Raw genomic sequence first — 163,614 nt, 5'->3', positions numbered from 1 at the left:
AGGCGGTGGCCACCGCCCGCATGGCTCCAGTGCGCGGCCCGGAGGCCACGCGGCGTTCGTCGGCAAGCTTCTGCTCCCAGGCCTCGTCGGCCTCGCGCCCCGCGAGCACGGCGCGGCGACCGAGCACGAGGACGGACGCGAGCAGCACGGTGGGCACGGYGCCGACGACCCAGGTGACCAGCGGGCTCAGCCCGACGGCGGCCCAGCCGAGCACCGTCGCGACCACGAGGAGGCCCGCCAGGACGGCGCGCCGGCGCGCGGCGGCGGCGCGACGGGCGACGGAGGCMGCCCGGGCGGCTCGCGCCTGTGCGGCGCGGCGTGCCGCGTCCGCGGTGATCCGGTCCTGGGTGCCGTGCGGTCGGTCCACGGTGGTGCCTCCTGTCGCGCTCCCGGTGGCCACCGGGAGCCCCTTGCCCGGGGTCAGCAGCCCCGCGGTGCTGCTCGCCGTCGGCCCGCACTCCGCGGAGGCGGCCTCCTGGCGGATGCGCCGGTCGCTCACGGCGACCACGCGCAGCGCCTCGGAGAACCGGTCGTCCGCCCGGGACTCGAGCAGCTGCTGCCGGTGCCGCAGCTTGTGCGGCACCAGGTATGCCACCCACAGGACCACCAGCGCGAGCGCGACCGGTCCTGCGAGATCGTTCACGTCACGACGGTAGGCGCCGGGGCCGCACGTGCCGGGGACCGCCCCGGCGTGTCGGCCTGTGCGTCACCCGTTCCGGGCCCGCCAGCGCGCCAGCAGCCCGTCGGGGACGTCCTCGACGGTCAGCGCGAACGTGCGGTGGTCGCACCACCGGTCCTGGATGTGCAGGTACTTCTCGCGCAGCCCCTCGTCGCGGAAGCCCAGCTTCTCGACGACGCGCAGGGACGGCCCGTTCTCCGGGCGGATGTTGACCTCGACCCGGTGCAGCCCGAGCGCCGTGAAGCAGTGGTCGGTGGACAGGGCCACGGCGGTCGGGGTCACGCCCAGGCCCGCGACGTGCTCCGACACCCAGTAGCCGATCGCCGCCGAGCGCAGCGAGCCGTACGTGATCGAGGAGACGGTGAGCTGCCCGACGAGCGTGCCGCGCAGGTCGACCGCGAACGGCAGCGTCACGCCCGCGCGCGCCTGGGCGGACAGCGAGCGCACGAACGTCCCGAACGACGGGCGCGGACCCGTGACCGGGATCGGGCTCGTCGCGTCCCACGGCTCGAGCCACGCGGCGTTCTGCGCGCGCAGCGCCATCCACGTGTCCTGGTCGCGACGCCGCAGGGGCCGCAGCCGCACGTCGCCCTCCACCAGCACGGCGGGCCAGCCGGTCGCCATCAGCCCTCCAGCACGAGGCAGTGGATCACCTGGCGGGGGTGCACCGTCAGGTCCTGCTCACCGACGACCGCCAGCGCGTTGGCCTGCGCGAGCGCGTTGATCGTGGGTGCCGACGGGTCGCCGATCGGGGTCAGGTGGTACCCCTCGTCCGGCGAGCCCAGGACCGTGGCGGGCACGAACTGCCGGAGCCCGGGCGGGGACACCCAGCCCTCGGTCACCTCCGCCGCGACCGACGGGCGGAAGAGCTCCGCGTGCCCGGCCATGGCGCGCAGCGCGGGCCGGACGAAGACCTCGAACGACACCTGCGCGGCGACCGGGTGCCCCTGCAGGGCGAAGATCGGGACGGACTTGTCGCTGGCCAGCTCGTCCGCGACCGTGCCGAAGCCGTGCCGCTGCCCGGGCGTCATCGCGATCTGGTCGAGCCGCACGCTGCCCATGGGCGCCAGCACGTCCTTGACCGTGTCGTGCGTCAGCTCGGACAGGCCGCCGGTGATGACGATGAGGTCGGCGCGGACCAGCTGGTCCTCGATCGCCTCGCGCAGGATCGCGCGGTCGTCGCCCAGGATGCCCACCCGGACCGCGGCCGCGCCGGCGTCGCGGACCGCCGCCTCCAGCGCGTGCCCGTCGGCCTCGAACACCCCGGTGCCGGACCGGTCCGCGTTCGTGCCGGGCTCCACCAGCTCGTCGCCGACGGAGAGCAGCACCACGCGCGGCGTCGGGTGGACCCGCAGCCGGCCGCGGCCCATCGCGGCGGCCAGGGCCAGCTGGCGGGCGCCGAGCCGGGTCCCCGCCGCCAGCACGACGTCCCCCGCGCGCACGTCGGACGCGGCGGCGCGCACGTGCTGCCCGGCGACCGCCGGACGCTGCATGGCGACCCGGGCGGTCCCCCGGTCGGTCTCCTCGAGCGGCACCACGGCGTCGGCCCCCAGGGGCAGCGGCGCACCGGACGCGATCCGGACGGCCGTGCCGGGCACCAGCCGCAGCGGGCCCGGCTGCCCCGGACGGACGTCGTGCGCGACCGGCAACGCCTGCGCGCTCGCGTACCCGGCACCCGCCGTCTCGTGCGCGGCCACGGCGTAACCGTCCCGCGACGCGACGGCCAGCGCCGGCAAGTCGTGCGTCGCCGTGACGTCGGCGGCGAGGATGCAGCCCACGGCGTCTCGCAGCACGACGTCGAGCGGTGCGACCGGTCCGACTGCGGCCAGCACGGCCGCTAGGTGGTCCTGGACCGATCTCATGCGGGCATTGTGCCCCGCCCGGACCGGTCAGTCGGTCAGCGACCCAGCGAAGTCGGCCAACCAGGCACGGAAGTCGGGCCCGAGGTCGGGACGGTCCACCGCGATCTGGACGACGGCCTTCAGGTAGTCGAGCCGGTCGCCGGTGTCGTACCGCCGCCCCCGGAACACCACGCCGTACACGCCGCCCCCGTCCGCCGCCGGCAGGTCGGCGAGCGTCGCGAGGGCGTCGGTCAGCTGGATCTCGCCGCCGCGGCCCGGCTCCGTGCTCTCGAGCACCTCGAACACGGCGGGGTGCAGCACGTACCGGCCGATGATCGCCAGGTTGCTGGGTGCCTCGTCGGCCGGGGGCTTCTCGACGAGACCGGTGATCCGCACCTGGTCCGGGTCGTCGGCACCCTCGAACGCCTCGACCGCCGCGCACCCGTACAGGGAGATCTGCGACTCGGGGACCTCGAGCAGCGCGATGACCGACCCGCCGGTCCGCTCCTGCAGCGCGAGCATGGTGCTGAGCAGCTCGTCGCGCTCGTCGATCAGGTCGTCCCCGAGCAGCACCGCGAACGGCTCCTGCCCGACGTGGTGCTTGGCCTGCAGGACGGCGTGCCCGAGCCCCTTGGGCTGCCCCTGCCGGACGAAGTGCACGTGCCCGAGCTCGGTGGACTCGCGCACCTTGGCCAGCCGCTCGAGGTCGCCCTTCGCCTCCAGCGCCGCCTCGAGCTCCGGGACGGCGTCGAAGTGGTCGGCGAGCGTGCGCTTCGATCGGCCTGTGATGAGCAGGACGTCGTCGAGACCGGCCTTGACGGCCTCCTCCACCACGTACTGGATGGCCGGCTTGTCGACTACCGGGAGCATCTCCTTCGGCGTCGACTTCGTGGCGGGCAGGAACCTGGTCCCCAGGCCCGCAGCGGGAATGACTGCCTTGTGGATCGTCATGACGGGACAGTAGCCGCGCCTGTCCCGGTGCGCAGTGGCGTGCGTCACCACGAGGAAGTGTTCACACTCGGTCCCCCGGGGCGTCGTCGGGGAGTCTTGCGGTGGGCGACACTGGTCCCATGAGCAGCGTCGCCCAGCCGTATCCGCGCGTGTCCGAGGGGGACGAGGTCGAGGACGTCAAGGAACGGCTGAGGATGGCCATACGCGAGGCCCGCAAGGCTCGCTCCGCCCGGCTCCGGGAGGCCGCGGCCCGCGCGCTCGCCGATGTCGTCCTGACCATCCCCGCCGTCGCCGAGGCCGGCTGCGTGTCCGTGTACGCCTCGCGCGTCACCGAACCGGGCACCGGTCCCCTGCTCGAGGCGCTGGCCGCACGCGGCGTCCGGGTCCTCATGCCCGTGCTCGGCAGCGGGCTGCAGCGCGACTGGGCGGAGTACGCGGGTCCCGACGACCTGCGCGAACGCGCGCCGGGCCGACCACCCGAGCCGGGCGGTCCGACGCTGGGCGCCGCGGCGCTGGCCGACGCGGACGTCGTCATCGCCCCGGCCCTGGCCATTGACACCACCGGCGCCCGGCTGGGCCAGGGGGGCGGCTGGTACGACCGCGCGCTCGAGCACATCCGCCCCGGCGTCCCGGTGGTCGCGCTCGTCTTCCCGGAGGAGCTCTACGACGCCGACACCCGCCCGCTGCCCCGCGAGCGCCACGACCGGGTGGTCGACGCCGTGGCCACCCCGCTGGAGTGGCACCGCATCACGGCGTGAGCGTCAGCCGGTCCCGGACGTCCGCCGCCGTCGCGGCCTGCGTGAACGGCCAGGGGAACGTCTCGCCGCGCGACCACGGACCGAACTGGTCCGCGTAGTGGACGCTCGCCGGGTGCCCTGAGGCGCCCGTCAGCGTGACCCACGTCGACGCGTCGAGGTCGCCGAGGTCCACGACCATCCGCATCGACGGTGCGGCCGTCACCCCGAACGAGCCGGAGCTCGCGTCCCACGCGGTCGCGTCCACGATCGACGACCCACCTCCGACGCCGATGGGGTCGGGGTTCACCAGGTTCCGCACGACGGACGGGATCGAGGGTCCTCCCAGGACGGGGTGCTCGGGCGCGGCCGTGTGCACCTGCCCCCACCGCCACTCGGTCGCCTCGCGGCCCTGCTGCGCGGTGAGCTGCCGGCGCGCCGCGACCATCGCGCGGGTGAGCACCTCGTCGCGACCCTCGACGACGCCGGGCGTCGACTTGTCGTCCCACCACGGCGACGCGGGCTCGTCGATCAGCGTGCGGACCACCTCGAGCCAGCGCGAGTCGCCGTCGGGGCCGTACCCGTCCGGCAGGTCGTCGGCGAAGGCGGACTTGAGCACGTCGGCCCAGACGGCCGCGAAGTACGCCGCGGCCGCCGAGTCCGAGGATTGCACCCGGTCCCACGTGCGCAGGAGCTCCTGCCCGTCGTCGTAGAACGTGTCGTGGATGGGCAGCGTGAGCAGCACGGGGACGAGGACGTCGGCGTACGGGCTGTGCTGGTCGAGCTGCACCCGGCTCATGTCGGCCGCGTCGACCTTGCCGCTCGACGTGGCCGAGGTCAGCAGGTCGCGGATCCTCTGCGCGCGGTAGCCGTAGTCCCAGTCGTTGGTGAGGAACGGCCCGGTCCCGGCGGGCGTGACGGCCTGGTTCGCCGTGACGATGATGCCGCCGGCCGGGTCGAGCGTGCGGGGCATGTCAGCCGGGTCGACGAAGCCGGTCCAGTCGTAGCGGCTGTCCCAGCCCGGCCGCGGCCAGGTGCCGTTCGCGGGGACGGGCCCGCCCGGCACCACGGCGCGGGTCGGGATGCGGCCCGGCGCCTGGTAGCCGATGTGGCCGTCCGTCGTCGCGAAGACGATGTTCTGCGACGGCACGTCGAACGACGCCGCCGCGGCCCGGACGTCGTCGGCGTTCGCCGCGACGTTCATCGCGAGGACGGCGTCCATGGTCCGTCCGGGCTGCAGGGCGGTCCATGCCAGCGCCACGTCGAACCGGCGCCCCGGAGAGCCCTCGGGGACCGGCGCGCCGCCGACCCCCACCAGGTCCAGCACGTCCGACACGATCGGGCCGTGCACGGTCTCGCGGACCTTCAGCCGCACGTCGGCGCCGCCGTTGACGTGGATCAGCTCCGTGCGCTCGGTGATGGGAGCCTCGCCACCGTCGCGCCGGGTGGTGCTCCCGTCGACGCGCTCGAGGAAGAAGTCCGTCACGTCCGCGCCCAGGTTGGTCAGCCCCCAGGCCAGCTTCGCGTTGTGCCCGATCACGACACCCGGCATGCCCGCGAACGCGAAGCCCGAGACGTCGAACGGGCAGTCGGCCGAGACGTCGGCGCACCGCAGGCCGACCTGCTCCCAGATGCCGGGCGCCGAGATGCCGAGGTGCGGGTCGTTGGCCAGCAGCGGCTTGCCCGACTCCGTGAGGTCACCCGAGACCGCCCACGAGTTGGAGCCGACGCCGTGCCCGTCACCCAGGAGGTGCGGCACGGCCGCGAGGGCCGCGGTCGCCGACGCCACCGCCGCCTGGAGGTCCGGGTCGCCCAGGTCCATCGGCGCCACGTCCGCGGACGTCTGCGTGATCGCGGTCGGCGGCAGGTCGGCCGCGGTGAGGATGGGCTGGTTGAGGTCCTGCGGGTAGGCGGGGAACAGCTCGTCGACCCGGGCCACGTCGCCCACCGAGGAGAACGACGCCGCGCGAGCGAGCTCGTCGTCGTAGTTGCCGCGCAGGTCCCAGGCCATCGCCTTGAGCCACGCCAGCGAGTCGACCGGGTCCCACTTCTCCGGCTGCCGGACCGTCACCTGCCGGCCGAGCACGCTGTACTCCACCGCGATCGCGCCCGGGTCCTTGCCCTCGAGGTAGGCGTTCACCCCGTCCGCGTACGCCTGCAGGGCCGCCTGCGTGGAGGGTTGCAGCAGGTCCCACTCCTGCTCGGCCACCCGTCGCCACCCGAACGTCCGGATGACCTTGTCCGCCTCGAGCGCGTCGTCGTTCTGGCCCACCAGCTCGGAGAGCCGGCCGGCGGTGACGTGCCGGCGGTAGTCCATCTCGAAGAACCGGTCCTGCGCGGCGACATAGCCCTGCGCGCGGAACAGGTCGTCGCTCGTGGTCGCCGTGATCGTGGGAACGCCCCGCGCGTCGCGCGTGACCGTGACCTCGGCGTCCAGCCCGGAGAGCTGCTGCTCGCCCGAGACCTCGGGGAGCGGGCGGCGCACGACGACGAACGCGACGACCAGCGTCGCCACGAGCGCGAGCACGACGACGGCGGCGACGGTGAGCAGACCGAGACGGACGAGGTGAGGACGAGACACGCTTCGGAGGGTACTTCGCCCCTCGCGCTGCGGCCGTCGCAGCACCCCGAGGCGCCGGGCGGAATGTCCCGCGCGGGCGAGCGGTTAGGATTGGCACTCGGACGACGCGAGTGCCAGACCTTTCGACCCGCTCGATCAGCTGCCAGGAGACCTTAAGTGCCCACCTACGCCTACGCCTGCACGGCGTGCGGTCACGCCTTCGAGATCGTGCAGTCGTTCAGCGACGACTCGCTGAGCGTCTGCCCCGAGTGCGAGGGACGCCTGCGCAAGGTGTTCTCCTCCGTCGGAGTCGTCTTCAAGGGCTCCGGCTTCTACCGCAACGACGCCCGCGCCGGCGCGAAGTCCTCGTCGACGCTCCCCGCGGCCAGCACCGCGACCCCTGCTCCCGCGTCGTCGACGCCCGCGTCCTCGACGCCAGCACCTGCCGCGTCGTCGACGGGCGGCACCGCGGCCAAGCCGGCCGCGTCGGCCTGACCGACCCCGCTCCAGCCTTCGGCGCCTCTCACCCCCGGTGAGGGGCGCCGATGTCGTTGCCGGGCCTGTCGAGCCGTCCACAGCCCCGATCACCGCCGTCGCCGTCCACCGGCCGACGCGCACGCGGCTGCACCGCGTCCGTGCGCGCCTAGCGTCGGCGCCATGCACCCTCGCCCGTCGATCGGCCGGCCGCCGCCCCTGCCCCACCGCCGGCGCCCCCTGGCCCTCACGGTGCGGATCCTCCTGTGGCGCGGGCGGTTCCTCGTGGCCGCGGTCGCGCTGGGCGTCGCGGCGGCCTGCACCGTCCAGGCGGTCCGACCACCGGACCCACCGACCTCGGCGGTGGTCGTCGCCGCACGCCCGATCGATGCCGGGACGACGCTGACCAGCGCGGACGTCCGGACGGCACGAGTGCCGACCGCTCTGGCGCCGGACGGCGCGATCGCCGAGCCGGACGCGGTGCTCGGCGCGTCGGCGGCCGTCCCGATCGCGACCGGAGCGCCGGTGCTGCACGGTTTCCTCGCCGACGACGAGGTCCGCGGCCCGCCGGGGACGGTCGTCGCCACGGTCCGGTTCGCCGATCCCGCGGTCGCGGGCCTGCTCTCCCCCGGGGTGCGCGTCGACGTGCTGGCCGCCACCGCGGAGGGCGGACCCGGGGCCGTCGTGGCCACCCGGGCGCTCGTGCTCCCCGTCGCCCATCAGCCCTCGTCCGCGGGGGGCCTCGGGCTGGGCGGCGGCACGGGTGACGCGTCGGTCCCGGTGCTGCTCGCCGTGGCCCCCGCGGAGGCGCCCACCCTCGCCGGCGCCGCGGCCTCCGCCTTGCTGTCCGCGGTGGTCGTGCCATGATCGACCGGACTCCAGGGGCTCCGCCCGACCACCCATCTCGAGGGGCGACGTGACCGACAAGTTCAACGCCGGCGTACGCGGAGCGAGCCGTGGTCTGCACGGCACCGCCAAGGTGTTCCAGGGCTTCAAGGACTTCATCTCGCGCGGGAACGCGATCGAGCTGGCCGTCGGCGTCGTCATCGGCGCTGCGTTCGGTGCGGTCATCAAGTCGATCCAGGACGCGTTCATCAACCCGCTCATCGGCTGGATCTTCGGTGCGCCGGACCTGACCCAGCTGTGGGACATCGGCCCGTACACGTGGGGCGACAACCCCGACGCGACGCCCATCAGCGTGGGCACCATCCTCAACGCGCTGCTCGCGTTCGTGCTCACCGCCGCCGCGGTCTACTTCCTCATCGTCGTGCCGCTGAACGCCCTCGCCGCGCGGCGCAAGCGCGGCGAGGAGGAGGAGCCCGCCGCCCCGGGCGAGGACATCCTGCTGCTGCAGGAGATCCGCGACCTGCTCTCGTCGCGCCTGACGCCCTCGGTCGTCAACGACGCCGGGACCGGCGCTCCGGACGTCCCGAACCCGCGCCGGGACAACCCGCCGTCCATCCCGCCCAGCCCGGGGGCGCCGCCGCCCGTCTGACCGGACGGGCACCGCCGCCCGTATGACCGGGCGGGCGGCGCCGCCGGCTGCGGATCGCGCTCGGCGACGTGCTACTTGACGGCCGCCAGGAAGGCGAGCGTGCGCTGCGTCAGGAGCTCCGTCGCGTCGGCGTCGTACGACGAGAGGCTGCTGTCCGCGAACAGGTGCTCGTCCCCCGGGTAGAGGAACAGCTCGGCGTCCGGTGCCTCCTTGAGCAGGGCGCGCGCGGCGTCGAGGTCACCCTCCTCGACGAAGAGCTCGTCGTGGTCCATCCCGTGGATCTGCACGGGCACGCCGGCCGGCCAGGGCGTCTCGAACTCGGCGGTCGGCACGCACGAGTGGAAGAACAGCGCGCCCTTGGCGCCGGGACGCGTCTGCGCCAGCATCTGCGCAGGCATGACCCCGAGGGAGAACCCGGCGTAGACGATGCCCTCCGGCAGAGCGTCCACCGTGTGCAGGCCGCGCTCCGTCACGGTGCCGAACCCGACCTCGGAGGCGTAGCCGATCCCCGCCTCGAGGTTGTCGAAGACGTGGCCGTCGTAGAGGTCGGGCACGTGGACGGTGTGACCGGCCGCCCGAAGTCGCTCGGCGAACTCCTGCACGCCGGGCGTGAGGCCCTGTGCGTGGTGGAACAGCAGAACCTCGGCCATGGGTGGGACTCCTTCGGATCGGGTGGCAGATCGGCCCAGCGATCATCTCCTACGGCACTGACACCCGACACCGGGTCGTGCTCGCGGTCGACGCGACGCAGTTCGACGACGTCGTCATGCCGCGAACCTCGCCGCTCCAGCGGCCGCGCGACGGCGTGTCCCGGCCTCGGGCTACGAGCCCGAAGGCGTGTCCTGGCTCGGCGCCACCAGCGCGAAGGGCGTGTCCCGGTGCGGGGCTACCAGTGCGGAGGCTTGTCCTGGCTCAGCCGGTCGTCGTTGGAGCCGCCGTCGCGCTCACCCCAGCCGACGTCCGAGTCGTCGGCGCTCCGCGTGGCCACCACCGGGTCGGAGGCCACGGCGGCCTCCTCCCGCGCGGCGGGCAGCGGGCCGGGCGCCAGGACGGGGTGCGTGGAGACGAGGTTGGCGTCGTCCCCGCCGACCGTGCCCGCCGGCCGGACGACGCGGCGCGGCCGACGCACAGGAGGCGTGCCGTCAGGGCGGTCGGTCGAGGTCACGTTCGATGATCCCATCCGCGCGGCACCGCCGACCACGACGGGCAGGTGGCCTTCGGCACGCGGCCGCCAGTCAGGCCGCCAGACGACGGCCGAACGACTGCGCGGCCGAGGTGACGTCGACGGAGTCGCTCACGCGAAGGCGTCAGCAAGCGCCGCCGTCGACGCGTCAGCGCATGCCGCGCGCGATCGCGCTCCGCACCGCCGTGTCGATCCGGTAGGAGCGGCGCGTGATGCCGAGCTCGTCGCGCAGGGCCGCCGCGAGCTGCTCGCGGGTCCGCTCCTGCTCGTCCGACTGCAGCCACGCCACGAGCTCGTCCAGCTGGTCGTCGCTGTAGGCGCCGATCGGCAGACCCTTGCGGATGTCGGGCCGCTGACGCGTGGGCACCGCCAGCGCCAGCTGGAGCGGGCGGCTCGGCGGGCGCGGGTCGTCAGGCCCGCCCGACGCGGCAGCGGAACCCACGGCATCGGCCGCCTCGGTCGTGTCCGGCGCCGCGGCGGAAGCCACAGCATCGGCCGCCGCGGTCGTGTCCGGCGCGGCGGCGGACGCCACGGCCGCCGACGGATCCGACGCGGTCGCGTCGGCGAACGCAGCAGCGTGGGCCGTGCCGGGCGTACCCCCGGCCGCGGAGCCGACGGCCGGAGCGTCGGCGCCGACCGCCGCGGCTGGCGCGCTGCTCGACGCGACCAGGCCGGCGATCGGCGGGACGGCAACCCGTCGGGTGGAGATGCGGACCGGCGCTGTCGACACCGGAACGTCCGGACGTGCGGGCGGCTCGGAGGGGGCCGTCGAGGCGGATGCGGAGGGCGGCTCGGTCGGCGCTGGCACGGCGACGCCCGCCGAGGAGCCGCCGGCCGACGCGGAGGCGGTGGTCGACACGGGCGCGGCCGGAGCCGGAGCGTCGTCGTCGGACTCGACGACGGCGACGGCCGACCAGGCGCCGGTGGCGGGCGCGGGCTTGGGCTTGGGCGCCGCGGCGGTCGCGTTCGGCAGCTCCTCGGCCTCGTCGCTCTCCTCGATCAGCCCGAGATGCAGGGGCGCGCTCCGGGGGGCGGCGGGCGCAGGCACGCGGGCGTGCACGGCGCGGCGGATGCGGTCGACCTCGGCCTGCGGGTCGATGAACGCGGCCGCGGACCAGACCCGCACGACGCTCCAGCCGACGCGCTCCAGGCGGTCGGCGGTGAGCCGGTCGCGTACGCGGACGCTCGGCTCGGCGGTGTAGGACTCGTCGTCGGTGAGGACGGCGACGAGCATCTCGCCGGGCAGGTCCGGGTGGCCGACGACCAGCGGGATGCGGTCGCCGCCGGGGATGCCGTGGTCGGCCTCGACCAGCAGGCCGTGCTTCCAGAGCCGCTCGGCGAGGTCGAGCAGCAGGCGGTCGGGCTCGGTGGCCGCGGCGAGCGCCTGGTCGGCGKCGGCCGTGGCGGCGGCGAGGGACCGGAGCAGCGGGTCGGCGGGCTCGGGCTGCACGAGGTCGGTGACGTCCTGCCCGGCGCCGCGACGGGCGGCGAACGCGAGCAGGTCCGCCAGCAGCCGGGGGCCGGGGCCGCGGAGCCGCTCGGCGTCGAGGTCGTCGGCACCGAAGCAGGCGACGACGGTGAGCCGGTGGCGGGTGGAGCCGAGGGCGTCGAGCAGGAGCGCGTCGCCGCCCGGCGCGGAGATCGGTCCGAAGGTGTGCAGCACACGGCGGTGCGGGGTCCGGCCGAGGCCGAGGGACAGGATGATCGCCTCGCGGCGCAGCCCGGCGACGTTCGGCAGGTCGGTGACGACGAACGGGTCGACACGGCCGGAGTCGAAGAACGCGGCGAGCGCCGGGTTGCCGCGCACCTCGGTGAGCACGGACTCGCGGACGGCCTCGGCGTGGGTCGCGGTCGCGGTGATCACCGCGAGTGACTCGTCGGGACGCAGGAGCGCGTGGGTGAGCACGAGCTCGACGACGTGCTCGACCTCCTCGCGGGTCGAGTCGACGGAGCCGGACTCGGGGTGCGGCATACCGGTGCCGTCGACGAGGTCCAGGGCCACCAGCGGCCGGTGCTGCGGCAGGGGCGTCGCGCGCAGCACCCCGGCGTAGCCGTGCGCCGCGAGGAACGCGGTCAGGTACGGGTCGCGGCGCGAGGAGTCGGCGCGCAGGGCCACCGACGGCAGGACGTCGGCGAGCTCGCGCACGGCGGTCCCGGACGCGCAGCGGGCGTCGCCGACGACGACGACCTGGCGTCCGCGGGCGACCGCGGCGAGCGCGACCTCGACGGGCAGGTGGGCGGCGGAGTCGATGACGACCAGGTCGACGGTGCGCGTCGGCGGCAGCACCTGCGGCACGAGCATCGGGCTGGCGGCGATGACCGGCCGGAGGCGGCGCGCGACGTCGGGGTGCCGGACGACGGTGTCGCGCAGCGAGGTCAGGCGCTCCTCGATGAGGTCGGCGAACAGCGCCTCGGCCTGCTCGCGGTGCTGGCGCAGCGCGTGGGAGACGTGGCCGACGACGGCGCCGAGCACCGGTCCGGAGAGGCTCTTCACGTGCGCGCGGTCCAGCTTGGCGTACTGCGCCGACAGCGCGCCGAGCGCGGTGCCGTCGTAGCCGGCGAGCGCGGGGTCCTCGCCGAGGATCTGCTCGATGACCGTGCTCCACCAGGCCAGGTCCAGCTCGGCCGGGGCGAGCGCCGGCTCCACGCGCCGGGTGGCCAGGTCGTCGACGAGCGCGCCGAGGCCGGCCGACCGCAGCCGGTGCAGGATCCCGGTCCGGTCAGGCAGGTCCGCCAGCGCGTCGGTGTCCGACCGCAGGCGGGTCAGACGCTCGGTCAGCGCGGCGAACGGCAGGCTCGACAGGCCGGCACCGCCGGGCGTCGTGGCGAGCACCTCGTCGAGGGCGTCGAGGTCGGCGCGCACGGCGGCGAACTCGTCCTCGATGTGCTCGAGGCCGTCGGGTAGCCGCGGCCACCCGCCGGACGGGCAGTGCGCCTGCCAGGTCTCCCGCTGGGCCTGCACGTCGAGCAGGGCCGCGTGCAGGTCCGCCACCGGGCGGCCGGGCCGCACCATGTCCTTCGACTGCTTGCGCAGGCGGCGGCGCAGCCAGTAGCCCATGTCGAGCCCGCGCTCGGCGCGCCACTCCTTGGTCGCCGTCGCGGCGACGAGGTCGGCGGCGGTCCGCTCGAAGACGATGGGCGAGAACACGTCGAGCGCGGCGCGAACGCCGTCGAGCATGGCCAGCTGCTCGGCCCAGCCGACGACGGTGGTCGCCTGCGTCAGCCCGGTCTCGGCGGCCACCTGCGACGTGCGCTCCACCAGGGCGGGCAGCGTCTGGTCGAGCAGGCGCGCCAAGCGGCGCACCACGTTGTCGGCGTCGGCACGCGTGCGCAGGTCGGCGCCGTACCAGGGGGTGTCGACGGGCCGGATGCGGAACGCGCCCAGCTCCCCGACGCGGACGAGGTCGGCCGTGAGGTCGGCCCGGCGCGAGGCGTCGAGCACGCGCGCCACGTCCGGCGAGAGCCGCACGGTCGTCTTCGGGGTCGGCCGCGCGGCGGTCAGGCGGGCGAGCTGCTGCAGCGCGTCGTACGCCGAGACACCCCAGGGCGCACGCTCGGCGTGCAGCGCGTCCACGTACGAGCGCAGGCGCTCCCGGGTGGCGACGAGCTCGCTGCGCAGCGCGACGACGCCGTGCGCGTCCACGGCCGGCGCCTCGAGGGTCATGCCGCCCAGCAGCCGCCGGGAGATCGCCGACCGCCAGCCGGCGTCGGGGGCGACGTCGAGCAGCAGGTCGCTGAGGCCGAGGGCGGCGAGCCGGTCCGCGAGCGCGGTGGCCGCCCGGCGGTGACCGGGGACGTAGAGCACCGTGCGGCCGGACGCGGCGGCGTCGGCGACGAGGGCCGCGAGCGTGCCCGTGACGTCGGCGCCGGCCGGGGCGTCGACGAACAGGTGCGTGCCGGTGGCCACCATGTCGAGCACGTGCTGCTGGGCCGGGTCGAGATCGCCCACGCCGCGCTCGTGCCCGGGGTCGCGGTCGCCGCGCACGGGTGCCGGCAGCGTGCGCCGCAGCCGGGCGCGCGACTCCTCGACCCCCGCCAGCGCAGCGACGACCTCGTGCCGCTCGAGGGTGCCGGAGAGGTTGTCCAGGTCGTCCACCAGGATCTGGCCGGGGTGCACGAAGGTGCCGACGACGACCCGCTCGCTCAGGGAGAAGTCGTCGAGCACGGCCTCGCCCAGCGACGCCAGCCGCTGCAGCGCGCCGTGCGGATCGAAACCGTTGGAGGTGAACGTGCCCCGCGCGACGGCGCCGGGGTCGAGGAGCGCGCCGCGCGAGCGCAGGGCGCGGGCGAGCACGGGGTTGACCTCGAGCGACGGCTCGAGCGCGAGCTCGTAGTCGCTCTCGCCGGACCCGCGGGCGCGCAGCGTGACGGGCCGCAAGAGCACCGGAGCCCGGACGGTGCGCGGTGCCGCGTCGGCCTGCTGCTCCGCCTCCAGCGGCCGCTGCCGCGTGACCGACGCCAGGGCCGCGACGTCGTCGCTCGCGACGTCCGGGGTGGTGCGCTCGGTCCAGGTGGCGACGCCGATGGCCAGCGACGTGGGCGCGATGCCGTACCGCTGCGCGTAGACGGCGGCGCGCGCGCTCACGGCCCGGGCGCGTCGGCGGGCGCTCGAGAGCGCCGACCCCTCGCGGATCAGGTTGGACAGCCGCGTCTCCCGACCGGCGAACAGCTGCGAGATCCCCGACGGGTGCGCGGCGGACAGGTCGAGCGCTGCCTCGCCGAGCAGCTCGACGTCGACCAGCGTCGACCCACCTGCGGCCTCGACGAGAGCCGCGCGCCAGGTGGCGACGGCGCCCTCGAGGACCTCGGCAGGGGTCGGGGGCTCGACGAGCACCGGGCGGTCGGTGGGGTCTGCGCCGGTCTCAGGAGCCTGGTCGGGCCCCGGGCCGGTGGTGCGCACGGGGACGGTCACCCTGGGAACGCTAACCGCGCAGCCGCGTGATCCTGGGCATGGCGCGCCGTGCGCGACAGGTCCGCACCTCAGGTTTGTGCGGCGACAGACGCAGAGAGCGGGACGGGTCCGTGACCCGTCCCGCTCTCCGGACGTGAAGACGGTGCGCACCGCGCAGGGGGCAGGCGATGCGCACCGTCAGGACGAGTGTGCGGCACGAAACCGGTGCTGGTCAAACGTCCAAGCCGCTCGTCCGGGTGAATCCTGCGAACCCGCGAAACGTCTACATGACCGTGACAAAAATCAGGGTTCCCGTGACGATTTCGCGGTTCCGGGAGGGCGTCGACAGGGCCGCGAATCCGGGCCCGGCACGACGGCCGGGACCGCACCGCAGGGCACCACGCCGACCGTCGTGAGGCGGCAGCCCAGGAGCGCCGCGGGCACCGGCGAGCTGTGCGTGCCGGGTGCGAGGCGCCGCCGCACCGCGGGGTCGGATGCGGCGACGCGAGCTCCCGTGTCAGTGCGTCTTGCAGCACGGCTCGGCGAGGACCGCGGAGCCTGCGGACGACGCGGTGGCCCCCGCGAAACCCGTGAGGGCGGCGAGGACCAGGACGACGGCGATGCTGAGCTTCTTCATGAGGGGACCTTTCCCACAGGTGTGCCGGAATTTCCGGTACACCTGGCATGGTCCCTAGCCCGTGTCGTGGGCGCAATGACGCCCGGTACACGGGGGTAGACATCGCGGGATGGGTCAGGGCCGCGGCGGGAGCGGCACCGCCCCTCGGATCCCCGCCGCGGCGAGCGCGCGGCCGTAGGCCTCGACGACGCGCTCGTCGGCATCGCCGGCCACCCGTAGCCGGTCGCCGATCCGCCGCCAGAGCGTCGCCGCCGACCGCCCCGACGCGATCATGTCGAGCAGGTCGGCGGCGGACCGGTACTCCTTGACGGCTTCGGTCCGCGCGCTCTGGGCCAGCAGCGCGTCACCCAGCGCCTCGTGCGCGGCGGCCGCGTCCCGTCGCACGCCGTCGCGCAGCAGGTCGACGGCCCGCACGGCGTGCCGGTGGGCCGCGTCGGCGTCCTCGAGCAGCAGCCAGGCGCGGGACCGGACCGACTCGACGCGGGCCAGCTCGACCTGCGACTCCCMGATCTCGAGGGCCGTCTGCGCGGCGTCGAGCTCCGCGAGCGCCTCCCGCGGCCGGGCCGGGTCGACGGACACGAGCAGGAGCGCCCGGTCGAGGCGGAGCCGCGGCAGGTCCCGGTCGATCTCGTCGGCGCCGGCCAGGGCCATCGCCGCCTCGAGGTGGACCAGGGCCGCGTCGGGGTCGGCGAGGGCGTCGTCGACGAACGCGAGGTTCCAGTGCACCGACGACAACGCCCGCGCCGAGCCGTGCTCCCGGGTGTGCTCGAGCAGCTGCTTGCCGCGGAAGCGCGCGTACGTGGAGTCGCCCCGGGCGACGTAGGCCCAGATGATCGTCGACTCGAGCCGGACGACCTCGTCGGATCCCGCGACCGCCTCGGGGAGCACGGCCCGCAGCTCCTCGCCGCGCGCGACGGCCCGCTGCAGGTCGCCCAGCTCGGTGAGCGCCATGACGATCCGCATGGCGGCGTAGGCGGCCTGCTGGTATCGGCGACTCTCGACCAGCCGGGCGCAGACCCCCTCGAGCACGTCGACCGATCCCTCGAGGTCACCCGCCACGTCGAGCGCCTCGGCGTGCGCGAACCCGACCCGGGTGGCGGCGTCGACGTCCAGCCCGGAGACGTCGACCTCGGCCAGCACCGCGACCGCGGCCTGGGGCGAGCCCATGCGGGACAGCCGGCGGGCCTCGACGATCGCCGACTCGGCCGCGCGGTAGTCGGGCGCGCCTTCCCCCTCGACCAGGTACGCGACCGGGAGGCCCAGCACGTCGGCGACCCGGGCGAGGGCGTCCGCGCCGAGCGACCGCGTCCCGCGCTCGACGTGCGAGATGTACGTGGGGTGCACGCCGGCGGCCTTGGCGAGCTCACCCTGGCTCAGCCCGGCCTTCTCCCGCGCGTCACGGACGCGTCGGCTCAGCGGATGCACGGTCTCACGATAGGTACGGGCGGCGCGCATCGGAAGGTGGGACGAAGAAACCGACCAATATTCTTGTCTAGACAAACAGAACCATCGGCTGCACACTGGAGATCAGCCGGCGGAGCGCGAACCCGCCCCGGGACGGCGACGAGGACAGGGAGCGACCGATGCGCACACTCACGCTGGGGATGAACGTCTCGCTCGACGGTTTCGTGGCGACCCCCGACGACGGACTCGACTGGATGTTCCCGAACTTCAGCCCGGAGCTCATGGCGGACACCGAGAAGCTGCTCGCCGGGTTCGACGCGATCCTCATGGGTCGGGTCAACTACGAGGGGCAGGCCGCCACGTGGCCGGCCGCGGAGGGTCCGCTCGCCGACATCATGAACGGCGTCGAGAAGGTCGTCTTCTCCACCACCCTGGAGTCGGTGGACTGGCAGGGGGCGCGGCTCGCCACCGAGCCGCCCGAGGTCGAGATCGCCCGCCTGAAGGCCCAGGACGGCGGCCCGCTCGGAGCATCCGGCGGCGCGACGTTCGCCCGGTACCTCACGTCGCACGGCCTGATCGACGAGTACCGGCTCACGGTCCACCCCGTGTTCCTCGGCAGCGGCAAGCCGATCTTCGCCGAGCGGACCGCGCTCGAGCCGCTCGCGACGACGGACTACCCGAACGGCGTCGTCGTCAAGACCTTCCGCCCGAAGCGGGGCTGAGATGCTCGACGTCGCGGTCATCGAGGACGCCGCCGCCGCGGAGGCGTCGCTCGACCCCATGCGCACCCGGCTGCTCGCCGAGCTGGCGGAGCCGAGCTCCGCGACCGCCCTCGGCCACCGGCTGGGGCTCCCCCGCCAGAAGGTCAACTACCACCTGCGCACGCTCGAGCAGCACGGGCTCATCGAGCTGGCCGAGGAGCGGCGCAAGGGCAACGTGGTGGAGCGGGTCATGCGGGCGACCGCCCTGTCGTACGTGATCTCTCCCGCCGCGCTCGCTGCGCTGCGGCCCGAGCCGCGGCGGTCTCCCGACCGGCTCTCCGCCGCCTGGCTGCTGTCGCTGGCCGGCCGCCTGGTCGAGGACGTGGGCGCGCTGATCACGGGTGCCGCACGCGAGAACCGCCCGCTGGCCACGTTCGCGCTGGACGGCGAGGTCCGGTTCGCCTCGGCCGCCGACCGCGCCGCGTTCGCCGAGGAGCTGAGCAGCGCCGCGCTCGCCCTCGTCTCCAAGTACCACCAGGACGACACCCACCGCGGCCGGACCTTCCGGCTGGTGGTCGCCGTCCACCCGAGCACCACGTCCCGCATCGACCGAGAGAAGGAATGACCATGTCGCACGCGTTCGAGGTCACCGACGAGCTCGAGTTCGAGCTCACCCCCGAGCAGGTCTGGGAGGCCATCGCGACCGGACCCGGGATCAGCTCCTGGTTCATGGGCGCCACCGACGTGTCCCTCGAGGACGGCGTCGTCAGCACCCGCATGGGGGGCTGGTCGCAGGAGTCCGCGATCGTCGCCCACGAGCCGCTCACCCGGTTCGCCTTCAAAGGTGCCGAGGACCCCGACGGCCGGTTCTTCGGCATCGAGTTCCTGCTCGAGGCCCGCGCAGGCGGCACCACCGTGCTGCGCATGGTGTCGAGCGGGTTCCTTCCGGCCGACGACTGGGAGGACGAGTACGAGGCCATGGTCAGCGGCGGGGCGATGTACCGGCACACGCTGGCCGCGTACCTCACCCACTTCACGGGCCGGCCGGGCATCGCGGTGACGCCGTCGGCGGCCCCCGGTGACCTCGACCGGTCGTGGGCGGCGATGAGGGCGGACCTCGGTCTTGCCGACGACGTCGCGGTCGGCGACGCCGTCTCGCTCACCCCGGCCGGGCTCGACCCGATCGAGGGCGTCGTCGACTGGTCRGCGCCCGACGTCGTCGGCGTGCGCACCCCGGACGCCCTCTACCGCTTCTTCCGCGGCTTCTACGCCCCCACCGTGGGCCACCACCTGTTCGGCACCACCGACGAGACGAGCGCGACGGCAGCCTGGCAGGGCTGGCTGGACGCGGTCGCGGCCTAGGGAGGCGACGCCATGACCATCGACGAGTACATCGCCGGCCTGCCCGCCGACCAGGCGGATATCGCCGAGGCCCTGCGCGCTCGCCTCGACGCCGGCCTGCCGGGCGCCGAGGGCCGCGTGTGGCACGGCCACCCGGTCTGGATGCGGGGCGACGACCCCGTCGCCGGCTTCAAGGCGTTCCCCCGGTGGGTCACCCTGCTGCTGTGGCACGGCGCCGAGGTGACCCGGTCGACCGACGCGCTCACGGCGTCGGCCGACGGGGCGCGGTGGAGCCTGAAGATCGCCGCCCCGAGCGACCTCGACGGCGCCGCGGTGGACGGCTGGCTCGGTCAGCTGGCGGGCTGACCGGCGTCGTCGTCCAGCCACTGCCACGTGGCCAGGATCCCGTCGGCCGCCTCGACGGCGCGGGCGTGCCACGAGTAGGACAGGACGCCGACGACGAACGCCCACCCGCCGCGGTCCACGTGCGTGTCGGTGAGGGTCGCCGCGCCGCCGTACGTGCAGGTGGTGCGCCAGCCGACGCCGAGCGCGGAGTCGACCCGGTCCACAGGTCCGATCGCCGCCTGCGGCGCGACGTAGTGGTCCCGGACGAGCTGGACGCGCTCGGCGGCGGGCCGGACCTCGTGGTCCCCCGCGCCCTGCCCGACGCGGCCGAGGCAGACCACCAGCAGGTGCGTCCGTTCGGCGAGCACGACGCGCGCGTCCTGCCGTGAGCCGTCCGGCCCGAGGTCGCCGCCGCCGACGTCGGGCCCTGGAGCCAGGAACGACTCCCCCGGGCGGCCGTCGCCGAGCGGCGCGACCACCACGCGGTGCGTCCGCGCGTAGGCGTCGGCCGGCGCGGKCGGCGGTCGCATGCGCAGCAGAGGCACGGACCGCGCGGCCCGGCGCAGCTGATCGGCGCTCTCCGGGTGCGCCCTGCCGACCTTGCGGATCATCCGCTCGCGCCACCAGACGAGCCTGAGCCACGCGATCGCGAGGACCGCGGCCGCCCAGATCCCGAGGGTGACCAGCAGGTGGAGCAGGGGCGGCACCGGGTCGGCCAGCACGGTGCCCGGCGGCAGGTCGAGCACGAGGGCGGCGATCACCCTCGGTMTATCGGCGCGGCGACGCCCGCGGTTGACGCGATCGGGCCGGCCCGATCAGGGGCCGGCCCGATCGCCGCAGCGTGGTGCTCAGTGAGCGAGCACCGGCGCCTCGTCGGCGGCGGCTACCGGGGTGGCCGCCGCCAGCCGGGCGGCGCGGTCGCCGCGCGTGCGGAACAGCGTCGCGGTCACCAGGGCGCCGACCAGGAAGATCCCCGCGGCCCACGTGTAGGCGACCGAGAAGCTGTGCAGCGCCGCGTTGGCGAGCACCGCCGGGGTGGCCGGGGCGTGGTCCGCGACGTAGGCCGTCGCGGCCGTCGCGGCCAGCGTGTTGAGCACCGCGGTCCCGATGGCCCCGCCGACCTGCTGGCTGGTGGAGACCATGGCCGATGCGGCGCCGGCCTGCCGCGGCGGGATGCCGAGGGTCGCGATCTGGAACGACGCGGGCATGATCGAGCCCATCGCGATCCCCATCCCGATCAGGCCGATCAGCACCGGGCCGTACCCGCTGTCGAGGTCGAGCGTGGTGAACCAGAGCATCGCGCCCGCGCCGATCGTCATGCCCATCGGCACCAGCAGCTTGGGGCCGTACCGCGGCACCAGGATGTTCGACTGGATCTGCGCGGTGATGATGATGGTCAGGACCATCGGCAGGAACGCGGTACCGGTCTGCATGGGGGTGTACCCGAGCGTGAGCTGCAGGTAGTAGGTGAGGAACAGGAACACCCCGAACATGCCCGAGCCGGCGACGAGGATCGCGAGGAACCCGGCGCCACGGTCGCGGTCCTGGACGATCGAGAGCGGAAGCAGCGGGTGCTGCGCGGTCCGCTGCCGCAGCACGAAGGCGACCAGCAGCACGACGGCCGCGGCGAGCGAGCCCCACACCGCCGGAGCGTCCCAGCCCTGGGGCTGGGCCTGCGAGAAGCCGAACACGAGCGCGAACAGGCCGGTCGAGGCGAGGACGACGCCCGGCACGTCGATGCGGGTGTCGTGCTTGGTGTCCGTGCGCGAGAGCAGGACGGTGCCGGCGACGAACGCGATCACGGCGATGAACACGTTGACGTAGAGGTTCCAGCGCCAGTTGAAGTTCTCGGTGAGGAAGCCGCCGAGCAGCAGGCCGATGGCCCCGCCCATGCCGGCGATGGCACCGAAGACGCCGAACGCGCGGGCGCGCTCCTTCGGGATGGTGAACGTGGTGGTCAGCACGGACAGGGCCGCGGGCGCGAGGACCGCAGCGAAGGCGCCCTGCAGGGCCCGCGCGCCGACGAGGAGCTCGAAGCTCTGCGCGGCGCCGCCGAGGGCGGAGGCGACGGCGAAGCCGACGAGGCCGATGAGGAACATGCGGCGGCGGCCGAACATGTCCGAGAGGCGGCCGCCGAGCAGCAGCAGGCTGCCGAAGGCGAGCGCGTAGGCGGTGACCACCCACTGGCGGTCGTTGTCGCTGAACCCGAGATCCGCCTGGGCGGAGGGCAGCGCGATGTTCACGATGGTCGCGTCGAGCACGACCATGAGCTGGGCGAGGGCGACGGTGGCCAGGACGAGCCAGCGGTGCCGGCTCTCTGGCCTGGTCTGGATGGGTGACGACATGGTGCTGCTCCTGGGACGTCGTGGTCGGTGGAGCGACTGTAATACGGAACTAGCCAGTTCCGGAACCCCTTAGTCTCGATTTCTCCGGCTACAGTAGGGGCGACGACGAGAGAGGCGACGATGAGCGTGGACGACCTGACCGGGACGACGACGACCCGGAAAGCCGGCCGCCGCCGCGACGAGTCCAAGGACGACGCGATCCTCCTGGCCACGCGCGAGCTGCTGGCCGAGCGCGGCTTCGACGGCATGACCATGGACGCCGTCGCGGACCGGGCCGGCGCGGGCAAGGCCACCGTCTACCGCCGCTGGCCGTCCAAGGTGCAGCTCACGGTCGACGCCGTCGTCTGCGCGCGCGGCGTCGCCCAGACCGTCGACGACATCCCCGACACGGGCTCGCTGCGCTCCGACCTGCTCGCCGTCCGCTACGGCAGGCCGCGGACGGACGACGACTCCGAGCTGATGTCCGGCCTGATGTCCGCGGTGAAGGAGAACCCCGAGGTCGCCGCCGTGTTCCACGAGCAGTTCGTCCGGTCGCGCGTGAACATGATGCGCGGGCTGCTCGAGCGGGCGCAGGCCCGAGGCGAGCTGCGCGAGGACATCGACCTCGACATGGTCGCCGCCGTGGCGCCGGCCATGATCGCCTACCGCAAGATGGTGGCCGGGCAGCGCATCGACGACGAGTTCGTCGTGCAGATGATCGACACGGTGATCCTGCCCCTGGCCACGGGCAGGCAGCCGACCTCCTAGGTCAGCCAGACGGCCCGCCACGGCGCGAGCCAGAAGGTGTCGTCGTCGCCCGGGCCGACGTCGGTGCCGGTCAGCGCGTCGCGGCCCACGCCGAGCTCGCGCAGGCGCCAGCCGGGCACCGGCCGCCAGTCGGGCGTCACGTTGTAGGCGGCGAGCAGCGGCCCCAGCGGGTGGCGGCGGACGACCGTCAGCACGCCCGGGTCGTCGGGACCGAGCACCTCGCTCGCCACGGACGCGTGCAGGTGCGGGAGCGTCGCCCGCACGGTCCCGAGGTGCCGCAGGCCCTCGAACACCCGCTGCTCGACGGTGTCGCGGTCGTGCCGCCGGGCGGCCGCCGCGAGGTCGAGGCGGGGCCGGTGCGCCCAGCGGTTGTCGTCGGCGTGCCCGGGCTCGTCGGCCCACGCCGGGTCGTTCGGCAGGGCCAGCTCGTCACCGGACCAGAGGACGGGCACGCCGCCCCAGCCGAGCACGACGGCGTGCGCGAGCAGCAGCCCGGCGACGGCGGCGTCGATCCATGCCGGGTCGTCGGCCGCGCGCGCCGCCTCCAGCCCGACCAGGCTCGCGGCCGTGCCGCTGATGCGCCGGTCGCCGGTCGCGGCGTTCTCCTGGAACACCAGGCCGCGGGCGTCGGAGCCCGGGAAGACCCCCGCGTACCAGTCCGAGAGGAAGTGCCGGTGGAGGTAGCCGTCGAGCCCGACGGCCGCGGCGTCCTGGTCGGCGATCGCCCACCCGATGTCGTCGTGGCACCGCACGTACGTGACCCACGCGGTGGTCGACGGGATGGGCGGGAGGGCGCGCAGGGCGTGGCTGGCCAGCGTCGCGTCCTTGGCGGCGAGCATGGACCACACGTGCACCATGAGCCCGTTGTGGTACGCCAGGTCGCTGACCTTGCCGTGGTGCCGACCGGTGCCGAGGTAGTGCACGAGGTCCGCGGGCCCGACGATCGCCTCGGCCTTGAACACCACGGCGGGGCAGGCGATCCGGGCGACGGCGCGCAGGGCCTGCGTGATCGCGTGCACCTCCGGCTCGTTCTGGCACGAGGTGCCCATCCGCTTCCACAGGAAGGCGATGGCGTCGAGCCGGAACACCTCGACGCCCTGGTTGGCCAGGTGCAGCACGACGTCCGCCAGCTCGGCGAACACCCGCGGGTTCGACCAGTCGAGGTCCCACTGCCACGAGTGGAACGTGGTCCACACCCAGCCGTCGAGGTCGTCGTCCCACGTGAAGCTGCCCGGCGCGAAGTCGGGGAAGACCTCGAAGAGCGTCCGCTCGTACGCGTCGGGCAGCGTGCGTGTGGGGTAGACGTGGAAGTACTCGCGGTAGCGCTGCTCGCCCGCGCGCGCCCGGGCGGCCCACTCGTGCTCGCGCGCGACGTGGTTGAGCACGAGGTCCAGCACCAGGCTGATGCCGGAGCGCCGCAGGTCGGTGGCCAGCGACCGCAGGTCCGCCATCGTGCCGAGGTCGGGCCGGACGGTGCGGTAGTCGGCCACGGCGTACCCGCCGTCGTTGTCGCCCTCCCGCGGTCGGAGCAGCGGCATGAGGTGCAGGTACGTCACGCCCAGCTCGCGCAGGTAGTCGACCGACCCGCGCACGCCCTCGAGGTCGCCCGCGAACCGGTCCGCGTAGGTGGCGTACCCGAGCATGCGCGGGTCCTGGAACCAGTCGGGCGCCAGAGTGCGCTGCTGGTCGAGCCGGTGCAGCTCGGGGTCCCGTTCGGCGTAGGTGCGCGCCGCGGAGGCGACGAGGCCGGCGAGCAGCGTCGGGGCCCCGGGATAGACGGCCTCGATGCCGTCGCGCAGGTCGGGCCACCAGCGCTCGAGCCGCAGCTCGAACAGCTCCCGACGGGCGCCGTCGAGGTCCGCGAGCGCCGCCGCGGCGGCCGCCCGGACGTTCGGCGGGATCTCGGTCACGGGACGAATCTGTCACGGGAGGGCCGTGGGCCGCTGGTTATCGTGTCCCCCATGACGGCGGACACCACTCTCGACCTCAGCCTGGACGCGATCCTCGACGACCTCCGGACCCTGGTCGAGGTCGAGTCGCCGTCGGGGGACGTCGAGGCGCTGACCGCCTCGGCGGCGGCGGTCGCCGAGCTGCTGGAGCGCCGCCTCGGCGGTCGCGCGGTGCTGCTCGACGGCGAGGCCGGACCGCACGTCCACTGGTCGGGGGGCGGCGAGCCCGCGGTCCTCGTGCTCGGCCACCACGACACCGTGTTCCCGCTCGGGACGCTGGCGCGCCGACCGTTCGCCGTCGAGGACGGCCGGATCACGGGCCCCGGCGTGTTCGACATGCTCGGCGGCCTGGTGCAGGCCGTGCACGCCGTCGCGACGCTCGAGGACCGGTCGCGGGTCGAGATCCTGGTGACGGCCGACGAGGAGAACGGCAGCGGCACGTCGCGGGCGATCCTCGAGGAGCGCGCCCTGGCGTGCGGGGCGGTCCTCGTCCTCGAGGGGGCCGGCGACGGGGGCGACCTCAAGACCGGTCGCAAGGGCACCGGCACGTTCGAGGTAAACATCAGGGGCCGGGCGTCGCACGCCGGCCTGGAGCCGGAGAAGGGGATCAACGCGCTGGTCGAGGCCGCGCACCAGGTGCTCCAGATCGTCGCCCTCGGTCGGCCGGAGGTCGGCACCACCGTCACCCCGACCATCGGCCGCTCGGGCACGCAGAGCAACGTGGTGCCCGCCGAGGCCACCGTCGTCGTCGACGTGCGGATCGAGACCGTCGACGAGAAGGCCCGCATCGAGACGGCCTTCGCCACGCTCGCGCCCCGGCTGCCCGGCGCGACGCTCAGCGTCCACGGGTCGATCGGCCGCCCGCCCATGGCGGAGTCGGCCTCCACGGAGCTGTTCGCGCTGGCCTCGAGCCTGCAGCCGGGGATCCGGGGCGTGGCCGTCGGGGGCGGCAGCGACGGCAACTTCACCGCGGCGATCGGCGTGCCCACCCTGGACGGCCTCGGTGCGGTCGGGGGCGGAGCGCACGCCGACACCGAGCACGTCCTGCTGGACACCGTGCTCGACCGCGTCCGCCTCACGGCGGGGCTGCTGCGGGCGCTCACCAGCCGATGACGCCCGACGACTGGATCGCGCACCACCGACCGGGCGACCGCGAGCGCCTGGGCTGGATCCGGCCCGACGGCGACGGCTTCGTGGCCCTCGACGCGTTGGGCCGCTCCGTCACGGGCACGGTCGACTGGCTCGCGGCCGAGGAGGCGCTGGAGGAGCGCGGCCTGCACTGGCTCGCCGACGTGTGGCAGCTCGACCTGCCGGACGGCACCCGCGAGCGCGTGCGCATCGTCGAGGTGACGCCCGACCGCGTCGTCGTCAAGGGCGACGACTTCGGCGCCGTGGACGTGGTGACCCGCAGCTACGTGCTGCCGTTCCCTGCCCCGGACGCGCTGCGCCCGTTCGAGGGCGACGCCGGGACGTTCGACGGGCTCGCCGGCCGCTGACCCCGCCGGCTCTCCGGAGGTTGGCGCCGCGGGCTCTCCGGAGGCTGACGCCGCGGGCTCTCCGGAGGCTGACGCCTCAGCGGGCCAGGGCCAGCTCGTCCGCCGGCTCGATGCTCACGACTGCCTCGAGGACGGCCGACCCCTCGGCCGGGCCCTCGAGCACGAGCGTCTCGGCGCCGGTCGCCGGCTGCAGCGCGAGCCGTCGGCTGGCCGCCAGGTAGGCCGGCACCAGCAGCACGACCGCGCCGACCCACGCGAGCGGGTTGCCCCAGACGACGCCGTCGTAGCCGTACGCCGCGCCCAGCACGCCGGCGGCGCCGACGCGGCAGACCAGCTCGATGACCCCCGTCGCCGTGGGCACGACCGTCTGCCCGAGCCCCTGCAGGGCGCCGCGCAGGACGAAGAGCACGGCCAGCACCGCGTACAGCACTCCGTTGACCAGGAGGTAGTGCGCGGCCATGTCGACCACGTGCTGCTCCCCCTCGCCGACGAACAGCCCGATGATCGCGGACCCGCCCGCGACGAGCACGACGCCGAGCACGACGGAGCCGGCGAGCGACATCCCGATGCCCTTCACGACCCCGCGTCGGATCCGGTCAGGCCGGCCGCCACCCAGGTTCTGGGCGACGAACATCGAGACGGCGAGGCCGAGCGACGCCAGCAGCGCGACCGCGAGACCGTCGACCCGGGCGGCCGTGGTGTACGCGGCGACCGCGTCCGAGCCCAGCTCGTTGAGCCGCACCTGCACGGCCAGCGTGCCGATCGCGATGATCGACGCCTGGAACCCCATCGGCAGACCGAGCTTCAGGTGCCGACGCAGCTCGTGCCCGCTGACGTGCCAGTCCTCCCGGTGCACGTGCAGGATCGGCACCCGGCGGCGCACGAAGACCAGGCAGAGCGCGACCGACACACCCTGCGACAGCACGGTGGACAGCGCCGCGCCCGCCACGCCCATGCCCAGGCCGGCGACCGCGCCGACCACCAGCACGATGTTGAGCAGGCAGCTGAGGGTGAGGAACACCAACGGCGTCCGCGAGTCACCGATCGCCCGGATGACCGCCGACAGGAAGTTGAAGAACATGACCGTGCTGCCGCCCAGGAAGCTCACGACCGCGAACGTCGTGGCCTCCGGCAGCAGCTCCTCGGGCGTGCGCAGCAGCCGCAGCGCCGGCCCGGCCAGCAGCGGGGCCACCACGGTGAGCAGGACGCTCGTCGCGGCGGTGAGCAGTGCGCCGGCGGCGACCGAGCGACGCACCGCCGCGCGGTCGCCCGCGCCGAACGCCTGTGCGGTCGGGATGGCGAAGCCGGACGTCATGCCCCAGGCGAAGCCGAGCAGGAGGAACAGGAGGCTGCCGGTGGCGCCGACGGCGGCGAGCGAGTCGACGCCGAGCACGCGGCCGACGACCACGGCGTCGGCCGCCTGGTAGAGCTGCTGGACGACGTTGCCGACGAGCAGGGGGACGGCGAACAGGAGGATGACCCGCCAGGGGCGACCGGCGGTGAGGACCTTGGGCACAGCGAGACCTTGGGAAGCGAAGGGATGGTGGGGACGTCCGCGGAGGTCGGTGGTGCCGGGTCGCGTCGTACCTCGATCGTATCGATACGATTCCGCTCGACGGAAGCGAATTGATGCAGGTCACACGAGGTTTTCTCCGACGATCCGGAGAAGTCGGACAAAGCCGGGCAGCGGTCGTTACGCCGTCACGGAGACCGTGTACGTGCCGTGCGCGCAGCCCGTGATCTGCCACCCGCCGGGCACCTCGTGCGCCTGGGCGCCGTCCACCCCGGTCGTGCTCAGCTGCGGCGTGGCGTCGCCCGGGACCCACACGTCGAGCTCGCAGTTGACGCCCTCCCCCTCGGACGTCGCCGCGACCGTCAGCTCCCGCCCGTCAGCGCTCGAGCTGAGCGCGACGAGCCGGCCGGGGATCGCCCGCGGGTACGCCCGCATGAGCGGCTCGGCGAAGGCGGCCGGCGGCGGCGTGAGCTCCCCGGTGGCGCAGTCGACCGAGACGAGGTTGCCCGACTCCGTCGCGTCGGAGCCGGTCTCGGGGGACCCGCACCCCTGCCGCCACACCCAGAAGGCGCCGCCGAGGCCGAGCCGGTTCTGCGCGTCGACGAAGCGCTGCACCTTCGCCGCGTCGAGGTTCGGGTCCCCGAACCAGCCCCACTCCCCCAGCCACAGCGCGGCGCCGTAGCTCGCCGCGGCGCGCGCGGACACCGCGAGGTTGCGCTCGATGGAGGCGATCGTCAGGCCGAAGCCCTGGTCCATCGTGATCGACTCGCTGTACGGGTGAGGCGCGAACACCAGCTGCCGGTCGTCGGTGAAGCCGGGCGGCGGCGTCACGTCGAACGCCAGCCCGGACCAGAGCACGCTCGGCTCGAAGAACGCGAGGTGGTGGAAGCCGTCGGCCGCGGTCTCGGCGGCGCGGATCGCGGTGAGGGCCGCGTCGTAGTACCGCCCGAGCAGCAGCCCGGAGGTGAGCGGCGGGGTGGCGCCGATCCCCGGCTCGTTCAGCAGGTCGTACCCGGCCACGGCCGGCTCGTCGGCGAACGCGGCGGCCACCTGGGCCCAGGTCTGCACCAGCTCGGTCTGGATGCCGTCGCGGTCGGTGTAGAAGTTGCCGAACGCCGTCGCCACCGCGGGCGCCAGGTCGCGCGCCAGGAACTGGCAGTGCAGGGTGCCGTCGGTGATCGTGGCCCAGGCGGGCGCCCCGTCCCAGCCGGTCGTGGCGGACGTCCCGCCGCCGCACTCCTGGTCGGGCCGCGCCAGGGCGTTGCCCCACGCGTCCTGGTGCAGGTCGAGCACGGTGTAGATGCCGTGGCGCTTGGCCGAGGCCACCGCCGCACGCACCTGGTCGAGGTAGCCCTGGTCCAGCTCGCCGCGCGTGGGCTCGAGTCGCGACCAGGACAGGCCGAGGCGGACGACGTCGAAGCCCATCGCGGCGATCTGCGCGAAGTCCTCGTCCGTGGGCGGCTGCGTGGCCGGGACCTGCGGGTCCCGCAGGTAGTAGTCGACCAGCTGGTTGACGTTGACGCCCCGCAGGATCACCTGCCGCCCGGTGACGTCCCCGATGACCGGCAGGCCGCCGGGCTCCGGCGCGGCCAGCACGGTCAGCCGCTCCATCTCCGCGGTCGCTGCCACGGGGGCGACGACCTCCGGGCCGGCGACGGCCGGCGCCTCCACCAGCAGCGGCACCGCGAGCAGCAGCACGGCCACCACGCCGGCGACCACCACACGGGACCGGGCGTACGGCGGCTGCGGCAACCGCGCGCGCCACCGCCACGCGACGGCGGTCACCGCGGCGGCGACCAGGCCGACGGCTACGCCGTACCCGAGGCCGGCCGCCACGCTGATCAGCGTCGTGGCGATCCACCAGCTGTCGGGTCCCGCGTCGGGCAGGTCCGACGAGAACGCGGCGACGAGGGCGCCGACCACCCCGAGCGCCAGGCCGGCGACGAGCGCGGCCAGCCAGACGGCGGCGACGACGGCCCGCCCGGTCAGCCGACGGACGACGAGGGCGAAGGTGCCGACGAACACCGCCACCCCGGCCAGCGTGCCGAGGACCCCCGCCGCCGCCGAGGGCGCGACCAGCGGCCCGGTGAACGCGTAGCCCACGGGACCGCCGCGCCACACGGTCGCGGCGAACGACACCGCGGCCAGCGCCACGACGACGAGCACGACGACGACCGCGATCCCGGTCGCACGCGCCGGCGGCCCGACGGGTCCGTCGGCGGCGGTGCGCGGCCCGAACCGGTGGGCAAGGGCGGCCGCAAGACCGACCAGCGGTCCGACCACGAGGCCCTTGAGCCCCGCCCAGCCGCTGGTGGTCACCGCGTACTGCAGGGCCGACCAGAAGGACAGGTGCGGCCCCACCAGCGGGAGCGCGGCGGCGAACCCGGCGGCCGCCGCGGCGACGGCGGTGGCACCGATCGCGGACACCCAGGCGACGACGAACATCCGCCCGGCCCGCCGGTCGCGCGCGAGGGCGTAGACGGGCGCGGCCGTGGCGGCGAGCAGGACGGGGAGCCCGACCAGCAGCGGTGCCCAGCGGTACGCGCCGCCGGAGCCCAGCACCGGGAGGCCGTGGCCACCGACGGGCGCGAGCAGACCACCCGACGGGTCCAGGACGGCCAGCGCCGCGACGAGGAGGAGGGCGGCCATCGCGGCGGCGGCGGCCGCACGGGACCCGGGGTGGCGCAGGGTCAGGCGCATCGTTGCTGCCATGGTGATCGCGAAGCGTAACGGCTTCCCGCACACCCGTCGGACGATCCCCCCGGACGGCCCAACGCCGGGCGCGCCGCGGCCCTAGAGTCGGGACGTGCCCACCGGCCGAGCCTCCGAGACCGCCCTCAACCGCGAGCTGTGGGCGCTCATGAACGAGCGGTTCACCGACGCGGCCGCGGCCGAGATGTGGGTCCGCCCCGAGGTGGTGTGGGGACTGTTCGCGGTCCCGGAGCGCGACCTCGGCGTCCTGGGCGACGTGCGCGGCCTCGACGTCGTCGAGCTGGCCAGCGGCACGGCCTACGTCTCGGCCTGGCTCACCCGGGCCGGCGCGCGCACCGTCGCGGTCGACCTCTCCGGCGAGCAGCTCGCCACGGCTCGTCGGCTGCAGCGCGAGCTGGGGCCGACCTTCCCGCTGGTGCAGGCGGACGCGGAACACGTCCCGCTCGCCGACGGGTGCGCGGACCTGGTGGTCAGCGAGCACGGTGCGGCCGCGTGGTGCGATCCCGAGCTCTGGCTCCCTGAGGCCGCCCGGCTGCTGCGACCCGGCGGTCGGCTGGTCTTCCTCACCAACAGCCACCTGTCGGCGCTGTGCGTGCCGGCCGACGAGGGTGTCGCCGAGGAGCAGCTGCTGCGCGGGCAGCGCGAGGTCTACAAGGTGCGCTGGCCGGGCGGCGGGGTCGAGTTCCACCCGTCGCACGGGGACTGGGTCCGGCTGCTGCGGCGGGCGGGGTTCGTGGTCGAGGCCCTGCACGAGGTCTACGCCCCGCCGGACGGCGACGACCACGCGTTCTACGAGATCGTCTCGGCCGACTGGGCCCGGCAGTGGCCCGCCGAGGAGCTGTGGGTGGCCACCCGCGCGTGACCGGCCCGTCGATCAGCTCGTCGCGACGCCTCGCAGCAACGTGGCCAGGGCCGCGTCGTAGTGCGCGTCGCTGCCGTAGGCGGCGAGCTCGGCGGCGACCGAGGCCGTGTGGGGGTACGCGTCGCCGGGGAGCGCCGCGAGCGTCGCGGCGAGGGCGTCCTGCGGGACGCGCGAGCGTGCGGTCGAGAACGCGCTCCAGCCGTAGTTGAGGGCGAGCACCGCGCTGAACAGCACGACCGCGTCCGTGCCCGTGACTCCGCCCCGCCGGACGATGCCGAGCGCGACCTCGCCCACTCGCGTCGTGTTCGGGCCCGGGTTCGGGTGCGTGAACAACGCCGGGACGGCCCACGGGTGCGCGACGAGCACCGCGCGGTGCGCCCGCGCGAACGCCCCGAGGTCGGCCACCCAGTCGTCGGTGGTCCGCGGCGCGACGAAGCGTCCGAGCATCCGGTCGAGCAGAGCGTCGACCAGGTCGTCCATCGTCGCGAAGTACCGGTAGAGCGACATCGGGGAGGCGTCGAGCTGGGCCGCGATCGTGCGCACCGTCATCGAGTCGATGCCACCCGCGGCGGCGCGTTCAGCGGCCTCGAGGATCGCGTCCGCGGTAAGCGAGCCGCGCGCGCGGCGGGTTCGCGGCGTTGACGGGGTCATGGCGTACAGCGTACGTTATCGCCTGGCGTACTAAGTACACCTTCCCCGGAACGAGAGCGACGACACCCATGACCACGCTCGTCGGCATCCTGCTGATCGCCTTGCCCGTCGCGTTCAACGTCGCGTTCGCTGCACTGGCTCGAGCGTTCGACTACCCCGACATCCTGCGCCGGCCCACGAGCGAGATCCTCGAGCGGTTCCGCGCCGGCGGCTCACGGCTGGTGACGCTCTGGTGGGCGTTCGCGATGACCGCGCTCGCCTTCGCCCCCGTCGCCGCGCTCGTCTCGGCCGTGCTCGACGGCGACGCGACGGTCCTGCGCCTCGCCGCCACCGTCGGGGTGCTCGCCGGCCTGGTCCAGCTGCTCGGCCTGCTGCGGTGGCCGTTCCTCGTGCCGTACCTCGCGCGGGTCGACGCCGACGCCTCCCCCGCGCGGCGCGAGGCCGTCGACGTCGTGTTCCAGGCGTTCCACCGCTACCTCGGGGTCGCGGTGGGCGAGCACCTGGGCTACCTGCTCACGGGCGCGTGGAGCGTGCTGGTCGGTGTCGCCCTGGCTCCCGGCTGGTTGGGGTTGGTCGGGATCGTCGTCGGGGCGCTGCTCATGCTCTGCTCGCTCGAGTTCGTCGGGCGGTTCGAGCCGGCCGGGTGGCGCCTGGCGGGGTCGCTCGTGCCTGTGGTCTACGTCGCGTGGTCGCTCTGGCTCGCCGGCGTCGGCGTCGCGCTGCTGGTGTAGGTCAGCCCTGCGTCGGCGCGTCCGTCGGCGTCGCCGACTCGGTCGGGCTGGGCTCCGGCGTCGACGACGGCGTGGGCGTCGGTGTCGATGTCGGCGTGAGGGTCGGCGTCGGCGTCGGTGTGGGCGTGGGCGTGGGAGTCGGCGTCTCGGAAGGCGTGGGTTCCGGGGTGGGCGGCACGGTCGCGCTCGGCTCGGGCGTCGGCGTCGGCGTCTGCTGCTCGGCGGCCGGCGCGGGCGGGGTCGCCGGGGCCGAGGCGTTGGGCTGGCCGTTCAGCAGGATCGGCGTGGAGGTGCCGAGGGGGCGGTCGTCCGTCGTGCCGAACTCCCAGTGCCACGGCTCGTGGGGTCCGCGGCCGTCCTCGTCCATGTAGATCGGGTGGTGCCAGCCGAACAGCGCAGCGTTGGCCTTGAGCCAGAGGTACTGCGCCGAGCGGTAGCTGCCGACGCCGTCGCCGAGGTCGATCGCCAGGCCCCAGCCGTGGTTGGACGTGCCGGGCACCGCGGCGAGGCCGCCCTTGGCCGCCTTGGTGGTCACCTGCTCCGCGAGGCTGCGGTACGAGTCGCTGATCACCAGGTCGTGGCCGAACGCCTCGCGGTACGCGGCGTTCATCCGCACGAGCGCCTCGGCGGCGTCGCACCGCAGGTGGTGCTGGGGCGCGAAGTCGACCGCGCACAGGACCTCGAGCGGGATGTTGCCGTTGGTGAAGCCGTCGATGGAGTGCGCCTGCTGCTCGGCCTTGGCGATGGCCGCCTTCGTGGGCTCGTCGGCGGAGGTGGCGGCCTGCTGGGCGGCGACGGTGATGCCGGCGGCCGCGTCGCGCGCCTGGGTGGCGGCCATGGCGGTCGCGACGACGTCGCGGTTCTCGGCCGCGGCGTGCGCGGCGCCGACCGCGGCGTCGAGCGCCGCGACGTGCGGGTCCGCCGCGACCAGCAGACGGGCGAGCGCCGCGTTCTGGGCCGACTGGTCGGCGAGGTCGAGGGCGACGACGAGCACGTCCGTCTCGACGTCGTTCACGGCTCGCGCCGCGGCCGAGACGTCGCCCCCGACCACCCACTGCCGCGCGTCCAGCACCCGCGTGGGCAGCCGGTCCGCGGCGAGCTCCGGCACGGTCACCGGCGCGGCGACGACCACGGGCTGGACGGCCTCGGGCGCCGCCGGCACCGCTGCCGGCCCCAGCGCGATGACGGGCGGCGGCTGGTCCGCTTCGAGGGGCTTGCCGACGAGGGTGACGGTCGCGGTCTCGACCGCCGTCACACGCGCGTGCAGGCGGTCCAGGGCCGTGCGGTACGCGACCTTCGTCGGCTCCGGCGGGACCTGCTTGTGGCTCGCCACCGGGGCGGCGGCGGTCACCTGCTGGACGTCGGCCGAGCTCGAGGGAAGGAAGGGGGCGGCGGCCAGCGCGGCCGTGAGCACCGCGACCGAGGACACGACCGCGACCGACTCGCGTCGGCGCGTCGCGGGAAGTGGGCGCGCGCGGTGACGGCCACGTGTCGTCCGTCGCGATGCCACCACTGGCGCCCCTCCGCGGTATTGCCTAGGTCGACCATCTCACTGTCGACGTGCGTCCGTCGACCGGTGCCGGGGGCGAATCGAGATCTCTCCCCGCCGGTCGCCTCGAGACTGCGCGAGGCGAACGAACAGGGGGTGAGCCGCAGGCGACCCGAGGATGTCTAGCCGCGGTCGGGCGGCGGGTCCGTCGGAGCCCGCGTGAACAGGATCTCCCGCGCCTGCTCCGCGGCTCGGGAGATGCTCTCGCCGACGAAGTCCATGAACCGCGCGACGTTCTCGAGGCGCACGGCGGCGGGCGTCCCCGGGCCGAGCACGCTGACGCCCTGCCGGGCGGTCTCGGCCAGCTCTGCGTTCGAGCGCGCGCTGGCGATCATCGACTGGTACCAGACGTCGGCGTCGGCGAGGTAGCGCTCGCGGCGGCGCTCGTCGCGCTCCCGCAGCACGAGCCCCTGGCTCTCGAGGAACGCGATGGCCTTCGAGATGGACGCGGGGCTGACCTCGAGGCGCTCGATCAGCTCGGACGCCGTGAGGCTGCCAGCGTCGGTGGTGTAGATGCAGGTGAGCACCCCGGCGGCGATCCGCGGCAGTCCCGACCGCATGAGCAGCGTCGTGAACGTCTCCTCGTACTCGCGCACGGCCTCGGCATCGCGACCTTCGGCCTGCGACGCGGGCCGGGACCCGCGCGGCGCCGCGGGCTTGCGCCGGTGGGCGCGCTGCTCGGTGGCGCGGTGGGCCAGGTCGGCGCGGTAGGCCGTGGGACCGCCGTTGCGCATCACCTCACGCGTGACGGTGGACGTGGGCCGGTCCAGGCGCCGGGCGATCTCCGCGTAGGCCAGGTCGTCGGCCAGCCCCTGGGAGATCTGCTGGCGTTCCTGCTGGGTGAGCCTGCCTCCCGGCATCGCGACCTCCTCGGATCCTCGGCTGTCGACAGAATAGCGTTCACGCCAGACCATTGCAACGCCCCGGCGAGGTGAAGTTGCATTCGATCCAGTTCGGTTGCAACGATTAACCGGTCTTGACCTGCGGATACGCAAGTCGGTTGCAATTTGTTGTTGCCGCATCGGGAAACGCAACGTAGCGTTTCGAACATCGGAAACAACAACCAGCACAGGAGCAGATCATGATCCAGACCTACGACACCGTCGCCCCGATCGCCGTCGTCCTCGACGTCCCGGCCGGGCGGGTGCAGCTCATCGCCGCCGACCGCGCCGACGCCGTGGTCGAGGTCCGACCCGCGGACCCGTCGAAGCACCGCGACGTCACGCTCGCGGACCTCACGACCATCGACTTCCGCGACGGCGTGCTGCGGATCGACGGGTCGGCCCGCGACGACGTGCTCGGCGACCCCGGGTCGGTCGACGTGACCGTCAAGGTGCCCGCCGGCTCCCGCATCGACGTCACGGCGGCACGCGCCGACATCCGGGGCGTCGGCCGGTTCGGCGACGCCGTCGTCACCGGCTCGCAGGGGTCGATCACGCTGGACGAGGCTGCGAGCGCGCGGCTCACCACCCTCGCCGGGAGCATCACCCTCGGCCGCGTCCACGGCGCCGCGCAGCTCAGCACCGAGCAGGGCGACCTCCAGGTGGCTGAGGCTGCCCGCGACACCGTCCGGCTGCGCACCGAGGCCGGCAACGTCTCGGTCGGCGCGGCCGCCGGGGTGTCCGCCTCGCTGGACGCCGGCACCGGCTACGGGCGGATCCACAACAGCCTCCGGAACGCCGACGGCACCGCCGACCTGCAGATCCACGCGACCACGGGCTACGGCGACATCACCGCCCGCAGCCTCTGACCACCGGGAAGGACACCCGCATGAGCACCACGCAGGACTACCAGGCCGCCGAGCAGCTGCTTCGCCGGCTCGCCCGGCCGGGCGAGCTCGTCGTCGGCGACAAGGTCAGGCCGCAGTGGATCGACGGCGGCTTCTGGTACGCCGTGCGCGACGGCGCCGACACGCGGTTCGTGCTGGTCGACCCCGCGGCGGGCACCCGCACCGAGGCGTCGCCGGAGGACGTGGCCCCGCTCGCGGCCGCGCCGTCCGGCAACCCGCTCGACGTCGTGTCTCCCGACGGGAAGCTCGCGGTGTCCCAGCGGGGCCACGACCTGTGGGCGGTCTCGCTGTCCGACGGCCGCGAGTGGCCGCTGACCACCGACGGCGCGCCCGACCACCGGTACGGCGCCGGCCCGGCCGCCACGGGCAACGGCACGCTGCTGCGCAAGATCGGCCTGCCCTACCTGCCGCCGGCGGTGGCGTGGTCGCCCGACTCGTCGAAGGTGCTCGCGCACCGCACCGACGAGCGCGCCGTCCGGCAGACGCACCTGATCGAGGCACGCCCCGCCGACGGGAGCGCGCCCCAGCTGCACACCCAGCGGTACGCGTACGCGGGCGACGAGCACCTGCCGCTGGCCGAGCTCGTCGTGCTGGACGTCGCCGAGGGCGCCGTGGTGCGGGCGCAGGCGGAGCCGCTGCGCATGCCGCAGGCCTCGCCGATCACGGCCGGCTGGGCGTGGTGGGCGCCGGACGGCTCGGCCGTCTACTACCTCGACCAGCCGCGTGACCTGCGCACCCTCGCGCTGCGCCGCCTCGACCCGACCACGGGCGAGGTCACCACGGTGCTGAGCGAGTCCGGGGACACCCGGGTGGAGCCCAACCAGTTCCTGTTCGAGCCGCCGATCGTGCGCGTGCTGGCCGACCAGGTGCTCTGGTACTCGCAGCGGGACGGCTGGGGCCACCTCTACCGGTACGACCTGCGCACCGGCGCGCTGCTGGGCCAGGTCACCTCGGGCCCATGGGCGGTGCGGCAGATCCTGCGCGTCGACGAGGTCGACCAGGTCGTCTACGTCGTCGCCTCCGGACTCGTCGACGAGGACCCGTACCGGCGCACCGTGTGTCGGGTCGGCCTGGACGGCTCGGGATTCACCCGGATCACCGACGACCACCTGGACCACGTCGTCACGGTCTCCCCCGACCAGCAGTGCTTCCTCGACTCGGCGTCCACCGTCGACAGCCCGCCGGTGACGACGGTTCGCGACTGGTCGGGCCAGGTGCTCGTGGAGCTGGAGCGCGCCGACGTCAGCCGGCTCGAGGCCACCGGCTGGACGGCCCCGGAGCGCTTCCGCGTCACCGCCGCCGACGGCGTCACGGATCTCTACGGCGTGCTCTACCGGCCGCGGAACTTCGACCCCGCCCGCCACTACCCCGTCGTCGACCCCCTCTACCCCGGCCCGCAGGTCACCCGGGTCGCCCCGAGCTTCGACCCCGGTGGGATGGGGCTGGACGCCGAACCGCTCGCGGCCCTGGGCTTGGTCGTCGTCGCGCTGGACGGGCGCGGCACACCCGGGCGGAGCAAGGCGTTCCACGACGCCTCCGTCGGCAACCTCGCGGACGCGGGCTCGCTGGCCGACCACGTCGCGGCCCTCGAGCAGCTGGCCCGCACCCGGCCGTGGATGGACCTGGACCGGGTGGCAGCCTTTGGGCACTCCGGCGGCGGGTTCGCCGCGGCGCGGGCGATGCTCGACCACCCCGACGTCTACTCCGTCGGCGTCGCCCTGTCCGGCTCGCACGACGCCCGGTTCTTCAACCCGGGATTCGTCGAGACGTACGACGGCGCCGACAACCCGACCGCGTGGGCCCGCACGTCGAACGTGGAGCTCGCCGACCGCTTGTCCGGCAAGCTCCTGCTGATCCACGGCGAGCTGGACGACCAGGTGCACCCCGACCACACGCTGCGCCTGGCCGACCGGCTGATCGCCGCCGGCAAGGACTTCGAGCTGCTCCTCGTGCCCGGGGCGGAGCACACGTTCCTCGACTGCCTGGCCTACGTCCGCACGCGCTGCTGGGACTTCCTGGTGCGCGAGCTCCTGGGGAGTCAGCCGCCCGCGTACCGACCGGCCCCCATCGCGATCGGGCCCGAGGTGCTCGCGGAGATGTTCGCTTGAGTCACCGACGACCGGCGGCGGCGCGCGCCGCCGGTCAGGTGGCTCTCGCCTCGATCAGGTCGAGGTCGCGCACGGCGTACCGGTAGTGCTCCCACTCCTCCTCGAGCACCACGTGCAGGCACGACAGCACGGTCTCCGGGTACTCGGGGGCGTGCGGGTTCTTCCGCTGCTCGGCGAGCAGCTCGGGCGTCACCGCGGCCAGGAAGTCGCGGACCATGGCGACCCGACCGGCCCGGACCTCGAGCACCTCGTCGTACGGCGGGGTGTCCGTCCGGAAGACGGACATGTCGATGCCGTCCTCGCCCGCGGACCCTGTGTCCATCAGCCCGAGCGGGTGGAACGGCTGCTCCAGCTCGAGGATGCCGTGGCCGAACCACATGTCCGTGGCCAGGACCAGGTGCCGCAACGTCTGCGCGAACGACCACTCGTCGTCCACCGACACGTCGACGGTCCCGGCCGGCATGGACGCCACGCGCTCGAGCGTGCCCGCCCAGGTGCGCTCGAGCACCGCCCAGGCAGCGCGCAGCCCGTCCGGGTCGCCGGCCCTCTTCTCGGCGCGGCCCGGGAACCGGCGGTTGAGCTCGGCCTCCACATACGGGACGACGTCGACCCCGTTGACGCGGAACGAGCTCTCGCCGTCCAGGAGCCACGGGGCGTCGATGTCCGCGCCCGCGGCGTCGACCCCGCGCATCACCACCCCGGACAGGTCGCTGCCGACGAACCGGGCACCGCGCAGGTTGCGGCCGACGAACACGTCGGGCTGGGGCGTGGCCATGGCGTCTCCTCCTCGAGGTGCGTCGCGCGTCCAGTGTGCTGGCCGGAGGCCCTTGACGCATCACTTGTTTTTTGCAAGTGTCGAGCCATCAGCAGCCCGAGCTCACGAGAGGCACCACGATGACCGCGATCTTCGTCAACCTGCCGGTGACCGACCTGGAGCGCGCGAAGGCGTTCTACGCGGGGGTCGGGTTCGCCCTGAACCCGCAGATGTCGGACCACAACGCGGCGTGCTTCGTGGTCGAGGAGGACCACAGCTACCTCATGATCCTGGTGCGCGAGTACTTCCAGACCTTCACCGACAAGCCGCTGGGCGACCCGGCGGTCAGCCCGTCCGTGTCGATCGCCGTCTTCCTCGACTCCCGGGAGGCCGTCGACGCGAAGGTCGCCGACGGGCTCGCCGCGGGCGGCGTCGAGGAGCGACCGGCGTCGGACTACGGCTTCATGTACCAGCGCCAGCTCACCGACCCCGACGGCAACATCCTCGAGCTMGGCTGGTTCGACCCGTCCGCTGCCGTGCAGCCGGAGACGGTCTCGAGCCAGCAGGCCTGATGGCTGCACGCGACTACGGCCAGTACTGCGGCGTCACGCAGGCGCTCGAGCTCGTCGGCGAGCRGTGGGCCCTGCTGATCGTCCGCGACCTGCTCGTCGGCCCCCGCCGCTACGGGGAGCTCGCCGCCGGCCTGCCCCGCATCCCGAGCAACATCCTGGCCGCGCGGCTCAAGGAGCTGCAGGCCGCCGGCATCCTGCGCCGCGCGCCGCGCTCGCGCATCATCATCTACGAGCTGACGCCGTTCGGTCGCGAGCTCGAGCCCGTCGTGCTCGCGCTCGGTGCGTGGGGCTTCAAGGCGCTGGGCGATCCGCGCGACGAGCAGGTCATCACCCCCGACGCGATGACCATCACGCTGCGGACCGCGTTCCGGCCGCAGGTGGCCTCCGCCCTGCCGACCACCACCTACGGCGCGCGGTTCGGTGCCGCCGAGCTGCTCGTCCGGGTGGACGGCACCACCCTCGACGTGACGCGCGGGGACGGTCCGGCCGACCTGGCCTTCGCCGCAGGCCCGGACATCCGGCGCCTGATCTCCGGCGAGCTCGCCCCGCACCGCGCGATCGCGACGGGCGTCGTCCAGGTTCTGCGCGGGCCCGACGACCTCCTCGAGCGCTTCGCGAGCACGTTCCACCTGGCCGCCTGACCCGTTGACGGGGAGCGTGGTCGTCCGCCACGGTCGGGCGATGCACTTCGCGCCGCTGTTCTCCGACGATGCCGACGACCTCGCGCAGACGCGGATGCGGTACGCCCCTCCCGACAACGAGGCGCCCGGCGCCGTCGGCGTGAGCGGGGTCGTCGGGCGGTCCGCGGACGCCGCGATCCTGCTCGTCGGTCTCGCTCGCTACACCGGCGGGGTCCAGATCGACCTGGCGATCCGCCGGCGCCTCGATCCCGAGCCGAGCGACCAGCTCGACGCGAGGTTCGACTCGGGCCTGCTCGTCGGCGTCGAGCTGGCCGATGGTCGGACGGTCGTCGCCGGCTACGGGGACTGGACGGCGTCACCCAGCCCGGACGAGCCGGCGCTCGTGCACCGGGGCGGTGGCGGCGGAGGTCGCGAGTGGTCCAGCACGCTCTGGCTGACCCCTGCGCCGCCGCCCGGCGACCTGGTGCTCGTCGCCGCCTGCCCCAGCCTCGGGGTCGACGAGTCGAGCGTCACGGTTCCCGCCGAGGCACTCCGGGCCGCGGCGGACAAGGCCGAGGTCCTGTGGCCTCACGAGCCCGACCGCGCGCACCCCGCGGTGCAGCCGCCGCCGGTCGACGTGCCGCCCGGTGGGTGGTTCGAGCGGGCGTTCGCGGCGGTCCGGACGGACTAGCCTCGGCGCCGCGCTTCAGCTCAGCCCACGCCCTCCGCGACGAGCGCGTCCTCGAGCAGCCCGACCAGGGTGTCGAGCTGGACGTCGGTGGACGACGAGCCGTCCTCGTCGTCGGCACCGTCCAGCGCCCGGGCCGCGAGCGCCGACTTGCTGTCGATGAGCTCGGCGATCTTGGCGTCGATGGTCTGCGCCGCGATGATCCGCCACGCGGTGACGGGCTCGGCCTGGCCGATCCGGTGGATCCGGTCGATGGCCTGCGTCTGCTCGGCGTCGGTCCAGGACAGCTCCGCGAGCACCAGGTTGGACGCGACCTGCAGGTTGAGCCCCACGCCGGCGGCCATCAGCGAGCACACGACGATCTGCACCTCGGGGTCGTCGACGAACGCGGCGATGTTCTTGTTGCGCGTCCTCGTCGTCTGGTCCCCGCGGATCGAGGCGTACTTGATACCGCGGTCGGCGAACGTCTGCTCGGCCTGGTCCATCACGTCGACGTGGCGGGCGAAGAACACGACCTTGCCGACGTTGCGCGCCAGCTGCGCGGCGTAGTCGGCGGCCAGCCCGGCCTTCGCCTGGCCGATCCGACGGACCATCGTGAACACGTTCTCGCCGCTGGCCTTCGAGCTGGAGTCCTTGAGCTCTCCCGCCGCGACCCGTCGGACCAGCTCGTGGTCGATCCCGGGCACGACGCCCTCGGCGGCACGCGCCGCCACGGCGGACCGGTAGCGCCCGACCATGCGGGCGGCGAGCGCGGCCTCGGCGGCCCGGATCGAGCGCCCGACCGCACCGTCCAGCTCGACCGGCAGGTCCGCCACCCGGCGGGCCGGGATGTCGGCGACGACGTCGACCTTGCGACGACGCACGATGCCCATGTCGATCACGCTCGCCCGTGCGGCGGCGTAGAACCCCGGGTCGGCCGGCGTCAGCCCGGTCTCCTCGAGCGCGGCCATGAGCGGTCCGCGCGGCTTCTTGTCGTCGATCCAACCGAGGAACTGCCAGATCGCGCGGAAGTCCTCGATGTCGTTGATCAGCGGCGTCCCGGTCAGCGCCATGAGCAGCGGCCGAGCGGTGCGGGCGCGGATCTTCTCGGACAGCGTGAGCACGTGCTGCGAGCGCTGCGACGACTTGTTCTTGATGAAGTGCGCCTCGTCGACGACCATCCCGCGGAACCCGAGGTCGCCCAGCCAGCCGACGTGCCGGTCCAGCAGCTCGTAGTTCACGATGACGACGTCCGCGAACCCGTCCATCCGGTCGCCGTCGCCGTGCACCACGGTCGGCCGTCGGAACGGCGTCCAGAGGCCCACCTCGTGCGCCCAGTTCGTCTTGACCACGTTGGGCACGACGACGAGCAGCGGGTAGGCGTCGGCCGCCTGCGCGGCGAGCAGCGCCTGGGCGGTCTTGCCGAGCCCCGGCTCGTCGGCGAGCAGGAAGGTGCGGTGGCCGCCGGCCGTCGCCGCGACGACCTGCGCCTGGTGCGGCATGAGCTCGCGGCCGGGCGGCGTCGGCACGTGCCGCGGCTCGGGCAGCGCCATGCAGGCGGGTGCGCCGGTCGCGGCCCGCTCGAACGACCGGAACAGCGGCTCGAGCAGCTCCCAGCCCGCCAGCCGCTGGGTCCGTGGGGTGGCCCGGGCGGCCGCAGCCTCGTAGTCCGGGGCGAGGAACGGGTTCGACAGCTGACGCGCGATCACCGACCGCGGCACCACCCGGTTCTCCGGCTGCGGCGCGGCCGCTGCGGCGGGCGCGGGCTCCTCAGGCGGCTCCAGGCCGCCGGCCCGCATGAGGTTCGACTTGTAGGCCCGTGCGGCGTCCGAGACGCGGGCGTCCTCCGCGAGCAGCTCGAGCAGGGTGGTGTCCCGCGCGGCGGTCCGGGCCAGCTGCGTCGCCACCCCGTCGAGCCGCTTCAGCTGTTCGGTGCGCTTCGACGCGCCCAGCGTCGAGTCGGCCATGACCCGGGCCCGCTCCTCCCGCACCAGCAGCGCGACCACCTGGAACTTCGTGCGGGTCCCGGGGCGCGTCGGCGGTCGCTGCACGGACCGGTCGACCTCGCGCGCGACCTCCGCGAGCACCGGGATGATCCCCTGCTCGGCGGGGGGACGGCGGCGCTGCGTGCCCGGATCGGTGCGCGCGCGACCGGACCCGCGTTGGCCTGGTCGTGCCACCTGTCCTCCTTCGCCGCATCCACGCCGCAGCTGCGGCGCAGGCCGTCGCGCCCCTAGGCGCGGCCGAAACCCGCGGGCTCGGTCGCCGGACCTGCCGCAGGCCGCCCGGTCCAGGGCCGCCGTACGGGGTGCCGGGCGCCCACGCAGCGTCCCGCCTGCGCAGCCCATGCTCGTGCCGATGGTGACACGCTGCCGCGTGCCCCCGTGAGATGCCGTGGGCGCGGTCGTAGGCCGCTCGATCCCCGACGAAGAGGGAGCCTACCGCCTGGGCGCATCACCAACCGGTTTCTTGCTCGAACGTCACCACGACCGCCGTGCCGGCCGTCAGCAGCGCTCGTTGCCCAGGCCGTCGCCCAGGAGACGGACGAGGCCGACGCCCTCAGCGGCCCAGTGCTCGGCGAAGAGCACGGCAGCCCGGCCGGCCGCGCGCTCCTGGACCCACTCGATCACCTCGATGACCGACTCAGCCTCGGCGATGCGCCACTCCTCCGCGTGAGTCGCGCTCGCCCAGAACTCGACTCGATAGACCGGACGCTCCTCGAGCATCGTCGCGTCGCGTGGATCGATGATCATCGCCCTCATCGCGCCATCGTCAACAGTCACGCCACCCAGGGCAATGACGATTCTGCGCTCGCACCGGCGGCGTCACCTCGTCGCGGCGCCTCCCGACGACCGGCGCAGCCTCAGATCAGCTGCCGACCACCGGCTCGTCCTGGCCGGAGATCAGCGCCAATACCTTGCGGGCGACCCGTTCCCGAGGCACTCGTACGGCAATCGTGCGCGCACCTGGGTCATTCGCGATCACGGACCACCGGCGCGCGGGACGGACAACCATGGTCGTGGTCTCGTCCGAGGGGTCGAGGGTGGCGGGCCACCGAAGCTCGAGCATCTCGGGCGGGTCGACGTCGGTGAGTACGACCACCGAGTGGCCGAGGCCCCACGCGGCAGAGATGGTGACGCGTCGAGCCTCTCGTTCATCCCAGGGCCCGGCGCGGAGCGAGTGGCGCGTCAGCGTCAGGCGACCGGCGCGGAACACCGCGCACGCAGGCAGCGCGACACCGCCCACCAGCGCCACGGCGGCGCCGAGCACCGCGAGCGCGTTCTCGTTGTCGCTCTCGTCGCTGACCAGGTTCGAGGGATCGGCCGGGTCGACGTACAGCGTGATCTGCTCGCCCTCGGTGAGGTTGCTGGCGCAGCTGTCGACGGCGAGGTTCTCGGTGTGCTCCACCGCGTCGAGCTCGAAGCGGAGCGGAACCTTCACCTGGCCGCAGCGAAGACGTTCGGGTTGGTCGGCCAGAACGGTCGCGGTGACCCGTGCACCGTCGGCCTTGAGCGCGTCGCTGGCATCTGTGAGCGCGACGATGTAGCTGGCGAATCCGGTGAACAGGGCGAGGCCGCCGACCAGCCACACGATCGCCCAGAGTGCAGACCTTCGCCACGCGCGGCGCGTCTGCGACCACGACCACGCAGTCGGCCGTTCCTCTGGGGTGACTGTCACGGCATGAATGGTGCCGGACTTCCGCCTCGCCCGGGCGGCCCTGTCGCCGTCGGTCCGCCAGCGCTAGCGTCAGCAACGTCCGCGTCGATGATGCGGACGGCCCGCCGGGCGCTCACCCGGCACTCTCGCTGGAGTGGCGATGTCATCGACGACACCCGGGACCCGGGTCCAGGAATCCAGCCCGATCAGCGCCCGCGCCGTCCGCACCATCCTCGTCGTCGTCCTTCTCGCGACCCTCCTGCTCCTCGGGTGGGCCGTCCGCGACTCCCGAGCCAGGGCCGGTTACCAGGACGCCTTCGAGTCCGGAGGCGTCGCCGCGGTGGTCGAGCACGCCGCCGCCCGCGGTGACGACGTGACCCAGTTCCCCGGCGCAGTCCACGCGCCGTACGGCTGCTACCTGGCTGACGGCGAGGTCTACACCGACCTCACGCTCGACCAGTGTCGCGACCTGGCCGCGGACCAGCCGGCGGACGGCTGACCTCCGGTCTCTGTTGTCGCCGCGCGCCGGCTCCGGACTATGGCTTCGCCATGAGAGCCCGCACCGCCCGCTCCACCGCAGGTCGCATGTCGAGCTCGGGGTCCACCGTGAGCCGGTGCAGCATCAGCCCGTCGCCGAGCGCCATCAGCACGCGAGCGGCGGGAACCGGGTCGGGGATGCCCGCCGCGGTCACTAGCTGCTCGGTCCAGCGTTCGAACTCGTGTCGCTGCTCCCGCAGCGGCTCCCCGAGCTCGGGGTCCGAGGCGAGCTCGAGGAAGAGCGCGTAGCGCGCCTTGGTGCGTGCCGGGGACGGACCGGTCTGCATCTCGACCATGCCGCACAGACCGTCGATCAGTCCGCGCACGTCGGAAACGACGGGGAAGCCCGAGGAATCGAAGTCAGCACGCTCGCGTTCGGCCATCCAGTCCACGACCCCGGCGAGCAACGCCCGGCGGGTGCGGAACCAGTTCGACGTGGATCCCGCCGGCAGCCCTGCGCGCGCGTCGACTCGCGCGTGGCTTAGCGCCCGCACTCCCTCGGCGCCGAGCAGCTCGACGGCGGCGTCGAGTGCGCGTTCCTTCGTCGTCGGCATGTACACCCTCCGCCAGCCGTCCTACTATGAACATAGTAGGACTACAAACATAGTAGCCGGCTGCGATGGAGGAGTCGCCATGAACACGCCGAACGTCCGCGAGGTCGCTGCCGATTCGTCTACCTGGCACCCGCCGATGCCCGAGACATCTGGCTTCGAGCACCTCGTCGTGGAGACGTCCGGCCTGCGCAGCCATGTTGCGATCATCGGCGAGGGCTATCCGGTCGTGCTGCTGCACGGGTTCCCGGCGCACTGGTGGCAGTGGCGCGAGATCGCCCCCGCCATCGCCCGTGCCGGGCATCGCGCCATCTGCCCCGACCTCCGCGGCGCCGGATGGACGACGGCCGACGACCCTCGCATCGACCGCGAGAGACACCATCACGATCTGCTCGCACTGCTCGACGCGCTCGGCATCGAGCAGGCGCACCTCGTCGCGCACGACCTCGGCGCGATCGGCGCGAACCAGTTCGCGTACGCGCATCCCGAACGCGTGCGATCGCTCGTGCAGCTCTCAGTGCCGCCCATGTTCATGGCGTTCAGCCCGAAGGTCCTCAGCGGATTCCGCCACATGCCGGCCCTGATCTGGCACCGCCGCGGCCGCTCGCTCGCGGGCTTGTTCGACCCCAGCCACATCGCCCACCCTCTGCCGCCCGAGATGATCGACGCCTACCTCGCACCGATGGCCCGCCCCGAGATCGACGACGCCGTACGGCGGCTGTTCCGCGGCCTCGTCATCCCCGTGTCCCTGCAGCTCGCGCGCGGCACCTTCGCGCGCCAGCGGCTCCGGCCGCCGACCCTTGCCGCCTTCGGGCGGCTCGACCACCCATGGGACGAGCCGGTGCTACGACGCCTCTGCGGGGACCTCACGCGCTACGCCGACCGCTACGAGCTCGCGTTCGTCGACGACGCCGCGCACTTCATCACCGACGACGCCCCCAGCGCAGTGGCAGCGCTCGCGCTCGACTGGTTCCAGCGGGCGGGGTAGGCGTACTCGCCCCACACCCGACCCGTTTCGCTCGCGCCTGGAGGCAGCGGACCTCATGCGCAGTGATTCTGGAGAGGACCGCTGAACACTGCTGACGAGCGCCGGCGACGCCACAGCATGCTCAGCAGCGCCGAAACCGCGCTCACCTGGGACAACAGGCTATGCGCCTGGGCAGATTCGAACTGCCGACACCCGCTTTAGGAGTTCGCCCTGGAGCCTCGCGCAACGCGCTGACCTGCGGAAACGCACGCAAGAGACGCACCATCCGCGAACGCTCTACGCCGTCTGCTGACCACACGCTGACCACGGTAGGGAGCCCCCTCCAACCTGAGTTCGGCGCCGCTCGCTCTCGACGGCTCCGCGGGACGGAGCGCGGGAGCAGCAGGTCAAAGTTCAAGGCTCAGGTACTGAGGCCGAGATTGATCAATCGGTAACCCATCGCTTCGGCACTGACGCCGAACTGTTCGGCTAGCGTCTCCACGACTCGCGTCGGATTTGCAATCTGGCTGTCGCGGACCAGGTTGAGCGACTGTTTCACCAGCGCGGTGGGCATCAGCAGAGCAGCTGCGAACGCGTTGGCATCGATCTCCTCGCGGTCGCTGGCCATGCTCGAGAGGCTGTCACGTCGATTGACTCGCACCGTGGAATCGACGATGTAGTCGCCCTTGTGCATCTGGAGATGGCCAAGTTCATGCGCGACGGTGAACCGGCGCCGGCGAGGGTGGTGTTGGCTGTTGACTGCTATGAGCTTGGCGCCGCCCTCGCGTAGGAGCAGTCCGCTGATTGTCGAGTCGAGCGATTCGTGCACGATCTTCGCGCCCAGCCAAGTAGCGATCTCTTCGACCGGTACGGGGGCCGTGGAGATCGCGAACTGGTCGAGGAGATCCTGCGCAGCTTTTTCCGCCGCTCGAACACTCACGCGCTTGCCCCCGCCCAGGCGCGGGCCAGAGTGCGTAGTTCGTCTTTGGCATCTTTGACCGTATCGGCTGCCCCGGGGGCGTGCGGAAGCAACTCCTGAACAGGGACCTTGAGCACGTCCGCGAGCATCGCCACATGCAAGGCGGACGGTCGCTGGCGTCCAGCCTCGAGGTTCGCGATCGAGGCGCGGGTCAAGCCGAGCTGTTCGGCTAGTTCCGCCTGCGAGAGGTTGGCTCGCTTGCGTCCGCGCTGCACCCGGCTGCCCAGAGAAGCGTAAAAGTCGTCGGCCTGAGCGTTGGTTGGCACAGCCCCAGTCTGTCTACACACGCTCAGAATGTCAATCTCGCAAACCTTTTGGCGCGCCGTTGACAACCAGAGTGACAGTGTCGCAAACTTGTCGACAACAGGGTGTCAGCCATACTGACACCCGCGATCAGTGAGGAGCCGGTCATGACGACCGACATCGAGGCCAAGCAGCAGGACAAGACGACCGTGATCGTCATCAACGGCACGGACGTCGAGGTGCACGAGAAGGAGCTGTCGTTCGAGGAGATCGTCGAGCTCGCCGACCTCGGCGCGACGGGCGACGTGGAGTACTCCGTGAAGTACGCCCGGGGGCCGCACGAGTCCCCGATCGGTGTGCTGCGCCCCGGGCAGAGCGTCAAGGTCAAGAAGGGGATGAGGTTCGTTGTCAAGGCGACCGTTCGCTCCTGAGGAGGCCATCGAGCAGCTGCGACGTGACGGGTTCAACGTGGAGGTCGCCGAGGGCCTCTTGCTCGTCCACGACGTCCCTGCCGTCGACTCGTCCGGCACCGTGCACCGAGTGATCCTCGCCGAACCGCTGCTCTACGCAGGGGATCAGCTCGAGCCCCCGGCCGACCACACCCTCATCCTGTGCGGCGAGCACCCGTGCGACGACAAGGGCAACCTGCTGGGCCGGATCGTCGCGAGCCCCGAGAACAGGGTGTTGCGCCCGGGCGTGACCGCACAGTTCCGTCTCTCGTCCAAGCCGGCGAGCGGCCTGTACCAGGACCTGCACGACAAGGTCACCCACTACGTCGAGCTGATCGAGCGGTGGGCTCAGGCGATCGAGCCGGGGATCACGGCGCGCACGTTCGGCCACTCGTTCAGCGACGAGCACCCCTCGCCGTTCCTCTACGCCGACTCGGCCACACCGCGCGCCGGCATCGCCGACCTCGGCGAACGCCTCGCCGGGCAGCGCCTCGCCGTCGTCGGTGCGGGTGGCACCGGTTCCTACCTGATCGACCTGCTCATCAAGACCAGGGTCGCCGAGATCCACATCTACGACGGCGACGTGTTGCTCTCCCACAACTCGTTCCGCGCCCCGGGGGCTGCCAGCATCGAGACCCTGCGTGCCCGCCCGCCCAAGGCGCAGCACTGGGCGACGCAGGCGGCAGCCATGCGCCGCGGCGTCGTCGCCCACGACCGCTACGCGACCGCCGACGACGCGCCCGAGCTCGCAGCCTTCGACTGCGTCTTCCTCGCCGTCGACGACGGACCTGCCCGAGGCGAGCTGGTCGCCGCGCTCGAGGCGGCAGGCGCGACCTTCATCGACGTCGGCATGGGCGTCGACCGCGCTGGCCCGTCTGGGCAGCTGCTCGCCGCGATCAGGGTGTCGGTCAGCACTCCGGCCGCCCGTGCTCACGTGCCGACGGGGACCGCCGACGACGAGTACGGATCCAACATCCAGGTCGTTGAGCTGAACGCCCTCAACGCCGCCCTGGCCGTACTGGCCTGGAAGCGGATGAACGGCTTCTACCTGGACGCCGCACTCGGTACCACAAGCATCTACACGACCGACGACAACACAATCGGAGAGGACCAGGCGTGACAACCGTGTCTCACCGGTTCGTCGACTCGATCCCGAAGGTCCTCGCGCAGCGCACCGTATACGTGTGCCTGAAGTACGACGTGGTGGTGCATCTGTGTCTGTGCGGGTGCACCACCAAGATCGTCACGCCGCTCGGACCCGCCGAGTGGTCGTTGAGCCGCGACGGCGGCACGATCAGCCTGCGCCCCTCGATCGGCAACGGCGCACTGCCGTGCCGCTCCCACTACTGGATCACTCGCAGCCAGGTGCACTGGCTCCCGCAGATCTCCGCGAGCCAGCACGCCGCGGCCGCTGCGCGAGACGACCGGGACGTGGTGGCTCATCTCGAACACGAGAACGCTTGGTGGCGTCGACTGCTCGGACCTGTACGTCGGAGGATTCAACAGTGGCGGAGTCGGTCATGAGCGTGCCTGATCACGCGGCGGCTCGTGCAGGCGTCGCGCTGCGCGGATGGATTTCGGGGGCGCTCGCCACAGACATGGTGACTGACTTCGAGGGGCCATGGGATCTGAAGCTTGCCCGCCGAATGACGGTGCGCTTCCCCGCGCCTGCGGAGCTCGCGACGGCCGCGGACGCCGCGGTCTGGGGACGGCAGGCCCAGGCGGTGGCGGCCGAGTGCACTAGCCGAGGCCAGGCTGCTGCGTGGATCGTGCCGAGCCTGACGGCAACCGTCTTGGGGGCAGCGACGGTGGCCGGGACGAGCTCCTTCCACGAAGGCTCACCGTGGGGCCTTTCCCTCGTCGCATCCGGCGTGAGCGCGTTGATCTTGACGTGGCTCGGCCTGATGATCGCTGCTTCGATCGCTCTTCCGATCGTGCGCGACCTCCACATGCGCGCCCCGACGTGGACGGCGAGAGCACAGGCTTACGAGCGTCGACGCTTGGAGATAGAGCGTGCAGCCGACCATCCAACGCGACGCAGATGGCGAACGCGAGCACTGCAAACCGCTACCGAACCTCCCGATCGCTGACCGTGACGGTCCGGCTCAAGGGGCGCATGTGATAGGCGTGAACGCGCCACGGCCATTCGGAGTTCCGTAGGAGAGAACTTGGACGGACAAGCTCGGCCAGCCCAAGTCCGCCTCAGATCGAGTGCCTGCCGGGACGCGAGCCGGTCTGTGACTGCGGCACCGGCTAGCGAAGTGTGGCCTGACGTGCAGTGTGCGATCCGCGAGGAAGGGCAGCCCGCTCTCGTCTTGCGGTTAAAGAGACGGTCGACCCGTACGSCGTACGGGTCGACCGCTCCAATCCCAGTGGGCCTAGCCCTCGCTTCGAGCAGCCACACTCCGATCAGCGATCTCGTCCGGGCGCGGATCGCGGTCCGCAGAACTGGCGGACGAACCATGCCAGCGATACCAAGACGGTTGGCTGATCCGGGGCAGACTGTCCAAGTCGTCGCGAGAGCGTGCACTGAGCTCGGTCAACCAGCTCGGCTCAGGATTCGTCATGTCTCCTCCTCCATTGGTCGGTCACTACATCAGTAGCCTGCCGCCCACCACCCACATCGCATCCTGATCAGTCAAGTTGACGAACGCGGTCTTCGAGTGCGGGAGGCACCTGAGCCTCAAGGACATCGGCACGGACCAGCGGGTCCACCTCCGCGAGCCTCATCGCAGCGCCCCGCCTCGACCAAGGAACGAACTGGCCCGTAAGTGCGTCACGCTTTCGATTCATCGCTTCAAAGAGATCAGCGTACACGCGCCACGATGTGCCCACAAACGACTCTACCGAGACGCGTCCATCCGAGCAGGACTCCCCGACGTTTATTTCCGTAGCATACATTTCGGACGCTAGCGATTTGGGGTAAGGGTCCACAAACACCACCCGCCGAATACCAGCCGCTATTATCAAGCGCATGCACATATGGCACGGGAATGCGGTCGTGTACAGCGTTGCGCCCACGATTGATTGCGTCGATCGAGCAGCTTCGGATATCGCCGACATTTCCGCATGCACAATTCGCCCGAACTCGATCAGGCTCCGGACGCGTGATGATGCCAGGGAGGCGCTGCCGTTGGTAACGACGGAGTCCACCCTATCCCCCGAACTCAATTCCGTAAGGGCCGAGCTCAGATAGCCCTCACTAGCCAGCGCATCCAGCAGCTCCTGCATTAGCCGCCGGTTCTCGCGTCGGTTAAAGTCGCTTCCTTCGCGAAAGTCACGATGGTCCGGGGAGTCGCCTTGCCAGTACTCGCCTCCGCCCGGACGCGGGACCTCGTTCGCCCCTACTGCGAGAACGTCTCCCCGGCTGCTCGTCACCACAGCGCCGACCTGGCGACCTGGATCCGACGAGCGCAATGATGCACCAAAGGCCAAAAACATTGCGTGCTCGTCGCGCGTCGGCGTGATAAATGGCGAACCAAACAACATTCCGATAATTCTTTCGACTTCCAGCCGGGCTTGATCTATATCTCGATAGAGAACAAAGAAATCTGCCATCGAAAATGCGTCTCGTACGTGCTGGCCGTGCGTCCTCGAGGCGTCCGATTCGTCACGCTCTATCAGAGAGGCAAGTTTCGATTCCATTTCAGCGGCAGCGGGACTGGCGTCTCGCAATGTCCTACGAAGATTCGCTCGCCTGTCGGACTCGGAGGAAGATGCGGATACGAGCACGAAGCGGCGTCCATATGTGGCGCGGAGCAGGCTCACTTCTTCCGGGTGCTTCACTGTCCGAAGAATCCAGGCATGTCGGCGGTTTTGATCGTAGGAACCAGTTTGCTTAAACCGAAGATCCCGGATTCTTGCGATCGCGTACGCCGCCAGCGCATCATCACTACCGAGCAGGCGCCTCAATTCGTCGCCAGCATCCATACGCTGCCTGTAATAGTCCGCGTCGCTCGAGCGACTCGGGAGGTCGCCGCCAACAGCCGTCTCGTCGAGCAGTTGACTAAGTCGCAGCGACTCGGTCTTGTAGTCAACGTCTTCAAGCGCCCGTTGAAGGAGCGAGACGAACGTATCGACGTCGGTTCCGATGGGGGCGACGATGCCAACGACGATCTCGAAGTCTCGAACGTCGGGCACTTCAACCAGCACCTCGGGCCTCCTCCGCCTCGCCCGAAGTCAACCACCGTCGACTCGGACTCGGTGGGTGAAACGCCGAGTGGTCATTGCCCGCGACAACTCGAAGATCGAGCGCCACCTGAGTCGCTCGGCCTTCCCGCTGAGCAAGCGGCCGCGTCGGTCGCGGACCGATCGCTCGTTCGCCGCATGTAGATGCAAGAAGAGTCGGGGCTGCGATCGTGTTCGGTCGACGGAGCCGAGCCTGCCGATGGAACGGTGTCCGCTGCCCGTGGCGGACGGAGACGGTTTGGGTCGGGATAGCCGAGAACCGGTTGGGCTTCGGTTCTAGCCATGTCGCCGCCGTGCACATCACCCGCGACTCGCTCGTGCGGGCGGCCTCCGCTTCATCCGGTGAGCGCAACGCGCGCTGTGATGAGCTGCCGTAGCGCGTCGCTGTCGTTCCGGATCCCCTCATACGCGTCGGACGTGTAGGTGACATTAAGAAGTTCTTGGGCATAGCGCACGATGCCGACCTGGTAGGTGTGCTCGCCTGCGCGAAGGTGTGCGGCGACGTCGGGATGGTCCGCCAATGCCCGATCGATGACGGCATTGAGCCGATCTGGGTCCGGCACATCTGGGAGCCCGGCAATCAGTGCCTCGGCGGCAGGGCCAAACGACCAGTACTGGCTCCACGGGGTAGTGGCGGCGATGGTCCTGGCCGCGCTCATGGGAGCGGGCCAAATCTGCAGCAGATACCGCTCGGCCTCGGTATCGGTCGCGTCTGACCAAGACGAGGCCGGCTCGCCGTCGATCACGATGTAGCGGACGCGGACCTCGACACCCGCAGAGATAGGGATTTCGAGACGTCCGGTGCCGGCCCAACCTTGGACACAGACGTCCTGACCCGTGCGCATCGAGAACTCGACGGCGGTGTCCCACGACGGATCCAGCGGTGCCGGTGCGTCGAAGACATCGACTTCGATCGTGATCGTTCCGTGCTGGCGCGGCGTGGTCAGGACGGCATACTCGCCGAACTCCCCGCTGGCCAAACCGATCTCGCGGAGGTCGGCGACGTATCCGCCGTCGCCGTGGTGGAGCTCGATCTGGGAGTAGTCGGCGTCGACGTCACCGATCACGGCTGGCATAGGCACAGGGTAGGGCGGCACGGCGGTCCGCTGACGTGCAATCGATCGAGCTTTCGCGTGGGCCGGGAAGGCCCCCCACCGAGTTCGATGTCGTCGTCGGCCTGCGCCGGTGGCTTCGGTGACCCCGGCGGTACTGCTCGCGATCCATGTGCACTGTCGCGCCTTGCGCGCAGTTCCGCATACCTGCTTGCACGGGGAGGGCGCGACTCGACCTCGCGCCTTACGCACTTCTTGGCGCACCTATCACCAGGAGCAGCCGCTGCTCGAGCCGCAGGGAGGAGGTAGCGCGTTGGTGATGTCGATGCACAAGCTCACGGTCGGCGACGGCTACGCGTACCTGACCCGGCATGTTGCCGCCGGCGACGCCGACCTGTCGGCCGGCGACTCTCTCACTGTGTACTACGAGCAGACCGGCAACCCCGCCGGTCGCTGGCTCGGCAACGGCCTCGGGGCGCTCGGTGACGGTCATCTTCCCGTCGGAAGCGCCGTCACCGAGCTGGCGATGACGCAGGTCTTTCGCGACGGCGTGCGACCCGATCGGTCACACGCCGCTCGGCAAGCCTTACCGCAGCATCGACCCCGGCGCGGGCCGTCACGCGGTAGCCGGCTACGACCTGACGTTCACCGCACCCAAGTCGGTCTCCGTCATCTGGGGCTGGCGGACGAGTCGACGCGCCCTCACTTCCCCGAATCCGGCACCGAGGAGGATGACACCTCCGGTGAACCAGGATCGGCTACACGAGTGGCCGGGTGAATGGCGGGTACTCGGTCGTCGGGATCAGGCATGATGCGCAGCATGACGCGCGGTTGGCCAAACCGGACCGAGGTCGATCAGGTTTGGCGCGAGGTAATCGCCAGTGCGCGCAGCAGGGAGAGCGCGCACGACTGGGCGTTTCCATGGGTCGAGGGGGACCTTGCTCACGGGCGCGCCCCGGACTCGATGGTTAGCAACGGCCTCCTGTACCTGCACGGCCTCGATCTGGTCATGCGAGATGGCGATGGGCTACGTCAATACCAGTTCGATGATGCCGAGGTAGTCACGCGCTACGAGGCGTGGATCGCTCGTTGCGCGGACTACGACGAAGACCCTGAAGGCTGGTCACAGAGGCAGATGGAACTCGCCCGGCGCGCGATCGCCCGCGAGCGCAGCGCCGAGCGCGACTCCACTGATGACCACATGCTGACCACGAACCGGACATTGCGGTCGCAGCCACCACACCAATCGCACCCAAGATCGCCCTGACCTGCAACAACACTCTGTGCGCCTGGGCAGATTCGAACTGCCGACACCCGCTTTAGGAGAGCGGTGCTCTATCCCCTGAGCTACAGGCGCTCGGGACCCGTAGGAAGGGATCTTCCGGTGGTCACGCGCGGCGCGACGAGCACCCTGACGGGCCTCATGCGCTGGGTCAGCCTACCGGCCGGGCGGGGTCGCACCGAAGCAGGAGCGCAGCCGCGAGACCGGACAGTGGTGACCGCATCGCCGCCGGGTCTAGCGTGACAAACCCCGGCCATCGGAGCCCGGGGCGAGCGCACGACCTCGGCACAGCAGCGCACCGACGCGCGCTGCGCCCCGCGCGCGTCGCACCACCGGCCGCGCGCCACGCGAAGACACCGCGCACGCCGCACCGAAGGACAACCCCCATGACTGCCACGCGCACCCTGCGATGGATCACCATCCCGCTCGTCGCCCTCGGCCTCACGACCCTCGCCGCACCCGCAGAGGCGAAGGCCCCTGTCCCGATGCCGCCCACGCCTCCGACGACCTTCGACGCCGGGCAGGCGTGCGCGTTCCCGCTGACGTACAGCGGGACGGGCGGGTTCACGACGACGCACAAGCACGGCGACGTCACGGTGACCGCGGGGCAGGGCCAGACCCTCACGCTGACGAACGCGACGACCGGGAAGTCGACGACTCTGCCGTCGTCGGGCGTGGTCGACATCACGACGAAGCAGCCGGACGGTTCCACGCACGTGGTCGCGCTGGGCGCGCACGTCCTCATCCTGTTCCCGACGGATGTGCCGGCGGGGCCGACGACCACGCTCTACACGGGCAAGGTGGTCTACACGATCGGCGCGGACGGGGTGTGGACGATCCTGTCGTCGGCCGGGCCGACGAAGGACCTGTGCGCGGCCCTGAGCTGAGCCCTACGACCCGTAAAAACTCTTCAGCAGCTCGAACACGACGATCGCGGGCCACACCAGGGCCTTCGGGATCGCGAGGACGAACTCCCAGAAGGAGGACCCTGCGGAGAAGTAGTAGACGGCGGCGCCGATGACACCGAGGCCGTAGACCGCCCCGCCGCCGGCACCTGAGCTCTTCGACATGCCCGATCCCTCCGCCATGTCGACCCAGCCTAGGACCCCGGCGTCGGGGCGCCGCGGCCCGGCCCCCGTGGCATCATCGCGGGATGACGACCGAGCAGAAGCCAGCGCCCGACATCACCGCGAACGCGGGCGACACCGAGCTGTGGGTCGAGCGCACGGGCACGCGCCGGTACACGGGCCGCAACTCGCGTGGCGCGGAGGTCCTGATCGGCAGCGTGGGCGTCGAGAACGTGTTCAGCCCGGGCGAGCTGCTGAAGATCGCGCTCGCCGGCTGCAGCGGCCTCGCGTCGGACGCCAAGCTGAGCCACCGGCTGGGCGACGACGTCGACGTCACCATCAAGGTCTCGGGCGAGAGCGACGACGCCGAGGACCGCTACCCCGCGATCGCGGAGGAGATGGTGGTCGACCTCAGCGGGCTCGACCCCGAGGCCCGCGAGCGCCTCATCACGATCATCCACCGCGCGGTCGACTCGCACTGCACCGTCGGGCGCACGCTCGAGGCCGGCGCGACCGTGCAGCTGACGGTCACCGGGGAGCGCTGAGCGGATGCCCCGCCTCGTCGAAGCGGCGCTCGAGAAGGCCGTGACCATCCCGTCCAGCACCATCCACGCGCACGTCGAGTCGCTGCGCCGGCGCAATCCGGAGGCGACGCCCGAGCAGCTGGTCCGGCTGCTGGAGAAGGAGTACCTGCTCGTGGTGCAGACCGCCGGCGGCGCTGTGGGCGCCACGGCGGCGGCCCCCGCGGTCGGCACCGGCGTCGCGCTCGTGCTCACGGCCAGCGACATCGCCACCTTCTTCGGCGCGTCGGCGGCGTTCGCGCTGGCGGTCGCCAGCGTGCACGGCATCGAGGTCGAGGACGCCGAGCGGCGTCGCGCGCTGCTGCTGACCGCGATCCTGGGCGACGCCGGCGGCAAGATCATCACCGACGGCGCCGAGCTCACCAGCGTCAGCGTGGCGCGCGCCCTGCTCACACGCATGCCCATGGCGACCGTGCGCAAGGTGAACACGACCATGACCCGACGCCTGGTGCGCACCCAGGTGACCAAGCAGACCGGGCTCGCCGTCGGGCGCATGATCCCGTTCGGCATCGGCCTCGTCATCGGCGTGACCGGCGCGCGGGCGCTGGGCAAGAACGTCATCGACGGTGCCCGCAAGGCGTTCGGGCCGCCGCCGGCGACGTTCCCGCGCGTGATCGAGATCGCGGGTGCCGACGACAAGCCGGTGATCGTGCCCGCCGAGCAGAAGCGGCTCACCGGGCGGTTCAAGGGGATCGGGTCGCGCAAGAGCGACCAGAAGAGCTCCTAGCGACTACCAGCGGGCGTGCACGTGCGGCCGGATCCGGCCGTCGTACACCCCGCGCAGCCCGTCGAGCGTCTCCTCGTCGATGGGCGGCAGCGACGCGGCGGCGGCGTTCGCGGCCGCCTGCTCCGGTGATCGGGCGCCGGGGATGACGACGGACACCCCGGGCTGGTCGATGATCCACCGCAGGGCCAGCTGCGCGGTCGTGTAGCCGGCGGGCGTCAGCGCGGCGACCTCGCGGGCGGCGGCGACGCCCACCTCGAACGGCACCCCGGCGAACGTCTCCCCCACGTCGAACGCCTCGCCGCCGCGGTTGTAGGAGCGGTGGTCGTCGTCGGCGAACTGCGTGTGCTCGTCGTACTTGCCCGACAGCAGGCCCGACGCCAGGGGCACGCGCGCGATGATCCCGACGCCCTCTTGGAGCGCGAGCGGCAGGACCTCCTCGAGCGGCTTGCGGCGGAACACGTTGAGGATGATCTGCACGGTGGCGACGTTCGGCCGGATGATCGCGTCGAGGGCCTCGTTCACGGTCTCGACGGAGACGCCGTAGGACGCGATGCGGCCCTCGTCGACGAGCACGTCCAGCGCGTCGTACGTGGACTCGCGCCGGTACACCTCGGACGGCGGGCAGTGCAGCTGCACCAGGTCGAGCGTGTCGACGCCCAGGTTCTCGCGGGACCGGTCGGTCCAGGCGCGGAACCACGACAGCGTGTACGCCTCGGCCGTGTGGGGGTCGGCGCGGCGGCCCATCTTCGTCGCCACCGTCAGCCCGTGCCCCGGGCGCGACGCCAGGAACGTGCCGATGAGCTTCTCGGACCGCCCGTCGCCGTACACGTCGGCGGTGTCGAGGAAGGTGACGCCGGAGTCGACGGCCGCCTCCAGCACTCCGAGGGCGTCGTCCTCGCTGACCGACCCCCAGTCCGCGCCGAGCTGCCAGCAGCCCAGCCCGACAACCCCGACCGACCGACCCGTGCGCCCCAGCGGGCGGCTCTCCATCGACGTCTCCATGGACAGCGACGTTACCCGCGCGGACGATGGCCAGGTGACGAGCATCCCGATCGACGCCGTGGTCCGGTCCTTCCCGGTGTCGGCGACAGCCGCCTGGGACCTGGTGGCCAACCTGCGCCACCACGAGCGGTGGATCCCGCTGACCCGGGTCGAGGTCGACGGCAGCACGGTGACGGCTGTGTCCGGCCCGCTGGCGAAGCGCGGCTTCCCCGGCCTCAAGGACGTCATGACGATCGACCGGTACGACCCGCCGGACGGGTCCGAGCCCGGCGTCGCGACGTTCACCAAGATCGGCCGGGTGCTCAAGGGCACCGCGAGCATCGTCGTCGTGCCCGCGGGGCCGTCGTCGAGCCGGGTGTTCTGGAGCGAGAACGTCTACCTGGCCGGCCCGCTGCCCCGGCGACTCACCGAGGCGGCGCTCAAGCCGTTCCTCGGCGGCATGGTCCGGTACGCGCTGATGAAAGCGCGGCGCGAAGCGCGCGCAACAGATCGCCTTGCTTGACGACGACTGCGCAACGGATCGCGCCCCAGCGCGCAATCCGAGATGACGGCCTGCGGGGTGGCCGGCTCGTAGCCTTGGGGGAACGACACGCCACGAGGAGCCTCATGACCCCGACCGCCCCCGGACGTACCGACCGCCGCTACCTGATGTGCGAACCCACGCACTACACGGTGTCCTACGAGATCAACCCGTGGATGGACAAGACGCGGTTCACCGACGCCGACCTCGCGGTCCGCCAGTGGCGCACCCTGCGGGACACGTACCTCGACCTCGGCCACACCGTCGAGACGATCGACCCGATCCCCGGCCTCCCGGACATGGTCTACGCGGCCAACGGCGCGACCGTGCTGGACGGCGTCGTGTACTCCGCGAAGTTCCGCTACGCCGAGCGCCAGCCCGAGGGGCCCGCGTACCAGAAGTGGTTCGCCGACCGCGGCTACGTCACGCACACCGCCGAGCAGACGAACGAGGGCGAGGGCGACCTGCTCGTCGTCGGCAACCTCGTGCTGGCCGGCACCGGCTTCCGCACCGACCGCGCGGCGCACGCCGAGCTCCAGGAGCTCTTCGGCCGCCCGGTCATCTCGCTCGACCTGGTCAGCCCGCACTACTACCACCTCGACACCGCGCTGGCCGTGCTGTCGAGCGACCCGGCCGACCCGCAGATCGCGTACTTCCCGCCGGCGTTCTCGGCCGGCTCGCGCGCGGTCCTGCAGCAGCTGTTCCCCGACGCGGTCGAGGCCACCGAGCGCGACGCCGTCGCTCTCGGGCTCAACGCGGTGTCCGACGGCTACAACGTGGTCGTCGCCCCCGGCGCCGTCGACCTCGCCGACGCCATCCGCGAGCGCGGATACAACCCCATCCCCGTGGACACCAGCGAGCTGCTCAAGGGCGGCGGCGGCGCCAAGTGCTGCACGCTGGAGATCCGTCCCGCGTCCGGCTCCGGGCGATGACACTCACCGAGGTAGCGACGACCTCCGTCCTGGCCCCGAACTACCACCCGCTGCCGGTCACACTGGTCGACGGGCTCGGGTCGTGGGTCACCGACGACGAGGGCCGGCGCTACCTGGACCTCCTCTCGGGCTACTCGGCGCTGAACTTCGGGCACCGGCACCCGGTGCTCACGGCGGCGGCCCACGCGCAGATCGACAAGCTGACGCTGACGTCCCGCGCGTTCGACCACGAACTGCTCGAGCCGTTCGCGGCCCGGCTGGCCGCGCTGATCGGTCCGCTCGTCGCCGGCCCGCCCATGGTCCTGCCCATGAACACGGGCGCCGAGGCGGTCGAGACCGCGATCAAGGCAGCCCGCAAGTGGGGCTACGACGTCAAGGGCGTTCCCGACGAGCGCGGGACGATCATCGTCGCCGACGGCAACTTCCACGGGCGCACGACGACGATCGTGTCGTTCTCCACCGACCCCGACGCGCGCCGCGGCTTCGGCCCGTACACGCCGGGCTTCCGCGTGGTCCCGTACGGCGACGCGGCCGCGCTCGCCGCCGCCATCGACGACACCACGGTCGCCGTCCTGCTGGAGCCCATCCAGGGCGAGCAGGGCGTCGTCGTCCCGCCCGACGACTACCTGCCGACCGTCCGCGCGCTGTGCACCGAGCACGACGTCCTCTTCATCGCCGACGAGATCCAGTCCGGCCTCGGCCGCACCGGCACCACGCTCGCCTCCGAGCTCTGGGGCGTCCGGCCCGACCTGGTCACGCTGGGCAAGGCCCTGGGCGGCGGCGTGCTCCCCGTCTCCGCGGTCGTCGGGCGTGCCGACGTCCTCGGCGTGCTGACCGCAGGCACCCACGGCTCGACGTTCGGCGGCAACCCCCTGGCGTGCGCGGTCGGCCTCGCGGTGATCGGCCTGCTGGAGACCGGCGAGCTGCAGGCCCGCGCGACCACGCTCGGCCTCGAGTGGGGCACGCGCCTGGACGCCCTCGTCGACGAGGGCCTGCTGACGGCCTCGCGGCGGGTCGGTCTGTGGGCGGGGCTGGACGTCACCCCGCCGACCACCGGCCGCCAGCTCTGCGAGCGGCTCCTCGCCCGCGGGGTGCTGGCCAAGGACACCCACGGCAGCACCATCCGCCTGGCGCCCCCGCTGACCATCAGCGAGGACGACCTGTCCCTGGCGACGGACCGCCTGACGGACGCCCTCCGCTGACAACGTCCGCGCACCTACGTCCCAGGGGGCGTACTCGCGCGGACGCACCACCCCACCACACCGCAACGTCCGCGTAGATACGGCCCAGGGGGCGTACGTGCGCGGACGTTGCGGCGGACGGGGTCAGCTGAACTTGACCGCGCCGAAGAGGTAGCCGTTCAGGCTCGCGCCGCCGACCGCCATGCTCGACACGTCGGTGCGGCGCATCTGCGCGTCGTGGCCGGGCGAGTTGGACCACGCCGTGACCATCGAGGTGGCCGAGCCGTTGCTCACGCAGGCGACGATGTTGTCGCCGCCGGAGTGCCAGATGCCGCCGGCGTTGGCCATGGTGATCGCGTGGGCGACGAGGCTGCCGCTGCGGGAGACGGACAGCGTCGGGAGGCCGAGCGACGCGCGGTAGGCGTTGATGGCCGAGCCGATGGCCGAGACGCTGGACTCGCCGGCGCCCGACCCGCCCGCTCCGCGGCAGACGAGGCCACCGGCGGGGATGCCGGTGGCGGCGGGGGCGGCCGGCGCCTGGGCGGCGGGCTTCGGGGTGGTGGTCCGGGTCGAGGACCGCGTCGCGGGTGCCTTGACGTGCGACGCGGCGGCCGCAGCAGCCGCGGCGGCGGCGGCCTGCTCGGCGGCGGCCTTCTCGGCGGCGATGCGGGCGTCCTCGGCGACCTGCCAGGCCACCTGGGCGTCGACGGCGGCCTTCTCGGGTGCGGCGACGCCGGCGACGATCGAGCGCAGCGACACCAGGCTGACGCCGGGTGAGGTGAGGGCGGCGCTCACGGCGCCGGTGGAGGCGGTCAGGGCGGCCCGGGGGCCGTCGCCGGCGTTGGGCACCGCGGCGAGCGTGGCGTTCGCGTGGTCGACGGTCGACTGCGCCGCGGCCGCTGCCGCCGCGCGGCTGGCGGCGTAGGCGGCGGGCACGACGACCTGCTCGGCGGCCTGCTCGACGACGGCGTCGCGGTCGGCGGCCAGGGCCGCCCGGTCGACCCGCATCTGCGCGTCGAGGGCCGCGTCGGCCGCGGTGAGGGCCTTCTGGTCGGCGCCGTACACCGCGCCGCCGGCGGCGACCGCCAGCGCCATGGCCGCGGCCATGCCGACCCAGACGGACCGACGGATCGCGACGGACCGCGACGGGGTGGGCTCGGTGGGCGTCTCGACGAGTGGCTCGGTGGCGGTGTGCTGGTGCGGGACGTCGACGACGGTCGGCGTGGGCGCGCTGATCACCGACGGTCGCTGGCTCGGCACGAGGTCGAGCCGCTTCTTGGTGTCCTTGACCACGCCGCCTCCTTCTCAGGGCCCCCCGGCCATGGCGCTGAGTGGGGCTTCCACTCATCTCGGCACGACGGGCGCCCGCCTTGAGGCCTTGTGCCCCTTTGGTGGATCACCCGTTCGGCCCAACGTGTCACCTCTCGCGGTGGAACACCAAATCGAGCGCGGCTCGGCGATGATGTGCACGTGACCGACCACTCGGGGCTCGACGCCCTCGACACCGCGATCCTGCGGGTGCTCGCACTCGACGCCCGGGCGACGTTCGCGCAGGTGGGCGAGCAGGTCTCGCTCTCCGCTCCGGCGGTGAAGCGGCGGGTGGACCGGCTGCGCGAGCGGGGCGTGATCCGGGGGTTCACGGTCCGGCTCGACCCGGCCGCGATGGGCTGGCAGACCGAGGCGTTCGTCGAGCTCTACTGCAACGGCTCCACCAGCCCGGCGACCATGCGGGCGGCGGTCGAGCACTACCCCGAGGTCGTCGCGGCGAGCACCGTCACCGGCGACGTGGACCTTGTCGTGCAGGTGCGCGCGCGGGACATGCGGCACCTGGAGCGCGTCGTCGAGAAGCTGGCCGCCGAGCCGTTCGTGGCCCGCACGCGCTCGACCGTCGTCCTGTCCGCGCTGGTCCGGCGCCCGGACGTGCCGCCCGACCCGGCGAGCTAGATCGCCACCGCCTCGGCCGTGGCGCACCGGTTGGTGACCACCATGACCGGGCAGTCGGAGTGGTGCAGCACGGCCTGGCTGGTGGAGCCGAGCAGCAGCCCGGCGAATCCCCCGCGGCCGCGCGAGCCGACGACGATGAGGTCGGTGGCCACCGAGAACTCCGTGAGCAGCTCCGCGCCGGTCCCGTCGAGCGCGATGCGCCGCACGCTGAGGCCGGGATGGTCGACGAGCGCGCGGTCGACCACGACGTGCAGCCCCTCGGTGACGTCGCGCAGCACCTGCTCGTGGTCCACCGTGGACGGCAGCCAGGCCAGGACGCCCGCCATGGACCCCACGGGGACGCCCGCGACGGCCGTCAGCTCGGCCCCCCAGGCCTCCGCCTCGCCGATCGCGTAGCGCAGCGCGTGCTCGGCCTGCGGCGAGCCGTCGACGCCGACGACGATCCGCTTCACGGGCCGGGTCGGGGGGATCGGGGCATCGTCGGGAAGCGTCTTGCCGTCCTCCCGGAGCGGGACGACGACGGTCGGGCAGTACGCGTGCGCGGGCAGGGCCGACGAGACGGTGCCGAGCAGCCGGTCGGCGAACCCGCCGCGCCCCCGCGTGCCGACGACCGCGAGCCGGACCGCGTGCGACATCTCGACCAGCACGCCCGCGGCGTCGCCGGTGAGCACCTTGGCCGTCACCGGGACGCCCATCGACGAGACCCGCTCGGTCGCCTCGGCCAGCACGGCCTTGGCGCCCTCCTGGATCGCGGTGTCGTCCAGCGCGGCGTACCCGCCATCGAGGGAGGCGGCGGTGAACGACGGGAGCGAGTAGCTGCACACGAGCCGGACGCCCCAGCCGTGCGCGCGGGCCTGCGCGGCCGCCCAGTCGAGCGCGTGCAGGCTCGCGGCCGATCCGTCCACCCCGACGAGGACCACATCGTCACGCGTCATCCGGAGCCTCCGTGCTCGTCACGAGCCCGCCGTGCACTCGTCCCAGTGTGCTCTCCGGATGCACCGTTGCACCCAGGAGGTACCGGAATGTTGCCATACGTTGGCGCAACGTTGACGAAAGGGGGTGCTCAGGCCACCACGTACTGCGACCAGAGGGGCTCGGAACGGACCGACGTGGTGCCGAACGCCACCGACCACCGCGGCGCCCGGGGCGCGAACGACAGCTCCCAGCCGATCTCCTGCAGCAGCCGGTCGGCCTTGCGGTGGTTGCACCGCACGCAGGCGGCCACGACGTTGGTCCACTCGTGCCGGCCGCCGCGCGAGCGCGGGTGCACGTGGTCGACGGTGTCGGCGCCGCCCCCGCAGTACGCGCAGCGGTGGTTGTCCCGCTGCAGCACGGTGCGGCGCGTGGGCGGCACGGGGCGGCGGACCGGGACGTGCACGTACCGCGTGAGGCACAGGACCACGGGCAGCGGGACGGTGACCCGCTCGGAGTGCAGGAGGCGGCCGTCGGACTCCAGGACGGTCGCCTTGCCGGACATCACGAGCACCACGGCACGCCGCAGGCTCACGATGCACAGGGGCTCCATGCTGGCGTTGAGCAGCAGGGTGCGTGCTCCGGACGCGATCAGCCCTGGCGAGCCGACCTCGGGTGCCGCCCCGCCGATGGCCTCGGTGGACAGCTTGGTGGCATTCATGAGCACGGCGTTCTCCCGACCTCGGGGGTCGGACCGGCTGGCTGCCGGCCCGGCGAAGCGAAGCAACAGCGTGATGCACGGCCAGAGTACGCGACGGCCCGTCGGGAGCGGCCGACAGGCCCGTCAACGAGGCGAGGCCCCGACGACATCGATGTCGTCGGGGCCTCGTCCGGTGGAGCTGTCGAACGTCAGCCGATCCGGATGAAGACCGGGGAGCTCTGCCAGATGGCGCGGAACTGGATCGTCTTGCCCGGGCGGGGCGAGTCGATCTGGTCGTTGCCGCCGGCGTAGATGGAGATGTGCCCGGGGCTCCAGATGAGGTCGCCCGGCTGGGCGTCCGCACGGGAGATGACCGTGCCGGCCGCCTTGATGCCACTGGACGTCCGCGGCAGCGAGACGCCGAGCTGGGCGTAGACGTAGGACACGAAGCCCGAGCAGTCGAAGCCGGCCGGGGTGGACCCACCGGAGACGTACGGCGTGCCCACGTAGCGGGCGGCGATCTCGAGGACCGCGTTGCCGGCGACCGACTGCGGGACCGCGGCCGAGGAGACGTCCGCGGAGGCCGTCGTGGCGGTCGCAGCGGCAGCGGCGCGCGTGGTGCTGCGCGAGGCGGCCTTGACCTTGGCCTTGACGGGCGGGGGCGGCGGGGGCGTCTCGGCCGTGACGACCGGGACGTCGACGGTCCAGGCGGCGTCGGCCGGGGCGGTGACGACCGGCGCGGTGTTCAGCACGGCACGCGCCGAGGCTGTCAGCGCAGCGGTGTCGACCGCGGGCAGGGCGCCGGCCTCACCCGAGGGTGCGGCGCTGGCCGGGGAGCCGAACATCGAGACGACGAGTCCCGACGAAGCGGCGACGACAGCAGTACGGCGTCCGACGGTTCCCATCTGGCCCGTTGCGGCAGCTGCCAGCTCGGTCAGTGGCGTCGAAGGACGGCGCGCCGCACGATGGCGGGCGCGAGTGGTGCTCACGGTCACGCGTTGCCTCTCCTGATGCCTACGAGGTCAGCTGTCGGGTTCGGGTGGGAGAACACCCGGCCGTGTCCCCGATCGAGATCGGATCTCCGGCTTCACCCCAAGGACACCGAACTTCCGGTGCCCGCAATTGGGTCCCCCGCCCCTGCCGGCGGATAGTGCGAACCTCGTGACGGCGGCAGGGTTAGGCGTTCCGCTCGAGGGCTTCTCAGGAGGAGGGTTCCCGGGAAGCAGGTCGAACGTACAGGACTCTCGCGGCGATTGTCACGTTCCGATCACGGTCAATCTCGTTCGTGTTGGACAGCCGTCCTGCCGGGCGCGCGACGCGGCCGAGGTGACCTGCAAAGACGCCGATCAGGGGCGTGGGAGCGCGGGCACAGATCACTCGGACGGCCTGTGCCGAAGATCACGACGGATCGGGCGAACCGTTCCCAGGGCGCTCCCAGAGGCCTCTCAGACGGCGCTGACGGACCTCTCGACCGCGCCGACGAAGATGTGCCGGGCCACGTCGTCGGGCAGGTCCAGGACGGTCTCGGACCCGGGTGCGGACACCGTGACGATGCCGCCGGCCCGCTCGATGACGATCTCCCGGTGCGGGAGGACCCCGGCCTCGGCCAGCCGCGACAGCAGCTCGACGTCGACCTGCAGGGGCTCCGCGATGCGCGCGACCACGGCCCGCTCGACGCCGTCCGCGCCGGGCTCGCCGCGGTAGACGACGAGCGACGTCACGCCGTCGAGGAAGGCGACGCGAGTGGTCTCCTCGCCGATCTCGCCGAGCCCCGGGATCGGGTTGCCGTAGGGGTCGAAGTGCGGGTGGTCGAGCAGCGACGCGAGGCGCTTCTCCACCCGCTCGCTCATGACATGCTCCCAGCGGCAGGCCTCCTCGTGGACGTAGGGCCACTCGAGCCCGATCACGTCGGTGAGGAGCCGCTCCGCCAGGCGGTGCTTGCGCATGACGCGCACGGCCTTGTCGTGGCCCAGGGCGGTCAGCTCGAGGTGCCGGTCACCGGTCACGACGACGAGCCCGTCGCGCTCCATGCGGGCGACCGTCTGGGAGACCGTCGGGCCGGAGTGACCCAGCCGCTCCGCGATGCGCGCGCGCAGGGGGGTGATGCCTTCCTCGGTGAGCTCGTAGACCGTCTTGAGGTACATCTCCGTCGTGTCGATCAGGTCGCTCACTGCATGGCCTCCCGCGTCGCGTCATCGTCGCGCAGGCGCCTGCCCGGAAGAAAGTGATCGGGGGGCGACGGCCGCGCTGTGCACAGATTAGTTGGTCGAGCCGACAGCCGGGGGCCGCGACCGCCTATCCTCGGCCAGTGCCCGATGCCCACGAGATCACCATCCCCGCACACCTGCTGCCCGCGGACGGCCGCTTCGGCTCCGGCCCTTCCAAGATCCGGCGCGCGCAGGTGGACGCGCTGGCGGGTCCCGCCGCGGGGCTGCTGGGCACGTCCCACCGCCAGGCGCCCGTGCGCGCGCTCGTCGGTCGCGTGCGTGCCGGCCTGGCCGACCTGCTCGAGCTGCCCGAGGGGTACGAGATCGTGCTGGGCAACGGCGGGTCGACGCTGTTCTGGGACGTGGCGACGCTGTGCCTGATCGAGGACCGGGCCGCGTTCGGCACCTTCGGCGAGTTCGGGGCCAAGTTCGCGGCGGCGGCGACGCGCGCGCCCTTCGTCGGCGAGCCCGTGGTCACCGCGGCCGCGCCCGGCGGCGTGGCCGTGCCCGCCTTCGCCGACGGGGTGGACACGTACGCCTGGCCGCACAACGAGACGTCGACCGGGGTCGTCGCGCCCGTGCGCCGGGTCGCCGGGTCCCGCGAGCAGGGTGCCCTCGTGCTGGTGGACGGGACGTCGGGCGCCGGCGGGCTCGCGGTCGACGTCGCGCAGACCGACGCCTACTACTTCGCACCGCAGAAGTCGTTCGCCTCGGACGGCGGCCTCTGGCTCGCGGCGGTCTCCCCCGCGGCCGTCGAGCGGGCCGCTCGGATCGAGGCGAGCGGGCGCTGGGTGCCCGAGTCGTTGTCGTTCACCACGGCCGTCACCAACGCGCGCCTCGACCAGACCCTGAACACCCCGGCCATCGCGACGCTCGTCCTGCTGGCGGAGCAGCTCGACTGGATCCTCGGCCACGGCGGGCTGGCCTGGGCCGCGAAGCGCACGGCCACGTCGGCCGCAAACCTCTACGGCTGGGCGGAGTCGCGGGACTGGGCGACGCCGTTCGTCTCGGACCCGGCCCTGCGCTCGAACGTCGTCGGCACCATCGACCTGGACCCCGAGATCGAGGCCCCCACCGTCGCCCGCGTGCTGCGGGCCCACGGCGTAGTCGACGTCGAGCCCTACCGCAAGCTCGGCCGCAACCAGCTGCGGGTCGCGATGTACCCCGCCGTGGAGCCCGACGACGTCCTGGCGCTCACGGCGTGCGTCGACCACGTGGTCGACCAGCTCTCCTGACGGACGACGCCCGCCCCGCGGTCAGCGCGGGGCGGGCGGTCATCCGCCTGAGCGGCTCAGGCAGTCGGGCGGCGTCGGCGGGCGATCGAGACGAGTGCCACGGTCAGGGCGCCGATGAGGACCAGGGCGCCGCCGGCCAGGAGCAGGGGCTGCACCTCGGATCCCGTTGCGGACAGGACGGCCGTGTTGGACGCCGGCGGGTCGGCCGCCAGGACCGCGCTGTCCACCGGGTTGTCGACGAGCACCTGGGTGTCCGGCGGGTTGGTCAGGCAGCTGGGGCTCGACGGCGGGTACGCGACGGTGACGGTGGCCTCGGGGTTGACCTGGAAGAGGACCTTGACGCTGGGGCGCACCCAGTCGAACTCGTCGCCCTGGACCCAGGAGCCGTCCGGCAGCTGTCGCCAGCCGGGCCAGTCGGCGCCCTTGCCGTCGGGACCGACCTTCGCGCCGGGCCAGAGGACCTTCCCGGACAGCGGCTGGCCGGCGTAGACGACGTTGGGGCCGCTGGGGTTGAGCCAGGTGATGGTCACCGTGGTGTTCGGCGAGCCGACCGCCTGGATGTTGTAGGCGAGGTACGGGACGTCCTTGTCGCAGACTGGCGACAGCGTGTGGACCGCGAGCTGGCACACCTGGGGGGCGCCGTAGGAGTCCAGCGGGCTGAGGCAGCCGTACGGCGAGATCGTGGCGTCCTGCGAGGGGGCCTCGTCGGCCGCGGACGACGGCAGGGCGCCGGCGAGCGCGACGAGGAGGGCGAGCAACGCGACGACCGCGCCCCGTGCGAGCCTGACCATGATGTCGCCCCTGTCGGCTACTCGGACATTTCGGTTCATTGTGGTCCCTCGCGGGCTGTTCACACAGGGGCAATATGGGTGATTTTGGGGTGATTCACCCGGCGGGGCAGGTGGCGACGACCTGCCCGGGGTTGGTCAGCGTCGGCGTCGTCCACACCGTCACCTGGCCGTCGCGCACCGGGACGTCGAACCGGTACGTCTCGTGGCCGCCCGGCTCCAGCAGGGACGTGACCACCTGGGCCGACCGGCCGGCGACCTGTCCGGTGACGCCGGAGACGTAGCCGTCGTTCCAGCGCAACGCGTCCAGCGAGGCACCGACCGGCGAGTACACGGTGACGTTCGTCGCGACCCACCCCACGGGAACCGTCTCGGCGTTCCACCCGGTCACGTAGTGGGGGAAGGTCGCCACGTCGGCGGGCGGCGCGTAGCTGAGGTCGAGACGCACGGTCGCGGTCGGGTCCGGGCCGCTGCAGTGCAGGTCCTCGACGGTCACCGCCGTGCTCAGGTAGTAGTCGAGCTTGCCGGCGGTCCCGTCGTTGAGAAACACGCCCGCCGCGTCGGGGAACGGGCCCGTGAGGAACGCGGCGCCGACGCTCGTCGCGGCCAGCTTCTTCTGCTCCTCGGGGTGGGCCGACCACATGCGCAGCCGACCCTCGGCGCCGGCCCGCGCGAGCGCGTCGACGACGGCCCGGGAGTCGCCCTGCCCGGAGCCGACCGCGCGGAAGATCGTCGACGCGACGCCGGTGTAGAAGGCGTCGCCGGCCGCGGCGTCCTCGCCGTAGGTGAGGTACGCGTCGTGCAGCAGGACCTGCAGGACGTTCGACGCGTCGATCTGCAGGCCGCCCGGCTCCGTCACCGGACCGGTGGCGCCCAGCAGGTACGAGACCGCGACGGGGTCGGTCGCGATGATCCCGTCGACGTGCTGCCCCATGTCCCGCTCCCACCGGGCGGTGAGCAGCTCGGCGCTGCGCGGGAAGTCCGGAGTCATCACGGCGTCCTGCACCCATCGGCCGAGGCGGTCCGTGTCGAACCGCTGCTCCTCGTCGGTGAGCGGCAGGATCGAGGTCGCGATGCCGGGCAGGTCCGCCGTCGTGCGCTGCTCGGTGAGGTCGATGGTGCCGTCGTCGGCGTGCAGCACGGCGAATGCGCCGACGATGCCGCCCGCGCTGCGCAGCTCGGAGGAGTTGAGGGAGACCAGCAGGTAGGTGCGCGGCCCGTCGGCGCCGAGCATGGCCGGCAGCAGAGTCGCCACCTGCGAGCCCGCATCGAGCGCCCCGCTGACCCGGTCCATGCCGTCCTGCACCTGGGTCACCGGGCCCACCAGCTGCGAGAACAGCGCGCTCGTGTCGATCGCCCCCACCGCGGCCTGCGCCTCGCGCGCACTGACGGCGGCCGCCGCGATGTCGGGCGCGGCGTCCACCAGCGGCGCAAGGTCGATCCGACCGTCGGTCCCGGGCGCCTCCTGCGCGGCGAGCACGTCGTCGATGCGCCCGATGGCGGGCACGGACTCGCGCACTACGTCGTCGAGCGAGGTCGACACGATCCGGACGGCCGCCAGCTGTTCCCCGACCCGGGGGAGGTACTCGGCCAGCCGCCACACGGGGTCGTTCGTCGCCCCGCGCGCCTGGGCCAGGTCGGCCTGCACCTCCGGCAGCTGCGCCTGGATCTGCTGGGTGTCGCCGCCGCCCAGGTCGCCCTCGAGGTCGAGCACCACGTCCTTGGCCGCCAGCAGCGCCGTGCCCGCCTGGTAGACGCGGAACGCGAGCCAGCCCGCTGCGAGGACCAGCAGCGCGATGATCCCGAGCGCGATGCGCAGTCCCGTCCGGCGTCTCCGGACGTCGACGGCCGGACCCTCGTCCGACGGCGGGCTCGCCTCGGGCGCGCGCTGCTCGTCGATCGTGGCACTCACGTACCGATCGTCACATCTCGGACATCCTGGACGATACGGGCGTCGGCCCTCTTCACCCGGGCTTCCACCCGGTTGGCCGGATCAGGCCGCCGTCTGGCGGTCCGCCGCTTCCTGCGCACCCAGTCGCGTGGCTGCCTCGGCGCGCCGCTCGGCCAGCGTCGGGTAGACCACCTCGAGGTGGGGCCGCGTCCGCACGTGGTAGCGGACGGTGACGTCCCACTTCTTCCAGACCCACAACGCGGCGCCCGTGGCGACGAGCAGGGCGGAGATCGAGCCGATGCCGATGGCCCAGCGGGCGCCGTAGGTCTGGCCGATCCAGCCGACGATGGGCGACCCGATGGGCGTCGCCCCCAGGAACACCATCATGTAGAGCGCCATCACGCGGCCGCGGACGGCGGGGTCGGTGCTCATCTGGATGGTCGCGTTGGCCGCGGTCATCATGGTCAGCGACGCCAGCCCGACGGGGATGCAGGCGATCGCGAACGAGAGGTACGTCGGCATGAGGGCCATGACGCCGGTCGCGATGCCGAACCCAAACGCCGCCCCGATGACCAGCCGCACGCGGGGCCGTTCGCGCCGGGCGGCCAGGAGCGCGCCGGTCAGCGACCCGATGGCCAGGACCGACCCGAGGATGCCGTACTCCCCCGCGCCGCGCCCGAACTCGGTGCGCGCCATGAGCGCGCTGGTCAGCTGGAAGTTGAGGCCGAACGTGGAGACCACGCCGACGACCACCATGATCACGAGGATGTCGCTGCGACCCCGCACGTAGGCGATGCCCTCACGCAGCTGTCCCTTGGCGCGCGGCGTCGTCGGCATCCGATGCAGCTCGGAGGTGCGCATGCGGGTCAGCGAGAAGATTGTCGCGGCGAACGTCACCGCGTTGATGACGAACACCCACCCGGTGCCGACCGCCGCGATGAGCAGACCTGCGACGCCCGGGCCGATGAGGCGGGCAGCGTTGAAGCTCGCGCTGTTCAGGCCCACGGCGTTGGAGAGCTTGCTCGAGGGCACGAGCTCGGCGACGAACGTCTGGCGCACCGGCCCGTCGATCGCCGTCACGCAGCCGAGGGTCAGCGCGAACAGGTAGACCTGCCAGAGCTGCGCATGCCCGGACAGGACGAGGATGCCGAGCCCGCCGGCGAGCACGCCCTGGCCCACCTGCGTGGCCATGAGCAGCTTGCGACGGTCGACGCGGTCGGCCAGCAGCCCCGCATACGGGGACAGGACGAGCACCGGGGCGAACTGCAGGGCCGTCGTGATGCCGACGGCGACGCCGGAGTTGTTAGTCAGCTCGGTGAGAACCAGCCAGTCCTGGGCGACGCGCTGCATCCAGGTGCCCACGTTCGCCACCAGCGCTCCGGCGAACCACAGCCGGTAGTTGCGGAACTTCAGCGAGGAGAACGTGGGACTCATGAAGCGGCGATCCTCCGCAGCAGCTCGGCGGCGTCGACGAGCAGCGTGCGCTCGTCCGGGGTGAGGGTGGCCAGGCGCCCGGCCAGCCAGGCGTCCCGGCGGCGCCGCGTCTCACGGACCTCCGCGACACCCGCGTCCGTGAGGCTGACGACGACCTGCCGGCCGTCGGTCGGGTGMTCCGCCTTGGCGACGAGGCCGAGCTCAGCCAGGCCGTTCACCGTGCGGGTCATGCTGGGCGGCTGGATGCGCTCGCGCTCGGCCAGCTGGCCGGGGCTCATCGGCCCGTCCTTGGTGAGCCATGCGAGGACCGTGAACTGGGGGTCCGTCAGCCCGGCGGCGCCGCGCTCCGCCCGGATCCGTCGCGAGGCGCGACCGATCGCGATGCGGAGGTCGCCGGCGAGGGCGGAGGCGGAAGGCATGATCCTTAGCCTAACTCATTACCTTGCGTAATGAAACCTCACCCGGGTCCGACCGGGTCCCCCACGTACCCTGTGCGGCATGAGCATCCGGCAGCGGCAGGTGGTGATCGCGCTGCTCGTCATCGTCGGCGTCGCCGCCGCCGTGCTCGTGCTCAACCCGTGGCACCTGCAGGACGCCTTCGACGGCCCGATCGACCGCGGGCTCGCCCGCCTGCACGCGATCGGGCTGCCGCCGATCCTCAACGTGCACGCCGCCGAGTTCGGCGCCAACATCGCGCTGTTCGTGCCGCTCGGCCTGCTCGGCGCGCTGCTCGCCCCGCGCCGGCTCTGGTGGGCGGTGCTGCTGGGGCTCGTCGCCGTGTCCATCGGCATCGAGCTGGTGCAGGCATGGGGGCTGCCGTACCGGCGGGCGTCCGTCCGCGACGTGCTCGGCAACTCCGCCGGCGCTGCGCTCGGCGTCGGGCTGTCTCTGCTGGTGCCGCGCCGGTCGACGGCGAGTTCCACCACGTGACCCGGGCTCGGCGCCTCACGATCACGCTGCTCGTCGTCTACCTGGCCGGGCTCGTCCGCGTCACGCTGTGGCCGCAGATCGGGGCCGACAAGGGCTTCGACCTGGTCCGCTCCGCACTCTCGTGGCTGCACTCGATCGGGGTGCCGCTCACCTTCAGCGCCACCGAGTTCGTCGCCAACATCGTGCTCTTCGTGCCGTTCGGCGTGCTGGTCGGGCTCCTCGCGCGCTGGCCCTCGTGGCTCGTCGTCCTCGCCGGCGCGGTGACTTCTGGCGTGATCGAGCTCACCCAGCTGCTGTTCCTGCCCGACCGGGTGGCCGACGTGCGCGACCTCGTCGCGAACACCCTCGGTTCCCTTGTCGGCGTGCTGGTCCTGTTGTGGGTGCGCGCCGCCACACAGTCGCGCGAGCCCGCGAACGCCTGACCTACGGCCCGAGGAAGATCTGCGAGCAGAGCATCTCGTCGCCGTCGAGCAGGCAGCCGATGCCCATCTGGTCCAGCGCCGGGTCGAGCAGGTTGGCCCGGTGCCCGGGCGACCCGAGCCAGGCCTCGACCACGTCGTGCGGCGTGGCGGCGGCCCGCGCCAGGTTCTCGGCGGCGGTCGTCGACGGACCGCACGCCTCGATCACCGGCGCCAGCGGCGCGTGCTCGAGCTCCTTGCCGCCCTCCAGCGCGGCCGCGCGCTCGGCGCCGGCGCTCATCGCGCAGTCCGACACCGTGAGCGCAGGAAGGTCCTCGTCGGCGCGCGCCGCGTTCGTCTCCGCGACGAGCTCCGCCGCGTACTCGGCCGGATCGGCACCCTCCGCCGACCACGGCTGGTGCGTCGGCGCCGGCTCGCCGCTCCACGGCCGGGTGGCGACGAGCACCGCGGCAAGCGCCAGGACGACGCCGAGCACGACGAGGACCCAGCCGGCCGACCCCCTGCGGGCCCGTGCGTGGTGCGCCGACTCCTCCACCGCTACGGACGGCCCAGCGCGCGATAGGTCCAGCCCGCGGCGCGCCACACCGACGGCTCGAGCACGTTGCGCCCGTCGAGGATCCGCTTGTGCGCGACGACCTTCGCCAGCTCATCGGGGTCGATGTCGCGATACTCGGCCCACTCGGTGGACAAGAGCACGACGTCGGCGTCCTTCGCCGCCTCGAGCGCTGACTCCTTGAACTGCAGGTCGGGCCACTTGGCGGCTGCGTTGGGGATCGCCTGCGGGTCCGTCACGGTGACGTGCGCGCCCTGCAGCTGCATCTGCGCGGCCACCGACAGCGCCGGTGAGTCACGGACGTCGTCCGAGTCCGGCTTGAACGCCGCCCCGAGCACAGCCACGCGCTTGCCGACGATCGACCCGTCGCACACCTCGCGCGCCAGGTCCACCATGCGCACGCGCCGCCGCATGTTGATCGAGTCGACCTCGCGCAGGAACGACAGCGCGTCGCTGACTCCGAGCTCGCCGGCCCGCGCCATGAACGCCCGGATGTCCTTGGGCAGGCACCCGCCGCCGAACCCGAGCCCGGCGTTGAGGAAGCGCCGGCCGATCCGCGCGTCGTACCCGATCGCGTCCGCCAGCCGCGTCACGTCGGCGCCGGTCGCCTCGCACAGCTCGGMCATCGCGTTGATGAACGAGATCTTGGTSGCCAGGAACGAGTTCGCGGCCACCTTCACCAGCTGCGCGGTCGCGTAGTCCGTCACGACCAGCGGCGTGTGCTCGCTCAGCGGCGTCGCGTAGACCTCGTCGAGGATCGCCTTTGCCTTGGCACCCTCGGGCGTCGGCTCCCCGTCCTCGTCCGTCGGCACGCCGTAGACCAGCCGGTCCGGGTGCAGGGTGTCCTTGACCGCGAAGCCCTCCCGCAGGAACTCGGGGTTCCAGACGAGGATCGCGCCGGTGCCGCTGAGCGACTCCGCGATCGCCTCCGCCGTGCCGACCGGGACCGTCGACTTGCCGGCCACCACGTCGCCCGGACGCAGGTGCTCCTTGAGCGCCGCCGTCGCCGCGTTGACGTACGTGAGGTCCGCGCGAAACTCGCCGTGCACCTGCGGCGTGCCGACGCAGATGAAGTGGACGTCCGCGCCCGCCGCGTCGGCCATCTCGGTGCTGAAGCTCAGCCGGCCGGTCGCGCCCGCCTCCGTGAGCAGCTCCGGCAGGCCGGGCTCGTAGAACGGGGCGCGACCCTCGCGCAGGGCGTCGATCTTCTTCGCGTCGACGTCGATGCCGATGACGTCGTGGCCGAGCTGGGCCATGCTCGCGGCGTGGACGGCACCGAGGTAGCCGCATCCGATAACAGACAGGCGCACGGATCTCTGCTCCTTGAGGGGTTCGGAAGCGCCGACTCTATCGGCCCGCACCACGCTCACCCGGGCCCGACGAGGGTGATCCGCGGCGACCGGTCACTCCCGCAGCGACGCCTGGTGCGCGCGGAACCACTCCACCGTGGAGCGCAGCCCCTCTTCGAGCCCGATCCGCGAGGCCCACCCGGTCGCCGCCAGCTTCGAGACGTCGAGGAGCTTCTGCGGCGTGCCGTCCGGCTTGGTCGTGTCCCACTCGGTCTGACCCTTAAAACCGACCACCGCGGCGATCGTCTCCGCGATCTCGCGGATAGTCACGTCCTGACCGGTGCCGACGTTGACCTGCTCCTGCCCGTCGTAGTGCTCGAGCAGATGCAGGCAGGCGTCCGCCATGTCGTCAACGTGCAGGAACTCCCTGCGGGGCGTGCCAGTGCCCCAGTTGGTCACCGTGGGCGCATCACTGGCGGCCGCCTCGTCGTAGCGGCGGATCAAGGCCGGCAGGACGTGCGAGCCGAGCGGCGAGAAGTTGTCGTTCGGCCCGTACAGGTTGGTCGGCATCGCACTAATCCAGGGAAGGCCATCCTGTCGACGCACCGCCTGGACCTGCATGATCCCCGCGATCTTCGCGATCGCGTAGGCGTCGTTCGTCTCCTCGAGATGTCCCGTCAGTAGCGAGTCCTCGCGGATCGGCTGGGGGGCGAACTTGGGGTAGATGCACGACGACCCGAGGAACAGCACCCGCTCGACCTGGTGCTTGCGCGCGGCGTCGAGGACGTTGACCTGGATTCGCAGGTTGTCGCTGAGGAAGTCCACGGGGAAGGTGCTGTTCGCGAGTATCCCGCCCACCTTGGCCGCCGCAAGGACGACGTAGCGCGGACGGTGCTCGGCGAAGAATGCGAAGACGTCGTCGCGCTCCAGGAGGTCGAGCTCGCCCGACGATCGCCCCACGAGGTTGGTGAACCCCGCGGCCTCCAGCCGACGCCAGATCGCCGACCCGACCAGACCCCGGTGCCCGGCGACATAGAAGGTGGCGTCCCGGTCGAGAGGCCCGGGCTCGAACACGACGCTCACGCTCCCACCCACGACGGCAGGTCCACGGAGTCGATCCAGGGGCGACCGGCGTGCGACAGCGCCTCGACGTCGGCCTCGACCATGAGCCGCGCCAGGTCAGCGCCACCCACCGTCGCCTTCCACCCCAAACGGCTCTCCGCCTTGGACGCGTCACCGATCAACGCGTCGACTTCCGTGGGCCGCAGGTATCGCTCGTCGAATTCGACGTGCCGTTCCCAGTCGAGCCCGACGTGGTCGAACGACGCGGCGAGGAATTCGCGCACGGTGATGCCCCCGCCGGTCGCCAGCACGAAGTCCTCCGGCTCGTCGACCTGCAGCATCCGCCACATGCCCTCGACGTACTCGGCCGCGTAGCCCCAGTCACGCACTGAGTCGAGGTTGCCCATAAACAGCTTGTCCTGTACCCCGGCCTTGATAGCCGCCGCCGCGCGCGTGATCTTCCGCGTCACGAACGTTTCGCCACGCCGCGGGGACTCGTGGTTGAACAGGATCCCATTGACCGCGAACATCCCGTACGCCTCGCGGTAGTTGCGCGTGACCCAGTACGCGTAGACCTTCGCCGCACCGTACGGAGAGCGCGGGTAGAACGGCGTGTCCTCGTCCTGCGGCGGCGGGGAGGCCCCGAACATCTCCGAGCTCGACGCCTGGTAGAACCGCGTCTCGATCCCCGCCATGCGCACTGCTTCAAGCAGGCGGATCGAGCCCATGCCCGTCGTGTCGCCCGTGTGCTCGGGCTCGTCGAAGGACACCCGAACGTGCGACTGAGCGGCGAGGTTGTAGACCTCGTCGGGGCGGATGTCGGCGAGCAGCGTCACGAGTCGAGCACCGTCGCTCAGGTCGCCGTAGTGGAGAAAGAGCCTCGCACTCGGGTTGTGCGGATCGACGTACAGGTGATCGATGCGAGCCGTGTTGAACGTGGAGGCGCGTCGGATCAGTCCGTGAACCTCGTAGCCTTTTTGCAGCAGAAGTTCGGCGAGGTACGAGCCGTCCTGCCCAGTAATACCTGTGATAAATACGCGCTTTAACATCTTTCCAACTCTCATCAGATTTGTTCCTGTTCCACCCCGTGCACCCCGCATGCACGACGAGGATCGGCCCGAATCACGACCGACCGCCCCAACAGCACTTCTCAGACCTCAGTACCCAGGAGTTCCGCGATCGCCGTTGAGGTGCGGCGACGCGCGAAGGCGGATAGTGCCTCGTGAAACACTTCTGCACGAACGTGCTCATCGGAGAGCATCTCGAATATTCGAGCAAGTTCGTCACCGTCTCGAAACAGGAATACAGGACCCTCCCGACTCAGTTCCTCGAATACTGCAAGGCTCCTGGCGACGACGGGCCTGCCCCGGGCCCAAGCCTCCCAGACGACGATGGGGTTCAGCTCGTACACGCTCGGCATGAACAACGCATCCGACCAATCGAGCTCATCGCGGATACCGTCCGTCCGTCCGAGCGTCTCGACCTGGACGTTTGCAGGTACCTCGGATCCAAGGCGGTCGGCGAACGCGCGTAATGGCCCGTCACCAGCGATGTGCACCACCAATGGGGTCCGAGCGTCTCGGAGCAGTCCCGGGATGAGTTCGATCCCTTTCTGCTCCGTCAGGCGCCCCGCGATGAGCAAGCGCAGTGCGCCCGCCTCGCCGGTGCGCAGCGTTGCATGTTCCGAGTCTGAGACGATCACATTGGGTACGTGACGGATCGTCTTCCCCGTGGCGAACTTGCGCTCGACCAACTCGCAGCACGCCAGTTCCGACGGTGCCGTCACCAAGTCACACTTGGACGTGAAGCGACGGACGAACGGCGTCTCCAGTCGGCTGGTGCGGTCCCTTTCGTCAGCCGACGGGAGCTGATGAAAGCTCGCCGCAAGGCGCCGGCCGGCCAACGCACTCGCTGGCAGCATCCCAAGAACCACATGGCTCGCGCGCATCAGCGAGTACACAGCGGGGCGCGAAGTCAACTCGGATCGGAGGCGCCAGGCTGCGCGAACGGCACCCAGGGCACTTCGTCGCTCGTCCAACCGCACAAAAGTTCCGCTCACCCTCGTGACCGCGTCATAGTCGCGGCAGCCGTCAAACAATGCAACGACGTCGACCCCGCCTGAGCCAACCTGGCCAAGAATTGACACGAGGGAGTACTGACCGCCTCCGCCCTCCAACCAAGGCACCACGACCAGCGGACGCCTCGTGGCCGGAGGAACCTCAGCTCTAGTTGCTGCGGGATGGAGTTTGGACAGCACGCGCCACGTGCCGGCCCGCAGAAGGTGCAGAGACGCCTGTACGCGCTGGTCATGAGCCGAGAGAGCCCGACTCCGCCACATTGCAGTGCTCGAACGGATTGCCGCGCGGTTCATCAGCTTTACGGGGATCTGGTCGACCGACGCATAATGCACGCGCACGGCTTCCTTGTCTTCGAGGCTACGGCGCGCAGACCGCGCAGACCTTCCCGCGAATAGGCTGTACTCACAACTGATCGTGTCGTGCTGAACAACACGTCCAACGCGAGAGAGCCTGATGATCAACTCGTAGTCCTCAGCAAACCGCGGACGGAGCTCAGTCGGGCCCCGTCTCTGCGACTTCTCGAGATCAACCCTGCGCACAACCTGCGCGGCAGGTGGCCAGGGCCCGTACCCGACCGTGACCAACCTCGACGGCGTGAGATCCCCCTCGTGCACTGGGCGAACCCCTCGGCGACCGTTCGGCTGGATCGTCACGACGGCGCCGGCTACGACGGCAAGCGACGTATCGTTCTCCAGCATCGAGAGCGAGCGCTCAACACCGTCCGCCACGAGATTGTCGTCGGCGTCCAGAAAGACAACGAAGTCGGCTCGGCACTCTTCGAGACCACGGCGCCTGGCGGAGGCAGGACCGCTGTTTGCCTGTCGAATCACCTTCGCGCCGGCCGCTTCGGCGCGCTCCGCCGTCTGGTCGGTACTCCCATCGTCAACGACCACCACGGACTCGGTGATCTGTAGAGCCGACTTGACGGCAGACTCGATCGTGTCAGCTGCGTTGAAGGCGGCGATCACGACGTCGAGCCGGCTCACTTCGCGGCCCCCCGAGGATCGCGAGCAGCTAGCGACGCAACTCGCACGCCGACCTTACGAGCCTCTGTAACGATCCTGTCTCCGGAGCGATGTACGGCCTCGTTATAGACGCGCCTGGCCGACTCGTCCGTGCGAAGCGCCTCAACCTGGGCGAAAACGTGAGCGGGATCAAACGACCGTACGTTATGCACATAGTGCGGTATGCCGAGGTCGGCGAACGCGGCGAAGCCTTTCCGCTCGTAGGACAAGTGAACGACGTAATGTCCGGCCCTCAGGGCCATCAGTGCCGCGTGCATTCGAACGGCAACTACCACCCGAGCCTCCTCGGGCCTCCTCATCAGCGACTCGAAGTCGAGGATGTTCCGCGGTCCGATTGAATTCATGGCAGCTGTGTCGTCGTTGGCACCGGCCGTCGACTGGATGTATCCGTCGAACACCGGCACACGCCTTGCCAGTTCTCCGAGCGGCCCTGTGATCTGTCCGTCGACGTACCGCACCGAGATGATCGGCACACTCTTTAAAATCCCGCCGACCGGAAGCTTTGCTCGGTCAGCAGAAATCTCCGCGATGGCCATATCGGGCGTGCGCTCGACATTGATGAGGTCGAGTTCCGCCGTCGTTCGGTCGTCCCGCGAGTAGACGGTGTCGATGCGGGACAGCAGGTGCCTCAGGAGGAACCGGAACCCAAAGCGGAGCGGACCAACGGACTGCGGCAGGTAGACCGATGGCGTCGACGACCTCGCGGCAACCACGAGTTGCGGTATGTGGATCAACAGTGCCTTCGCAGCAGCAACAGGGCGGCCGAAGCGCAAGTAGCCGCCGCCCACGCCCACGACGAGGTCATACGTGTGCAATCGGCTCAGCTCGCGGAGGTACTCCCTTTGGTACCCGGTTCGTCGCAGGCCAGAGTCGACAACCCTCAGACCGCGGCCACGGAATGTCTCTGGGTGGTTCGCGAAGAGCGTGATGGCCACGTCGGCACCACATGCGTCGCGGACGATGCGCGTCGCGAGCTCGACGAGCAGCCCGTCGCCTCGATTCTCGGCGCTGTAGCCGTGCAACAGAAGGACTTGCTTGGGCGTCACGCTGTCTTTTGTCCATTCTTGGGGTCGAACCAGGTGTACACAGACGGCAGCGTCGTCGCTTCTGGCATCCGGGTCGATTGCTGAATGAGGCCGCGGGATGCCTGACCGATCTTCAGAAGTCGGCGCTCGTCGTCAAACGCCTCGCCTACCAGCCGCGCCGCCTCGGTGGCCGAAGAGAATTTGTGTATCGACATACCTCCAAGAGCAGGGATGTCCCTAGCAATAATTGGCACGCCAAGCGCGCACGCGTCGAGCAGGCTTAGCGGGAACCCTTCGTAGGCCGCGGTGTGGAGATAGAGCGCCGAAGATCCCAGAGCCTCGATCAAGTCGGCGTCGTCGAGCCAGCCGGTCACCTCCACCCCCGATTCGAGAAGACCACGCTTCATCGTCGAATCGCCATCGCCGATCCACCGGAACGTGACGACCGGGTGCACCGAGCGCACGAGCGCTGCGATCTCGCCGAACATCGCGGGGTCCTTCTGCGGCGCGATCCGTCCGACCATCGAAACCACCGGCGTCCGCACGAAATCTGCCGCGCGCCGAGCGGCGACTGTGGGCGTGTTGGGCACGAGAAAGACATCGCGGTGGCCCAGCTGCTGCGCGCTTGCCCGTTCGTGCGACGACAGCGCCACGACGCCGGCCGTTCGTGGCGCAAGGAGTCGCTCAGCAAACCGGAAGGCGGACCGCAACATGCGGGGGCGCGTGACATCCTCGAACGCGAAGCAATGCGGTTGATACAGGATTGGCGAGCGACTTCCCAATACACGCGTGTAGACGCCTGCCCAAGTCGAGTGAGCGTGAACCAGATCGGGCGAGGCAGCCTTGATCGCCCGAGACACCTGCAATGGACCACCTGCATGGCCGGGCTGAAGAGTGATGAACTCGACGGACATGCCGACCTCATCTATCGCCGCGCTCGGTGCTAGAACGATGTGTTCGTGGCCAGGCGCCGCAAGCACGGCCTGCGCCAGGGCGCGGACGACGCCGCCGCCGTCACATTCGGTAACGTGCAGAATTCTCAACTCTGACCCCCACCGCACTTACCAGGCCGAGCGCGGTCGCCGAGAGCCGCCATCGAAACCGTCGCGCCGCGGCGGGGTTCGACCAGCGAACCGGTCTGTGCAGTCATCATGGTTCGCACGACGCTTCACCGAGATTCCGGACGACACGAGCTGGGTTTCCAGCAATGACCACATTCGGGGGAAAGGCGCCGGATACCACCGAGCCGGCACCTACGACTGCGTTGTCGCCGAGCGACGTACCTTTCAAGATAATCGCGCGAGCACCAATGAACACATTGCGCCCGATCAAAACCCTCTGGGAAGGATTGCCAGCCGGCGGTTCCGCATACCTGCGCGCGGGGTGTCGGAGAGGATGAAAGTCCGTATCGACGATCATGGCATCCCCCCCGATGAGGCACCCTTCGCCGATCTCAATTCCCACGGCAGCGACAATCGTCGCACCACTCATCCCGCAGTCATCGGCAATCGTCACCAGCGCCCCATCGCGGACTCTGATGACGACTTCATGCGATAGTCCCAACACTTGCCTTCGGCTCGTCGACACGGCAACGAACCTCTCGCCGATCTCGAGGCGCCCGCCCTTGGCGACGTCGATGGAAGGCAGTCCTACGAATCTCGGCGAGTGTCCGAGTGCCACACCTGCCCTGCGCAGCCGACGAGAGACCAGGGCAGTAAAGAATTCGTCACTTGCACGCTTAAACACCGCGGCTCACCACCGTGTCCTGGTCAGTGGAAGACGCCGTACGACGTACGCAGACGATGGCGGTTGGCATCACCTGGACGACAAGCATCGTCCCCGCTAGCACTCCGTACGGCGCGCTGGCGCCGAGTTCTGGCACGAGAGCGATCGTTAGGGGAACGGCAATCGCGGCGGTCGCGACAACCAGACCGGCCTGTAACCACAGGCCCCGACTATCGTTGAGCATCATTGCGCCCGGCTGATGCACCGCAACGACCAACAGGTAGAAGCCGAGTGCAAGCATAGTTCCGTACGACACCTGCACCGTTCCAGCGGTTAGCCACATACCGAGAGACGGAACGGTTACGGTTAGTACGACTGCGGCAAGGAGTCCGACACCTCCGATCAGAAGAACGTGACGGGCATACTCGCTCACGCCAACGCCCGCTCGAGCGTTCTTGACCCGATAGTGGCTCCACAGGTTCTGACCGATGACTGTGAGAACGGCGAGCGCAGGTCCGCCAAACTGCGCGGCGACCGAGTACTGCGCTACGACAGAAGGCGTTGAAAAGTGCACCAATATCAGACGGTGGCTCTGAAACCCGACTGCCATACCGACAGAAATCAAAAAGAAGGGCGCCGCAGTCGAGAAGAGGTCACCGTCATGACGGCCCGAGTAACTATATGGCCTCTGAATCTTGTAGGCGACGACGCTTCGGCTCCGCACTACGGCCGCGACCGCCATGGCCAGGAAGGCCAGACTGGGCGCGATCGCATAGGCGGCCGCCGGAGCGCCTGCGAGGAAGAGTGCGCCAACGACGCTGAACACCACGACAGGGCCGACCATACCGATTGCGGTGACTTCCCGCATTCGACCGGCGCCTTGTAGGATCCGATTGCCGATTCCGAAGGGCACAGCGACCGCGATGATCCCGACTGATACCGTTGCGACGACCTCGGCCCCATAGACGGAGCTCAACGACCCAAGCAAGAGGCCCCACCAACCCGTGGCGAGCAGCACAAGGTCGCCCACGATTATTGCGGTCGCCGCAAGCACAAGAATATCGCGCGTTCGCCCCAGCTTGTCGAGATAGGTCGATTGGTTCGACACCCCCGCAAGTCGATCGGCCGTGGCATTCACTACAGCGGCGCCGAGGCCTAGGTCAGCGAATGGGAGCAGATTTACGAACGATCCTAAAAGCGCATAGAGCGCGTACTCCTCGGTGCCATTCTTTCTTGTAATCAACGCGAGCACTGCCACGTTGACGAGGAAACCCAGCGCCATGGCACCGAATTTGCCGGAACCTGTTTGGATCAGGTCGATCTCGCGTGCGTGGCCCTTTAGTTGGCGCAGCCCGTTGGCGACGCGAAGTTTCACTGCGACTCTCCGACCGGGTCTCTGACGTCCCGGCCGGCCGAGTTGGCAGGCTGGGTGCGCCTGGCGAGGAGCCTCCGCTGGATCCGGTCGGCCTTTGCTGAAATTGCCGCCACGGCCGACCACGCCGAGTCGACCATCACTGAGCCGGTTGGCGAAACTCCGAGCATCCGCCGCGCCCGGCCCATGTCGCGATAGTGACTCCACATGGACCGAGTCGAACCAGCACCAGCAGCATCGAAGTCACACAGGAACTCGGGAATTGCCTCCGGCTGCGCGAGGGCAGCAAGCGCCATGAGGTAGTACTGGTCGGCGCCGATGCCAAAGCCCTCGTCATAGCCACCCACCTCGGTGTGAATGCGGCGAGAGACAACCGTCGCCTGATGCGGGATGATGCGGCCTCCAAGCATGAATCGCCCGAAGTTGAAGGGGATTGTCCCGCCCACGCCGATGCATCCGAGGCGGCCCCCGATGCGCGAGAGGCCGTAGCCCCACTGTCTTCCGGTTCGCTCCAGTGCACACATCGCGATCGAGATCGAGTCGACGCCGCCGAACGTGTCGGACGAGTGCATGAACCACAGGTACTCGCCCGACGAGAGCGAGACACCCTTGTTCATGCCGTCGTATCGACCGCTGTCGGGCTCCGAGACCCACACCAGGCTGTCTCCGAGCGATGCCAGGTAGTCGCGTGTGCCATCGGTCGAGTCGGCGTCGACGACGATGTGCTCGACATTGGGCCAGTCCTGCTCCGCAACGCTGGCGACGGTGCGCTGGACGCCGAACAGGTCGTTCCGAGCAATCGTGATGACCGAGACCTTCTGCATGAACCTCTCCCGTGTGGTGCAGCTGCCGGATGAGGACAACCTCTGTAGTCAGTTGAGATGCGAAATCCGTGCGCGTTCGTCGGCGGCCTCGCTTGGTGGTCCCGGGTCCCAATTTGGAGGTGGCCGGCGAGGCGGCGCGTGTGTCTTCTCCGCAAGGCTCAGTACGCGCCGTCGCCGCGGACGATGACCTTCAACGTACGCGCGAGAATCAGGAGGTCGCCGAAGAGGGTCCAGTTCTCGACGTAGTTGATGTCGAGACGGATGCCGTCTTCGGGCGCAAGGGTGGATCGGCCCGAGACCTGCCAGAGGCCGGTGAGGCCCGGCTTCACTCGGAGTCGGCGGTGCGCCGTCCGGTCGTACTGCGCGACCTCGGCGTCGATCTGCGGGCGTGGCCCGACGAGGGCCATGTCGCCGGCGAGGACGTTGAAGAGCTGCGGGATCTCGTCGAGCGAGTACTTGCGCAGCACGCGGCCCAAAGGGGTGACGCGGGGATCGTTCTTGGGCTTGTAGAACATGCCGACGGAGTCAATGCCCTGGTCGGCAAGGACCTCGGCGAGCCGCTTGTCAGCACCGGCGACCATTGTGCGGAACTTGAAGATGCGGAACCGCTGGCCGTCCTTGCCGATGCGCTCCTGGCGGTAGAGCACGGGGCCGCGGCTGGTGACCCTCACGAGAAGCGCGACGGTCGCCAGCACCGGCAGCAGAACGATAGTGATCGCGGCCGCGAGCACCCAGTCGTAAACGTACTTCGCGATGTACTTCCCACCGGTGAATCGCGCCTCGTCGACGTACATGAGCGGCAGGCCGCTCACCGGCTGCATGAGAACCCGCGGACCTGCCACGTCGACCAGGGCCAGGGTCAGGGCGAGGTCAATCCCCTTGCCCTCGAGGTCCCACCCCAGGCGTCGCACTGTGTCGGACGTGATTGCGTCGGCGCCGGTCACCGCGACCGCGGACGCGCCGATCCGCTCCGCGATCTCACCGGCCCGATGCATTGCGCCGAGTACCGGGACGCCATCGACGAGCTCACCCTGGGCCACCTCGCCGGTCGGTACGCACACGCCGAGCACGGTGTAGCCGGCGCGCGGGTTCTTGCTGAGTTCAGCGATGAGGCGCGCGGCGTTGTCGCGGTGGCCGATCACCAGGACGCCCGACTGGAACTGCCCGGAGTCGCGCTGGTGGTGCAGCCAGCGACGCCAGAAGGCGCGGCCGGCGAGGATGAGGCCCAGTCCGACGGGCGCGGCGAAGCCGAGATACCCGCGGCCGATCTCCATGCGGAGCAGGTAGGCGACGATCGCGACGCTCGCGAAGAGCCGCCACGTTACGTTGAAGACACGCGAGAACTCGGTCGGCCCGCTCCCGAGCACGCGTCGGTCGCGCGTCCGCCCTAGGGCCAGAGCGGCGAGCCACGCGGCGGCGAGAACTACGGAGACGGAGAGGTACGACGGCGAGAACTCGCCCGAGACGGTGGCGAGTCCAGTGCGGTCGAACCGCACGAGATAGGCCACGATTACCGAGAACACGACGGCGACGGCGTCGGTGATCCACAGACGGGCGGAAAGGTCGCGGCGCCCGACTGGCGCGACAAAGGGGGGCGGGGCGGCCGATGCACTCCGCTGCTGCGGAATACGGGACAGGGCACGACTCCGCATGTCCGATATCGTCACGTTTCTCCCCCTATGTCCGCTTTCTCCGACGACACGCGTCGTGAAGACGGTCTTGCGAAGACTACCCCGGCAGGCAGTTCGTTCGATCTTGGACAATCGTCAATATCGGTCATAACAGGCACCGTGCTTTCTTTCACCCGGCAGATCCGCACGAACGCGCGCATGAGACACTGTCGGACCGGGTATGGCGAGCAGGGAGAATGAGTTCGTGGAGCTTCAGGACTATTGGGCCATTTTGCGTAAGCGGTGGCTGTCGATCACGGTGTTCGCCGTGCTGGGCGCCGCCCTCGGCGTCGCCGTCTCCCTCGCCACCACGCCGCTCTACGACGCGAGCACCCAGCTGTACGTCTCCGTGAAGTCCGGCGACTCGTCGAGCGACCTGCTGCAAGGCTCGAACTTCACGCGCCAGCAGGTCACGTCGTACACGCAGCTCGTCACCAGCCCGTTGGTCCTGCAGCCCGTCATCGACGACCTGGGGCTCGACACCCGGACAGAGACCCTCGCCTCCCGGGTGAGCGCCAGTTCACCGCTCAACACGTCGCTGATCAATGTGACCGTAACCGACGAGAACCCGGCCATCGCCGCGGCCACCGCCGACGCCATTGCCAAGCAGTTCAAGTCCGTGATCGCCGACCTGGAGACGCCCAGCGGCGGCGGAGCGTCCGCGGTCAAGATCTCGATCGTCCGCGACGCCGTCTCCCCCGAAGGCCCGTCCGCGCCGAACAAGAAGTTGAACGTCGCGCTCGGGCTGCTCGTCGGCCTGGCACTCGGGGTCGGGATCGCCGTTCTTCGCGAGATCCTTGACACCCGCGTCCGCTCCGACGCAGACGTCGCGCGGGTCACCGACACCTCGGTCATCGGCATCATCCCGAACGACGACGACGCGCCCCAGCACCCGCTCATCGTCCAGAGCAGCCCGCACAGCCAGCGCTCCGAAGCGTTCCGTCGCTTGCGCACGAACCTGCAGTTCCTCGACATCGCCGACCGCCCCCAGTCGATCGTCATCACGTCCTCCCTGCCCGGCGAGGGCAAGTCGACGACGTCGATCAACGTAGCCATCACGCTGGCCGACGCCGGCACGCGGGTCGCGCTCATCGACGCCGACCTGCGTCGGCCGTCGGTGGCCAAGTACATGGGGCTCGAGGGCAATGTCGGGCTGACGACGGTGCTCATCGGCCGCGCGAACGTCGAGGACGTCATCCAGCCCTGGGGCAACGGCTTCCTGCACGTGCTCCCCGCCGGCCAGGTGCCTCCGAACCCCAGCGAGCTCCTGGGCTCGCTCGCCATGGCGAACCTGCTGGACCAGCTCACCAAGCAGTACGACGTGGTCATCGTCGACACCGCTCCCCTACTCCCCGTCACGGATGCGGCGATCCTGTCCAAGCTGACCGGCGGCGCGCTGCTGGTGGTGGGCGCGGACAAGCTGCACCGCAACCAGCTGGCGGAGTCCGTGGGGGCGCTCGAGACCGTCGGCGCCCGCATCCTCGGGATCGTCGTCAACCGGCAGAAGCGCAAGCAGAGTGACCAGTACGCGTACTACGACTACACGCCCACACCCGCCACCTCAGCAGACTCCGGCCGTGCACGTGGCAAGAAGCGCAGGGCGACGCCTACCGGCCGGAACCCGCAGGTGGCCGAGCCCACGGGCGCCGTCACCGGTCCGACCACGCTGTGGCCCGGCGACTCGCTCAGCGAGACTCAGCTGCGCGAGTTCCAGCGCCAGCAGGGACAGGCGACCCCGCAGCACCAGCGGCCGTCTGGCCACTGAGTTCTCCTCACGACTTCGAACGGCCTCGGACCCCACGGTCCGGGGCCGTTTTGCATGCGCCGTCCCGCCGGCTCGTGAGAAATGGTGCCGCCAGCGGGTCCGCTACGCCCTAGGCGTGTATGGACGACTCGCGGCCAGCCGTCACCCGCGACGGGCACCGCTGGCGGTCACGACGGCGTCACCTCCGCGAGTGCGCGGAGCGGGTCTCACGCCGCTCGGTCGGATGCGGTCGACGACTCAACCATCCGCGGGCTCCCGGAACGCTCATCGCAGAGGCCTCTGGTCCGGACACACGAGAGCCCCGCACCGATTCGGTGCGGGGCTCTCGGTCAGTGCGAGAAGCTGCGATCAGGCGGCGGTGCCCGCGTGACGGCGACGGGCGACGACGACGCCACCGGCGCCGACGAGGACCAGCGCGCCGGCGCCGAGGGCGATCGGCAGCGCGTTCGTACCGGTCGAGCTCAGGGTGCCGGCGGCACCCGCGGCGCCCGCCGCTGCGGCCACCGAGACCGTCTGCGTGCTCAGGACGGCGCCGGAGACCCCGTCGGTCGCGACCAGCGTGAAGGTGCCGGGCTGGCTCAGCGTGACGGTGAAGACCGCCGTACCCGAGGCGTTGGTCGTCTTGGTGAGCGACTTGGTGCCCGCGATCGTGATCGCCGAGTCCGGGATCGACGACGGGTTGCTCGTAATGGTGAGCGTCACCGGCGTGTTGGCCGGCCCGGTGACCGTGACGGTGAAGCTCTGCCCGACGGCAGGCGTCGTGTCGGAGATCGAGCCCTTGTTCGAGTAGTCCCCGGCCTGGTACGCCATGGCGGCGGACGGAGCGAGCACGAGAGCAGCAGCTGCAGCAGCGACCAGAGCGGTGCGACGAATATTCATGTGGGTGTCCCCCCGGACGGTCGTGTTACAGGAGTGGCGTGATGTGACTAGAGGCAACCGTACCTGCTACTTCACACACGCGGAAGCGACGATTGCGTCACCCTTTTGGCGGGCAGTCGGTGTGGAGCGAATGCGCAGGTCACCGGTCTGTTCCTTTCCGGTGACGATGTCCAGGTCCAGAGTTCCGCTTTCGCCCGGTTTGAGCGTGAATGTCCGGGCTCCTACTCCCAACTCGTCATGGATCTGCGAATGCAGGCCCTGCGGGTCAGGTTTCACCCGCACTGAATCGATTCCCCCGCCCTCGGGTGCATAGATCAGGACATTTGTCCGAATGTCCCCGCTGGGGATTATCTGGTCCGGCCCGACGAGGTACGAGGGGAGGTCGGCGGCGTCCGGCGGAGCGGTGGACGTCAGCGTGACCTGCGCGTGGACGCGCTGCGATCCGTCGGGGCGGCACTCCGTCGCCTGAGCGTCGACCGTCAGGTCGAGGTAGTAGCCCATCTTCGCGCGGGTGCCGTCGTTGAGGTATACGCCCAGGACGGCCGAGTCGCCGTCGGCTCCCTGCAGCTCGCCACTCAGCACGGTGCCGGCCAGCTGCGCCTGCTCGTCGCCGGCGGCGGACCACACCATGAGGCGGCCCTGACGTGCGGCCTCGGCCAGCGCGTCCATCACCGCGGGGGCGTCGCCCTGACCGCTCGCGACCGCGGCGAAGACTGCCGCGGAGGTCGCGGCGAAGAACGCGTCCTGATCCTGCGGGTCCGGGATGTCGAGGTACACGCCGTTGAGCAGGCTCTGCGCGGCGTCGGCGCCCGAGAGGGTGCTTCCGTCCGGGAGCGTCACCGGGCCGGTGGCGTCGAGCACGAGCGCGAGGGCGACCGGGTCGACGGACAGGACCCCGTCGATCGTCCCGCCGACCTCCTGTTGCCAGATCGCCTGCGCCAGCGCAGCGGAGCGCGGGAAGTCCGGCGTGAACGTCACGTCGCGCATGTCGGTGCCCAGCAGGGGGCCGAAGAGGTCGTTCTCGGCGTCGGTCAGCGGGAGCACCGGCTCCGCCAGCCCGCTCAGTGATCCTCCGGCGCGCTGGTCGACCACCGTCACGCGCCCGTCCTCGGCGTGCAGCAGAAGGACGGAGCCGGGGATACCGCCCGTGGCGCGCGGCTCGGCATTGTTCTGCACCAGGACCAGGTAGTTGCGCGGGCCATCCGCGCCCAGCATGGCCGGCAGCAGCTCGGCGGCCCGAGCGGCGGTCGCCGTCGTCACGGCAACGTCGCTCACCTGGCCCTGCAACGTCTCCACGGGCTCGGCGACCACCCCGAGCAGCGACGACGTGTCGATGTCCGCGAGCTGTTGGGCGGTGATCTGCACGGCCTCGTTCGCCGCCGTGATCGTCGGCGCCGCCTGCTGGAGAGGCGCGAGGTCCACGCGTCCGTCGACCGGGGCCAGGGTGGCCGGGTCGACCAGCGTCGTCGCCTGCATCAGCGAGGGCAGGGCGTGCTGCGCCAGGTCGTCCACGGCGCCGGCGACGGTCTGGACGGCGTGGACGTTGGGGCCGAGCCACGGCAGGACACTCGCGACGGTCCAGACGGGGCCGGTGGTGGATCGGGCCGCCGTCGCGGCGTGTGCCTGCAGGGACACCAGCGTCTTGTCGGCGGCGTCGGCGTCCCCGGCGGTCACCTGCGCCTGGAGTTCCTTGACGTCGCCGCGCGCCGCCTCGAGGGCATCCTTCGCTCGTAGGGCGTCCGTCAGAAGCCAGACACCCAGACCGACCGCGACGACGACCGCGATGCCGCACCCGATGAGCACGTTGCGCAGGACCCGGCGGCGGCGCGCGCGCTTGTAGCTGGTGCGTCGGCGCCGGACCGTCTCGGGGTGCACAGGAGCATCCGGGACCGGCTGACCGTTCCAGTCGGATCCCCATCCCGGGTGCGTCACGACGTCTCTCTCCCCCTGGGCACGTCGACGCCCCGGTCGGGCGACGGCGGTCGGAATCGTACCGGCGCGTCCTGGGTGCCCTGCTCAGGAGGGTGAGATGTCTGCGCCGATCGGGTCATCGGATGCGGGATTCGGCGGTCCCGGCCCCCAAGATGGTGCCCGTGAACCCCTCCGACCTGGCCGAGCCCGTGCGCGTCCTCGTCGTCTGCACCGGCAACATCTGTCGGTCGCCGGCGGTCGAGCGGCTGCTCGCTGCCGGTCTGGGTGCGGCGTACCGGGGTCGTGACGCGGGCGGCCTGGCGCCGGCGATCGAGGTCGCCTCCGCAGGCACGGGCGCGATGGTCGGCTGGCCGATGACCGACGAGATGGCCGCGCTGGTCGCTGCGCAAGGCGTCGACCCGCGAAGCTTCGAGGCGCGCCAGCTGGCGCCCGGCATGGTGCAGCAGGCCGACCTGGTGGTCGCGCTGACCAGGCGGCACCGGTCGGCGATCGTCGAGCTGGTGCCTGCGGCCGTGCGACGGACGTTCACGCTGCGCGAGCTCGCGCGGCTCGTCGCCGACGTCGACCCCGCCGCGCTGCCCGGCGCCAACGCGACCACGGCGGATCGCCTGCGCGCGCTGGTGCCGCTGGCCGCGTCCCGACGCGGGCTCACCGCGCACAAGCCCGCCGACGACGACGTCGTCGACCCGTACCGCGGCGGCGCCGAGCTCTACCAGACGTCGTTCGGCCAGCTCCTGCCGGCCGTCGAGGCGCTCGTGAGCATCGTCCGGCGCTGAGTGGGACCGCCGGAGGCAGTCCACCACCCAAGGACCGGCCTCGATGCGTTGCCCGCTGATTGTGTCGAGGCGGGCGGATCGAGTTCGTGAGTACCCGTGATCCACCACGCGGTCGCATCGGTCATCGCGCACCCCATGTCCGAAACAGCTACCCGCTGAAGCAAGCCGAGAGTTTGTTCCTGCGACGGGGGACGCGACGTCGAGCGCACCGCCCACCGCCCACCGCCCACCGCCCACCGCCCACCGCGAAAGGATGTGTGCGCAGTCCCGCCCGCCGGGCCGAATCGGCCGCCAAGGGCCGGACACGGCAACGCACTGGGCGCTCACGCGCACGGCGAGGTCCGCGCCGAACACCCGCGATGCCGACAACCCCGGGGGACGGGCTCGTCAGCGCGGCGCTACCCAGCCGCGAGCAGCGACAGGTCCGACGACGACCCGCACCGGGTCACGGCCGCTTGACCAGGGACGCGCGCGGACCGAGCGCCCGTTCCGGCGGCGATCGCCAGCCGCGAGCTCACATTGGAATCTCGGCCGGCAAGGATCTGAGGCATCCGCTATTGGGTCGAACGCCGGCTTGAAATTGGCTGGCATGGCGACACTCTTCGCGTCCACCGTCTTCTTGGTCGTCACGCCGTGGGGCCGAACTATCATTGGGTGCGTTCGGGGCCTCGGCTGGATCCATGTGCACACTGATGGATACTTGGGGCTTGAGACGCGCGGGCAGGCGCTAGCGCGACAACTGAGCGTCGGTTACTCGCCGCTCTCCCGTGCAGGGATCACCCGCTCCGAGAGGTGCCCGCAGACGATCCGCAGGAGGTCTCGTGGGCGCACTGCCAGCGATCGCCATCGCCGCTGTCGCAGCGCTGATCGGCGCACGCTGGAGATCGGTCGCGCGACCGGGAGTGCCGCGCCTCGAAGCGCTGTGGTTCCATGCGGTCGTGACGTGGCCGGTACTAATGCTTTCCTCCATCGGGCCATGGCTGCTGCTCGCGCTCTTTCAGAGCACCTCATCTAGCTTCTCGATCCTGGTCTACGGTCCTGCTTTTATGTTGAGCGTCGTCATGTTCGTTCGGCGCATCACCGCCCCTGGAGCCCGCGTATTCGGTCCCGGACTACTGATCTTGCTTGTGGTGGTGCTGGTCGCTCCCGGAGTCATAACCGGCGTGGAAAGTCCCATCCCGTGGGCACTGACCGTCGGAATGGTGCTGCCATTCACCTTCCGGGCAGCGCGCGAGGTACCGATCGTGGCATGGGGCGAGCAGGCGCGCTGGGCCCTCGCCGCGATGGCTGGCTCTGTGCTGCTGGTCGCCTTAGTCAGCCCCTCAACTGTCATCGGCGAGTGCCGGATCGACAAGTGCTCGCTCTTCGGGCAGACCCTGACATCCGTGCTGACGAACAACGGCAACTTTATCGGCGTCGTGGCGGCATTGCTGCTTCCCATCGCGCTATTCGGCGTCGTTTTGCGACAGGGAATATTCACCGTAGTGGGCGCTGTGGTACTCATCGAAGTGTCCGGAAGCCGAGCTGGGCTATTGGCTGCTGGGGTCGTCATGCTGGGCCATCTTGTCGCCGGGATCACAAAGCGGCCCAGGCTCGGAGCGGGTATCGCGATCATGATTGGTCTGGCGGGCTCGATCATTACTGCGGTCTATCCCTTCGATCCATCCTTCGCGACATTCCGAGGGGCCCTATGGCAGACGGCACGCGACCTCATCCCCGGTCACGAGATCTTCGGACTCGGTCCGTCCTTCTGGACGAACTATGAGCGCCTCGTCACCGACTTTCCGGCCTACGCTCCGCACAACCTGTGGCTCGAGTTGTACGTCGCCGGAGGTGTCGTCACGCTGGGCCTCGTCGTCGCCGCAGGGTGGTGGGCAGTCCGAAGCGTCCCGCCCACGGACCGCTCGTACATACTGTTCACGATCGCCGGCGTACTCGCGCTCGGAATCCTCGAGTCGCCCCTCGCGCCGTACAAGCTCGGCCTCACGCCTCTCGCCGGTCTTTTACCCCTGGCCCTTGCGAGCGGCTACTTCTTGCGCGACCGAAACGGGCTTGAGCTTGCGGAACCAGCCACAGCAGCGCTGCCGACATCTCGCGCCACCCGCTGAGGATTGATGACCTTAGCGCGCGCAAGGGTGTGCGCGGCCAGGACGGTCCTGCGCATAGATCGCCGGAGGGTCAGTCCAGCTACCAGTCCCGGCCCAGCGACCTGCTGCACATGGCAACTTTGGCGAGCCGATCATCGGCACCAGCCACCGACCCGCCCTCTCGATGACGAAATCACGGTCGCCTGCGCCGAGGATTGGGAGAGCGCGACAAAAACGGGACCGCCGAGGGCGTGCTTCGTCACGCAGTCTCCTGGGTCACCGGGCGTGGCGTCGTCGTCGAGCACGTCCTAGCCGACAACGGGGCTATTTTGAGGTCCTTCCGCTCGCGCATCCTCGCCGAGTTGCGCACCGCAATGGAGCCGGGCCCGACCCGCTCCAGACCAACGACAGGATCGGTTCCGTAGCAGCCCGGTCTAGCGCTGGGCTTTCAATAGGTTCTACAGATCCGGATCCCGATCCGGGGCGGCGCCCTTACCACGACTGCACGACTGCACGACTGCACGACTGCACGACTGCACGACTACACGACTACACGACTACAGCCGTCACTTGTCCCACCCCCAAGGTCGGCATGGCCACATCTTCACCAGGCTGACAAACCGGACTGGACAGCGGGACTAGGTGCCCACACGCTAGAGGCCGGGTCCCTCCTGGGGACCCGGCCTCTGGTTCGTGGACGGCTAGATGCCGAACGCGGTCTTGATGGGGCCGATGAGGAAGTAGAGGACGAACATCGCCGACGCGATCCACATGAACGTGTGGATCTCCCGGATCTTGCCGACCGCCAGCTTGATCACGACGAACGTGATGATGCCCGCGCCGATGCCGGCCGTGATCGAGTACGTGAACGGCATCAGGATGATGGTGAGGAACGCCGGGATGGCGAGCTCCCAGTTCTTCCAGTCGATGCCGGTGATCTGGGTGACCATGAGGAAGCCGACGACGACGAGCGCCGGGGTGGCGGCCTCGAACGGGACCATGGCGACCAGCGGCGACAGGAACGTGGCCAGCAGGAACGCGATGCCCGTCACCACGGACGCCAGGCCCGTGCGCGCGCCGTCGCCGACGCCCGCCGCGGACTCGATGTAGCTGGTGTTGGACGAGACGCTGCCCGCACCACCGGCGGCCGCGGCGATCGAGTCGACGACCAGGATCTGCGTCGTCTTCGGCGGGTTGCCCTCCTTGTCGAGCAGCCCGGCCTCGCTGCCGACGGCGACCATGGTGCCCATCGAGTCGAAGAAGTCGGCGAGCAGCAGCGAGAAGACCAGCAGGATCACGGCGACGAGGCCGATGGCCTCCACCGAGCCGAAGAGGGAGAACTGCCCGACCAGCGAGAAGTCGGGCGTCGCAAAGATCCCGCCGGAGGGCCAGTGCGGGACGTCGAGCGCCCAGCCGGCCGGGTTGACCACTGCGCCGGTCTCGTCCGTCTTGCTGCCGATGTCGCCGACGAGCTCGACGATGAACGCCAGGACAGTGGCGGTGACGATCGCGATGAGGATGGCGCCGCGGACCTTGCGGACCATGAGCACGATGGCGGTCATCAGGCCGACGACGAAGACCAGCAGCGGCCAGCTGCCCAGCGAGCCGGCGATGCCGAGCTCCACCGGGGTGGCCATGCTGGCGGGGATGCGGACGAAGCCCGCGTCGACCAGGCCGATGAAGGCGATGAACAGGCCGATGCCGACGCTGATGGCGGTCTTGAGCTCGCGCGGGACGGCACGGAACACCGCGACGCGGAACCCGGTGAGCACCAGGACCAGAATGATCAGGCCCTCGAGCACGACGAGGCCCATCGCGTTCTGCCAGGACATGTCCGGCAGCGCGGCGATCGAGTAGGCGACGACGGCGTTCAACCCGAGCCCGGCGGCGAGCGCGAGCGGGAAGTTGGCGACGACGCCCATGAGGATGGTCATCACGCCGGCGACCAGCGCGGTCGTCGCGGCCMCGGCCGCGAGGTTCGGGACGTCACCGCCACCGAGGAACGGGCCGTTGCCGGCGTCCGAGCGGACGGTGCCGATGATGAGCGGGTTGAGCACGATGATGTAGCTCATCGTGAAGAAGGTCACCAGACCGCCGCGGATCTCGGTGCCGATGGTCGAGCCGCGCTCCGTGATCTTGAAGTAGCGGTCGACGACGTTCGTCGGGGGCGCAGGACGAGGCTTCTGCGCAGTGGAGGTCGATGCCATGCGCGCAGTGTCGCAGAACTCTGTGACCCCGAGATTGCGGATCCGGGCCTGTCGTCGCGAAGGTCACACGCCCGGGCGGCCGGGTTGCCCGCAACGCCCCGGTTAGGCTCGCGACGTGCCCTCGATCATCGACAAGCTGTTCCACCCGACGCGGACCGCGCCGCCCCCGGTGGACGTCGACCTGGGTCGCGTGATGCTCGTCGGAACCGGCGTCTGGGCCGTCGCGCTCGTGGTCGCCGCGGTCCTCGCCCTGACGGACGACGCGTCGTGGATGCCCGCGTGGGTGTGCGCGACCGGGGTGGTCCTCGGGCTGCTCGGCGTGGGCTGGGCCCGCCGGAACACCGCGCGGCAGGCGGCGCGCGCCCGGGCCGCGGAGGCCTGAGCTCAGCCCAGGAACACCTGCGCGCACAGCAGCCCGCGCGGGCCCGTCGCGCAGCCGACCCCGATCTGCGTGTACGCGTCGCCGAGGATGTTGGCGCGGTGCCCGTCGGACCCCATCCAGCCCGCCACCACCGCCAGGGCGGTCGGGTAGCCGAGGGCGAGGTTCTCCCCCGCCCTGCTCGACCCGCACGCCGCGAGCACYGGCTCCAGCGGGTCGTGCTCGAAGCGGTCCTCCGCCGCGAGCGTCGCCGTCCGGCTGGCCGCCTGCTCCGTCGCGCACGGCGAGACTTCGAGGGCGGGGAGTCCTGCGGCCGCGCGTTCCGCGTTGGTGCGGGTGACGATCTCGTCGACGAGCGTCGGCGGTTCCGGAGTGCTGGTGGTCGACGGGACGGGGGCCGACGACGGCGCCGGGGCTGCGGTCCGGATCGCCGACCGCCCGGCGGGGTCGTCCGCGCGGATCGCCTGCTCCGCACCGAGATCGGGCGCCGGCTGCACCGTGACCGACGGGCTCAGCGCGATCGGGACGGCCACCAGCGCGAGCGTGCACACCGCCACGAGCACGAGCCGACGCGGCCAGCGGCGGGCCGTCTCGCGACGAACCCGCAGGTCCCGGCGGTGCGGGCGCGTGCGCGGGACGGGGTGGAACGGATGCACCCGGGGGACGCTATCGGGTTCGGGACGGAACGGACACCCACGCCTGCCCGGCGACGTCCAGCGCGATCTCGTCGGCCCGGGCGGTGTCGGTGAGCAGGGCCTCGACCGCGTAGCGCAGGTCCCAGCGGCCGGCGGCCTGGGCCAGCCCCGCCGCGAGGCCGACGAGGTGGACCGCGTGCACCACCGGGCCGTCGTCGTCGACCCACCAGTCGACCGGCGTGCCGTCCACCAGCAGGTCGTCGTGCTGGACCCACGTGCTCGGCGCGTCCGGCAGCAGGGAGCGCACGCCCGCGGGGACGTCGTCGAGGTCGCCACCCTCGCCGACGAGCCCGTCGGCGAGATCACCGGCGAACGGCAGGTCGAGCAATCGGGCCGTGACGTCGGTGCCGGGGACGAGGGCGGCCACGTCGGTGCGCTGGTGCCACATGGGCTGCTCGGCCACGGCGGCGTCCTCGGCGTGCACGACCGCCACCCGGCCCGGGCCGACGAGCGCAGGCAGCCGCTCCGGGGGCTCGTCGGGGGCCATCGCCTGCCACACCGCGGTCGCCAGGGCCGGCTCCACGGGCACCCCGACCGGGCCCCACGAGTCGAGCAGGTGCGTCCAGCCGGGACCGTCGAGCTCGTCGAGCGTCCCGATCCCGCCGAGCGCGCGCTGCACAGTGGCGTCGAGGTTCGCGACGAGGTCCGGGGCGGGAGGCAGCAGGGCGCCCAGCTCGTCGCCGACCGCGAACGGGCGCCCGAGGCCGAGGTCCGCGCGCTCGCGCAGCCACCACGACGTGTACGACGGGGCCAGTGCCGACGACTCGCCACGGACGGGATCGACGAGCGCGCGGTGAAGGGCCGGGTCGGCCGCAATCCGTGCGAGCACCTGCGGCCATCGCTCGGGGTCCACCGCGTCGAGGTCCGCGACCGCGACAGCCTCCCCCACGTACGCGCCCGCGCCGAGCCGGTCCGCGAGGTGCGCGAGGTAGTCGTCCCAGCCGTCAAGCGACTGGGCCGCCAGGGTCGCGGAGTCGGTGGCGCCGTCCCGCAGCGAGGCCGGGTCCGCCAGGACGTCGCCGACGTGCACGAGCGCCAGGTCCGCCCGGACGCCGACCGCGACGAGGGTGCCGCGCCCCCAGCGCTCGACCGCGTCCGTCGAGACGGTCGAGAGCACGCGGTCGTCGAGCAGCGTCGCGGCGACCGAGCCGGGCAGGACGAGGCTGTCCGCGGGGGTGCGCTCGCCGTCCGCGGCGGGCAGCGGCAGGAGCCCCAGCCAGGCGACGGCCTCGCGGGGCAGGTCGGCGCCGTCCAGCGCGGCGACCAGCGTGAGCACCGCGTCGACGACGTCGTCGGGCTCGTCGTCGTCGAGCTCGAGCACGGCCTGCCGCACCGGGTCCTGCCCGAGCAGGCCGACCGCGTCCACGGCCTGTGCGCCCAGCCGCTCCAGCACCGGGTGCGCGGCCTCCCAGTCGACCACCCGCAGGCCCCATCGCCCCAGGGTCTGCAGGGTCTGCTCGCCCAGCCGGTCGGCGAGGCCGGCCTCGAGCAGCACCGACCCGCGCGCGCCGCGGACCACCCGGCCGTCGGCCAGGGGCACGGGGACGGCACCCAGCGCCTCGCGCGACTGGGGGTCGTCGGCCAGCAGTGCCAGGGCGTCGTAGAGCTCGGCCCACCCGCCGTCGCTCACGGCCGGCAGGTCCTCGACGACGTCGGCCAGCGGTCGGATCTCGACGCCCAGCGCGCGGGCCTGAGTCTCCCGACCGCTCGGCAGGACGACCAGGGCCGCGATCCGCCGGCCGAGCGCCTCGAGGGCGGCGGGGGCGTGCACCGACGAGCCGGCGAGCGCGACCGCGCGGGCGGGGACGACCAGCGGCGTGGCCTCGTCCGGCGCGGCGGGCACGAGCAGCGGCGTGCGCGTCAGGCGCTCGACGATGCGGTCGCGGAGCCCGGCGTCCAGCGCGCCCGCGGCCAGGCCGGTCGGCACCAGCGCGAGGGCGTCGTGGCCGGCGGCGGCGCGGCCGTGCGCCAGGCGCGCGTAGACGTCGGCAGCGTGGTCCAGCACGGCGTCCGTCAGCGGGCCCGGGGCCACGTGCCGGCGCGAGGGGTCCAGCGGGAAGGTCGCGACGAGCAGGGCGGGGACGCTGCACGGCTCGTCGGTGGGGGTCGGCGCATGCACCACCTGGTCGGAGCGGGTCAGCTGAGCGCCGCCGCGGGGCAGGGCCCACGTGACCCGCCACGCCCGCGCCGCGCGTTCCTCGACCGGGCGGTCCGCCATGAGCGCCAGGGGCAGCTCCCCTTCGCCGGTCGCGACCGTCCACCGGTCCGCGACGTCCGCGATGCGCCGTGCCGGGCCGGTGTCGTCGTCGACCAGGATCTCGACCAGGCCCGGGAGCGCGAGCAGCAGCGGGTCGCCGACGTCGTGCAGGAGCGAGCGGACCTCGTCGGCGGCCACCTCGTCGCGAAGCTCGAGCACCACCGCTGTGTCGTAGCCGGTGGGCGGGCTGCCCTCCGTCGGCAGCGGGAGCCGGAGTGCCGGCAGGGATCCGTCCCGGCGGCGCACCTCGTCGGCGAGGGCCTCGTTGTCGAGCGCCGCCTCGGCCAGGAGCTCGGCCGCGTCGGCCGCGCTGAACCGCACGCCGCCCGTCGTGCTCAGCACCGAGACCTCGTCGGCGACAGCGCGCACCGCCGCGAACCCCACCCCGAACCGGCCCACCGTGCGGCGCGACGCCGGCTCGTCCCGCTTGGCCGACGCCCGCATCGACGCCAGTGACGCGACGCCCTCCGCATCCAGCGGTGCGCCCGTGTTCGCGGCGACCAGGACCGTCCCGTCGTCGTCCGTGCGCGCCAGCCGCAGCAGCAGCCGGCCCGGGACGCCCGCGCGCGTGGCCGCGTCGGCGGCGTTCTGCGCAAGCTCGACGATCACGCGGTCGCGGTAGTAGCCGCGGGCGTGGTCCTCCTCCGTGTTCGCGTCCTCGCGCAGTCGCGTCGGGGACGACCTCCACGCCCCCAGGACGGCCGCGCGCAGGGCGGCCGTGCCGAAGACGTCGGCGGTCACGGCTCCGGGTCGGGAACGGCGGGGGGCGCGTCCTCGTCGTCGGGGCGAGCGTCAGGGGTCGAGGCGTCGTCGGCGAACCCGGACGTGTCGTCGACCGGCAGCGGCTCGTCGGCGGCAGCCGTCGGCTGGTCGGCGATCGCGTCGTCGGCGAGCACGGCCTCCTCGGAGATCGGCGCCTCATCGCCCGGCGACACCTGGTCGGCGGCGCGCGCGTCGTCCGCGTTCGTCGCCTCGTCGGAAGCAGTCACGTCGTCAGCGTTCGTCACGCCCTCGACGGCGCTCACCTCGTCGGCGCTGGTCGCCTCGTCGGTAGCGGTGGCGTCGTCGGCGTTAGCCACCCCGGCAGCGGTCGCCGTCTCGTCGGCGGCCGAGACGTCCTGACGACCGCTGGACGAGGACGACGCGAGGTCGACCAGCTCGAGGCTGAGCTCGTCGATGAGGGGGTCGGCGTCGGGCCAGTCGGTCGGCGGGGCCTCGGCGGCGGTCTCGGAGTGCGCGCCGCAGCCGTGGTCGACGCTGACGACCGTGCCGTCGTCGGGCGACCACTGGTTGGCGCACACTCCGAAGACGGTGCCGAGCGAACCCTGCAGCGGCACGAGGAACCCGCAGCTCCCGCACGCGGCGGCGGAGGCCAGGGAGCCGGCGCTCGTCGGGCCGTGCGAGCCGCGGTACCAGCGCTCGGCGGCCTCGTCGCGACCCTGGGGCGAGAGCACCCGGGCGCGGGCGAGGGCGAGCTCGTCGATCGCGACGTCGTCGAGCTCAGGGTCCCCGGTCGGGGTCCAGCCGGGCTCGAGCCGCGGGTCGTCGGCCTTGAAGGGCAGGACGTCGCCGGGGCCGATGTCGCCCGGGCGGATGCGCTCGGACCACGGGAGCCAGGCTCGGCCGAGGATGGCGTCGGGGCCGGGCAGCAGCTCGGCCTCGCAGACGGTGACGGTGCGGCCCCGCGGCACGCGAGCGACCGTGACGGTCCACTCCCAGCCGCGGTAGCCGCGGGCGGCCGACGCGAACCGGTGGGAGACGAGCCGCTCCCCCTCGACTACCAGGCCGAGGTACTCGCCGACGTCGGCGGGGTCCTCCGCGAGACCGACCGCGACCTCGCGGGCGAGGTCGACGGCCGATCCGAGGACGGCGTCCTTGGTTGCTGCAGGCATGCTCAGGCCTCGATGTCGTCCGCGACGGCTCGGAGCAGGGCGGCGTACTGAACCCCACGAGCCTTCTCGGGGTAGCGGCCACGACGCAGGTCGTTGCCGACGCGGTCGAGGACCTTGATGAGGTCCTCGATGATGACGGCCATGTCGTCGGCGGGCTTGCGCGCCGCCTTGGCGACGGAGGGCACGGGGTCCAGCAGCTTGACCGAGAGGGCCTGGGGGCCGCGACGGCCGTCCGCGACGCCGAAGTCGACCTTCGCGCCCGGCTTCGGCGCCGTGACGCCCTCGGGCAGCGCCGACGCGTGCAGGAAGACCTCGCCGCCGTCGTCGCCGGCGATGAACCCGAAGCCACGCTCGGTGTCGAACCACTTGACCTTGCCGGTAGGCACGGTGAACCCCGTTCATGAGAAGAAGACGTACTGGCCACAAGGTTACCGGCCGCAGCCCGCGAAATTCTCACGGGAGCGCGGAAGCGTGCGCCACCGTCGCACGTTGGACCGAAGGATGAGCTCCCCGTCCGACGTCCCTCAGCCGCCCGTGGATGCCTCGGCGGCCCGCGATCGGCTCGAGGCGCTGCGCGCGACGACCCTCGAGCGCCTCGATGCGCTGCACCGCGAGCACAGCGCCGTCGTCGACGCCTCGCGGGACAGCAACGCCGACGACGAGCACGACCCCGAGGGCGCCACGATCGCCTTCGAGCGGGCGCAGGTGGACGCCCTCGCGCGGGACGCCTCTGATCGGCTCCGGTCCGTCGAGCTCGCGCTGGCGCGGCTGGAGGCCGGCACCTATGGGGTCTGCGCGGTGTGCGGAGTCGCGATCCCTGAGGGTCGCTTGGAGGCGCGCCCGACCGCGACGACGTGCGTGAGATGCGCAACCGGCTCCCACCCGTGATCCCGGCGACGACTTCCCGTCAGCCCTAGGCATGGGCACTCGAGCACGCGCCAACCCTGTCCACGGCCCGGTCGCGCCGAGGGCACCCCGTCCACCGCAGCGGCCACGGCGCCCGTAAGTCTGCGGAGCCCCACGAGTACCGGGCGCCATCGAGCGCGGCGGGCGCCCCGGACGCGCCGCGAGTCCGCCCGCGAGTGCAGCGCGCGCAACCCACCGCCTTCGGCCGGCTCTACGCGCCCTCCGACAGCCGATCCAGCGCAAGGGCGGCGAGCACCGCGGGTCCGACGGCGAGCGACTCCTCGGCGAACGTGGCCTGGGCCGAGTGGTTGTAGGCGGCGGTCGCGGGGTCCTGCCCGACGGGCGTCGCGCCGAGTCCGAGGTAGGTGCCCGGCACCTGCTGCAGGACGTAGGAGAAGTCCTCGGCGCCGGAGATGGGCTGCGGCGCCGTCATGTACGCCTGCTCTCCGAACATCGCGCGGACGAGACCGGCCGCGCGGTCGACCTCGGCAGGCGTGTTCGCCGTGACCGGGTAGCCGCGCTGATAGTCGACGGTGACGGTGAGGCCGTGTGCGGCGGCGATGCCCTCCGCGACGCGGGTCAGCCGGTCGGGCACGGCGGCGTGTGTCGCCTCGGAGAAGGTGCGCACGGTGGCCTCGAGCACGGCGGTCGCGGGGATCACGTTGTCCGTCGTCCCCGCCGCGATCCTGCCGACGGTGACCACCACGGGGTCGAAGACGTCGAACTGCCGCGTCACCATCGCCTGGAGCGCGAGGACGATCTCGGCGGCGACGGGCACCGGGTCGGCCGCGAGGTGCGGCATGGAGCCGTGACCGCCCCGACCGTGGACGGTGATGTGGACGGTGTCGGCCGCGGCGAGCATCGTGCCGGCGCGAGAGATCACCAGGCCGGCGGGCAGCATCGACGACATGACGTGCAGGCCGTAGGCGGCGACCACGCGTTCACCCGCGGCGTCGAGCACGCCCTCCTCGATCATGAGTCGCGCGCCGTGGTCGCCCTCCTCGCCCGGCTGGAACATGAAGACGACGGAGCCGGCGATGTCGTCGCGACGCGAGGCGAGCAGCCGAGCCGCACCCACCAGCCCGGCTACGTGCAGGTCGTGCCCGCAGGCGTGCATGACACCGGGGTTCTCCGAGGTCACCGGCTCGCCCGACTCCTCGGTCACCGGCAGGGCGTCCATGTCGCCGCGCAGCAGCACCGCCGGGCCCGGCCGCGAACCCCGGAGCACCGCGACGACCGAGCTCAGACCGGCACCCGTGCGCACCTCGAGACCCAGCGGCGCGATCGCGTCGAGCACCAGCTTCTGGGTCACCGGCAGGTCCAGGCCGATCTCGGGAGACCGGTGCAGCGCTCGTCGGAGGTTGACGATCTCCGCGAGCTGCGCGGCGGCGTCGGCGCGCAGGCCTGCCAGGACATCGGGAGCTTGGGCCACGTGCGGACCTCCGGTGTGCGGGATGCGGATGACCGACCGCGAACCAGCAGCTCGCGGCGTACGACGGAGACTGCCAGACGGCGGCCGCTTGCCGTGACCGGTCGGTAGTCGGCCCCCCGCACACCACGAGCGCCACGTAAGGTTGTGCGGATGCCCACGTTCACCGGTTACCTGCGCGAACGCAGCGACGACGAGCTCGTCGCTCTGCTGCGCAGCCGGCCGGACCTGGCCTCGCCGTCGCCCGCGACACTGTCGTCGCTCGCGGTCCGCGCCACCAGCCGGTCGAGCCTCGAGCGCGCGTTGGCCGGCGTCGACGCGAGCGTGCTCCAGGTGCTCGAGGCGGTCGTCGCACTCTCGGAGCCGGGCCCCGTCACCGCGGCCGACCTGCCCGCGGCGCTGGGCGCCACCGACGACGCCGGTGTCGCTCTCGTCGAGCGGGCGCTGCGTCTTGCGGTCGTCGGCGCCCTGGTCTATCCGGACACCGACGCCGACGACGCCCCGCTGCTGCCCTCGCCCGGCCTGGCCGAGGTCCTCGGCCCCTACCCCGCCGGTCTCGCCCCGCTCGACGCCGGCCTCCGCCGGGGTCCGACGCCGGAGCCTGTGGACCTCACCGACCTGCCGGCTCTCCTCGACACCGCACCCACCGGCGCTCGTCCGGTGCTGGACGCCCTGCTCTGGGGTCCGCCCGTCGGGCTGGCGCCCTCCAACAGCACCGCCGCGGCCGCGGCCGTCGACTGGCTGCTGCGCCGGCACCTGCTGCTGCCCGGCGACTCCCGGCACGTGGTGCTGCCCCGTGCGGTCGCGCTCGCGCTGCGCGGCGGCCGCACCCACGCGGCGCCGGCGTTCCCGCCCGACGTCCCCGACGACGTCCCGATCCGGCACCACGCGCTGGTCACGGCCGAGTCCGCGGCCGCCGGCGAGCGCATCGTGCTGCTCGTCGCCCGCCTGGTCCGGCTGTGGGAGCACACGCCGCCCGGGGTGCTGCGCGGCGGTGGCCTCGGGGTGCGCGAGCTACGTCGGGTCTCGATGGCGCTGGAGACCGACGAGGCCGAGGCGGCGTTCGTCATCGAGCTGGCCGGCGCAGCCGCCTTCGTGACCGACGACGGCGAGGACAACCCGTCGTTCGCACCGACCGTGGCGGTCGACGAGTGGGCGGTCCGCGACGTGCCGGAGCGGTGGGCGGCGCTGGCCCGCACCTGGCGCTCGATGCTCCGCACACCCTGGCTCGTCGGAACCCGGGACGACCGTGGAGGCGTCCGAGCCGCCCTCGACCCGGAGCTGCAGCGCACGTGGGCACCGCGCCTGCGCCGCTCGGTGCTGGACGTGCTCGCCGAGACGCCCCCCGGGACCGCGCTCGACGCCGCGCACGTGGTCGCGGTCCTGCGCTGGCGGACGCCGCGGTCGGTGCCGCCGGCGGCGGCCGTGAACGCGATCCTGGTGGAGGCCGGCCGCCTCGGCATCCTGGGTGCCGGAGCGTTGTCCGACGCGGGCCGCGCGCTGCTGATGGAGACCGCTCCGATGGTCGGGGCCGAGCCGGCGGACCCTGCCGACGCCCTGGCGGCTGCGCTGCCGCCCGCGGTCGACGAGATCCTGCTGCAGGGTGATCTCACCGGCGTGGTCCCCGGTCGACCGAGCCCCGAGCTCGAGGACCTGCTGGACCGGACCGCGCACGTCGAGTCCCGCGGCGGCGCCCTCACGGTGCGGTTCACGCCGGAGTCGGTGCGGCGGGCGCTGGACGCGGGCTCCACGGCCGACGGCCTGCTGGCCGAGCTGTCCTCCCACGCCCGGTCGGGCGTCCCGCAGCCCCTGGAGTATCTGGTCCGGGACGCCGCCCGGCGCCACGGCCGCCTGCGGGTGGGCGCCGCCTCGAGCTACGTGCGTGCCGACGACCCGTCGCTCCTCGCGGGCCTCGCGGAGGACCCGCGCCTGGCGTCCCTCGGCCTGGTCCGGCTCGCGCCGACCGTGCTGGCGGCRCAGGCGCCCGTCCGCGAGCTGGTCGACGCCCTCCGGACGCACGGTCTCGCGCCGGTGGCGGAGGGTCCCGACGGACAGGTGGTGCACGTCGTGTCGACCGTGCGCCGCGTCGGTCGTCGGGCCGCGGCGGGTGCGCGTCGCCGCGCGACCGACATCGCCCCCGCCGCGGTCCGGGAGACGGTGAGCGACGAGCGGCTGCTCGCGCTCGTGCCGCAGCTGCGCAGGGCAGAGCGCGATCGGACCGTCGACGAGGTCGAGCGCCTGCCGGGGGCGCTCCCGCCGCTCCCGGTGCGCCGCGCGGTCCAGCCCACGCTGCCGCCACCGCCGGCGGGAACAGCGGACCCTGTCGACGCGTTGGTGCTGCTGCGCGAGGCGGCGGCCGAGAAGGCCGAGGTGTGGGTCGAGCTGGTCGGCTCGCACGGCGTCCCGCAACGGCGACTGCTCCGACCCCTGCGGGTGGAGGGCGGGCGGCTGCGGGCCATCGACACCGCCCGCGAGTCCGAGCTGACGGTCGCCGTGCACCGCATCGCCACCGTCACGCGCGCGACGCCAGCGCCGACGGACCAAGCAGCCGACGATCGTCAGGAGACTTCGTGACCAACGGCCCCCTCATCGTGCAGAGCGACAAGACGCTCCTGCTCGAGGTCGACCACGACCAGGCCGAGGCCTGCCGCCGCGCCATCGCCCCGTTCGCGGAGCTGGAGCGCGCCCCGGAGCACGTGCACACGTACCGCCTGACCCCGCTCGGCCTCTGGAACGCGCGCGCCGCGGGCCACGACGCCGAGCAGGTGGTCGACGTCCTGCTCGAGTACTCGCGCTACCCGGTCCCGCACGCCCTGCTGGTCGACGTCGCCGACACGATGTCCCGCTACGGCCGCCTGCAGCTGGTGCAGGACCCCGTGCACGGCCTCGTCCTGCACGCGCTCGACCCGGCCGTGCTCGCCGAGGTCGTGCGGTCGAAGCGGACCGCGGGCCTGCTGGGCGCCCGGCTCGACGCGACCGACGTCATCGTCCACCCCTCCGAGCGCGGCCACCTCAAGCAGGTGCTGCTCAAGCTCGGTTGGCCGGCGGAGGACCTCGCGGGCTACGTCAACGGGGAGGCTCACCAGATCGACCTGCACGAGGACGGCTGGCAGCTGCGGCCGTACCAGAAGCAGGCCGTCGACGGCTTCTTCCACGGCGGCTCGGGCGTCGTCGTGCTGCCCTGCGGCGCCGGCAAGACCCTCGTCGGCGCGGGTGCCATGGCGCGCTCGTCGACGACGACCCTGATCCTGGTCACCAACACCGTGAGCGCCCGGCAGTGGCGCGACGAGCTGGTGAAGCGCACGTCGCTGACCGAGGACGAGATCGGCGAGTACTCGGGCGCCCGCAAGGAGATCCGCCCGGTCACCATCGCGACCTACCAGGTGCTGACGACGAAGCGGAAGGGCGTGTACACGCACCTCGAGCTGCTCGACGCCCGCGACTGGGGGCTCGTGGTCTACGACGAGGTCCACCTGCTCCCGGCGCCGATCTTCCGCATGACGGCCGACCTGCAGGCCCGCCGACGCCTCGGCCTGACCGCCACGCTCGTGCGCGAGGACGGCCGCGAGGACGAGGTGTTCAGCCTCATCGGGCCCAAGCGCTTCGACGCCCCGTGGAAGGACATCGAGGCCCAGGGCTACATCGCGCCCGCCGACTGCGTCGAGGTCCGCCTCACGCTCCCCGACGCCGACCGCATGGCCTACGCGATCGCCGAGCCGGAGGAGAAGTACCGGCTCGCCGCGACCGCCCGTGGCAAGAACCGCGTGGTCGAGCAGCTGGTGGCCAAGCACGAGGGTGACCCGACGCTGGTGATCGGCCAGTACCTCGACCAGCTGCACACGCTCGCGGAGCACCTGGACGCCGACCTCATCACCGGCGAGACCACGGTCCACGAGCGCCAGCGGCTGTTCGACGCGTTCCGCTCCGGCGAGATCACCAAGCTCGTCGTGAGCAAGGTCGCCAACTTCTCGATCGACCTGCCCGAGGCGTCGGTCGCGATCCAGGTGTCCGGCTCGTTCGGCTCCCGCCAGGAGGAGGCCCAGCGCCTCGGCCGGATCATGCGGCCCAAGGGCGACGGGCGGACCGCGCACTTCTACACGGTCGTCGCGCGCGACACGGTCGACCAGGACTTCGCCGCGCACCGGCAGCGGTTCCTGGCCGAGCAGGGGTACGCGTACTCGATCGTGGACGCCGAGGACCTGGACCCCGCGAAGGATTGAGGACTGAGCCGGAGCGCAGCGGAGGTGAGGGGCGCGGAGCGTCACTCGCCCGCAGCGGAGCGCAGGCTCAGGCCGACCACGAGCACTGAGCCGGAGCGCAGCGGAGGGTGAGGGGCGGAGCGTCACTCGCCCGCAGCGGAGCGCAGGCTCAGGCCGACCACGAGCGCTGAGACGACGAGAGCGCCCGACCCCGTGGCGGGGTCGGGCGCTCTGTCGTTGCGTGAGGTCGTTGCGTCAGGCGGAGACGGGCTCCTGCGCGCTCGCGCGCACGTGGGCCGCGAACGACTCGGCGAGCACGCGGCCGGCGGCCGTCACCTCGGCCTCGCGCGCGGCGTAGGCGGCGAGCACGGCCTCGGTGTCGACGTCGTCGTACCCGTCGGCCCAGGCGCGCAGCGTCTCGGCGCCGGCCTCGGGGTGGAACTGCACACCCCACGCCGACCCGATGCGGAAGGCCTGGTACGGGTACATCGCCGACGACGCGAGCCACACGGCACCGCGGGGCAGGTCGACGACCGCGTCCGCGTGCATGCTGGGCTGCGGCGTGCGGTAGCGGTCGTCCGCCAGGGCGGCGACCGGGCCGACGACGACGTCGCCCGCGGCCTCGGGGCGCCAGCGCACGTCGACGATGCCGGACTCGCGCCCGGGAGGCGCCGCCACCTGGACGCGTCCGCCACGGGCCGCGGCGAGCAGCTGGGCGCCGAGGCAGATGCCGAGCGTCGGCACGCCCTGCGTGCTGGCGTCGGCGAGCAGCGCGCGCAGCTCGGGCAGCCACGTGGCCGTGGCGTCGTCGTAGGCCGACATGTGGCCGCCCAGGACCACGAGGCCGTCGCCGACCTCGTCCGCGACGGGAACGCTCTCACCGGCGAACGCCGCGACGATGCGCAGCTCGACGTCGCCGAGCCAGTCGGCGAAGCGGTCGAGCTGGACGTCCGGAGAGCTCTGGATGACGGTGACGACCGGGCGAGGGCCGCCGTGCAGGGGGGTAGTCACGCGGAGACGGTACCCCCGCGGAACCCCGGATCTGCAAGGAACGGACGACCGATGTGTCCGTTTGCAGGTCGGTCGTCCATGTTTGCCGGGCGGATGAATCTGTTACGCGTGCGCGTCATCACAGCGTGCGCGTGCTCCGCCGTCCGGCGTTCACCCAGCAGACTCCCAGGCTTCCGGGCCAGACTTGCGTCATGTCGACACCCCACACGACCGCGTCGTCGGGCACCCCCGAGGCGCGTCTGCTCGTCGTCGACGACGAGCCGAACATCCGCGAGCTGCTTGCGACGTCGCTGCGCTTCGCGGGCTTCGAGGTCTACGCGGCCGCCGACGGGGGTTCCGCGCTGCGCCTCGCCCGCGAGGTCGAGCCGGACCTCGTGGTGCTCGACGTGATGCTGCCCGACATGGACGGCTTCACCGTGACGCGGCGCCTGCGCGAGAAGGGTCAGCACGTGCCCGTGCTCTTCCTCACCGCGCGCGACGACACCGCCGACAAGGTGCAGGGCCTCACCGTGGGCGGCGACGACTACGTGACCAAGCCGTTCAGCCTGGAGGAGGTCGTCGCGCGCATCCGCGCCGTGCTGCGCCGCACGCGTCCGGGTCTCGACGACGACAGCAGCGTCCTGCGCTACGCCGACCTCGAGCTCGACGAGGACTCCCACGAGGTGGTCCGCGCCGGCCACCCCGTCGACCTGTCCCCCACCGAGTTCAAGCTGCTGCGCTACCTCATGCTCAACCCCGGCCGCGTGCTGTCGAAGTCGCAGATCCTCGACCACGTCTGGCAGTACGACTGGGGCGGCGACGCCAACATCGTCGAGTCCTACATCTCCTACCTGCGCCGCAAGGTCGACCAGATCGACGGCGCCGACGGGCAGCGCCTGCCCCCGCTGATCCACACCAAGCGCGGGGTGGGCTACCTGCTGCGCGAGTCGTCGTGACGGCTGAGGTCCTCGACCCCGAGACCGAGGCTCCGCCCGCCGCACCTCGGCGCCGGTTCGGCGCCCTGCGCGGCTGGTGGGCCGGCACGACGCTGGTCTCGCGCCTCGTCGGCATCGTCACCGTGCTGCTCGCCGTCGGCCTGGTGCTGGCGGGCGCCACCAGCGCGGCGCTGCTCGAGGGCACGCTCGTGGCGCAGGTCGACAAGAAGCTCCAGACGGAGGGCACGCAGGTCGCGCAGCAAAGGCTCAGCCAGCTCGACCTCACCGGCAGCCCGTTCTACACACCGAGCGACTACTACCTGCGGTACGCGGTGGGCGACGACGAGCTGCCGATCCAGTCGGAGACGACGCAGGACCAGTACGGCACGCCGAACGTGCCGTCGATCAGCATCGCCCAGGCGCGCGCCCAGAACGGCGACCCGTTCACCGTCTCCTCGACCGAGCCGGGATCGCAGTGGCGAGCCGTCGCCTACAACTTCACCATGCGGGACGGCACGATCGGCACGGCGGTCATCGCGCTGCCGCTCGGCGACATCCAGCGCACCGTCCAGCACATGAGCGTCGTGCTGCTGCTCAGCGGCCTCGGGATCCTCCTGCTCGGCGCCGCCGCGGGGACGTGGGCCGTCCGGCGCTCCCTCAAGCCCCTGCGCGAGATCGAGGCCACCGCCGCGGCCATCGCCGACGGAGACCTGTCCCAGCGCGTGCCGGCCGCGTCCGAGCACACCGAGGTCGGCCGCCTCAGCGCCGCGCTCAACGGGATGCTGACGCAGATCGAGCAGGCGTTCGGCGCCCAGACCGCCTCCGAGGCGCGCATGCGCCGCTTCGTCGCCGACGCCTCCCACGAGCTGCGCACCCCGCTGGCCACCATCCGCGGCTACGGCGAGCTCTATCGGATGGGCGCCCTGACCACCACCGACCAGGTCGACGACACCATGCGGCGGGTGGAGCAGTCCGCGATCCGCATGGGTGCGCTCGTCGAGGACCTGCTGGCACTGGCCCGCGTCGACGAGGGCCGCCCTATGCAGATGGGCCCGGTCGACCTCACCGTGCTCGCCGCCGACGCCGTCAGCGACCTGCACGCCCTCGACCCCTCGCGACCGACCCGGCTGGTCCCGCTCGTGGACGGCGCGCCCGGCGGCCCGTGCGTCGTCGTCGGCGAGGAGTCGCGCCTCCGGCAGGTGCTCGCGAACCTCGTCGGCAACACCGTCCAGCACACGCCGCCCGGCACACCCGTGGAGATCGCGGTCGGGATCCTGCCGTCGGGCGACGGCGCGCTCGAGGTGCGCGACCACGGGCCCGGCATCGACCCCGAGCACGCGGCGCGCGTGTTCGAGCGGTTCTACCGGGTCGACGCCAGCCGCGGACGCGACTCCGGCKGGGCCGGCCTGGGCATGGCGATCGTCGCCGCGATCGTCGACGCGCACCACGGAACCGTGAGCCTGGAGCAGACACCCGGAGGGGGGACGACCGTCCGGGTCACCCTCCCGGTGCCGTCCCGCGAGGCACAGGTCTGAGGGCTACCATGGCGGGTTCCTACCGTCGATGTAAGGCTGAACTTCATGGGCGTCCATGACGCACCGCAGTGGTTGTTGTCCGCGTATGTCCGCAGTGCCGTCGGGGCCGGCGCCACCGCCCCGACCGAGCAGATCCGCGACGCCGGGCAGGCGCTGGTCGATCGTTGGGGCTCCCCCGGCCGCTCCTTCCACAACCTGAGGCACCTGGTCGACGTGCTGAGCAGGGTCGACGAGCTGGCCGAGGAGACGCACCGGCCCGACATCGTGCGGCTCGCCGCCTGGTACCACGGCGCGATCTTCGACGCCGCCGACCGCAAGGCCTACGCCAACCGCGGCGGCGAGGACGAGATCGCGAGCGCGCGCCTGGCGTTCGACGAGCTCACGGCCCTCGGCGTCCCCGAGAAGCACGCGCAGCGCGTCCACGACCTCGTCGTCGCCCTGGTCCGCCACACCCCCAACCCCGCGGACTCGGACTGCGCCGTGCTGTGCGACGCCGACCTCGCGATGCTCGCCACCGAGCCCCAGAAGTACAAGGCGTACGTGCAGGACATCCGCACGGAGTACGCCCACCTGCCCGTCGAGGACTACCTGCGGGCCCGCGTCCGCATCCTGCACAAGCTCCTGGCCCGGCCGTCGCTGTTCGTCAGCCCGCTCGGAGCCGCGTGGGAGGAGCCCGCGCGGCAGAACCTCTCCGGTGAGCTGCAGCGGCTCGAGAAGGAGCTGCGCGCGATCGATGCCGCCGCGGCGGCTGCCGCTGCCGAGGCGCCCGCGGCGTCCGGGGCCGCTGGCTACGGCAGCCCCGCCGAGGGGTCGACGGCCGCGCACACCTGACGATCCTCGTCGGGGACGACGTCCGGGCACCTTCCGGACGTCGTCCCTGGGCTCGCCGGTGTCGGGACGCTGGTGTCTCGTCGTCGGGCCGCGTACTCTGTGGGAGCGCTCTCGCGGTGCATCGCCTTGCAGGTCTCTGGTCGGGCTGCGGGTCGTGTGATGACCGAGGTGCTGGACGGTCCCGGGTCGGGGTGCAGCGGTGCCCCCGACCCGGGCCGAAGCCACGCCTTCGGCTTGCGCCTGTCTCCTGTTGGCCCGGCGCCCGCTCGTTCCCGCCTGATGCGCGGCGCGCGCCTGGCGCCTCGCCGCCCGCCTGTTGCCAGGCGTGCCTGTGCCCGCGCTCGCGCCTTGCTAGGCGCTCGCCTGTTGCCTTGCGGCCGGCAGTTGCCTCGCCGAGCCGCCCACAGCCCCCGGTTGCTGCGGCGACGCGCACCGTTCTCTCGCCCCCCGAATCCCGCGCACGGTCGCTTCTCCTAGCGTCGTCGCACATCGGTCGGGACCAGCTCGGCCGCCGGCGACGGAGGTGCCATGAGCAGATACGAGGTCGACAGCGCGCAGGTCGCCCAGGCGGCGGCGAGCGTGCAGGCGCGCGCCGGCACCATCCGCAGCGAGGTGGCGGCGATGCACCGGCAGCTGGCCGACCTGCAGGGCTCATGGCGCGGCGCCGCCGCCACGGCGTTCAGCGGCGTCCTCGCCGACTGGTCCGCCACCGAGACGCGCCTCGACGCGTCACTGGAGCAGATCGTGGCGGCGATGCAGTCGGCCGCGCGCACCTATGCCGAGGCGGAGTCGCAGGCGTCGCGGCTGTTCAGCGTGTGACGGGGCGACAGCCGCGCCTACGCTCGGGCCGTGACCGTGCTCGTGGACCCGCCGATGTGGCCGAACCACGGCATGCTCTGGGCCCACCTGGTCAGCGACTCGTCGCTCGAGGAGCTGCACGCGTTCGCCGCTCGGGCGGGGATCCCTCCGCGGGGGTTCGACCTCGACCACTACGACGTGCCCGACCAGCGGATCGACGAGCTCGTGGCGCTCGGCGCGCAGCCGGTCAGCGCCAAGGAGCTGATCACGCGGCTGCGGGCCTCCGGGCTGCGCGTCCCGGCGCGGGACCGCGGTCGGCACCACTAGCCACCGGCGACTCACCAGCCATGCCGGAGCGCCGCCACCCATCCCCCGGCTGCGGTGATGTCGGTACCGGCGGCGCCGGACTCGACCGTGCACCCGAAGCCGACCACCCACGTGCCGTCGGCCAGCTCCACCTGGCCGAGGGACATCGGGGCGGGCAGCGCGGCGAGCAGCGTTCCGAGGGCCCCGGCCGAGAGACGCCAGACCTCGCCGGCGATCGGGGCTCCCGCGCCCGGTCCGACGCGCAGGAGCCCGGGCTTGCGGGGCCCCGTGTCGAGCGCGACGAGGCGGTAGGCGTCGGACGTCGTGACCGCCCGGCCGAACCGCCCGCCCAGCTCCTCGAGCTCGCGGTTGAGCGGCTGGCCGCGCAGGTGGGCACCGACCACGAGGAGGTCGACGCCTGCCTCGACGACCAGCGGGCTGTCGACCTCGAGCAGGCGGGCGGCGAGGTCGAGGGCGAGCTGGTCGTCGAACGCCCGGGACAGCACAGTGATGCCGAAGGGCCCCCCGTCCGCCTCTCCGGCCGGGACGGCGACGGCCGCCATGTCGAGGAGGTTGACGAAGTTCGTGTAGGTGCCGAGGCGGCGGTTGATCGCGACCGGCTCGGACTGGACCGCGGCGATCGTCGGGTGCTCGGTGGTGGTCGGCAGAAGGAGCAGGTCGCACCCCTCGAGCACGGTGGCGGCCTCCACCTTCGCGGCCGCCAGGCGCGCGCGGTCGTCGACGTAGGCGTGAGCGGGTGTGTCGCGGCCGGCCATGATGATCGACCGCACGGTCGGGTCGGCGTCCGGCGCGCCCGCGAGGAAGGCGCCCACGGCCTCGTAGCGCTCCGCGACGATCGCCCCGTCGTAGAGCAGACGCGCGGCGGCGAGCATGGCGGAGATGTCGACCGTCCGGATGCGGGCGCCCGCGGCCTCCGCGGACGTCACGGCGGCGGCGAACGCGGCGCGCCAGCCCGGCGAGAGCGGTGCGAGGTCCTCGTCGCGCGGCACCGCCACCACCGGCGCCGACCGCAGACCCAGCCGGACGTCGACCGGCCACGCGCGGCGGCCGGGGTCCCGCGGGTCGGCACCGGTCATCAGGCGTGTGGCCAGGGCGCCGAGCGCGAGGTCGCGCGTGAACGTGGTGACCACGTCGTAGCTGCGGCACGCGGGGACGACGCCCGTCGTCGGCACCAGGCCGATGGTCGACTTGATGCCGACCAGCCCGCCGAACGCGGCCGGCACGCGCCCCGACCCGGCGGTGTCGGTGCCGATGCCGATGTCGGCGATGCCCAGGGCGACCGCCACCGCGGAGCCGGAGCTGGAGCCGCCGGACACCCGGTCGGGGAGCGTCGCGTGGCGCACGGCGCCGTACGGGCTGCGGACACCGACCAGCCCGGTCGCGAACTGGTCGAGGTTCGTCTTGCCGAGCACCACGGCGCCCGCGTCGACGAGCGCCTGGACGGCGGGCGCGGTCGTGGCGGCCGGACCCGGTCGACCGGCGGGATCCGTCGCGTAGGAGGGGCACGCGGCGGTCGTCGGCAGTCCTCTGACGTCGATGTTGTCCTTGACGGCCAGGGTCGTGCCCGCGAGCGGGAGGACCTCGCCGGCAGCGATCCGCGCGTCGACCGAGCGAGCGGCTGCGCGCGCGTCGGCCTCGGGCAGGAGCGCGATCCAGACCTCCGGGCGGTCGACCTCGGCGATCCGGCTGTACGCCGCCACGACCCGTCGCTCGGCCGGGCCCATCGGGTCGGCGCCGCGGGGTGGGCGAGCGGTCTCCTCGCGACCCGGGTTCTGCACGGTCCTCACTCAGCGACCGCCGTGCTCGCGTCCGGGCCCGGGCAGGGCGAGCGGCGGTCGACGGGGGCGACGAAGGCGGGCACGGGCTCTCCCGGGGTCGTGGACGGTCGCGGGCCGGGGACGCGGTCATCTGTGGGGGACCGCGACGGCACGGAGTGTATACACCCCGGTATCCGTACCGTACGTCCGGGGTGTTTCTCGTCCCCGGCCGGCGGGTAAACGACGCGTTACGCGGCGCGGACCGGCGGTTCAGTCGGCCAGCAGCGCGAACCGGCGGGTCAGTCGGCCAGCAGCGCGAACCGGCGGGTCAGCCGGCCAGCGCCATCCGGGTCATCGATGTCGTCGCCCGCTCCATGACCACCTCGAGGGACTCGCCGACGTGCTTGTGCAGCGCAGTCAGCGCGGACGGCAGCTCGCGAGCCAGGACGAGCCGCAGGATCTCGAGGTGCTCGTCGATGGTCGCGGTGATCCGCTCGGGCTCGACGAAGTCGTGCATCCGGACGGCCCGGATCTTGTGGTTGACGGTGACGAGCGCGTCGGTGAGCTGCGTGTTGCCGGACGACCGCGAGAGGGTCTGGTGGAAGCCCTCGTCGAACAGCACGAAGCTGGCGTCCGGCTCGGGCGGGGCGTCGCGCAGCTCGGCCCACCGCTCCTGCTCGGAGCGGAGCAGTTGCTCGTCGTGGCGGACCTCGGGGTTCTCGATCGCCCTGCCGATCCCCCGCAGCTCGAGGGTGATGCGCAGCTCGTACAGGTTGCGCAGGTCCTCGAGGCTCGGCACCACGACCGCGTAGCCGAAGTCCGTGCGCTCGACCAACCCGTCGGAGAGCAGCCGCGAGAGCGCCTCACGCACCGGCGTGCGGGACACGTCGAACGCCTTGCCCAGCTTCGGCTCGGTGAGCCGCTCGCGGGGCGAGATGCGGCCGTTGAGGATCTCGTCGCGCAGCTGCTGGTACACGGTGTCGCGGAGCGAGCGCGCCTCTCCGGAGGGCTGCCCTGCGGACGCCGTCGGACCGGTCGTCCCGCCCGTGCTGGTGGTCACGAGGCCGCCGCCGATCGTCGGGGAGCAGGTCCGCGGCCGGACGACCGCCCCCGCTGAACAGCCGTGTCCCGGCCTGTATACCTCGCTGTGCCCACCGGTCGACCGTACTCAGCGGCGGTTTCCGGCGCACCCTGATCTCCGTGAACGGACTGTTTCGAGGCGGCGCCGCGGCCGGCGATACGCTCGACCGATGCCGCCGCTGCGCCCGCTCGACCAGTCGTCGAAGCTGAAGAACGTCCTCTACGAGATCCGCGGGTCCGCCCTGGACGAGGTCGTCCGGCTCGAGGCCGAGGGCCACACGATCCTGCGGCTCAACACCGGCAACCCGGCGGCGTTCGGGTTCGAGGCACCGCACCAGATCGTCCGCGACGTCATCGCCGCGATCCCGCACGCGCACGGCTACACCGACTCGCGCGGCATCCTCAGCGCCCGCCGCGCGGTGGTCACGCGGTACGAGACCGAACCCGGCTTCCCCGAGATCGACGTCGACGACGTGTACCTGGGCAACGGCGTCTCCGAGCTCATCACGATGGTCATGCAGGCGCTCCTCGACGAGGGCGACGAGGTGCTCATCCCGTCGCCCGACTACCCGCTGTGGACCGCGATGACGTCACTGTCCGACGGCGTCCCGGTGCACTACCGGTGCGACGAGTCGAACGGTTGGGAGCCCGACCTCGAGCACATCCGGTCGCTCGTCGGCCCGCGGACCAAGGCCATCGTGGTCATCAACCCCAACAACCCCACGGGCGCCGTCTACTCGCGCGAGGTGCTCGAGGGCATCGCCGCGATCGCCCGCGAGCACAGCCTGCTCGTGCTGTCCGACGAGATCTACGACCGGATCCTGTTCGACGGCGCGCAGCACATCCCCATGGCGACGGTGGCGCCGGACCTGCTCTGCCTGACGTTCAACGGCCTGTCCAAGACGTACCGCGTGGCCGGGTACCGCTCCGGCTGGCTCGTGGTGACCGGGCCCCGCGCGCACGCCACCGGCTTCCTCGAGGGCATCACGCTGCTGGCCTCCACCCGCCTGTGCCCCAACGTCCCGGCGCAGCACGCGGTCCAGGCCGCGCTCGGCGGGATCCAGAGCATCGACGCCCTCATCGCTCCGGGCGGCCGCCTCCACGAGCAGCGCGACGTGGCCTATCGGGGCCTGACCTCCATCCCGGGCGTCGACTGCGTCCGCCCGGACGGCGCGCTGTACCTGTTCCCGCGGCTCGACCCCGAGGTCCACGAGATCCGCGACGACGCCCGCCTGGTCTACGACCTGCTGGTGAGCGAGCACATCCTGCTGGTGCAGGGCACGGGCTTCAACTGGCCGACGCCGGACCACCTGCGCATCGTGACCCTCCCCGAGGCCCGCGTGCTGGCCGAGGCGATCGAGCGGATGGGCAATTTCCTGTCGAGCTACCGCCAGTAGTTCCCCGGCGCGCACGAAGGGCCGGTCACCCGGAGGTGACCGGCCCTTCGCCGTCTAGCTGGTGCGACCGTCAGGCCGCGCGACTCGCGTCAGCGGATCAGAACCCGCCGCCGAAGTCCTCGCCGCCACCGCCACCGGCCGGCGCGTTGTTGCGCTCCGGCTTGTCGGCCACGACGGCCTCGGTGGTGAGGAACAGCGCGGCGATCGAGGCCGCGTTCTGCAGGGCGGAGCGCGTGACCTTCACCGGGTCGTTGACGCCCGCGGCGAGCAGGTCCTCGTACGTGTTGGTCGCGGCGTTGAGGCCGTGACCCACGGGGAGGTTGCGCACCTTCTCGGCCACGACGCCACCCTCGAGCCCGGCGTTGATCGCGATCTGCTTGAGGGGAGCCTCGATCGCGAGCTTCACGATCGCGGCACCGGTCGCCTCGTCGCCCTCGAGCTTGAGGCCCTCGAACGCGGTCTTGCCGGCCTGGATGAGCGCCACGCCACCACCGGCGACGATGCCCTCCTCGACGGCCGCCTTGGCGTTGCGCACGGCGTCCTCGATGCGGTGCTTGCGCTCCTTGAGCTCGACCTCGGTGGCCGCGCCCGCCTTGATGACGGCGACGCCACCGGCGAGCTTGGCGAGGCGCTCCTGGAGCTTCTCGCGGTCGTAGTCCGAGTCGGAGTTCTCGATCTCGGCACGGATCTGCGAGACGCGGCCCTGGATCTGGGCGGCGTCGCCGGAGCCCTCGACGATCGTGGTCTCGTCCTTGGTGACGACGATCTTGCGCGCCGTACCGAGGACCTCGAGGCCCACCGTGTCGAGCTTGAGACCGACGGTCTCGGAGACGACCTGGCCGCCGGTGAGGATGGCCATGTCCTGCAGCATCGCCTTGCGGCGGTCGCCGAAGCCGGGAGCCTTGACGGCGACCGACTTGAACAGGCCACGGATCTTGTTGACGACGAGCGTGGCCAGGGCCTCGCCCTCGACGTCCTCGGCGACGATGAACAGCGGCTTGCCGGCCTGGATGACCTTCTCCAGCAGCGGCAGCAGGTCCTTGACGTTCGAGATCTTCGACTCGACGAGCAGGACGTACGCGTCCTCGAGGACGGCCTCCTGGCGCTCCGGGTCGGTCACGAAGTACGCCGACAGGAATCCCTTGTCGAAGCGCATGCCCTCGGTGAGCTCGAGCTCGAGGCCCAGCGCGCTGGACTCCTCGACCGTGATGACGCCTTCCTTGCCGACCTTGTCGAGCGCCTCGGCGATGAGGTCGCCGATCGCCTGGTCGCCGGCGGAGATGGCGGCCGTGGCGGCGATCTCCTCCTTGGTCTCGACGTCCTTCGCCTGCGCGAGCAGGGCAGCGGTGACGGCCTCGACGGCCTTCTCGATGCCCTTCTTCAGCGCGATCGGGTTGGCGCCGGCCGCGACGTTGCGCAGGCCCTCGCGCACGAGCGCCTGGGCGAGCACGGTGGCGGTGGTGGTGCCGTCGCCAGCGACGTCGTCCGTCTTCTTGGCGACCTCCTTGACGAGCTCCGCACCGATCTTCTCGAAGGGGTCCTCGAGGTCGATCTCCTTGGCGATGGAGACGCCGTCGTTGGTGATCGTGGGGGCGCCCCACTTCTTGTCCAGGACGACGTTGCGGCCCTTCGGGCCGAGGGTGACCTTGACGGTGTCGGCGAGGATGTTGAGTCCCCGCTCGATGCCGCGGCGGGCCTCCTCGTTGAAGGCAATGATCTTGGCCATGGGGCTGTGATCCTTCACTGGGTTCGGGTCGGCCGAGGGTGCCCGCGACGGACGGGCACGTCACCCGCGGTCTTGTCCCGCGTGCGACGGCCCTCACCGGACGGCCGGGGTGGTTCTGTCACTCTCCACCGGAGAGTGCTAAGTCAATGGTTAGCACTCGACCCCCGAGAGTGCAAGCAGCGTTCGCTGCCGGCGAGGTCCCCCGCGGGGCCAGCGGGACGCCCTCGGCCGCCCTCGCGCGGGTCATCGGTGCGGCCGTTCGGTCATGGACGATCCGGCCCGGGACTATCGTGCGCGTGTGCAAGGTCACGACGACGACGTCGATGCAGCGGTCACCGACGCCCCTGCGTCGGCCCCGCGCACCCGGCGCGCGCACCGGGCCGGCAGCCCGCGCGCGGGCGCAGCGGTGGCCGCCGCCGTGCTCGTCGCCACCACGGCGTCGCTCGTCRCCACCCCCTCCGCCGGCGCCCTGGCAACCGAGCCGACGACCGCACCGCGGCCCACCACCACCGCCGAGCCCGCCTCCTACGCGACCATCCCCCTCTACCTCGAGGGTCTCACCACGCTCCCCGGCGGACTGCGCGCCCCGCTGGCCACCGGCACCGACGTCACGTTCCTGGCCGGCACCCGCGTGGTGGATCCCGCGGCGACCACGCTGGCGCGCCTGCTGGGCGAGCGCGTGGCCACGGGGCACGGCGCGACGGCTCCTGCCGCGGCCACCGTGGCGCAGCGGCAGCGGGCGTGGCTGGCGTCGGGACGCGTCCCGGGGTCGGGCGGCCCCTACGACGACATGGCCCGCGGAGCCCTGCTCGACCTCCACGCCCTGACGCTCCCCGGCGGCGCGGCGGTCGCCGGCTGGTCGGACAAGTGGCGGTACGTCTGGCCGCGCGACGCGTCGTTCGTCGCCGTCGCTCTGGCGCGCACCGGGCACACCGACGACGCCCTGGAGATCCTCGGGTTCCTCGACCGGGTGCAGTCGGCGGACGGATCGTTCCAGGCCCGCTACCTGCCCGACGGCTCCGGGCCGCCCGACCAGCGCGGCGTGCAGACGGACGGCACGGGCTGGGCGCTGTGGGCCGCGGGGCTCGTCGTCGACGAGATCACGGACCCCACCGAACGGGATGCGGCGGTCGCGCAGCTCCAGCCGATGGTGACCCGGTCCACCCGCCACGTGCTGGACCTCGTCGGCCGCGAGGGGCTGCCCCCGGCGTCGCCCGACTACTGGGAGGTCCCCGAGGACGCGCTCACGCTCGGCACGGTCGCCCCGCTGGTCGCCGGCCTGCAGCAGGCGTCCCGCCTCCTCGAGCTCTCCGACGACCACGCTCTCGCCGCGACCGCGTTCGACGCCTCGATCCGCACCAAGGTGGCCGTGATCCGGGCCTTCGGGCCCACCGGGTTCGCCCGCTATGCGGCGGGCGGGCACGCGGACGCAGCCACGGCGTTCCTCCTGCCGCCGTTCCTCACGACGGCCGTCCCCGGCGTCGAGGACAGGTGGCGCGAGTCGGCCGTGGCGATGGTGCGGCCGGCGAACGGGCTCGCCCCCGGCGCAGGCTGGCGCGAGGACGGCGTCTCCTGGACCCCGCAGACCTCCCTCTACGCGTGGGTGGCCGCCGAGAACGGCGACATCGCGCAGGCCGACGACTGGCTGACGTTCCTCGACAGCCACCGCACGGCGTCCGGGTCGCTGCCCGAGAAGGTGCTGGCGGACGGCTCGCCCGCCGCCGTCGCCCCGCTCGCCTGGAGCGCGGCGTGCGTGCTGCTGGCCCTGGACGCGCTCGACAGCCCGGCCGGCAGTCCTGGCTCGGGCGGGCACGCGGGCTGAGACGCCGACGGGCCGCGCACCTGTCGGTGCACGGCCCGTCCGGGACCTGCGGGGCTCAGAGGCCCCGGACCTGCTCGGCCTGCGGCCCCTTGGTGCCCTGACCGACCTCGAACTCGACGTCCTGCCCCTCCTCGAGGGAGCGGTAGCCGTCCGACTGGATCGCGCTGAAATGCACGAAGAGGTCCTGGCCTCCCCCCGTCGGGGTGATGAAGCCGTACCCCTTCTCCGCGTTGAACCACTTCACGATGCCCTGGGCCATGCCGTACTCCTCGACGTCCGGTGCGGGCGCTCCGCCGGCGCCCGGTGCGCGTGAGCCTAGTGGGAGCGGTCCCCGGGCGACCAGGGTCGATTCGGGCGAGGCGGTCAGGCGTCCGGGTTGGTCGCCAGCACGACGGAGATGCCCGTGCCGGCGTCGCTGGGCGACAGCGTCACCGCGGGCACCCCGAGCGTCGAGCCGACCAGCTCGGCGGTCGCTTTCTGGTCCTCGGCCGCGTAGTAGACGACGGAGGCGTCGGGTGCGGTGCCGGTGAAGTTGCCCGTCGTGACGGCGGTGAAGCCGGCGGCCGTGAGCTTGTCGGCCTGCGTGCCCGCGAGGCCCGAGATCTTGGCGGCGTTCAGCACCTCGACCGGGGTGCTCAGGTCGGGTGCGGCGGCCGTCTCCGAGTCGGCCGGCGCCTCCTCGGTCGCGCCCTCGGTCGGCGCGGTGGCGCCGTCGCTCGCGGTGTCGTCGGGAGTCTCGGCACCACCGTCGGCCTCCGACGAGGGCGAGTCCGACGTGCCGGGGAGCGCGGGGAGGTCACCGTTGCGGGACGCGTAGTTCACCGCGGCGAACGCGAGGGCCGGCGCGAGGACCAGGACGAGCAGGAACGGCCACCACCTGCTCCAGGCGGACCGGGGTGCGCGATGCACGCCGCGGGGGACGTCGGGGTTCGAGGGGACGTCGAACTCGTCCTCAGGGTAGGAGTACTCCGCCTTGCTCACGCCGGACAGGCTAACGGCTCGGCTGGTGAACTCGGGTCCACCCGTGGCCGGACGTGGGACGTGTCACGCGAGGGGGTCGCGACCTCAGGCATCGCCGAGCCGACGGGCCGACCGGGCCCGCTGGCGCGAGGACCGCATGCGGCGCAGACGCTTGATCAGCATCGGGTCGTGCGCGAGGGCGGCGGGGTCGTCGATGAGCGCGTTGAGCACCTGGTAGTACCGCGTGGCCGACATGTCGAACAGCTCGCGGATGGCCGACTCCTTGGCGCCCGCGTACTTCCACCACTGGCGCTCGAACGCAAGGACCTGCTCGTCGCGCTCGGAGAGCCCGTCGGGACGGGGGGCGCTGCTGGGCTGCGGGAGCTGACCGATGACGATCGTCGCGGCGTCCATGCGTCCTCCTGTGTCTCGCGGCTGTACTCGTCGCTGAGCGCGACCTCCGCATCGTACGACCGTAATGACACGGGTGTCATTCCGCCCGGCGCGTCGTCGCCCGTGTGCCGCACTCGGTAGCCTCGCGGGCGTGAACGCCGCGCCGCTCGACCAGCTCGTCGCGCCCGACTGGGCCGTCGCCCTCGCCCCCGTCGAGCCGCAGCTGCGCGCCGCTGGCCAGTTCCTGCGCGACGAGGTCGCCGCCGGCCACCAGTACCTCCCGGCGGGCGACGCCGTGCTCCGGGCGTTCCAGCGACCGCTCGCGGACGTGCGCGTGCTCGTCGTCGGCCAGGACCCGTACCCCACGCCCGGGCACCCGATGGGCCTCTCGTTCTCGGTCCAGCCGGACGTGCGCCCGCTCCCGCGGTCGCTCGCCAACATCTTCACGGAGCTCGTCGCGGACGTCGGCGTCGCTCCGCCGACCAACGGCGACCTGTCCCCGTGGGCCGACCAGGGCGTCATGCTGCTGAACCGGGTCCTCACCGTCCGTCCGGGCGCGCCGGCCTCGCACCGCCGGCGCGGCTGGGAGGCCGTGACCGACCGGGCCATCGAAGCCCTGGTCGAGCGCGGCGGCCCGCTGGTCGCCGTGCTGTGGGGACGCGACGCCCAGTCGCTCAAGCCGGCGCTCGGCTCGGTGCCGACCGTCGAGAGCGTGCACCCGAGCCCGCTGTCGGCCAGCCGCGGGTTCTTCGGCTCGCGCCCGTTCTCCCGCGTCAACGAGCTCCTGGTCGCGCAGGGAGCCGCACCGGTGGACTGGTCGCTGACCTGAGCAACAATGTCTGCCGTGACTGAGTCCTCCCCCGCACCGTCCTCCTCGGCACCCCGCTGGTCCCGGTACGTCGCCATCGGCGACTCGTTCACCGAGGGCCTGTGGGACGACCCCGACGGCCGCGAGGCGCCGCAGCGCGGCTGGGCCGACCTCCTGGCGTCCCACTTGTCGCAGCGCCGCACGGCCGCCGGCGAGTCGCCGCTGCTGTACGCGAACCTGGCCATCCGCGGCCGGCTGCTCAAGTCGATCCTGGTCGACCAGGTGCCCGCCGCACTCGAGCTGAAGCCCGACCTGGTCAGCCTGGTCGGCGGCGGCAACGACATCCTGCGCCCCACGGCCGACGTCGACCGCATGGCGCGCAACCTCGAGGCCGCGGTCGTCCGGCTCCGGACCGCGGGCGTCGACGTCCTGCTCGGCACGGGTGTCGACGCCGCCGACAGCCCGCTGGTCAAGGCCACCCGCAGCCGCGTCGCCATCTACGACGCGCTCATCTGGTCCATGGCCCGCCGCCACGGCGCCTACGTCGTCGACCTCTGGGGCATGCGCTCCCTGCGCGACTGGCGCATGTGGGCCGAGGACCGCATCCACCTCACCACCGACGGGCACGCCCGCGTGGCGCAGGCGGCGCTCGTCGGACTCGGCCTGGAGCCCGACGACGCCGGCTGGGACGACCCGCTCACCCCGCTGCCCCTCACGCCGCGCATGAAGAAGGCCCGCGAGGACGCCGCCTGGGTGCGCGAGCACCTCTACCCCTGGGCGACCCGACGGCTGCGCGGGAAGTCGTCCGGCGACGAGCGCGTCCCGAAGCGGCCGGAGCTGACGCCGCTCGACTGAGCGGGTCGGCTCAGGGGACCTGGCAGACGAGCCCCGACGCTCCCGTCCGGTTCTCGACGATGTCGACGTAGACGTCCGGCGCGGCGCCGATGTTCGCGCCGAGCCGCCCGCTGAACGTCGGGAGAGTCGAGCAGCTCGACGTCACCACGCCCGAGTTGTTGATGCGCGTCAGCCCGGCGTTCGACCACGACCACCAGCTCGGCGCCCCGGACAGCGTGACGGTGAACGAGACGTACTGTGTGTTGAGGATGCCGGGCGCGCTGACGCTGGTGCGGAAGTTGCCCTGGCCCGAGCCCGAGCTGCCCCAGTAGTCCGCCTTGACCGGACCCGTGACCGTGCAGGGCTTCGACGAGTCGAGCGACCCGTCGGAGTTGCGCACCTGGCAGATGTTCACCGGACCGGAGGGCGGGGTGTAGGTCCACGTTGCCGGGACCTGCCACCCGCCGACCTTGACGAGCACCTTGAGCCCCAGGGCCGGCGTGAAGGTGCCGCTAGACGCCGTCAGCGTGGCGCTCGCCGTGGTGACTGCGCCGGTGGCCTCGAGACGCCGAGCGGCTGACCAAGGCGTGACGGTGGGGTCGTAGACGGTTACGACAACGGTCTTGCCGGCACAACCGGTGGTGTCGATGCTGCTGACGGCCACACTCGCTGTGGTGGTCGACGTAGGTGTGTTGGTCACGGCGACCGCCCGCGAGGTGCATCGACTCTCGCTCATCGTGAAGGGCTTCTGTCGACTGGTAATCGTGAGCGCGGAGGCATTGGCCATGGCCGCTCCGACCAGGCTGAGCAGCAGAACTCCAAGGAGGACGACGAGAGCGGGCGCTGGGCCCATCCCGGGCTGCCTGCGGATCACCGTTGCAGCCCGGGGGCTACGAGGGTGTCGCCGTCGGCGCTCGCCTCCTGCACTTCGTCGGAGTCTTCGTCGCGCGGCCAGATCAGGACCGCGAGCGCGATGACGATGAGCGAGACCCACACGTACGGCGTTGCGAAGACCGTCGCGAACATGCCTAGCTTCGGGATGTGCAGCCGCGCGACCCCGAGGACGTCCGTGTCGGTCGGCGTAAACGGGTCGACCCAGTCGTTGTTATCGCCTCGCACCTCCCATCCATCGGAAGTCCCACCCACCAGGCGGTGGATGATCCGACCACCGAGTTCGGGAGGCTGGTACACGACGATGTCGCCCACCGCGGGCGTGCCGCAGCGGGCGACGACGAGATCACCGGTGTAGTACGTCGGCTCCATCGAGTGGCCAGAGACGACGGTCAGCGTCGCGCACCCCCCGAGGCTGGTCGGCCAGAGGAGTACGGCGCTCGCGGCGACCAGCAACCAGAAGACCGCGCTTCGGACAGCCGAGAGCACCCGGTGCAGCGAACGCGCACCGGGTGCTCTCTCGGACTGTCCTTCAATCATGCGGGCTCAGCGCGCTCAGCTGTAGATGGTCAGCGAGATCTTGCTGACCAGCTTCGCATCCGTTGCTGCCGGCAGCGTGACGGTGATCGACGCACCGGTCACGTTCCCGGTCTGCTCCACAGGCGTACCCGTCGTGGGGATGACGGCGATCTTGTACTTGCTCGTGGGGGTGTAGCACGCCGCAGCGATCCCGCTCAGGGTCGCGCTCGACGTCTGGTATTCACCCGTCGTCGCGTTGAGCGCGGGATCCGCGAACGAGACGGTCACGGGGAGGGTGCCCTGGCACGCGCCGACGACGTCGACGCCCGCCTGCAGCTGGCCGGGCTTGAGAGTGAGCTGCGAGGCCGACGCGAGCGACAAGCCGGCGACGCCGAGGATGGCGAGGCCGACGGCCAGACCCTTGCGGGACTTCTTGGACTTGGTGGAAGCCATGGTGATCTCCTGATCGGGAAGGTGCGGGGAATCGGCACCTCACCGAGACCCGCTCACGGAGACACGCCGAGCGGCGGTCGTCCGCGAACGTAGGTGGCATCGGCACGCTCACCCGTTCGGCTCTGGGTGGCAGCACCCGGGCCGCCCGGCTTGCCGGTTTCTTTCACCCCGCACAAAGGCGGCGGTTGCGTCAAGTCGGACAGGCGTCCTACTCGGCGCCGGCCCCCAGGGGCAGCCACGCCTCGAGGCGAGCGCCCTTCTCACGGCCCGGGGACAGGGCCAGCCGGCCGCCCGCGAGGGACAGCCGCGTGGCCAGCCGAGCGGTGCCGGACGCGATGCCGGCGACCGCCGGGTCGTAGAGCTCGCCGTCGTTGTCGACGGCCACGTGCAGCACGCGGTCGGCCACGTCGAGGGAGACCCCCAGCGACGACGCGGGCCCGTGCTTCAAGGCGTTGGTCAGCGCCTCCTCGACCACCCGGACGGCCAGCAGACGCTCGCTGACGGTGAGCGAGCAGCCCGAGGGGTCGTCGAGCGACCGCACCGCGTCGCTGACCGTGAGCCGGGTCGCGATGCTGGCCGGGATGCGCCCGAGCAGCGCGCGCAGCGCCGGCACGAGACCGAGCTCGAGACGGTCGGGGTAGAGGATCCGGCTCATCTCGCGCACGTCGATCTCCCGCGCGGACGCCAGCTCGGCGCGCACCGACGCGACCGTCGCGACGTCCTGGGCGTCCATGCCGGCCTGGCCGGCGTGGGCCACGACGTCGCCCAGCCGGGCGTCCATGAGCACGAGCTTCGACTGCAGGGTTCCGTGCAGCCCTTCGGCGACGGCGCGCCGGACGCGGATCTCCTCCTGCTCGAGCGCCTTGACCGCGAGCTCCACGAGCAGCGCGTCACGCGCCGCCGAGCGGTTCCGCGCGCGGTTGGTGCGACGGGCGACGAGCGCCCACATGCCGATGGCGGCGGAGATGGCCCCGAGGAGGAAACCGCTGAACACCTCCGCGTCGCGCGCCGGGTCGTCGAGCGCCGGGTGCACGCCGAACAGCACCTGGGCGCCGAACCGAGCGACGGCCGCCAGGACCGAGGCGACCAGGATCGCGGCCGCCATCCGCCACAGACGCGTGGCCCGGTGCGCCTGCACGRCGGCCAGCACGGCGACGAGCATCACGACCGCCACCGCGTTCGCCGCGAGGCGCGCGACGAGCGGGACCGACTCCCACGCGGGGATGTAGGTGGCGTAGACGTAGGTCGACTGCAGTGCGGCACCGATGCCGTAGCCGAGGGCCACGACGGTGGTGGCCCGCAGCAGGGCGATGCGGTCGCCGCGCAGGTCGTCCCGACGGGTGACGAGGGCAGCCGCTGAGTCGGTCGACGTCGTCGTCACTCGTGCTCCCCCCTCGTCGCAAATCGTCATGCATGCGGCCGTTCGGGCGTGTACCGCGCGCCGAACCCAGCCGCAGACGATACTGGCGGCGATGAGTGATCCCACCACCCGCCCGTTGCGCGTCGCGGTCGTCGAGGACCAGCCGCTGTTCCGCTCGATGCTCGAGCACACCCTCGCGGGCACCCCCGGGCTCCAGGTGGTCGCAGCGGTCGGCACGGTGACCGAGGCGGCTCGGATGCTGCGCCCGGGCCTGGTCGACTGCGTGATCCTCGACATCGACCTGCCCGACGGGAACGGCATCGCGCTCGGCGTGACGCTGCGACGACGGATGCCCGAGCTCGGCATCCTGCTGCTGTCCGCGCACGACGCGATGGACCTCCTGCTGGACCTCCCCGCGGACGTCGCGGCCGGGTGGGGCTACCTGTCGAAGACCTCGTCGACGAGCGAGGAGGTGCTGGTCAACGCCGTGCGCGCCGCCGCCGTCGGGGAGACGGTCCTCGACCCTGCCCTCCTGGCCCGGATGACGCCGCGCGCGGGTTCGGCGGTCGCCCGGCTCACGGACCGGCAGTACGAGGTGCTGCGCCTGCTGGCGTCGGGCCTGTCGAACGCCGGCATCGGCGACCGCCTGGGCATCGCGGAGAAGTCTGTGCAGAACCACGTCAACGGGATGTACGCCACCCTCGGCATCGACAGCGACCCGAAGCGCAACCCGCGCGTCAGCGCCGCCCTGCGCCTGCTCGAGGAGACCGGCCCGAGCGCCTGACTCGTCCCGTTCGTCGTCGCCGAGTTTTCACCCGGTGTCCGGGGCGTGCGTCATGATCGGCCCATGGCCGAGCGACGCGGCGGCGAGGCCGCTCCCCCCACCAGCAGCACCGTCCGTGGCGAGGACTGGTACGCGCGCGACCTGTCCGGCCAGGAGTTCCGGAACGTCGAGTTCGTCGACCTGGACCTGACCGAGGCGTTCGGCGTCGGCGCGGTGTTCGAGGAGTGCGTGTTCAGGCACGCGAAGCTCAACGCTTCCGTGCACACCGACGCGGCGTTCATCAACTGCACCTTCGCCCGGTCGAACTTCTTCCACGTCCGGTTCGAGCGCTGCAAGATGATCGGCTCGAGGTTCGACGACTGCGCCTGGGACCTGGCGAAGATCGAGGGCGGCAACTGGTCGTTCGTGGGCCTGGCCCGCGCCGACCTGCACTCCGCGAGCTTCACCGGCGTGCGGCTGCGGGAGGCCGACCTCTCCGGCGTCCGCGCCGTCGGCGGCACCCTGCGCGACTGCGACCTGGCCGGCGCCTGGTGGGAGCGCGCCGACCTGACCGGGTGCGACCTGCGGGGCAGCGACCTCGCGAGCCTCGACCCCGCGACGGTCACGCTCGACCGGGCGATCATCACGCTGCCGCAGGCGGTGACGATCGTCGAGGCGATGGGGCTCGACCTGCGCGTGGACTAGCGGGTCAGGGCCGGGCGGGAACCGCGCGGCCCACCCACGCGCCGAATACCGGCACCCCGTCCCAGGCGGGCGCGCCGAGCTCGACCGATCCCCAGCCCCGTTCGACGTCCGGGACGCTCTCGGCGGCCAGCGCGAGGACGGCGTACGGCCGCTGGAACCGGATCGTCGCGCGGCGGTGCCGGACGGTGATCTGCTCCGGCACCGACGTGACGCGCATCGCGATCGCCGTCACCGAGGCGGCCTCGAACCCCTCGCGGCTGAACGCGGCCACCGTCACCTGCCGCGCGTCGAAGGCGCCGGGTCGGCACTCCGGGCGCAGGAGCCCCTCGAGAGCCCGGAACGCCGCGGGCACCCCGTCGGCGCCGGCGAGGTCGAGGGTCGTGCCCGCCTCCCACGCCGGCAGGACGGAGTCGACCGACTCCTTCTGCGCACGACCGCCCATGCTCTTCTCGGTCCGTTCGGTGACCTCCCAGGCGTGCGCTGCGCCGAGGGGGAGGTCGAACAGCCCCACCCGGCGAGCGTCCCCCGCCGCCACCTCGGCCGCCGCCCGGTGCACGTCCGCCGGCGCGACCTCGGGCGCCGCGATCACGGAGACGACGCGCAGCCCGTCGACGGAGCCCGACACCTGGACGCCGACCAACCCGGCCGCGCTCGTCTCCGCGAGGTACGACTCGTGGCTGTCGGCCGGGGCGCGCAACGCGAGACCCGTTCCGAGCTCGCCGCCGAGCACTGGGCCGGGCACCTCCTCGAACGGCGTCAGCCACGTGACGCGGGTGGCCAAGGCGCTCGCGAGCACCAGCGCGGTGAGGTCGTCGATCTCGACGGGGAACCTCTCGATGAGGTTCTTCGTGCGGGCGGCCGCCCACGCGTCGGCCTCGGCAGGCGTGGGCACGGGGCCGACCTCGGCGGCCGCCGGCAGCGTGCGCGCCCACGCGTCGAAGCGGGCCGGGTCGAGAAACTGGGCCTCCGCCCACACGGCGACCGCGGCGGCGACGGCCGGGTGCGGCGTGCCGACGAGCTCGGCCGCACGCCGGGAGGCGTCGGCGGCGTCGGTCCCGAGCACGCGCTCGAGCTCGGCGCGCGACGAGCCCTCGGCCATGGGCGCCAGCAGAGCCAGCAGCAGCCACAGGCCCAGCGGCGACGCTGTGCCGTGCTGGGTGAGGTACCGGGCGTGGAACGGCTCGGCGAACCGGGAGACCAGCTGCGCCGTGGACGGACTGCTCACGAGCCCCCTATCGGATTCGAACCGATGACCCCCTGTTTACAAGACAGGTGCTCTGGCCGACTGAGCTAAGGAGGCGGGCGGGCCCAGGATAACCGGGCGCTCCGCGAGGGAGCGCCCGGTCATCGCGGGATCAGGAACCCTGTGCGGCCTTCACGGCCTCGAGCAGGGCGCCGGGGGTCTGCCAGGCACCGCCGAAGTCCTTCCCGTCGATGAGCACCGTCGGCGTGGAGATCTTGCCGATGTCCGTGCTCATCTGGTTGGTCGCGGCGGCGACCCACGGCGACATGATCCGCCAGGTGCCGTTCTTCGTGGCCTCGACGTCGTCGGTCTTCGTCGTGAAGGTGCCGTCCACGGTCGTGGTGAACGTGGCCGCGACCTCCTCGGGCACCCCGAGGTCGGTGGCGATCTTCTTGATCTCCGCGTCGGTGCGACCGGCGCTGCCCTCGGCCGGCTGGTCCTTGTACATCGCGGTCACGAACTTGGCGAACTGCGCCGGGGCCTTGTCGGCGACGATCGCGGCAGCGTTGGCCGCACGGGTCGAGTAGTTGGTCCCGGCCGACTTGCTGTCGAGGAACGAGATCGGGTGGTACTCGACCGTGGTGCCGCCGTCGGCGAGCAGGGTGGCGATGTCGTCGCCGTTGATCTCCTCGAACTGGCCGCAGATCGGGCACATGAAGTCGAAGTACACGGTCAGGGTGACGTCGCCGTCGCCGATCACGCCGACGTCGTCGCCGCTGTCGCCGCTCACCGGGATGCCGCCCTTGTCGTTGGCGGGCGCGGGCGCCGTGACGTCCGCGAGCGCGGGGGCGACGACGTTCGCCGTGTCGCCGCCGTAGACGACGTCGGAGTTGGCGGCCTGGTTGGTCTTGTTCTGGTTGACGATGGTGAACGCGACGGCGACGAGCGCGAGGACCGCGACGATGAGGCCGGAGATCGCGAGGATGCGGTTCCGCTTGGCCTTGCGCTCCTGCTCCTTGCGCATCTGGGCAGCCTTGAGGCGGGCCTCCTCGCGGCGCACCGCCTTGGTGGGACGCGGGTCGTTGGTGGGCATGGGTGCTCCTGGGTCGGACGAAGGGGTGGGTGGCGGGTCAGGCCGCCACGGGAGGACCCCGCCGCGCGATGCTGCCGACGAGCACCCGCCCGGCCCACGGCGCGACGACACCGGTCGCGACGGGGCGCGGGCGCCGGAGGGTCGGAAGGGTGCGCGCGGCCGAGGGCACCCCGGGGACCACTCGACGCAAGAGGGTGGCGACCTGGCGAGCCGCCCGCACGAGCACGGCCGTCAGGCCGATCCCGCACGCGGTGAGCAGCAGGTAGAGGGCGGCCACGGGCACGGCGACGCTGAGCAGCACGACGGCGCCCTGCGACATGGTGCCCAGGCCGTACGAGCCGTCCGGGCAGTCCGCGGCGTCCCGGAGCACCGACAGGCGCAGCCCGAGCGGTCCGAGCACGCCGCCCGCGGCGACGCAGTCGTGCAGCAGCACGCGGCCCTGCGCGGCGAGGGCCGCAGGCAGAGCGGCGGCGACGAGACCGGCCAGCGGGAGAAGGCGCGCGAGAGCGGCGTGCGGCCCTCGTCGCGCGGTCATGCGGCACAGCGTAGGGGTCGCGGCTGAGGATCCGGACGTCGTCGTGCGGTCACGACGCCGGGCGACGCTCCCGGACCACCTCGACGTCGAAGCCGAACGACCGCTTCCACTCGCGGGCCAGCCGACCGCCCGCGCGCTGCACGATGCCGCGCAGCCACCACTCGTCGGGGTCGATCCCCGGGAACGCGTGCTCCACCAGAAGGGGGCGGAAGCGCGCGTCGACAGCCTCGACCCGGCGGCGGAGCGCGGCCAGCTCGAGGAACCCGGCCAGCGCCGGGTCGGTGAGCGCGGCCTCGAGGGTCGTGCGGGCCATCGCCTCGTTGGCGTAGGCGAACTCGTCGCCCCGGTACCCGTGCTCGCACTCCACGACGAAGCTCGACCACCGCTCGAGCACCGCGGCCGGGGTGTCGTCGCGCCACACGCCCCGGGCGCGCACCACCGCCGTGAAGGCGTCGTCGAACGCGGTCACTTGGCGATCTCGCGCAGGAAGAACTCGTAGCCCTCGTCGGGACGGAAGTACGCCACGATCACGTCGCCGCGGAAGACGCCGAGCGACCCGGTGCGGCGGTCGAACCGGACCACGTCCCCGTTGCTGCGACGGCCCACGGCGACGTCCGCCTCCGCCTCTGACGACATGCCTGGCCCTCCCCGGATCGCCGAGCCTTCACCCAAGAGGGTGACGCGCGGACACGCCACAGGGGTTCCGCATGCCGAGACGGGTCACGGGAGCGTGGGGGTGGGCAGGGGCGCCCAGGTGATCGGCGCGCCCGAGAGGATCTGCGCGATGAGCACCGCCGACACGGCCAGCAGCACGACGGTCGCGACGAGCGCGCCGGTGCGCCCAGGCGCGACGACCGCGAGCACGCGGCGGGCGCCGATCCGGGTCATGAGCGACAGCGGCCCCCACCAGACCACGGCGGCGCCGAGCAGGACGATCGACCCGACCAGGATCGACGCGGTCAGGCCCTGCGGCTCCTGGCCGGAGGGCGAGCCGTCGACCACCCAGTGCCCCTCGCCGATGAGCCACCAGGACACCCCCAGCAGGATGACGACCACGCTGACGCCCACCACCACCGACGGGATGAGGCCGACGAGCGCCCGCAGCAGGTGCCACGGACCCGTGGCCAGCGCGACCGCGCCGTCCGAGCGCCGCACGCCGGCCCGTTCGCGCCGCCCGTACATCGCCTCGACCGTCGAGCCCACGGTGCGCACGACGACCACGAGCAGCACGAAGACGATCAGCGTGACGCCCGGGTAGAGCGCGCCGGCCGAGCCCAGCAGGAGGCCGGCCGCCAGCAGGGTGCCCCACCGCCGACGGGCCGGCGGGCGCAGGTACCCGGACCCCTCCGGCTCGGGCTCCTCGGACGCGTCGAGGTCCTCGTTGATCYACTCGACCCCGTCCGGGTCCTCGTCCCAGTCCTCCTCGACGGCACCCGCGGACTGCTCCGTCGGATCGAACGCGCGGGTGCGGCCGTCGTTGGCCGCGACCACCGGGGCGACGACCGCGGCGGGCAGGGCCGGGTTCGGCGTGGCCACGGTCGGCTGCTCCGTCGGGAGCACCGTGGTGCCGACGAGGTCGTCGGCGACGAGCACCGCGGTCGCGGTCTCGTCGGCGATCGACTCGCCCTCCGCCGCGACCAGCGTGAGGGCCGCGACGACGTCCTCCGGCGCGATGCGGTCGGCGGCGGCGGGCGCGAGGGCGCGGGTGAGCGTGGCGGTGGTGAGCGGGCCGAGCCCCTCGAGGTCGACGTCCCCCGAGCGCGCCCGGGCGAGGACGGCCTCGAGCGGTCGGCTGCCGAACGGGTCGCGTCCGGTCGCCGCGAACGCGAGGATCGCGGCCCAGCCCCAGAAGTCGGAGCCCGCGTCGGGCTCGTCGCCGTCCAGGAGCTCGGGCGCGAGGTAGCCCGGGGTCCCGATGACCAGGCCCTCGGCGGTGAGGCGGGAGTCGTCGGCCGCCTGGGCGATGCCGAAGTCGATGAGCACGGGGCCGTCGTCGCCCACGATGACGTTGGACGGCTTGAGGTCGCGGTGCACCACCCCTGCGCCGTGCACGGCCTCGAGCGCGTCGCGCAGACCCTCGGCCAGGTCCAGCAGCTGCTCGGCGTCCAGCGGGCCGCGCTCACGCACGTGCTCCTCGAGGTTGTCGCCGGGCACCAGCTCGGTGACCAGGAACGCCTCGGTGGAGTCGGCCTCGGCGTCGAGGATCGCTGCCACGCCCGGGTGGCGGAGCTTCTGCAGCGCGTGCACCTCGCGGCGGAGCCGGTCGCGCGCGACGGCGTCGGACCCGATGTGCGGGTGGAGGAGCTTGAGCGCGACCGCGTCGCCGCCGCCGTCGACGGCCCGGTAGACGGTGCCCATGCCTCCGGAGCCGAGGGGCGCGACGACGGTGTATCCGCCGATCTCCGACCCCGGTGCCAGACCGATCCGCTCCATCCCCGCACCGTAGCGGGACCCCCGAGCGCACCGCCCGACAACGCGCTGACCGGGCTCGTCGCGTCCTGCACAGATAGGGTCGGACAGACCCGAGGAGTTGATCACGTGCCTTCTGACGTGCCCGCGCACGGCTATGACTTCGTCGTCGTCGCGAACCGTCTTCCCGTCGATGTGAGCCTCGGCGACGACGGGGAACCCACCTGGACCCGGTCCCCCGGCGGGCTCGTCACGGCCCTCGCGCCCGTGATGGCGAGCACGTCCGGCGCGTGGGTGGGCTGGGGCGGGTCGCCCGACCTCGAGCTCGACCCGTTCGACGTCGACGGCACCGAGCTGATCCCCGTGGTGCTCACCGAGGACGACCTCGAGAAGTTCTACGAGGGCTTCTCCAACGACACGCTGTGGCCGCTGTACCACGACGTCATCGAGCCCCCGGCGTACCACCGGCAGTGGTGGGAGGCGTACCAGCGCGTCAACCAGCGGTTCGCCGAGGCGACGGCCGCCCAGGCCGCCCGCGGCGCCACCGTGTGGGTGCACGACTACCAGCTGCAGCTGGTGCCGAAGATGCTGCGGGAGCTGCGGCCGGACCTGCGGATCGGCTACTTCCACCACATCCCGTTCCCGCCGCTCGAGCTGTTCGCGCAGCTGCCGTGGCGGGTGCAGGTGGTCGAGGGGCTGCTCGGCGCCGACCTCGTGGGCTTCCAGCGCCCGGGCGACGCGGCCAACTTCGTCCGGGTGGTGCGTCGGCTCACCGACCTGACCACGCGCGGGCAGATGGTGACGCTGTCGGAGGCCGAGGGGCACCGGGGACCCGGCCGGCACGTGCGCGCGGCCGCCTTCCCCATCTCGATCGACTCCCACGCCTTCGACGAGCTGGCCCGCACGGACGAGGTCCAGGAGCGCGCGAAGCAGATCCGGCGCGAGCTGGGCGACCCCGAGTACCTGCTGCTGGGCGTCGACCGGCTCGACTACACCAAGGGCATCCGGCACAGGATCAAGGCCTACGGGGAGCTCCTCGAGGAGGAGCGGCTGTCGCCGCAGAGCACGACGCTGGTGCAGGTGGCCAGCCCGAGCCGCGAGAACGTGGGCGCCTACCAGACGCTGCGCGACGACGTGGAGCTGCTGGTCGGCCGCATCAACGGCGACCACGGCCAGGTGGGCCACGCGCCCGTGCAGTACCTGCACCAGTCGTTCCCCATGGAGGAGATGGCGGCGCTGTACCTGGCGGCCGACGTCATGCTGGTCACGGCCCTGCGCGACGGGATGAACCTGGTGGCCAAGGAGTACGTCGCCGCCCGGTCCGACGACCGCGGCGCCCTGGTCCTCTCCGAGTTCACCGGCGCGGCCGACGAGCTGACGGGAGCCATCCTGGTGAACCCGCACGACATCGACGGCATGAAGGACGCGATCACGTACGCCGTGCACCTGGACGCCCGCGAGTCCCGCAAACGCATGCGCCGGCTGCGGCGCCGCGTTCTCGGGCACGACGTCGTGGCCTGGTCGGAGGACTTCCTCGCGGCTCTCAACTCGGTGCCCGTGCGAGCCGACCGTGGCTGAGGACCTGGTGCGCACCCTCACGGAGCTCGCGGCGGACCACGGTCGCCGGCCCGTGCTCGTCGCGCTCGACTTCGACGGGACGCTCGCGCCGCTGCAGGACGACCCGTCGGCGTCGCGCATCCTCCCCGAAGGCGTCGACGTGCTGGCCCGCCTGGCCGGCACCGACGGCGTCGCGCTGGCGCTCGTGTCGGGGCGGTCGATGAACGACCTGCACGAGCTCGCGCAGGTCCCGTCGGGCACGTTCCTCATCGGTAGCCACGGCGCCGAGCGCGCCCGCGTCACCACGTGGGGCCTGGACCGGGACGTCGTCCAGCTGAGCGACGAGCAGGCGGACCGGCTCGCGTCGCTCGGCGCCGAGGCGGCGCGGATCGCCCGGGGTCGCGACGGCGTGTGGGTGGAGACCAAGCCGACCGCCGTCGTCGTGCACACGCGGCTCGCCGAGGACGCCGTCGCGCGGCCGGCCGAGCAGGAGGCCATCGCGCTCGGCGAGCGCCTGGGCTCGGGCGTGCTGCACGGCAAGGACGTCGTCGAGATCTCCGTGCTCACGGCCAGCAAGGGCGAGGCGCTGACGGCGCTGCGGGACGAGCTCGGCGCGCCCGTCGTGCTCTACGCGGGCGACGACGTCACCGACGAGCACGCGTTCACGGCCCTCCGTCCCGACGACGTCACCGTCAAGGTCGGCACCGGCGAGACCGCGGCGCGGTTCCGCGTCGACGGCCCGGAGGAGATGGTGGCGGCCCTGGCCGCCCTCGCCGACGCCCTCTGAGCCGTCTCCTGGTCGACGGCAGGACGCAGGCGTAGCGTGCGCCTCATGCCCGGCCGGATGCACGAGGTCGAGCTCGTCGAGGCTGCGGACGAGCCCGCGCGCTACCGGTCGGCCTCGTCGCCCCGCTCCTGGACCTCGCGGGCGCCCCAGCACGTCGACGTCGAGCTCGACGACGACGTCGACGCCCAGGAGCGCGACGACGACGACCGCCACGTGGTCGCCGCCCGCACGTGGCTGCGCCGGCACGGCCGCCGGCTCGTTCCCGTCGCGGCCGCGCTGACCGTCGTGCTCGTCGCCACCCAGGTCACCATGAACCACCGGGAGACGGCGCGCCTGGCCGCCCTCGCGGCGATCCCGGGTGTCGTGCCGCCCGCCGACGCGTCGATCGGCGTGCTGTGGCGGGCCGACGCGCGGCTCGGCGCCGCGCTGCGGTCCGGCGCCGTCGTGTCCGGGACCCTGGTCGGCGGGGTCCAGGACGCCGACGGTGCGCTCTCGCTCGTCGGCCTGGACCCCGACACGGGCGACAAGGCGTGGACGACGCCCGTCGACCTGCCCGACCCGCCGCAGCCGACCGTCGGGGCGAGCCCCTCGGTGTGGGTCTCCTGCACGGCCTTCCCCCACGGCGGCTCACCCGTCGCCGGCTGCGTCGCGCAGCCGTACGGCGGCGACGCCGTGCTCGGCGTCCCGGCGTCGTCGGTCTGGGTGGTCGACCCCGCCGACGGCACCGTCCTGGCCCACCGCACCGTGTCCGGCACCACGGGGATCACGTTCACGGACGACGACCTGGTCGTCGCCGAGCGCGTGTCCGACGACGGCTCGCCGGCCCCGTCCGACGCGTCGTCCGTCCGGTGGGCGGTCACCGCGAGCGACGTCGTCACCAGCGACACCACGTGGACCTGGACCAGCCCGCCCGTCGACGTGCTCGGCCGCGAGGACGGCCCGGACGCGTCGTCCGCCACCCTGTCCGCGGCGCTGCAGACGGTCGACGACGACGTCGTGGTGACCGTCGACGAGCACGCCTGGGTGCTGACCAGCGACGGGAAGCTGAGGCGAGACATCCCGCTCCAGCCCGGATCGTGGCTCGGGCCCGCCCGGGCCGGGGTGTACCTCGAGAACGTGTGGACCTCGTCCGACCGGTACCAGGGCACCGTGCTCCTGCCGGACGGCACCGAGATCCCGGTCGACGAGGCCGCCGGCTATCTCTCCGTCGACGACGGCTCGGCGCCGGGGGTGTTCTTCACGGTCGGCTCGAGCGAGTCCGGCGCCGACCGCCTCACGGCCCGGTCGGCGCGCACGGGCCAGGACCTCTGGCGCCTGCCGGGGCAGATCGTCACGGGGTTGCTGCTCGACGGCACGCTCTACGTCGCGATGTCGAACGCGCTCGTCGCCGTCGACGCGACGACGGGTGACGTCCGGTGGCGCACGCCGCTCGACCACGCGCCGGAGCAGCTCTCGACGGACGGCCGCTACCTGCTGGTCCCCGGCCTCGGCGTGACGCTGCAGGCGTTCGCGCTGCGCGACGGCTCGCTCGCCTGGCAGAAGGATCTCGCCGCGGAGGTGGCCGGCGACCGGGATCCCGTGTTCGTGCAGGGTTTCCAGTCGGGCTGGCACGACCCCCGGCTCTACGTCTGGATGGACAGCGGCGCGGTCGCGGTCCTCGGCTGAGCGCCCGCACCATGAGCCTGTACCCCGGTCACCTCGCCCTCGTCGAGCTCGACGAGCCGGACGCCGGTGGGCTCGCCGACGGCCCGCGCACCGCCGGGCTGCTGCCGGCCTGGCTGCGTCGGCACGCGGCGACCGTGGCCGGGGCGGCCGCGCTGCTGGTGCTCGCGCTGGTCGGCGCCCAGGCGGCGCTCGACACCCGCGAGCGCGAGCGCCTCGCCTCCCTGGCCGACGTCCCCGGCGTGCTGAGCCCCCTGCACGACCCGCCCGCCGCGCTGTGGCAGTGGGCCCCGACCGCGGGCACCCTGCTGGCCGGCGACCAGGAGGGCCGGTGGGCCATCGGCGCCCTGTACCACGCGGGCGGCGTCGACCTGCGGGGCACCGACCCCGACACGGGCGACGTCCTGTGGTCGGTACCGTTCTCGCTCGACGCCGCGCTGCCGCCCGGCGGCCGCTCCGAGTTCCCGTCGGTCTGGGTGCGCTGCACGGGCCTGGCGGCGTCCGCGGCCCCCGTCGCCGTGTGCTCCGCCGAGGTGTCGCCGGTCGGCTCGGCCGGGGCCGTCACGCCGCTCGTCGTGCTCGACCCGACCGACGGCCGGGTGCTCGCGACCCCCGCGGTCGCCGMCGGCTCCCTGTGGTCCACCGCCGGTTCCGACCTGGTGGTCGCCGCACCCGAGMCCGACGACGCCGGCGGCGTGCGCTGGACCCTCACCGCGACCGACCCRACCACCGGCGCGGCCGCGTGGCGGCGGACGACGCCTGTGGTGCCGCGGGTCCATGAGGTGCTGGTCGGCGACGTCGCCATCCGGTCCGTCCCCGCGCTGACCGGCGACGCCGACCGGGTGCTGCTGACCGACAGCGGGCACGCGTGGCTGTTCGGCACCGACGGTGCGCCGCGCGGGGACGTCACCGTCGCGACCGACGGCTCGGCCACGCTCGCCCGCGCCGACACCCTGGTGTGGACGCCGTGGCAGAGCCGCGCCATCCCGGCCGGCATCCTCGTGACCCGGGACGGCACGCGCGTGGCGGTCGGCGAGACCCCGGCGTCGCTGGCGGTCGACGACGGCAGCGCGTCCGGCACGGTGCTGCTCACGGACACCACCGCGGGGACCACGCTCGTGGCCCGCGACGCGTCCACGGGCGACGAGCTGTGGCGCACCGACGGGCTCACCTCGGAGCCCCTCCTTGTCGACGGCGTCGTCTACCTGCCGGGGGTCGACGACGTGGTCGCGGTCGACGCGCGGTCCGGCGAGCGCCGGTGGCGGACGGACGTCGGCGCGGTCCCGCTCTACCTCGGCACCGACGGCACGCACGTCGTCGTCCTCACCCCCGACCGCACGATGCGCGCGCTGGGCATGACCGACGGGCGGCCGGCCCGCGTCGCGGACGTGGCGACCCTGCTGTCCGACGACCCGGGCGGCGTCTCGGCGGTCAGCGAGTACGCGGGGAGGCTGCTCATCCGGTTCCGCGACGGGCGCAGCCTGGTCGTCGGCTGACGCCTCGGCGCCTCTCGGCGGATGTGTCACACGTCACTGCGCGGTGTGGTCGGTCCGCACCGGTATGGCATGATGACCGCGGGCGACGGAGGATCCCCTCCTCCCGATCCCGTGTCATCGAGGACACTCTTGACACTCTTCACTACGGATCGTCCGGCACGTACCTGCCGGTGAAGGGATTGATCAGCCATGGCAACGGTCACTTTTGACAAGGCTTCCCGGGTCTACCCGGGCACCGAGCGCCCCGCGGTCGACGCGCTCGACCTGCACATCGAGGACGGCGAGTTCCTCGTCCTCGTCGGCCCCTCCGGTTGTGGCAAGTCCACCTCGCTCCGCATGCTCGCGGGCCTCGAGGACGTCAACGCGGGCCGCATCCTCATCGGCGACCGCGACGTCACGGACGTCCAGCCGAAGGACCGCGACATCGCGATGGTCTTCCAGAACTACGCGCTGTACCCGCACATGACGGTCGCCGACAACATGGGCTTCGCGCTCAAGATCGCCGGCACGCCGAAGGCGGAGATCCGCCAGCGCGTCGAGGAGGCTGCCAAGATCCTCGACCTCTCGCAGTACCTCGACCGCAAGCCGAAGGCCCTCTCGGGTGGCCAGCGTCAGCGCGTCGCCATGGGCCGCGCGATCGTCCGCTCCCCCCAGGTGTTCCTCATGGACGAGCCGCTGTCGAACCTCGACGCCAAGCTCCGCGTCCAGACCCGTACGCAGATCGCGTCGCTGCAGCGTCGTCTCGGTGTCACCACCGTCTACGTCACGCACGACCAGACCGAGGCCCTCACCATGGGCGACCGCATCGCGGTCCTCAAGGACGGCCTCCTGCAGCAGGTCGGCACGCCGCGCGACATGTACGACACCCCGGCCAACGTCTTCGTCGCCGGCTTCATCGGCTCGCCGGCCATGAACATCGGCACCTTCCCGGTGCTCGACGGCACCGCGAACCTGGGCCGCGCCCGCGTCGCCGTGCCGCGCTCGGTCATCGGGCAGTTCACCGAGGACGACCGCAACCACATCACGGTCGGCTTCCGCCCCGAGTCCGTCGACGTCGTGCCCGAGGGCACCCCGGACGGCATCCCGATCATCGTCAACATCGTCGAGGAGCTCGGCTCCGACGCGTTCGTCTACGGCTCGCTCACCAACGAGTTCGGCCGCGCGGACTCGGTGCACTCCGGTGCCGGCGACGCCCAGGTCATCGTGCGCGTCGACCCCCGCCAGGTTCCTGGCAAGGGCGAGACGATCTTCATCCGGCTCCGCGAGGGCGAGACGCACCTCTTCCACGCGGGCTCGGGCGAGCGCATCGCCGTCTGACCTCAGCACGTCCTGCCCAGGGCGGCGTCGGCTCCGGCCGACGTCGCCCTGTGGTTTTCCGGCGGGGACCTGTCGGGGTTCTCTGAGAGGATCGAGCCCATGAGCCCGACGCCGCAGCGCCTCCAGATCACCGCGGCCTCCCCCGACCCCGCGCTCCTGGACCTGCCGTGGGACGTCCCCCTCGAGGACTGGCCGGCGGAGACGCTCGCCGCCCTGCCCCGCGGCATCTCGCGGCACATCGTGCGGTTCGCCAAGCTCTCCGGCCGCGTCATCGCCGTCAAGGAGATCGGCGAGACCGTCGCCTACCGCGAGTACGAGCTCCTGCGCCAGCTCCGCCGCCTCGACGTCCCGTCCGTCGAGCCCGTCGGCGTCATCACCGGTCGGCGGGACCCCGACGGCGAGCCCCTCGAGGCCGTGCTGATCACGCAGCACCTGCAGTTCTCGCTGCCCTACCGCGCGCTGTTCAGCCAGTCCCTGCGCCCCGACACCGCGACCCGCCTCATCGACGCCCTCGCCGTGCTGCTCGTCCGGCTGCACCTGGCCGGCTTCTACTGGGGCGACGTCTCCCTGTCGAACACCCTGTTCCGCCGCGACGCCGAGACGTTCGCCGCGTACCTCGTGGACGCCGAGACGGGCGACCTGCACGACAAGCTGTCCGACGGGCAGCGCGGCTACGACCTCGAGGTCGCCCGGGTCAACATCATCGGCGAGCTCATGGACCTGCAGGCCGGGGAGTTCCTCGAGGAGGACGTCGACGCCGTCGCCATCGGGGACGCGCTGGCCGAGCGGTACGGCGAGCTGTGGCGCGCGCTCACGGAGTCCGAGTCGTTCACGTTCGGCGACCGCTGGCGCGTCCAGGCCCGCATCGACCGCCTCAACGACCTGGGGTTCGACGTCGGCGAGCTCGACATCACCACGGACGTCGACGGCACCAGCGTGCGCATCCAGCCCAAGGTCGTCGACGCCGGGCACCACTCGCGGCGGCTCATGCGGCTCACGGGCCTCGACGTGCAGGAGAACCAGGCGCGCCGCCTGCTCAACGACCTCGACGAGTTCCGGGCCGCCACCGACCGCCAGCGGGACGACGAGTCGTTCGTCGCGCACGACTGGCTGACCGACATCTTCGAACCCGCCGTCCGCGCCGTCCCCCGCGAGCTGCGCGGCAAGCTGGAGCCCGCGCAGATCTATCACGAGCTGCTCGACCACCGCTGGTACCTGTCGGAGCAGGCGGGCCACGACGTGCCCATGCAGCAGACCGCGAAGAGCTACGTGAAGAACATCCTGCCCACCCGCCCCGACGAGCAGGCGATCCTGGGCGTGCAGGCCGGCGAGATCCCGGACACCGACATGATCCCGCGCGTGCGGCAGGACCAGATCGACGACGACGAGCTCATCGGCTAGACGCCGCGCTGGCGGGCCACCTCGAACAGCGCGATGCCCGCGGCGACGCCGGCGTTGAGCGACTCCACGGCCGACGCGATCGGGATGGACGCGATCGCGTCGCACTGCTCGCGCACCAGCCGCGAGAGGCCCTTGCCCTCGGAGCCGACCACGAGCACCAGCGGGTCGGTCGCGTAGGGCAGGTCGGTGATCGTGACGTCGCCGCCGCCGTCCAGCCCGACGACGAACACGCCCGCGGCCTTGAGCCCCTGCAGCGTCCGGACCAGGTTGGTCACGCGCGCGACGGGGACCCGCGCCGCGGCGCCCGCGGACACCTTCCACGCCGATGCCGTGACGCCGGCCGCGCGACGCTCGGGCACCAGCACGCCGTGCGCGCCGAACGCCCCGGCCGACCGCAGGACGGCGCCGAGGTTGCGGGGGTCGGTGACGCCGTCGAGAGCGACGATCAGCGCCGGCCGGTCGGACTCGGCCGCCGCGTCGAGCAGGTCCTCGTCGTCCGCGTACGCGTACGGCGGGACCTGGATCGCGACGCCCTGGTGGACCGATCCGTCCGTGAGCCGGTCGAGCTCCGCGCGGCTGACCTCGAGCAGCGGGTAGTTCGAGTTCCCGGCGACGCTGATGATCTCGCGGGTGCGGTCGTCGGCCTCCAGTCGGGCGGCGATGTACACGGTCGACACCGGGATGCCGGCGCGCAGGGCCTCGACCACCGAGTTCCGTCCGGAGACGATCTCGTGCGTCGAGCTCTTGCGGCCACCCTTGGAGCCGGCCGCGCTGCGGCTCGCCGACGCCTGCTGACGGCCCGACGTGCCCCGGGTGCCGGCGACCGCGCGGCGCTCCGCGGCGATCTTCGCCTTGTGCGCGGGGTGGTACTCGCGGTCCTCGGCCTTGGGCGTCGGACCACGCCCCTCGAGGGACCGGCGGTTCTTGCCGCCCGTGCCCGCGCTGGCGGTCTTCTTCGAGCTGCCCTTGCGGACCGCCCCGCGGCGCTCTGAGTTGCCGGCCATGTTCAGTTCTCCATTCTCTGGTCGAGCTGGTCCTGCGCTCCGCTGCGGGCGGGTGCCGCCTCGCGACCCCCACCCTCCACTCCGCTTCGGATCAGCTCTCCATCTGGTTGCTGTCGGAGCGTCCGGCGGCCAACGACCACCGCGCCCCCGTCGGTGAGTCCTCGACGACGACGCCGGCCGCCGCGAGGCGGTCCCGGATCGCGTCGGACGTGGCGAAGTCGCGTGCGGCACGGGCCTGCGCGCGGGCCTCGAGCTCGGCCGCGACCACCGACTCGAGCGCCTTGGCGTACCGGGCGTCCCCCCCGTGCGCGCGCCACTGCGGGCCGCCGGGGTCGAGGCCCAGGACGTCGAGCATGCCGCGCAGCACCACCATCGCGTCGCGCGCCTCGGCGAGGTCGCCCCGGGCGAGCGCCGAGTTGCCGCTGCGCAGGTGCTCGTGGACGACCGCGAGCGCGGCAGGGACGTTGAGGTCGTCGTCCATCGCGACGACGAACTCCTCGGGCAGCTCGACGCGCCCGACCTCGACGTCGTCGGCGGCGCCGACCTTCTCCGCGGCGCGCTCGACGAAGCCGGCGAGCCGGTCCCACGTCGCCTCGGCCTCGCGCAGGGTGTCGTCCGTCCACTCGAGCATGGAGCTGTACTGCACCGCCGTCATGGCGTACCGCAGGACCGACGCCCGCTCCTTGGCCAGGACCGCGGTGACCAGCAGCCCGTTGCCCAGCGACTTGCTCATCTTGGCGCCGCCCTGCGTGACCCAGCCGTTGTGCAGCCAGTACTGGGCGAACCCGTAGCCCGCCGCACGCGACTGCGCCTGCTCGTTCTCGTGGTGCGGGAAGCGCAKGTCGAGGCCGCCGCCGTGGATGTCGAAGGTGTCGCCGAGGTAGCGCTGGGCCATCGCCGAGCACTCCAGGTGCCAGCCCGGCCGGCCACGACCGAACGGGGTGTCCCACGCGGCGGTCGCCGGCTCCCCCGGCTTGGCGGCCTTCCAGAGCGCGAAGTCGCGGGGGTCGCGCTTGACGTCGTCGTCGACGGTGCCGTCGGGCGCCGGGATCATGTCGTCGACCCGCTGGTTGGTCAGCGCGCCGTACTCGGGGTAGCTGCGGACGTCGAACCACACGTCGCCGGCACCGGTCGTGTACGCGTGCCCCGTCTCGACCAGCCGGTCCATGAGCTCGACCATCGCCGGGACGTGGCCCGTCGCGCGCGGCTCGTGGCTGGGCGGCAGCACGCCGAGCGCGTCGTACGCCGAGGTGAACGCGCGCTCGTTCGTCGTCGCCCACGCCCACCACGGCTCGCCGGCGTCGGCGGCCTTCGCCAGGATCTTGTCGTCGATGTCGGTGACGTTGCGGATCAGCGTGACCTTGTTGCCCGACCGGCGCAGCCAGCGGACCAGGACGTCGAACGCGATGGCCGAGCGGAGGTGGCCGATGTGCGGCGGCGCCTGCACGGTGGCGCCGCACAGGTAGATGCCGACCTCTCCGGGCACGAGCGGGACGAAATCACGCACCGTCCGGGTCGCGGTGTCGAAGAGGCGCAGAGTCACGTGCCCAGGCTACCGGCGCGCCGCACCCCCGCCTTTCACGCCGCGACCGCCGCGCGCGGGCGATGACGGGCAGGAACGCACGCCCCACCCCGCAACGTCCGCGTACCTACGTGCTCCAGCCCCCACTTGCGCGGACGCTAGCGATCCACCGCCGCAACGTCCGCGTACCTACGTGCTCCAGCCCCCACTTGCGCGGACGCTAGCAATCCACCGCCGCAACGTCCGCGGACCTACGTGCTCCAGCGCCTACGTGCGCGGACGTTGCCGACCACGGCGTCGGCTCAGCCGAAGGTCTTCTGCTCGCCGCGGTACGTCGGGACGGTGGTCTCGAGGGTGGTGCCGCGGACCAGGTGCACCTGCTCGAAGCGCTCCATGACCTCGCCGGACTTGGCGTGCCGGAACCAGACCCGGTCGCCGACGCGTAGGTCGGCCCCACCGGAGAGCCGCAGCGGGGTCTGCACCTCGCCGGCGCCCTCGCGGCTGGTGAGCGCCAGCCCCGCGGGCCAGACGGGCCGCGGCTGGCGGGACTTGGTGGCGGGGCCGGAGGCGATGTACCCGCCGCCGAAGGCCGTGGCGAACCCCGGCCCGGGGATCCGGACCACGTCGAGCCCGAAGAACGCGGCGGGCCGGGGGGTGAACGAGCGGTAGGCGTCGAAGAGCGTGGGCACGAACAGGCCGGAGCCGGCGGTGACCTCGGTGACGACGGGGTCGGCCGCGCTGGTGGCCACGGAGCCGGAGCCGCCGGAGTTCACGAGCGTCAGCGGATGGCCAGCCGCGGCCTCGACGGCGGCGACGACGGCGGCGCGGCGGGTGGCCAGGTCGGCGATCGACAGGCGCTTGACGGCGCGGACGGCGGGCGACGAGTCGGGCAGGCCCGCCACCTGCGCCTCGTAGAACATGACGCCGACCACGTCGACCCCGGGCCGCGCCGCGATCGCGGCGGCGAGGGCACCGGCGTCGGCGGCGGAGTGCACGGGCGATCGCCGCACGCCCAGGTGGGCAGCGATGGGTCCGAACCGGATCTTGAGCGACGCGTCGACGTCGAGGCACAGGCGCAGCGTGGCCCCGTGGGCCTGCGCGGCGCGGGCGGCGAGCTCGACCTGGGCGACGTCGTCGACCATCAGCGTGACGGCCGCGGCGGCGACGGGGTCGGCCGCGAGCGCGTCGAGGGCACCGGTGTCGACGGTCGGGTAGCCCAGCAGGACGTCGTCGACACCCTGCCCGACCAGCCAGAGCGCCTCACGCAGCGAGTACCCCATGACGCCGGCGAAGCCGGGCTGCGCGAGCACCCGCTCGAGCACGTGCCGCACGCGGACGGACTTGCTGGCCACGCGGATGGGCGTCCCGCCGGCACGTCGCACGAGGTCGGCGGCGTTGGCGTCGAGGGCGTCGAGGTCCACGACGGCGAGCGGCGCGGGAAGGTCGTGCGTCGCCTCGTCGAGGCGATCGCCGAGCGTGCGGGTCATGCGTCTGCTCCAGCGGTCACGGGGGCCTCATGCTGCCGCACGACGCCGAAGCGGCCCGCGAGGACCGCCACGGCGATCACGAGGACGGCCGGGACCGCGAAGCCCCAGCGGAGGTTGGACTGGCTGCCGATCACGCCGACGAACACGCCGCCGAGCACGGCACCCACGTAGTTGAAGCCGTTCAGGCGGGCGACGACCGCGTCCGCGTGCCCGGGGGCGAGCTCCCCGGCGGCCGAGAAGCACAGGGGCGCGATCAGGCCGAGGCCCGCGCCGGCGACCGCGAACCCGAGCACGGCCTGCCCGGGCGCCTGGCTGGTGAGGACGAGCAGGAGCCCGGCGGCACCCACGAGCGACGCGACGCGCACGACGGTCGCGCGGCCCCAGCGGCGGACGCACGGGTCACCAGCGAGGCGCGAGACGAGCGTCATGGCCAGGTAGGCCGCGTACCCGAGCTTGGTGATGGTGCCGGTGGTGTCCAGCACCTCGTGCATGAAGATCGGGCTCCACGTGGAGACCGCCTGGTCGTTCACGTAGTACGCCACCACGCCGAGCCCGAGCAGCAGCAGGGGTCCCCACGGGATCGGGGGCTTGACCGGGTCGATGCGCGGCTCGGCCGGCGAGGCGGGCGCGACGACCGCGTCCGCGGGAGCGACGCGCTCGCGCCAGGAGCCGCGCCAGACGACGACGGACGTCGCGGCGGCGACGACGGTCCCGAGGAGCAGCGTGAAGGCGACCGGGTCGGTGGAGACGCGCCCGGTCGAGACGGCGATGAGCAGGGTGCCGACGATCCCGCCGACGGACCACGAGGCGTAGAAGCTGGTGAGCAGCGACTTCCCGTAGATGCCCTGGACGGCTACCGCCTGCATGTTGGTGCCCGCGTCGACCATGCCGAGGCCCACGCCGTACAGGGCGAACCCGCAGGCGAGGACGACGAACGTGGGCGCGACCGCCACCACGACCACGGCGGTCGCGACGACGACCAAGCCGGTGCCGAGGACGGCGCGGCTTCCGCCCGGGGTACGCGCGATCCGGTCGGCGACGAGCGTGCCCACGCCGGCCATGACGCAGACGCCGAGGATCACCGCGGAGATGGTGAGGTCGTCGATGCCGTAGCGGTCCTTGAACGAGTCAAGGCTCGTCAGGATCATCGCGAAGACGAATCCCTGGGCGGCGAACCCGAGCGAGCCGGCGACGCGGGCACGCCGGGCGACGGACGGCACGGACGCCGGGTGCGCCGCCGGCGCGTCGGGCACGGGCGCGCTCACGCGGGCGTCGTCGGGGCAGGCTCGAGCTCGTCGTCGGGCGCGAGTGCGGCCGGGACGGCCATCGTGGCGAGGAACCTGCCGAAGCCCTGCAGACCCAGGCGCGCGGTCTCGGAGTCGCCGTCCACCAGCCACGCGAGCGAGAAGCCGTCGACCACCGCGACGATCGACCGCGCCAGCGTGGCGCGCGGCACCGCCCAGCCGACGCCGGCAGCGCGCTCGACCAGGTCGAGCACCTGCTCGGCGGCGGCCCACTGGCCGCGGTACTGCTCGATGGCCACCTGGTTCAGCTCGGGGTGGCGCAGCGAGGACGTCGTCAGCTCGTAGGAGAGCAGCTGGGGACCGCGCGAGTCCTGGATCCCCGCCCAGAGCGCGTCGATCACGTTCTCGATGACGCTCTCGGTGCTGGCCGCCTCCTCGGGGAGCTCGCCCAGGCTGCGCTCGAGGTTGGCCGACGTGATGGCGTGGGCCATGGCGCGCAGCAACTCGTCCTTGTCCTGGAAGCAGTAGTGCACGACTCCCAACGAGACACCCGCCTCCGCGGCGACGGCGCGCACGGTGGCCGCCTCGATGCCGTCCCGGCTCGCGACGGCGAGCGCAGCCTCGATCAGCTGCTCGCGCCTCTCGGCCACAGGCAAGCGGTTCATGAAGGGTCCCCTCCCTCAGTGCGACGGCCCCACCGACGGTCGACCACCGGTGGCGAGGCCGACGCCTCCCCAGTGCACAGTTCAATATCCCTTGTCACGATAGTCAAGGACCTGGCGCACTTGACTTGGACAACTGCCCAGTTGCACCCTCTGTCGTATGGGAAGACTGCCGGCCGCCGGCGCCTGGCAGAACTGGGCACGCACCGCGAGCGCAACGCCGCAGCGCGTGCTGTACCCCGGTGACCTGGACGAACTGGTCGCAACCGTACGAAACGGGGCGGCCGACGGCCTGCGGGTCCGCGCAGTGGGTGGCGGCCACAGCTTCACCCCCGTGGCGGTCACCGACGGGGTGCACCTGCGGCTCGACTCGCTGGACACGTTCGAGCGTGTCGCACCCCAGTCGGACGGCACCACGCACGTCACCGTGGGCGCCGGGATCAAGCTAGGTGCCCTGAACGCCCGGCTGGCGGAGCAGGGCCTGGCCATGCGCAACCTGGGCGACATCGACAAGCAGTCGATCGCCGGCGCCATCTCGACCGGCACCCACGGCACCGGGTCCCGGCTCGGCGGCCTGGCCACGCAGGTGGTGGGCGCACGCCTGGTCACGGCGACGGGTGACGTCGTCGAGACGTCCCGCACGCAGCAGCCCGAGCTGTTCGAGCTGGCGCGGCTGGGCCTCGGGAGCGTCGGCGTGCTCGCCGCGGTGACCCTCGAGGTCGTGCCCGCGTTCCGGCTGGAGGCGCGCGAGGAACCGTGGGCGCTGGAGGCCGTGCTCGAGCAGCTCGACGGCCCCGACGGCCTGGTCGAGGTCAACGACCACTTCGAGTTCTACTGGTTCCCGCACACCCGGCGGGCGCTGACCAAGCGCAACAACCGCGTGGCCGACGACGTCGAGCGGCCGCTGCACCCCGTGCGCGGCTGGGTGGACGACGAGCTGCTCTCCAACGCCGTGTTCTCGCTCGCGAACGGCGTGGCCACCCTGATGCCGTCGACCACCGCGTCGATCAACGGGTTCGCCGCCCGCGCGCTCAGCTCGCGCCGCTACACCGCGCCGTCGGCCGAGGTCTTCGTGTCGCCACGGCGGGTGAAGTTCCGCGAGATGGAGTACGCCATCCCGCGCGACCGGCTGCTCGAGGTGCTGCAGGAGATCGACGCCTGGATCGAGTCGAGCGGCGAGCGTGTGCCGTTCCCGGTCGAGGTCCGGTTCGCCGCGGCCGACGACCTGTGGCTCTCCACCGCGCACGGTCGGGAGACCGCCTACGTCGCCGTGCACCAGTACGTGCGCCTGCCGTACGCGCGGTACTTCGCGGCCGTCGAGCGGATCGTGGCGCAGGTGGGCGGTCGGCCGCACTGGGGCAAGATGCACTGGCTCGAGGCCGAGCAGCTGGGCGCCCTCTACCCGCGCTTCGCCGACGCCCAGCGCGTCCGCGCCGAGGCCGACCCCGAGGGCGTGTTCAGCAACGCGTACCTGGAGCGGCTGCTGGGAAGCGGGGAACGCCGCGCGGCGTAGCTTCGCGCGGGTGGTCGATCACAGCGCGGCGTAGCTTCGCGCGGGTGGTCGATCACAGCGCCGCGTAGCTTCGCGCGGGTGGTCGATCACAGCGCGGCGTAGCTTCGCGCGGGTGGTCGAATACAGCGCTGCGCAGCTTCGCGCGGGTGGTCGACCAGGTGCTCAGCGCCTGGCCACCGTCGACCCCCGAATCACCAGGCGGCCGGACACGTACTCCGTGCCGGACCCGATGTCGACGCCGTCCAGGGCGGCGAACACCCGCTGCGCCGCGGTGCGTCCGAGCTGCTGCAGGTTCGCGTCGATGCTGGTGAGCTCCGGGCGGGCGTTGGTGGTCAGCACCTCCCAGTTGTCGAACCCCATCACGGCGAGGTCGCCGGGGACGGACCGCTGCAGGTCCCGGGCGGTGTCGAGCGCGCCGCGGGCGATCTGGTCGGAGCCGCAGAGCACGGCGTCGACGTCGGGGTGCCGGGCGAGCAGCATCGCGGTGGCGTCGCGCCCCCACCGCTCGGACCACTCGCTGTACATGACGTCCCCGACCAGCTCGAGGCCGGCGGCGTGCAGGCCCGCGGTGACGCCGGCGGCCCGGTCGCGTGCCGCGGCGTAGGCGTGCTCGCCCGTGATGTGCGCGATGCGGGTCCGTCCGCAGGCCACGAGGTGCTCGACCGCGATGCGGCCGGCGCTCACGTTGTCGGGCGTGATCGACAGGTCGGAGGCGTCGTCGGACGGGGCGTACGCGTAGACGACGGGCACGGGGATGTCGTGGCCGAGCGACGGGCGCGGGTCGGTCTGCCGGCCCACGACGATGAGCCCGTCGACGCGGCGGCTGAGCAGCGCCCGCAGGTGGTACTGCTCGCGGATGGTGTCGCCGCGCGCGTCGCAGAGGAACACGTTGACCTGTCCCGCCCCGAACGCGTCCTCGGCGCCCATGAGGATCGGGATGACGAACCGGCCCTCGAGGTCGCTGGTGAGCAGGCCGACGGTGCCCGTGCGGCCGGCGAGGAGGCCGCGGGCGAGCGGGTTGGGGCTGAACGACAGCCGGTCCGCGGCCTCGATCACGCGCTGCCGGGTGGTGTCCTTGACCTGGTCCCTGCCGTTGAGCGCCTTCGAGGCCGTGGCCACGGACACGCCGGCGAGGCGGGCGACGTCGGAGAGCGTCACCGCACGAGCGGGTTCTGAGCGTGCCACGGGCCCCCTCCCAGCGTGCGGCTCGGCGTCGACGCGACGCCGGCGTCGCGTTCGTGATCGAACTGTAACCGCCACACCCCGTTGACGCGCCACCCACCGCCGAACTATCTTCAGAAAACCTTTTCGGCGAGTTTCGGAATCCGCTCGGTTCGACGACGAGCCCGCTGGTGCGCAGGTCCGGGCACCCGCGGGTCGACGAGAGCTCGATCGTCCGGCCCGCCCGATCCTCGCGAACCGATAAGGGTTTCGTCCCATGACCCCCGGGGTGCCGACGGCGGCACCCGCTCGACGAAGAGCACGAGGAGAGCCCCATGAGGATCACCCGCACCCGGTCGGCAGGCACCCGCCTGGCCGCCGGGGTCGTGACGGCAGGCCTGCTGGTCGGCCTCGCGGCATGCACCAGCGCCAAGGACGACACCAGCACGGGCGGCAGCACCGCTGACGTCACGGCCGGCACCGACGGCACCGACGACGGCACCAAGCTCACCCTGTGGACCCGCGCCCCGCTGGAGAAGCAGGCCAAGCTGCTGGTCGCGGCGTACAACGACTCGCACAAGAACCAGGTCGAGCTCACCGTCGTCCCCAACGACGACTACGTCGCCAAGGTCGGCGCCGCGGCCGGCTCGGGCGGCCTGCCCGACCTGTTCGCCGCGGACATCGTCTACGTCCCGAACTGGGTCAAGCAGGGCCTGTTCCAGGACATCACCGCCCAGATCGACGCGCTGCCGTACAAGGACGCGATCAACAAGGGCCACCTCACCGCCGGCACCCAGGACGGCAAGGAGCACGTGCTGCCGTTCGTCCTCGACCTGTCGATGCTGTTCTGGAACAAGGACCTCTACAAGGAGGCGGGCCTCGATCCCGAGACCCCGCCGGCCAACATGACCGAGTACGTCGCCAACGCCAAGGCGATCCAGGCCCTGAACAAGCCGGACACCTACGGCACGGCGACGGGTCTCAACTGCGGCGGCTGCCTGGTGTTCACCTGGTTCCCGTCGGTCTGGGCCGACGGCGAGCAGGTCATGAACGAGGACGGCACGGAGTCGCTGCTCAACAGCGACACGGCCAAGGAGATCTACTCCGGCTGGAAGGACATGTGGGACTCGGGCGCCGTGCTCCCGTCCTCCAAGGACGAGGCCGGACCCACGTGGACCGCGGGCTTCACCGAGGGCAAGGTCGGCCAGATGCTCTACCCGGCGACGCTGCTCTCCTCCACGACCGGCTTCGACGTCGGCGTGGCCGGGATCCCGGGACCGAAGGGTGGCGGGTCGACGTTCGTCGGCGGCGACGGCATCGGCGTCTCGAAGGACTCGAAGAACGCCGCCCAGGCGTGGAACTTCCTGTCCTGGATGATGTCCGAGGACGCCCAGGTGGGCGTGCTGGCCAAGGACAACGACGTCGTGTCGCGCAGCGACCTGGCCGACAACCAGTACTCGTCGCAGGACCCGCGCCTCATCACGATCAACGAGGTCGCCGGCAAGGGCGACACCCCCGTCGCGCTCAACTTCCAGCAGGCGTTCAACGCGCCGAACAGCCCCTGGCTGACGCTGGTGCGCAACGCGGTGCTGGGTGACGGGAGCTCGGTCGACACGGACAACGACGAGATCACCGCGGTCCTCGGCCAGTAGTCCGCTCGGTCCGCTCGTCCGGTGGGTGTCGTAGGGCACGACGACACCCACCGGTCGGGCCGCCACGCCCCCAGCACCACACGAGAGGCCTCCCCACCATGACCGTCCAGACGGCCGCCCCACCCCGGGCGGCGACCCCGCCGACCCGGCGCCGCAGGAACGGGTCCCGCCTGCGCGGCTGGGCCTACGCGTCGCCGACCGCGCTGTTCGTCCTCGTCCTGTTCGTCGTCCCGCTGGGACTCGTCTTCCGGATGAGCGCCTCGAAGTGGCCGCTGCTGACGGGCGACCAGGGGATCAACTTCCCCGACAACTACACCAACGCCGTGCAGAACCGGTTCTTCGTGGACTCGGTGCTGTTCACCCTGAAGTACACGGTCCTCGCCACGATCCTGCTCATCGCGCTCGGTCTCGGGCTCGCGCTGCTGGTGCAGGAGTCCACGCGCTGGAAGGGGTTCCTGCGCACGTCGTTCCTGGTGCCCAGCGCCCTGGGCCTCGCGTCGGCGTCCCTGCTCTTCTACGTCCTGTACTCGCCGCTCGCCGGCCCGCTGGCGCCCTTCATGGAGCGCATGGGATGGAGCTTCCTGGGCACGCCCAACGCGGCGCTGGCGTCGACGCTGTTCCTCATCGTGTGGCGGTACGCCGGCTTCTACATGCTGCTCATGCTGGTGGGGCTGCAGTCGATCCCGAGCGACATCTACGAGGCCGCCCGCATGGACGGCGCCAGCCGGTGGAACACCTTCAGCCGGATCACGATCCCGCTGCTCAAGCCCACGCTCGCGCTGACCACGATCCTGTGCGTCACGGGGTCGCTGCTCGCGTTCGAGCAGTTCTACATCCTCACCAAGGGCGGCCCGGACAACAGCACGATCACCGTGGTCCAGCTCATCTACTCGGTGGCGTTCCAGGGCCAGAACGACCTCGGCGTCGCCGCGGCGCTCTCGGTCATCGTGCTGGCCGCGCTCGTGGTCATCAACGTCGTCCAGCTCCGCGCCTTCCGCGGCTCGGACGAGAGCTGAGGGGCCGACGATGACCATCGCAGGAGTCCGCAACCACCCCGACGCCGAGCTCCCGCTCGAGCCCGCGAAGAGGGCCGCACCGCCGACGACGATCGGCGGACTGGCCCTGCGCACCCCGTTCTGGGTGTTCTCCGGCGCCATCGCCGTGATCTTCCTGTTCCCGCTGGTGTGGACCGCGTTCTCGTCGGTCTCCCCGCACCCGGGCACCGGGCAGGTCGACGGCTGGGGCCTCGGCAACTACGTGACGCTCGCGCACTACCAGGCGGGCATCTGGCAGTACCTCGCCAACTCGGTGTTCGTCTCCGGGCTGTGCGTGGTGCTCACCCTCGCCATCTCGACGCTGGGCGGGTACGCGTTCGCCCGGTTCCGCTTCCCGGGCCGCAACGCGCTCTTCATGCTCACGCTGGCGATCCTTATGGTCCCGTACGCCACGCTGCTGATCCCGCTGTACGTGCTGCTCAACTCGATCGGGCTGCAGAACTCGCTGGTCGGCGTCGCGCTCGTGCTCACCATGTTCCAGCTGCCGTTCTCGACGTTCATGATGCGGATCTCGTTCGAGTCGATCCCGCGCGAGCTGGACGAGGCGGCCATGGTCGACGGCTGCTCGTCGTTCTCGGCGCTGTGGCGCGTGCTGCTGCCGGCCGTGAAGCCGGGGCTGATCACGGTCGGGCTGTTCGCCTTCCTGGCGGCGTGGAACGACTTCTTCGCCCCGCTGATCCTCATCAACGACTCGAACAAGCTGACGCTCCCGCTCGCCGTGGCGAACCTGCGGGTCCAGGTGCAGGGCGTCATCGACTATGGCGCCACCGAGGCCGGCGTGGTCGTCCTCGCCCTCCCCTGCATCGTCCTGTTCCTCCTGCTCCAACGACACTACGTGCGCGGCTTCATGTCGGGTGCGCTCAAGGGATGACCACCATGACGACCACACGAGCGACGCCGGTCGCCCCCTCGCGCGGGGCGCTGCGCCCCCTCGGCCTCGACGAGGTCCAGATCACCGGCGGCTTCTGGGCCGAGCGGCAAGCGGTCAACGGCGCCGCGAGCCTGGCGCACATCGAGCACTGGATGGAGCGCGAGGGCTGGATCGGCAACTTCGACGCGGCCGCCGACGGTTCCCTGTCCGGGCAGCCGGACAAGCACATGGGCCGGGAGTTCTCCGACTCGGAGGTCTACAAGCTGCTCGAGGCCATGGCGTGGGAGATCGGCCGCACCGGCGACGCCACGCTCGAGGCCCGCTTCCGCGCGCTGGTCGCACGCGTCGCCGCTGCCCAGGAGACGGACGGCTACCTCAACACCAACTTCGGCCGGCCCGGCCAGCGCCCGCGGTACTCGGACCTGGAGTGGGGCCACGAGCTGTACTGCTACGGCCACCTGTTCCAGGCGGCGGTCGCGCGGGCACGCACCCGACCCGACGCCGACGACGGCCTGCTGGCCGTGGCCCGGCGCGCCGCCGACCACGTCGTCGCCACCTTCGGCCCGGACGGCATCCGGTCGGTCTGTGGGCACCCCGAGATCGAGCCGGCCCTCGCCGAGCTGGGCCGCCTGACGGGCGAGCGCGCGTACGTCGACCAGGCCGCGCTGTTCGTCGAGCGCCGCGGCACCGGCACGCTGGCCGACATCGACCTGGGCCGCGACTACTTCCAGGACGACGTGCCGGTGCGCGAGGCGACCGTCCTGCGCGGGCACGCCGTGCGGGCCAACTACCTGGCGGCGGGAGCGGTCGACGTGGCCGTCGAGACGGACGACACCGCGCTGCTCGCCGCCCTGACCACACAGTGGGAGACCACGGTCGCCCGCCGGACGTACGTCACCGGCGGCCAGGGCTCGCACCACGAGGGCGAGTCGTTCGGCGACGACTACGAGCTGCCGCCGGACCGCGCCTACTCGGAGACCTGCGCGGGCATCGGCTCCGTCATGTTCTCCTGGCGTCTGCTGCTCGCGCAGGGCCTGCCGCGGTACGCGGACCTGGTCGAGCGCACGCTGTACAACGTGGTCGCCACGTCGCCGTCGGCGCAGGGCACGGCGTTCTACTACACGAACACGCTGCACCAGCGCGTGCCGGGCACGGTCCCGCCGACGGACGTCGCGAGCCCCCGGGCCTCGTCGTCGCTGCGGGCGCCGTGGTTCGCCGTGTCGTGCTGCCCCCCCAACGTGGCCCGCACGCTCGCCAGCCTGGCCACCTACGTCGCCACCACGGACGACGACGGGCTGCAGCTGCACCAGTACGCGCCCGCGCGCATCCGCACCGCGCTGCCGGACGGCCGCCGCGTCGAGCTGGACGTGGAGACGGCCTACCCGCGCGACGGCGTGGTCCGGGTGACCGTGGTGAGCACCGAGGACCGCCCCTGGACGCTGAGCCTGCGGGTGCCCGCCTGGGCGCAGGGCGCGACGCTGGTGACCCCCGACGGCGAGCAGTCCGCGCCCACCGGCACGGTCGCGGTGCACCGCCGCTTCGCCGCCGGCGACGTGGTGGAGCTGCGCCTGCCGGTCGCGCCGCGCGTCTCGAGCGCCGACCCGCGCATCGACGCGGTCCGCGGGTGCGTCGTGGTCGAGCGCGGTCCCGAGGTGCTCTGCGTGGAGTCCGTCGACGCGGGCCGGGACGTCGGTGACCTGAGGCTCGACCTGGACGCCGGCCTGCGCGAGGTCGACGGGCAGGTGCTGGCGACGATGGTCGCCGGGACCGCCGACGACGCCGCCTGGCCGTACGGTCCGGCGAGCGAGCGCCCTGTCGCGCGCACCGCGCAGGTGCCGCTGATCCCGTATCACCACTGGGCCAACCGCGGACCGTCGACCATGCGGGTGTGGATCCCGAGAGGGTGAACGCTCCGCACGGCGGCGGCCGTGCTCTGGCCTTGCCCCGGCGGCAGGTGCAGAGTGTGCCGGGTGGCACTCACCAGCAGGGCCGTCGTCGCGACCGCGTACGGCGGGCCCGAAGTTCTCCGCCTGATCGACGTCGACCCGGGCGAACCCGGGCCGGGCAACGTGCTGATCGAGGTGCGGGCGGCCGGCGTCAACCCCACCGACTGGAAGGGCTACGCCGGCCTCTACGGCGCCGACCCCGCCAAGCTGCCGATGCGGCTGGGCTACGAGGTGGCCGGCGTGGTGAGCGCCGTCGGGCCGTCCGTGCGGTGGCTGACCCCGGGTGACGAGGTCATCGCGTGGCGGGTCACCGGTGGCTACGCGGACCGCATCGTCGCCTCGGAGCAGGTGACCGTGCGCCGGCCGGCCACTCTCGACTGGCCCGCCGCGTCGGGTCTGCTGCTCACCGGCGCCACCGCCGTGCACACCCTGAGCGCGACCGGCACCCACGACGGCGACGTCGTGCTCGTGCACGGCGGCTCGGGGGGCGTCGGGCGCATGGTGGTCCAGCTCGCGGTGCTGCGCGGGGCGCAGGTCATCGCGACCGCCTCACCGTGGCACCACGACGACCTGCGCGCCCTCGGTGCTGTCCCCGTGGCCTACGGCGACGGCCTGCTCGACCGGATCGCCGACGCCGTCCGCTCGACCGGCCCGGTCACCGTCGCCATCGACACCGTGGGCACGGACGAGGCGCTCGACACCTCGGTGGCGCTGGTGACCGACCGGCTGCGCATCGCGACGATCGCCGGGTTCCGCCGCGCAGGCGAGCTGGGCATCAGGGCACTCGGGGGTGGGCCGGGCGCCGACCCGGGCACCGCGGTGCGCGAGGCGGCACGCGCCCAGCTGGCGGAGCTGGCGTCGGACGGCTCCCTCGACGTCCGGGTGGCGCAGACCTATCCGCTGTCCGAGGTGGCGCAGGCCCACCGCGACGGCCAGGCGGGGCACGCCGCGGGCAAGCTCGTCCTCATCCCCTAGCGGCTCCTAGAAGGGCAGCGGCGGGGGCGTCTCCGTGATCTCCCGACGGTGCTGCTCGTCCAGTCCGCGCAGCCCGGCGCTGGTCGCCTCGAGCACCTCCAGCGGGACGCGGACGCGCACCCGGACGGCCTGGACCCCGTTGTCGCGGTGGGGCAGCGGCGGGTGCTGGAGCGCTCCCACCACGGGGAGCCTCTCGGTCTGTGCCTCGGACGACTGTGTCACGCCGGGGACGGTACCTGCCCCGGCCAACCGGACGCCAGCCCAGATTTCGGACGCGCCGCTGACCTGCGCGCACACGCCGCTGCGACGTCAGGCAGTGCCGATCTCCGCCGCCAGCGCCCGCAGCTCGTCCAGCACCCGGCGCACGACCAGCCGCTCGGCCCGGTCCCGCCGCAGCAGCGCGTCGATCCGCCGGCCGGCGCGGACGCCCGCGAGCGGCACCAGGCGGACGTGGGCACCGCCGCCGAACGTGTAGCGGGGCAGCAGGGACACCCCGTGGCCCGCGGCGACGAGCGCCTCGACCACGTGGAAGTCGTTGACGCGGTGCACGATCTGCGGGTTGCCGGCGACCGCCCCGAGCACCGTGGCCACCGGGAACCCCTCCCGCACCGCGATCCACGGCAGGTCGCGCAGGTCCTCCGGGCGCACGTCCGCCCGGTCGGCCAACGGGTGGTCGAGCGGGACCGCCACGTCGAGCGGCTCGCGCAGCAGGGGCACCACGCGCACGGCGTCGCCGCCCGCCCAGCCGACCCCGCCGTCGGGTCGGTGCGCGACCACCACGTCCATCCGGTCGGTGAGGCCGACGAAGTCGTCCTGCGCGACGTCCTCGTCGGTGCACTCGAGCGTGATCCCGTCGATCGAGGCGACCCGCGTCAGCAGCGCCGGCAGCAGCAGCTGCGCGCCGCTCTGGAACGCGGACACCCGTACGACGCCCTGCGGCCTTGCGAGGAACTCGTCGCACGCGGCGCGCGCCCGCTCCAGCGCGACGGCGACGTCCACCGCGGCGGCGGCCAGCGCCTCTCCGGCCGGGGTGAGCCGCAGCCCTCTCCCGACGCGCTCGGTCAGCGGCACGCCGACCTCGCGCTGCAGCTGGGCCACCTGCTGGGACACGGCGGACGGCGTCAGGTGCCGCACCGCCGCCGCGGCGGTGATCCCGCCCTGCGTGCCGACGGCACGGAGCGTCTCGAGCGCGCGCGGATCCATGCAGCGACGCTACATCGTCACATCACGTTCTTTCGCTGGTGCTGCACGGACGTCGCGACGCATGCTCGGACCATGCCCGCCCGCGACCGACTGCTCGCCGCGCTCGTCGCCGTCTGCTGGGGCCTCAACTTCCCCGCGATCCACCTGTCGCTGCAGCAGTTCCCGCCGTTCTTCCTCGTGGCGCTGCGGTTCGCACTCATCGCCGTGCCCACCCTGCTGCTGGTTCCCCGGCCGACCGCGCCGTGGCGCTGGATCGCGCTGTACGGCCTCGGCTTCGGGGTGCTGCAGTTCGTCTTCCTCTACCTGGCCATGTCGTCGGGCATGCCGACCGGGCTCGCGTCGCTGGTGCTGCAGTCGTCGGCCCCGTTCACCGTGGTGCTGGCGGGGGTGTTCCTGCGCGAGCGGATCACGGCCCGGCAGGGCGCGGGGATCCTGCTCGCGGTCGCCGGCCTGGGCGGCATCGCGGCGCACCGGGCCGGGCTGGCGGGCGGCGCGACGCTGGTCCCCGTGCTCCTGACCCTCTGCGGCGGGCTGGGCTGGGCGGTCGGCAACCTCGGCAACCGCCGCGCGGTCCAGGCACAGCCGGGCGAGCCATTCCGCCTGATGCTCTGGATGTCCGTGGTGCCCCCGCTGCCGATGCTGGCGCTGTCGCTCGTGGTGGAGGGCCCGGCGCGCATCGCCGACTCGTTCCGCGGCCTCGGCACCGCGCAGGGGTTGCTCGCCCTCGCCGGTCTGCTGTTCACCGTCGTCGTCGCGACCCTGATCGGCTCCGGCCTGTGGACCACCCTGATGGGCAGGCACCCGTCGAGCACCGTGGCGCCGTTCTCGATGCTCGTGCCCGTGGTGGGCATCGGCGCCTCGTGGCTGCTGCTGCGCGAGCGCACGTCGGTCGTCGAGCTCGCCTGGGGGGCGCTGGTCCTCGCCGGGGTGCTGCTGGGCAGCACCCGTCGCCGTCAGCCGGTCGCGACGACCAGCGCCGTGGCGATCGCGGCGACGCCCTCGCCGCGACCCGTCAGCCCGAGCCCGTCCGTGGTGGTGGCCGAGACGCTGACCGGGGCGCCGACGGCGTCGGAGAGCGCCGCCTCGGCCTCCGCGCGCCGCTGACCGACCTTGGGCCGGTTCCCGATCACCTGGACCGCCACGTTGCCGATCTCGAACCCCGCCGCGCGGACCCGCCGGGCGGCCTCCGCCAGCAGCGTGGCGCCCGCGGCGCCGGCCCACTGCGGCTCGGCCGTGCCGAAGTTCGACCCGAGGTCGCCCAGGCCCGCCGCCGAGAGCAGGGCGTCGGCCGCGGCGTGCGCGGCGACGTCGGCGTCGGAGTGGCCCGCGAGCGGCCGCTCCCCCGGCCACGCGAGGCCCGCAAGGTGCAGGACCGCGTCCGGCGCCGGCTGCGGGTCGTAGGCGTGCACGTCGACGCCGATCCCGGTGCGGGGCAGCAGGCTCACGCGTCGTCCTCCGTCGGCAGCGCCGCGAGCACCAGGTCCCGGGCGGTCGTGATCTTGGCGGCCCGCCAGTCGCCGGCCACCACCCAGACGGGCTCGCCCAGCCGCTCGACCAGGCCGGCGTCGTCGGAGGCCGCCAGGGTCTCGTCGTGGGCGTCCGCCGCGCCCTGGGCGTGCGCACGGAGCAGCAGCTCGCGCGCGAACCCCTGGGGCGTCTGGACGGCGCGGAGCTCGGTCCGCGGGACTGTCTCGAGCACGGGCTCGACGGCGATACCCCGGTGGGGGGCGACGCGCTTGATCGTGTCGGTCACGGGKACCCCGGGCACCACGGCCGGGTGGCCGTCGCGCACCGCGTCGACCACGCGCGCGACCAGCGACGGCGGCGCGAGCGGACGGGCCGCGTCGTGCACGAGCACCACGTCGACGTCGTCGGCCCGCGGGTCGCCCACGAGCGCCGCGAGGCCCGCGGCGACGGACGCCTGCCGGGTCGCTCCGCCGGCGACGACGAGCAGCGCGACCTCGTCGGAGAGGTGCGCGAGCTCGCGCTCGATCGCGTCGAGGTGGAAGGCGGGTGCCGTCACCACCAGCACCTGGACGCGCTCGTCGCCCGCCGCACGCGCCGCCAGCAGGTTGCGGGCGGCGTGCGCGACGAGCGACTGACCTTCCAGAGGCACGAGGGCCTTCGGGAGGGAATGACCGAGCCTGCTGCCGCTCCCGGCGGCAGTCAGGACTGCAGCGACGCTCACCTGGTCAGGTCGGCGTCAGGACGCGAGGACCTCGTCGAGGATCGCTTCGGCCTTCTCCTCCTCGGTGTGCTCGGCAAGTGCGAGCTCCGAGACGAGGATCTGGCGGGCCTTGGCGAGCATGCGCTTCTCGCCCGCGGACAGGCCGCGGTCGGCGTCCCGGCGGGAGAGGTCGCGGACGACCTCGGCCACCTTGATGACGTCGCCGGACGCGAGCTTCTCGAGGTTCGCCTTGTAGCGGCGCGACCAGTTGGTCGGCTCTTCGGTGTACGGCGCGCGCAGGACCTCGAACACCTTGTCGAGACCTTCCTGGCCCACGACGTCACGGACGCCCACCAGGTCGACGTTCTCAGCCGGGACCTCGATGGTGAGATCCCCCTGAGCGACCTTGAGCTTGAGGTAGAGCTTGTCCTCTCCGCGGATGGTTCTGGTCTTGATCTCTTCGATCAATGCCGCACCGTGGTGCGGGTAGACAACGGTCTCCCCAACAGTGAAAGTCATCTGCAGGTGTCCCCTTTCGCAGAGGGGTATCTTATCACGCCCTTTTTGGCCTTTTGCCGCGTGATTACGCCCATCCCTGCAGGTCACGGGCCGGTGACGCGCCCCGCCGCGGGCTCGGGCCCGAGCGGCCGGTCGGGCGTCCGGCACGCAGGGCGGACCCCCGCGCGGCGGATAGGCTGAGCCCCGACGCACCACCCGCCGACCAGCCCGCAGCGCCCGACGCCCCGAGGAGTCATCGTGACCTCGCCCCGCCCCCGCACCCTCCGGGCGACCGCCCTCGCCGCCGGCGTCGCCGTCGTCGGGCTCGCGCTCGCCGGCTGCTCCGCCACCAACCGGATCACCACCGACGACCCCTACAGCGCGTCCGACGGGATCCGGGTCGTGCTGGGCGACGTGCGCGGCAGCGACCTGCTGGTCGTCTCCGAGGCGAAGGGCGAGCCGGGCAACCTGCTCGGCGGCCTCATCAACGACAGCACCGAGGACCGCACCGTCACGGTGTCCGCGGGCGACGACTCGACGGACGTCGAGCTCGGCCCGAAGGAGACCGTCCTCCTCGGCGGCGGGGACGCGCCCGAGGACGGGCAGGCCACCGTCATCTTCTCGTCCGTCGACGTCCCGCCGGGCGCCGTGCTGAAGGTGACGATCTCGACGCCGGAGGACGGCTCCACCACGGCGGACGTGCCGGTGCTCGACGGCTCCCTGCCCGAGTACGCGACGTCCGTGCCGACGCCGACCCCGTCCGACTGACCGCACGGGCACGAGAAGAGGGGCCGCCCGATGCCGGACGGCCCCTCTTCTCGTCCCGAGGCTCAGCCGAAGCGGCCCGAGATGTAGTCCTCCGTGGCCTGCTCGCGCGGTGAGGAGAAGATGGTCGAGGTCTCGTCGATCTCGACCAGGCGACCCGGCTGACCGGTCGCGGCCAGATTGAAGAAGGCGGTCCGGTCGGAGACGCGGGCTGCCTGCTGCATGTTGTGCGTGACGATGACGATCGTGTACTCGGCCTTGAGCTCCGCGATGAGGTCCTCGATCGCGAGGGTCGAGATCGGGTCGAGCGCCGAGCACGGCTCGTCCATGAGGAGCACCTGCGGCTTGACCGCGATCGCGCGGGCGATGCAGAGGCGCTGCTGCTGGCCGCCCGAGAGGCCGGAGCCGGGCCGGTTCAGGCGGTCCTTGACCTCGTTCCAGAGGTTCGCGCTGCGCAGCGACGTCTCCACGACCTCCTCGGCGTCGGACTTGGAGATGCGCTTGTTGTTCAGCTTGATGCCGGCCAGCACGTTCTCGGCGATCGACATCGTCGGGAACGGGTTGGGGCGCTGGAAGACCATGCCGACCTGTCGACGGACCGCGACGGGGTCGACGTCCGAGCCGTACATGTCGATGCCGTCCATCGCGACGGTGCCCTGGACGTACGCGCCCGGGATCACCTCGTGCATCCGGTTGAGGGTGCGCAGGAACGTCGACTTGCCGCAGCCGGACGGGCCGATGAACGCGGTCACGGACCGGGGCTCGACCGACATCCCGATGTCGGCGACCGCCTTGAAGTCGCCGTAGAAGATGTTGAGGTCCTTGACGTCGATTCGCTGTGCCATGGGGGATCTCCTTGTGGGGCTCAGGCCCGGGTCTTGGGCGCGAACCAACGGCTCACGCCGCGCGCCACGAGGTTGAGCAGCATGACGACCAGGATCAGCACGAGCGCCGCGCTCCAGGCCCGGTCGTAGTTGATCGTCGGGATGCACGCGGCGTCGCCGGGAGCACAGGGCACGAGCCCGGCCGCGTACTGGCGGTACACGTACACGGGCAACGTCATCATGTTGCCCTCGAACACGTTGTTGTTGATCGAGTCGGTGGCGCCGACCGTGATGAGCAGCGGCGCCGTCTCGCCGATGACGCGGGCGATGGCGATCATGACGCCCGTCGTGATGCCCGCCACGGCCGTGCGCAGGACGATCCGGATGATCGTCAGCCACTTCGGCACGCCCAGCGCGAACGATGCCTCGCGCAGCTCGTTGGGCACGAGGCGCAGCATCTCCTCGGTCGAGCGGATGACCACGGGGATCATCAGCACCGAGAGGGCGGCCGCGCCCACCACCCCGCTCGTCGCGCCCGGCCCGACCACCAGGTAGAACAGCGAGAACGCGAACAGACCGGCGACGATCGACGGGATGCCGGTCATCACGTCGACGAGGAACGTGACCGCCCGCGCCAGCGAGCCGGAGCCGTACTCGACGAGGTAGATCGACGTCAGGATGCCGATCGGCACCGAGATGAGGGTGGCCAGGCCCGTGATGAGGATGGTGCCGAGCAGCGCGTGGTAGACGCCGCCCGCGTCCATGCCGCCGTACACGTTGCGCATCGAGTGCGTCAGGAAGTAGAGGTCGAACCGGCCCATGCCGTTCGCGATGACGCTCCAGATGAGCGAGACCAGCGGGATCATCGCGAGGACGAAGGCGCCCCAGATGAGCACCCGCATGATGCGGTCCGTGCGGCGGCGGCGCGGGTCGACCTGCCCGAGCAGTCGCCGCAGCTCGTCGGTGTCCGGGGACAGCGTGTCGGTGATGGCCATGTCAGTTCGCCCCCGAGAATTCCTTGCGCCGCGCGATGATGCTGCGGGCAGCGAGATTGACGAGCAGCGTGATGATGAACAGCGCGAGACCGGTCGCGATCAGGGTCGAGCGGCCGATGTCGTTCGCGTCGTTGAACCGGGCCGCGATGTTGGCGGCGATGGTCTGCTGCTGGCTCGCGACGAGCAGCTTGAACGAGTAGAGCAGCCCGGGCGACAGGATCATGAGGACGGCCATGGTCTCGCCGAGCGCGCGGCCGAGGCCGAGCATCGCGGCGGACGTGACGCCGGAGCGGCCGAACGGCAGGACGGCCATCCGGATCAGCTCCCAGCGCGTCGCGCCGAGGGCCAGGGCGGCCTCCTCGTGCAGCCGCGGCGTCTGCAGGAACACCTCGCGGCTCACGGCCGTGATGATCGGCAGGATCATCACGGCGAGCACGATCGCGGTCGTCATGAGGACGCGCGGCGGGTTCGAGGCGTTGCCGTGGGCGTCGCCCGCGAACAGCGGGATCCAGCCGAAGTAGTCCACGAGGAACTGCCAGACCGGCTGGACCTTGGGCGCGAGCACCTGCACGCCCCAGAGGCCGAACACGACGGACGGGATCGCGGCGAGCAGGTCGACCACGTAGCCCAGGACCGAGGCCATCCGGCGGGGCGCGTAGTGCGAGATGAACAGGGCGATCCCCACGGCGATCGGCACGGCGATCACCAGGGAGACGATCGCGGCCAGGATCGTGCCGAACACCAGCGGTCCGACGACGCTCCAGAGGTTGCCGCCCGCGGGGATCCACGGCACCACCGAGGCGAGGTCGCCGTGGGTGAGGGCCGGCATGGCCTCGATGAGCAGGAAGATGGCGACTGCGGCGAGCACGGCGAGGATGACGATGCCGGACCACACTGCCAGGTACCGGAACCCGCGGTCGAGGCCGCGGTCGGTCGGCTTGGAGCGGCGTTTCCGCGGTGATGCTGCCGGCGCGGGGGCCGGGGTCATCGCTGTCGTGGGCGAGGCCAACGAATCTCTCCTGTCAGGGAGTCGAAGTGCGTCGT

Annotated in this window: 153 protein-coding genes, 2 tRNA genes, 3 pseudogenes and 1 riboswitch; of the genes and pseudogenes, 69 read left to right on the top strand and 89 right to left on the bottom strand. The window is 72.3% G+C overall.

Annotation, left to right across the window (positions count from 1 at the left end):
- The 4 genes and pseudogenes from AC1DQC_RS02640 to galU all read right to left on the bottom strand — a co-directional run.
- Positions 1 to 643 (bottom strand): annotated as a pseudogene (locus tag AC1DQC_RS02640) (hypothetical protein); the annotation flags it as partial.
- A gap of 63 nt (positions 644 to 706) precedes the next feature.
- Positions 707 to 1,303, bottom strand: a complete 597-nt coding sequence (locus AC1DQC_RS02635) for a GNAT family N-acetyltransferase (protein WP_477049679.1) — start codon at positions 1,301 to 1,303, stop codon at positions 707 to 709.
- Positions 1,303 to 2,541: a molybdopterin molybdotransferase MoeA gene (locus AC1DQC_RS02630; RefSeq protein ID WP_477049678.1), complete on the bottom strand. Its 1,239-nt coding sequence runs from the start codon at positions 2,539 to 2,541 to the stop codon at positions 1,303 to 1,305. The genes AC1DQC_RS02635 and AC1DQC_RS02630 overlap by 1 nt, the downstream gene beginning before the upstream one ends.
- Positions 2,542 to 2,568: 27 nt before the next feature.
- The gene (gene galU / locus AC1DQC_RS02625) at positions 2,569 to 3,471 is read right to left on the bottom strand and encodes a UTP--glucose-1-phosphate uridylyltransferase GalU (RefSeq protein ID WP_477049677.1); all 903 of its coding nucleotides are present in this window, start codon (positions 3,469 to 3,471) and stop codon (positions 2,569 to 2,571) included.
- Positions 3,472 to 3,590: 119 nt separating this feature from the next.
- Here galU and AC1DQC_RS02620 point away from each other — a divergent pair, with 119 nt between their 5' ends.
- Positions 3,591 to 4,229 (top strand): 5-formyltetrahydrofolate cyclo-ligase, encoded by a 639-nt coding sequence (locus AC1DQC_RS02620; protein WP_477049676.1) that lies wholly within the window; start codon positions 3,591 to 3,593, stop codon positions 4,227 to 4,229.
- On the opposite strand, the gene AC1DQC_RS02615 is transcribed toward AC1DQC_RS02620, so the two are convergent.
- The gene (locus tag AC1DQC_RS02615; RefSeq protein ID WP_477049675.1) at positions 4,219 to 6,786 is read right to left on the bottom strand and encodes a penicillin acylase family protein; all 2,568 of its coding nucleotides are present in this window, start codon (positions 6,784 to 6,786) and stop codon (positions 4,219 to 4,221) included. The genes AC1DQC_RS02620 and AC1DQC_RS02615 overlap by 11 nt on opposite strands.
- A 156-nt stretch (positions 6,787 to 6,942) precedes the next feature.
- Here AC1DQC_RS02615 and AC1DQC_RS02610 point away from each other — a divergent pair, with 156 nt between their 5' ends.
- The 3 genes from AC1DQC_RS02610 (at position 6,943) to mscL (ending at position 8,734) form a co-directional block, all read left to right on the top strand.
- Positions 6,943 to 7,260 carry an FmdB family zinc ribbon protein gene (locus AC1DQC_RS02610; protein WP_477049674.1) on the top strand — a complete coding sequence of 106 codons (318 nt, stop codon included), beginning with the start codon at positions 6,943 to 6,945 and terminating at the stop codon, positions 7,258 to 7,260.
- Positions 7,261 to 7,422: 162 nt separating this feature from the next.
- On the top strand, positions 7,423 to 8,106 hold the full coding sequence (locus AC1DQC_RS02605; RefSeq protein WP_477049673.1) for an SAF domain-containing protein: 684 nt from the start codon (positions 7,423 to 7,425) through the stop codon (positions 8,104 to 8,106).
- 49 nt (positions 8,107 to 8,155) lie between these two features.
- Positions 8,156 to 8,734 carry a large conductance mechanosensitive channel protein MscL gene (mscL, locus tag AC1DQC_RS02600; RefSeq protein WP_477049672.1) on the top strand — a complete coding sequence of 193 codons (579 nt, stop codon included), beginning with the start codon at positions 8,156 to 8,158 and terminating at the stop codon, positions 8,732 to 8,734.
- Positions 8,735 to 8,805: 71 nt separating this feature from the next.
- On the opposite strand, the gene AC1DQC_RS02595 is transcribed toward mscL, so the two are convergent.
- The 4 genes from AC1DQC_RS02595 to AC1DQC_RS02580 form a co-directional block, all read right to left on the bottom strand.
- Positions 8,806 to 9,384 (bottom strand): dienelactone hydrolase family protein, encoded by a 579-nt coding sequence (locus tag AC1DQC_RS02595; RefSeq protein ID WP_477049671.1) that lies wholly within the window; start codon positions 9,382 to 9,384, stop codon positions 8,806 to 8,808.
- Positions 9,385 to 9,620: 236 nt separating this feature from the next.
- Complete coding sequence (locus AC1DQC_RS02590; RefSeq protein ID WP_477049670.1) at positions 9,621 to 9,899, bottom strand: hypothetical protein; 279 nt, start codon at positions 9,897 to 9,899, stop codon at positions 9,621 to 9,623.
- A 166-nt stretch (positions 9,900 to 10,065) separates the two neighbouring features.
- The gene (locus AC1DQC_RS02585) at positions 10,066 to 14,829 is read right to left on the bottom strand and encodes a hypothetical protein (protein WP_477049669.1); all 4,764 of its coding nucleotides are present in this window, start codon (positions 14,827 to 14,829) and stop codon (positions 10,066 to 10,068) included.
- Positions 14,830 to 15,559: 730 nt separating this feature from the next.
- Positions 15,560 to 16,870, bottom strand: coding sequence for a helix-turn-helix domain-containing protein (locus AC1DQC_RS02580; RefSeq protein WP_477049668.1), 1,311 nt, complete (start codon positions 16,868 to 16,870; stop codon positions 15,560 to 15,562).
- 158 nt (positions 16,871 to 17,028) lie between these two features.
- Here AC1DQC_RS02580 and AC1DQC_RS02575 point away from each other — a divergent pair, with 158 nt between their 5' ends.
- From AC1DQC_RS02575 to AC1DQC_RS02560, 4 genes are read left to right on the top strand one after another with little or no spacing between them, the layout of a single operon-like run.
- Entirely contained in the window at positions 17,029 to 17,571 is a 543-nt protein-coding gene (locus AC1DQC_RS02575; protein WP_477049667.1) for a dihydrofolate reductase family protein, read from the top strand.
- Position 17,572: 1 nt separating this feature from the next.
- Positions 17,573 to 18,175: a helix-turn-helix domain-containing protein gene (locus AC1DQC_RS02570; protein WP_477049666.1), complete on the top strand. Its 603-nt coding sequence runs from the start codon at positions 17,573 to 17,575 to the stop codon at positions 18,173 to 18,175.
- Between the two features lie 2 nt (positions 18,176 to 18,177).
- Positions 18,178 to 18,912: an SRPBCC family protein gene (locus AC1DQC_RS02565; RefSeq protein ID WP_477049665.1), complete on the top strand. Its 735-nt coding sequence runs from the start codon at positions 18,178 to 18,180 to the stop codon at positions 18,910 to 18,912.
- Positions 18,913 to 18,924: 12 nt separating this feature from the next.
- Positions 18,925 to 19,257, top strand: coding sequence for a hypothetical protein (locus tag AC1DQC_RS02560; RefSeq protein WP_477049664.1), 333 nt, complete (start codon positions 18,925 to 18,927; stop codon positions 19,255 to 19,257).
- Here the strand turns inward: AC1DQC_RS02560 and AC1DQC_RS02555 are convergent.
- A complete protein-coding gene (locus AC1DQC_RS02555; protein ID WP_477049663.1) occupies positions 19,242 to 19,997 on the bottom strand; it encodes a hypothetical protein in 756 nt (251 codons plus the stop codon). The genes AC1DQC_RS02560 and AC1DQC_RS02555 overlap by 16 nt on opposite strands.
- Positions 19,998 to 20,084: 87 nt before the next feature.
- A complete protein-coding gene (locus AC1DQC_RS02550; RefSeq protein WP_477049662.1) occupies positions 20,085 to 21,581 on the bottom strand; it encodes an MFS transporter in 1,497 nt (498 codons plus the stop codon).
- Between the two features lie 120 nt (positions 21,582 to 21,701).
- Here AC1DQC_RS02550 and AC1DQC_RS02545 point away from each other — a divergent pair, with 120 nt between their 5' ends.
- Positions 21,702 to 22,328 (top strand): TetR/AcrR family transcriptional regulator, encoded by a 627-nt coding sequence (locus AC1DQC_RS02545; RefSeq protein ID WP_477049661.1) that lies wholly within the window; start codon positions 21,702 to 21,704, stop codon positions 22,326 to 22,328.
- On the opposite strand, the gene AC1DQC_RS02540 is transcribed toward AC1DQC_RS02545, so the two are convergent.
- The gene (locus tag AC1DQC_RS02540) at positions 22,325 to 24,238 is read right to left on the bottom strand and encodes an alpha-amylase family protein (RefSeq protein WP_477049660.1); all 1,914 of its coding nucleotides are present in this window, start codon (positions 24,236 to 24,238) and stop codon (positions 22,325 to 22,327) included. The two genes, AC1DQC_RS02545 and AC1DQC_RS02540, sit on opposite strands and share 4 nt — an antisense overlap.
- Before the next feature lie 51 nt (positions 24,239 to 24,289).
- Between AC1DQC_RS02540 and AC1DQC_RS02535 the strand changes: the two genes are divergently transcribed.
- Entirely contained in the window at positions 24,290 to 25,390 is a 1,101-nt protein-coding gene (locus AC1DQC_RS02535) for a M20 family metallopeptidase (RefSeq protein WP_477049659.1), read from the top strand.
- Positions 25,387 to 25,773 carry a hypothetical protein gene (locus tag AC1DQC_RS02530; RefSeq protein ID WP_477049658.1) on the top strand — a complete coding sequence of 129 codons (387 nt, stop codon included), beginning with the start codon at positions 25,387 to 25,389 and terminating at the stop codon, positions 25,771 to 25,773. The genes AC1DQC_RS02535 and AC1DQC_RS02530 overlap by 4 nt, the downstream gene beginning before the upstream one ends.
- Positions 25,774 to 25,849: 76 nt before the next feature.
- Here the strand turns inward: AC1DQC_RS02530 and AC1DQC_RS02525 are convergent, their stop codons facing one another.
- Entirely contained in the window at positions 25,850 to 27,289 is a 1,440-nt protein-coding gene (locus AC1DQC_RS02525; RefSeq protein WP_477049657.1) for an MATE family efflux transporter, read from the bottom strand.
- 177 nt (positions 27,290 to 27,466) lie between these two features.
- Positions 27,467 to 29,998 (bottom strand): glycoside hydrolase family 5 protein, encoded by a 2,532-nt coding sequence (locus AC1DQC_RS02520; RefSeq protein WP_477049656.1) that lies wholly within the window; start codon positions 29,996 to 29,998, stop codon positions 27,467 to 27,469.
- A gap of 94 nt (positions 29,999 to 30,092) precedes the next feature.
- On the opposite strand from AC1DQC_RS02520, the gene AC1DQC_RS02515 reads away from it, so the two are divergent.
- Entirely contained in the window at positions 30,093 to 30,860 is a 768-nt protein-coding gene (locus tag AC1DQC_RS02515) for a class I SAM-dependent methyltransferase (RefSeq protein ID WP_477049655.1), read from the top strand.
- 12 nt (positions 30,861 to 30,872) lie between these two features.
- Here the strand turns inward: AC1DQC_RS02515 and AC1DQC_RS02510 are convergent, their stop codons facing one another.
- Positions 30,873 to 31,511 (bottom strand): TetR/AcrR family transcriptional regulator, encoded by a 639-nt coding sequence (locus tag AC1DQC_RS02510; RefSeq protein WP_477049654.1) that lies wholly within the window; start codon positions 31,509 to 31,511, stop codon positions 30,873 to 30,875.
- A gap of 68 nt (positions 31,512 to 31,579) precedes the next feature.
- On the opposite strand from AC1DQC_RS02510, the gene AC1DQC_RS02505 reads away from it, so the two are divergent.
- Positions 31,580 to 32,242 carry a DUF4386 domain-containing protein gene (locus AC1DQC_RS02505; RefSeq protein ID WP_477049653.1) on the top strand — a complete coding sequence of 221 codons (663 nt, stop codon included), beginning with the start codon at positions 31,580 to 31,582 and terminating at the stop codon, positions 32,240 to 32,242.
- A 1-nt stretch (position 32,243) separates the two neighbouring features.
- Here the strand turns inward: AC1DQC_RS02505 and AC1DQC_RS02500 are convergent, their stop codons facing one another.
- Positions 32,244 to 33,671, bottom strand: coding sequence for a M15 family metallopeptidase (locus tag AC1DQC_RS02500; protein WP_477049652.1), 1,428 nt, complete (start codon positions 33,669 to 33,671; stop codon positions 32,244 to 32,246).
- 242 nt (positions 33,672 to 33,913) lie between these two features.
- Positions 33,914 to 34,651 carry a helix-turn-helix domain-containing protein gene (locus AC1DQC_RS02495; RefSeq protein WP_477049651.1) on the bottom strand — a complete coding sequence of 246 codons (738 nt, stop codon included), beginning with the start codon at positions 34,649 to 34,651 and terminating at the stop codon, positions 33,914 to 33,916.
- A 221-nt stretch (positions 34,652 to 34,872) separates the two neighbouring features.
- On the opposite strand from AC1DQC_RS02495, the gene AC1DQC_RS02490 reads away from it, so the two are divergent.
- Positions 34,873 to 35,541 carry a DUF4097 family beta strand repeat-containing protein gene (locus AC1DQC_RS02490; RefSeq protein WP_477049650.1) on the top strand — a complete coding sequence of 223 codons (669 nt, stop codon included), beginning with the start codon at positions 34,873 to 34,875 and terminating at the stop codon, positions 35,539 to 35,541.
- Between the two features lie 20 nt (positions 35,542 to 35,561).
- Positions 35,562 to 37,688, top strand: coding sequence for a S9 family peptidase (locus AC1DQC_RS02485; RefSeq protein WP_477049649.1), 2,127 nt, complete (start codon positions 35,562 to 35,564; stop codon positions 37,686 to 37,688).
- A 34-nt stretch (positions 37,689 to 37,722) separates the two neighbouring features.
- Here AC1DQC_RS02485 and AC1DQC_RS02480 read toward each other — a convergent pair whose 3' ends face one another.
- Positions 37,723 to 38,463 (bottom strand): DinB family protein, encoded by a 741-nt coding sequence (locus AC1DQC_RS02480; protein ID WP_477049648.1) that lies wholly within the window; start codon positions 38,461 to 38,463, stop codon positions 37,723 to 37,725.
- 119 nt (positions 38,464 to 38,582) lie between these two features.
- Between AC1DQC_RS02480 and AC1DQC_RS02475 the strand changes: the two genes are divergently transcribed.
- Genes AC1DQC_RS02475 through AC1DQC_RS02465 form a run of 3 tightly spaced genes read left to right on the top strand, consistent with a single transcriptional unit; the run spans position 38,583 to position 40,325 of the window.
- On the top strand, positions 38,583 to 39,014 hold the full coding sequence (locus AC1DQC_RS02475; protein ID WP_477049647.1) for a VOC family protein: 432 nt from the start codon (positions 38,583 to 38,585) through the stop codon (positions 39,012 to 39,014).
- Complete coding sequence (locus tag AC1DQC_RS02470; protein ID WP_477049646.1) at positions 39,014 to 39,655, top strand: winged helix-turn-helix transcriptional regulator; 642 nt, start codon at positions 39,014 to 39,016, stop codon at positions 39,653 to 39,655. The genes AC1DQC_RS02475 and AC1DQC_RS02470 overlap by 1 nt, the downstream gene beginning before the upstream one ends.
- 40 nt (positions 39,656 to 39,695) lie before the next feature.
- Positions 39,696 to 40,325, top strand: coding sequence for a hypothetical protein (locus tag AC1DQC_RS02465; RefSeq protein ID WP_477049645.1), 630 nt, complete (start codon positions 39,696 to 39,698; stop codon positions 40,323 to 40,325).
- Between the two features lie 20 nt (positions 40,326 to 40,345).
- On the opposite strand, the gene AC1DQC_RS02460 is transcribed toward AC1DQC_RS02465, so the two are convergent.
- The 3 genes from AC1DQC_RS02460 to AC1DQC_RS02450 form a co-directional block, all read right to left on the bottom strand.
- Positions 40,346 to 42,481: a DEAD/DEAH box helicase gene (locus AC1DQC_RS02460; RefSeq protein WP_477049644.1), complete on the bottom strand. Its 2,136-nt coding sequence runs from the start codon at positions 42,479 to 42,481 to the stop codon at positions 40,346 to 40,348.
- Between the two features lie 324 nt (positions 42,482 to 42,805).
- Positions 42,806 to 43,063: a hypothetical protein gene (locus AC1DQC_RS02455; protein ID WP_477049643.1), complete on the bottom strand. Its 258-nt coding sequence runs from the start codon at positions 43,061 to 43,063 to the stop codon at positions 42,806 to 42,808.
- Between the two features lie 106 nt (positions 43,064 to 43,169).
- The gene (locus AC1DQC_RS02450; protein ID WP_477049642.1) at positions 43,170 to 43,892 is read right to left on the bottom strand and encodes a hypothetical protein; all 723 of its coding nucleotides are present in this window, start codon (positions 43,890 to 43,892) and stop codon (positions 43,170 to 43,172) included.
- Positions 43,893 to 44,118: 226 nt separating this feature from the next.
- Between AC1DQC_RS02450 and AC1DQC_RS02445 the strand changes: the two genes are divergently transcribed.
- A complete protein-coding gene (locus AC1DQC_RS02445) occupies positions 44,119 to 44,457 on the top strand; it encodes a hypothetical protein (protein WP_477049641.1) in 339 nt (112 codons plus the stop codon).
- Positions 44,458 to 44,494: 37 nt separating this feature from the next.
- On the opposite strand, the gene AC1DQC_RS02440 is transcribed toward AC1DQC_RS02445, so the two are convergent.
- Positions 44,495 to 45,049, bottom strand: a complete 555-nt coding sequence (locus tag AC1DQC_RS02440; protein ID WP_477049640.1) for a TetR/AcrR family transcriptional regulator — start codon at positions 45,047 to 45,049, stop codon at positions 44,495 to 44,497.
- 79 nt (positions 45,050 to 45,128) lie between these two features.
- On the opposite strand from AC1DQC_RS02440, the gene AC1DQC_RS02435 reads away from it, so the two are divergent.
- Positions 45,129 to 46,034 carry an alpha/beta fold hydrolase gene (locus AC1DQC_RS02435; protein ID WP_477049639.1) on the top strand — a complete coding sequence of 302 codons (906 nt, stop codon included), beginning with the start codon at positions 45,129 to 45,131 and terminating at the stop codon, positions 46,032 to 46,034.
- A 400-nt stretch (positions 46,035 to 46,434) separates the two neighbouring features.
- Here the strand turns inward: AC1DQC_RS02435 and AC1DQC_RS02430 are convergent, their stop codons facing one another.
- Together AC1DQC_RS02430 and AC1DQC_RS02425 are read right to left on the bottom strand one after the other, a co-directional pair.
- The gene (locus tag AC1DQC_RS02430; RefSeq protein ID WP_477049638.1) at positions 46,435 to 46,953 is read right to left on the bottom strand and encodes an ImmA/IrrE family metallo-endopeptidase; all 519 of its coding nucleotides are present in this window, start codon (positions 46,951 to 46,953) and stop codon (positions 46,435 to 46,437) included.
- Entirely contained in the window at positions 46,950 to 47,258 is a 309-nt protein-coding gene (locus AC1DQC_RS02425) for a helix-turn-helix transcriptional regulator (RefSeq protein ID WP_477049637.1), read from the bottom strand. The genes AC1DQC_RS02430 and AC1DQC_RS02425 overlap by 4 nt, the downstream gene beginning before the upstream one ends.
- Positions 47,259 to 47,402: 144 nt before the next feature.
- On the opposite strand from AC1DQC_RS02425, the gene AC1DQC_RS02420 reads away from it, so the two are divergent.
- The 4 genes from AC1DQC_RS02420 to AC1DQC_RS02405 are packed head-to-tail and all read left to right on the top strand — an operon-like array spanning position 47,403 to position 49,774.
- The gene (locus tag AC1DQC_RS02420) at positions 47,403 to 47,666 is read left to right on the top strand and encodes a multiubiquitin domain-containing protein (protein ID WP_477049636.1); all 264 of its coding nucleotides are present in this window, start codon (positions 47,403 to 47,405) and stop codon (positions 47,664 to 47,666) included.
- Complete coding sequence (locus AC1DQC_RS02415; protein ID WP_477049635.1) at positions 47,641 to 48,804, top strand: ThiF family adenylyltransferase; 1,164 nt, start codon at positions 47,641 to 47,643, stop codon at positions 48,802 to 48,804. Before AC1DQC_RS02420 ends, AC1DQC_RS02415 begins: the two co-directional genes overlap by 26 nt.
- A 5-nt stretch (positions 48,805 to 48,809) precedes the next feature.
- The gene (locus AC1DQC_RS02410; RefSeq protein WP_477049634.1) at positions 48,810 to 49,208 is read left to right on the top strand and encodes a ubiquitination-like system serine protease family protein; all 399 of its coding nucleotides are present in this window, start codon (positions 48,810 to 48,812) and stop codon (positions 49,206 to 49,208) included.
- Entirely contained in the window at positions 49,205 to 49,774 is a 570-nt protein-coding gene (locus AC1DQC_RS02405; protein ID WP_477049633.1) for a hypothetical protein, read from the top strand. The genes AC1DQC_RS02410 and AC1DQC_RS02405 overlap by 4 nt, the downstream gene beginning before the upstream one ends.
- A 544-nt stretch (positions 49,775 to 50,318) precedes the next feature.
- Here the strand turns inward: AC1DQC_RS02405 and AC1DQC_RS02400 are convergent.
- Both AC1DQC_RS02400 and AC1DQC_RS02395 read right to left on the bottom strand, forming a co-directional pair.
- On the bottom strand, positions 50,319 to 51,836 hold the full coding sequence (locus tag AC1DQC_RS02400) for an anti-phage dCTP deaminase (RefSeq protein WP_477049632.1): 1,518 nt from the start codon (positions 51,834 to 51,836) through the stop codon (positions 50,319 to 50,321).
- A 371-nt stretch (positions 51,837 to 52,207) separates the two neighbouring features.
- Complete coding sequence (locus tag AC1DQC_RS02395; protein WP_477049631.1) at positions 52,208 to 52,948, bottom strand: hypothetical protein; 741 nt, start codon at positions 52,946 to 52,948, stop codon at positions 52,208 to 52,210.
- A gap of 295 nt (positions 52,949 to 53,243) precedes the next feature.
- Between AC1DQC_RS02395 and AC1DQC_RS02390 the strand changes: the two are divergent.
- From AC1DQC_RS02390 to AC1DQC_RS02380, 3 genes and pseudogenes are all read left to right on the top strand, one after another.
- Positions 53,244 to 53,522, top strand: a pseudogene (locus tag AC1DQC_RS02390) (relaxase domain-containing protein); the annotation flags it as partial.
- Entirely contained in the window at positions 53,485 to 53,736 is a 252-nt protein-coding gene (locus AC1DQC_RS02385; RefSeq protein ID WP_477049681.1) for a relaxase domain-containing protein, read from the top strand. The pseudogene AC1DQC_RS02390 and the gene AC1DQC_RS02385, both read left to right, overlap by 38 nt.
- Entirely contained in the window at positions 53,733 to 54,191 is a 459-nt protein-coding gene (locus AC1DQC_RS02380) for a hypothetical protein (RefSeq protein WP_477049630.1), read from the top strand. Before AC1DQC_RS02385 ends, AC1DQC_RS02380 begins: the two co-directional genes overlap by 4 nt.
- 17 nt (positions 54,192 to 54,208) lie before the next feature.
- On the opposite strand, the gene AC1DQC_RS02375 is transcribed toward AC1DQC_RS02380, so the two are convergent.
- Positions 54,209 to 54,281: transfer RNA gene (locus AC1DQC_RS02375), tRNA-Arg, on the bottom strand.
- Between the two features lie 311 nt (positions 54,282 to 54,592).
- Between AC1DQC_RS02375 and AC1DQC_RS02370 the strand changes: the two genes are divergently transcribed.
- The gene (locus AC1DQC_RS02370; protein WP_477049629.1) at positions 54,593 to 55,093 is read left to right on the top strand and encodes a hypothetical protein; all 501 of its coding nucleotides are present in this window, start codon (positions 54,593 to 54,595) and stop codon (positions 55,091 to 55,093) included.
- A gap of 3 nt (positions 55,094 to 55,096) precedes the next feature.
- On the opposite strand, the gene AC1DQC_RS02365 is transcribed toward AC1DQC_RS02370, so the two are convergent.
- A complete protein-coding gene (locus AC1DQC_RS02365) occupies positions 55,097 to 55,276 on the bottom strand; it encodes a hypothetical protein (RefSeq protein ID WP_477049628.1) in 180 nt (59 codons plus the stop codon).
- An 83-nt stretch (positions 55,277 to 55,359) separates the two neighbouring features.
- Here AC1DQC_RS02365 and AC1DQC_RS02360 point away from each other — a divergent pair, with 83 nt between their 5' ends.
- Positions 55,360 to 55,818, top strand: a complete 459-nt coding sequence (locus tag AC1DQC_RS02360; protein ID WP_477049627.1) for an OsmC family protein — start codon at positions 55,360 to 55,362, stop codon at positions 55,816 to 55,818.
- Between the two features lie 4 nt (positions 55,819 to 55,822).
- Complete coding sequence (locus AC1DQC_RS02355) at positions 55,823 to 56,581, top strand: hypothetical protein (RefSeq protein ID WP_477049626.1); 759 nt, start codon at positions 55,823 to 55,825, stop codon at positions 56,579 to 56,581.
- A 3-nt stretch (positions 56,582 to 56,584) separates the two neighbouring features.
- Here the strand turns inward: AC1DQC_RS02355 and AC1DQC_RS02350 are convergent, their stop codons facing one another.
- Positions 56,585 to 57,571 (bottom strand): aldo/keto reductase, encoded by a 987-nt coding sequence (locus AC1DQC_RS02350; protein ID WP_477049625.1) that lies wholly within the window; start codon positions 57,569 to 57,571, stop codon positions 56,585 to 56,587.
- A 46-nt stretch (positions 57,572 to 57,617) separates the two neighbouring features.
- Between AC1DQC_RS02350 and AC1DQC_RS02345 the strand changes: the two genes are divergently transcribed.
- The 3 genes from AC1DQC_RS02345 to rocD all read left to right on the top strand — a co-directional run bounded on the left by AC1DQC_RS02345 (position 57,618) and on the right by rocD (position 60,237).
- On the top strand, positions 57,618 to 58,085 hold the full coding sequence (locus AC1DQC_RS02345) for an SRPBCC family protein (protein WP_477049624.1): 468 nt from the start codon (positions 57,618 to 57,620) through the stop codon (positions 58,083 to 58,085).
- A 104-nt stretch (positions 58,086 to 58,189) separates the two neighbouring features.
- A complete protein-coding gene (ddaH, locus tag AC1DQC_RS02340) occupies positions 58,190 to 59,035 on the top strand; it encodes a dimethylargininase (protein WP_477049623.1) in 846 nt (281 codons plus the stop codon).
- Positions 59,032 to 60,237: an ornithine--oxo-acid transaminase gene (rocD, locus tag AC1DQC_RS02335; RefSeq protein ID WP_477049622.1), complete on the top strand. Its 1,206-nt coding sequence runs from the start codon at positions 59,032 to 59,034 to the stop codon at positions 60,235 to 60,237. Before ddaH ends, rocD begins: the two co-directional genes overlap by 4 nt.
- Before the next feature lie 123 nt (positions 60,238 to 60,360).
- On the opposite strand, the gene AC1DQC_RS02330 is transcribed toward rocD, so the two are convergent.
- Entirely contained in the window at positions 60,361 to 61,509 is a 1,149-nt protein-coding gene (locus AC1DQC_RS02330; RefSeq protein ID WP_477049621.1) for a CAP domain-containing protein, read from the bottom strand.
- A 177-nt stretch (positions 61,510 to 61,686) separates the two neighbouring features.
- Between AC1DQC_RS02330 and AC1DQC_RS02325 the strand changes: the two genes are divergently transcribed.
- Positions 61,687 to 62,160 carry an Lrp/AsnC family transcriptional regulator gene (locus AC1DQC_RS02325; protein WP_477049620.1) on the top strand — a complete coding sequence of 158 codons (474 nt, stop codon included), beginning with the start codon at positions 61,687 to 61,689 and terminating at the stop codon, positions 62,158 to 62,160.
- Here the strand turns inward: AC1DQC_RS02325 and AC1DQC_RS02320 are convergent.
- The 4 genes from AC1DQC_RS02320 to AC1DQC_RS02305 form a co-directional block, all read right to left on the bottom strand.
- Complete coding sequence (locus AC1DQC_RS02320) at positions 62,157 to 63,095, bottom strand: universal stress protein (protein WP_477049619.1); 939 nt, start codon at positions 63,093 to 63,095, stop codon at positions 62,157 to 62,159. The genes AC1DQC_RS02325 and AC1DQC_RS02320 overlap by 4 nt on opposite strands.
- 128 nt (positions 63,096 to 63,223) lie before the next feature.
- A complete protein-coding gene (locus AC1DQC_RS02315) occupies positions 63,224 to 63,799 on the bottom strand; it encodes an HNH endonuclease (protein WP_477049618.1) in 576 nt (191 codons plus the stop codon).
- Positions 63,800 to 63,981: 182 nt separating this feature from the next.
- Positions 63,982 to 64,767, bottom strand: coding sequence for a C40 family peptidase (locus AC1DQC_RS02310; protein WP_477049617.1), 786 nt, complete (start codon positions 64,765 to 64,767; stop codon positions 63,982 to 63,984).
- A 2-nt stretch (positions 64,768 to 64,769) separates the two neighbouring features.
- Positions 64,770 to 64,937, bottom strand: a riboswitch (cyclic di-AMP (ydaO/yuaA leader).
- A gap of 280 nt (positions 64,938 to 65,217) precedes the next feature.
- Positions 65,218 to 65,943: an iron-dependent transcriptional repressor DtxR gene (locus tag AC1DQC_RS02305; RefSeq protein WP_477049616.1), complete on the bottom strand. Its 726-nt coding sequence runs from the start codon at positions 65,941 to 65,943 to the stop codon at positions 65,218 to 65,220.
- A 137-nt stretch (positions 65,944 to 66,080) separates the two neighbouring features.
- Here AC1DQC_RS02305 and serC point away from each other — a divergent pair, with 137 nt between their 5' ends.
- A complete protein-coding gene (gene serC, locus AC1DQC_RS02300) occupies positions 66,081 to 67,214 on the top strand; it encodes a phosphoserine transaminase (protein ID WP_477049615.1) in 1,134 nt (377 codons plus the stop codon).
- Positions 67,215 to 67,270: 56 nt separating this feature from the next.
- Here serC and AC1DQC_RS02295 read toward each other — a convergent pair whose 3' ends face one another.
- The 4 genes from AC1DQC_RS02295 to AC1DQC_RS02280 form a co-directional block, all read right to left on the bottom strand.
- Positions 67,271 to 68,005, bottom strand: coding sequence for a peptidase (locus AC1DQC_RS02295; protein ID WP_477049614.1), 735 nt, complete (start codon positions 68,003 to 68,005; stop codon positions 67,271 to 67,273).
- 94 nt (positions 68,006 to 68,099) lie between these two features.
- Positions 68,100 to 69,914 (bottom strand): DUF4012 domain-containing protein, encoded by a 1,815-nt coding sequence (locus AC1DQC_RS02290; RefSeq protein WP_477049613.1) that lies wholly within the window; start codon positions 69,912 to 69,914, stop codon positions 68,100 to 68,102.
- Between the two features lie 81 nt (positions 69,915 to 69,995).
- Complete coding sequence (locus AC1DQC_RS02285) at positions 69,996 to 71,327, bottom strand: MFS transporter (protein WP_477049612.1); 1,332 nt, start codon at positions 71,325 to 71,327, stop codon at positions 69,996 to 69,998.
- Positions 71,324 to 71,746, bottom strand: coding sequence for a MarR family winged helix-turn-helix transcriptional regulator (locus AC1DQC_RS02280; RefSeq protein WP_477049611.1), 423 nt, complete (start codon positions 71,744 to 71,746; stop codon positions 71,324 to 71,326). The genes AC1DQC_RS02285 and AC1DQC_RS02280 overlap by 4 nt, the downstream gene beginning before the upstream one ends.
- A gap of 79 nt (positions 71,747 to 71,825) precedes the next feature.
- Between AC1DQC_RS02280 and AC1DQC_RS02275 the strand changes: the two genes are divergently transcribed.
- Positions 71,826 to 72,257, top strand: a complete 432-nt coding sequence (locus AC1DQC_RS02275; protein WP_477049610.1) for a VanZ family protein — start codon at positions 71,826 to 71,828, stop codon at positions 72,255 to 72,257.
- A complete protein-coding gene (locus tag AC1DQC_RS02270; protein ID WP_477049609.1) occupies positions 72,254 to 72,679 on the top strand; it encodes a VanZ family protein in 426 nt (141 codons plus the stop codon). The genes AC1DQC_RS02275 and AC1DQC_RS02270 overlap by 4 nt, the downstream gene beginning before the upstream one ends.
- Position 72,680: 1 nt before the next feature.
- On the opposite strand, the gene AC1DQC_RS02265 is transcribed toward AC1DQC_RS02270, so the two are convergent.
- From AC1DQC_RS02265 to AC1DQC_RS02215, 11 genes are all read right to left on the bottom strand, one after another.
- Entirely contained in the window at positions 72,681 to 73,151 is a 471-nt protein-coding gene (locus tag AC1DQC_RS02265) for a CAP domain-containing protein (protein ID WP_477049608.1), read from the bottom strand.
- Positions 73,152 to 73,213: 62 nt separating this feature from the next.
- The gene (locus AC1DQC_RS02260) at positions 73,214 to 74,539 is read right to left on the bottom strand and encodes a UDP-glucose dehydrogenase family protein (RefSeq protein ID WP_477049607.1); all 1,326 of its coding nucleotides are present in this window, start codon (positions 74,537 to 74,539) and stop codon (positions 73,214 to 73,216) included.
- A gap of 93 nt (positions 74,540 to 74,632) precedes the next feature.
- A complete protein-coding gene (locus AC1DQC_RS02255) occupies positions 74,633 to 75,601 on the bottom strand; it encodes a GDP-L-fucose synthase family protein (RefSeq protein WP_477049606.1) in 969 nt (322 codons plus the stop codon).
- Positions 75,598 to 76,629: a GDP-mannose 4,6-dehydratase gene (gmd, locus tag AC1DQC_RS02250; protein ID WP_477049605.1), complete on the bottom strand. Its 1,032-nt coding sequence runs from the start codon at positions 76,627 to 76,629 to the stop codon at positions 75,598 to 75,600. The genes AC1DQC_RS02255 and gmd overlap by 4 nt, the downstream gene beginning before the upstream one ends.
- A gap of 101 nt (positions 76,630 to 76,730) precedes the next feature.
- A complete protein-coding gene (locus AC1DQC_RS02245; protein WP_477049604.1) occupies positions 76,731 to 78,644 on the bottom strand; it encodes a glycosyltransferase in 1,914 nt (637 codons plus the stop codon).
- Positions 78,641 to 79,729: a polysaccharide pyruvyl transferase family protein gene (locus tag AC1DQC_RS02240; protein ID WP_477049603.1), complete on the bottom strand. Its 1,089-nt coding sequence runs from the start codon at positions 79,727 to 79,729 to the stop codon at positions 78,641 to 78,643. Before AC1DQC_RS02240 ends, AC1DQC_RS02245 begins: the two co-directional genes overlap by 4 nt.
- Positions 79,726 to 80,769, bottom strand: a complete 1,044-nt coding sequence (locus AC1DQC_RS02235; protein ID WP_477049602.1) for a glycosyltransferase — start codon at positions 80,767 to 80,769, stop codon at positions 79,726 to 79,728. The genes AC1DQC_RS02240 and AC1DQC_RS02235 overlap by 4 nt, the downstream gene beginning before the upstream one ends.
- Positions 80,770 to 80,857: 88 nt before the next feature.
- Complete coding sequence (locus AC1DQC_RS02230; RefSeq protein WP_477049601.1) at positions 80,858 to 81,454, bottom strand: acyltransferase; 597 nt, start codon at positions 81,452 to 81,454, stop codon at positions 80,858 to 80,860.
- Positions 81,447 to 82,808, bottom strand: coding sequence for a lipopolysaccharide biosynthesis protein (locus AC1DQC_RS02225; RefSeq protein ID WP_477049600.1), 1,362 nt, complete (start codon positions 82,806 to 82,808; stop codon positions 81,447 to 81,449). The genes AC1DQC_RS02230 and AC1DQC_RS02225 overlap by 8 nt, the downstream gene beginning before the upstream one ends.
- Positions 82,805 to 83,629 (bottom strand): glycosyltransferase, encoded by an 825-nt coding sequence (locus AC1DQC_RS02220; protein WP_477049599.1) that lies wholly within the window; start codon positions 83,627 to 83,629, stop codon positions 82,805 to 82,807. Before AC1DQC_RS02220 ends, AC1DQC_RS02225 begins: the two co-directional genes overlap by 4 nt.
- Before the next feature lie 158 nt (positions 83,630 to 83,787).
- Complete coding sequence (locus AC1DQC_RS02215) at positions 83,788 to 85,296, bottom strand: sugar transferase (protein ID WP_477049598.1); 1,509 nt, start codon at positions 85,294 to 85,296, stop codon at positions 83,788 to 83,790.
- A gap of 208 nt (positions 85,297 to 85,504) precedes the next feature.
- Here AC1DQC_RS02215 and AC1DQC_RS02210 point away from each other — a divergent pair, with 208 nt between their 5' ends.
- Positions 85,505 to 87,064, top strand: coding sequence for a tyrosine-protein kinase domain-containing protein (locus tag AC1DQC_RS02210; protein ID WP_477049597.1), 1,560 nt, complete (start codon positions 85,505 to 85,507; stop codon positions 87,062 to 87,064).
- A 348-nt stretch (positions 87,065 to 87,412) separates the two neighbouring features.
- Here AC1DQC_RS02210 and AC1DQC_RS02205 read toward each other — a convergent pair whose 3' ends face one another.
- Positions 87,413 to 87,943, bottom strand: coding sequence for a peptidase (locus tag AC1DQC_RS02205; protein WP_477049596.1), 531 nt, complete (start codon positions 87,941 to 87,943; stop codon positions 87,413 to 87,415).
- 66 nt (positions 87,944 to 88,009) lie between these two features.
- Positions 88,010 to 89,875 carry a DUF4012 domain-containing protein gene (locus AC1DQC_RS02200; RefSeq protein WP_477049595.1) on the bottom strand — a complete coding sequence of 622 codons (1,866 nt, stop codon included), beginning with the start codon at positions 89,873 to 89,875 and terminating at the stop codon, positions 88,010 to 88,012.
- Between the two features lie 152 nt (positions 89,876 to 90,027).
- Between AC1DQC_RS02200 and AC1DQC_RS02195 the strand changes: the two genes are divergently transcribed.
- A complete protein-coding gene (locus AC1DQC_RS02195) occupies positions 90,028 to 90,651 on the top strand; it encodes an arsenate reductase/protein-tyrosine-phosphatase family protein (protein WP_477049680.1) in 624 nt (207 codons plus the stop codon).
- 821 nt (positions 90,652 to 91,472) lie between these two features.
- Positions 91,473 to 92,759, top strand: coding sequence for an O-antigen ligase family protein (locus tag AC1DQC_RS02190; protein ID WP_477049594.1), 1,287 nt, complete (start codon positions 91,473 to 91,475; stop codon positions 92,757 to 92,759).
- Between the two features lie 680 nt (positions 92,760 to 93,439).
- On the opposite strand, the gene AC1DQC_RS02185 is transcribed toward AC1DQC_RS02190, so the two are convergent.
- On the bottom strand, positions 93,440 to 94,945 hold the full coding sequence (locus AC1DQC_RS02185) for an NCS2 family permease (RefSeq protein WP_477049593.1): 1,506 nt from the start codon (positions 94,943 to 94,945) through the stop codon (positions 93,440 to 93,442).
- Positions 94,946 to 95,060: 115 nt separating this feature from the next.
- On the opposite strand from AC1DQC_RS02185, the gene AC1DQC_RS02180 reads away from it, so the two are divergent.
- On the top strand, positions 95,061 to 95,327 hold the full coding sequence (locus AC1DQC_RS02180) for a DUF2530 domain-containing protein (protein ID WP_477049592.1): 267 nt from the start codon (positions 95,061 to 95,063) through the stop codon (positions 95,325 to 95,327).
- Positions 95,328 to 95,329: 2 nt separating this feature from the next.
- Here the strand turns inward: AC1DQC_RS02180 and AC1DQC_RS02175 are convergent, their stop codons facing one another.
- Genes AC1DQC_RS02175 through AC1DQC_RS02160 form a run of 4 tightly spaced genes read right to left on the bottom strand, consistent with a single transcriptional unit; the run spans position 95,330 to position 100,554 of the window.
- Positions 95,330 to 95,980 carry a CAP domain-containing protein gene (locus AC1DQC_RS02175; protein ID WP_477049591.1) on the bottom strand — a complete coding sequence of 217 codons (651 nt, stop codon included), beginning with the start codon at positions 95,978 to 95,980 and terminating at the stop codon, positions 95,330 to 95,332.
- Positions 95,981 to 95,990: 10 nt separating this feature from the next.
- Entirely contained in the window at positions 95,991 to 99,017 is a 3,027-nt protein-coding gene (locus tag AC1DQC_RS02170) for a sacsin N-terminal ATP-binding-like domain-containing protein (RefSeq protein ID WP_477049590.1), read from the bottom strand.
- Positions 99,014 to 100,168, bottom strand: a complete 1,155-nt coding sequence (locus tag AC1DQC_RS02165; RefSeq protein ID WP_477049589.1) for a DUF3027 domain-containing protein — start codon at positions 100,166 to 100,168, stop codon at positions 99,014 to 99,016. The genes AC1DQC_RS02170 and AC1DQC_RS02165 overlap by 4 nt, the downstream gene beginning before the upstream one ends.
- 2 nt (positions 100,169 to 100,170) lie before the next feature.
- Positions 100,171 to 100,554, bottom strand: coding sequence for a cold-shock protein (locus tag AC1DQC_RS02160; protein ID WP_315098645.1), 384 nt, complete (start codon positions 100,552 to 100,554; stop codon positions 100,171 to 100,173).
- A gap of 115 nt (positions 100,555 to 100,669) precedes the next feature.
- On the opposite strand from AC1DQC_RS02160, the gene AC1DQC_RS02155 reads away from it, so the two are divergent.
- Positions 100,670 to 101,056 carry a TraR/DksA family transcriptional regulator gene (locus AC1DQC_RS02155; protein WP_477049588.1) on the top strand — a complete coding sequence of 129 codons (387 nt, stop codon included), beginning with the start codon at positions 100,670 to 100,672 and terminating at the stop codon, positions 101,054 to 101,056.
- 229 nt (positions 101,057 to 101,285) lie between these two features.
- On the opposite strand, the gene AC1DQC_RS02150 is transcribed toward AC1DQC_RS02155, so the two are convergent.
- The gene (locus tag AC1DQC_RS02150; RefSeq protein ID WP_477049587.1) at positions 101,286 to 102,506 is read right to left on the bottom strand and encodes a M20 metallopeptidase family protein; all 1,221 of its coding nucleotides are present in this window, start codon (positions 102,504 to 102,506) and stop codon (positions 101,286 to 101,288) included.
- Positions 102,507 to 102,656: 150 nt separating this feature from the next.
- Between AC1DQC_RS02150 and AC1DQC_RS02145 the strand changes: the two genes are divergently transcribed.
- Positions 102,657 to 105,077, top strand: a complete 2,421-nt coding sequence (locus AC1DQC_RS02145; protein WP_477049586.1) for a helicase-associated domain-containing protein — start codon at positions 102,657 to 102,659, stop codon at positions 105,075 to 105,077.
- The gene (locus AC1DQC_RS02140) at positions 105,074 to 106,723 is read left to right on the top strand and encodes a DNA repair helicase XPB (protein WP_477049585.1); all 1,650 of its coding nucleotides are present in this window, start codon (positions 105,074 to 105,076) and stop codon (positions 106,721 to 106,723) included. The genes AC1DQC_RS02145 and AC1DQC_RS02140 overlap by 4 nt, the downstream gene beginning before the upstream one ends.
- Before the next feature lie 234 nt (positions 106,724 to 106,957).
- Here the strand turns inward: AC1DQC_RS02140 and AC1DQC_RS02135 are convergent, their stop codons facing one another.
- Positions 106,958 to 107,713: a type 1 glutamine amidotransferase gene (locus tag AC1DQC_RS02135; RefSeq protein ID WP_477049584.1), complete on the bottom strand. Its 756-nt coding sequence runs from the start codon at positions 107,711 to 107,713 to the stop codon at positions 106,958 to 106,960.
- Positions 107,714 to 107,904: 191 nt separating this feature from the next.
- Between AC1DQC_RS02135 and AC1DQC_RS02130 the strand changes: the two genes are divergently transcribed.
- The 5 genes from AC1DQC_RS02130 (at position 107,905) to AC1DQC_RS02110 (ending at position 112,118) form a co-directional block, all read left to right on the top strand.
- Positions 107,905 to 108,648 (top strand): response regulator transcription factor, encoded by a 744-nt coding sequence (locus AC1DQC_RS02130; RefSeq protein WP_477049583.1) that lies wholly within the window; start codon positions 107,905 to 107,907, stop codon positions 108,646 to 108,648.
- Positions 108,645 to 110,162 (top strand): sensor histidine kinase, encoded by a 1,518-nt coding sequence (locus tag AC1DQC_RS02125; RefSeq protein WP_477049582.1) that lies wholly within the window; start codon positions 108,645 to 108,647, stop codon positions 110,160 to 110,162. The genes AC1DQC_RS02130 and AC1DQC_RS02125 overlap by 4 nt, the downstream gene beginning before the upstream one ends.
- Before the next feature lie 45 nt (positions 110,163 to 110,207).
- Complete coding sequence (locus tag AC1DQC_RS02120) at positions 110,208 to 110,993, top strand: HD domain-containing protein (protein WP_477049581.1); 786 nt, start codon at positions 110,208 to 110,210, stop codon at positions 110,991 to 110,993.
- A gap of 528 nt (positions 110,994 to 111,521) precedes the next feature.
- A complete protein-coding gene (locus AC1DQC_RS02115; protein ID WP_477049580.1) occupies positions 111,522 to 111,812 on the top strand; it encodes a WXG100 family type VII secretion target in 291 nt (96 codons plus the stop codon).
- 30 nt (positions 111,813 to 111,842) lie between these two features.
- Positions 111,843 to 112,118 carry a DUF4031 domain-containing protein gene (locus AC1DQC_RS02110; protein WP_477049579.1) on the top strand — a complete coding sequence of 92 codons (276 nt, stop codon included), beginning with the start codon at positions 111,843 to 111,845 and terminating at the stop codon, positions 112,116 to 112,118.
- Between the two features lie 11 nt (positions 112,119 to 112,129).
- Here the strand turns inward: AC1DQC_RS02110 and atzF are convergent, their stop codons facing one another.
- Positions 112,130 to 113,905: an allophanate hydrolase gene (gene atzF / locus AC1DQC_RS02105; protein ID WP_477049578.1), complete on the bottom strand. Its 1,776-nt coding sequence runs from the start codon at positions 113,903 to 113,905 to the stop codon at positions 112,130 to 112,132.
- A 298-nt stretch (positions 113,906 to 114,203) separates the two neighbouring features.
- Positions 114,204 to 114,935, bottom strand: coding sequence for a GntR family transcriptional regulator (locus AC1DQC_RS02100; protein WP_477049577.1), 732 nt, complete (start codon positions 114,933 to 114,935; stop codon positions 114,204 to 114,206).
- 190 nt (positions 114,936 to 115,125) lie between these two features.
- Between AC1DQC_RS02100 and AC1DQC_RS02095 the strand changes: the two genes are divergently transcribed.
- Positions 115,126 to 116,352 (top strand): pyridoxal phosphate-dependent aminotransferase, encoded by a 1,227-nt coding sequence (locus tag AC1DQC_RS02095; protein WP_477049576.1) that lies wholly within the window; start codon positions 115,126 to 115,128, stop codon positions 116,350 to 116,352.
- A gap of 97 nt (positions 116,353 to 116,449) precedes the next feature.
- Here the strand turns inward: AC1DQC_RS02095 and groL are convergent, their stop codons facing one another.
- A complete protein-coding gene (gene groL, locus AC1DQC_RS02090) occupies positions 116,450 to 118,078 on the bottom strand; it encodes a chaperonin GroEL (RefSeq protein WP_477049575.1) in 1,629 nt (542 codons plus the stop codon).
- Positions 118,079 to 118,376: 298 nt separating this feature from the next.
- Here groL and AC1DQC_RS02085 point away from each other — a divergent pair, with 298 nt between their 5' ends.
- Positions 118,377 to 119,900 carry a glycoside hydrolase family 15 protein gene (locus tag AC1DQC_RS02085; RefSeq protein ID WP_477049574.1) on the top strand — a complete coding sequence of 508 codons (1,524 nt, stop codon included), beginning with the start codon at positions 118,377 to 118,379 and terminating at the stop codon, positions 119,898 to 119,900.
- Between the two features lie 55 nt (positions 119,901 to 119,955).
- Here the strand turns inward: AC1DQC_RS02085 and AC1DQC_RS02080 are convergent, their stop codons facing one another.
- From AC1DQC_RS02080 to AC1DQC_RS02070, 3 genes are all read right to left on the bottom strand, one after another.
- Positions 119,956 to 120,159, bottom strand: a complete 204-nt coding sequence (locus AC1DQC_RS02080; protein ID WP_056085684.1) for a cold-shock protein — start codon at positions 120,157 to 120,159, stop codon at positions 119,956 to 119,958.
- 104 nt (positions 120,160 to 120,263) lie between these two features.
- Positions 120,264 to 120,881 (bottom strand): LytR C-terminal domain-containing protein, encoded by a 618-nt coding sequence (locus AC1DQC_RS02075; RefSeq protein ID WP_477049573.1) that lies wholly within the window; start codon positions 120,879 to 120,881, stop codon positions 120,264 to 120,266.
- An 84-nt stretch (positions 120,882 to 120,965) separates the two neighbouring features.
- Complete coding sequence (locus tag AC1DQC_RS02070) at positions 120,966 to 121,274, bottom strand: DUF3263 domain-containing protein (RefSeq protein WP_456825372.1); 309 nt, start codon at positions 121,272 to 121,274, stop codon at positions 120,966 to 120,968.
- 130 nt (positions 121,275 to 121,404) lie between these two features.
- Between AC1DQC_RS02070 and AC1DQC_RS02065 the strand changes: the two genes are divergently transcribed.
- Both AC1DQC_RS02065 and AC1DQC_RS02060 read left to right on the top strand, forming a co-directional pair.
- The gene (locus AC1DQC_RS02065; protein WP_477049572.1) at positions 121,405 to 122,082 is read left to right on the top strand and encodes a uracil-DNA glycosylase; all 678 of its coding nucleotides are present in this window, start codon (positions 121,405 to 121,407) and stop codon (positions 122,080 to 122,082) included.
- Positions 122,083 to 122,088: 6 nt separating this feature from the next.
- Positions 122,089 to 122,916 carry an SGNH/GDSL hydrolase family protein gene (locus AC1DQC_RS02060; RefSeq protein ID WP_477049571.1) on the top strand — a complete coding sequence of 276 codons (828 nt, stop codon included), beginning with the start codon at positions 122,089 to 122,091 and terminating at the stop codon, positions 122,914 to 122,916.
- A 10-nt stretch (positions 122,917 to 122,926) separates the two neighbouring features.
- Here AC1DQC_RS02060 and AC1DQC_RS02055 read toward each other — a convergent pair whose 3' ends face one another.
- From AC1DQC_RS02055 to AC1DQC_RS02040, 4 genes are all read right to left on the bottom strand, one after another.
- Complete coding sequence (locus AC1DQC_RS02055) at positions 122,927 to 123,631, bottom strand: hypothetical protein (protein ID WP_477049570.1); 705 nt, start codon at positions 123,629 to 123,631, stop codon at positions 122,927 to 122,929.
- A 134-nt stretch (positions 123,632 to 123,765) separates the two neighbouring features.
- Positions 123,766 to 124,326 (bottom strand): signal peptidase I, encoded by a 561-nt coding sequence (locus AC1DQC_RS02050; RefSeq protein ID WP_477049569.1) that lies wholly within the window; start codon positions 124,324 to 124,326, stop codon positions 123,766 to 123,768.
- 15 nt (positions 124,327 to 124,341) lie between these two features.
- Complete coding sequence (locus AC1DQC_RS02045; protein ID WP_477049568.1) at positions 124,342 to 124,758, bottom strand: hypothetical protein; 417 nt, start codon at positions 124,756 to 124,758, stop codon at positions 124,342 to 124,344.
- 208 nt (positions 124,759 to 124,966) lie between these two features.
- Entirely contained in the window at positions 124,967 to 126,139 is a 1,173-nt protein-coding gene (locus AC1DQC_RS02040; RefSeq protein ID WP_477049567.1) for a sensor histidine kinase, read from the bottom strand.
- Between the two features lie 91 nt (positions 126,140 to 126,230).
- On the opposite strand from AC1DQC_RS02040, the gene AC1DQC_RS02035 reads away from it, so the two are divergent.
- Positions 126,231 to 126,902 (top strand): response regulator, encoded by a 672-nt coding sequence (locus tag AC1DQC_RS02035; RefSeq protein WP_477049566.1) that lies wholly within the window; start codon positions 126,231 to 126,233, stop codon positions 126,900 to 126,902.
- Positions 126,903 to 126,965: 63 nt separating this feature from the next.
- Positions 126,966 to 127,586, top strand: coding sequence for a pentapeptide repeat-containing protein (locus tag AC1DQC_RS02030; protein WP_477049565.1), 621 nt, complete (start codon positions 126,966 to 126,968; stop codon positions 127,584 to 127,586).
- A gap of 4 nt (positions 127,587 to 127,590) precedes the next feature.
- Here AC1DQC_RS02030 and AC1DQC_RS02025 read toward each other — a convergent pair whose 3' ends face one another.
- The 7 genes from AC1DQC_RS02025 to AC1DQC_RS01995 all read right to left on the bottom strand — a co-directional run bounded on the left by AC1DQC_RS02025 (position 127,591) and on the right by AC1DQC_RS01995 (position 132,830).
- Positions 127,591 to 128,811, bottom strand: a complete 1,221-nt coding sequence (locus AC1DQC_RS02025) for a serpin family protein (RefSeq protein ID WP_477049564.1) — start codon at positions 128,809 to 128,811, stop codon at positions 127,591 to 127,593.
- 1 nt (position 128,812) lies between these two features.
- A tRNA-Thr gene (locus tag AC1DQC_RS02020) sits at positions 128,813 to 128,886 on the bottom strand.
- A 55-nt stretch (positions 128,887 to 128,941) separates the two neighbouring features.
- The gene (locus AC1DQC_RS02015; protein WP_477049563.1) at positions 128,942 to 129,862 is read right to left on the bottom strand and encodes a DsbA family protein; all 921 of its coding nucleotides are present in this window, start codon (positions 129,860 to 129,862) and stop codon (positions 128,942 to 128,944) included.
- Between the two features lie 37 nt (positions 129,863 to 129,899).
- Positions 129,900 to 130,397, bottom strand: a complete 498-nt coding sequence (locus AC1DQC_RS02010; RefSeq protein ID WP_477049562.1) for a hypothetical protein — start codon at positions 130,395 to 130,397, stop codon at positions 129,900 to 129,902.
- A 49-nt stretch (positions 130,398 to 130,446) separates the two neighbouring features.
- Complete coding sequence (locus AC1DQC_RS02005) at positions 130,447 to 130,866, bottom strand: hypothetical protein (protein ID WP_477049561.1); 420 nt, start codon at positions 130,864 to 130,866, stop codon at positions 130,447 to 130,449.
- A complete protein-coding gene (locus tag AC1DQC_RS02000; protein WP_477049560.1) occupies positions 130,863 to 131,033 on the bottom strand; it encodes a hypothetical protein in 171 nt (56 codons plus the stop codon). The genes AC1DQC_RS02005 and AC1DQC_RS02000 overlap by 4 nt, the downstream gene beginning before the upstream one ends.
- Positions 131,034 to 131,117: 84 nt before the next feature.
- A complete protein-coding gene (locus AC1DQC_RS01995; RefSeq protein ID WP_477049559.1) occupies positions 131,118 to 132,830 on the bottom strand; it encodes a serine/threonine-protein kinase in 1,713 nt (570 codons plus the stop codon).
- Positions 132,831 to 132,935: 105 nt separating this feature from the next.
- Here AC1DQC_RS01995 and AC1DQC_RS01990 point away from each other — a divergent pair, with 105 nt between their 5' ends.
- The 6 genes from AC1DQC_RS01990 to AC1DQC_RS01965 all read left to right on the top strand — a co-directional run bounded on the left by AC1DQC_RS01990 (position 132,936) and on the right by AC1DQC_RS01965 (position 141,026).
- Complete coding sequence (locus AC1DQC_RS01990; RefSeq protein WP_477049558.1) at positions 132,936 to 134,384, top strand: alpha,alpha-trehalose-phosphate synthase (UDP-forming); 1,449 nt, start codon at positions 132,936 to 132,938, stop codon at positions 134,382 to 134,384.
- The gene (gene otsB / locus AC1DQC_RS01985) at positions 134,377 to 135,150 is read left to right on the top strand and encodes a trehalose-phosphatase (RefSeq protein ID WP_477049557.1); all 774 of its coding nucleotides are present in this window, start codon (positions 134,377 to 134,379) and stop codon (positions 135,148 to 135,150) included. Before AC1DQC_RS01990 ends, otsB begins: the two co-directional genes overlap by 8 nt.
- 45 nt (positions 135,151 to 135,195) lie before the next feature.
- A complete protein-coding gene (locus tag AC1DQC_RS01980; protein WP_477049556.1) occupies positions 135,196 to 136,815 on the top strand; it encodes an outer membrane protein assembly factor BamB family protein in 1,620 nt (539 codons plus the stop codon).
- A gap of 11 nt (positions 136,816 to 136,826) precedes the next feature.
- Positions 136,827 to 138,308 (top strand): outer membrane protein assembly factor BamB family protein, encoded by a 1,482-nt coding sequence (locus AC1DQC_RS01975; RefSeq protein ID WP_477049555.1) that lies wholly within the window; start codon positions 136,827 to 136,829, stop codon positions 138,306 to 138,308.
- A 189-nt stretch (positions 138,309 to 138,497) separates the two neighbouring features.
- Positions 138,498 to 139,625 carry an ABC transporter ATP-binding protein gene (locus tag AC1DQC_RS01970; RefSeq protein ID WP_477049554.1) on the top strand — a complete coding sequence of 376 codons (1,128 nt, stop codon included), beginning with the start codon at positions 138,498 to 138,500 and terminating at the stop codon, positions 139,623 to 139,625.
- A 99-nt stretch (positions 139,626 to 139,724) separates the two neighbouring features.
- On the top strand, positions 139,725 to 141,026 hold the full coding sequence (locus AC1DQC_RS01965; protein WP_477049553.1) for a DUF4032 domain-containing protein: 1,302 nt from the start codon (positions 139,725 to 139,727) through the stop codon (positions 141,024 to 141,026).
- Here the strand turns inward: AC1DQC_RS01965 and rlmB are convergent.
- The 5 genes from rlmB to AC1DQC_RS01940 form a co-directional block, all read right to left on the bottom strand.
- Positions 141,023 to 142,030 (bottom strand): 23S rRNA (guanosine(2251)-2'-O)-methyltransferase RlmB, encoded by a 1,008-nt coding sequence (rlmB, locus tag AC1DQC_RS01960; RefSeq protein ID WP_477049552.1) that lies wholly within the window; start codon positions 142,028 to 142,030, stop codon positions 141,023 to 141,025. The two genes, AC1DQC_RS01965 and rlmB, sit on opposite strands and share 4 nt — an antisense overlap.
- A 91-nt stretch (positions 142,031 to 142,121) precedes the next feature.
- Positions 142,122 to 143,573 carry a cysteine--tRNA ligase gene (cysS, locus tag AC1DQC_RS01955; RefSeq protein ID WP_477049551.1) on the bottom strand — a complete coding sequence of 484 codons (1,452 nt, stop codon included), beginning with the start codon at positions 143,571 to 143,573 and terminating at the stop codon, positions 142,122 to 142,124.
- A 281-nt stretch (positions 143,574 to 143,854) separates the two neighbouring features.
- Entirely contained in the window at positions 143,855 to 145,039 is a 1,185-nt protein-coding gene (locus AC1DQC_RS01950; protein ID WP_477049550.1) for an alanine racemase, read from the bottom strand.
- Positions 145,036 to 146,304 carry an MFS transporter gene (locus AC1DQC_RS01945; RefSeq protein WP_477049549.1) on the bottom strand — a complete coding sequence of 423 codons (1,269 nt, stop codon included), beginning with the start codon at positions 146,302 to 146,304 and terminating at the stop codon, positions 145,036 to 145,038. The genes AC1DQC_RS01950 and AC1DQC_RS01945 overlap by 4 nt, the downstream gene beginning before the upstream one ends.
- Entirely contained in the window at positions 146,301 to 146,948 is a 648-nt protein-coding gene (locus AC1DQC_RS01940; RefSeq protein ID WP_477049548.1) for a TetR/AcrR family transcriptional regulator, read from the bottom strand. Before AC1DQC_RS01940 ends, AC1DQC_RS01945 begins: the two co-directional genes overlap by 4 nt.
- Positions 146,949 to 147,105: 157 nt before the next feature.
- On the opposite strand from AC1DQC_RS01940, the gene AC1DQC_RS01935 reads away from it, so the two are divergent.
- Positions 147,106 to 148,458: a D-arabinono-1,4-lactone oxidase gene (locus tag AC1DQC_RS01935; RefSeq protein WP_477049547.1), complete on the top strand. Its 1,353-nt coding sequence runs from the start codon at positions 147,106 to 147,108 to the stop codon at positions 148,456 to 148,458.
- A 162-nt stretch (positions 148,459 to 148,620) separates the two neighbouring features.
- Here the strand turns inward: AC1DQC_RS01935 and AC1DQC_RS01930 are convergent, their stop codons facing one another.
- Complete coding sequence (locus AC1DQC_RS01930; RefSeq protein ID WP_477049546.1) at positions 148,621 to 149,616, bottom strand: LacI family DNA-binding transcriptional regulator; 996 nt, start codon at positions 149,614 to 149,616, stop codon at positions 148,621 to 148,623.
- Between the two features lie 338 nt (positions 149,617 to 149,954).
- On the opposite strand from AC1DQC_RS01930, the gene AC1DQC_RS01925 reads away from it, so the two are divergent.
- The 5 genes from AC1DQC_RS01925 to AC1DQC_RS01905 all read left to right on the top strand — a co-directional run bounded on the left by AC1DQC_RS01925 (position 149,955) and on the right by AC1DQC_RS01905 (position 156,118).
- Positions 149,955 to 151,271, top strand: a complete 1,317-nt coding sequence (locus AC1DQC_RS01925; protein ID WP_477049545.1) for an ABC transporter substrate-binding protein — start codon at positions 149,955 to 149,957, stop codon at positions 151,269 to 151,271.
- Between the two features lie 98 nt (positions 151,272 to 151,369).
- Positions 151,370 to 152,287: a carbohydrate ABC transporter permease gene (locus AC1DQC_RS01920; RefSeq protein ID WP_477049544.1), complete on the top strand. Its 918-nt coding sequence runs from the start codon at positions 151,370 to 151,372 to the stop codon at positions 152,285 to 152,287.
- A 10-nt stretch (positions 152,288 to 152,297) separates the two neighbouring features.
- Entirely contained in the window at positions 152,298 to 153,197 is a 900-nt protein-coding gene (locus tag AC1DQC_RS01915; RefSeq protein ID WP_477049543.1) for a carbohydrate ABC transporter permease, read from the top strand.
- Positions 153,194 to 155,104 carry a glycoside hydrolase family 127 protein gene (locus AC1DQC_RS01910; RefSeq protein WP_477049542.1) on the top strand — a complete coding sequence of 637 codons (1,911 nt, stop codon included), beginning with the start codon at positions 153,194 to 153,196 and terminating at the stop codon, positions 155,102 to 155,104. The genes AC1DQC_RS01915 and AC1DQC_RS01910 overlap by 4 nt, the downstream gene beginning before the upstream one ends.
- 63 nt (positions 155,105 to 155,167) lie before the next feature.
- Complete coding sequence (locus AC1DQC_RS01905; protein ID WP_477049541.1) at positions 155,168 to 156,118, top strand: quinone oxidoreductase family protein; 951 nt, start codon at positions 155,168 to 155,170, stop codon at positions 156,116 to 156,118.
- 6 nt (positions 156,119 to 156,124) lie between these two features.
- Here the strand turns inward: AC1DQC_RS01905 and AC1DQC_RS01900 are convergent, their stop codons facing one another.
- Both AC1DQC_RS01900 and AC1DQC_RS01895 read right to left on the bottom strand, forming a co-directional pair.
- Positions 156,125 to 156,340, bottom strand: coding sequence for a hypothetical protein (locus AC1DQC_RS01900; RefSeq protein ID WP_477049540.1), 216 nt, complete (start codon positions 156,338 to 156,340; stop codon positions 156,125 to 156,127).
- Between the two features lie 87 nt (positions 156,341 to 156,427).
- The gene (locus AC1DQC_RS01895) at positions 156,428 to 157,321 is read right to left on the bottom strand and encodes a LysR family transcriptional regulator (protein ID WP_477049539.1); all 894 of its coding nucleotides are present in this window, start codon (positions 157,319 to 157,321) and stop codon (positions 156,428 to 156,430) included.
- Between the two features lie 72 nt (positions 157,322 to 157,393).
- Here AC1DQC_RS01895 and AC1DQC_RS01890 point away from each other — a divergent pair, with 72 nt between their 5' ends.
- Complete coding sequence (locus tag AC1DQC_RS01890; protein WP_477049538.1) at positions 157,394 to 158,425, top strand: EamA family transporter; 1,032 nt, start codon at positions 157,394 to 157,396, stop codon at positions 158,423 to 158,425.
- Here AC1DQC_RS01890 and AC1DQC_RS01885 read toward each other — a convergent pair.
- From AC1DQC_RS01885 to AC1DQC_RS01875, 3 genes and pseudogenes are all read right to left on the bottom strand, one after another.
- A pseudogene (locus AC1DQC_RS01885) lies at positions 158,347 to 158,730 on the bottom strand (2-C-methyl-D-erythritol 2,4-cyclodiphosphate synthase); the annotation flags it as partial. The gene AC1DQC_RS01890 and the pseudogene AC1DQC_RS01885 sit on opposite strands and share 79 nt — an antisense overlap.
- Positions 158,731 to 158,762: 32 nt before the next feature.
- Positions 158,763 to 159,509, bottom strand: coding sequence for a 2-C-methyl-D-erythritol 4-phosphate cytidylyltransferase (gene ispD / locus AC1DQC_RS01880; RefSeq protein ID WP_477049537.1), 747 nt, complete (start codon positions 159,507 to 159,509; stop codon positions 158,763 to 158,765).
- Between the two features lie 15 nt (positions 159,510 to 159,524).
- The gene (locus AC1DQC_RS01875; RefSeq protein WP_055916922.1) at positions 159,525 to 160,007 is read right to left on the bottom strand and encodes a CarD family transcriptional regulator; all 483 of its coding nucleotides are present in this window, start codon (positions 160,005 to 160,007) and stop codon (positions 159,525 to 159,527) included.
- Positions 160,008 to 160,244: 237 nt separating this feature from the next.
- On the opposite strand from AC1DQC_RS01875, the gene AC1DQC_RS01870 reads away from it, so the two are divergent.
- On the top strand, positions 160,245 to 160,754 hold the full coding sequence (locus AC1DQC_RS01870) for a hypothetical protein (protein WP_477049536.1): 510 nt from the start codon (positions 160,245 to 160,247) through the stop codon (positions 160,752 to 160,754).
- A 62-nt stretch (positions 160,755 to 160,816) separates the two neighbouring features.
- Here AC1DQC_RS01870 and pstB read toward each other — a convergent pair whose 3' ends face one another.
- The 3 genes from pstB to pstC are packed head-to-tail and all read right to left on the bottom strand — an operon-like array spanning position 160,817 to position 163,558.
- Positions 160,817 to 161,596 carry a phosphate ABC transporter ATP-binding protein PstB gene (gene pstB, locus AC1DQC_RS01865; RefSeq protein WP_477049535.1) on the bottom strand — a complete coding sequence of 260 codons (780 nt, stop codon included), beginning with the start codon at positions 161,594 to 161,596 and terminating at the stop codon, positions 160,817 to 160,819.
- Between the two features lie 20 nt (positions 161,597 to 161,616).
- Complete coding sequence (gene pstA / locus AC1DQC_RS01860) at positions 161,617 to 162,570, bottom strand: phosphate ABC transporter permease PstA (RefSeq protein ID WP_477049534.1); 954 nt, start codon at positions 162,568 to 162,570, stop codon at positions 161,617 to 161,619.
- 1 nt (position 162,571) lies between these two features.
- Positions 162,572 to 163,558 carry a phosphate ABC transporter permease subunit PstC gene (pstC, locus tag AC1DQC_RS01855; RefSeq protein WP_477049533.1) on the bottom strand — a complete coding sequence of 329 codons (987 nt, stop codon included), beginning with the start codon at positions 163,556 to 163,558 and terminating at the stop codon, positions 162,572 to 162,574.
- Between the last annotated feature and the right edge of the window lie 56 nt (positions 163,559 to 163,614).

Source organism: Cellulomonas sp. P4_H12, from assembly GCF_056400905.1.
The sequence above is the reverse complement of the archived record's forward strand: the minus strand, read 5'-3'. Positions and strand labels throughout refer to the sequence as shown.

Coding starts and splice junctions, on each gene's coding strand:
- AC1DQC_RS02635 (WP_477049679.1), bottom strand. CDS start 1,303: ATGGCGACCGGCTGGCCCGCCGTGCTGGTGGAGGGCGACGTGCGGCTG.
- AC1DQC_RS02630 (WP_477049678.1), bottom strand. CDS start 2,541: ATGAGATCGGTCCAGGACCACCTAGCGGCCGTGCTGGCCGCAGTCGGA.
- galU (WP_477049677.1), bottom strand. CDS start 3,471: ATGACGATCCACAAGGCAGTCATTCCCGCTGCGGGCCTGGGGACCAGG.
- AC1DQC_RS02620 (WP_477049676.1), top strand. CDS start 3,591: ATGAGCAGCGTCGCCCAGCCGTATCCGCGCGTGTCCGAGGGGGACGAG.
- AC1DQC_RS02605 (WP_477049673.1), top strand. CDS start 7,423: ATGCACCCTCGCCCGTCGATCGGCCGGCCGCCGCCCCTGCCCCACCGC.
- AC1DQC_RS02595 (WP_477049671.1), bottom strand. CDS start 9,384: ATGGCCGAGGTTCTGCTGTTCCACCACGCACAGGGCCTCACGCCCGGC.
- AC1DQC_RS02575 (WP_477049667.1), top strand. CDS start 17,029: ATGCGCACACTCACGCTGGGGATGAACGTCTCGCTCGACGGTTTCGTG.
- AC1DQC_RS02570 (WP_477049666.1), top strand. CDS start 17,573: ATGCTCGACGTCGCGGTCATCGAGGACGCCGCCGCCGCGGAGGCGTCG.
- AC1DQC_RS02560 (WP_477049664.1), top strand. CDS start 18,925: ATGACCATCGACGAGTACATCGCCGGCCTGCCCGCCGACCAGGCGGAT.
- AC1DQC_RS02550 (WP_477049662.1), bottom strand. CDS start 21,581: ATGTCGTCACCCATCCAGACCAGGCCAGAGAGCCGGCACCGCTGGCTC.
- AC1DQC_RS02545 (WP_477049661.1), top strand. CDS start 21,702: ATGAGCGTGGACGACCTGACCGGGACGACGACGACCCGGAAAGCCGGC.
- AC1DQC_RS02535 (WP_477049659.1), top strand. CDS start 24,290: ATGACGGCGGACACCACTCTCGACCTCAGCCTGGACGCGATCCTCGAC.
- AC1DQC_RS02530 (WP_477049658.1), top strand. CDS start 25,387: ATGACGCCCGACGACTGGATCGCGCACCACCGACCGGGCGACCGCGAG.
- AC1DQC_RS02520 (WP_477049656.1), bottom strand. CDS start 29,998: ATGGCAGCAACGATGCGCCTGACCCTGCGCCACCCCGGGTCCCGTGCG.
- AC1DQC_RS02510 (WP_477049654.1), bottom strand. CDS start 31,511: ATGACCCCGTCAACGCCGCGAACCCGCCGCGCGCGCGGCTCGCTTACC.
- AC1DQC_RS02505 (WP_477049653.1), top strand. CDS start 31,580: ATGACCACGCTCGTCGGCATCCTGCTGATCGCCTTGCCCGTCGCGTTC.
- AC1DQC_RS02495 (WP_477049651.1), bottom strand. CDS start 34,651: ATGCCGGGAGGCAGGCTCACCCAGCAGGAACGCCAGCAGATCTCCCAG.
- AC1DQC_RS02490 (WP_477049650.1), top strand. CDS start 34,873: ATGATCCAGACCTACGACACCGTCGCCCCGATCGCCGTCGTCCTCGAC.
- AC1DQC_RS02485 (WP_477049649.1), top strand. CDS start 35,562: ATGAGCACCACGCAGGACTACCAGGCCGCCGAGCAGCTGCTTCGCCGG.
- AC1DQC_RS02480 (WP_477049648.1), bottom strand. CDS start 38,463: ATGGCCACGCCCCAGCCCGACGTGTTCGTCGGCCGCAACCTGCGCGGT.
- AC1DQC_RS02465 (WP_477049645.1), top strand. CDS start 39,696: ATGCACTTCGCGCCGCTGTTCTCCGACGATGCCGACGACCTCGCGCAG.
- AC1DQC_RS02455 (WP_477049643.1), bottom strand. CDS start 43,063: ATGAGGGCGATGATCATCGATCCACGCGACGCGACGATGCTCGAGGAG.
- AC1DQC_RS02445 (WP_477049641.1), top strand. CDS start 44,119: ATGTCATCGACGACACCCGGGACCCGGGTCCAGGAATCCAGCCCGATC.
- AC1DQC_RS02440 (WP_477049640.1), bottom strand. CDS start 45,049: ATGCCGACGACGAAGGAACGCGCACTCGACGCCGCCGTCGAGCTGCTC.
- AC1DQC_RS02435 (WP_477049639.1), top strand. CDS start 45,129: ATGAACACGCCGAACGTCCGCGAGGTCGCTGCCGATTCGTCTACCTGG.
- AC1DQC_RS02420 (WP_477049636.1), top strand. CDS start 47,403: ATGACGACCGACATCGAGGCCAAGCAGCAGGACAAGACGACCGTGATC.
- AC1DQC_RS02405 (WP_477049633.1), top strand. CDS start 49,205: ATGAGCGTGCCTGATCACGCGGCGGCTCGTGCAGGCGTCGCGCTGCGC.
- AC1DQC_RS02395 (WP_477049631.1), bottom strand. CDS start 52,948: ATGCCAGCCGTGATCGGTGACGTCGACGCCGACTACTCCCAGATCGAG.
- AC1DQC_RS02380 (WP_477049630.1), top strand. CDS start 53,733: ATGATGCGCAGCATGACGCGCGGTTGGCCAAACCGGACCGAGGTCGAT.
- AC1DQC_RS02370 (WP_477049629.1), top strand. CDS start 54,593: ATGACTGCCACGCGCACCCTGCGATGGATCACCATCCCGCTCGTCGCC.
- AC1DQC_RS02365 (WP_477049628.1), bottom strand. CDS start 55,276: ATGTCGAAGAGCTCAGGTGCCGGCGGCGGGGCGGTCTACGGCCTCGGT.
- AC1DQC_RS02360 (WP_477049627.1), top strand. CDS start 55,360: ATGACGACCGAGCAGAAGCCAGCGCCCGACATCACCGCGAACGCGGGC.
- AC1DQC_RS02355 (WP_477049626.1), top strand. CDS start 55,823: ATGCCCCGCCTCGTCGAAGCGGCGCTCGAGAAGGCCGTGACCATCCCG.
- AC1DQC_RS02350 (WP_477049625.1), bottom strand. CDS start 57,571: ATGGAGAGCCGCCCGCTGGGGCGCACGGGTCGGTCGGTCGGGGTTGTC.
- ddaH (WP_477049623.1), top strand. CDS start 58,190: ATGACCCCGACCGCCCCCGGACGTACCGACCGCCGCTACCTGATGTGC.
- rocD (WP_477049622.1), top strand. CDS start 59,032: ATGACACTCACCGAGGTAGCGACGACCTCCGTCCTGGCCCCGAACTAC.
- AC1DQC_RS02320 (WP_477049619.1), bottom strand. CDS start 63,095: ATGACGCGTGACGATGTGGTCCTCGTCGGGGTGGACGGATCGGCCGCG.
- AC1DQC_RS02295 (WP_477049614.1), bottom strand. CDS start 68,005: ATGGTCAGGCTCGCACGGGGCGCGGTCGTCGCGTTGCTCGCCCTCCTC.
- AC1DQC_RS02285 (WP_477049612.1), bottom strand. CDS start 71,327: ATGAGTCCCACGTTCTCCTCGCTGAAGTTCCGCAACTACCGGCTGTGG.
- AC1DQC_RS02275 (WP_477049610.1), top strand. CDS start 71,826: ATGAGCATCCGGCAGCGGCAGGTGGTGATCGCGCTGCTCGTCATCGTC.
- gmd (WP_477049605.1), bottom strand. CDS start 76,629: ATGTTAAAGCGCGTATTTATCACAGGTATTACTGGGCAGGACGGCTCG.
- AC1DQC_RS02220 (WP_477049599.1), bottom strand. CDS start 83,629: ATGCAGAAGGTCTCGGTCATCACGATTGCTCGGAACGACCTGTTCGGC.
- AC1DQC_RS02205 (WP_477049596.1), bottom strand. CDS start 87,943: ATGAATATTCGTCGCACCGCTCTGGTCGCTGCTGCAGCTGCTGCTCTC.
- AC1DQC_RS02195 (WP_477049680.1), top strand. CDS start 90,028: ATGGTGCCCGTGAACCCCTCCGACCTGGCCGAGCCCGTGCGCGTCCTC.
- AC1DQC_RS02165 (WP_477049589.1), bottom strand. CDS start 100,168: ATGCCTGCAGCAACCAAGGACGCCGTCCTCGGATCGGCCGTCGACCTC.
- AC1DQC_RS02155 (WP_477049588.1), top strand. CDS start 100,670: ATGAGCTCCCCGTCCGACGTCCCTCAGCCGCCCGTGGATGCCTCGGCG.
- AC1DQC_RS02130 (WP_477049583.1), top strand. CDS start 107,905: ATGTCGACACCCCACACGACCGCGTCGTCGGGCACCCCCGAGGCGCGT.
- AC1DQC_RS02120 (WP_477049581.1), top strand. CDS start 110,208: ATGGGCGTCCATGACGCACCGCAGTGGTTGTTGTCCGCGTATGTCCGC.
- AC1DQC_RS02115 (WP_477049580.1), top strand. CDS start 111,522: ATGAGCAGATACGAGGTCGACAGCGCGCAGGTCGCCCAGGCGGCGGCG.
- AC1DQC_RS02095 (WP_477049576.1), top strand. CDS start 115,126: ATGCCGCCGCTGCGCCCGCTCGACCAGTCGTCGAAGCTGAAGAACGTC.
- groL (WP_477049575.1), bottom strand. CDS start 118,078: ATGGCCAAGATCATTGCCTTCAACGAGGAGGCCCGCCGCGGCATCGAG.
- AC1DQC_RS02080 (WP_056085684.1), bottom strand. CDS start 120,159: ATGGCCCAGGGCATCGTGAAGTGGTTCAACGCGGAGAAGGGGTACGGC.
- AC1DQC_RS02070 (WP_456825372.1), bottom strand. CDS start 121,274: ATGGACGCCGCGACGATCGTCATCGGTCAGCTCCCGCAGCCCAGCAGC.
- AC1DQC_RS02060 (WP_477049571.1), top strand. CDS start 122,089: ATGTCTGCCGTGACTGAGTCCTCCCCCGCACCGTCCTCCTCGGCACCC.
- AC1DQC_RS02055 (WP_477049570.1), bottom strand. CDS start 123,631: ATGAGCGAGAGTCGATGCACCTCGCGGGCGGTCGCCGTGACCAACACA.
- AC1DQC_RS02050 (WP_477049569.1), bottom strand. CDS start 124,326: ATGATTGAAGGACAGTCCGAGAGAGCACCCGGTGCGCGTTCGCTGCAC.
- AC1DQC_RS02045 (WP_477049568.1), bottom strand. CDS start 124,758: ATGGCTTCCACCAAGTCCAAGAAGTCCCGCAAGGGTCTGGCCGTCGGC.
- AC1DQC_RS02035 (WP_477049566.1), top strand. CDS start 126,231: ATGAGTGATCCCACCACCCGCCCGTTGCGCGTCGCGGTCGTCGAGGAC.
- AC1DQC_RS02030 (WP_477049565.1), top strand. CDS start 126,966: ATGGCCGAGCGACGCGGCGGCGAGGCCGCTCCCCCCACCAGCAGCACC.
- AC1DQC_RS02015 (WP_477049563.1), bottom strand. CDS start 129,862: ATGCCCACCAACGACCCGCGTCCCACCAAGGCGGTGCGCCGCGAGGAG.
- AC1DQC_RS02010 (WP_477049562.1), bottom strand. CDS start 130,397: ATGACCGCGCGACGAGGGCCGCACGCCGCTCTCGCGCGCCTTCTCCCG.
- AC1DQC_RS02000 (WP_477049560.1), bottom strand. CDS start 131,033: ATGTCGTCAGAGGCGGAGGCGGACGTCGCCGTGGGCCGTCGCAGCAAC.
- AC1DQC_RS01980 (WP_477049556.1), top strand. CDS start 135,196: ATGCCCGGCCGGATGCACGAGGTCGAGCTCGTCGAGGCTGCGGACGAG.
- AC1DQC_RS01970 (WP_477049554.1), top strand. CDS start 138,498: ATGGCAACGGTCACTTTTGACAAGGCTTCCCGGGTCTACCCGGGCACC.
- AC1DQC_RS01965 (WP_477049553.1), top strand. CDS start 139,725: ATGAGCCCGACGCCGCAGCGCCTCCAGATCACCGCGGCCTCCCCCGAC.
- rlmB (WP_477049552.1), bottom strand. CDS start 142,030: ATGGCCGGCAACTCAGAGCGCCGCGGGGCGGTCCGCAAGGGCAGCTCG.
- AC1DQC_RS01950 (WP_477049550.1), bottom strand. CDS start 145,039: ATGACCCGCACGCTCGGCGATCGCCTCGACGAGGCGACGCACGACCTT.
- AC1DQC_RS01940 (WP_477049548.1), bottom strand. CDS start 146,948: ATGAACCGCTTGCCTGTGGCCGAGAGGCGCGAGCAGCTGATCGAGGCT.
- AC1DQC_RS01935 (WP_477049547.1), top strand. CDS start 147,106: ATGGGAAGACTGCCGGCCGCCGGCGCCTGGCAGAACTGGGCACGCACC.
- AC1DQC_RS01925 (WP_477049545.1), top strand. CDS start 149,955: ATGAGGATCACCCGCACCCGGTCGGCAGGCACCCGCCTGGCCGCCGGG.
- AC1DQC_RS01920 (WP_477049544.1), top strand. CDS start 151,370: ATGACCGTCCAGACGGCCGCCCCACCCCGGGCGGCGACCCCGCCGACC.
- AC1DQC_RS01915 (WP_477049543.1), top strand. CDS start 152,298: ATGACCATCGCAGGAGTCCGCAACCACCCCGACGCCGAGCTCCCGCTC.
- AC1DQC_RS01910 (WP_477049542.1), top strand. CDS start 153,194: ATGACCACCATGACGACCACACGAGCGACGCCGGTCGCCCCCTCGCGC.
- AC1DQC_RS01895 (WP_477049539.1), bottom strand. CDS start 157,321: ATGGATCCGCGCGCGCTCGAGACGCTCCGTGCCGTCGGCACGCAGGGC.
- AC1DQC_RS01890 (WP_477049538.1), top strand. CDS start 157,394: ATGCCCGCCCGCGACCGACTGCTCGCCGCGCTCGTCGCCGTCTGCTGG.
- AC1DQC_RS01875 (WP_055916922.1), bottom strand. CDS start 160,007: ATGACTTTCACTGTTGGGGAGACCGTTGTCTACCCGCACCACGGTGCG.
- pstB (WP_477049535.1), bottom strand. CDS start 161,596: ATGGCACAGCGAATCGACGTCAAGGACCTCAACATCTTCTACGGCGAC.
- pstA (WP_477049534.1), bottom strand. CDS start 162,570: ATGGCCATCACCGACACGCTGTCCCCGGACACCGACGAGCTGCGGCGA.
- pstC (WP_477049533.1), bottom strand. CDS start 163,558: ATGACCCCGGCCCCCGCGCCGGCAGCATCACCGCGGAAACGCCGCTCC.